The organism is Arthrobacter sp. NEB 688 (assembly GCF_013201035.1).
In the GTDB taxonomy this organism is placed as follows: Bacteria; Actinomycetota; Actinomycetes; order Actinomycetales; family Dermatophilaceae; genus Phycicoccus.
This window is the reverse complement of sequence record NZ_CP053707.1, coordinates 1,695,618-1,923,553: the sequence shown is the minus strand read 5'-3', so window position 1 is coordinate 1,923,553 and position 227,936 is coordinate 1,695,618. Positions and strand designations below refer to the sequence as shown.

General features: G+C 73.8%; 212 protein-coding genes and 2 tRNA genes (2 of these 214 cut by a window edge). 98 read left to right on the top strand and 116 right to left on the bottom strand.

What is annotated here, in order from left to right; all coding sequences use genetic code 11:
• The 3 genes in view from lysA to HL663_RS09095 are tightly spaced (at most 11 nt apart) and all read right to left on the bottom strand, a layout consistent with a single transcriptional unit that may run on beyond the window.
• Nucleotides 1–1,216: the 5' portion of a diaminopimelate decarboxylase gene (gene lysA / locus HL663_RS09105; protein WP_173028093.1), read on the bottom strand. Its footprint begins 203 nt before the window's first position; only the first 1,216 of its 1,419 coding nucleotides appear in the window; it begins with the start codon at nt 1,214–1,216; its stop codon lies beyond the left edge, outside the window.
• A gap of 11 nt (nt 1,217–1,227) precedes the next feature.
• Nucleotides 1,228–2,874 (bottom strand): arginine--tRNA ligase, encoded by a 1,647-nt coding sequence (argS, locus tag HL663_RS09100; RefSeq protein WP_173028092.1) that lies wholly within the window; start codon nt 2,872–2,874, stop codon nt 1,228–1,230.
• A 10-nt stretch (nt 2,875–2,884) separates the two neighbouring features.
• Entirely contained in the window at nt 2,885–3,313 is a 429-nt protein-coding gene (locus HL663_RS09095) for a response regulator (protein WP_173028091.1), read from the bottom strand.
• 65 nt (nt 3,314–3,378) lie between these two features.
• Here HL663_RS09095 and HL663_RS09090 point away from each other — a divergent pair.
• The 3 genes from HL663_RS09090 (at nt 3,379) to HL663_RS09080 (ending at nt 6,572) form a co-directional block, all read left to right on the top strand.
• Nucleotides 3,379–3,450 (top strand) — tRNA-Arg (locus tag HL663_RS09090).
• 245 nt (nt 3,451–3,695) lie between these two features.
• Nucleotides 3,696–5,807 carry a DEAD/DEAH box helicase gene (locus HL663_RS09085; RefSeq protein WP_173028090.1) on the top strand — a complete coding sequence of 704 codons (2,112 nt, stop codon included), beginning with the start codon at nt 3,696–3,698 and terminating at the stop codon, nt 5,805–5,807.
• 15 nt (nt 5,808–5,822) lie between these two features.
• Entirely contained in the window at nt 5,823–6,572 is a 750-nt protein-coding gene (locus HL663_RS09080; RefSeq protein WP_173028089.1) for a ZIP family metal transporter, read from the top strand.
• 33 nt (nt 6,573–6,605) lie between these two features.
• Here the strand turns inward: HL663_RS09080 and HL663_RS09075 are convergent, their stop codons facing one another.
• On the bottom strand, nt 6,606–7,634 hold the full coding sequence (locus tag HL663_RS09075; RefSeq protein ID WP_173028088.1) for a hemolysin family protein: 1,029 nt from the start codon (nt 7,632–7,634) through the stop codon (nt 6,606–6,608).
• Nucleotides 7,631–8,962, bottom strand: coding sequence for a hemolysin family protein (locus HL663_RS09070; RefSeq protein WP_173028087.1), 1,332 nt, complete (start codon nt 8,960–8,962; stop codon nt 7,631–7,633). The genes HL663_RS09075 and HL663_RS09070 overlap by 4 nt, the downstream gene beginning before the upstream one ends.
• Nucleotides 8,963–9,126: 164 nt before the next feature.
• Here HL663_RS09070 and HL663_RS09065 point away from each other — a divergent pair, with 164 nt between their 5' ends.
• From HL663_RS09065 to HL663_RS09045, 5 genes are all read left to right on the top strand, one after another.
• Nucleotides 9,127–10,134, top strand: coding sequence for an ABC transporter ATP-binding protein (locus tag HL663_RS09065; RefSeq protein ID WP_173028086.1), 1,008 nt, complete (start codon nt 9,127–9,129; stop codon nt 10,132–10,134).
• A complete protein-coding gene (locus tag HL663_RS09060; protein WP_173028085.1) occupies nt 10,131–10,937 on the top strand; it encodes an ABC transporter permease in 807 nt (268 codons plus the stop codon). Before HL663_RS09065 ends, HL663_RS09060 begins: the two co-directional genes overlap by 4 nt.
• A 176-nt stretch (nt 10,938–11,113) precedes the next feature.
• A complete protein-coding gene (locus HL663_RS09055; protein WP_173028084.1) occupies nt 11,114–14,935 on the top strand; it encodes a multifunctional oxoglutarate decarboxylase/oxoglutarate dehydrogenase thiamine pyrophosphate-binding subunit/dihydrolipoyllysine-residue succinyltransferase subunit in 3,822 nt (1,273 codons plus the stop codon).
• Nucleotides 14,936–14,962: 27 nt separating this feature from the next.
• Nucleotides 14,963–15,139: a DUF6104 family protein gene (locus HL663_RS09050; RefSeq protein WP_169742049.1), complete on the top strand. Its 177-nt coding sequence runs from the start codon at nt 14,963–14,965 to the stop codon at nt 15,137–15,139.
• An 8-nt stretch (nt 15,140–15,147) separates the two neighbouring features.
• Nucleotides 15,148–15,822: a GDSL-type esterase/lipase family protein gene (locus tag HL663_RS09045; protein ID WP_173030085.1), complete on the top strand. Its 675-nt coding sequence runs from the start codon at nt 15,148–15,150 to the stop codon at nt 15,820–15,822.
• A 56-nt stretch (nt 15,823–15,878) separates the two neighbouring features.
• Here the strand turns inward: HL663_RS09045 and HL663_RS09040 are convergent, their stop codons facing one another.
• The 3 genes from HL663_RS09040 to rfbB are packed head-to-tail and all read right to left on the bottom strand — an operon-like array spanning nt 15,879 to nt 18,725.
• Nucleotides 15,879–16,847, bottom strand: coding sequence for a zinc-binding dehydrogenase (locus tag HL663_RS09040; protein ID WP_173028083.1), 969 nt, complete (start codon nt 16,845–16,847; stop codon nt 15,879–15,881).
• A gap of 10 nt (nt 16,848–16,857) precedes the next feature.
• Nucleotides 16,858–17,718, bottom strand: coding sequence for a dTDP-4-dehydrorhamnose reductase (gene rfbD, locus HL663_RS09035; RefSeq protein WP_173028082.1), 861 nt, complete (start codon nt 17,716–17,718; stop codon nt 16,858–16,860).
• On the bottom strand, nt 17,715–18,725 hold the full coding sequence (rfbB, locus tag HL663_RS09030) for a dTDP-glucose 4,6-dehydratase (protein ID WP_173028081.1): 1,011 nt from the start codon (nt 18,723–18,725) through the stop codon (nt 17,715–17,717). Before rfbB ends, rfbD begins: the two co-directional genes overlap by 4 nt.
• A 54-nt stretch (nt 18,726–18,779) precedes the next feature.
• Between rfbB and rfbA the strand changes: the two genes are divergently transcribed.
• Together rfbA and rfbC are read left to right on the top strand one after the other, a co-directional pair.
• The gene (rfbA, locus tag HL663_RS09025; protein ID WP_173028080.1) at nt 18,780–19,658 is read left to right on the top strand and encodes a glucose-1-phosphate thymidylyltransferase RfbA; all 879 of its coding nucleotides are present in this window, start codon (nt 18,780–18,782) and stop codon (nt 19,656–19,658) included.
• Nucleotides 19,658–20,266: a dTDP-4-dehydrorhamnose 3,5-epimerase gene (rfbC, locus tag HL663_RS09020; protein ID WP_173028079.1), complete on the top strand. Its 609-nt coding sequence runs from the start codon at nt 19,658–19,660 to the stop codon at nt 20,264–20,266. The genes rfbA and rfbC overlap by 1 nt, the downstream gene beginning before the upstream one ends.
• A gap of 24 nt (nt 20,267–20,290) precedes the next feature.
• Here rfbC and HL663_RS09015 read toward each other — a convergent pair whose 3' ends face one another.
• Nucleotides 20,291–21,481, bottom strand: coding sequence for an NAD(P)-dependent malic enzyme (locus tag HL663_RS09015; protein WP_173028077.1), 1,191 nt, complete (start codon nt 21,479–21,481; stop codon nt 20,291–20,293).
• 315 nt (nt 21,482–21,796) lie between these two features.
• Between HL663_RS09015 and HL663_RS09010 the strand changes: the two genes are divergently transcribed.
• Genes HL663_RS09010 through sodN form a run of 5 tightly spaced genes read left to right on the top strand, consistent with a single transcriptional unit; the run spans nt 21,797 to nt 25,250 of the window.
• Entirely contained in the window at nt 21,797–22,717 is a 921-nt protein-coding gene (locus HL663_RS09010) for an ABC transporter substrate-binding protein (RefSeq protein ID WP_173028075.1), read from the top strand.
• A 2-nt stretch (nt 22,718–22,719) separates the two neighbouring features.
• On the top strand, nt 22,720–23,634 hold the full coding sequence (locus HL663_RS09005; protein ID WP_173028073.1) for an amino acid ABC transporter permease: 915 nt from the start codon (nt 22,720–22,722) through the stop codon (nt 23,632–23,634).
• The gene (locus tag HL663_RS09000; protein WP_173028071.1) at nt 23,634–24,494 is read left to right on the top strand and encodes an amino acid ABC transporter ATP-binding protein; all 861 of its coding nucleotides are present in this window, start codon (nt 23,634–23,636) and stop codon (nt 24,492–24,494) included. Before HL663_RS09005 ends, HL663_RS09000 begins: the two co-directional genes overlap by 1 nt.
• Nucleotides 24,491–24,808 carry a S24 family peptidase gene (locus HL663_RS08995; RefSeq protein WP_216842707.1) on the top strand — a complete coding sequence of 106 codons (318 nt, stop codon included), beginning with the start codon at nt 24,491–24,493 and terminating at the stop codon, nt 24,806–24,808. The genes HL663_RS09000 and HL663_RS08995 overlap by 4 nt, the downstream gene beginning before the upstream one ends.
• Nucleotides 24,809–24,854: 46 nt before the next feature.
• Complete coding sequence (gene sodN / locus HL663_RS08990; RefSeq protein WP_030527756.1) at nt 24,855–25,250, top strand: superoxide dismutase, Ni; 396 nt, start codon at nt 24,855–24,857, stop codon at nt 25,248–25,250.
• Between the two features lie 69 nt (nt 25,251–25,319).
• Here sodN and manA read toward each other — a convergent pair whose 3' ends face one another.
• Genes manA through HL663_RS08970 form a run of 4 tightly spaced genes read right to left on the bottom strand, consistent with a single transcriptional unit; the run spans nt 25,320 to nt 29,268 of the window.
• A complete protein-coding gene (gene manA / locus HL663_RS08985; RefSeq protein ID WP_173028069.1) occupies nt 25,320–26,474 on the bottom strand; it encodes a mannose-6-phosphate isomerase, class I in 1,155 nt (384 codons plus the stop codon).
• A 49-nt stretch (nt 26,475–26,523) separates the two neighbouring features.
• Entirely contained in the window at nt 26,524–27,849 is a 1,326-nt protein-coding gene (locus HL663_RS08980) for an HD-GYP domain-containing protein (RefSeq protein WP_173028067.1), read from the bottom strand.
• Complete coding sequence (locus HL663_RS08975; protein ID WP_173028065.1) at nt 27,846–29,102, bottom strand: HD-GYP domain-containing protein; 1,257 nt, start codon at nt 29,100–29,102, stop codon at nt 27,846–27,848. The genes HL663_RS08980 and HL663_RS08975 overlap by 4 nt, the downstream gene beginning before the upstream one ends.
• A 25-nt stretch (nt 29,103–29,127) precedes the next feature.
• A complete protein-coding gene (locus HL663_RS08970; RefSeq protein WP_173028063.1) occupies nt 29,128–29,268 on the bottom strand; it encodes a hypothetical protein in 141 nt (46 codons plus the stop codon).
• A gap of 156 nt (nt 29,269–29,424) precedes the next feature.
• On the opposite strand from HL663_RS08970, the gene HL663_RS19510 reads away from it, so the two are divergent.
• On the top strand, nt 29,425–29,499 hold the full coding sequence (locus HL663_RS19510; RefSeq protein WP_009775747.1) for a 50S ribosomal protein bL37: 75 nt from the start codon (nt 29,425–29,427) through the stop codon (nt 29,497–29,499).
• Between the two features lie 61 nt (nt 29,500–29,560).
• Here HL663_RS19510 and rsrA read toward each other — a convergent pair whose 3' ends face one another.
• The 4 genes from rsrA to HL663_RS08950 all read right to left on the bottom strand — a co-directional run bounded on the left by rsrA (nt 29,561) and on the right by HL663_RS08950 (nt 32,079).
• Nucleotides 29,561–29,836 carry a mycothiol system anti-sigma-R factor gene (gene rsrA / locus HL663_RS08965; protein WP_173028061.1) on the bottom strand — a complete coding sequence of 92 codons (276 nt, stop codon included), beginning with the start codon at nt 29,834–29,836 and terminating at the stop codon, nt 29,561–29,563.
• Nucleotides 29,836–30,468 carry a sigma-70 family RNA polymerase sigma factor gene (locus HL663_RS08960; RefSeq protein WP_173028059.1) on the bottom strand — a complete coding sequence of 211 codons (633 nt, stop codon included), beginning with the start codon at nt 30,466–30,468 and terminating at the stop codon, nt 29,836–29,838. Before HL663_RS08960 ends, rsrA begins: the two co-directional genes overlap by 1 nt.
• Nucleotides 30,469–30,622: 154 nt before the next feature.
• Entirely contained in the window at nt 30,623–31,240 is a 618-nt protein-coding gene (locus tag HL663_RS08955; RefSeq protein ID WP_173028058.1) for an alpha/beta hydrolase family protein, read from the bottom strand.
• Nucleotides 31,237–32,079 carry an SOS response-associated peptidase gene (locus HL663_RS08950; protein WP_173028056.1) on the bottom strand — a complete coding sequence of 281 codons (843 nt, stop codon included), beginning with the start codon at nt 32,077–32,079 and terminating at the stop codon, nt 31,237–31,239. Before HL663_RS08950 ends, HL663_RS08955 begins: the two co-directional genes overlap by 4 nt.
• Nucleotides 32,080–32,166: 87 nt before the next feature.
• Between HL663_RS08950 and HL663_RS08945 the strand changes: the two genes are divergently transcribed.
• Genes HL663_RS08945 through rsgA form a run of 3 tightly spaced genes read left to right on the top strand, consistent with a single transcriptional unit; the run spans nt 32,167 to nt 35,013 of the window.
• Complete coding sequence (locus HL663_RS08945) at nt 32,167–32,709, top strand: DoxX family protein (protein WP_173028054.1); 543 nt, start codon at nt 32,167–32,169, stop codon at nt 32,707–32,709.
• Complete coding sequence (gene aroA, locus HL663_RS08940) at nt 32,696–33,988, top strand: 3-phosphoshikimate 1-carboxyvinyltransferase (protein ID WP_173028052.1); 1,293 nt, start codon at nt 32,696–32,698, stop codon at nt 33,986–33,988. The genes HL663_RS08945 and aroA overlap by 14 nt, the downstream gene beginning before the upstream one ends.
• A complete protein-coding gene (gene rsgA, locus HL663_RS08935) occupies nt 33,988–35,013 on the top strand; it encodes a ribosome small subunit-dependent GTPase A (RefSeq protein ID WP_173028050.1) in 1,026 nt (341 codons plus the stop codon). The genes aroA and rsgA overlap by 1 nt, the downstream gene beginning before the upstream one ends.
• A 39-nt stretch (nt 35,014–35,052) precedes the next feature.
• Here the strand turns inward: rsgA and HL663_RS08930 are convergent, their stop codons facing one another.
• The 5 genes from HL663_RS08930 to HL663_RS08910 all read right to left on the bottom strand — a co-directional run bounded on the left by HL663_RS08930 (nt 35,053) and on the right by HL663_RS08910 (nt 41,003).
• Nucleotides 35,053–36,261: an ABC transporter ATP-binding protein gene (locus HL663_RS08930; protein WP_173028048.1), complete on the bottom strand. Its 1,209-nt coding sequence runs from the start codon at nt 36,259–36,261 to the stop codon at nt 35,053–35,055.
• Nucleotides 36,254–37,279, bottom strand: a complete 1,026-nt coding sequence (locus tag HL663_RS08925; protein ID WP_173028046.1) for an ABC transporter ATP-binding protein — start codon at nt 37,277–37,279, stop codon at nt 36,254–36,256. Before HL663_RS08925 ends, HL663_RS08930 begins: the two co-directional genes overlap by 8 nt.
• 8 nt (nt 37,280–37,287) lie before the next feature.
• Nucleotides 37,288–38,211, bottom strand: a complete 924-nt coding sequence (locus HL663_RS08920) for an ABC transporter permease (RefSeq protein WP_173028044.1) — start codon at nt 38,209–38,211, stop codon at nt 37,288–37,290.
• Nucleotides 38,204–39,133, bottom strand: a complete 930-nt coding sequence (locus HL663_RS08915; protein WP_173028042.1) for an ABC transporter permease — start codon at nt 39,131–39,133, stop codon at nt 38,204–38,206. Before HL663_RS08915 ends, HL663_RS08920 begins: the two co-directional genes overlap by 8 nt.
• Before the next feature lie 211 nt (nt 39,134–39,344).
• Nucleotides 39,345–41,003: a peptide ABC transporter substrate-binding protein gene (locus HL663_RS08910; protein ID WP_173028040.1), complete on the bottom strand. Its 1,659-nt coding sequence runs from the start codon at nt 41,001–41,003 to the stop codon at nt 39,345–39,347.
• 224 nt (nt 41,004–41,227) lie between these two features.
• Between HL663_RS08910 and hisN the strand changes: the two genes are divergently transcribed.
• Entirely contained in the window at nt 41,228–42,043 is an 816-nt protein-coding gene (gene hisN, locus HL663_RS08905) for a histidinol-phosphatase (protein ID WP_173028038.1), read from the top strand.
• Here hisN and HL663_RS08900 read toward each other — a convergent pair.
• The 6 genes from HL663_RS08900 to HL663_RS08875 all read right to left on the bottom strand — a co-directional run bounded on the left by HL663_RS08900 (nt 42,040) and on the right by HL663_RS08875 (nt 50,093).
• Nucleotides 42,040–42,546: a methylated-DNA--[protein]-cysteine S-methyltransferase gene (locus HL663_RS08900; protein ID WP_173028036.1), complete on the bottom strand. Its 507-nt coding sequence runs from the start codon at nt 42,544–42,546 to the stop codon at nt 42,040–42,042. The two genes, hisN and HL663_RS08900, sit on opposite strands and share 4 nt — an antisense overlap.
• Nucleotides 42,536–43,891, bottom strand: a complete 1,356-nt coding sequence (locus tag HL663_RS08895; protein WP_286176023.1) for a M16 family metallopeptidase — start codon at nt 43,889–43,891, stop codon at nt 42,536–42,538. The genes HL663_RS08900 and HL663_RS08895 overlap by 11 nt, the downstream gene beginning before the upstream one ends.
• Nucleotides 43,888–45,186 carry a M16 family metallopeptidase gene (locus HL663_RS08890; protein ID WP_173028035.1) on the bottom strand — a complete coding sequence of 433 codons (1,299 nt, stop codon included), beginning with the start codon at nt 45,184–45,186 and terminating at the stop codon, nt 43,888–43,890. The genes HL663_RS08895 and HL663_RS08890 overlap by 4 nt, the downstream gene beginning before the upstream one ends.
• Before the next feature lie 56 nt (nt 45,187–45,242).
• Nucleotides 45,243–46,607, bottom strand: coding sequence for an NAD(P)/FAD-dependent oxidoreductase (locus HL663_RS08885; RefSeq protein WP_173028033.1), 1,365 nt, complete (start codon nt 46,605–46,607; stop codon nt 45,243–45,245).
• Nucleotides 46,608–46,950: 343 nt separating this feature from the next.
• A tRNA-Met gene (locus HL663_RS08880) sits at nt 46,951–47,027 on the bottom strand.
• 96 nt (nt 47,028–47,123) lie between these two features.
• Nucleotides 47,124–50,093: a UPF0182 family membrane protein gene (locus HL663_RS08875; RefSeq protein ID WP_173028031.1), complete on the bottom strand. Its 2,970-nt coding sequence runs from the start codon at nt 50,091–50,093 to the stop codon at nt 47,124–47,126.
• Nucleotides 50,094–50,289: 196 nt separating this feature from the next.
• On the opposite strand from HL663_RS08875, the gene HL663_RS08870 reads away from it, so the two are divergent.
• Nucleotides 50,290–50,832, top strand: coding sequence for a PPA1309 family protein (locus HL663_RS08870; protein WP_173028029.1), 543 nt, complete (start codon nt 50,290–50,292; stop codon nt 50,830–50,832).
• Nucleotides 50,833–50,834: 2 nt separating this feature from the next.
• Here the strand turns inward: HL663_RS08870 and HL663_RS08865 are convergent, their stop codons facing one another.
• Nucleotides 50,835–51,947, bottom strand: coding sequence for a YlbL family protein (locus HL663_RS08865; RefSeq protein WP_286176021.1), 1,113 nt, complete (start codon nt 51,945–51,947; stop codon nt 50,835–50,837).
• Nucleotides 51,944–52,378: a molybdenum cofactor biosynthesis protein MoaE gene (locus tag HL663_RS08860; RefSeq protein ID WP_173028027.1), complete on the bottom strand. Its 435-nt coding sequence runs from the start codon at nt 52,376–52,378 to the stop codon at nt 51,944–51,946. Before HL663_RS08860 ends, HL663_RS08865 begins: the two co-directional genes overlap by 4 nt.
• Nucleotides 52,379–52,476: 98 nt before the next feature.
• On the opposite strand from HL663_RS08860, the gene HL663_RS08855 reads away from it, so the two are divergent.
• Together HL663_RS08855 and HL663_RS08850 are read left to right on the top strand one after the other, a co-directional pair.
• Complete coding sequence (locus HL663_RS08855; RefSeq protein WP_286176020.1) at nt 52,477–53,844, top strand: zinc-dependent metalloprotease; 1,368 nt, start codon at nt 52,477–52,479, stop codon at nt 53,842–53,844.
• The gene (locus tag HL663_RS08850; protein ID WP_173028026.1) at nt 53,841–54,419 is read left to right on the top strand and encodes an NUDIX hydrolase; all 579 of its coding nucleotides are present in this window, start codon (nt 53,841–53,843) and stop codon (nt 54,417–54,419) included. Before HL663_RS08855 ends, HL663_RS08850 begins: the two co-directional genes overlap by 4 nt.
• Here HL663_RS08850 and HL663_RS08845 read toward each other — a convergent pair.
• The gene (locus HL663_RS08845) at nt 54,375–54,923 is read right to left on the bottom strand and encodes a M48 metallopeptidase family protein (protein ID WP_173028024.1); all 549 of its coding nucleotides are present in this window, start codon (nt 54,921–54,923) and stop codon (nt 54,375–54,377) included. The genes HL663_RS08850 and HL663_RS08845 overlap by 45 nt on opposite strands.
• A gap of 197 nt (nt 54,924–55,120) precedes the next feature.
• Here HL663_RS08845 and HL663_RS08840 point away from each other — a divergent pair, with 197 nt between their 5' ends.
• The 3 genes from HL663_RS08840 to HL663_RS08830 all read left to right on the top strand — a co-directional run bounded on the left by HL663_RS08840 (nt 55,121) and on the right by HL663_RS08830 (nt 57,343).
• Complete coding sequence (locus HL663_RS08840; RefSeq protein ID WP_013493366.1) at nt 55,121–55,282, top strand: DUF5679 domain-containing protein; 162 nt, start codon at nt 55,121–55,123, stop codon at nt 55,280–55,282.
• Between the two features lie 163 nt (nt 55,283–55,445).
• On the top strand, nt 55,446–55,991 hold the full coding sequence (locus HL663_RS08835) for a hypothetical protein (RefSeq protein ID WP_173028023.1): 546 nt from the start codon (nt 55,446–55,448) through the stop codon (nt 55,989–55,991).
• Entirely contained in the window at nt 55,988–57,343 is a 1,356-nt protein-coding gene (locus HL663_RS08830) for an ABC1 kinase family protein (protein WP_173028021.1), read from the top strand. Before HL663_RS08835 ends, HL663_RS08830 begins: the two co-directional genes overlap by 4 nt.
• A gap of 4 nt (nt 57,344–57,347) precedes the next feature.
• On the opposite strand, the gene HL663_RS08825 is transcribed toward HL663_RS08830, so the two are convergent.
• From HL663_RS08825 to HL663_RS08805, 6 genes are all read right to left on the bottom strand, one after another.
• On the bottom strand, nt 57,348–57,545 hold the full coding sequence (locus tag HL663_RS08825; RefSeq protein ID WP_286176019.1) for a hypothetical protein: 198 nt from the start codon (nt 57,543–57,545) through the stop codon (nt 57,348–57,350).
• Nucleotides 57,546–57,547: 2 nt separating this feature from the next.
• Nucleotides 57,548–58,120: an HhH-GPD-type base excision DNA repair protein gene (locus tag HL663_RS08820; RefSeq protein ID WP_173028019.1), complete on the bottom strand. Its 573-nt coding sequence runs from the start codon at nt 58,118–58,120 to the stop codon at nt 57,548–57,550.
• Nucleotides 58,121–58,247: 127 nt separating this feature from the next.
• Nucleotides 58,248–58,379 (bottom strand): hypothetical protein, encoded by a 132-nt coding sequence (locus HL663_RS19360; protein ID WP_286176018.1) that lies wholly within the window; start codon nt 58,377–58,379, stop codon nt 58,248–58,250.
• A gap of 50 nt (nt 58,380–58,429) precedes the next feature.
• Nucleotides 58,430–58,717, bottom strand: coding sequence for a WhiB family transcriptional regulator (locus tag HL663_RS08815; protein ID WP_173028017.1), 288 nt, complete (start codon nt 58,715–58,717; stop codon nt 58,430–58,432).
• 212 nt (nt 58,718–58,929) lie between these two features.
• Nucleotides 58,930–59,172, bottom strand: coding sequence for a hypothetical protein (locus HL663_RS08810; protein WP_173028015.1), 243 nt, complete (start codon nt 59,170–59,172; stop codon nt 58,930–58,932).
• Between the two features lie 157 nt (nt 59,173–59,329).
• Nucleotides 59,330–61,447, bottom strand: a complete 2,118-nt coding sequence (locus tag HL663_RS08805) for an ATP-dependent DNA helicase UvrD2 (RefSeq protein WP_286176017.1) — start codon at nt 61,445–61,447, stop codon at nt 59,330–59,332.
• A gap of 91 nt (nt 61,448–61,538) precedes the next feature.
• Here HL663_RS08805 and HL663_RS08800 point away from each other — a divergent pair, with 91 nt between their 5' ends.
• A complete protein-coding gene (locus tag HL663_RS08800) occupies nt 61,539–61,799 on the top strand; it encodes a mycoredoxin (RefSeq protein WP_173028014.1) in 261 nt (86 codons plus the stop codon).
• Between the two features lie 18 nt (nt 61,800–61,817).
• Here HL663_RS08800 and nudC read toward each other — a convergent pair whose 3' ends face one another.
• Entirely contained in the window at nt 61,818–62,756 is a 939-nt protein-coding gene (gene nudC / locus HL663_RS08795; RefSeq protein ID WP_173028012.1) for an NAD(+) diphosphatase, read from the bottom strand.
• A gap of 38 nt (nt 62,757–62,794) precedes the next feature.
• On the opposite strand from nudC, the gene HL663_RS08790 reads away from it, so the two are divergent.
• Entirely contained in the window at nt 62,795–63,937 is a 1,143-nt protein-coding gene (locus tag HL663_RS08790) for a phosphotransferase (protein WP_173028010.1), read from the top strand.
• Here the strand turns inward: HL663_RS08790 and HL663_RS08785 are convergent.
• A complete protein-coding gene (locus HL663_RS08785; RefSeq protein WP_173028008.1) occupies nt 63,909–67,190 on the bottom strand; it encodes an ATP-dependent helicase in 3,282 nt (1,093 codons plus the stop codon). The genes HL663_RS08790 and HL663_RS08785 overlap by 29 nt on opposite strands.
• On the bottom strand, nt 67,187–70,279 hold the full coding sequence (locus tag HL663_RS08780) for an ATP-dependent helicase (RefSeq protein WP_173028006.1): 3,093 nt from the start codon (nt 70,277–70,279) through the stop codon (nt 67,187–67,189). Before HL663_RS08780 ends, HL663_RS08785 begins: the two co-directional genes overlap by 4 nt.
• A gap of 133 nt (nt 70,280–70,412) precedes the next feature.
• Here HL663_RS08780 and HL663_RS08775 point away from each other — a divergent pair, with 133 nt between their 5' ends.
• Nucleotides 70,413–71,144 carry a VOC family protein gene (locus HL663_RS08775; protein WP_173028004.1) on the top strand — a complete coding sequence of 244 codons (732 nt, stop codon included), beginning with the start codon at nt 70,413–70,415 and terminating at the stop codon, nt 71,142–71,144.
• 9 nt (nt 71,145–71,153) lie between these two features.
• Here HL663_RS08775 and HL663_RS08770 read toward each other — a convergent pair whose 3' ends face one another.
• The 4 genes from HL663_RS08770 to HL663_RS08755 form a co-directional block, all read right to left on the bottom strand.
• Nucleotides 71,154–72,596: an HNH endonuclease signature motif containing protein gene (locus HL663_RS08770; protein ID WP_173028002.1), complete on the bottom strand. Its 1,443-nt coding sequence runs from the start codon at nt 72,594–72,596 to the stop codon at nt 71,154–71,156.
• Between the two features lie 151 nt (nt 72,597–72,747).
• Complete coding sequence (locus tag HL663_RS08765) at nt 72,748–73,296, bottom strand: shikimate kinase (RefSeq protein ID WP_173028000.1); 549 nt, start codon at nt 73,294–73,296, stop codon at nt 72,748–72,750.
• Between the two features lie 88 nt (nt 73,297–73,384).
• Nucleotides 73,385–73,819: a DUF1810 domain-containing protein gene (locus HL663_RS08760; RefSeq protein WP_173027998.1), complete on the bottom strand. Its 435-nt coding sequence runs from the start codon at nt 73,817–73,819 to the stop codon at nt 73,385–73,387.
• Nucleotides 73,820–73,821: 2 nt separating this feature from the next.
• Nucleotides 73,822–75,018, bottom strand: a complete 1,197-nt coding sequence (locus tag HL663_RS08755; RefSeq protein WP_173027996.1) for a ThiF family adenylyltransferase — start codon at nt 75,016–75,018, stop codon at nt 73,822–73,824.
• A 91-nt stretch (nt 75,019–75,109) separates the two neighbouring features.
• On the opposite strand from HL663_RS08755, the gene HL663_RS08750 reads away from it, so the two are divergent.
• The 3 genes from HL663_RS08750 (at nt 75,110) to HL663_RS08740 (ending at nt 76,562) form a co-directional block, all read left to right on the top strand.
• Nucleotides 75,110–75,730: a TetR/AcrR family transcriptional regulator gene (locus HL663_RS08750; RefSeq protein ID WP_173027994.1), complete on the top strand. Its 621-nt coding sequence runs from the start codon at nt 75,110–75,112 to the stop codon at nt 75,728–75,730.
• Nucleotides 75,731–75,862: 132 nt separating this feature from the next.
• Nucleotides 75,863–76,087, top strand: a complete 225-nt coding sequence (locus HL663_RS08745) for a DUF3107 domain-containing protein (protein ID WP_173027991.1) — start codon at nt 75,863–75,865, stop codon at nt 76,085–76,087.
• A gap of 148 nt (nt 76,088–76,235) precedes the next feature.
• Nucleotides 76,236–76,562 carry a GlsB/YeaQ/YmgE family stress response membrane protein gene (locus tag HL663_RS08740; RefSeq protein ID WP_286176016.1) on the top strand — a complete coding sequence of 109 codons (327 nt, stop codon included), beginning with the start codon at nt 76,236–76,238 and terminating at the stop codon, nt 76,560–76,562.
• Nucleotides 76,563–76,643: 81 nt separating this feature from the next.
• On the opposite strand, the gene HL663_RS08735 is transcribed toward HL663_RS08740, so the two are convergent.
• Complete coding sequence (locus HL663_RS08735) at nt 76,644–77,312, bottom strand: ferritin-like fold-containing protein (RefSeq protein ID WP_173027989.1); 669 nt, start codon at nt 77,310–77,312, stop codon at nt 76,644–76,646.
• A gap of 185 nt (nt 77,313–77,497) precedes the next feature.
• Between HL663_RS08735 and HL663_RS08730 the strand changes: the two genes are divergently transcribed.
• Nucleotides 77,498–79,042: a DEAD/DEAH box helicase gene (locus HL663_RS08730; protein ID WP_173027987.1), complete on the top strand. Its 1,545-nt coding sequence runs from the start codon at nt 77,498–77,500 to the stop codon at nt 79,040–79,042.
• Nucleotides 79,043–79,137: 95 nt separating this feature from the next.
• On the opposite strand, the gene HL663_RS08725 is transcribed toward HL663_RS08730, so the two are convergent.
• The 3 genes from HL663_RS08725 to HL663_RS08715 all read right to left on the bottom strand — a co-directional run bounded on the left by HL663_RS08725 (nt 79,138) and on the right by HL663_RS08715 (nt 82,008).
• A complete protein-coding gene (locus HL663_RS08725; protein ID WP_173027986.1) occupies nt 79,138–80,193 on the bottom strand; it encodes an NAD(P)-dependent alcohol dehydrogenase in 1,056 nt (351 codons plus the stop codon).
• 91 nt (nt 80,194–80,284) lie between these two features.
• Nucleotides 80,285–81,058 (bottom strand): ParA family protein, encoded by a 774-nt coding sequence (locus HL663_RS08720; protein WP_173027984.1) that lies wholly within the window; start codon nt 81,056–81,058, stop codon nt 80,285–80,287.
• 44 nt (nt 81,059–81,102) lie between these two features.
• Nucleotides 81,103–82,008, bottom strand: a complete 906-nt coding sequence (locus HL663_RS08715; protein WP_173027982.1) for a LysR family transcriptional regulator — start codon at nt 82,006–82,008, stop codon at nt 81,103–81,105.
• 76 nt (nt 82,009–82,084) lie between these two features.
• On the opposite strand from HL663_RS08715, the gene HL663_RS08710 reads away from it, so the two are divergent.
• On the top strand, nt 82,085–82,351 hold the full coding sequence (locus HL663_RS08710; protein WP_173027980.1) for a hypothetical protein: 267 nt from the start codon (nt 82,085–82,087) through the stop codon (nt 82,349–82,351).
• A gap of 329 nt (nt 82,352–82,680) precedes the next feature.
• On the opposite strand, the gene HL663_RS08705 is transcribed toward HL663_RS08710, so the two are convergent.
• Nucleotides 82,681–83,121 carry a VOC family protein gene (locus HL663_RS08705; protein ID WP_173027979.1) on the bottom strand — a complete coding sequence of 147 codons (441 nt, stop codon included), beginning with the start codon at nt 83,119–83,121 and terminating at the stop codon, nt 82,681–82,683.
• 101 nt (nt 83,122–83,222) lie between these two features.
• Here HL663_RS08705 and HL663_RS08700 point away from each other — a divergent pair, with 101 nt between their 5' ends.
• Both HL663_RS08700 and HL663_RS08695 read left to right on the top strand, forming a co-directional pair.
• Nucleotides 83,223–84,086: a methylenetetrahydrofolate reductase gene (locus HL663_RS08700; protein ID WP_173027977.1), complete on the top strand. Its 864-nt coding sequence runs from the start codon at nt 83,223–83,225 to the stop codon at nt 84,084–84,086.
• A gap of 28 nt (nt 84,087–84,114) precedes the next feature.
• Complete coding sequence (locus HL663_RS08695) at nt 84,115–84,999, top strand: homocysteine S-methyltransferase family protein (protein WP_173027975.1); 885 nt, start codon at nt 84,115–84,117, stop codon at nt 84,997–84,999.
• Here the strand turns inward: HL663_RS08695 and HL663_RS08690 are convergent.
• From HL663_RS08690 to HL663_RS08670, 5 genes are all read right to left on the bottom strand, one after another.
• Nucleotides 84,986–85,486, bottom strand: a complete 501-nt coding sequence (locus HL663_RS08690) for a DUF1638 domain-containing protein (RefSeq protein WP_286176015.1) — start codon at nt 85,484–85,486, stop codon at nt 84,986–84,988. The genes HL663_RS08695 and HL663_RS08690 overlap by 14 nt on opposite strands.
• 112 nt (nt 85,487–85,598) lie before the next feature.
• Complete coding sequence (locus HL663_RS08685; protein WP_173027971.1) at nt 85,599–87,575, bottom strand: ASKHA domain-containing protein; 1,977 nt, start codon at nt 87,573–87,575, stop codon at nt 85,599–85,601.
• Nucleotides 87,572–88,465, bottom strand: a complete 894-nt coding sequence (locus tag HL663_RS08680) for a dihydropteroate synthase (protein ID WP_173027969.1) — start codon at nt 88,463–88,465, stop codon at nt 87,572–87,574. The genes HL663_RS08685 and HL663_RS08680 overlap by 4 nt, the downstream gene beginning before the upstream one ends.
• Nucleotides 88,462–89,127: a cobalamin B12-binding domain-containing protein gene (locus tag HL663_RS08675; RefSeq protein ID WP_173027967.1), complete on the bottom strand. Its 666-nt coding sequence runs from the start codon at nt 89,125–89,127 to the stop codon at nt 88,462–88,464. The genes HL663_RS08680 and HL663_RS08675 overlap by 4 nt, the downstream gene beginning before the upstream one ends.
• Entirely contained in the window at nt 89,124–89,891 is a 768-nt protein-coding gene (locus HL663_RS08670; RefSeq protein WP_173027966.1) for an IclR family transcriptional regulator, read from the bottom strand. The genes HL663_RS08675 and HL663_RS08670 overlap by 4 nt, the downstream gene beginning before the upstream one ends.
• Before the next feature lie 134 nt (nt 89,892–90,025).
• On the opposite strand from HL663_RS08670, the gene HL663_RS08665 reads away from it, so the two are divergent.
• The 9 genes from HL663_RS08665 to HL663_RS08625 all read left to right on the top strand — a co-directional run bounded on the left by HL663_RS08665 (nt 90,026) and on the right by HL663_RS08625 (nt 102,784).
• Nucleotides 90,026–91,465 carry a trimethylamine methyltransferase family protein gene (locus tag HL663_RS08665; RefSeq protein WP_173027964.1) on the top strand — a complete coding sequence of 480 codons (1,440 nt, stop codon included), beginning with the start codon at nt 90,026–90,028 and terminating at the stop codon, nt 91,463–91,465.
• Between the two features lie 47 nt (nt 91,466–91,512).
• The gene (locus tag HL663_RS08660; RefSeq protein WP_173027962.1) at nt 91,513–92,295 is read left to right on the top strand and encodes an IclR family transcriptional regulator; all 783 of its coding nucleotides are present in this window, start codon (nt 91,513–91,515) and stop codon (nt 92,293–92,295) included.
• A gap of 122 nt (nt 92,296–92,417) precedes the next feature.
• Entirely contained in the window at nt 92,418–93,512 is a 1,095-nt protein-coding gene (locus HL663_RS08655; RefSeq protein WP_173027960.1) for a quaternary amine ABC transporter ATP-binding protein, read from the top strand.
• Nucleotides 93,509–95,623 carry an ABC transporter permease gene (locus HL663_RS08650; RefSeq protein ID WP_173027958.1) on the top strand — a complete coding sequence of 705 codons (2,115 nt, stop codon included), beginning with the start codon at nt 93,509–93,511 and terminating at the stop codon, nt 95,621–95,623. The genes HL663_RS08655 and HL663_RS08650 overlap by 4 nt, the downstream gene beginning before the upstream one ends.
• 56 nt (nt 95,624–95,679) lie before the next feature.
• Nucleotides 95,680–96,654, top strand: a complete 975-nt coding sequence (locus HL663_RS08645) for an ABC transporter substrate-binding protein (RefSeq protein WP_173027957.1) — start codon at nt 95,680–95,682, stop codon at nt 96,652–96,654.
• A gap of 141 nt (nt 96,655–96,795) precedes the next feature.
• A complete protein-coding gene (locus tag HL663_RS08640; RefSeq protein ID WP_173027955.1) occupies nt 96,796–98,415 on the top strand; it encodes a BCCT family transporter in 1,620 nt (539 codons plus the stop codon).
• Nucleotides 98,416–98,535: 120 nt separating this feature from the next.
• Nucleotides 98,536–101,061, top strand: coding sequence for a GcvT family protein (locus HL663_RS08635; protein WP_173027953.1), 2,526 nt, complete (start codon nt 98,536–98,538; stop codon nt 101,059–101,061).
• Complete coding sequence (locus tag HL663_RS08630; RefSeq protein ID WP_173027952.1) at nt 101,058–101,831, top strand: electron transfer flavoprotein subunit beta/FixA family protein; 774 nt, start codon at nt 101,058–101,060, stop codon at nt 101,829–101,831. Before HL663_RS08635 ends, HL663_RS08630 begins: the two co-directional genes overlap by 4 nt.
• Nucleotides 101,828–102,784: an electron transfer flavoprotein subunit alpha/FixB family protein gene (locus tag HL663_RS08625; protein WP_173027950.1), complete on the top strand. Its 957-nt coding sequence runs from the start codon at nt 101,828–101,830 to the stop codon at nt 102,782–102,784. Before HL663_RS08630 ends, HL663_RS08625 begins: the two co-directional genes overlap by 4 nt.
• Nucleotides 102,785–102,798: 14 nt before the next feature.
• On the opposite strand, the gene HL663_RS08620 is transcribed toward HL663_RS08625, so the two are convergent.
• Nucleotides 102,799–103,650 carry a RecB family exonuclease gene (locus HL663_RS08620; protein WP_286176014.1) on the bottom strand — a complete coding sequence of 284 codons (852 nt, stop codon included), beginning with the start codon at nt 103,648–103,650 and terminating at the stop codon, nt 102,799–102,801.
• 82 nt (nt 103,651–103,732) lie between these two features.
• On the opposite strand from HL663_RS08620, the gene HL663_RS08615 reads away from it, so the two are divergent.
• From HL663_RS08615 to betT, 4 genes are all read left to right on the top strand, one after another.
• Nucleotides 103,733–105,121 carry an L-serine ammonia-lyase gene (locus tag HL663_RS08615; RefSeq protein WP_173027948.1) on the top strand — a complete coding sequence of 463 codons (1,389 nt, stop codon included), beginning with the start codon at nt 103,733–103,735 and terminating at the stop codon, nt 105,119–105,121.
• A 90-nt stretch (nt 105,122–105,211) separates the two neighbouring features.
• Nucleotides 105,212–106,681, top strand: a complete 1,470-nt coding sequence (locus HL663_RS08610) for an aldehyde dehydrogenase family protein (RefSeq protein WP_173027946.1) — start codon at nt 105,212–105,214, stop codon at nt 106,679–106,681.
• Nucleotides 106,682–106,734: 53 nt separating this feature from the next.
• Nucleotides 106,735–108,414: a choline dehydrogenase gene (gene betA, locus HL663_RS08605; RefSeq protein ID WP_173030076.1), complete on the top strand. Its 1,680-nt coding sequence runs from the start codon at nt 106,735–106,737 to the stop codon at nt 108,412–108,414.
• A 23-nt stretch (nt 108,415–108,437) separates the two neighbouring features.
• Entirely contained in the window at nt 108,438–110,516 is a 2,079-nt protein-coding gene (betT, locus tag HL663_RS08600; protein ID WP_173027944.1) for a choline BCCT transporter BetT, read from the top strand.
• On the opposite strand, the gene HL663_RS08595 is transcribed toward betT, so the two are convergent.
• A complete protein-coding gene (locus HL663_RS08595) occupies nt 110,491–111,648 on the bottom strand; it encodes an MFS transporter (RefSeq protein WP_173027938.1) in 1,158 nt (385 codons plus the stop codon). The genes betT and HL663_RS08595 overlap by 26 nt on opposite strands.
• A 26-nt stretch (nt 111,649–111,674) precedes the next feature.
• On the opposite strand from HL663_RS08595, the gene HL663_RS08590 reads away from it, so the two are divergent.
• Complete coding sequence (locus HL663_RS08590; protein ID WP_173027937.1) at nt 111,675–112,247, top strand: CGNR zinc finger domain-containing protein; 573 nt, start codon at nt 111,675–111,677, stop codon at nt 112,245–112,247.
• Nucleotides 112,248–112,272: 25 nt separating this feature from the next.
• On the opposite strand, the gene HL663_RS08585 is transcribed toward HL663_RS08590, so the two are convergent.
• Entirely contained in the window at nt 112,273–112,707 is a 435-nt protein-coding gene (locus HL663_RS08585; RefSeq protein ID WP_173027936.1) for a hypothetical protein, read from the bottom strand.
• Between the two features lie 72 nt (nt 112,708–112,779).
• On the opposite strand from HL663_RS08585, the gene HL663_RS08580 reads away from it, so the two are divergent.
• Nucleotides 112,780–113,229: a hypothetical protein gene (locus tag HL663_RS08580; protein ID WP_173027935.1), complete on the top strand. Its 450-nt coding sequence runs from the start codon at nt 112,780–112,782 to the stop codon at nt 113,227–113,229.
• 54 nt (nt 113,230–113,283) lie between these two features.
• Entirely contained in the window at nt 113,284–113,451 is a 168-nt protein-coding gene (locus tag HL663_RS08575) for a hypothetical protein (RefSeq protein ID WP_173027934.1), read from the top strand.
• Nucleotides 113,452–113,472: 21 nt separating this feature from the next.
• On the opposite strand, the gene purU is transcribed toward HL663_RS08575, so the two are convergent.
• Both purU and HL663_RS08565 read right to left on the bottom strand, forming a co-directional pair.
• Entirely contained in the window at nt 113,473–114,324 is an 852-nt protein-coding gene (purU, locus tag HL663_RS08570; protein ID WP_173027933.1) for a formyltetrahydrofolate deformylase, read from the bottom strand.
• A gap of 73 nt (nt 114,325–114,397) precedes the next feature.
• A complete protein-coding gene (locus HL663_RS08565) occupies nt 114,398–115,048 on the bottom strand; it encodes a hypothetical protein (protein WP_173027932.1) in 651 nt (216 codons plus the stop codon).
• Nucleotides 115,049–115,189: 141 nt separating this feature from the next.
• Between HL663_RS08565 and HL663_RS08560 the strand changes: the two genes are divergently transcribed.
• Nucleotides 115,190–115,855, top strand: coding sequence for a response regulator transcription factor (locus HL663_RS08560; protein ID WP_173027931.1), 666 nt, complete (start codon nt 115,190–115,192; stop codon nt 115,853–115,855).
• Nucleotides 115,852–117,240: a sensor histidine kinase gene (locus HL663_RS08555; protein ID WP_286176013.1), complete on the top strand. Its 1,389-nt coding sequence runs from the start codon at nt 115,852–115,854 to the stop codon at nt 117,238–117,240. Before HL663_RS08560 ends, HL663_RS08555 begins: the two co-directional genes overlap by 4 nt.
• A 24-nt stretch (nt 117,241–117,264) precedes the next feature.
• On the opposite strand, the gene HL663_RS08550 is transcribed toward HL663_RS08555, so the two are convergent.
• Both HL663_RS08550 and HL663_RS08545 read right to left on the bottom strand, forming a co-directional pair.
• Nucleotides 117,265–117,888 carry a MarC family protein gene (locus HL663_RS08550; protein ID WP_173027930.1) on the bottom strand — a complete coding sequence of 208 codons (624 nt, stop codon included), beginning with the start codon at nt 117,886–117,888 and terminating at the stop codon, nt 117,265–117,267.
• A complete protein-coding gene (locus HL663_RS08545; protein WP_173027929.1) occupies nt 117,885–118,730 on the bottom strand; it encodes a PHP domain-containing protein in 846 nt (281 codons plus the stop codon). The genes HL663_RS08550 and HL663_RS08545 overlap by 4 nt, the downstream gene beginning before the upstream one ends.
• A 97-nt stretch (nt 118,731–118,827) precedes the next feature.
• On the opposite strand from HL663_RS08545, the gene HL663_RS08540 reads away from it, so the two are divergent.
• On the top strand, nt 118,828–119,334 hold the full coding sequence (locus tag HL663_RS08540) for a SigE family RNA polymerase sigma factor (protein ID WP_173027928.1): 507 nt from the start codon (nt 118,828–118,830) through the stop codon (nt 119,332–119,334).
• Nucleotides 119,331–120,449, top strand: a complete 1,119-nt coding sequence (locus tag HL663_RS08535) for a hypothetical protein (RefSeq protein ID WP_173027927.1) — start codon at nt 119,331–119,333, stop codon at nt 120,447–120,449. The genes HL663_RS08540 and HL663_RS08535 overlap by 4 nt, the downstream gene beginning before the upstream one ends.
• Nucleotides 120,450–120,452: 3 nt before the next feature.
• On the opposite strand, the gene HL663_RS08530 is transcribed toward HL663_RS08535, so the two are convergent.
• Together HL663_RS08530 and HL663_RS08525 are read right to left on the bottom strand one after the other, a co-directional pair.
• Nucleotides 120,453–120,995: a MaoC family dehydratase gene (locus HL663_RS08530; protein ID WP_173027926.1), complete on the bottom strand. Its 543-nt coding sequence runs from the start codon at nt 120,993–120,995 to the stop codon at nt 120,453–120,455.
• 163 nt (nt 120,996–121,158) lie between these two features.
• Nucleotides 121,159–122,097 carry a type IV toxin-antitoxin system AbiEi family antitoxin domain-containing protein gene (locus HL663_RS08525; protein WP_173027925.1) on the bottom strand — a complete coding sequence of 313 codons (939 nt, stop codon included), beginning with the start codon at nt 122,095–122,097 and terminating at the stop codon, nt 121,159–121,161.
• Between the two features lie 162 nt (nt 122,098–122,259).
• On the opposite strand from HL663_RS08525, the gene glpK reads away from it, so the two are divergent.
• On the top strand, nt 122,260–123,771 hold the full coding sequence (glpK, locus tag HL663_RS08520; RefSeq protein ID WP_173027924.1) for a glycerol kinase GlpK: 1,512 nt from the start codon (nt 122,260–122,262) through the stop codon (nt 123,769–123,771).
• A 30-nt stretch (nt 123,772–123,801) separates the two neighbouring features.
• Here the strand turns inward: glpK and HL663_RS08515 are convergent, their stop codons facing one another.
• A complete protein-coding gene (locus HL663_RS08515) occupies nt 123,802–125,337 on the bottom strand; it encodes a class I adenylate-forming enzyme family protein (RefSeq protein ID WP_173027923.1) in 1,536 nt (511 codons plus the stop codon).
• A complete protein-coding gene (locus HL663_RS08510; RefSeq protein WP_286176012.1) occupies nt 125,334–126,407 on the bottom strand; it encodes a DUF2332 domain-containing protein in 1,074 nt (357 codons plus the stop codon). The genes HL663_RS08515 and HL663_RS08510 overlap by 4 nt, the downstream gene beginning before the upstream one ends.
• A gap of 91 nt (nt 126,408–126,498) precedes the next feature.
• Between HL663_RS08510 and HL663_RS08505 the strand changes: the two genes are divergently transcribed.
• The gene (locus HL663_RS08505; RefSeq protein ID WP_173027921.1) at nt 126,499–127,989 is read left to right on the top strand and encodes an aminopeptidase P family protein; all 1,491 of its coding nucleotides are present in this window, start codon (nt 126,499–126,501) and stop codon (nt 127,987–127,989) included.
• Here HL663_RS08505 and HL663_RS08500 read toward each other — a convergent pair.
• From HL663_RS08500 to HL663_RS08485, 4 genes are all read right to left on the bottom strand, one after another.
• Entirely contained in the window at nt 127,967–128,638 is a 672-nt protein-coding gene (locus tag HL663_RS08500; RefSeq protein ID WP_173027920.1) for a hypothetical protein, read from the bottom strand. The genes HL663_RS08505 and HL663_RS08500 overlap by 23 nt on opposite strands.
• 4 nt (nt 128,639–128,642) lie before the next feature.
• Nucleotides 128,643–129,386: a PIG-L deacetylase family protein gene (locus HL663_RS08495; protein WP_173027919.1), complete on the bottom strand. Its 744-nt coding sequence runs from the start codon at nt 129,384–129,386 to the stop codon at nt 128,643–128,645.
• Nucleotides 129,387–129,419: 33 nt separating this feature from the next.
• Nucleotides 129,420–130,007, bottom strand: coding sequence for a YflT domain-containing protein (locus HL663_RS08490; RefSeq protein ID WP_173027918.1), 588 nt, complete (start codon nt 130,005–130,007; stop codon nt 129,420–129,422).
• 71 nt (nt 130,008–130,078) lie between these two features.
• A complete protein-coding gene (locus tag HL663_RS08485) occupies nt 130,079–131,278 on the bottom strand; it encodes an acyl-CoA dehydrogenase family protein (protein WP_173027917.1) in 1,200 nt (399 codons plus the stop codon).
• Between the two features lie 387 nt (nt 131,279–131,665).
• Between HL663_RS08485 and HL663_RS08480 the strand changes: the two genes are divergently transcribed.
• From HL663_RS08480 to HL663_RS08465, 4 genes are read left to right on the top strand one after another with little or no spacing between them, the layout of a single operon-like run.
• Nucleotides 131,666–132,511: a serine protein kinase RIO gene (locus HL663_RS08480; RefSeq protein WP_173030074.1), complete on the top strand. Its 846-nt coding sequence runs from the start codon at nt 131,666–131,668 to the stop codon at nt 132,509–132,511.
• A gap of 32 nt (nt 132,512–132,543) precedes the next feature.
• Entirely contained in the window at nt 132,544–133,338 is a 795-nt protein-coding gene (locus HL663_RS08475; protein WP_216842706.1) for an alpha/beta hydrolase, read from the top strand.
• A gap of 9 nt (nt 133,339–133,347) precedes the next feature.
• Complete coding sequence (locus tag HL663_RS08470) at nt 133,348–134,388, top strand: Gfo/Idh/MocA family protein (RefSeq protein WP_173027916.1); 1,041 nt, start codon at nt 133,348–133,350, stop codon at nt 134,386–134,388.
• Between the two features lie 5 nt (nt 134,389–134,393).
• A complete protein-coding gene (locus HL663_RS08465; protein ID WP_173027915.1) occupies nt 134,394–135,422 on the top strand; it encodes a saccharopine dehydrogenase in 1,029 nt (342 codons plus the stop codon).
• Between the two features lie 33 nt (nt 135,423–135,455).
• On the opposite strand, the gene HL663_RS08460 is transcribed toward HL663_RS08465, so the two are convergent.
• The 3 genes from HL663_RS08460 to HL663_RS08450 form a co-directional block, all read right to left on the bottom strand.
• Nucleotides 135,456–136,319 (bottom strand): HpcH/HpaI aldolase/citrate lyase family protein, encoded by an 864-nt coding sequence (locus tag HL663_RS08460; protein WP_173027914.1) that lies wholly within the window; start codon nt 136,317–136,319, stop codon nt 135,456–135,458.
• On the bottom strand, nt 136,316–137,380 hold the full coding sequence (locus tag HL663_RS08455; RefSeq protein ID WP_173030072.1) for an HpcH/HpaI aldolase/citrate lyase family protein: 1,065 nt from the start codon (nt 137,378–137,380) through the stop codon (nt 136,316–136,318). Before HL663_RS08455 ends, HL663_RS08460 begins: the two co-directional genes overlap by 4 nt.
• A gap of 146 nt (nt 137,381–137,526) precedes the next feature.
• Nucleotides 137,527–138,963, bottom strand: coding sequence for an HNH endonuclease signature motif containing protein (locus HL663_RS08450; protein ID WP_173027913.1), 1,437 nt, complete (start codon nt 138,961–138,963; stop codon nt 137,527–137,529).
• A gap of 215 nt (nt 138,964–139,178) precedes the next feature.
• On the opposite strand from HL663_RS08450, the gene HL663_RS08445 reads away from it, so the two are divergent.
• From HL663_RS08445 to HL663_RS08430, 4 genes are read left to right on the top strand one after another with little or no spacing between them, the layout of a single operon-like run.
• Nucleotides 139,179–139,817 (top strand): hypothetical protein, encoded by a 639-nt coding sequence (locus HL663_RS08445; protein WP_216842705.1) that lies wholly within the window; start codon nt 139,179–139,181, stop codon nt 139,815–139,817.
• A gap of 10 nt (nt 139,818–139,827) precedes the next feature.
• Nucleotides 139,828–141,126 (top strand): magnesium transporter MgtE N-terminal domain-containing protein, encoded by a 1,299-nt coding sequence (locus tag HL663_RS08440; protein WP_173027912.1) that lies wholly within the window; start codon nt 139,828–139,830, stop codon nt 141,124–141,126.
• Complete coding sequence (locus HL663_RS08435) at nt 141,119–141,679, top strand: DUF1003 domain-containing protein (protein WP_173027911.1); 561 nt, start codon at nt 141,119–141,121, stop codon at nt 141,677–141,679. Before HL663_RS08440 ends, HL663_RS08435 begins: the two co-directional genes overlap by 8 nt.
• A gap of 10 nt (nt 141,680–141,689) precedes the next feature.
• Entirely contained in the window at nt 141,690–142,823 is a 1,134-nt protein-coding gene (locus tag HL663_RS08430) for an Mrp/NBP35 family ATP-binding protein (protein WP_173027910.1), read from the top strand.
• Between the two features lie 24 nt (nt 142,824–142,847).
• Here HL663_RS08430 and HL663_RS08425 read toward each other — a convergent pair whose 3' ends face one another.
• Genes HL663_RS08425 through sigE form a run of 4 tightly spaced genes read right to left on the bottom strand, consistent with a single transcriptional unit; the run spans nt 142,848 to nt 146,004 of the window.
• Entirely contained in the window at nt 142,848–143,414 is a 567-nt protein-coding gene (locus HL663_RS08425; RefSeq protein ID WP_173027909.1) for a twin-arginine translocase TatA/TatE family subunit, read from the bottom strand.
• 27 nt (nt 143,415–143,441) lie between these two features.
• Nucleotides 143,442–144,842 carry a S1C family serine protease gene (locus HL663_RS08420; RefSeq protein ID WP_173027908.1) on the bottom strand — a complete coding sequence of 467 codons (1,401 nt, stop codon included), beginning with the start codon at nt 144,840–144,842 and terminating at the stop codon, nt 143,442–143,444.
• The gene (locus HL663_RS08415) at nt 144,839–145,384 is read right to left on the bottom strand and encodes an anti-sigma factor family protein (protein ID WP_173027907.1); all 546 of its coding nucleotides are present in this window, start codon (nt 145,382–145,384) and stop codon (nt 144,839–144,841) included. The genes HL663_RS08420 and HL663_RS08415 overlap by 4 nt, the downstream gene beginning before the upstream one ends.
• Nucleotides 145,381–146,004 carry an RNA polymerase sigma factor SigE gene (gene sigE, locus HL663_RS08410; protein WP_173027906.1) on the bottom strand — a complete coding sequence of 208 codons (624 nt, stop codon included), beginning with the start codon at nt 146,002–146,004 and terminating at the stop codon, nt 145,381–145,383. Before sigE ends, HL663_RS08415 begins: the two co-directional genes overlap by 4 nt.
• A gap of 135 nt (nt 146,005–146,139) precedes the next feature.
• Between sigE and HL663_RS08405 the strand changes: the two genes are divergently transcribed.
• On the top strand, nt 146,140–146,775 hold the full coding sequence (locus HL663_RS08405; RefSeq protein WP_173027905.1) for an O-methyltransferase: 636 nt from the start codon (nt 146,140–146,142) through the stop codon (nt 146,773–146,775).
• A 30-nt stretch (nt 146,776–146,805) separates the two neighbouring features.
• Here HL663_RS08405 and HL663_RS08400 read toward each other — a convergent pair whose 3' ends face one another.
• The 8 genes from HL663_RS08400 to dapE form a co-directional block, all read right to left on the bottom strand.
• Nucleotides 146,806–147,162 carry a hypothetical protein gene (locus HL663_RS08400; protein WP_173027904.1) on the bottom strand — a complete coding sequence of 119 codons (357 nt, stop codon included), beginning with the start codon at nt 147,160–147,162 and terminating at the stop codon, nt 146,806–146,808.
• A gap of 170 nt (nt 147,163–147,332) precedes the next feature.
• Nucleotides 147,333–147,503, bottom strand: coding sequence for a DUF3117 domain-containing protein (locus tag HL663_RS08395; RefSeq protein ID WP_084696920.1), 171 nt, complete (start codon nt 147,501–147,503; stop codon nt 147,333–147,335).
• A 125-nt stretch (nt 147,504–147,628) separates the two neighbouring features.
• The gene (locus HL663_RS08390) at nt 147,629–148,951 is read right to left on the bottom strand and encodes a putative hexosyltransferase (RefSeq protein ID WP_286176011.1); all 1,323 of its coding nucleotides are present in this window, start codon (nt 148,949–148,951) and stop codon (nt 147,629–147,631) included.
• Nucleotides 148,938–150,998, bottom strand: coding sequence for a DivIVA domain-containing protein (locus tag HL663_RS08385; protein WP_173027903.1), 2,061 nt, complete (start codon nt 150,996–150,998; stop codon nt 148,938–148,940). Before HL663_RS08385 ends, HL663_RS08390 begins: the two co-directional genes overlap by 14 nt.
• Nucleotides 150,995–151,432 carry an SRPBCC family protein gene (locus HL663_RS08380; RefSeq protein ID WP_173027902.1) on the bottom strand — a complete coding sequence of 146 codons (438 nt, stop codon included), beginning with the start codon at nt 151,430–151,432 and terminating at the stop codon, nt 150,995–150,997. The genes HL663_RS08385 and HL663_RS08380 overlap by 4 nt, the downstream gene beginning before the upstream one ends.
• Nucleotides 151,432–151,764 carry a DivIVA domain-containing protein gene (locus HL663_RS08375; RefSeq protein ID WP_286176010.1) on the bottom strand — a complete coding sequence of 111 codons (333 nt, stop codon included), beginning with the start codon at nt 151,762–151,764 and terminating at the stop codon, nt 151,432–151,434. The genes HL663_RS08380 and HL663_RS08375 overlap by 1 nt, the downstream gene beginning before the upstream one ends.
• A gap of 48 nt (nt 151,765–151,812) precedes the next feature.
• Nucleotides 151,813–152,541, bottom strand: a complete 729-nt coding sequence (locus HL663_RS08370) for an LOG family protein (protein ID WP_173030069.1) — start codon at nt 152,539–152,541, stop codon at nt 151,813–151,815.
• Between the two features lie 72 nt (nt 152,542–152,613).
• The gene (gene dapE / locus HL663_RS08365; RefSeq protein WP_173027901.1) at nt 152,614–153,720 is read right to left on the bottom strand and encodes a succinyl-diaminopimelate desuccinylase; all 1,107 of its coding nucleotides are present in this window, start codon (nt 153,718–153,720) and stop codon (nt 152,614–152,616) included.
• 70 nt (nt 153,721–153,790) lie between these two features.
• Here dapE and dapD point away from each other — a divergent pair, with 70 nt between their 5' ends.
• Together dapD and HL663_RS08355 are read left to right on the top strand one after the other, a co-directional pair.
• Nucleotides 153,791–154,714 (top strand): 2,3,4,5-tetrahydropyridine-2,6-dicarboxylate N-succinyltransferase, encoded by a 924-nt coding sequence (gene dapD, locus HL663_RS08360; protein WP_173027900.1) that lies wholly within the window; start codon nt 153,791–153,793, stop codon nt 154,712–154,714.
• Between the two features lie 54 nt (nt 154,715–154,768).
• Nucleotides 154,769–155,653 (top strand): hypothetical protein, encoded by an 885-nt coding sequence (locus tag HL663_RS08355; RefSeq protein WP_173027899.1) that lies wholly within the window; start codon nt 154,769–154,771, stop codon nt 155,651–155,653.
• Between the two features lie 76 nt (nt 155,654–155,729).
• On the opposite strand, the gene HL663_RS08350 is transcribed toward HL663_RS08355, so the two are convergent.
• From HL663_RS08350 to fdxA, 3 genes are all read right to left on the bottom strand, one after another.
• Nucleotides 155,730–157,016 (bottom strand): citrate synthase, encoded by a 1,287-nt coding sequence (locus HL663_RS08350; RefSeq protein WP_173027898.1) that lies wholly within the window; start codon nt 157,014–157,016, stop codon nt 155,730–155,732.
• A gap of 87 nt (nt 157,017–157,103) precedes the next feature.
• Nucleotides 157,104–158,264 carry a succinyldiaminopimelate transaminase gene (gene dapC / locus HL663_RS08345; protein ID WP_173027897.1) on the bottom strand — a complete coding sequence of 387 codons (1,161 nt, stop codon included), beginning with the start codon at nt 158,262–158,264 and terminating at the stop codon, nt 157,104–157,106.
• Between the two features lie 4 nt (nt 158,265–158,268).
• Nucleotides 158,269–158,595, bottom strand: a complete 327-nt coding sequence (fdxA, locus tag HL663_RS08340) for a ferredoxin (RefSeq protein WP_030529541.1) — start codon at nt 158,593–158,595, stop codon at nt 158,269–158,271.
• Between the two features lie 21 nt (nt 158,596–158,616).
• Between fdxA and HL663_RS08335 the strand changes: the two genes are divergently transcribed.
• Nucleotides 158,617–159,639, top strand: coding sequence for a GNAT family N-acetyltransferase (locus HL663_RS08335; RefSeq protein ID WP_173027896.1), 1,023 nt, complete (start codon nt 158,617–158,619; stop codon nt 159,637–159,639).
• 15 nt (nt 159,640–159,654) lie between these two features.
• On the opposite strand, the gene HL663_RS08330 is transcribed toward HL663_RS08335, so the two are convergent.
• From HL663_RS08330 to typA, 5 genes are read right to left on the bottom strand one after another with little or no spacing between them, the layout of a single operon-like run.
• Nucleotides 159,655–161,397, bottom strand: coding sequence for a VanW family protein (locus HL663_RS08330; protein WP_173027895.1), 1,743 nt, complete (start codon nt 161,395–161,397; stop codon nt 159,655–159,657).
• Nucleotides 161,394–161,885, bottom strand: a complete 492-nt coding sequence (locus HL663_RS08325; protein ID WP_286176009.1) for a flavin reductase family protein — start codon at nt 161,883–161,885, stop codon at nt 161,394–161,396. The genes HL663_RS08330 and HL663_RS08325 overlap by 4 nt, the downstream gene beginning before the upstream one ends.
• Nucleotides 161,882–162,739: a PIG-L family deacetylase gene (locus HL663_RS08320; protein WP_286176008.1), complete on the bottom strand. Its 858-nt coding sequence runs from the start codon at nt 162,737–162,739 to the stop codon at nt 161,882–161,884. The genes HL663_RS08325 and HL663_RS08320 overlap by 4 nt, the downstream gene beginning before the upstream one ends.
• Nucleotides 162,736–164,586, bottom strand: a complete 1,851-nt coding sequence (locus tag HL663_RS08315) for an ABC transporter substrate-binding protein (protein ID WP_173027894.1) — start codon at nt 164,584–164,586, stop codon at nt 162,736–162,738. The genes HL663_RS08320 and HL663_RS08315 overlap by 4 nt, the downstream gene beginning before the upstream one ends.
• A gap of 9 nt (nt 164,587–164,595) precedes the next feature.
• Nucleotides 164,596–166,491, bottom strand: coding sequence for a translational GTPase TypA (typA, locus tag HL663_RS08310; protein ID WP_173027893.1), 1,896 nt, complete (start codon nt 166,489–166,491; stop codon nt 164,596–164,598).
• Nucleotides 166,492–166,746: 255 nt separating this feature from the next.
• Here typA and HL663_RS08305 point away from each other — a divergent pair, with 255 nt between their 5' ends.
• The 9 genes from HL663_RS08305 to HL663_RS08265 all read left to right on the top strand — a co-directional run bounded on the left by HL663_RS08305 (nt 166,747) and on the right by HL663_RS08265 (nt 176,192).
• Nucleotides 166,747–168,420 carry an ABC transporter substrate-binding protein gene (locus tag HL663_RS08305; RefSeq protein WP_173027892.1) on the top strand — a complete coding sequence of 558 codons (1,674 nt, stop codon included), beginning with the start codon at nt 166,747–166,749 and terminating at the stop codon, nt 168,418–168,420.
• A gap of 111 nt (nt 168,421–168,531) precedes the next feature.
• A complete protein-coding gene (locus tag HL663_RS08300; RefSeq protein WP_173027891.1) occupies nt 168,532–169,539 on the top strand; it encodes an ABC transporter permease in 1,008 nt (335 codons plus the stop codon).
• Entirely contained in the window at nt 169,536–170,519 is a 984-nt protein-coding gene (locus HL663_RS08295; protein ID WP_173027890.1) for an ABC transporter permease, read from the top strand. The genes HL663_RS08300 and HL663_RS08295 overlap by 4 nt, the downstream gene beginning before the upstream one ends.
• 7 nt (nt 170,520–170,526) lie before the next feature.
• Nucleotides 170,527–171,543, top strand: a complete 1,017-nt coding sequence (locus tag HL663_RS08290; RefSeq protein ID WP_173027889.1) for an ABC transporter ATP-binding protein — start codon at nt 170,527–170,529, stop codon at nt 171,541–171,543.
• Entirely contained in the window at nt 171,540–172,742 is a 1,203-nt protein-coding gene (locus HL663_RS08285) for an ABC transporter ATP-binding protein (RefSeq protein WP_173027888.1), read from the top strand. The genes HL663_RS08290 and HL663_RS08285 overlap by 4 nt, the downstream gene beginning before the upstream one ends.
• A gap of 63 nt (nt 172,743–172,805) precedes the next feature.
• Entirely contained in the window at nt 172,806–173,114 is a 309-nt protein-coding gene (locus HL663_RS08280) for a 4a-hydroxytetrahydrobiopterin dehydratase (RefSeq protein WP_173027887.1), read from the top strand.
• A 58-nt stretch (nt 173,115–173,172) separates the two neighbouring features.
• Nucleotides 173,173–173,910, top strand: coding sequence for a VIT1/CCC1 transporter family protein (locus tag HL663_RS08275; RefSeq protein ID WP_173030066.1), 738 nt, complete (start codon nt 173,173–173,175; stop codon nt 173,908–173,910).
• Nucleotides 173,911–173,913: 3 nt separating this feature from the next.
• Nucleotides 173,914–174,609 (top strand): type 1 glutamine amidotransferase, encoded by a 696-nt coding sequence (locus HL663_RS08270; RefSeq protein WP_173027886.1) that lies wholly within the window; start codon nt 173,914–173,916, stop codon nt 174,607–174,609.
• 611 nt (nt 174,610–175,220) lie between these two features.
• Entirely contained in the window at nt 175,221–176,192 is a 972-nt protein-coding gene (locus HL663_RS08265; RefSeq protein ID WP_173027885.1) for a hypothetical protein, read from the top strand.
• A gap of 136 nt (nt 176,193–176,328) precedes the next feature.
• On the opposite strand, the gene malQ is transcribed toward HL663_RS08265, so the two are convergent.
• From malQ to HL663_RS08250, 3 genes are all read right to left on the bottom strand, one after another.
• Nucleotides 176,329–178,458 (bottom strand): 4-alpha-glucanotransferase, encoded by a 2,130-nt coding sequence (gene malQ / locus HL663_RS08260; protein WP_173027884.1) that lies wholly within the window; start codon nt 178,456–178,458, stop codon nt 176,329–176,331.
• A gap of 81 nt (nt 178,459–178,539) precedes the next feature.
• Nucleotides 178,540–180,189 (bottom strand): monocarboxylate uptake permease MctP, encoded by a 1,650-nt coding sequence (gene mctP / locus HL663_RS08255; RefSeq protein ID WP_286176007.1) that lies wholly within the window; start codon nt 180,187–180,189, stop codon nt 178,540–178,542.
• Entirely contained in the window at nt 180,186–180,509 is a 324-nt protein-coding gene (locus HL663_RS08250; RefSeq protein ID WP_173027883.1) for a DUF3311 domain-containing protein, read from the bottom strand. The genes mctP and HL663_RS08250 overlap by 4 nt, the downstream gene beginning before the upstream one ends.
• Before the next feature lie 137 nt (nt 180,510–180,646).
• Between HL663_RS08250 and HL663_RS08245 the strand changes: the two genes are divergently transcribed.
• The gene (locus HL663_RS08245; RefSeq protein ID WP_286176006.1) at nt 180,647–181,444 is read left to right on the top strand and encodes a PIG-L family deacetylase; all 798 of its coding nucleotides are present in this window, start codon (nt 180,647–180,649) and stop codon (nt 181,442–181,444) included.
• 98 nt (nt 181,445–181,542) lie between these two features.
• Nucleotides 181,543–182,355, top strand: a complete 813-nt coding sequence (locus HL663_RS08240; RefSeq protein ID WP_173027882.1) for an SGNH/GDSL hydrolase family protein — start codon at nt 181,543–181,545, stop codon at nt 182,353–182,355.
• Nucleotides 182,356–182,389: 34 nt separating this feature from the next.
• Here HL663_RS08240 and HL663_RS08235 read toward each other — a convergent pair whose 3' ends face one another.
• Nucleotides 182,390–183,316: a universal stress protein gene (locus HL663_RS08235; RefSeq protein ID WP_173027881.1), complete on the bottom strand. Its 927-nt coding sequence runs from the start codon at nt 183,314–183,316 to the stop codon at nt 182,390–182,392.
• 285 nt (nt 183,317–183,601) lie between these two features.
• On the opposite strand from HL663_RS08235, the gene HL663_RS08230 reads away from it, so the two are divergent.
• Together HL663_RS08230 and HL663_RS08225 are read left to right on the top strand one after the other, a co-directional pair.
• A complete protein-coding gene (locus tag HL663_RS08230) occupies nt 183,602–184,273 on the top strand; it encodes a response regulator transcription factor (RefSeq protein ID WP_173027880.1) in 672 nt (223 codons plus the stop codon).
• A complete protein-coding gene (locus HL663_RS08225; RefSeq protein WP_173027879.1) occupies nt 184,242–185,312 on the top strand; it encodes a sensor histidine kinase in 1,071 nt (356 codons plus the stop codon). The genes HL663_RS08230 and HL663_RS08225 overlap by 32 nt, the downstream gene beginning before the upstream one ends.
• A 9-nt stretch (nt 185,313–185,321) precedes the next feature.
• Here HL663_RS08225 and HL663_RS08220 read toward each other — a convergent pair whose 3' ends face one another.
• The 7 genes from HL663_RS08220 to HL663_RS08190 all read right to left on the bottom strand — a co-directional run bounded on the left by HL663_RS08220 (nt 185,322) and on the right by HL663_RS08190 (nt 201,289).
• The gene (locus HL663_RS08220; protein WP_173027878.1) at nt 185,322–187,010 is read right to left on the bottom strand and encodes a S8 family serine peptidase; all 1,689 of its coding nucleotides are present in this window, start codon (nt 187,008–187,010) and stop codon (nt 185,322–185,324) included.
• A complete protein-coding gene (locus HL663_RS08215; RefSeq protein ID WP_173027877.1) occupies nt 187,007–188,872 on the bottom strand; it encodes a copper resistance CopC/CopD family protein in 1,866 nt (621 codons plus the stop codon). The genes HL663_RS08220 and HL663_RS08215 overlap by 4 nt, the downstream gene beginning before the upstream one ends.
• Nucleotides 188,869–189,381, bottom strand: a complete 513-nt coding sequence (locus tag HL663_RS08210; RefSeq protein WP_173027876.1) for a hypothetical protein — start codon at nt 189,379–189,381, stop codon at nt 188,869–188,871. The genes HL663_RS08215 and HL663_RS08210 overlap by 4 nt, the downstream gene beginning before the upstream one ends.
• Before the next feature lie 70 nt (nt 189,382–189,451).
• Nucleotides 189,452–192,463 (bottom strand): multicopper oxidase domain-containing protein, encoded by a 3,012-nt coding sequence (locus tag HL663_RS08205; RefSeq protein WP_173027875.1) that lies wholly within the window; start codon nt 192,461–192,463, stop codon nt 189,452–189,454.
• Nucleotides 192,464–192,477: 14 nt separating this feature from the next.
• A complete protein-coding gene (locus HL663_RS08200; protein ID WP_173027874.1) occupies nt 192,478–193,806 on the bottom strand; it encodes a multicopper oxidase domain-containing protein in 1,329 nt (442 codons plus the stop codon).
• Entirely contained in the window at nt 193,803–195,209 is a 1,407-nt protein-coding gene (locus HL663_RS08195) for a multicopper oxidase domain-containing protein (protein ID WP_173027873.1), read from the bottom strand. Before HL663_RS08195 ends, HL663_RS08200 begins: the two co-directional genes overlap by 4 nt.
• Nucleotides 195,206–201,289, bottom strand: coding sequence for an IPT/TIG domain-containing protein (locus tag HL663_RS08190; RefSeq protein ID WP_173027872.1), 6,084 nt, complete (start codon nt 201,287–201,289; stop codon nt 195,206–195,208). The genes HL663_RS08195 and HL663_RS08190 overlap by 4 nt, the downstream gene beginning before the upstream one ends.
• Nucleotides 201,290–201,820: 531 nt before the next feature.
• Between HL663_RS08190 and HL663_RS08185 the strand changes: the two genes are divergently transcribed.
• The 5 genes from HL663_RS08185 (at nt 201,821) to HL663_RS08170 (ending at nt 208,356) form a co-directional block, all read left to right on the top strand.
• Nucleotides 201,821–202,189: a VOC family protein gene (locus tag HL663_RS08185; RefSeq protein WP_173027871.1), complete on the top strand. Its 369-nt coding sequence runs from the start codon at nt 201,821–201,823 to the stop codon at nt 202,187–202,189.
• Nucleotides 202,190–202,654: 465 nt separating this feature from the next.
• A complete protein-coding gene (locus HL663_RS08180) occupies nt 202,655–203,809 on the top strand; it encodes an AAA family ATPase (RefSeq protein ID WP_216842704.1) in 1,155 nt (384 codons plus the stop codon).
• Nucleotides 203,806–204,210: a bpX5 domain-containing protein gene (locus tag HL663_RS19455; protein WP_353654117.1), complete on the top strand. Its 405-nt coding sequence runs from the start codon at nt 203,806–203,808 to the stop codon at nt 204,208–204,210. Before HL663_RS08180 ends, HL663_RS19455 begins: the two co-directional genes overlap by 4 nt.
• An 89-nt stretch (nt 204,211–204,299) precedes the next feature.
• Nucleotides 204,300–205,889 (top strand): hypothetical protein, encoded by a 1,590-nt coding sequence (locus HL663_RS08175; protein ID WP_173027869.1) that lies wholly within the window; start codon nt 204,300–204,302, stop codon nt 205,887–205,889.
• On the top strand, nt 205,879–208,356 hold the full coding sequence (locus HL663_RS08170) for a bpX6 domain-containing protein (RefSeq protein ID WP_173027868.1): 2,478 nt from the start codon (nt 205,879–205,881) through the stop codon (nt 208,354–208,356). The genes HL663_RS08175 and HL663_RS08170 overlap by 11 nt, the downstream gene beginning before the upstream one ends.
• Nucleotides 208,357–208,619: 263 nt before the next feature.
• Here the strand turns inward: HL663_RS08170 and ychF are convergent, their stop codons facing one another.
• The 4 genes from ychF to HL663_RS08150 all read right to left on the bottom strand — a co-directional run bounded on the left by ychF (nt 208,620) and on the right by HL663_RS08150 (nt 211,595).
• Nucleotides 208,620–209,705: a redox-regulated ATPase YchF gene (gene ychF, locus HL663_RS08165; RefSeq protein ID WP_173027867.1), complete on the bottom strand. Its 1,086-nt coding sequence runs from the start codon at nt 209,703–209,705 to the stop codon at nt 208,620–208,622.
• A 219-nt stretch (nt 209,706–209,924) separates the two neighbouring features.
• Entirely contained in the window at nt 209,925–210,440 is a 516-nt protein-coding gene (locus HL663_RS08160) for an NUDIX domain-containing protein (protein ID WP_173027866.1), read from the bottom strand.
• Nucleotides 210,441–210,450: 10 nt separating this feature from the next.
• Nucleotides 210,451–211,089, bottom strand: coding sequence for a hypothetical protein (locus HL663_RS08155; protein ID WP_173027865.1), 639 nt, complete (start codon nt 211,087–211,089; stop codon nt 210,451–210,453).
• A 20-nt stretch (nt 211,090–211,109) separates the two neighbouring features.
• A complete protein-coding gene (locus tag HL663_RS08150) occupies nt 211,110–211,595 on the bottom strand; it encodes a glutathione peroxidase (protein WP_173027864.1) in 486 nt (161 codons plus the stop codon).
• A 113-nt stretch (nt 211,596–211,708) separates the two neighbouring features.
• On the opposite strand from HL663_RS08150, the gene HL663_RS08145 reads away from it, so the two are divergent.
• Complete coding sequence (locus HL663_RS08145) at nt 211,709–212,902, top strand: DNA recombination protein RmuC (RefSeq protein ID WP_173027863.1); 1,194 nt, start codon at nt 211,709–211,711, stop codon at nt 212,900–212,902.
• On the opposite strand, the gene HL663_RS08140 is transcribed toward HL663_RS08145, so the two are convergent.
• Together HL663_RS08140 and HL663_RS08135 are read right to left on the bottom strand one after the other, a co-directional pair.
• Nucleotides 212,884–213,339: a GNAT family N-acetyltransferase gene (locus tag HL663_RS08140; RefSeq protein WP_286176005.1), complete on the bottom strand. Its 456-nt coding sequence runs from the start codon at nt 213,337–213,339 to the stop codon at nt 212,884–212,886. The two genes, HL663_RS08145 and HL663_RS08140, sit on opposite strands and share 19 nt — an antisense overlap.
• A gap of 10 nt (nt 213,340–213,349) precedes the next feature.
• Entirely contained in the window at nt 213,350–214,363 is a 1,014-nt protein-coding gene (locus HL663_RS08135) for a 4-hydroxy-3-methylbut-2-enyl diphosphate reductase (RefSeq protein WP_173027862.1), read from the bottom strand.
• Nucleotides 214,364–214,444: 81 nt separating this feature from the next.
• Between HL663_RS08135 and xseA the strand changes: the two genes are divergently transcribed.
• A complete protein-coding gene (xseA, locus tag HL663_RS08130) occupies nt 214,445–215,689 on the top strand; it encodes an exodeoxyribonuclease VII large subunit (RefSeq protein ID WP_173027861.1) in 1,245 nt (414 codons plus the stop codon).
• Between the two features lie 30 nt (nt 215,690–215,719).
• On the opposite strand, the gene HL663_RS08125 is transcribed toward xseA, so the two are convergent.
• Nucleotides 215,720–216,319, bottom strand: a complete 600-nt coding sequence (locus HL663_RS08125) for a TetR/AcrR family transcriptional regulator (RefSeq protein ID WP_173027860.1) — start codon at nt 216,317–216,319, stop codon at nt 215,720–215,722.
• A gap of 77 nt (nt 216,320–216,396) precedes the next feature.
• Here HL663_RS08125 and HL663_RS08120 point away from each other — a divergent pair, with 77 nt between their 5' ends.
• Together HL663_RS08120 and HL663_RS08115 are read left to right on the top strand one after the other, a co-directional pair.
• Nucleotides 216,397–216,945: a hypothetical protein gene (locus HL663_RS08120; RefSeq protein ID WP_173027859.1), complete on the top strand. Its 549-nt coding sequence runs from the start codon at nt 216,397–216,399 to the stop codon at nt 216,943–216,945.
• A 9-nt stretch (nt 216,946–216,954) separates the two neighbouring features.
• A complete protein-coding gene (locus HL663_RS08115) occupies nt 216,955–217,188 on the top strand; it encodes an exodeoxyribonuclease VII small subunit (protein ID WP_030529496.1) in 234 nt (77 codons plus the stop codon).
• Between the two features lie 51 nt (nt 217,189–217,239).
• Here the strand turns inward: HL663_RS08115 and HL663_RS08110 are convergent, their stop codons facing one another.
• Both HL663_RS08110 and HL663_RS08105 read right to left on the bottom strand, forming a co-directional pair.
• Entirely contained in the window at nt 217,240–217,791 is a 552-nt protein-coding gene (locus HL663_RS08110) for a dihydrofolate reductase family protein (RefSeq protein WP_173027858.1), read from the bottom strand.
• 172 nt (nt 217,792–217,963) lie between these two features.
• Entirely contained in the window at nt 217,964–218,521 is a 558-nt protein-coding gene (locus tag HL663_RS08105) for a DUF4245 domain-containing protein (protein ID WP_286176004.1), read from the bottom strand.
• A gap of 128 nt (nt 218,522–218,649) precedes the next feature.
• Between HL663_RS08105 and HL663_RS08100 the strand changes: the two genes are divergently transcribed.
• From HL663_RS08100 to lhgD, 6 genes are read left to right on the top strand one after another with little or no spacing between them, the layout of a single operon-like run.
• Nucleotides 218,650–219,579: a carbohydrate kinase family protein gene (locus HL663_RS08100; protein ID WP_173027857.1), complete on the top strand. Its 930-nt coding sequence runs from the start codon at nt 218,650–218,652 to the stop codon at nt 219,577–219,579.
• A complete protein-coding gene (locus HL663_RS08095) occupies nt 219,576–221,279 on the top strand; it encodes a fumarate hydratase (protein WP_173027856.1) in 1,704 nt (567 codons plus the stop codon). The genes HL663_RS08100 and HL663_RS08095 overlap by 4 nt, the downstream gene beginning before the upstream one ends.
• On the top strand, nt 221,276–221,791 hold the full coding sequence (locus tag HL663_RS08090; RefSeq protein ID WP_173027855.1) for a beta-class carbonic anhydrase: 516 nt from the start codon (nt 221,276–221,278) through the stop codon (nt 221,789–221,791). Before HL663_RS08095 ends, HL663_RS08090 begins: the two co-directional genes overlap by 4 nt.
• Nucleotides 221,788–222,627: an MOSC domain-containing protein gene (locus tag HL663_RS08085; protein WP_173027854.1), complete on the top strand. Its 840-nt coding sequence runs from the start codon at nt 221,788–221,790 to the stop codon at nt 222,625–222,627. The genes HL663_RS08090 and HL663_RS08085 overlap by 4 nt, the downstream gene beginning before the upstream one ends.
• A gap of 10 nt (nt 222,628–222,637) precedes the next feature.
• A complete protein-coding gene (locus tag HL663_RS08080; protein WP_173027853.1) occupies nt 222,638–224,023 on the top strand; it encodes a GH1 family beta-glucosidase in 1,386 nt (461 codons plus the stop codon).
• A 29-nt stretch (nt 224,024–224,052) separates the two neighbouring features.
• A complete protein-coding gene (lhgD, locus tag HL663_RS08075) occupies nt 224,053–225,240 on the top strand; it encodes an L-2-hydroxyglutarate dehydrogenase (protein ID WP_173027852.1) in 1,188 nt (395 codons plus the stop codon).
• A gap of 33 nt (nt 225,241–225,273) precedes the next feature.
• Here the strand turns inward: lhgD and HL663_RS08070 are convergent, their stop codons facing one another.
• From HL663_RS08070 to rplM, 4 genes are all read right to left on the bottom strand, one after another.
• Nucleotides 225,274–225,699: an Ohr family peroxiredoxin gene (locus HL663_RS08070; RefSeq protein WP_173027851.1), complete on the bottom strand. Its 426-nt coding sequence runs from the start codon at nt 225,697–225,699 to the stop codon at nt 225,274–225,276.
• A 106-nt stretch (nt 225,700–225,805) separates the two neighbouring features.
• Nucleotides 225,806–227,152 (bottom strand): phosphoglucosamine mutase, encoded by a 1,347-nt coding sequence (gene glmM, locus HL663_RS08065; protein ID WP_173027850.1) that lies wholly within the window; start codon nt 227,150–227,152, stop codon nt 225,806–225,808.
• A 115-nt stretch (nt 227,153–227,267) separates the two neighbouring features.
• On the bottom strand, nt 227,268–227,780 hold the full coding sequence (gene rpsI / locus HL663_RS08060) for a 30S ribosomal protein S9 (protein ID WP_173027849.1): 513 nt from the start codon (nt 227,778–227,780) through the stop codon (nt 227,268–227,270).
• Nucleotides 227,780–227,936, bottom strand: the 3' portion of a protein-coding gene (gene rplM, locus HL663_RS08055) for a 50S ribosomal protein L13 (RefSeq protein ID WP_173027848.1). 287 nt of this gene lie beyond the right edge of the window; 157 of the gene's 444 nt are visible here — the last part of the coding sequence; the start codon falls outside the window, past its right edge; the stop codon is at nt 227,780–227,782. Before rplM ends, rpsI begins: the two co-directional genes overlap by 1 nt.

Genomic DNA, 227,936 nt, shown 5'->3' with positions numbered 1-227,936 from the left:
GGACGACGATGTCGCCGCTCTCGCAGTGCCGCCCGACGACGCGCGCAAGCACCGGGTCGGCGCTCGAGGAGCGGTTGGCGAGGGTGCACGAGTAGTCGGCCTCGTAGAGCGCCGGGCGGGCGTTGTCGCTCATCCCGCCGTCGATCGCGACGTACGTGCGCGAGTGCCCGGCGCCGAGGTCGACCGTCTTGACGGTGCCGACCTCGTAGAGCGTGAACGTCGTCGGCCCGACGATGGCCCGCCCCGGCTCGACGGAGACGCGGGGGGCGCGGCCGGCGAACTCGCGCTCGACGATGTCGGCCATGGCGGCGGCGAGGACGTCGGCCGGCAGGGGGTCGTGCTGCGAGGTGTAGGCGATGCCGTACCCGCCGCCGAGGTCGACCTCGGGCATCGTCACGCCGTGCTCGGCCTCGACCTGCCGGTGCAGCCCGGCGAGGCGGTGGACGGCGGCCTCGAAGCCGCCGGTGTCGAAGATCTGGCTGCCGATGTGGCTGTGCAGGCCGCGCAGGTCGACGGCATCGGGGTGCGCGAGGAGGCGCGCCACGGCCTCGAGGGCCCGGCCGCCGGCGAGGCTGAAGCCGAACTTCTGGTCCTCGTGGCCGGTCGCGATGAACTCGTGCGTGTGCGCCTCGACGCCGACGGTGACCCGCACCATGACCGGCGCCCGCACCCCGAGCTCGGTCGCGAGGGCGACGACGCGCTCGATCTCGTCGAAGGAGTCGACGACGACGCGACCCACGCCGTAGGTCAGGGCCTCGCGCAGCTCGTCGACGGTCTTGTTGTTGCCGTGGAAGGCGATCCGCTCCCCCGGGAAGCCGGCCCGCCGCGCCACGGCGAGCTCGCCGCCGGTGCAGACGTCGAGGTGCAGGCCCTCCTGGTCGACCCACCGCGCCACCGCGGTGCAGAGGAACGCCTTGCCCGCGTAGTAGACGTCCGCTCCCCCGGAGGACGCGAACGCCGACGCGAAGCCGTCGCGGAACGCCCGGGCGCGGGCCCGGAAGTCCTCCTCGTCGAGCACGTATGCCGACGTCCCGTGCCGCTCGGCGAGCGTCACGACGTCGATCCCGCCGACGGTGAGACGGCCCTGCTCGTCGCGCCCGACCGACGACGCCCAGAGCTGCGGCAGCAGCTCCATGACGTCGCCCGGGGTCGGCAGGTAGAGCGGGGGCCCGCCGTAGCCCTCGGCGTGGAGGGCACCGGCCTCGTGCGCGCGCACGGCTCAGCCCCTCACATGCGCTCGGGCGCCGAGACGCCGAGCAGGTCGAGACCGTTGGCGAGCACCTGGCGGGTGGCGTCGTTGAGCCACAGGCGGGTCCGGTGGAGGTCGGTGACCTCCTCGTCGGCGTTCATCGGGCGCACGCGGCAGGTGTCGTACCACTTGTGGAAGCGCGCGGCGAGCTCCTCGAGGTAACGCGCGACCCGGTGGGGCTCGAGCAGGTGGGCGGCCTGCGCGACGACGCGCGGGAAGTCGCCGAGGGCGGCCAGCAGCGCCGCCTCGGTGGGGTCGGACAGCAGCGAGGCGTCGAAGCCGTCGGCGCGGTGCACGCCGTCCTCGGCCGCGAGGCGGGCGACGTTGGCCGTCCGGGCGTGGGCGTACTGCACGTAGAAGACCGGGTTGTCGTTCGTCTGCTTGCGCAGCTCCTCGCCGTCGAGCGAGAGCGGGCTGTCGGAGGGGTAGCGCGACAACGAGTAGCGCACGGCGTCGGAGCCGATCCACTCGATGAGCTCGTCCATGTAGATGGCGTTGCCCAGCCGCTTGCCCATCCGCTGCCCCGCGATGGCGACGAGCTGGCCGATCTTGACCTCGATGTTGTGCTCGGGGTCGTCGCCGGCGCAGGCCGCGATGGCCTTGAGCCGGTTGATGTAGCCGTGGTGGTCGGCGCCGAGGAGGTACACCTTCTCGTCGAAGCCGCGGTCCTTCTTGCTCAGGTAGTAGGCGGCGTCGGCGGCGAAGTAGGTGGGCTCCCCGTTGGCCCGGATGAGCACGCGGTCCTTGTCGTCGGTGAAGTCGGTGGTGCGCAGCCACACCGCGCCCTCCTCGTCGAAGACGTGGCCCTGCGTCCGCAGCCGCTCCACGGCCTGCTCGACCGCGCCGCCCTCGTGGAGCGTGCGCTCGGAGAACCACACGTCGAAGCGGACCCCGAACCGGTCGAGGGTCCGGCGGATCGCCTCGAGCTGCGTCACGTACCCGAGGTCGCGCGCCACGGCCAGGGCCTCCTCGCGCGGGAGCTCGAGCAGGTCCGGGCGCTGCGCGAGGACCTCGCGGGCCCGGTCGGCGACGTACTCGCCGGGGTAGCCGTCCTCCGGGGGCTCCTGGCCGGCGGCCCGGGCCAGCACCGAGGCCCCGAACTTGTCCATCTGGGCGCCCGCGTCGTTGATGTAGTACTCGGCCGTCACCGTCGCACCGGTGGCGTCCAGCAGCCGGCGCATCGCGTCGCCGAGGGCCGCCCAGCGGGTGTGCCCGATGTGGAGCGGACCGGTGGGGTTCGCCGAGATGAACTCGAGGTTGACGACCCGCCCGGCCTCCGCCTCGCTGTGCCCGAAGGCCGTTCCCGCCTCGACGATGCTGCGCGCGAGCTCGCCGGCGGAGGCGGCGTCGAGGGTGATGTTGAGGAAGCCCGGGCCGGCGACGTCGACGGCCGCGACCCCCTCGAGGGCCCGCAGGCGCTCCGCGAGCGACGTCGCGAGCTCGCGCGGGTTCATCCCCGCCGGCTTGGCCAGCTGGAGGGCGATGTTCGTCGACCAGTCCCCGTGCTCGCGGTTCCTCGGACGCTCCACCCGGACCTCGTCGGGGACGGTGACGGAGAGGTCACCGGAGTCGACGGCGGACACGAGGGCACCGCGGATGGCGGCGGCGAGCTGTTCGGGGGTCACCCGCGCCAGTCTACGGACGGTGGTGAGGGCGCCGTCCGGCCGCCGCGAGCCGTGAGACGACCCCCACGAGCTCGTCGGGGTCGAAGGGCTTGCCGACGAAGGCGTCGAAGCCGGCGCCGCTCACCTCGGGGCTGTCCAGGTCGGTGGCGGTCGCCGTCACGAGGACGACGGGCACCTCGTCGAGCCGGTGGTGGGAGCGGATGGCCGCGATGGCCCACCAGCCGTCGTACGGCGCCATCTGCGAGTCCAGGACGATGACGGCGGGCTGCTCGCGGTCGGCGTCGATGAGCCGGGTCATCGCCTCGTGTCCGTCGGCCGCCTCCTCGACCCGGAAACCGCCCAGCTCCAGGTTGATCCGGAGCAGGCGGCGGATCGCCTCGGTGTCGTCGCACACGAGGACGAGAGGCCCGTCCTGCGGGCCCGCCCACCCGGATTGCATGCCCCCAAGCCTAGGCTGCTAACCTCTCCCCGCGTCGCGATTTCGATCATGACGCACGTCATGCCGCCCCCGTAGCTCAGGGGATAGAGCACCGCCCTCCGGAGGCGGGGGCGCAGGTTCGAATCCTGCCGGGGGCACCGACGAGAAGGGCCCGGCACCACCGCGCGCAGCGCGAGGGAGCCGGGCCCTTCCGCGTCGGGCATACTCTGGGGTGGGGACCGGTCCTCGGTCGAGGACACCCGGGTGAACCAGTGGCCCGGACACGGCACCGCCGCGTGCCCGCCGACGGCGGGCACAGCAGGTCCCCCGCGACACCGGCTGGCGTCCCCGGCCCGCGCCCGACCCGGCGCCCGCCGACGCCACGACCCAGGAGAAGGAACGCTTGGCACAGCGAGCACCCCGGCGCCGCGGTGGCGGCCCCCGTGACCGTCGCCCGACCCGCACGACCCACGAGGAGGGCCTCCTCCCCGTCCTGGCGCGCACCGTCCGGCAGGTCGAGGCCGCGGCCGGCCGCGGCCAGGTCCGGCCCAGCCAGCGCACGACCTTCCAGGTCCTCGCGCTGCTCGTGCGCGAGGAGCGCGCCCGCCTCAAGAGCGACCCCTCCGTCACGGAGTCCGAGCGCACCGCGACGATGACCCGCCTGGACGGCGTCGCGACCATTCTCGCGAAGACCGCCGCGCGCGACACGAGCCTGCTGCAGCTGCTCGCCGACGACGCCGTCGTGCCGCCCGAGGCGCGCGACCTCAAGAACGACATGCTGCGCTCGGCCGGCCGCGAGCCGGAGCCCGAGCCCGAGCCGGCGGCCCCCGCCCCGGACGACGCCGCCGCCCCGCGCCGGGTCGTCCCGACGGCGGTGATGGCCCGCCAGCTGGCCAACCCCTTCCTCGCGCCGGACCTCTCGGCCGTGCAGGCCGTCCGGCCGCGCACCAACCGGCTGGCCACCTGGGAGCTCCTGACGCCGCTGTTCCGCGCCTTCGAGCAGGGCGGCGACGCGACCTGCATGCCGCTGCCGGAGCCCGACGGCGTCGTCCACGGCATCGAGGGCCTGGAGCTCATGCACCACCAGGCGCAGCTCGTCGCGGCCGCGGCCGCCGGCCACCGCACCTTCCTCCTCGCCGACGAGCCGGGCCTGGGCAAGACCGCGCAGTCGCTCCTCGCCGCCGACGCCGCCGACGCCTTCCCGCTGCTCGTCGTCGTCCCCAACGTCGTCAAGGCCAACTGGGCCCGCGAGGCCGCCCTCTGGACCCCCCGGCGCACCGCGACCGTCGTCCACGGCGACGGCGACACCGTCGACGGCTACGCCGACATCGTCATCGTCAACTACGACATCCTCGACCGGCACGTCGGCTGGCTCGGCACCCACGGCTTCCGCGGGATGGTCCTCGACGAGGCGCACTTCATCAAGAACAAGACCTCGCAGCGCTCCCGCCACGTGCTGGCCCTCGCGCAGAAGGTCCGCGAGCGCACCGCCTCGCCGCTGCTCATGGCCCTGACCGGCACCCCGCTCATCAACGACATCGAGGACTTCCGGGCGGTCTGGCAGTTCCTCGGCTGGATCGACGACAGCCGACCGCGCCCCGCCCTCATGGCGGCGCTCGAGGAGAACGGCCTCACCCCGGCCGACCGCGGGTTCTCGGCCGCCGCGCGGCGCAGCGTCATCGACCTCGGCATCGTGCGGCGTCGCAAGGTCGACGTCGCGGCCGACATCCCGGCCCGCCGGGTGGCGGACCTGCCCGTCGAGCTCGACGACGAGGCGAGCCGCTCGGTCCGTGCCGCGGAGCAGCACCTCGCCAAGCGCCTGCTCGCCCGCTACGACGCCGCCGCCGCGGCCCGCAGCACCCCCGTCGAGGGCGTCGACCACGAGCTCGTGCGGCGTGTCGCCGCGGCCCTGCGCCGCGACACCGGCGGCGAGAGCTCGGGCGACAACGTCTTCTCGGTCCTGCGGCGGATCGGCCAGGCCAAGGCCGGCCTCGCGGCCGACTACGCGGCCCAGCTCGCGCGCAACGTCGGCAAGGTCGTCTTCTTCGCCAAGCACGTCGACGTCATGGACACCGCCGAGGCGACGTTCGCCAGGCGCGGCATCGGGTACTCCTCGGTCCGTGGCGACCAGACCCCCGCCGTCCGCGCGGCGAGCATCAAGGCCTTCCTCGAGGACCCCGAGGTGTCGGTCATCGTCTGCTCGCTCACCGCGGCCGGCGTCGGCCTCAACCTGCAGGTGGCCTCCAACGTCGTCCTCGCCGAGCTGTCCTGGACCTCGGCCGAGCAGACCCAGGCGATCGACCGTGTCCACCGGATCGGCCAGACCGAGCCGGTCACGGCGTGGCGCGTCATCGCCACCGGCACCCTCGACCCGCGCCTCGCGGAGCTCGTCGACGAGAAGGCCGGGCTCGCGGCCCGGGCGCTCGACGGCTCCGACGAGGAGGTCGGGGACTCCACCGACGTCCAGCTCGAGGCGCTCGTCACGCTCCTCGAGGACGCCCTCGCCGCGCGCTGACGCGGGGGCCTCGCCGTGAGCGTCGCGCTGGAGGCCGGTCTCTGGGGGTTGCTCGCCGGCGGCGCGCTCGTCGTCGGCGCCCTGCTCGCCTGGTGTGTCCGGGTGCCCCGGCAGGTCGTCGCCGTCGTCATGGCGTTCGGTGCGGGCGTGCTCGTGTCGGCCCTGTCCTTCGACCTCCTCGACGAGGCCGAGCGCACGGGCGGCCTGCTCCCGACCGTCTCGGGCTTCCTCGGCGGCGCCCTCGTCTACTTCCTCGCCAACCTCGCCCTGTCGCGGGCGGGCGCCCGGCACCGCAAGCGGTCGGGCGGCCTCCAGCCCTCCGAGGGCGAGCAGGCGGGCAGCGGGGCGGCCATCGCCGTCGGGGCGCTGCTCGACGGCGTGCCCGAGTCCGTGGTCCTCGGCCTCAGCCTGCTCGGCGGCCAGGGCGTCGGGGTGCCGGTGCTGGCGGCCATCGTCATCTCGAACCTCCCCGAGGGCCTCTCGAGCGCGGCGGGGATGAAGGCCGCCGGGCGCAGCGCCCGCTACGTCTTCGGCGTGTGGGTCGGCATCGCGCTGGCGAGCGGCCTCGCCGGGCTGCTCGGGGTCGTGCTGCTCGAGGGCGCCTCCCCCGAGACGGTGGCCGCGATCACCGCGGTCGCGGCGGGCGCCATCCTCGCGATGGTCGCCGACACGATGATCCCGGAGGCCTTCGAGCGCACCCACCTCCTGACGGGCCTGGTGACGACGCTCGGCTTCGCCACCGCCTTCACCATCGGACGGCTCTGACCCACCGGCCGAGCCGCCCGACGGTGACGCTGCTCAGCGCTGGGAGGCGTCCGAGACCTCGCCGACGAGCTCCTCGATGACGTCCTCGAGGAAGACGACCCCGACGACGAGCCCGTCGTCGGCGACGACGCGCGCGAGGTGGGAGCCGCTGTCCTGCATCGTCTGCAGGACCGACTCGACCTCGTCGCCGCGCCGCACGGTCGCCATCCGCCGCACGCGCTTGGCCGGGACCGGCTCGACCCGCTCGGCGTCGTCGGCGTAGAGGACGTCCTTGAGGTGCAGGTAGCCCGCGACCTCACCCTCGCGGTCGAGCACCGGGTAGCGCGAGAAGCCGTGGCGGGCGACGAGCCGCTCGATGTCGACGGGCGTCGCGCCGGTGGTGACGGTGACGAGCTGCTCGACGGGGACGCCGACGTCGGAGGCGTTCTTGTCGCTGAACTCCAGTGCGGCACCGAGGCGCTCGTAGTCCTGCGCCCCCACGAGACCCTCCTCGCGGGACTCGTCGAGGATGTGCGCGACCTCCTCGGCGGTGAACGCGGAGGCGAGCTCGTCCTTCGGCTCGACGCCGAAGAGCCGGATGACGGCCTTCGAGAGCCGGTCCATGCCGTGGATGACGGGAGCGACCACCTTGGAGACCCAGACGAGCGGCGGCACGAGGACGATGGCGGCCCGCTCGGGCTTCGCGATCGAGATGTTCTTGGGGATCATCTCGCCGTAGACGACGTGCAGGAAGACGACGACCGCGAGCGCGAGGAGCAGGGCGACGACGTCGGCGACGACCGTCGACAGGCCCAGTCCCTCGGCGAGCGGCACGAGCGCGTGGTGCAGCGCGGCCTCGGAGACGGCACCGAGGAGCACGGAGCAGACGGTGATGCCGAGCTGGCACGTGGCGAGCAGGATCCCGGTGCGCTGCAACGCGTCCATCGCCACCCGGGCGCCCTTGCTGCCCGCCTCGGCGAGCGGCTCGAGCTGGCTGCGGCGGGCGGACATCGCGGCAAACTCGGCGCCGACGAAGAAGGCGTTGGCGGCGAGCAGGACGACGGTGACGAGGAGCGTGGTCACGCCTGCACCTCCGTCGCGCGCGGCGCGGGCACCGACCGGACCGGCAGCAGCCGGACGCGGTCGACCCGGTGGCCCTCCATGTCGACGACGCGGGCGGTCCAGCCGTCCACGACGACCTCGTCGCCGACCTGCGGGACCCGGCCGAGCGCGGCCATGACGAAGCCACCGACCGTCTCGTAGGCGGGCCCCTCGGGCACCTCGACGCCGACGCGCGAGCGCACCTCGTCGGGGCGCCACAGGCCGGGGACGGTCCAGGAGCCGTCCGGCAGACGGCGACCCGTGGTCTGGCCGCGGTCGTGCTCGTCGCTGACCTCGCCGACGATCTCCTCGACGAGGTCCTCGAGCGTCACGACGCCGGACGTGCCCCCGTACTCGTCGACGACGACGGCGAGCTGCATCCCGCCGCCGCGCAGGCGCACGAGCAGCGGGTCCAGGCGCAGCGTCTCGGGGACGAACACCGCGGGGGCCATGAGCGCGGACACGGGCACGTCGGCCCGGCGCTCGAACGGCACGGCGATGGCCTTCTTGACGTGGACGATGCCGTCGACGTCGTCCCAGTCGGCCCCGACGACCGGGAAGCGGGAGTGGCCGGTGTGGCGGGCCAGCGCGACGAGGTCGGCGGCGGACGCGGTGCGGTCGATGGACGTGGCCCGCGAGCGCGGGGTCATGACGTCGGCGGCGCTCTGGTCGGCGAACCCGAGGGAGGCCGTGACGAGGCGTGCCGTGCCGAGGTCGAGGGTGCCGGCCTCGGCGGAGCTGCGGACGAGGGAGGCGAGCTCGGCGGGGCTGCGGGCGGCCGAGAGCTCCTCCTGCGGCTCGATGCCGAGCGCGCGCAGGGTGCGGTTGGCGACGCCGTTGAGGACGGCGATGAGCGGCTTGGCCGCGAGGCCGAACCAGCGCACGGGGCCCGCCGAGACCTTGGCGGTCGCCAGCGGCAGCGACACGGCGAGCGTCTTGGGGACCATCTCGCCGACGATCATCGAGAAGCCGGTGGCGAGCACCATCGCGAGGACGGCCCCGACGGAGGTGGCGACGCCCTCCGCGAGCCCGGTCGACTCCAGCGGGCCCTGGAGCAGGACGCCGACGGAGGGGCTCGCGATGAAGCCGAGGACGAGGGTGGTCAGCGTGATGCCGACCTGGCACGCGGACAGCTGCGTCGAGAGTGTGCGGTGGGAGGTGAGGACGGAGCGGGCGCCGGGCTCACCCGCGTCGACGGCGCGCTGGACGGCCGGACGGTCGAGGGCCACGAGCGAGAACTCCGCCGCGACGAACAGGGCGGTGCCGACCGTGAGGACGACACCGAGGAGCAGGAGCAGCCAGGGGGTCATCGGGAACGAGGACTAGGGGGGTGCATGCCTCCACAGCGTACGGGCCACACGGCGGGTTCCGTCCGGCGCTCATCCCGCGGGCGGAGCACCGGGTCCACCGAGGGGTTGACCCTCCCCCTGCGGCAGGCTGGAAGGATCGTCGGCATGAGCACGCGGAGGACACCTTGACCACCACGACCACCGGCCGGGCCACGGGGAGCGACGCCGGACGCATCGAGATCACCGGGCTGACGAAGACCTTCGGTCAGTTCGTCGCCGTCGACGACCTGACCTTCGGGGTCGAGCCGGGGCGGATCACGGGCTTCCTCGGCCCCAACGGCGCCGGCAAGACCACCACCCTGCGGATGCTCCTCGGCCTCGTGCGGCCGACGGGCGGGCGCGCCACCATCGGCGGCCTGTCCTACGCGGAGCTGCCGCGCCCGCTCGAGAGCGTCGGCGCGGCCCTCGAGGCGACCAACTTCCACCCCGGGCGCAGCGGCCGCGACCACCTGCGCGTCCTCGCCGCCGCGGGCGGCATCCCCGACTCGCGGGTCGACGAGCTCCTCGAGCTGACCGGCATCCCGGCGGCGGCCCGCAAGCGCGCGGGCGGCTACAGCATGGGGATGCGCCAGCGCCTCGGCCTCGCCGCCGCGCTCGTCGGCGACCCGCAGGTCCTCGTCCTCGACGAGCCGGCCAACGGCCTGGACCCCGAGGGCATCCGGTGGCTGCGCGGCTTCCTGCGCCACCTCGCCGCCGAGGGCAAGACCATCCTCGTGTCGAGCCACCTCCTCCAGGAGGTCGCGCAGACCGTCGACGACGTCGTCATCATCGCCAACGGACGCCTCGTGCAGGCCGGCCCGATGGAGGAGCTCGAGGGCACCCCCGGAGCGCGCGTCGAGACCTCCGACCCGGCCGCGCTCGCCGGGGCGCTGCGCGTCGCCGACGTCACGAGCACCGTGCAGGACGACGGCTCGCTGCTCGCCGACACCGCGGACCTGCGCCTCGTCGGCGACGTCGCCCTGCGCGCCGGTCTGCCCGTCTACGGCCTGCGCCCCCAGCGCGCGGACCTCGAGACCCTGTACTTCAGCCTCACCGAGGGCACCAACCGCAACCTCGGCGCCGCCGCGACCTCCGTCGGCGCCGCCCCCACCGAAGGAGATGCCGTGTCCGGCCGGGAAGGGGCGGACCTGTGATCCCCGCCGTCCGCAGCGAGCTGCGCAAGTTCTTCACGACCCGCCTGTGGTGGGGCATGGGCATCGCGATGCTCGTGTCGGCCGCCGCCTTCGCCGTCATCTTCGGGTTCGTCTACACGATCGCGCCCGACCCCGAGGCCGTCGCGGCGGGGCAGCCCACGGGCGACCCGACGCAGATCGCGAACAGCGTCTACACGGGTGGCCTGACGATGGGCCTGACCCTCATGCTCGTCATCGGCATCTTCCAGATCGGCGCCGAGTACCGGCACAAGACGATCACCGGGACCTTCCTCAGCACGCCGGTGCGCACCCGCGCGATGGGGGCCAAGGTCGCCGCCCTGTTCGTCATCGGCGCCCTGTACGGCGTCGTCTCGCTCGTCGGCTCGGTGGTGGCCGGGGCGATCGTCCTCACCTCCCGGGGCGCCGACGCCTTCCCCAGCACCGAGGTCGTCCGGACGCTGGCCCTCAGCCTCCTCGTCCTCGGCCTGTGGGCGCTCATCGGCCTGGGCATCGGCATCCTCATCCCGAACCAGGTCGCCGCGCTGCTCATCTCCGTCGGCGTCGTCTGGGTCGTCGAGCCGCTCGGCACCTTCGCCCTCACCTTCTGGGAGTGGGGCCGAGAGCACGTGGTGATGTTCCTGCCGCAGTCGGCGACCAACGCGATCGTCAGCGGCGTGACGCAGCAGAACCCGAACGCCGCGCAGCCGCTGGAGTGGTGGGGCGGCGCGCTGACCCTCGTCGCCTACGCCGTCCTCCTCGCCGGCTTCGGCGTCGCGCGCACGACGCGGGCCGACATCACGTGAGGCCGCACCCGCCGGAGCGGGTGGCGTGACGCGGTGACCGGTGGGGCGATCCCCACCGGTCACCGCGCGTTCGGGACCGCTCGGCGTGCGGCGACACGGGCACAACACCCACGTAATAGGCTGGGTGGAACACCCGCGACCGACACGTGACCAGCCCAGAAAGAGGCGCATAGCCCGTGGCCGAGCAGTCCCCGTCCAGCGACCCCCTGACCGCCTTCGGACCCAACGAGTGGCTGGTCGACGAGCTGTACGAGCAGTACCGCCGGGACAAGAACAGCGTCGACAAGGCGTGGTGGGGCTTCTTCGCCGACTACCAGCCCGGTGACGCCGCCCGCGGCAACGCCAACGGCGGGTCCGCCCCCGCCGGCAACGGTGCCCCCGCGGCCGCGCCGCGGGAGAAGGCCGCCGCGCCGAAGAGCCCGGCCCCCACGGCCCAGCAGCCGGCCGCGAAGCCCGCCGCGAAGGAGGCACCGGCCACGCCGGCCGCCGCCCCCGCGAAGGCCGAGCCCGCCGACGAGAAGCCGGCCGAGCCGAAGACCGCGCCGATGCCGCGCGAGCCCCAGGCCCCCAAGCAGACCGGCCCCCTCACCGAGTCGGCGCAGCAGCCGATCCGCGGCGCGAGCGCCCGGGTCGTCACGAACATGGAGGCCTCGCTCGAGGTCCCGACGGCCACGTCGGTGCGCGCCGTGCCGGCCAAGCTGCTCGTCGACAACCGCATCGTCATCAACAACCACCTCGCCCGCAGCCGCGGCGGCAAGGTGAGCTTCACCCACCTCATCGGCTACGCGCTCGTCAAGGCGCTCGGGGTCATGCCCGAGATGAACAACGGCTTCGGCCACGACGAGAAGGGCAAGCCGGTCCTCATCACGCCGGCCCACGTCAACCTCGGCCTCGCGATCGACATCGCCAAGCCCGACGGCACCCGCCAGCTCCTCGTGCCGTCGATCAAGGCCGCCGAGACGATGGACTTCGCGCACTTCTGGACCGCCTACGAGGACGTCGTCAAGAAGGCCCGCGGCGGCAAGCTCACGGTCGAGGACTTCCAGGGCACCTCGATCTCGCTGACCAACCCCGGCACCATCGGCACGGTGCACTCGGTGCCGCGCCTCATGCAGGGCCAGGGCACGATCATCGGCGTCGGCGCGATGGACTACCCCGCCGAGTGGCAGGGCGCGAGCGCCGAGACGCTCAACCGCAACGCCGTGAGCAAGATCCTCACCCTCACGAGCACCTACGACCACCGCATCATCCAGGGCGCGCAGTCCGGTGACTTCCTGCGCATCGTCAACGCGCTGCTCCTCGGCGAGCAGGGCTTCTACGACGAGATCTTCGAGAGCCTGCGCATCCCCTACGAGCCGGTCCGCTGGGTGCGCGACGTCTCCGCCGCCCACGACGACGACATCAACAAGGTCGCCCGCGTCCAGGAGCTCATCCACGCCTACCGCGTGCGCGGCCACCTCATGGCCGACACCGACCCGCTGGAGTACAAGCAGCGTCGCCACCCCGACCTCGACATCACCAACCACGGCCTGACGCTGTGGGACCTCGAGCGCGACTTCGCGACCGGTGGCTTCGGCGGCCAGCCGTTCCTCAAGCTGCGCAAGATCCTCGGCGTCCTGCGCGACTCCTACTGCCGCACCATCGGCGTCGAGTACATGCACATCCAGGACCCGGAGCAGCGCCGCTGGATCCAGGACAAGGTCGAGGTCGGCTACGCGAAGACCACCCGCGAGGAGCAGCTGCGCATCCTGCGTCGCCTCAACGCGGCGGAGGCCTTCGAGACCTTCCTCCAGACGAAGTTCGTCGGGCAGAAGCGCTTCTCGCTCGAGGGCGGCGAGTCCGTCATCGCCCTGCTCGACCGCGTCCTGTCGATGGCCGCCGAGGACGAGCTCGACGAGGTCTGCATCGGGATGCCGCACCGCGGGCGCCTCAACGTGCTGGCCAACATCGCCGGCAAGTCCTACGGGCAGATCTTCCGCGAGTTCGAGGGCAAGCAGGACCCGCGCTCGGTCCAGGGCTCCGGCGACGTCAAGTACCACCTCGGCACCGAGGGCGAGTTCACCGCCGAGTCCGGCGCGACGACGAAGGTCTACCTCGCGGCCAACCCGAGCCACCTCGAGGCCGTCAACCCCGTCCTCGAGGGCATCGTCCGGGCCAAGCAGGACCGCCTCGACCTCGCCGGCGAGGACTTCACCGTCCTGCCCGTCCTCATGCACGGCGACGCGGCCTTCGCCGGCCAGGGCGTCGTCGCCGAGACGCTCAACCTCAGCCAGCTGCGCGGCTACCGCACCGGCGGCACCGTGCACGTCGTCATCAACAACCAGGTCGGCTTCACGACCTCGCCGAGCAGCTCGCGCTCCTCGACGTACTCGACCGACGTCGCGCGGATGATCCAGGCCCCGATCTTCCACGTCAACGGCGACGACCCGGAGGCGTGCGTGCGCGTCGCCGAGCTCGCCTACGAGTTCCGCAAGGAGTTCCACAAGGACGTCGTCGTCGACATGGTGTGCTACCGCCGCCGTGGCCACAACGAGGGCGACGACCCCTCGATGACGCAGCCGCTCATGTACAACCTCATCGAGGCCAAGCGCAGCGTCCGCAAGCTCTACACCGAGGCGCTCATCGGCCGCGGCGACATCACCGTCGAGGACGCCGAGGCCGCGCTGCGCGACTACCAGCAGCAGCTGGAGCGGGTCTTCGTCGAGACCAAGGCGGCGCTGAAGTCCGCCGAGAAGGACGCCCGCGACGGCCGCAAGGCGGACGCCGGCTCGGGCCTGGAGCCCCCGGCGGCCCAGGCGCCGTTCGCGGACCGGACGACCCACTCGGCGACCGAGACCGCGATCAGCACCGAGCTGCTGCACCGCATCGGCGACTCCTTCGCCACGCCGCCGGACGGCTTCACCGTGCACCCGAAGCTGCGCCAGATGCTCGACAAGCGCACCCAGAGCACCCGCGACGGCGGGGTCGACTGGGGCACCGCCGAGCTGCTGGCCTTCGGCTCGCTCCTCATCGAGGGCACGCCGGTCCGGCTCGCCGGGCAGGACAGCCGCCGCGGGACCTTCGTCAGCCGGCACGCCGTGCTCATCGACAAGGAGAACGCGTCCGAGTGGACGCCGCTGCTCTACCTCGGCCAGGGCCAGGCGAAGTTCTGGGTCTACGACAGCCTCCTGTCGGAGTTCGCGGCGATGGGCTTCGAGTACGGCTACTCCGTCGAGCGGCCCGACGCGCTCGTCCTCTGGGAGGCGCAGTTCGGCGACTTCTTCAACGGCGCGCAGACGATCGTCGACGAGTTCATCAGCAGCTCGGAGCAGAAGTGGGGCCAGCGCTCCTCGGTCGTCCTCCTCCTCCCCCACGGCTACGAGGGCCAGGGCCCGGACCACTCCTCCGGCCGCATCGAGCGCTTCCTCACGATGTGCGCCGAGGGCAACATGACGGTCAGCTACCCCTCGACCCCCGCGTCGTACTTCCACCTGCTGCGCCGCCAGGCGTACGCCCGCCCGCGCAAGCCCCTCATCGTCTTCACCCCGAAGTCGATGCTCCGGCTCAAGGCGGCGGCCAGCGCGGCCGAGGACTTCACGACCGGCGGCTTCCGCCCGATCCTCCCCGACCGTCCGGGCGCGACCGAGGGCTCGGTCACCCGCGTCCTCCTCGCGGCGGGCAAGGTCGTCTACGACCTCGAGGCCGAGCGCACCAAGCGCGGCGACACCTCGACCGCGATCCTGCGGATGGAGCAGTACTACCCGCTCCCCGGCGCCGAGCTGACCCAGGCCCTCGCGCAGTATCCGGACGCCGAGGTCGTCGTCGTCCAGGACGAGCCGCAGAACATGGGCGCGTGGCCCTTCCTCGCGCTCAACCTGCCCGAGGAGCTCGCCGCCCACGGCGAGCACCGCCCGCTGCGGGTCGTGTCCCGCCCGCGGTCGGCGTCCCCGGCGGCGGGCTCGACGAAGCAGCACCAGGCGGAGCAGGCCGACCTCGTCGCCCGCGCCTTCGACCGGTGACGCGGCGCCGCCGGTAGGGTCGAGGACGTGTACTTCACCGACCGCGGCATCGAGGAGCTCCAGGCGCGGCGGGGGGACGAGGAGGTCACCCTCGACTGGCTGGCGGAGCAGCTGAGGACGTTCGTCGACCTCAACCCCGACTTCGAGGTGCCCGTGGAGAGGCTGGCCACCTGGCTGGCCCGACTGGACGACGAGGACGAGTGAGCGAGCACATGCCGGACGAGCAGGGCGGCCCCGGGGGCCAGGCCCCCATCGAGTTCCGCCCGAGCGCGGAGGCGGTGGTCGTCCCCGACGGCCCGCGCGACCTCGCGCTCGTCTTCCTCGGCTCCTCGCTCGTCGCGGGTGTCGGCGACCCCAAGGGCCAGGGCTGGGTGACCCGCGTCGTCGGGCGCACCCAGCACCCGGACCTCACGGTGAGCGCCTACAACCTCGGGGTGCGCGACGACACCTCCGGCGACCTGCTCGAGCGCTGGGCCGGCGAGGTGCCGCGGCGCTGGCGCGGGCGGTCCGAGCGTCGGCTCGTGCTCTCGCTCGGCACCGACGACATCCTGGCCGGCGTCTCGCTCGCGCGGCACCGGCTCAACCTCGCCAACCTCCTCGACGACGCCGCCTCCGCGGGGGTCGGCACGTTCGTCGTCAGCCCGCCGCCGACCGACGACGAGGAGCTGAACTCCCGGCTCGAGGTCCTCGTCGACGCGCAGGCCGACGTCTGCGGCCGACGCGGCGTGCCCTTCGTCGACTGCTACGCCCCGCTGCTCGGGCACGACCAGTGGCGCACCGACCTCGCCGCGTCCGGCGTGCCGCACCACCCCGGGCAGGCCGGCTACGGGCTCATCGCCTGGCTCGTCCTGCACAACGGGTGGACCGAGTGGCTCCAGATCGGCTGAACCGCACCGCGTCACCACGGTGACGACGCGGGTGCTCGGGTCCGGCAGGCGGCGCCTCAGACGGTGAAGACGACCTTGCCGGCGACGCGCCCCTCGACCATCCGGGCGAAGCCGTCGCGGGCGTCGGCGAGGGGCATGACCGAGTCGACGAGCGGCTCGATGCCGGAGTCGACCACGAAGCGGGCGAGACGCTCCAGCTCGTCGCGGGTGCCCATCGTCGAGCCGACGACGCGCAGCTGCTTGAAGAAGATCTTGGTCAGCTCCGCCTTCGAGGGGGCGTCGCCGGAGGTCGCCCCCGAGATGACGACGGTGCCGCCGGGGCGCAGGCTGTTGATGCTGTGCGACCAGGTGGCGGCGCCGACCGTCTCCATGACCGCGTCGACCCGCTCGGGCAGCCGGGCACCGCTCTCGAAGGCCTTGTCGGCCCCGAGCCAGACGGCCTGCTCCCCCTTCTCGGCGTCGCGCGAGGTGACCCACATCCGCAGCCCGGCCGCGGAGCCGAGCTGGACGAGCGCGGTGGCGACGCCGCCCGCGGCGCCCTGGACGAGCACCGTCGCGCCGGGCTGCACCGCGGCGTTGGTGAACAGCATCCGGTAGGCCGTGAGCCACGCGGTCGGCAGGCACGCGGCGTGCTCCCACGAGAGGTCCTCGGGCTTGGCGACGAGGTTGCGCGTGGGGACGGCGACGACCTCGGCGAGGGTGCCGTCGTGGACCTCGGAGAGCAGGCTGCGGCGGGGGTCGAGGGTCTCGTCGCCGCTCCAGCCCGGCGAGGCGACGACGGCGTGGACGAGCACCTCGTCGCCGTCCTCGGTCACGCCGGCGCCGTCGCAGCCGAGGACCATCGGGAGCCGGTCGGCGGGCAGGCCCACGCCGCGCAGCGACCAGACGTCGTGGTGGTTGAGGGCGGCCGTGCGCAGGCGGACCGTCGTCCAGCCCTCCGGTGCCTGCGGGTCGGGGCGCTCCCCCACCTCGAGGCCGCTCAGCGGGTCGTCGGCGGACTGGGACTTCGCGAAGGCGGCGAGCATGGAGCCGACCCTACCGAGGCTGCTCCGCGAACAGGGCGGGCGCCGCCCGGTGGAGTGCGTCACGCCAGTGCGGCAGCGGCTCGAGCCCGTGCTCGGCCCACATGTCGTGCGCGAGGACGCTGTACGGGGGGCGCGGCGCCGGAAGCGGGTAGGCGTCGGTGCCGATCGGCACGACCCGGTCGGGGTCCTGGCCGAGCTCCTCGAGCACGGCCCGCGCGAGCCCGAACCACGAGGTCTGACCGGCGCTGGTGCCGTGCCAGGTCCCGTACGGCGCACCGGCCTCGACGATGCGGGCGATGCCCTCGGCGAGGTCGACCGTCCACGTCGGCTGGCCGACCTGGTCGGCGACGAACCCGAAGGTCTCGCGCTCGCGCGCCAGCCGCGCGACGGTGGCGGGGATGCTGCGCCCGTGCGCGCCGTAGAGCCAGGCGGTCCGCACGACCCAGGCCCGGGGGCACTCGGCCCGCACGGCCCACTCCCCCGCGGCCTTCGTGCGTCCGTAGGCCGACGCCGGGGCGACGGGGGCGTCGGCCGGCCACGGCTGCGTGCCGTCGCCCGCGACGACGTAGTCGGTCGAGAGGTGCACGAGCGAGCCGCCCGCGGACGCCACCGCGCGGGCGAGGTTCGCCGCGCCCACGGCGTTGACCGCGAAGGCCCTCGCCTCGTCGGTCTCCGCGGCGTCGACCGCCGTGTACGCGGCGCAGTTGACGACGACGTCGACGCCCCGGACGGCCGCGGCGCACGAGCCCGGGTCGAGGATGTCGACGTCCGGCAGGTCGGCCCCGGAGACCTCGTGCCCGCGGGCCGTGAGGACCTCGACGAGGTCCGTGCCGAGCATCCCGGCGGCGCCGACGACGAGCCAGCGCGTCATCGGCGACCCAGCACCTGCTGGGTGCGGGCGTACCTCGCCTCGGTGGCCTCCTTCTGCGGGCGCCACCAGGCCTCGTTCGCGCGGTACCAGTCGATGGTCGCGGCGAGCCCGTCGCGGAAGGACGCGTAGTGCGGCGACCACCCGAGCTCCGTGCGCAGCCGGGTCGCGTCGATGGCGTAGCGCAGGTCGTGGCCCGCCCGGTCGGTCACCTGGTCGAAGCCGTCCGGGTCCTCGCCCATGAGCTCGAGGACGAGCCGGACGACCTCGAGGTTGCCGACCTCGCCGTCGGCGCCCACGAGGTAGGTCTCGCCGGCCTCACCCCGGTCGACGACCGCCCACACCGCGTCGTTGTGGTCGTCGACGTGGATCCAGTCGCGGACGTTGAGCCCCGCGCCGTAGAGCTTGGGCCGCACCCCGTCGATGACGTTCGTGATCTGGCGCGGGATGAACTTCTCGACGTGCTGGCGCGGACCGTAGTTGTTCGAGCAGTTCGAGATCGTCGCGCGCAGGCCGAAGGAGCGCACCCACGCACGGACGAGGAGGTCCGAGCCCGCCTTGGTCGCGCTGTACGGGGAGCTGGGGTTGTACGGCGTGCGCTCGGTGAAGCGCTCGGGGTCGTCGAGCTCGAGGTCCCCGTACACCTCGTCGGTCGAGACGTGGTGGTAGCGGACCCCGTGGGCGCGCACCGCCTCGAGGAGCGTGAAGGTCCCGACGACGTTGGTCCGCACGAACGGGCCGGGATCGAGCAGCGAGTTGTCGTTGTGCGACTCGGCCGCGAAGTGCACGACGACGTCGGCCTCCCGCACGAGCCGGTCGACGAGCCCCGCGTCGGCGACGTCCCCCTCGACGAACCGGACCCGGTCGAGCACCCCGTCGAGCGAGGTCGTGGAGCCCGCGTAGGTCAGCGCGTCGAGCACCGTGACGTCGGTGTCGGGCCGCGTCTGCAGCGTGCGGTGCACGAAGTTGCTGCCGATGAAGCCGGCGCCCCCGGTGACGAGTGCCTTCATGCGCGACAGGCTACTTGTCGGTGGTGGAGGGCCGTGGTGGATAGGGTCCCTGCCATGAAGGGCATCGTCCTGGCCGGGGGTTCCGGCACCCGCCTGCACCCCATCACGCTCGGGGTGTCCAAGCAGCTGATGCCCGTCTACGACAAGCCGATGGTCTACTACCCGCTGTCGACGCTCATGATGGCCGGCATCCGCGAGGTGCTCGTCATCACGACCCCCGAGGACGTCGACCAGTTCCGGCGCCTGCTCGGCGACGGGTCGCGCTGGGGCATCTCGCTGGAGTACGCCGTGCAGCCCCGACCGGAGGGCCTCGCGCAGGCGTTCGTCATCGGCGCGGACTTCATCGGCACCGAGCCGGTCGCGCTCGTCCTCGGCGACAACGTCTTCCACGGCACCGGACTGGGCCGCGCGCTGCGCGAGCTCACCGACGTCCGCGGCGGCCACATCTTCGCCTACCACGTGAGCAACCCCGAGGCCTACGGGGTCGTCGAGTTCGGCGACGACGGCACGGTCCTCTCGATCGAGGAGAAGCCCGAGCACCCGCTGAGCAGCTACGCCGTGCCGGGCCTGTACTTCTACGACAACGACGTCGTCGAGATCGCGCGCTCGCTGACCCCGAGCGCGCGCGGCGAGCTCGAGATCACCGCGGTGAACGACGCCTACCTGCGGCGCGGCGACCTCACCGTCACCGTCCTCCCGCGCGGGACGGCGTGGCTCGACACCGGCACCTTCGAGGGCCTGATGGACGCCGGGCAGTACGTCCACGTGGTCGAGGCCCGCCAGGGGCACAAGGTCGGCTGCGTCGAGGAGATCGCCTGGCGCGCGGGCTGGATCACCGACGAGCAGCTCGCGGCGCTCGGCGACGAGCTCGTCCGGTCCGGGTACGGCGGCTACCTCCACGCGTGCCTCGCGCGTGGCAAGGACGCCCGCTGATGGAGGTCACGCCGCTCGGGATCGAGGGAGCGTTCGTCGTCACGCCCCGCCAGCACCGCGACGACCGGGGACTGTTCCTCGAGTCCTTCCGCGGCGACGTCCTCGCCGAGCACCTCGGCCACCGCCCGGACGTCGTGCAGACGAACGTGTCGGTGTCCTCGCGGGGCACGGTGCGCGGCATCCACCTCGCGGACGTGCCACCGGGGCAGGCGAAGTACGTCACGGTCCTCTCCGGAGCGCTCCTCGACGTCGTCGTCGACCTGCGCACGGGCTCACCCACCTTCGGCCGGTGGGAGTCCGTCCGCCTCGACACGGAGGACCGCCGGGCGGTCTACCTCTCCGAGGGGCTGGGGCACGGCTTCTGCGCCCTCGAGGACGACACGACCGCCGTGTACCTGTGCACCGCGGCGTACGACCCGGCGGCCGAGCACCGCGTGAACCCGCTCGACCCGGACCTCGGGATCGACTGGCCGCTCGGCCCGACGCCCCTGCTCTCCCGCGAGGACGCGAGCGCCCCACGCCTGGCGGAGGCGGTGGACTCGGGCCGGCTGCCGACGTGGGACGCCTGCCGGGCGCACGCCGCCGACCTCGCCCGCCGCGCGCGCTGAGCGCGGCGGGCCGGCCGCGGTCGCTCAGCCCCGGCCGCGCTCCCGCGCCGTCCGGGTGGGCGCCAGCCGGCGCACGGCCTCGGCCACCGCGTCGGCGACCCCCGGCTCGAACACCGACGGCACGATCCGGTCGGCGGTCGGCTCGGGGACCATGTCGGCGATGGCGCGGGCCGCGGCCAGCTTCATCGCCTCCGTGATCCGGCTCGCGCCGGCGTCGAGCGCCCCGCGGAAGATGCCGGGGAAGGCGAGGACGTTGTTGATCTGGTTCGGGAAGTCCGAGCGGCCGGTCGCGACGACCGCGGCGTGCCGGTGCGCGACGTCCGGGTGCACCTCGGGCGTGGGGTTCGCGAGGGCGAAGACGATCGCGTCCGGCGCCATCGCCGCGACCTGCTCCTCGGGCACCGTGCCCCCGGAGACTCCGACGTAGCAGTCGGCGCCCTCGAGCGCCGTCCCGAGCGAGCCGGTGAGGCCGCGCGGGTTCGTCGACAGGGCGAGCCGCTGCTTGTGCTCCGAGAGGTCCTGGCGCCCGGCGTGGACGATCCCGCGCGAGTCGCAGACGACCACGTCGCGCACCCCGGCGCGCTGGAGGAGGCGGGTCACCGCCACCCCCGCCGCACCGGCCCCGGCCACGACGACCCGCAGGTCCTCGAGGCGCCGGTCGAGCACGCGGACCGCGTTGTGCAGGCCGGCGAGCACGACGATCGCCGTGCCGTGCTGGTCGTCGTGGAAGACGGGGATGTCGAGGCGCTCCTTGAGCTGCTCCTCGATCTCGAAGCAGCGCGGCGCCGAGATGTCCTCGAGGTTGATGCCGCCGTAGCTCGGCGCGATGCGGGCGATCGCCTCGACGAGCTCCTCGACGGTGCCGGTCTCCATGACGACGGGCACGGCGTCGATGCCGGCGAAGTGCTTGAACAGCACCGCCTTGCCCTCCATGACCGGCATCGCCCCGAGCGGCCCGATGTCACCGAGCCCGAGGACGGCGGTGCCGTCGCTGATGACGGCCACCGTGTTGCCGCGGGCCGTGTAGCGCGTCGAGAGCGTCGGGTCGGCGGCGATGGCGAGGGACACCTCCGCCACGCCCGGCGTGTACAGGAGCGAGAGGTCGTCGCGACCGCGCAGCGGCTGCGTGGCGTGTACCCCCAGCTTCCCGCCCTCGTGAGCGCGGAAGACCGGGCTCTCCGGGTCGAAGGACGGCAGGACGGGGGACGCGGACACGATGGCTCCTCGGGAGGGAGGCGGGACGCACGCGAGCGGACAGCGTGCGGGAGAGGGGTGCTGCGGCCCGCAGGGATGGGTGCGTCTGCGGGGGTCGCGCACGGCGGGGGTGTCCGCCGGAGGGCACTCATCATGGCACAGCGGCCTCCTGCGGCCGAGGGTTCGGCGTGTGACGCACGTCGCGGTGCGGGGTCCCGGACACGCCCGGATAGTTACCCGGGCGTGACGCACGTCGCACGCTCCGGTGGCAGGATCACCTGCACACCCTCTCGGCCGGGCCCCCACACGGGGTCAGGCACCCGTGAAAGGACCAGCATGCTCCGCACCCGTGCGATCGCCGTCGCCGCTCTCGCCACGACCGCCCTCGCCCTCTCGGCCTGTGGCTCCGACTCGCTCTCGACGGGCGGCAGCACCACGTCGGCCCCGGCGGGCTCCTCGGCGCCGGCCCCCAGCGTCGACCCGGCGCTGGCCGCCAAGCTCCCCGAGAAGATCAAGAGCGCGGGCAAGGTCGTCATCGGCACCGACGCCACCTACCAGCCGAACGAGTACCTCGACTCCGACGGCCAGACGGTCATCGGGATGGACGTCGACCTCTTCGACGCGGTCATGGCGAAGTTCGGCGTCAAGACCGAGTGGCAGCCCTCGGCCTTCGACTCGATCATCCTCGGCGTGCAGAGCGGCAAGTACGACGTCGGCGTCTCCAGCTTCACGGTCAACGCCGAGCGCGAGCAGCAGGCGACGATGGTCAGCTACTTCAGCGCCGGCACGCAGTGGGTCACCCAGAAGGGCAACCCGAAGAAGGTCGACCCGGACAACGCGTGCGGCCTCAACGTCGCCGTCCAGAAGGGCACCGTCCAGGCCGACACCGACCTGCCGGCCCGCGACAAGGCATGCACCGACGCCGGCAAGCCCGCCATCAACGCCCTCGTCGACGGCGACCAGGCGAAGGTCACCGCGATGGTGCAGTCCGGCAAGGCCGACGCCATGCTCGTCGACCTGCCCCCGGCCATCGCCGCGGTCGACGCGACCGGTGGCACGCTCGAGCTCCTCGGCGAGCAGTACGACTCGGCTCCCTACGGCTACGTCCTCCCGAAGGACCAGACCGAGTTCGGCGCGGCCATCGTCGAGGCCCTCAAGCAGCTCGAGGCCGACGGCACCTACAAGGACATCCTCACGAAGTGGAAGACCGACGGCGGCGCGATCACCGACTTCGCGGTCAACCCCTCCGTCGGCTGACCATGACCGACACCACCGCCGACCGGCCGGGCGCGATCGACGCCCGGCCGGTCCGGCACCCCGGACGCTGGGTCGCGGTCGCCGTCATCGGGGTCCTCGTCGCGATGCTCGTCAACTCGTTCGTCACCAACGAGCGCTGGGACTGGGCCTACACGTTCCAGATCATGCAGCAGAAGTCGGTGGTCAACGGGCTGTGGATGGGCACCATCCTCGGCACGGTCATCGCGATGGCCATCGGCGTCCTCCTCGGTGTCCTCCTGGCGATCATGCGGATGTCGGAGAACCCCGTCCTGCGCGGCGTGGCCTTCGCCTACACGTGGTTCTTCCGCGCGATCCCCCGCTACGTGCTCCTGTCGCTCTTCGCGGTCGGGTTCGGCTACCTGTACCTCAACAAGTTCGACGTCGGGATCCCGTTCTCCAGCATCCACTTCGCGACGATCGACTACAGCGCGTGGTCGAGCACGGTCCTCATCGGCGGCATCGCCCTCGGCCTCTCGGAGGCCGCCTACATGGCCGAGATCGCGCGCGCCGGCATCCTGTCGGTCGACCGCGGGCAGGCCGAGGCGGCCCAGGCCCTCGGCATGGCGCCCGGCAGGACGATGCGCCGCATCGTGCTCCCCCAGGCGATGCGCGTCATCGTGCCGCCGACCGGCAACGAGACGATCGCGATGGTCAAGGACACCTCGCTCTTCATCGCGGCCAACATCACGATCGAGCTCTACTACCAGGCGACGTTCTTCGGCTCCCGCGCCTTCAAGATCATGCCCGGCCTCATGGCCGCGACGCTCTGGTACCTCATCGTCTGCACCATCCTCATGGTCGGCCAGTCCTGGCTCGAGCGGTACTTCGGCCGCGGCTACGGCCCGACCCCGAAGGCCACGAAGCAGAAGTTCACCGAGATCGGAGCCGACCACTGATGCCCGCCGCCTCGGACGCCCCCCTCGTCCACGCCGTCAACGTCACCAAGTCCTTCCACGGCAACGAGGTGCTCAAGGGCATCGACCTCGACGTGCGCGCCGGCGAGGTCGTGGTGCTCCTCGGCCCCTCCGGGTCCGGCAAGACGACCTTCCTGCGCTGCATCAACCAGCTCGAGACCATCGACGGCGGGCGGATCTGGGTCGACGGCGACCTCATGGGCTACGACGACCGCGGCGGCACCCTCTACCGCCTGACCGAGAAGCGGATCGCCGCCCAGCGCCGCGACATCGGGATGTGCTTCCAGCGCTTCAACCTCTTCCCGCACAAGACGGTCCTCGAGAACGTCGTCGAGGCGCCGATGCAGGTCAAGGGCGAGGACCGCCGCACCGCGGAGGCCCGCGCGCACGAGCTCCTCGAGCAGGTCGGGCTGCAGGACAAGCCGTCCGCGTACCCGAGCCAGCTCTCCGGCGGCCAGCAGCAGCGCGTGGCCATCGCTCGTGCGCTCGCGATGGAGCCCAAGCTCATGCTCTTCGACGAGCCGACCTCGGCGCTGGACCCCGAGCTCGTCGGCGAGGTCCTCAAGGTGATGCGCGACCTCGCCCGCAAGGGCATGACGATGATCGTCGTCACCCACGAGATGGGCTTCGCCCGCGAGGTAGCCGATCGTGTCGTCTTCATGGACGGCGGCGTCGTCGTCGAGGAGGGCCCCCCGAGCCAGGTCATCGGCAACCCGCAGCACGGGCGCACCCGCGCCTTCCTCTCCCGGATGCGCCAGGAGGAGGAGGCCCACGCCCAGGCGGTCACCGAGGCGGTCACCGCCGGGGTCGCCGCGCTCGGCGACGTCCCGCAGGAGCCGTGAGGCCGGCGCTCGTCCGCGTCCGCGGGCGCTCGATGCTCCCGACCTACCGCGACGGTGACGTCCTCCTCGTGCTGCGGGGGCTGCGCCCGCGGCCCGGCCGCGCCCACGTCGTGCGCCTGCCGCCGGACGCCGACGGGCGACCGCGCCCGCTCGCGGTCAAGCGCCTGACCGGCCCCGACCCGGACGCCCCGCAGCGCTGGTGGGTGGACTCGGACAACCCGGCCGAGGGGGTCACGTCCTTCGACGTCGGATCCCTCGCCGGCGACGACGTCCTCGCGGTGGTGGCCGGGTTGGTGTGGCGCCCCCTGGGGTAGGTTGAGGACGACCGCGCGTCCCCCATTCTGATCAGGAGTGACCCACATGCTGTCCCTGTTCCGCGTCACCGAGGTCTCGGCCCACTGCGACCTGCCGTGCGGCGTCTACGACCCCGCCCAGGCCCGCATCGAGGCCGAGTCGATCAAGGCGATCATCGCCAAGGTCGCCGACAACGACGACCCCGACTTCCGCACCCGCGCCATCCTCATCAAGGAGCAGCGCTCGGAGCTCGTCAAGCACCACCTCTGGGTGCTGTGGACCGACTACTTCAAGGCCCCGCACTTCGAGAAGTACCCCCAGCTGCACACCCTCTTCAACGAGGCCACCAAGCTGGCCGGCGCCTCCGGTACCAAGGGCGAGCTCGACGCGGCGAAGGCCGACGAGCTGCTCGCCAAGATCGACGAGATCGCGACGATCTTCGCGGAGACCAAGAAGGCCTGAGCCTCCTGCCTCCCGTCGACGGCGGGTGCCCCTCCCGGGGCACCCGCCGTCGTCACGTCCGGGGGGTGCTCAGAGGCCGGGGACGGTGACGACGTAGACCTCGCCGGCGCCCTCGAGGTCGACCGGACCCTCGGTGTGCGGGAGGAAGGCCGACCCGGTGTCGCCGAGCTCGAGCTCGCCGGCGGCGGAGCGCAGGAGGACCCGCCCCCGCAGGCAGAACACCAGCCGCGGCCCGTCCCCGCCGGGCAGGCGGCGGCCGGGCCGGACCCGGTGCAGGAGGAAGCGGTCGGAGGCGCCGGGGTAGACCTCGACGCCGTCGGCCAGCGCCACCCCGCGCCCGGCGACGCCGTCGGCGGCCGGGTCGACGATGCGCAGCAGCTCGGCGACGTTGACCTCCTTGGAGGTGAGCCCGGCCCGGACGACGTTGTCGGAGTTGGCGAGCACCTCGATGCCGAGCCCGTGCACGTACGAGTGGAGGACCCCGGCGGCGACGTCGATGTACTCCCCCGGCCGCAGCACGCGGTGGTGCATGAGGAGGAGGACGACGAGGCCGATGTCGTCCGGGTGCTCCTCGGCGCGGGCGACGACGGCCGCCGCAGCGGTGCCGATCTCGTCCTCGTCCTCGGACATCCGCAGGCAGGCGGCGACGACCTCGCGCGTCAGCGACGGGACCTCGACCGGCGGCGTCGCGAGGACCCCGGCGAGGACGGCGTGGCACGGGTCCTCGGCGCCGCGCGCGGCCTCGACGGCCCGCGAGAACCCGGGCACGGCGAGCCGGCGGGCGATCTCGGCGACCTCGTCCGCCGAGCGCATCCCGACGAAGATCTCGAACGGGGCGACGGCGAGGAGCAGCTCGGGCTTGGCCGAGTCGTCGACGTACACCGCGTCGCCGGTCAGGGCCCGCAGCTGGGAAGCCTGCGCGGCGCTCGGGTGGACCTGGATCGAGATGGCGCGCCCCGGGGCGAGGACCTTGAGCAGGAACGGCAGCCGCGCGCCGTGCCGCTGCACGCAGGCGTCCCCGAGCTCGCGCACCGGGTCGGCGGCGACGACGGACGCCAGGTCCGGGGCTCCCTCGCGGTCGGTGCCGGCGGGACCGCTCTCGTGCGCGCCCATCCACAGCTCGGACTCGGGCAGCGGCGTGGGGATCGAGCGGCCCTGGAGGCTCGCGATGGCGACGTGGGAGCCCCACGCGTCGTTGAAGACGACAGGGGTGAGGCGGTCCACGGGGTCCTTCGGGTCGGCGCTGCCGGCGCGGCGGCGGGATCGGTCGACTCTACCGGGCGCCGCCCCGGCGCTCGCCGACCCGCCCCACGGCGCCGTCCTCGACGATGCGGGTCAGGGCGTCGACGACGTCGGGGTCGTACTCGTAGCCGAGGCCGAGGTGGATGCGCTCCATCGCCGCGTCGACCAGCGCGGGGTCGACCGAGCCCCCGGTGAGGTCGTCGTACGCGTTGGCGCACTTGATGATCCGGCTCGCCATCGGCACGTCCTCGCCGAGCTCGCGGACCATCCGGTAGGGGATGGTCTGCCCCTCGACGTAGTCCGCGACGTCCTCGAAGATCTCGGCCCGGCGGATGATGCGGCCGCCCTCGAGCGCGATCGAGCGCTGGTCGGCCGGTGCGGCGAGCACCGTCGCGCCGTCCGGGATGGGGTCGAGGAGCGAGATCTGGCCGAGGTCGTGCAACAGCGCGGCGAACTCGAGGTCGCGCAGCTGGCGCTCCCCCAGCCCGAGCACCCGCCCGACCCGGACCGAGGTCTGGGCCACCCGCTCGGCGTGGTGCTCCGGGGTGTACCCGCCGTGCTCGGTGAGGTGCGACAGCGTCGCGATGAGCTGGCGGTTGGTCGCGCGGTTGCGGATGTACTGGCGCACGGCCGTGTAGGCCATCGCGAGCGGGAAGAGGGCCAGCGGCAGCGCGAGCAGGCCGAGGACGGGGGCCATGAGGGCCACCATCGGGCCGGTCACGACGACGGCGAGCGTGAGCGGTGCGGCCTCGCCCAGCTCGTCGCGCACGGCGGCCGACCACGGCGTGCGCTGCCGCTCCGCCCGGGCCGCCGCGACGAGGACGAGCTCGGTGCACAGGCCGACGGCGGCCACGAGCCCCATGACGAGGGCCACGACGGCCCGGGGCACCGTGGGGTCGACCTGCGCCTGCCAGAGGGTGGGGTCGCCCCAGTCACGGGTGAGGAAGGCCGCCACCGCGACGCCGACGACGCGCGCCGCGAGGACCGGGGTCCCCGCGGGCCGCTGCCGCAGCCGCCGGTAGCCCGCGGCGAGGAGCAGCCCCGCCGCGACGACGAGGACGACGAGCCCGGCCTGGACGTCGAAGCGCGGCTCCCCGAAGACCGGCCCGAGGAAGACCGCGCTCATCGCGGCGGCCGACGACAGGGGCGCGGTCTCGCGGCCGCTCGGCATCCGGATCCGGGCCAGCTCGCCGAGGGCCACGCAGGCCACGACGACGAGCAGGGTCTCGCCGTGGGTCGCGAGCAGCGTCGGCAGCTCCCACCCCGCCGCGAGCAGCCCCCGCAGCACGGCCAGCGCCCCGAGGAGGAGGACGACGGTGGCCGCCGCGTGGGCGGGGCGGCGCACGAGCGGCCTCACCGGCGCCCACCGCCGTCGCCCCGGCGGGTGAGCGCGTGGTCGAGGGCACGGGAGATCTCCGGGTCCACCACCGCGGCGAGCACGATCTCGCGGGCTCGGGTCGGCGCCTCGAGGTGGCCCCCGGGCACACCGACCTGCGTCAGGACGTCGTAGGCGTCGGCCACGCCGACGATCCGCGCGAGGAGCGTCGCCTCGTCGGTGCTCCCGAGGGCGGCCCGGTGCCGCCGGATGGGGTCCAGGGCGCCGTGGAGGAAGTGGAGGTCGTCGAGCATCGCGGCTCCCCGTTCCGGGTACTCCAGGTCGACGCTCGCGCCGGTGAGGTCGATGCCCCGCGCGGTCCGAGTGGGCAGGCTGGTCTGACCGAGGTCGTGGAGCATCCCGGCGACCCGGGTGTCGGCGACCTGCTGGGGCCGCAGGCCGAGGTGCTCGGCCATGTGGGCGCTCAGCTCGGCGACCCGCGCGCTGTGACCGCTCAGGTGCGGCACCTTGGCCTCGAGGGCGGCGACGAGCACCTCGAGCGCCCGGCGCTGGCCCTCGAGCTCCTCGGCGTGCTGGCGGTAGGCCCACTGCGCGACCACGAGCGGTGCGAGGGCGATGACCGCCGCCGCGGGACCGAGACCCGCGGGCTTCCAGAGGACGACCATGATGAGGGCGATCGCGGTGTACCCGATGTGGGCCAGACCGGTGCCTCGCGCCACGGCGAGCGCCTGGGGACGCATGGGGATCCCCTCGGCCACGCGCATCACCCCGACGACGGCGAGGAGGTTCGTCACCGCCTGCGCCAGGTCGGCGAGGAGGAGGGGGACCGCCAGGCCGACGACGATGGCGCCCACGTCCCGCAGGCTGTCGGGGTCGGTCGTGCCCCCGACGACGAGGAAGACGATCCCGCCGACGACACCGTGCAGCGAGAACTGGGCCGTGTTGAAGATGCGGTTGCGCAGCGGGGCCTTCTTGTACTGGATGGCGCCCAGCAGCGCACCGATGACCGCGACGCCGGCCGGACCGACGATGGCCTGACCGGCCACGAGGATCACGCCCGACAGGGAGACCCGGACGCGGCCCTCGACGACGGCGTCGGGCAGCAGCACCTGCAGCACGGCGAACAGGAGGAAGACGAGGAGGGCCACGGGGTCGGGCAGCCCGTACCGCAGGCCCGACCAGACCCCGAGCGCGACGGCGAGAGCCGCGACCGCCGCGATGTACGCGGCGGTCGCGGCCCTCGTGGACCGACGCTCCCGAGGCGCTTCGCTCATCGGCGCCGCCCCGGAGCGCTCGAGGTCACCAGCTCCAGGAGCCCTTCGAGACCATGACGGTCTGCTGCGAACCGTCGGTCGGCGCCGCGGACGCGGTCCCCGTGGCGGTGATCGTGGCGAGAGCAGCGAGGAGCGCGGCGGCGGCGAGAGTACGGAACGTGCGCATGATGAGTCCTTCCAGAGGGTGGATGTCGAGGCCCTGGCTCTCCGGGGCGGCCGCGACAAGCGGAATTCTTTCACGGGCGGTGGTGTGCGACAATCGCAACGGACAGATCGCCCGCGCGTGTCGTCGCGCTGGGCACCACACGGACGAGGAGTCACCATGAGCAAGCGCGCCCGCAAGCGCCGCTCGCGCAAGGGCAACAAGGCCAACCACGGCCGCAAGCCCAACGCCTGAGCCGCCGCACGTGGAAGGGCCCGGAGTGCATCGCACTCCGGGCCCTTCGCCGTGCCGGGGGTCAGTCCTCGTGCTCGACGCGGACGACGGTGAGGCGCTGGAGGACCTGCATCCGCACCGCGGCCGGCGTCTCGGACTCGGTGCAGGAGCGCTTGACGACGGCCTTGACCGCGGCGTCGAGGTCGTGCTCGGCGAGGCACGGACGGCACTCCGCGAGGTGGGTCGCCACCCGCTTGACGTCCTCGGGGCTCATCTCGCCGTCGAGGTACTCGTAGATGTGGTGGAGGACCTCCGAGCAGTCGGCGTGGCCCTGGTGGTCGGCGTGCTGGTGTCCCATCACTCCACCTCCGCCCCGACGAGGCCGCGCTCGCGGGCGTACCCCGTGAGCAGCGCGCGCAGCTGGCGGCGCCCGCGGTGCAGGCGCGACATGACGGTGCCGATCGGCGTCCCCATGATCTCGGCGATCTCCTTGTACGCGAAGCCCTCGACGTCGGCGAGGTAGACGGCGAGCCGGAAGTCCTCGGGGAGCTCCTGGAGCGCCCGGGTCACCTGGGTGTCGGGCAGGTGCTCCAGCGCCGCGGCCTCGGCCGACTTCAGGCCGGCGGAGGTGTGCGACTCGGCCCGGGCCAGCTGGTAGTCCTCGACCTCGGCGGCGTCGGACTGTTGGGGCTCGCGCTGCTTCTTGCGGTAGGTGTTGATGTAGGTGTTGGTGAGGATGCGGTACATCCACGCCTTGAGGTTGGTGCCCGGCCGGTACTGGTGGAAGGCGGCGTAGGCCTTCGCGTAGGTCTCCTGGAGGAGGTCCTCGGCGTCGGCCGGGTTGCGGGTGGTCCGCATGGCGGCCGCGTACAGCTGGTCCATGAGGGGCATGGCCTCGCGCTCGAAGCGGGCCTGCCGCTCCTGCGGGGTCTCGGTCGCGAGGTCGACCTCCTGCGAGGTCTCCTCGAGGGGTGTCTGGGGGGTGCTCATCGCCTCCCAGCCTATCCGGGCCCGGGGGCGGGTCGAGGTGTCGAGGACGAACACGGGTGGAGCCTCCGGTCGGGGACGATGCTGACGGTTGCAGGAACGCCGTGCGGCGCGGAGTCATTCCGCCGCCGCCTCCGCCCCGCCGCCACCGGCGGGCTCATCCCCCGAGCGTCCCGAGGGCGGTCAGCGCCGCGGCCGCCACGGCCCGGGCGGAGCGCTCGAGCGAGTGCGGCCCGGCGACCTCGGCGAGGGACGCGCCCGCCGGCAGGACGGCCCGCACCTCCGCCGGGGTGCCGAACGGGTCGGTCGAGCCCTGGACGACGTGGACGGCGAGGCCGGCGGACGCCGGCCGGGCGAGCTCCTCGGCCCGCGAGCGCTCCGGGCGCCCCGGCGGGTGCAGGGGGAAGGAGAGCGCCAGCACCGCGGCGGCCCCGACGTCGGCGGCCGTGCGGCACGCAACGCGCGCCCCGGCGCTGCGGCCGCCCACGACGAGCACGCCGCCGGGCGCGAGGTCGGCGAGGACGGCGGCCCAGGCGAGGTCGAGCGTCGCGGGGGCCGGCCCGATGCGCTTGCCCGCCACCCGCCAGGGCTGGTCGACGAGCGCGACCCGCCACCCGTCCGCCACCGCGGCGTCGCGGACGGCGGTCACGTCGTCGGTCCACCGCAGCCCCCCGGCGCCGTGGCCGAGGACCAAGGTCCCGACGTCCGCACCGGGCGGCTCGGTGGTCGTGCTCCGGGCCGGGCCGGCGGGCGTCGCGTGCAGCCGCTCGCTCACGCCCCGGTCCCGCCGACGACCTCACCCGTCATCGGGTCGACCACCCCGACGAGCTCCTCGAGCGGGGCCGGCTCGAGGAGCGCCGGGCCGTTGGACCGGCTGCTGCTGACGGCGCGCGAGACCGGGTGGGCCGTGAAGCGACCGGGCGCCCGCGGGAGCAGGAGGTCCGCGACGTCCGCGGCGGGGACGCGGGGGTCCAGCCAGCGCGCCCACTCCCCCGGTTCGAGCACGACCGGCTGGCGGTCGTGGATGCGGTCCAGGCCGGGCTCGGCGGCGCCGGTCAGGACCGTGAACGTGCTCAGCCAGGCGAGCGGGTCGCCCGGGTCGGTGACGGCCGGGTCCCGCCAGAGCTCGTAGAGGCCCGCCATCGCGACGCTCCCGCCGTCGGCGCGCGAGGTGAAGAACGGCTGCTTGCGCGGCTTCCCCTTGGCGTCCGTCGCGGTCGGCGAGGCCTGCCACTCGTACCAGCCCCGGGCGGGGACGAGGCAGCGGCGGGCGGCGAGCGCGCGGGCGAACGCGGGCTTCTGCGCGACCGACTCGACGCGGGCGTTGATCATCCGGACCCCGCCCTTGACGTCCTTCGACCAGCTGGGCACCAGTCCCCACGTGAGGAGGCGCAGCTGGCGGCGGGCGGCGGCGTCGCGGTCCTCGCGCGGGGGGCGGCTCAGGACGACCGGGGCCTGCTTGGTCGGCGCCACGTTGTGGTCCGGCGTCCCCGGTGGTGGCTGCTGCGGGTTGACGAGCACGCTGCGCCCGGGCTCGCCGGTCCGGTCCTCCTCGACCTCGAACTCGAGGACGAGCTCGTCGGGGTTCGCCGTCGCCGCGTAGCGCCCACACATGGTGCTCAGGCTACGCAGCGGCAGCCCGAGCAACTACGGTAGGCCGGGAGGTCCTGACCAGCAGCGACCCCGACCCGGAGGTCCCGGATGTCCTTGGTCCGACGCATCGCCCGACCCCTGCTCGCGTCGATGTTCGTCGTGGGTGGCACCGACCAGCTCAAGCACCCGTCGGCGAAGTCCGCCTCGGCACGCCCGCTCGTCGAGAAGGTCGCCCCGCGGCTCGGGCTCCCCGACGACACCGAGCTCCTCGTGCGGGCCAACGGGATCGTCATGGTCGGCGCCGGGACGATGCTGGCCCTCGGCAAGCTGCCCCGCCTCTCGGCGGCCGTGCTCGCGGCCTCCCTCGTGCCCACCACGCTCGCGGGGCACGCGTACTGGCGCGAGGAGGACCCCGCGACCCGCGCCCAGCAGCGCGTCCACCTGCTGAAGAACCTCGGCCTCCTCGGCGGCCTGCTCCTCGCCGCCGTCGACACCGACGGCCGCCCGGGGCTGGCCTACCGCGCCCACCTCGCGAACGAGAGCGTCCACCGCGCGACCCGGACCACCCGGCGCGAGGTGCGGCACGCGGCGCGGACCGCCACCACCGAGGCGAAGCTGAAGGCGGCCCAGGCGCAGCATGCCTTCTCCTGACTGGCCCGCTCCGACCGCCGGGGCCCCGGTCGACGCCCGCGTCGTCCTCCCCGGCAGCAAGTCCCTCACCAACCGCTACCTCGTCCTCGCGGCCCTGGCCGGCGACGTCTCCCGGCTGCGGGCGCCGCTGCGCTCGCGTGACACGCTGCTCATGGCGGGCGCCCTGCGCACGCTCGGCGTCGCGGTCGACGACGTCGACGACGGCGACTGGCTCGTCACGCCGGCGGCCCTGACCGGCGGCGGCAGCGTCGACTGCGGCCTGTCCGGCAACGTCATGCGCTTCGTCCCGCCGCTCGCGGGCCTCGCGGTCGGCGCCACCCGCTTCGACGGCGACGAGGCCGCCCGGCACCGCCCGATGGCCCCCGTCCTCGACGGGCTGCGCGCCCTCGGGGTCGAGGTCGAGGACGGTGGCCGCGGTGTGCTGCCCTTCACGGTGCGGGGCACCGGCACGATCCGTGGCGGGGACGTGACGATCGACGCCTCGGCCTCCTCGCAGTTCCTCTCCGGGCTCCTGCTGTCGGCCCCGCGCTACGAGCAGGGCGTCACGGTGCGCCACGTCGGCGGGACGCTGCCGAGCCTGCCGCACATCGAGATGACGGTCGAGACCCTGCGCGACGCCGGGGTCGTCGTCGACGACGGCGACCCCGACACCTGGCGCGTCGAGCCGAGCGAGGTCAACGCGCTCGACGTCCAGGTCGAGCCGGACCTCTCGAACGCCGCCCAGTTCCTCGCGGCGGCCCTCGTGACCGGCGGCACGGTGCACGTCCCCGGCTGGCCGCAGTACACGACCCAGGGCGGCGACTTCGTCCGCGAGGTCCTCGACATGATGGGCGCCGAGGTCGTCCTCGACCGCTCGGGGCTGACCGTGTCCGGCACCGGCGGCATCCTCGGCGTCGACGTCGACCTCCACGGGTCCAGCGAGCTGACCCCGGTCGTCGCGGCCGTCGCCGCGCTCGCCGAGGGGCCGAGCGTCATCCGCGGCGTCGCCCACATCCGCGGGCACGAGACCGACCGCCTCGCCGCCCTGCGCACCGAGCTGACCGACGTCGGCGCCGAGGTCACCGAGACCGACGACGGCCTGCGCATCGTCCCGAAGCCGCTGCACGGCAACCGGTTCCGGACGTACGCCGACCACCGGATGGTCATGGCCGCCGCCGTCCTCGGGCTCGCGGTCCCGGGCATCGTCATCGAGGACGTCGGGACCGTCGGCAAGACGATGCCCGAGTTCACGACGCTCTGGGAGCGGATGCTCGACGAGCGGGTCCCCGCGGACGCCTGATGGTGAGGTCGAGCCGGGACTACGACGAGTCCGACGTGAGGATCCGTCCCAACCGCCGCGGGTCGAGGCCGCGCACGAAGGACCGCCCGAAGCACGAGGACGCCGTCGTCGGCCGCGTCCTCGGGGTCGACCGGGGTCGCTACCGCGTCCGGGTCACCACGCCGGACGGCCACCACGACCTCGTCGCGATGCGGGCGCGCGAGCTCGGGCGCAAGGGCATCGTCGTCGGTGACGAGGTCCACCTCGTCGGCGACACCACCGGGGCCGAGGGCTCGTTGGCCCGCATCGTCCGGGTCGGCCCGCGGGTCACCCTCCTGCGCCGCACCGCCGACGACACCGACCCGGTCGAGCGGGTGCTCGTCGCCAACGCCGACCAGCTCGTCGTCGTCTCGGCCCTGACCAACCCCGAGCCGCGCCCGCGCCTCATCGACCGCTGCCTCGTCGCCGCCTACGACGCCGGGATGGAGCCGCTGCTCGTCCTGACCAAGGCCGACCTCACCGACCCCGCGCCCTTCCTCGAGCAGTACGCGCCGCTCTCGGTGCGGCACGTCGTCACCTCCCGCACCGCCGACGGCATCGACGGCCTCGAGGCGGTCCTCGACGTCCTGCGCGGGCGGGTCAGCGTCCTCGTCGGCCACTCGGGGGTCGGCAAGTCGACGCTCGTCAACGCGCTCGTCCCCGACGCGCTGCGCGCGGTCGGTGTCGTCAACGACGTGACCGGCCGGGGTCGACACACCTCGACCTCGGCGGTGGCGCTCCCCCTGCCCGACGACGACGGGTGGGTCGTCGACACCCCGGGCGTGCGGTCCTTCGGGCTGGCGCACGTCGACCCCACCCGGATCGTGCACCACTTCCCCGACCTCGAGCCCGGCACCGACGGGTGCCCGCGGGGCTGCACCCACGACGAGGAGGAGTGCGCCCTCGACGCGTTCGTCGCGAGCGGCGGCGCCGGGCCGGCCGGCCCCTCCCGCCTCGACTCGCTCCGGCGCCTCCTGCGCACGCGGACGGCCGCCGGCGAGGAGTGATCCCCACCGGCGGCCGTCACGGGTGACGCGCCGGGCGCGTCAGCGCTGCTGGTCGTCCGTGTCCTGGACGACGCGGCTGGTGTCGACCGGCGCCTGCGGGTCGGAGACCGCCGACCGCTCGACCGTGGAGCGGTCGTCGGGGGCCAGCGAGTCGTCCTGCCCGAGACCGGAACCCACGTCGACGAGGTCGTCGGTCTCGCTGCTGACGAACCGCGCGTCGGGCTCGAGGTCGGAGACGTCGACGGTCTCGACGATGAGCCGCGGCTCGGCGAAGTGGCACGCCGACAGGTGGCCTCCGCTGCCGTCCTCGCGGACCTCGAGCTGGGGCTCCTCCTGGCTGCAGAGGTCCTGCGCCTTCCAGCACCGGGTGTGGAACCGGCACCCCGACGGCGGGTTCGCCGGCGAGGGCACGTCGCCGACGAGCACGATCTGCTCGCGCTTGCCGCGCAGGGTCGGGTCCGGCACGGGGACGGCGGACAGGAGGGCCTGGGTGTACGGGTGCGTCGGACGCGAGTACACCTCGTCCTCCTCGCCGAGCTCGGCCATCCGCCCGAGGTACATGACCCCGACGCGGTCCGAGATGTGCCGGACGACGGACAGGTCGTGCGCGATGAACACGTACGCCAGGCCGAGCTCGTCCTGCAGCTTCTCCATGAGGTTGACGACCTGCGCCTGCACCGACACGTCGAGCGCGGAGACCGGCTCGTCGCAGATGAGCACCTTGGGGTTGAGCGCGATGCCGCGCGCGATCCCGATGCGCTGGCGCTGACCGCCGGAGAACTGGTGCGGGTAGCGGTTGATGTGCTCCGGGTTGAGGCCGACGAGGTCGAGCAGCTCCTGGACCCGCTGCCGGCGACCGCCCTTGGGGACGACGTCGGGGTGGATCTCGAGCGGCTCGCCGATGATGTCGCCGACCGTCATCCGCGGGTTGAGCGAGGTGTACGGGTCCTGGAACACGATCTGGATGTCGCGACGCAGGCGGCGGGTCTCGCGGGCCGAGGCCCCGGACCAGTCCTGGCCGCCGAACTGCACGGAGCCGGCGGTCGGCTCCTCGAGGCGCATGAGCAGCCGGCCGAGCGTGGACTTGCCACAGCCGGACTCCCCGACGATCCCGAGGGTCTCGCCCTTGTGCAGGTCGAAGCTGACCCCGTCGACGGCCTTGACGTGGCCGACCGTGCGGCGCAGCACACCCTTCTTGATCGGGTAGTGCTTGACCAGGTTGTTGGCGCTGAGGACGACCTCAGGCATCGATGACCTCCTCGGCGAAGTGGCAGGCGGACAGCCGGCCGGGGGCGACCTCGCGCAGCGCGGGACGCTCGGTGCGGCAGACGTCCTGCGCCATCCGGCAGCGCGGGTTGAACGGGCACCCCGGCGGGATGCGCATGAGGTTCGGCGGGAGGCCACCGATCGCCGCGAGGGTCTGGCCCTTCTGGTCCAGGCGCGGGATCGACTCGAGCAGACCGCGCGTGTAGGGGTGCGCCGGCGAGGCGTAGAGGTCGAGGACCTCGGCCTTCTCGACGAGGCGCCCCGAGTACATGACGGCGATCCGGTCGGCGACGTCGGCGACGACGCCGAGGTCGTGCGTGATGAGGATGAGCCCCATCTGGCGCTCCTCCTGCAGCTCCTCGAGCAGGGCCATGATCTGCGCTTGGACGGTGACGTCGAGGGCGGTCGTCGGCTCGTCGGCGATGAGCACCGCCGGGTCGAGCGCGATGGCCATCGCGATCATGATGCGCTGGCGCATGCCGCCCGAGAACTGGTGCGGGTAGGCCTTGACCCGGTCGCGGGCGGCCGGGATCTGCACCCGCTCCATGAGGCGCACGGCCTGCTCGAGCGCGTCGCTCTTGTTGGTCCCGCGGTGCACGCGGAACATCTCGGCGATCTGCCACCCCACCGGGAAGACGGGGTTGAGCGAGGAGAGGGCGTCCTGGAAGATCATGGAGACCTCCGGGCCGCGCGTCTTGCGACGCTGCTCCTCCGGCATCGTCAGCAGGTCCTCGCCGCAGTAGCGGATGTGCCCCTGCGGGATGACCGCCGGCGGCATGTCGAGGATGCCCATGATCGCCTGCGCGGTGACGGACTTGCCCGAGCCGGACTCACCGAGGATGGCGAGCGACTCGCCCTGGTGCAGCTCGAACGAGACGCCGTTGATGGCCGTGGCCACCCCGTCGCGGGTGTGGAACTCGACGAAGAGGTCGTCGACCTCCAGGAGGACGCCGTCCTTCGGGGTGTAGGTGTGCCCCGAGGTCGTGGTGTCGGTGCTCATCGTGGCGGTCACCGGTTCTTCGGGTCGAGGGCGTCACGGACCACGTCACCGAGCATGATGAACGCGAGGACCGTGAGGGACAGGAACAGGCTGGGGAAGAACAGCATGTGCGGCGTGGTGCGCATGCCCACGACCGCGGCGCTGATGTCGACACCCCAGGAGACGGTCGGCGGCTGCAGGCCGATGCCCAGGTAGGACAGGGTCGCCTCCGCCGAGATGTACGCACCGAGGTTGATCGTCGCGACGACGATCATCGGGGCGAGGGCGTTGGGGACGATGTGCGAGCGCACGACGCGCCACGGGCTCGCGCCCAGGGCCCGCGCCGCCTGCACGTAGTCGTTCGGCTTGACCTGGATGACGCTCGAGCGCATGAGGCGCGCCATGCTCGGCCAGCCGAGGACGACGAGGGCCAGCACGACCTTGAGGACGATGTAGAAGTAGTTGTCCGTCGGCGGCAGCGTGACGAGCACGATGACCGCACCGAGCAGCAGCGGGATGGCGAAGAAGACGTCACCGAGCCGCGAGAGGATCGTGTCGGTCCAGCCGCCCACGTAGCCGGCGAAGACGCCGACGATGCCGCCGACGAGCGTCGTGAAGACGGTCGTCAGGAGCCCGACGAGGATCGACGCCCGGGCCCCGTAGATGCAGCGGGCGTAGATGTCGTAGCCCTGGATGTCGCGGCCGAACCACGCGTCGGCGTTGGGCCGGACGCGGGCGTCGGCCAGGACCGCCTCGGTGGGGTTGGTGCTCGTGAACAGGCTCGGGAAGACGGCCATCAGCGTGAAGATGACGATGAGCACGGACGCCACCCAGAAGAGGGGGTTGCCGCGCATCGTGCGCCAGGCGTCCGAGGCGAGCGAGCGGGCCGGGCCCGTGTCCCCTCCGTCGGCGGGGGCGGTGGGCGTGGTTTCGGCGACAGCGGCCTCAGTCATGGCTGATCCTCGGGTCGAGCAGTCCGTACAGCAGGTCGACGAGCAGGTTGACGATGAGGTAGACGATGACGAGGAACGTCACCGACCCCACGACCGACGCGCCGTCCCGCACCCGGATCGCGCGGAAGATGTACCCGCCGACGCCGGGGATGTTGAAGATGCCCTCGGTGACGACGGCGCCGCCGAGGAGGGCCCCGAAGTCGAACCCGATGAAGGTGACGACGGGGATGAGCGAGTTGCGCAGCGCGTGCAGGCCGTAGGCCCGGCGCTTCGTCAGGCCCTTGGAGATCGCCGTGCGCACGTAGTCCGAGCGCAGGTTCTCGACGAGGTTGGTCCGCATGAGCCGCGCGACGTAGGCGACCGACAGCGAGCCGAGCACGAGGGCCGGCAGGAGCAGCTCGTAGAAGGAGGGGTTCGCCGACGTCACCGTGACCGGGAAGAGCCCGAACTTGACGCCCAGGTAGAGCTGGGCGACGTTGCCGATGACGAAGATCGGGATCGAGATGAGGACGAGGGTCGAGACGAGGACCAGGTTGTCGAGGAAGCCTCCCTTCCTGATCCCTGTCACCACGCCGGCGAGGATGCCGATCACCGCCTCGATGAGGATCGCCATGAAGGCGAGCTTGGCGGTGACGGGGACGCGCAGCTTGAGCTGGTCGGCGACGGGGATGTCGCTGGAGGTCGTCCCGAGATCCCCCTTCGCCAGGTTGATGACGTACTTGCCGTACTGGACGGGCAGCGGGTCGTCGAGGTTGTACTTCTCGATGAAGGCCGCGCGGTAGGCCGCCGAGCAGGGGCGCTCACCGCACTTGCCCGCGACGGGGTCGCCGGGTAGGGCGAAGACCATCGCGAAGATGAGGAACGTCGCTCCCAGGATCACGGGGATCATCTGCAGGATCCGCCGGACGATGTAGGTGCCCACGTCACCTCCTTGGGGTTCAGGGACGCGTCGCCGGGGGTCGGGCGAGAGGCGTCGGGGTGGATTACCGGGTTGAACCTAGACCATGCGTGCGGGCATCGGTAGCAGCGGACCCGGGGTTTCCGCTGCGTCGCCCGGACACGGCCGTCGGCCTGCCAGCTGCTGCTGACAGGCCGACGACGCGTGCGGGGTGGACCTCAGGAGGCCCGCCGGGTCACTTCAGGGCGACCGACGAGAAGTCGATCGTGCCGAAGGCGGTGATCTTCACACCGGTGACCTTGTCGGACCAGCCCATGGTGGTCTTGCCGTACCACATCGGGATGGCCGGCATGTCCTGCGCGAGGAGCGCCTCGGCCTGCTGGTAGAGACCGTTGGCCTCCGCCTCGTCGGTCGACGCGGCCGCATCGGTGAGCAGCTTGTCGAACTCCGGGTTGGAGTAGTCACCGTCGTTGGAGGACGCGCCGGTCTTGAAGATCGGGGCGAGGAAGTTCTCGATCGACGGGTAGTCCATCTGCCAGCCGGTGCGGAACATGCCCTTCATCTTGCGCTCGGTGATCTCCGTGCGGAAGGTCGCGAAGTCGACGACACCGGTGGCGACGCAGTCGACGCCCAGGGCCTGCTTGATGCTGTTGCAGGTGGCCTCGGTCCAGTCCTTGTGCGCGGCGTCCGCGTTGTAGGAGAGGGTGATCTTGTCGCCCTTGAAGCCGCCGGCCTCCTGGAGGAGGGCCTTGGCCTTGGCCGGGTCGTACGTGCAGTACTCACCGCACTGGTCGGCCTTGTAGCCGTCGACGACCGGGGAGACCCAGCCGGTCGCGGGGACGCGGGTGTTGTTGAAGATCTGCTTGATGATCGTGTCGCGGTCGATCGCCATGGAGATCGCCTGACGGATCTTCGGGTCCGCGTAGTTCGGGTCGACCTTGGTCGGCGCGAAGGTGACCGTCTGGATGACGCCGGTCTCCTTCTGCGCGTTGCGGTCCGGGAGGTCGGACTTGTACTTGTCGTCGATCAGCGCGCTGGTCGGGATCTCGTCCGTGATGTCCAGGTTGTTGCCGATGACGTCGTTGTACGCCGAGTCGGACTCGGTGTAGATCTTGAAGGTGATCTTGTCGACCTTGCCGCCGAAGTCACCGGTGTAGTCGGCGAACTTGGACAGGACGATCGACTGCTCCTTGTTCCAGGCGTCCAGCTTGTACGGGCCCGAGCCGATCGGCTTGTCACCGAAGGCCTTGGGGTCCGAGAAGAAGGCGTCGGGGAGCGGCGCGAACGCCGAGTAGCCGAGGCGGACCGGGAGGTTCGAGACCTTCTCGGTCGTCTTGATCGTGAAGGTGTAGTCGTCGACCGCGACGAGACCGGTCAGCTTGTCGCTCTTGGCCTTGCCGTCGCCGGCGCAGGGGTCGTCACCGGCGCCGGTGCACTGCAGGTCGCCGTAGCCCTCGATGGGCTCCATGAAGTAGCCCGAGGACTGGCCGTTCGGGGCGTACGCGGCGTAGTTCCAGGCGTCGACGAAGTTCTTGGCCTTGATCTCGGTGCCGTCGTGGAACTTGCGGCCCTGCTTCAGCTTGACCGTGAAGTTCTGGTTGTCCGTCGTGTCGATGGACTCCGCGAGGTCGTTCTCCGGCTTGGCCGTCTCGGCGTTGTAGTGCACGAGCTTCGAGAAGATGGCGTCGATGACGTTGCCACCGCAGGTCTCGGTCGTGTTGCTCGGGACGAGAGGGTTCTGCGGGTTGCAGCCGCGGACGGTGATCTCGCCGCCCGTCTTGCCGCCGGCCGCCGAGCTCTGGTCGCCGCTGCTGTCCCCGCTGCCGCAACCGGCAGCGAGAAGAGCGACGGCGGACATGGCCGCAACGGCGACCGTGCGAGCAGTTCCTCGCATGGATGTCCTCCTGTGACGTGGTGCCACCCGAGGTCGGGTGGGCTTCTCCGTGAGGATGCCCCGGTCGGGTGCATCTCCCTGACAACGCCCTCCGGCGGTGCCCGCACCACTTAAGACCAGAACCTGCACCGAGGGAAGTTCCGAAGCGCACCGAGACCCGATTGTGACCGAAGTGCGACCGGACCGTGCCGCAGGCCGGAAGATCTTCGGCGGTCCGCGGTAGGTTGAGCCGCGTGCCGGGCTACGACGACGACCTCCGCCTCGCCCACGTCCTCGCCGACGCCGTCGAGCGCCTGACGATGGAGCGCTTCCGCGCCGAGGACCTGCACGTCGAGACCAAGCCCGACCTCACCCTCGTGAGCGACGCCGACCGCGCCGCCGAGGAGCTGCTCCGCGCGCAGCTGAAGCGCACCCGCCCGCGCGACGCCGTCATCGGCGAGGAGCTGCCCGACACCGGCTCCAGCCCGCGGCAGTGGATCGTCGACCCGATCGACGGCACCCACAACTTCGTCCGCGGCGTGCCGGTCTGGGCCACCCTCATCTCCCTCGTCGACCACGGCGTCCCCGTCGTCGGCCTCGTCGCGGCCCCGGCCCTCGGCCGGCGCTGGTGGGCCTCGCAGGGCACGGGGTCGTGGTCCGGCCGCAGCCTGACCAGCGCCCGCCGGCTGCGCGTGTCCGGTGTCTCGACGCTCGACGACGCCTCCCTGTCCATCTCGAGCACGACCTCGTGGGAGGCGGGCGGCCGGCTCGACGCGATGCTCGGGCTCGCGCGCTCCTGCTGGCGCGAGCGGGCCTACGGCGACTTCTGGTCCTACATGCTCGTCGCGGAGGGTGCGGTCGACATCGCCGCCGAGCCGGAGCTGTCGACCTACGACATGGCCGCGCTCGTCCCGGTCGTCACCGAGGCCGGGGGCCGCTTCACCTCGCTCGACGGGGTCGACGGGCCGTTCGGGGGCAACGCCGTGGCGACCAACGGCCTGCTCCACGACGAGGTCCTCGCGCGCCTGGCCGGCGACGGCTCCCCGAAGAGCGGCTCCTAGAAGAGCGGCGCCTGGTCGGCCTCGGTGGGCACACCCTCGAGGTGCAGCAGGAGGGCCTTGCACTCCAGGCCACCGGCGTAGCCGGTCAGGGTCCCGTCGCTGCCGACGACCCGGTGGCAGGGAAGCACCACGGGCAGCGGGTTGGCCCCGTTCGCGGCACCGACGGCCCGTGACGCGCCCGGCGGCAGGCCGAGCCGCGCCGCGAGCGCCCCGTAGGTCGTCGTCGTCCCCCACGGGACGGCGGCCAGCTCGCGCCACACCCGCTGCCGGAACTCCGTGCCGGCCGGGCGCAGCGGCAGGTCGAAGACCGTGCGCTCCCCCGCGAAGTACTCGGCCAGCTGCCGGCGGGCCGCGGCGAGGACCGGCGGGACGTCGGCGCCCTCCTCCACCGGCCCGGCGGCGTCGAACCGGATCGCGACGAGGGCGCCGTCGTCGGCGACGAGCTCCAGCGCGCCGACCGGGGAGCGGACGACGAGCGAGCCGGTGCCGACGTCAGCGGGCAACCGTCGTCACCGGCCCGGGCACCCGGCCCTCGAGCGCCGGCACGATGCTCGCGGCGTCCCCGACGAGGACGACCGTCCACTCCCCCGTCGCCACCCGGCGGTAGGCGGCGTCGAGGTCGTCGACCCCGAGCTCGCGCAGCGCGGCGAGGTTGCGGGTGGTGAAGTCCAGCGGCAGGCCCTCGAGCGCGAGCGCGGCGGTCTCGTCGGCCACGGCGTCGGCGGTCGCGTACCGACCCGGAGCCGTCTTGCTGACGAAGTCGACGCCGGAGCGCAGCTCGGCGGCGGTGAACCCGTCGCGCGCACCGGCGAGGATGCCGAGCAGCAGCTCGACCGCCTCGCCCGTCACCTCGGAGCGCACCGACCCGGACGTGACGAACGAGCCGCCCGCCACGCGCGGCCGGAACGAGGAGCGGATGCCGTAGGTGTAGCCCTTCTCCTCGCGCAGCACGGCGTCGAGGCGGGCGTTCGGGGAGCCGCCGACGACGAAGGCGAGCACCGGGTGCGGCGCCCAGCCGTGCGGGGTCGAGCGGTCGGGGCCCGGGCACGAGACGGCGATCTCGGTCTGGACCGACCCGGGCCGGTCGACGACGACGACGCGGGCGCGGTCGGCCGCCGGCCGCGGCGCGCCCGGCCGGCTGCCCGGCTCGTGGCGCGGGGCCGCCCACTCCCCCAGGGTCTCGGTCAGCACGCGGACGGCGTCGGTGCCGGTGAGGTCGCCGGCCAGGACGACGGTCGCGCCCTGCGGGCCGACCCGCCGGGCGTGGTGCTCGACGATCGCCTCGCGGGTGATCCGCCCGACCGACTCGACCGTGCCGGCGGCCGGGCGCGAGGCGCGCTCGCTCGGGTCCCACAGGGTCGCGGCGACCTCGCGCGCGGCGCGGTGCGCGGCCGAGGCCCGCTCCTGCTCGATCTCCGCGAGCCGGCCGCGCAGGATGCGGCGCACCTCGGCCTCGGGGAAGACGGGATGGGCCAGCGCCTCGGTGAGCAGGCGGGCGGCGGTCGGCAGGTGCGCCTGGGGCACGTCGACGTCGACGAGCAGGCCGCCGTCGGAGACCCCGGCGCCCAGGGCCATCCCGTGCCGCTCCATCAGCTCGGCGAACTCCTCGGGGCCGTGCTCGGCCGTCCCCTCGTCGAGCAGCCGCGCGGTCATCGAGGAGATGCCCTCGAGCCCCTCGGGCTCGTCGGCGAGCGAGGCCGGGACGACGACCCGCAGCGACAGGACGTACTGGCCGGGCAGGTCGTGCAGGAGGAGGCGGACCCCGTTGGGCAGCAGGTGCTCCTGCGCCGTCGGGAAGGCCCACGGCGCGGGCGGGAGGACGACGGGTCGGGTGCCCACGGTGCTCACGCGACCGCCTCCGTCGACTCGGCGTCGTCGGCGGCGTCGAGGTAGGCGACCACCGCCCGGCTCTCGGGGCGCAGCCAGCGCCGGGTCGCCTCCATGACGCGCTCGGCCGTGACCGCGCGCACGGTGTCGAGGTGGGTGTTGACGATCTCGGGGTCGTCGTGGAGCAGCGTGTAGCGGCTCAGCAGGTCGGCGCGCTCCTCCTGCGAGGCGAGGGCCGAGAGCCACGCGCGCTCGGACTGGGCGATGGACGCCTCGAGCTCGGCCTCGGTCGGGCCGTCGGCCGCGAGCCGCTCGAGCTCCTCGAGCAGGGCCGCCTCGAGGTCGGCGGGGTCGGCGTCGGGGGCGGCGTCGATGACGACGAAGCCGAGCGAGACGCCGTCGACGAAGCCCCAGGCCGTGGCGTGGGCGCCGACCGCGCTCTGCTCGCGGCGCACGAGCCGGCGCACGAGCCGCGAGGTCGACAGGCCGCCGAGGCAGTCGAGGGCGACGGTCGCGGCGACGAGCTCGTCGGTGCCGTCGACGGGCAGGCGGAAGGCGACGTGGAGGCGGTCGTTCGGGACCTGCTCGCGGCGCTCGACCCGGACCGGGGCCGTCAGCGGCTCGAGCTGGGGCAGGGCCGGCCGGGGGGTCTGCGCCCGGGCGTCGAGGCCGCCGAGGTGGCGCTCGACGAGGGCGAACCCCTCCTCGGGCTCGATGTCGCCGCAGAGGGTGAGCACCGTGTTGTCCGGCGCGTAGAAGCGGCGGAAGAACGCGTGGACGTCCTCGAGGTCCGCGGCGTCGAGGTCCTCCATCGACCCGATCGTCGGGTGGTGGTAGGGGTGCCCCTCGGGGAAGACCGTCGCGTAGACGTCGATGAGCGCGGTGCCGTACGGCTGGTTGTCGTACCGCTGGCGCTTCTCCTCCTTGACGACGTCGCGCTGGTTGTCGAGGTTCTCCTGGGTCAGCGCGTCGAGGAGGTAGCCGTGCCGGTCGGCCTCGAGCCAGAGGGCGAGCTCGAGCGCGCCCTTCGGCACGGTCTCGAAGTAGTTGGTCCGGTCGAACCAGGTCGTCGCGTTGAGCCGGCCTCCCTCGGCCATGAGCGCCTCGAAGTGCTCGCCGCTGCGGACGTTGCGCGAGCCCTGGAACATCAGGTGCTCGAAGAGGTGCGCGAACCCCGTGCGTCCCGCCTGCTCGTGGCGGGAGCCGACGCCCACCCAGAGGTTGACGGTGACGTTGGGGACGGTGTGGTCCGGGGAGACCACGACACGCAGCCCGTTCGGGAGCGTGCGGCGGTGCACCGGGTAGTCGAGCGGCATGGCCGTCACCCTAGGTCAGCGCCGCCCCCACGTCCCAGCCCCGGGCGGACCGGACGTCAGCCGACGTCGCGCAGGTCCTCGCGCGGGGCCCCGCGCAGCTCCTCGCCGACCTGCTGCATGGCCCGCCGCCCGAACACCTGCTGGTGGGTGGCCACGCGCTCGGCCCGGCCGCGGCCGAGGAAGCTGACCGCCCAGTGCAGCAGCGTCGTGATGCGGCTCTTGAAGCCGATGATGTAGACGAGGTGGATGGCCAGCCACAGCACCCAGGCGAGGAAGCCGTGGAAGCGCAGGCGGCCGATCGACGCGACGGCGCTGAAGCGCGACACCGTGGCCATCGAGCCCTTGTCGAAGTACTCGAACTCGCCCTGCGACGGCTTGCCGTCGAGCCGGTGGGCGATCTCCTTGGCCGCGAAGCGCGCGCCCTGGATCGCGACCTGCGCGACGCCCGGGAGGTCCTTGAGGGCGATCATGTCGCCGACGACGAAGACCTCCGGGTGACCCGGCAGCGTGAGGTCGTCCTGCACCTTGACGCGCCCGGCGCGGTCGAGCTCGACGCCCGACTGCTCGGCCAGCTGCTTCCCGAGCGGGCTGGCCTGCACCCCGGCGGCCCACACCTTGGTCAGCGACTCGACGCGGGTCACGTGGTCCTGGCGGTCCTTGTAGGTCAGCCCCTCCTCGTCCACCCCGGTGACCATCGCGCCGGTGCGGACGTCGACGCCGAGCTCCTGCAGCCGCTTGCGGGCCGCTCCCCCGAGCCGCTCGCCGAAGCTCGGCAGGATCGTGTCCGCGGCGTCGAGGAGGATGACGTGCGCCTGCGTGGGGTCGATGCGGCGGAAGTCGTGCCGCAGCGTGCGGCGCGCGAGCTCGGCGATCTGCCCGGCCATCTCGACGCCGGTCGGTCCGGCCCCGACGACGACGAAGGTGAGCGCGCGGCGCACCTCCTCCTCGGTCGTCGCGACCTCGGCGAGCTCGAAGGCCCCGAAGATGCGGCCGCGCAGCTCGAGCGCGTCGTCGACCGACTTCATCCCGGGCGCGAACTCCGCGAACTCGTCGTGCCCGAACCAGGACTGGCCGGCCCCCGCCGCGACGAGGAGCGAGTCGTACTCCGTGACCGTCGTCGTGCCGAGCAGCTCGGAGGTGACGGTGCGCGCCGTGAGGTCGACGTCGGTCACCTCGCCGAGGATGACGCGGGCGTTCTTCTGCTTCGCGAGGACCTCACGGGTGCTCGGGGCGATCTCGCCCTCGGAGAGGATGCCCGTGGCCACCTGGTAGAGCAGCGGCTGGAAGAGGTGGTGGGCGGTGCGCGCCACGAGGGTGATCTCGACGTCGTCGCGGCGCTTGAGGGCCTGCGTGCCGAAGAGGCCACCGAACCCCGAGCCGATGACGACGAGGCGGTGCTTGCGGTTCAGGGGGGTGCTCACGTCCGGGTCAACGTGCACGGCGCTGTCGGTATGCCGGGGCTGCGGGGTGCTGGGGGTCACGGCGGGGTCTCCTGGGGCTGGGCGCGGGAGGGGCGGTGCCCGCGCGGGCGGAGGGAGCGACGGCGGTCCCGGGGGTGGTGGGCTCCCCCGATCATCCCGGCTCGCGGCGCCACGTGGGGGCGGGCGAGCAGGGCTGAGATGGAGGGTGCTGCGGGTCGGGCGTCTGCGATGACGCCTCGTCCCGGGGGCAGGACCCGCGCTTGCGCGCCGGTCGCCTGGGCAGGACCCGCGCTCACGAACGAGGCCCCGATCCGGCTGTCGCCGGTCGGGGCCTCGTTCGTACTGGTAGCGGGGGCAGGATTTGAACCTGCGACCTCCGGGTTATGAGCCCGGCGAGCTACCGAGCTGCTCCACCCCGCGTCGTGGTGAGTCGCACCCCGGGGGGCGCGCTCGGTATGTCTCGAGATTAGACGATGGACTCCGCCGGGACCAAATCGGCCCCGGCGGAGGCCGTCGTCAGCCCGCGCTCGCGGTGGTCGACGCCGACGGCGTCGGGGACGGCGAGGCCGACGGGGACGCCGAGGGCGTCGGGGTCGGGGCCGTCGTGCCCAGCTGCCGGGCCAGCTCGTCGGCCTGGGCGATCGCCGCCGACAGCTGCTTCTGCGCCTCGCCGTAGGCCGTGAAGTCGCTCTTGCTCAGCGCCTCCTGGCCGGCCTGGTAGGCCGCCTGGATCTCGCCGATGGCAGCGCTCAGCTGCTGCGGCAGACCGGTGCCGGGGTCGGTCGGCGTCCCTCCGCCGCCGTCCCCGCCGCCGTCGGTGCCGCCCGAGTCGCCCGCTCCCTCACCGAAGAGCCCGGTGATCGCCTGGTCGAGGGTGTCGCCCCAGGCGACGTTCGAGCCGTAGACGGCGACAGTGATCTTGTTCTGCGGGAACGAGCCCGAGCCCTCCGAGGCCTGCACGTAGACCGGCTGCACGTAGAACGTGCGGCCCTGCAGGGGGAAGGTCAGCAGGTTGCCGAAGGTCAGCTTCTTGCCGCCGCTGGAGTTGTTGGTGATGTACTGCGCCAGGCCCAGCTGCTCCGCCGGGTTCTGCGAGCGGACGTTGGAGTTCTGGATCTGGTTGCGCACCTGGCCCGGACCCGACGGCGCCTGGTTCGAGGAGTACTCGACGAGCCGCAGCTTGCCGAAGTTCTCGGCCCGCTGGCCCGCGGTCGACCCCGCGTCGGCATCGACGGCGAGGAGGCCACGGAGGATCTCGCGGCCGCCCTCGGCGTTGCTCGCCGGGACGAACGGCGAGGTGATCGAGAACGAGGGCCGCTCCTCCCCCGGCAGCGCGATCGACTGGAACACCACGGGGATGTCCTGGGTCGAGAGCGAGGGGTCGCGCGGGACCCGCCAGCGGTCGTTGCCGGTGTAGAAGTCGTCCGGGTTGGTGATGTGGTACTCGTTGAGCAGGTCGCGCTGGATCTTGATGAGGTCCTGCGGGTAGCGGATGTGCGACATGAGGTCGCCGGAGATCTCCGAGATCGGCCGGACCGTGTTGCCGAAGGCCTGGCTCCACGCCTTGAGGATCGGGTCGCTGGTGTCCCAGCCGTAGAGCTTGACGGAGCCGTCGTACGCGTCGACGGTCGCCTTGACCGCGTTGCGCACGTAGTTGGCCTCGCCGGAGCGGACCTGGACGACGTTGCTGCGGTTGGCCACCGAGTCCGACGTCGCGTTCGCGAGGTCGAGCAGGCGGCTGTTCGGGTAGGCCGACGAGGTCGTGAACCCGTCGACGATCCACTGGACGCGGCCGTCGACGACCGCCGGGTAGACGTTGCCGTCGAGCGTCAGCCACGGGGCCACCCGCTCGACGCGCTCCTGCGGCGTGCGGTGGTCGAGGATGCGCGAGCTGCTGTTGACCGCGTTGGAGAGGAAGAAGTTCGCCTCGCGGTACTTGACGGCGTACGCGAGCTTGCGCAGCGTCGAGCCGATGGCCACGCCGCCACCGCCGCCGTAGGTGTTGTTGACCGACGACCCCTCGGAGGAGCCCGGGCGGTCGTACTCGCGGGTCGGGCCGCCGGCCGGGCCGCCGACGACGGAGTACGACGGCGAGAGCTCGCCGAAGTAGATCCGCGGCTCGTACTCACCGAGGTTGTTGCGGGTGCCGCCCTCGAAGAAGACGGGGTCGCCCTCGGGGGTGCGCTGGTTGCCGTAGGCCGCGTAGAAGCCGTAGCCGTGGGTGAAGACGGTGTGGTCGTTGATCCAGTTGCGCTGGCTGTCCGGCAGGCCGGACAGGTTCATCTCGCGCACGGCGACGACGGCGTCGTTGACCCGCCCGTCGATCGTGTACCGGTCGACGTCGAGGGTGTCGGGGAAGGCGTAGAAGTCACGTTCGCCCTCGAGCTGGCGGAAGGTCGGCGCCACGACGTTGGGGTCGATGACGCGCACGCCCGGGATGGCCTCGGCGCCCGAGCGCAGGGTGTTCTCCGAGGGAGCCGTCGCCGGGACGGTGTTCTCGATGCGCTCGACGCGGTCCAGGCCGAAGGCCGAGCTCGTCGCCTTGATGTTGCGCTCGATGTACGTCGCCTCGAGCGAGCGCTCGGACGGCTTGACCCGCAGCGACTGGATGAGCGCCGGGTAGATCGTGCCGGCGACGACCGCGGTGACGACGAGGAGGCCGACGCCGATGATCGGCAGCCGCCAGCTGCGGCTCCAGATCGCGGCGAGGAAGAACAGGGCGCACATGATGGCCGCGACCGCGAGGATCGCCTTCGTCGGCAGGACCGCGTTCGCGTCGGTGTACGTGATGCCCGTGAGGAGCGACCCCTTCTGCGTCGAGAGGGAGTAGCGGTCCAGCCAGTAGGAGCCGGCCCGGGTCAGCGCGATGAGCGCGCCGACGACCCCGAGGTGCACGTACGCGGCCCGCGTCGACGGTCCGCGGCCCGGCAGCTGGAGGCCGCCGTAGACGTAGTGCGTGAAGGCCCCGGCGAGGAAGGTCAGCACGAGGACGACCGTCAGGAAGCTCACGAGGAAGCGCAGCCACGGCAGGGTGAAGACGAAGAAGCCGACGTCGAGCCCGAACTGCGGGTCGGTGGTGCCGAACGGCTGGCGGTTGGCCCACAGGAGGTAGGTGCGCCAGGCCCCCATCGAGCCCGAGCCCGCGAGCAGGCCGAGGACGCCGGGGACGACGAACAGCGCGACGCGCCGCAGCGGCTCGATGGCCTGGCGGTACTGCTCGAGGACCTGCTGCGCCGGCGTGACCGGGACGTAGATCGGCCGGGTCCGGAAGGCGACGACGAGCGAGGCCGCGACCGCGCCGGCGGTCAGGAGGAAGGCGATGACGAAGATGACGGCCTTCGTCGCGAGCTCCGTCGTGAACACGCCGCGGTAGCCGACCGACTCGTACCACCAGACGTCGGTGAGGACGTCGGCGGCGATCCCGCCGAGCACCGCGAGCGCGATGAGCACGAGCAGGGTGGGCAGCAGCGGCCCCCGTCGACGCATCCGGCCGGGCCGGGCCGCCTCGCCGGCACCCCCGGCTCCGTCATCGGGTCCGTCCGGACCGTCGCGTCCGTCGAACCATTCCGAGCGACTCACAGCTCTCCTCGTCCCGTGTGCCGGGGTCGTCGTGCGATGGGTGTGGCCAACCTATCTCGCCCTCCCGAACGCGCGGCGGGCGGGAAAGGTTGCGTCGGGCACCATGGAGCCCGTGAGCCACGACCGACGCCCCGTCACCGACCCCCTGACCCTCGCCGCGCTCGACACCGAGCGGCACGTCGCCCGCTCCGGCTGGGACCAGCCGGTGCGGCTCTTCGCGCTCGTCCCGACCGCGGAGCTCGTCGAGCGTGAGCCGCAGCTCGCGCAGGGTCTCGCGACGCACGACGCCGTCACCGGGGCGCTCTCCGCCGTCGAGCAGGACGAGCTGCCGGAGGCCGGTGGCCTCGAGGACCTCCTCGGCCGGATCGCCTGGCCCAGCGAGGTCGTCGGGTGCGCCGTCGCCGTCGAGCGGGTCGTGCTGCCCCCGGCGGCCGAGCGCGACCTCCCGGAGGACCCCGACGAGGCCGTCCGCGCCGTCGCCGCGCACCCCGACCGCGCCGACGTCCGGCTGCTCGTGGCCGTCACGCGTGACGGGTCGGCGCGCTGCCTGCTGCGCCAGCGGGCGCACGACAGCGACGACGAGGTCGCCCTCGGCGAGGACCTCGCGCCGGGCATCGTCCACGCCCTGCGCGCGACCCTGGACTGACCTCAGCCGCAGCGCGGCAGGCCGGCGGTGTCGCCCTTCGCGATGCCCTCGACCGCCGTGCGGGCGTCGTCGAACGTCGTGACCTTGAGCAGCGTCATGCCGTCCGGCACGTGCCCGACGGCGTCGGGGCAGTCGTCGGCCGGCGAGAGGAACCAGCGGGCGCCGGCCTCGTGGGCGCCGACCATCTTCTGCCGGATGCCGCTGATCGGCCCGACCGCTCCCCCGTCGGCGATCGTCCCCGTGCCGGCGATCCGCTGGCCACCGGTCAGCGACCCGGGCGTCAGCGCGTCGTAGATGGCGAGGGTGAACATCAGCCCGGCGGAGGGGCCGCCGACCTCGCCGGTGTTGAGGGTGACGGTGACCGGCAGGTCGTAGTCGGAGCGCAGGAGCACGCCGATGACCGGCTGCCCCTGGACGTCGCCGGTCGTCACGGTGAGGCGCTTCTCCTCGCCCCCGCGCTCGACGACGAGCGCGACCTCCTCGCCGGGCCGGTGCTCGCGCACCGCGCCGCGGACGGCGTCGGGGTCGCTGGCGTCGACCCCGTCGACGCTGCGCAGGACGTCGCCCTTCTCGAGCACGCCGGCCGCCGGGCTGCCGTCCGGGACGTCGGCGATGGCGACGTCCGTCGTCACCGTCCTGCCGAGGGCGCGCAGCGCGGTCGCCGCGGCGACGACCTGCGACTCGTTCATCAGCTCGACGTTCTGCTCCTGCACCTGGTCGGCCGTCGTGTCGTCCGGGAAGTAGTCGCTCTCGGGCGCGGTGTCGGTGTCGCCGCGCCACCACGCCTCGGCGAGGTCGTAGATCGTCACGGTCCGGCCGGGGCCGCCCTCGAAGGCGACGGTCGTGAAGTCGAGCGCGCCCTGCGTCGGGTAGGTCTCGGCGCCCTCGACGGAGAGGACGGGCTTGCCGTCGACCTCGCCGAGCACGTTGGTCGCCGGGCCGGGCGAGAGGATGACGTACGGCAGGCCGACGAAGGTCATCCCCGCCGCGAGGACGATGAGCACGAAGAGCGAGGTGAGGAGGGTCGCGGCGAGCCGGCCGCCGCGCGGCGAGGGCGGGGGCACGCGCCGGCCCTCGCCCTGCCCGGGAGGGGGCAGGGCGTCGACGGGGCTCACGGCAGCCCCACCCACTCGGTCGAGCCGTCGCCGAGCGACTGGTGCTTCCAGATGGGCGTGCGCGCCTTGAGGGTGTCGATGACCGCCCGGCAGGCGTCGAAGGCCTGGCCGCGGTGCGGGGCCGAGGCCGCGACGACGACGGCGAGGTCGCCGATGGCGAGGGTGCCGGTGCGGTGGACCGCGGCGACCCGCACGGCGTCCGAGGTGGCGAGGACGTGCTCGCAGACCTCCTGCATCGTCGCGAGCGCGCTCGGGTGGGCCGAGTACTCCAGGCCGGTCACGGCGTCGCCGTGGTCGTGGTCGCGGACGAGCCCGACGAAGAGCGCGACCCCGCCGCACGCGGGGTGACGGACGGCGTCGAGCGCCTCGTCGACGGACAGCGGCTCGTCGCGGACCGCGACGAGCGCGACCGCGGAGTCATGGGTGGCCATGGGGCTCCTCGGGGGACGACCACCGGAACGATTCGCGCGCGGTCGTGGTTGGGTACGACAGACGCCCATCCTCTCATCCGACCTGCAGGAGCCCGGCCGTGACCGACCACGCCGACGACGACGAGACCCCCGACCTCCCCCCGGAGCTCGAGCAGATGCTGCGCGGCCTGACCGGCGGCGCCGAGCTCGACCCGCAGATGGTCGCGATGATGCGCTCGATGGGCCTGGACCGCATCGACCCGCAGATGCTGCAGATGGTCATGGGCCAGGTCCAGGCGATGTTCGCGGCCCCGGCCGGCGACACGACGCTCGACCCCGTGCTGGCCACGGACACCGCCCGCAAGACCGTCGCGGCGGGCGGTGACGCCCTCGCGGCGCAGCCCGACCAGCGGGCGGCGGCCGAGGCCGTCCACGTCGCGAACCTCTGGCTCGACGCCGTCACCGACCTCACCGCCCCGGCCCTGCGCGGTGTCGCGTGGAGCCGCGCCGAGTGGGTCGAGGCGACGATGCCCGTCTGGACCGACCTCGTCGAGCCCGTCGCCGAGGGTGTGACCGACGCCGTGACGGCCGCGATGACCCGCCAGCTGTCCGACCTGCCCGAGGACGCCCTGCCCGCCGGCATGGCCGGGATGCTCGACCAGGCCGGGCCGATGCTGCGCCGGATGCACGGCTCGATGTTCGCCCTCCAGCTCGGCCAGGGCGTCGGCAGCCTCGCGGGCGAGGTCGTCACCGGCTGCGAGGTGTCGCTGCCGCTCGTCCCCGCGCCCGACGTCGTCCTCATGCCGCAGGCCCTGCGCGAGCTCGCCGCCGGCCTCGAGGTCGACGAGCCGCAGGCGCGCCTCTACCTCGCCGTGCGCGAGGTGGCCCGGGTTCGCCTGTTCGCCGACGTGCCCTGGCTCTCGGCCGGCCTGCGGGCCGCCGTGCGCGACTACGCCGGCGACATCACCATCGACACCGACGGCATCGAGGAGGCGGTCCGCTCGATCGACCCCTCGGACCCGCAGGCCGTGCAGGAGGCCCTCCAGGGCCGGCTGTTCAACCCCCAGCACTCCCCCGCGCAGCAGGCCGCCCTCGGCCGGCTCGAGACGCTGCTCGCGCTCGTCGAGGGCTGGGTCGACGTCGTCACCGAGCGCGCCGTCGCGGGGCACCTCCCGGCGGCCGAGGCCCTCGGCGAGGCGGTGCGCCGGCGCCGTGCGAGCGGTGGCCCGGCCGAGAAGGCCTTCGGGTCGCTCGTCGGCCTCGAGCTGCGCCCGCGCCGGCTGCGCGACGCGGCCAACCTCTTCCGGGCGCTCGAGGACCAGGCGGGCCCCGAGGGACGGGACGCCGCGTGGCGCCACCCGGACCTCGCGCCGTCCTCGGCCGACCTCGACGACCCGCTGGGCTACGCCGAGCGCACGGCCCGGCCGGTGACCGACGACCTCGACGCCGAGCTCGACGCGCTCCTGCGCGGCGAGGGCGAGCGGTGACCGCGGGCGACGTCGCCGCCGGGTACGCCCACCTGCACGCCGACGCCACCGCGGTCCTGCGCCGGTGGGCGGCGCCCGACGCGGGCCAGGAGGGTCTGCGCCACGGCTACCTCGCCCACCTCGCGGCGCACCCGGACGGCGTGGCCAAGGCCGGCCCCCCGGCGCACCTCACCGGGTCCTGCGTCGTGCTCGACGCCACCGGCGAGCACGTCCTGCTGACCCACCACCGCCGCGCCGGCCTGTGGTTCCAGCTCGGTGGGCACCTCGAGCCCGGGGACGCCACCCTGCACGACGCCGCCCGCCGCGAGGCCCGCGAGGAGTCGGGGCTCGAGGACCTCGAGCCGCTGCCGGAGCCGGTGCAGCTGGACCGGCACACCCTCGAGGGCGACTTCGGGCGCTGCCGCGAGCACCTCGACGTCCGCTACGTGGCGCAGGCCCCGGCCGGCGCGGCGCCGCGGGTCAGCGCAGAGTCCCACGACGTGCGCTGGTGGCCGGTCGACGCGCTGCCGGAGGGCACGCGGGCCGAGCTGTCACCCCTCGTCGAGGCCGGTCGGCGGGCCCTCGGGCTCCTCTGAGGACGGCATCCCCGAGGCGTGCGCGAGCCCGTCGAGGAAGCCCCGGGCCCGCTCCAGGCGCGGGTAGGAGCCGAGCAGGCGCCAGAAGGCCGGGCCGTGGCCGGCGACGAGCAGGTGCGCGAGCTCGTGGAGCAGGACGTAGTCGAGGACGTGCGCCGGGACCTCGCGGAGGCGGTCGGAGACCCGGATGGTCCCGTCGGTGGGCGTGCACGAGGCCCAGCGCTTCTCCATCGTCGACACCCAGCGGACGCTGCTCGGGCGGGCGTGGCCGCCGAGGTAGCGCTCGGACAGGCGAGCGGCCCGGGCCGCGAGCGCGTCGTCACCGAGGGCGCTGCGGCTGTCGCCGCGCTCCAGGCGGGTGAGCATCCGCTCGACCCACCGGGCCTCCTCGGCGGCGGAGAAGGAGGCGGGGATGAGCACGACGGTGCGTCCGCCGTCCCGGTAGGCGCTCACGGTTCGGCGGCGTCTCCGGCTGCGGCGGACCTCGACGTCCCTCGTGGCCACGCCCCGACTCTACGGGCAGCGGTGGCGGTGGGGCCGGTGGGACGCGCGTGACCTGCGAGGACACCGCGCCGGGCCCGGCCGCGCGTCACGGGGGGCCGCGGCGCCCGGCGTGGCTAGGGTGGGGCGGTCCAGGCCGCCCCCGGGGGGCGGTCCAACCACTCCGGACGGGTACCCGGCCGGTGACAAGGAGTACGTCGATGGCTGACGAGACCTACAAGGGCGAGTTCTACTGCGTGAAGTGCAAGGAGAAGCGCGAGGCCGAGGGGAAGGTCGTCGTCTCCGAGAACGGGCGGCGGATGGCGAAGGGGCAGTGCCCGGTCTGCGGGACCAACCTCAACCGCATCCTCGGCAAGGCCTGAGCACCGCTCCCCGACGACGGCCCCGGACCCCACGGTCCGGGGCCGTCGTCGTGCGTCGGGGCGGCGCAGGGCCGTGAGGGCGGCGGGGGCCTGTGGACGACGCCCGCGGCGCGGGCGCGCGGCCGGGCAGGATCGGCCCACGGGTTCCCGTCAGGAGGCAGCGATGGAGCGGGTGCGGGTCGTCGTCGACGGGTGGGGCGCCCTCGCGTCCGAGACCACGGGCCGGCTGCGGCGCTGCGGGGTCGCGGTGCGCGCCGGCGCCCACGAGGCCGACGCCTCCGAGCTCGCGCTCGTCGCCGGCCTGCCCGGGCCGGACCTCGTCGTGCTCGTCGCCGAGCACGGCCCGCCGGAGTGGTGGAGCGCGCCCTGGCTCGGGGCGCCGTGGCAGGCGCACGACGTCGCCCTCCTGCCGGTCGTGCACCACGGCGCGGGGGTCGACGTCGGGCCGCTCGTCGTCCCGCGTCGCACCCCGTGCCTCGTCTGCGTCACCCCGCCGCCGCGGGTCGCCTCCCCCGCGGCGACGCTCGGCGACGGAGCCGTCGTGCTCGCCGCCGCGGTCGCCACCGTCACCGCGCTCGCGACGCTCGCGGGCGACCACTCCCTCGGCGCCGTCTCGACCGAGATCGGGCCCCGAGGCACGACGGTCGTGCACCGCGTCTGGACCTCCCGGCCCGGCTGCCCGTGTGCGTCGGTGAGAATGGCGGGGTGAGCGAACGCGACCGGGAGATCCCCGGATCCTCCATCGCCCGGGCCGCTCGGCTCGCGGGCCTGCCCCTCGGCCATGCCGGGAGGGTCGCCCTCGGGGTCGGCAAGCGGGTGGGTGGCAAGCCCGCCGAGACGGTCGCCGCCGAGCTCCAGGCCCGCACGGCCGAGCAGATGTTCGCCGTCCTCGGCCAGCTCAAGGGCGGCGCGATGAAGTTCGGCCAGGCCCTGTCCGTCATGGAGGCCGCGATGCCCGAGGAGGTGCTCGGGCCCTACCGCGCCACGCTGACCAAGCTGCAGGAGTCCGGGCCGCCGATGGGCGCCGACCGCGTCCACGGGATCCTCGCCCACGAGCTCGGGCCGCGCTGGGCCACGACCAAGCTCGTCGAGTTCGACGACGTCCCGGCCGCGGCCGCCTCCATCGGGCAGGTGCACCGCGGGGTGTGGCGCGACGGGCGCGAGGTCGCGGTCAAGATCCAGTACCCCGGCGCGGGCAAGGCCCTGCTCTCCGACCTCAACCAGCTCTCGCGGATGGCCCGGATGGCCGGCTCGTGGGTCCCCGGCATCGACGTCAAGCCGATCATGGAGGAGCTGCGCGCCCGGATGAGCGAGGAGCTCGACTACTCGCTCGAGGCCCGCCACCAGCGCCACTTCGCCAAGGCCTTCCGCGACGACGAGGACGTCCTCGTCCCCGACGTGCTCGTCGAGTCCCCGCAGGTCCTCGTCACCGAGTGGGTCGAGGGCACCCCGCTCGCCCGGGTCATCGCCGACGGCACGCCCGAGGAGCGCGACGAGGCCGCCTCGCTGTACCTCGAGTTCCAGCTGCGCGCCCCCACCCGCGCGCGCCTGCTCCACGCCGACCCGCACCCGGGCAACTTCCGCATCACGCCCGACGGGCGGCTCGGCGTCCTCGACTTCGGGGCGGTCAACCGCCTGCCGGAGGGGATGCCGCCGGAGATGGGCGCCATCCTCACCGCGAGCCTCGCGGGCGACGGCGAGGAGCTCGCCGCGGTGCTGCGCCGGGCCGGCTTCATCCGCCCGAGCATCCAGATCGACCCGGACGGGCTCGTCGAGTACCTCCAGCCGCTCGTCGAGCCGATCCTCCACGAGCAGTTCACCCCGACCCGCGAGTGGCTGCGCGGGGCCGCCGCCCAGATCCAGGACCCGCGCCGCCCGCAGTTCCTCATCGGGCTCAAGCTCAACCTGCCGCCCGAGTACCTGCTCATCCACCGGGTGTGGCTCGGCGGCATCGGCGTGCTGAGCCAGATCGGTGGCACCGTGCCGCTGCGCGAGATGGTCTGCGCCTACCTGCCGGGTGTCGACGAGTCACGCATCCCCCCGGACCCGGACGCCGCCTGAGGCCTCACCACCAGGCGGTGTCGAGCTTCCCCTCGATGCTGCGCAGGTGGCGTCGGCTGCACGCCGCGCAGGTCCAGACCTCGCGGCCGTTCTCCGTGCCGCGGCTCCACGTGAGCCGGGCGAGGGCGGCGGCCTCGGCGTCCGGCGGCGTGCTCCCGCACGTCGCGCAGACCGGGCGCTCCTCCCCCGCCGCGTCGGGCACGCTCAGCCCTTCGCCTTCGCGGCGGCCTTGGCGGACTTCTTGAAGTCACGGACCTTCTGGAGGGAGTCGGGGTCGACGACGTCGGCCACCGAGCGGAACGAGCCGTCCTCGGCGTAGGCGCCGCAGGCCTCCCGCCAGCCCTCGGGTCGCACGCCGAGCTGCTTGCCGAGCAGGGCCGCGAAGATGCGGGCCTTCTGGTCGCCGAAGCCGGGCAGGGCCTTGAGCCGCGCCACGAGCTCGCGGCCGCTCGACGCGGTGCTCCACAGCCGGGAGGCGTCGCCGTCGTACTCGTCGCGGACGACGACCGCGAGCGCCTGGATGCGCCCGGCCATCGAGCGGCCGTAGCGGTGCACGGCCGGCGGGGTGGCGCAGAGGTCGGCGAAGGCCTCGGGGTCGGCCTCGGCCAGGGCCGCGGGGTCGAGGGTGCCGAAGCGCTCGAGGACCTTGGCCGGCCCGGCGAAGGCGCGCTCCATCGGGAACTGCTGGTCGAGGAGCATCCCGGTGAGGAGCGCGAAGGGGTCCTGCGAGAGGACGCGGTCGGCGTCGGGGTCCTGGGCGATCGTCAGCGCGGCCATGGGGCCAGCGTAGCCAGCAGGTCCGCCGCCACGGCGCGCCAGAAGTCCCGCGCCCGCAGGGGTGGGACGGGCACCGCCCCCGGCGTGGTGCCGGGGGCGGTGCGGTCCGCGGTGCTCACGCCGGTCCTCATCGGACGATGGCGTGGACGACCGCCTGCATCTGCTCGCGGGTCGCCGCCTCGCGCTCCAGGCGCTGCGTCCGGTGGACGCGCCGCTCGTGCGCGACGCGACGGAGCCGCTGCATCCGTCGGTGGTACATGTCGTTCTCCTGTCGGAAGTGCTTGTGTGCGTTGGTGATCGGGGCGGCCGTCAGGCGGCGACCTCGGTCTTGCGGGGGCGGCCCCGGGGGCGCTTGCGCGCCACGGTGACGCCCTGGACGAAGTACTCGCCACCCCAGACGCCCCACGGCTCGCGCCGCTCGAGCGCGCCGGCGAGGCAGCTGCGGCGCACCGGGCAGGTGCGGCACAGGGCCTTGGCGAACTCGACCCCCTCCGGGGTGTCGGCGAACCAGAGCTCGGCGTCGTTCTCGCGGCAGGGGATGCCCTCGCCGTCGATGACGTCCGGGTCCTGCAGGTCGATCAGGTCGGTCAGCTGCATCGGGGGGTCACCTCCGTTCGTCGAGCGCCGGGTGTGGCGCGGGGTGGTACTGGGCGGGCGGTCGGTGTCGGTCCGGTCGCTCACTGCGGTCATGTCTGCTGGTCCTCGCGTGCTGTGGTGGTCTGTGGTGTGGCGCCCGGGCGGCCCGGGGACACGAGAAAGGCCGCGGATCCCTGGGGGGATCCGCGGCCTCGAGGTGGCCCTGTCTGGGGTCAGACGGGGGGTGCCTCGAGGCGTGGGTACGCGGATCCCGTGGACGGGAGGGCGATGCCGAAACCGGCCTGGGTGCCGGCGACGACGCGGTCGCGCATGCCGAGATCGGCAGCGGACAGGGTGCGCCCCTGGACCTGGCGGAGATCGACCGCGTGGGCGGTGTTGGAGCCGTACCAGACGGTCGTGCCGGCCTCACGGGCAGCAGCCATCGCCGTGCCGTTCGTCGTCATCGTCTTTTCCATCGGTCCAACCCTCCTTCGCGGTCTCGGTCGTGTCGGTGCCCGGGCGGGCACGCGAGGTGATGCACGCAACTGTAGGGCGGCCCCCGAAGCGTCGGCAACGGATTAAACGTGCCGGTTCGTGACTTTCCTCCGCGAAGCAGCCGGATCCCGCTGTGCCTCAGGCGTTCTGGGCCTCGGAAAAAGTTCGCACGAGATCGAGGACGGCCTCGCCGAAGCGCTCCAGCTTGGCCGGTCCGACCCCCGCGATGCGCGCCAGCTCGCCGGCGTCGGCGGGCTCGCGCTCGGCGATCGCCGTGAGCGTGGCGTCGGTGAAGACGACGAACGCGGGCACGTCGAGCTCCTTGGCCGTGGCCAGGCGCCACGTCCGCAGCTCCTCGAAGAGCTGCTCGTCCATCGTCGGCGGGCAGGCCGTGCACCGGCCGATGGTGCGCTCCTTGGCGGTGGCGAGCCCTCCCCCGCAGACCCGGCAGGTCGTCGGGAGGGACGCCCGCTCGCGCTTGGCCGCGCGCGGGCGCTTGGGCTGGCTGCGGGCCGCGGCGCCGAGGACGGACTCGGTGCCGTCGAGGAAGCGCGACGGCCGCCGGGTGCCCTTGGCGCCGGGCGTGCGCGCGCGGGAGTAGGTGAGGACGAGGCGGTCGCGGGCGCGGGTGACGCCGACGTAGAGGAGCCGGCGCTCCTCCTCGATCTCCTCGGGGGTCTCGGCCATCGTGATCGGCATCAGCCCGTCGGAGCAGCCGACGAGGAAGACGGTGCCCCACTCCAGGCCCTTGGCCGCGTGGAGCGAGGCGAGGGTGACGCCCTGGACGGTGGGGGCGTGCTGCGCGGCCGCGCGCTCGTCGAGCTCGCGGACGAGGGCCGGCATCCGGGCCTCGGGGTCGGTCGCCGCGAAGGAGTCGGCGAGCGCGGCGAGGGCCGAGAGCGACTCCCAGCGCTCGCGAGCCGCGCCACCGGAGGTCGGGGGCTCCCGGGTCCAGCCGACCCCGAGCAGGACGTCGCGGACGAGCTCGGGCAGGGCCACCTCGCCGTCGTCGCTGCGGGCCGCGCCGCGCAGCAGGACGATGGCCTCGCGCACCTCGCGCCGCGAGAAGAACCGCTCGCCGCCGCGGACGAGGTAGGGGATGCCGCGCTCGGCGAGCGCCGACTCGTGCATCTCGCTCTGCCCGTTGGTGCGGAAGAGGATGGCGATCTCGGAGGCCGGGTGCCCGGCCTCGAGCAGGGCGCGGATGCGCTCGGCGACCTGGTCGGCCTCGTGCGGGTCGTCGTCGGCGACGAGCAGCTCGGGGACGACGCCGTCCTCGCGCTGGGCCCGCAGCTCGACCGAGCCCGAGCGCCGGCCGCCGCCGGGGCTGCGCAGGACGAGGTTGGCCAGCCCGACGACCTGCGGGGTCGAGCGGTAGTTGCGCACGAGCTCGACGACCCGGGCCTGCGGGTGGCGCGAGCGGAACCCGAGGAGGTGCGCCGGCGAGGCGCCGGTGAACGAGTAGATGGTCTGGGCCGGGTCCCCGACGACGCAGACGTCCTCGCGCTCGCCGAGCCACAGCTCGAGGAGGGTCTGCTGCAGGCGGTTGACGTCCTGGTACTCGTCGACGACGAAGTGCCGGTACTGGGCGCGCACCGCCCGGGCGACCTGCTCGTGCTCGCCGAGGATGCCGGCGGTGAGGAGCAGGACGTCCTCGAAGTCGATGACCCCGCGCTCGGTCTTGACCATCTCGTACTGCTCGATGACCCGTGCCATGGCCGTCGCGTCCAGGCCCGCCGGCGGCTCGCGCCGCGCCCGGGTGGCGGCCGCGGCGTAGGTGTCGGAGGTGAGCATCGAGACCTTGGACCACTCGATCTCGGCGGCGACGTCGCGCACGCCGGCGGAGTTCAGGCCCAGCCGCAGCCGGCCGCCGGTCTCGGCGACGGCGCTGGCCTTGTGCGGCATCACCTCGGGCGCCGCACCGCCGATGGCCTGCGGCCAGAAGTAGTGCAGCTGGCGCAGCGCGGCCGCGTGGAAGGTGCGGGCCTGCACCCCGCCGACCCCCAGGTCGCGCAGCCGGGTGCGCATCTCGCCCGCCGCGCGGGCCGTGAAGGTCACCGCGAGCACGCGCTGGGGCTGGTAGGCGCCGGAGAGCACGCCGTAGGCGATGCGGTGGGTGATGGCGCGGGTCTTGCCGGTGCCCGCACCGGCGAGGACCGCCATCGGGCCGAGCGGGTGCGACGCGACCTCGCGCTGCTCGGGGTCGAGCGCGTCGAGGACGTCGTCGGCGCCGGGGTGCACGGGGAGGATGGTCATCGGGGTCGATCCTAGGTCGCCCCACCGACGCTCCCCCGGGGCGGGCACCGGCGACGGGAAGGACCGCGGTCGGCGCGCTGTTGACGACGGCATGAGCGCCCCCACGAACCCGGCCCCCGGCACCGTCACGATGTTCACGACCACCTGGTGCGGCTACTGCCGCCGGCTGAAGTCCCAGATGGAGCGCGAGGGCATCGAGTTCACCGAGGTCGACATCGAGCGCAAGCCCGACGCCGCCGACTTCGTCATGCTCGTCAACGGCGGCAACCAGACCGTGCCGACCGTCCTCTTCCCGGACGGCAGCGCCGCCACGAACCCCTCGCTCGCCGAGGTGCGCAGCCGCCTCGGCTGACATCCGGCGCCGCGCGGCTCAGCGCATCGAGGTGACCTCGGGCGCCTCGATCGGGCCGCCGTACCAGTGCTCGACGATGCGCCGGGCGATGGAGACCCGCCCCGGCACGGCGACCGAGCCGTCGGCGACCGCCGCCGCGAGCTCCTCGCGGGTGAACCAGCGCGCCTCCGCGATCTCGTCCTCCTGCAGGCGCAGGTCCGTGGCGCGCGCCCGGGCGGTGAACCCGACCATGAGCGAGGAGGGGAAGGGCCAGGGCTGGTCCCCGAGGTAGCGGACGTCGTCGACCTCGAGGCCGACCTCCTCCGCCACCTCGCGGGCGACGGCGGCGGCGAGCGTCTCGCCGGGCTCGACGAAGCCGGCGAGCACCGACATCCCCTTGGTGCGGAAGCCCCGCCCGCGGGCGAGGAGGATCCGGCCGTCGTCGTCGACGACCGCCATGATGACGGCGGCGTCCGTGCGCGGGTAGTGCTCGCTGCCGTCGGCGACGCACCGGCGGACCCAGCCCGCCTGCACCGGCTCGGTGCGGGCCCCGCAGCGCGGGCAGAAGCCGTGGACGCGGTGCCAGTTGGCGAGCGCGAGGGTCGCCGCGAACAGCGCCGCCCCGAGGTCGTCGACGTGGGCCCCGACCTCGCGCAGCGTGGCCGTGCCCGCGACCGGCTCCTGTCCCTCGGGCGTGGGCTCGACGACGGCGAGGTACTGGGCACCCTCGTGCTCGCCGAGGTAGAGCACGAGGTGCTCGGCGTCCGCGGCCACCGGCGCGCGGGTCGACACCCGCACGACCCCGTCGTCGTCGGTGGTGACCGGCGCCCGGTCGCCGCACAGGTGGACCACCCGGGAGGAGGGGTCCGCGAGGAGGCGGGTCAGGAGCGTGGGGTCGCCGCGGCGCTCCGCGTGACGCTCGAGGGTGCGCCGGGTGAGGGCGACGTCGGGAAGAGTTCGCTCGGCACGGGCCACCATCCCAGCCTAGGTGCCGGGCACCGCCTACCGTGGGGCACGTGGACCGCAGCCCCGCACAACTCGCCGCCCTGGCGAGTGCCGCCGTCCCGGGACTGGACCCGGTGAGCGTCGAGGCACTCCCCAGCCTGCCCGGTCAGGCGTTCGACGTCGCCTTCGTCGAGGACCAGGAGCACCGCCGCTGGGTGGTGCGCGTGCCGCGCACCGAGGTCGCGGGCGCCGAGATGGACCGCTCCGTGGCGCTGCTCGGGCTGCTCGCCCGCCGGCTGCCCTTCGCCGTCCCCGCACCCCGGGGCTTCGTCGCCCTCGGCACGGGCGGTCGCGCGGCCGTCTACCCCTTCCTGCCGGGCCACCCGCTCGAGCTCTCGGCCCTGCCCGCCGGACCGGGTCTCGCGGCCGAGCTCGGCCGGGCGATCGGGGCGCTGCACAACACCGACCCCGCGCTGTTCGAGGAGGCCGGGCTGCCGGCCTACGACGCCGACGCCTACCGCACCCGCCGCCTCACCGAGCTCGACCGCGCCGCCGAGACCGGCCGCGTGCCGACCACCCTGCTCACCCGCTGGGAGGAGGCCCTCGAGGACGTCGCGCTGTGGCGCTTCGCGGCGACCCCCACCCACGGCGACCTCGGCGGCGAGGAGGTCCTCGCGGTCTTCGAGGACCAGCAGGACGCCGCCTCCGGCCGGGTCAAGGCCATGACGGGCTGGGAGGACGCCAAGGTCGCCGACCCCGCCGACGACTTCGCGGCCCTCGTCGCCGAGGCGTCCCCGGAGGCCGTCGACACCGTCCTCGAGGCGTACGCCCACGTCCGCGTCGAGCGCCCGGACCCCAACCTCCTCGTGCGGGCCCGGCTCGGTGCCGAGCTGCGGATGCTCGGCCGCCTCACCGGCGCCCTCGCCCGTCAGGACGTCCCGGCCGTCGAGGTGCTCTCGACCCAGCTGCGGCGCCTGGACGCCTCGGTGCACGCGGCGATGGAGCGCGGCGAGGACGACTACCGCCGCACCTCGCTCGCCCCGGTCAGCCCGCGCTCGCGCCCGGCGCCCCCGCCGGCGCTCGTCGTCGACGACGACGACGAGGACGAGCTGCCGGAGGTCGTGCGCGACGAGGCGGCGGACCCCGAGGACGAGGTGACCGACGCGACCGAGACGGCCGACGAGGTCAGCGAGCCGCGGCGAGGACTCGGCTGAGCTCGGCCTCGTCCGGCAGGTCCGGCCACACCGTCTCGCCCGTGGCCGCGTGGAAGAACGCCCCCCGCACCCGCTGCGGGTCGACCCCGCGCAGCCGCGCCCACGCCAGCCGGTAGGCCCCGAGCTGCACCGCGCGGGCCCGCGACCGGGCGCCGGTGGCCGGCTGCCCGGTCTTCCAGTCGACGACCGTCCACTCCGGCTCGCCGTCGGCCCCGTGGCCCGCGAAGACGGCGTCGATGCGCCCGCGCACGGCGATGCCGTCGAGGACGGTCTCGACGCTCGTCTCGACCTCGAGCGGCGTGCGCCCGGCCCACTCGGAGGCGAGGAAGGCCTCCCGCAGGTCCGTGAGGTCCTCCGGCCCGGCGTCGTCGTCGGCGAACCCCGGCAGGGCGTCGACGTCGACGATGGCCGCGCGCGAGTAGTGCTCCTCGACCCACGCGTGGAACGCCGTGCCGCGGCGGGCCGCGAGCGCGGGCGGCTGGGGCATCGGGCGGCGCAGCCGGCTCGTGTACGCCTCGGGGTCCTCGGCGAGCGAGACGAGCGCGGAGGTCGACAGGTGCGCCGGGAGGACGACGTCGACGTCGGCGCCGTCGCGGCGGCGGCCGCGCTCGTCGAGGAGCATCCGCACCTCGGCGTCCCACGGCCCCGACCCCGTGAGGGGCTGCGGGTCGGCGGCGGCCGCGACGACCTCGCGCGCCGGGCCCAGGAGCAGCTCGCGGCGGGCCACGTGGTCGGGGGTCGGCCACGCGGTCGTCACGGACTCGGCGGTGCGCGGGTTCTGGGGCTTCGGGTCGTCGGTGGGCGGCAGGTCGGCCCACGGGCCGGGCGCGACACCGGGGAGGCCGCGCACCTCCTCGAGGAAGCGCGAGGTGACGCGCGGGGACGCGGCGGTGCCCCACACGTGCGCGGTGAGGAGCAGGTCGAGGCGCGCCCGCGTCGTCGCGACGTAGGCCAGGCGCCGCTCCTCGGCGACGCCGTGGTCGGCAGAGGCGGCCGTGAACCGCGTGAGGGCCTCGGCGGCGCTCTCCCAGTCGTGGTCGTCGGCCCACCCGAAGCGGGGCAGGCCGGCGCGGTCGCCGCGCAGGTCGTGCGGCAGGGCCGCGAGGCCGACGAGCCACGCCTTGTCGTTGGGGTCGCCGTGGCCCCAGACCTCGCCGAGGGGGCGGCTCTGGGTGGCGGAGTGCGCCGGGAAGGAGGACTCGACGAGGCCGGGGACGGCGACGACGTCCCACTCCAGGCCCTTGGCCGCGTGGACGGTCATCACCTGGACGGCGTCGGGCCGGGCCTCGACCCAGCCGAGGTCGAGGCCGCGCTCCTCGTCGACGGCGGCCTCGAGCCACGCGAGGAAGCCGCCGAGGCCGGGGCGGTCGGCGCTCGCGGCGAAGGTGGCGGCGACATCGGCGAAGGCGTCGAGGTGGGCGCGCGCGGCCCCGGTGGAGTACCCCGGTCGCGCGAGCACCTCGATGTCGAGGCCGAGCGCGACCTCGGCCTCGCTGACGAGCTCGGGCAGCCCGAGGCCGGTCAGGCCGCGCAGCCGGCGCACGCAGGCCCCGAGTCCGGCCAGCCGGGTCAGCGCCGCGGGGGCGAGACGCTGGCCCTCCTCCCCCACCCAGTCGGGCCGCGGCAGGGCGTCGAGCGCCTCGACGATGCTCACCGCGTCGGCGGCGTCCGGGGCGAGGTCGGCCCCCCGCTCGGGGCGGTGGCCGCCCTGGCGCACCCGGGCCCACTCGCCGAGGCCGTCGAGGTCGGCGGCGCCGAGCCGGCACGACGGGCCGGTGAGCAGGCGCATCAGCCGGTCGCCGCGGGTGGGGTCGGCGACGACGTGGAGCAGGGCGACGAGGTCCGCGACCTCGGGGGTGTGCAGGAGCCCGCCGAGGCCGACGACCTCGTACGGGAGCCCGGCCTCCTCGAGCGCCTCGACGACGGGGTCGAACTGGGAACGCTTGCGGCACAGCACCGCCGCCGTGCGCCGGCCGGGCCGGGCCATCCGGGAGCCCAGCCAGCCGACGACGTGGCGGGCCTCCTCCTCGAGGGTGCCCAGGCGGGCGACGGCGACGTGGCCGGGGCCGGCGCCGGGCCGCTCGACGAGGCGCTCGACGGGGACGCGCGTCGTCGTCGCGAGGGGGTCGGCGACGACGTTGGCGGCGGCGAGGACGGCCCGGTCGTTGCGCCAGCTCGTCGAGAGGTGCAGGACGTCGGCCGGGGCGGGGTCGCGGAAGTCGGAGCGGAAGCGGTCGAGCGTCGTCGACGAGGCGCCGCGCCACCCGTAGATCGACTGGTGCGGGTCGCCGACGGCGGTGACCGGGACGGGCTCGCCGTCGGCGACGAACAGGGCGCGCAGGAGCTGGAGCTGGGCCTCGGAGGTGTCCTGGAACTCGTCGAGGAGGACCGCCCGGAAACGCTGGCGCTCGGCCGCCCCGACCTCGGGGACGGTGAGGGCCAGGCGCGCCGCGAGGGCCACCTGGTCGGCGAAGTCCATCGCGTCGCGCGAGCGCTTGAGCGCGTGGTACGCCTCGACGAGGGGCACGACGGCGGCGCGGGCGCGCAGGACCTCGACGGTGTCGCGCATCGGGTTCGTGCGCTTGCGCGAGCCCTCGGGCTTCGTCAGGGACTCGAGCGCCTCGACGACCTCGGCGAGGTGCGCGGCGACCTGTCGCGGCTCGACGAGGTGCTCGGCCATCTCGCCCGCGAGGTCGACGACGGCGGTCGTGACGGTCGACTCGGCCTTGTCGACCGCGTCCATCGGCCCGTCCCACGCGACGACGGCCTCGTGCGCGAACTGCCAGGCGGCGGCCTCGGTGAGCAGCCGGCTCTCGGGCTCGACGCCGAGGCGCAGGCCGTGCTCGCGCACGATCCGCCCGGCGTACGCGTGGTAGGTCGAGACGGTCGGGGTGTCGTCGAGCACGGCGGCGCCGGCCTCCGGCTCGGGGGTCCACAGCCCGGCGTCGCGCAGGGTCGCGAGGCGGGCCGCCAGCCGCTCGGAGAGCTCGCCCGCGGCCTTGCGGGTGAAGGTCAGGCCGAGGACCTCGTCGGGGCGCACGAGCCCGTTGGCGACGAGCCAGACGACGCGGGCGGCCATCGTCTCGGTCTTGCCCGAGCCGGCCCCGGCGACGACGAGCAGCGGTCGCAGCGGGGCCTCGATGACCGCCGCCTGCTCGGCGGTGGGGGCGTACGACTGGCCGAGTGCGTGGGCGAGGCCGACCGCGCTCCAGCGCGGGGGCGCCTGTGCCGCAACCGGTCCGGTGGTCGTCACAGGCGTCGCCCCTCGGGCTGGGTCGGGCAGGAGTCCTTGACCTGGCAGGTGCCGCAGACGTCGCGGGAGGGCGTCGCCGCGAAGGTGGCGGCGGCCATCCCCTCGGCCGTGCGCGCCACGAGGTCGCGGGCCCAGGTCGGCTCGGGGTCGTCGGCGAGCGGGGCCTGGACCTGCAGGGTCGTCGTGCGGTTGGCGGCCCGGCCGAGCTGGAGGAGGGCGGCGCCGCCGGAGCCGCTGCCGTGGGCCGCGAACGCCCCCTCCTCGACGGCGAGCTGGTAGGCGCCGAGCTGGCCGTGGCGGGTCAGCTCGTCCTTGGTCGGCTTGCGCGAGCCGGTCTTGAGGTCGATGACGCGCACCGCTCCCCCGGGCCCGACCTCGATGCGGTCGACGGTGCCGGAGACGACGGCCCGCCCGAGGGCGACCCGCATCCGCTCCTCGGAGGCCGCGCGGCGCCAGCCCTCGGCGCTCGCCTCGCGGTGGTGGGCGGCCAACCGGGCGGTCATCTCGCGGGCCCGGCCGAGGTCGCGCCGCGAGAGCCAGCCCGGGGGGAGCCCGAGCCGGCCCCACCGCCGCTCGAGCTCGGCGGCGTAGGTGGCGGCGTCGGTGTCGCCGAGGTCGTGGGCGACCTCGTGGACGAGCGTGCCGATGTCCTGCGCGCCCATCGAGGGTCCGTCGCCGCCGCTCGTGCGCAGCAGCCACTGGAGGCCGCACTGCCCGAAGCGGTCGACCATCGACGGCGAGACGCGGACGGGCGCGTCGGGGGCGCGGCGGGGGCGGTCGTCGGTCGTGCCGCGCAGGGCCCACCACTGGGCGGGGTCGGCGCCGGGGACGCCGGCCCGGGCGAGGCGCCCGAGGGTCGTGACGGCGGCGCCGCGCAGGGCCGGGTCCGGGTCGACGAGCGAGCGGCGCAGCTCGGCGACGAGGCCGGGCAGCGTCAGCGGGCGGGGCACGTCGGTGAGCGGGCGGGCGTCCGGGCGCGGGTCGACGACGTCGAGGTAGGGCGAGGGCTGCTCGTCCTCGCTGCGCACGGCGGTGACGACGAGGCGGTGGCGCGCGCGGGTCGCGGCCACGTGGAACAGGCGCGTCTCGTCGTGGGCGACCTGGGTGCGGGCCGCACGCGGCGAGGGGTCGCGGCCGGTGACGACGTCGACGAGGTCGGTGGAGCGCAGCATCGACCCGCGCAGGCGCAGGTCGGGCCAGGCGCCCTCCTGCACGCCCGCGACGACGACGAGGTCCCACTCGAGACCGGCGGCGGCCGCCGGGGTGAGGAGGGCGACGGCCTCGCCGGCCACCGCCCGGGCGGCGAGCGTGTCGCCGGCGACCTCCTGGCCGCGCAGGTGCTCGAGGAAGTCGGCGGGCCGGGCGCCGGGCAGCCGGTCGACGTACCGGGCGGCCGCGTCGAACAGACCGATGAGGGCGTCGAGGTCGCGGTCGGCGCGCTGCCCGGCCGAACCCCCGGCGAGGGCCGCCTCGCGCCAGGTGTCGGCGAGGCCGGCGGCCGACCACATCGCCCAGAGGACCTCCTCGACGCCGAGCCCGTCGCGCAGGGCCTCGACCCCGGCGGCGAGCACCCGGTGGACCCGGCGGGCCGGACGGGCCTCGGGGCCGACGTGGTCGAGCGCGGCCGGGGTGAGGACGGACTCGGCGAGGAGCGCGTCGCTCGTGCGGCCCCCGCCGGAGTCCAGCTCGAGGCGACGCAGCGACCGGCGCAGCCGCCGCAGGCCGACGGCGTCGGCGCCGCCGAGGGGCGAGGCGAGGACGTCGACGACCGTGTCGGGGTCGAGCTCGTCCGCGCCGGCGGCGACCTCGAGCGCGCAGCCGAGGAGGGTCAGCAAGGGCCGGACGGCGACCTCGTCGCGCACCGGCAGCTCGGCCGTCGCGGTGTCGACGGGGACGCCCGAGGAGCGCAGCACCCGGCGCAGCGAGGCCGTGCGCGAGCCGCCGCGGACGACGACGGCCATCCGGGACCACGGGAGCCCGTGCAGCAGGTGGGCCTCGCGCAGCAGCCCGGCCACGAAGGCCGACTCCTGGGCGCCGGTGCGCAGCAGGTGCGCCTCGACGGCCCCCTCGCCGGGGACGGGCTCGGGCCCCCGGTGGGCCGCGCCACCGACGACGCCGACGTGGGCGACGACCCGGCTCGCGGCGCGGGAGAGCGCCGGCGTGCAGCGGTGGCCCGTGCGCAGGACGTGCGCCGCGGCCTGCGGCCAGGCGGTGACGACGAGGCGCGGGTCGGCGCCGCGGAAGGTCTGGGTGGCGGCGTCGGGGTCGCCGGCCAGCAGGAGCGGGATGCCGCTGCCCCGTGTGAGCACCGTGAGCAGGCGCACGGCGGCCGGCGTCAGCTCCTGGGCGTCGTCGACGACGACGAGGCGCAGCCGGGCGCGCATCCGGTCGAGGGCGTCGGGGTCCTCCTCGAGGAGGTCGGCCGCGGCGGTGAGCACGGTCGCGGGGTCCCAGGCGCCGGGGGCGGACAGGGCCGTGACGTCCTCGTACTCGGCGAGGACGGCGGCCCCCGCGACCCACTCGGGCACGCCGTGCTCGTGACCGAGCCGCTCGAGGTCGGGCGGGGTGAGGCCGAGCTCGAGGGCGCGCATCAGCAGGTCGCGCAGCTCGGCGCGGAAGCCGCGCGTCGCGAGCGCCGGGCGGACCGACGCGGGCCAGGGCGGGGTCGGTGCCTCGCCGCTCGCGTGGCCGGCGAGGAGCTCGCGGAGGATGACGTCCTGCTCCGGGCCGCTGAGCAGGCGGGGTGCGGGGTCGCCGACGAGGGCCGCGGCCTCGCGCAGCACCCCGAAGCCGAAGGACTGGTGGGTGCGCGCGAGCGGGGTCGAGGTCGTGCCGCCGAGGCGGGCGGTGACGACGTCGCGCAGGCGGGCGGCCGCGAGGCGGGTCGGGGCGAGCAGCAGGCAGGAGTCGGCGGGGGCCCCGTCCCGGACGGCACGCACCACGCGCTCGACCGCCACCGTGCTCGTCCCCGTGCCGGGTGCCCCGAGGACGCGGACCACGAGGTCGTCGGCGTCGACGGCGGCCCGCTGCTGCGGGTCGAGGGCCGGCTCGGCCACCGAGGCGGTGGCGGGGCGGCGGAGGACGAGCACGTCGCGATTCCACCACGTCCCCCCGACACCCGCGCGCCCCGGGGCGGCGCCGTGGGGGGTCGGCAATCTCGTTGCGGTGGGGACGGCCGCGCTCCTACCGTCGCGGGACCACCGACGACAGGGAGGACCGGCCGTGCCACTGCACCTCGAGGCCCTGACGATCGACGCCGAGGACCCCGCGCGGCTCGCCGCGTTCTGGTCCGCCCTGCTCGGCTGGACGGTGGTGCAGGACCGTCCGGGCGCCCGCACGCTCGTGCCGTCGGACGCGCTGTGCGTGCCGCTGCGCGTCCGCCCCTCGGCCGGCGGGCCGGGTGCCGCGGGTGCGTCGAGCCGGTACCACCTGCACGTGACGAGCACCTCGACGGACGACATGGCGGAGACGGTCGAGCGCGTCCTCACCCTGGGTGGCTGGCACCTCGACGTGGGACAGGCGGCCGACGAGGAGCACGTCGTCCTCGCCGACCCGGAGGGGAACGCGCTGTGCGTCATCCCGCCCTGGAACCGCTTCCTCGCGGGCACCGGTCGGCTCGGCGAGGTCGCCGGCGACGGCGGTCGGTCGACCGGCGTGTTCTGGAGCGAGGCGCTCGGCTGGCCGCTCGTGTGGGACCAGGACGACGAGACCGCGGTCCAGTCCCCTGCCGGTGGGACGAAGGTCGCCTGGGGCGGCGGCCCGGTGGCGCCGAAGGACGGTGCGAGCCGTCTCCGGCTGGAGGTCGCTGCGGCGCCCGGTTCCGACCTCGAGGACGCCGTGGCCGAGCTCGAGCGCCTGGGCGCCACCCGTGCGGATGCCGTTCTTGCCGAGGGCGACTCGGTCACCATGACCGACCCCTCCGGCACCGAGCTCGTCGTCCTCCCGGCTCGCTGACGCCCGGGCTCAGCCGCTGGTGCGGTGCTGGGGTTCGGTGGTGCGGGTGGCGCCGTCGGGTCCGTGCCAGGTGACGGTGCCGTCCGGGGCGAGGGTGGGTCGCCACCGTCCTTGTTGCTTGAAGCGGTGATGGCGCCGGCACAGGGACTCGAGCCCGGTGGGGGTGGTCTGCCCGGTGGGCCAGGGACGGACGTGGTCGAGGTCGCACCGTTCGGCGGGTCGGGCGCAGCCCCACATCCGGCACGTCCCGTCCCGGGTCTTGACGAAGTCGCTGATCGCCTTCGGTGGCTTGTACGCGCTGCTCGTGTGGGAGGCGAGGGTGCCGGTGTCGGCCTCGAGGACCGCTCGGGAGACCTCGACCGGTAGGAGCCGCAAGATGTTGGCCAGCGTCGCGGGCTCGACCCACCCGAGGCCGGGCAGCTGCGTCCCGGACACCGCGTACCCGGGCGTGACCTCGGCCTGCAGGAGCAACCCGTCGACGTCGAGGTCGGCGGGCTCCTCCAGCCACGACAGCTCCTCGCGGGACTCCGCGTCCAGGTCGCCGTACCGCACGACCTCACCGGTGGTCGCGTCGACGAGCGTGTCGTCGTCGTCCCACTCCACCCGGAACCGCGTCCCCGCCGCCTGCTCCGGCGCTGACCGGTCGCTCACGACCGGCACCCCGAGGGTCACCTGCGCGGTGACCTTGACGTTTCGCAGCACCAGGTCGGCCAGCGCGTCCGCGCGGGACTCCGGCACCGACAACCCGTCGTCGGTCTGCCGGTACTCGCCGGCCAGCTCCTCGACCGCCGCCCACATCGCCGAGGACGTCGCGGTCGGCAGGGACGCGAACCAGTCGGTCAGGCCGTCCTCCCCGGGACGGACCTCCACACACCGGCCACGCCTGCGCAACGCCACGTGCGCCGCGACCTGGTCGGCCGCCACCCGCGTGGCCACCCTGCGCGCCTCACCCGCGACCCGGGCCGGGTCCATGCCCGCCAGCCGCGGCGCGAGCTCCGCATCCACCCGCACACAGGCCTCCACGTCCAGCCCTGCGCGGGCGTCGAGGATCTTCTGCACGTTCGCGGTGGCCACGTCGCCAGCGACCAACAGGTCACGCACCAGCGGGAACCGCTCACCCACCGCCGCGCCCAGCGCCACCTTCCGGCCCGCCAGCCCCTCGGTCAGACCCGTCGCCAACGACATCCGGGTCGCGGCCATCGCGTCGACGAACCCCACCGGATGCACCCGCTCCCACGAGCCCGACCGCACCGTCGTCTCCACCCGTGCACCCCACGCCCCCGCCACCGCGACCAACGCATCCGCCGCGTTCACCAACCCCTGTGCCTCACCGGCCAGCGCGAACGCCTCCTCCGCGGACAGGACGTGACCACCCTCGACCAGCTCACGACCCGGCCGCGCGCACTCCTCACGCAGCGCCGCGACGCGGCGGGAGAGGGCCTCGGTATCCATACTTCATCATATCGAACGCACGTTCGACGGACAAGGGCCGGCAACCACCTGTGGACGACCAAATCACCTTGCGCAGAACAAGATCGCAGCGATCAGCAGCGGGCCGCTCTCGATCCGACCAGTGCCTGATCGACCGACCTCCAGCCCGCGGTCAGGCGCCTCGGAGCAGGAGCCTCGCGGTGTCGGCGACCGTCTCGCCGCCGGTGTAGACGGTCCGGGTCGAGAGCAGCTGCGCGGCCGGGTCGTCGAGCCACTGGGCGAGGAAGTCGTGCCCGTCGATCACCCACGACCTGTCCTTGCCCGTCAGGCATCGGTGTCGCAGCACCCTCAACGACGTGTCGCGGTCCGGCGAGGGCAGCAGGCGGACGACATCCGCGGAACGCCTCAGGGCGGCGCGGACCGTGGCCAGCCGACCGGCGTCGGTGTAGCAGGTGTGACCGGCGCCCAGCGCGAGGACGGACCCGGGGTGGTCGGCGGCGGCACGCACCACCGCGTGGGCTCGTGCAGGCTCCCACTCGGTCTCGGCGGCGCGGCGTCCGACGGCGGCGATGCGGGTCCGGAGCCTCGCGAGGCTCCACCCCGCCTCCGCGTAGTACTCCTCGGCGACGGCGTCCAGGTCGACGAAAGGCCGCTCCACCACGGACGCGACCTCCCGCCCCACGGTGGTCTTGCCCGCGCCCGCGGGACCGGTCAGGACCATCCACGGTCCTGCCGGCGGTGACGGCCGACCCATCGTCATCTCGCCCCCTCCCGTTCGAAAACGTCTGCGCCGAGCACCGACACGCGCATCAGAGGCGGCGAAGGGTCTCGGGGTCCTCGACGCCGCCGAAGTACTGCCGCAGCACCGCGCGGAACGGCGCGTCGGCGCCCTCCCCCGCGGCCACCGCGAAGAGCGTCATCGACGAGCGCAGCTTGACGGCGTCGATGCCGCCGAGCACCTCCTCGGCGTCCGACCCCGGCTGGGCGAGCAGGGCCTCGACGCACGCGAGCAGCCGCGGCCCCAGGACCGGGTGGTCGAGGTAGGCCCGCGCCTCGGCCACGCCGCGGACCCCGTATCGCTGCGCCATGGCGCTGCGACCCAGCCCCGCGGCCTGCGGCAGCACGAACCACATCCAGTGCGAGCGCTTGCGCCCGGCCCGCAGCTCCGCGAGCGCGGCGGCGTACGTCCCGCCGGAGTCCTGAGCCTCGACGAACCGCTCGAGGCCCTCCGCCGACCCGGGCACGGTCAGTACCCCGGCACCGACGGGTCGACGTCGCGCGACCACGCGAGGATGCCGCCGGGCACGTCCCAGGCGTCGACCCCGCGGGCTCGTAGGAGGTCGACGGCCTCGGCCGAGCGCCCGCCGGCCTTGCAGTGCACGACGACACGTCGCCCGTCGCCACCCGGCACCGGCGCACCGGCCCGCACCTCGCCGACCGGCAGCAGCACCGAGCCCGGGATGGCCGCGACGTCGCGCTCCCCCGGCTCGCGGACGTCGAGCAGCACGAAGTCGGCGCGCCCCGCGTCCCGGTCGGCGAGCATCCGCGCGAGCTCCTCGACCGCCACCGACGGCCGGGACGGCGCCTCGACCTCGGGCAGATCGGCTGTCGCACAGGCGTCCTCGCGCTGCGTCGCCCATCCGAGCGGTCGCGTCGCGGCCGCGCCGGCGCCGCAGACCGGGCACCCCGGGTCGCGCCGCACGGGCACGGCGTCCCAGGTCTGGCGCAGGGCGTCGTGGACGAGCAGCCGCCCGACGAGCACCTCGCCCGAGCCCGTGACGAGCTTGACCGCCTCGGTCGCCATGACCGACCCGACGGAGGCGCACACCGCGCCCAGGACGCCGCCGACCGCGCACGACGGCACGGCGTCCGGCGGCGGCTGCTGCGGGAAGACGCAGGCGTAGCAGGGCCCCTCGCCGGCCCACCACACCGACACCTGCCCGTCGAACCGGTACACCGACCCCCAGACGTGGGGGATGCCGAGCCGGGCGCAGGCGTCGCCGACGAGGTAGCGGGTCGGGAAGTTGTCGGCGCCGTCGAGGACGAGGTCGTAGTCGGCGAGGACGTCCATCGCGGTCACCGCGTCGAGCCGCCCGCCGTGCCGCACGACCACCGTGTCGGGCGAGATGGCGGCGACGGCGTCGGCGGCGGAGTCGACCTTGGCCCGGCCCACGTCGGCGACGCCGTGGACGACCTGCCGCTGGAGGTTGGTCGACTCGACGACGTCGTCGTCGACGACGCCGATCGTGCCGACGCCGGCGGCCGCGAGGTAGAGCAGCGCGGGCGAGCCGAGCCCTCCCGCGCCCACGACGAGCACCCGCGCGTTCCGCAGCCGGCGCTGGCCGTCGAGGCCGAGGTCGGGCAGGAGGAGGTGGCGGGCGAAGCGGGTCCGCTCGGCGGCGGTGAGCTCGGGGCCGGGCGGCACCAGCGGGGGTCGCGCCATGCCGCGAACCTAGCACCGGCGCGGGACACAGCCCCCGGCCGGGAGCTACCCGTCCGTAGGATGACGCGCGAGCCCACCACCGGAGGACCCGATGACCAGCACCACGACCCCCCGCAGCTCGCGGATGCCGCGCAGCGAGCGCCGCGCGCAGCTGCTCGAGGCCGCCCAGGCCGTGTTCGTCCAGTCCGGCTACCACGCGGCCGCGATGGACGAGATCGCCGACCGCGCCGGCGTCTCCAAGCCCGTGCTCTACCAGCACTTCCCCGGCAAGCTCGACCTCTACCTCGCCCTCCTCGACACCCACTGCGACACCCTCGAGCAGCTGGTCCGCCGGGCCCTCGGGGCCGACACCGGTGACAACGAGGCCCGGGTGCGCGCCACCGTCGCGGCCTACTTCGACTTCGTGACGCGCGAGGACGCGGCCTTCCGGATGGTCTTCGAGTCCGACCTCACGAGCGTCCCCCAGGTCCGCTCGCGCCTCGACGCCGTCGAGCTCGCCTGCGCCGAGGCCATCGCCGAGGTCATCGCCGAGGACACCGGGGCCGACGACGAGCGGGCGCTCCTCCTCGGCTCGGCCCTCGCGGGGATGGCCCAGGTCGCCGCCCGCCACTGGCTCGCGCAGGACGGCGACATCCCCGAGGCCGAGGCCGCGGCGACGATCAGCACGCTCGCGTGGCGCGGGCTCGGCTCCTTCCCCAAGCTCGGCGCCTGACGCCCGGCGGGTGCGCCCTCGGCGAACACGCCCGAGCACCGGAACAGCACCACCGCGCCGCGGGTTAGCCTGAGCGCGAGTACCCATCCGAGCGGGCCCGAGCCCGCGAGACCGACGAAAGGTGCGTGCCCCGTGGAGGTCACCATCGGTGTCCAGAACGTCGCCCGCGAGCTCAGCCTCGAGACGAACGCCGACGCGGACGAGGTCGCCGCGGCCGTCGACGCCGCGCTCGCCTCCCCCGAGGGCATCCTGCGCCTCACCGACACCAAGGGCCGCACGGTCCTCGTGCCGGGGCGCTCCGTCGGCTGGATCCAGGTCGGCGAGAGCGACAAGGGCAAGGTCGGCTTCGGCATCTGAGCGACACCCGCGCTGACCTGCGCCGATCCCCCGTCGCGACACTCGGTGTCGAAGGTTTGACTAAAGTTCGTCGCAGGTCTAGCGTCGCACCGTGCCCGAGATCCGGGCACGTGCGACGGGGCCCTCGGGCCCGGAACGGGAGAACCGCATGACCGAGCTCCTTCCCATGGCCGCCAGCTGCGCCCCGTCGGGTGTCGGCGGATGGATCGGCACCATCATCTTCGGCGCCGTCATCGGCGTCCTCGCCCGCTTGGTCCTGCCGGGCCGGCAGGCGATCAGCATGGTCGTCACGGTCGTCATCGGCATCGTCGGCGCCCTCATCGGCTACTGGCTCTCCGCCCAGCTCGGCGTCTGCACCACCGGCGGCATCGACTGGCTGCGCTGGGTCATCTCGGTCGTCGTCGCGGCCGTGCTCGTCGTCGTCTACGAGCGCGTCATGGCCTCGCGCGGCGGTGCGCCCCGCACCCGCGCCTGACCGACGGCGCACGACGACGGCCCCCGCCACGTGGCGGGGGCCGTCGTCGTGCGCGGCGCGGGTCGCCGCCCCTCAGGACTCTCAGGACTCCAGGCCCATCCGCGCCATCCGCTTCTGGTGGTTCTCGGTCAGCCGTGTGAACATCCGTCCGACCTCGCCGAGGTCGACCCCGCCGCCCACGAGCAGCGCGGCCATCGCGTCGCGCTCGACCGCCACGGCCTGCGCCTGCGAGAGCGCCTCGCCGAGCAGCCGCCGGCCCCACAGCGCGAGCCGGCCGGCCGCCGTGCGGTCGGTGCGGATGGTGTCGCGGACGATCTGGACGACGAACTCCGCGTGCCCGCCGTCGTCGAGCGCGCCGAGCATCACCTCGCGCGTCTCCTCGTCGACGAGCGCCGACATCTCGCGGTAGAAGTCCTTGGCGATGCCCTCGCCGACGTACGCCTTGACGAGCCCCTCGAGCCAGCCCCGCGGACGCGTGCGCTCGTGGAAGGCCGAGAAGGGGCCGACGAACGGGGCCATCGCGGCCTCCGAGTCGACGCCGAGGCCCTCGAGGTGCGCCGCGAGCCGCTCGTAGTGGTGGAAGTCGGTCGTCGCCAGGCGCCCCATCCGGGACTTGAGCGACAGCGTCGGTGCGAGGTCGCAGTCGGCGGCCATCCGCATGAAGGCGGTCAGCTCGCCGTACGCCAGCACCCCCAGGAGGTCGACGACGGCGGCGTCGTAGCCGCGCTCCTGCGCCGGGTCCGCGTCCATGCGACGGAGCCTAACGGTAGAGTGGCGGGGACCACGGTGCCCGGTCGGCTTGCACCCGTGTAGTGACCTTGATGGGCGAACGCCCGGTGTCCCCGGACGCCGCGACCGCCCCCGATGACCTCCGATCGGCCCGCAGCCAGTGCGCTGGTGCGCCTCGCGCGCCCGCCGACCGAAGAAGAGAGTCCATGACCGACGTCACCGACGCCCAGGCCGAAGAGCAGGCCGCCCCCACCGAGCCGACCCCGAGCTTCTCGGACTTCCCGATCCACCCCGACATCGTCGCGGCGCTCGCCGGGCACGGCATCACGAGCCCGTTCCCCATCCAGGCGATGACGCTGCCCGTGGCCCTCGGCGGCCACGACATCATCGGCCAGGCCAAGACCGGCACGGGCAAGACCCTCGGCTTCGGCATCCCGATCCTCAACCGCGTCGTCGCCCCCGGTGACGCCGCGTTCGCGGACCTGCCGGCCGCCGGCAAGCCCCAGGCCCTCGCCGTCGCCCCGACCCGCGAGCTCGCGGTCCAGGTGGCCGGCGACCTCGAGCGCGCCGGCGCCCAGCGCGGCATCCGCGTCCTCACCGTCTACGGCGGGCGCGCCTACGAGCCCCAGGTCGAGGCGCTGCGCCGCGGTGTCGAGGTCGTCGTCGGCACCCCCGGCCGCCTCATCGACCTCGCCCAGCAGGGCCACCTCGACCTCGGCAACGCCCGCATCGTCGTCCTCGACGAGGCCGACGAGATGCTCGACCTCGGCTTCCTGCCCGACGTCGAGAAGATCCTCGCGATGACCCCCGCCGGCCGCCAGACGATGCTCTTCTCGGCGACGATGCCGGGCGCGGTCGTCACCCTGGCCCGCCGGTACATGAACCAGCCGACGCACATCCGCGCGATGGGCGATGACCAGGAGAACGCGCACACGGTCAAGGCCGTCGAGCAGCACGTCTACCGGGCCCACGCGATGGACAAGGTCGAGATGCTCGCGCGCATGCTCCAGGCCGAGGGCCGGGGCCTGACGATCGTCTTCAGCCGCACCAAGCGCACCGCCGCCAAGGTGGCCGACGACCTCGTCGAGCGCGGCTTCGCGGCCGCGTCCATCCACGGCGACCTCGGCCAGGGCGCGCGCGAGCAGGCGCTGCGCGCGTTCCGCAACGGCAAGGTCGACATCCTCGTCGCCACCGATGTCGCGGCCCGCGGCATCGACGTCGAGAACGTCACGCACGTCATCAACTACCAGTGCCCCGAGGACGAGAAGACCTACCTCCACCGCATCGGGCGCACCGCCCGCGCCGGCAACACCGGCACCGCGGTGACCTTCGTCGACTGGGACGACCTGCACCGCTGGGGGATGATCAACCGCGTCCTCGACCTCGGGATCCCCGAGCCGGTCGAGACCTACTCCTCCTCGCCGCACCTCTACACCGACCTCTCGATCCCCGAGGGCACCAAGGGCCGCCTGCCGCGCGCCCAGCGGACCCGCGAGGGCCTCGAGGCCGAGGTGCTCGAGGACCTCGGCGAGACCGGCAAGTCCGGCGGCCGCGGGCCCCGGGGTGGCCGCGACGGCGGCCGCGACTCCGGTCGTGGCGGACGTGACGGCGGCCGTGGTGGCCGCGACTCCGGCCGGAGCGAGAACCGCTCGTCCGACCGCCCCGCCGAGGGCGGCGACCGCCCGCGCCGCAGCCGCAACCGCCGCCGCACCCAGGGTGGCAAGCCGGCCGGCGAGGGCGCCCAGGGCTGAGGCCCGACCCTCCCCCGCACGACGACGAGGGGCCGCATCCCGGTGGGATGCGGCCCCTCTCGCGTGCCGGCGCCCGGTCGGTGCCGGGCCCGGCGTCAGTCCTGCGGGGTGATGGTGCTCGTGTCGATGACGGCGCGGTAGCGGACGTCACCGTCGACGACGCGGTCCCAGACGGCGTCGACGTCGGCCGCGTCGACGACCTCGATCGTCGCGGCGATGCCGTGCTCGGCGCAGAAGTCGAGCATCTCCTGGGTCTCGGCGATGCCGCCGATCTGCGAGCCGGCGACGGCGCGGTTGCCGCCGATGAGGGCGCCCGGCGGGATCTCGTAGGGGGCCGGCGGCAGGCCGACGTTGACGACGACACCGGCCGGCTTGAGCAGCGCGACGTAGTCGGCGATCGGGATGTCCGCGCTCACCGTGTTGAGGATGATGTCGAAGGTGCCCTTGGCCGCCTTCATCGCGTCCTCGTCCTTCGAGGCGATGTGCGCGGTGGCGCCGAGGCCGATCGCGTCGGCGGCCTTCGCGTCGCTGCGCGAGATGGTCGTGACGGTGGCGCCCATCGCCGCGGCGATCTTGACGCCCATGTGGCCCAGGCCGCCGACGCCGACGATGGCGACCTGCTTGCCGGTGCCGGCGCCCCAGCGGTGCAGGGGCGAGTAGGTGGTGATGCCGGCGCACAGGAGCGGGGCGGCGACGTCGAGCTCGATGCCGTCCGGGATCCGCAGGACGAAGCGCTCGCTGACGACGACCTCCTGGGCGTAGCCGCCCATGGTCCACTCGCCGTCGTAGCCCTGGGCGTTGTAGGTGCCGACGGAGGGCTTGGAGCAGAACTGCTCCATCCCGTCCTTGCACTGCTCGCACTCGCCGCAGGAGTCGACGAGGCAGCCGACGCCGACGCGGTCGCCGACCGAGTGGCGGGTCACCTCGGAGCCGACCTCGACGACGGTGCCGGCGATCTCGTGGCCGACGGTCAGGGGGAAGTGGGCCGGGCCCCACTCCTCACGGGCGGTGTGGATGTCGGAGTGACAGATGCCGGCGAAGGCGATGGCGATGCGGATGTCGTCCGGACGCAGGTCGCGCCGCTCGATCGTGCCCTGGCGGAAGCCGGAGGTCGCGGAGTCGGCGATGAGAGCAGGGGTGGTGGTGGTCATCCCAGCAGGCTAGGACCGCTCCCCCACCCTCGGTCAAACTCTGGACAAACATTTGACGATGAGGATCTTCACCCCGTCGTCGGGAATACGGTCAGAGCCGCTCGAGCAGCCCGGCCGCGACCTCGCGATAGGCCGCCGCACCCTTGCTCGACCGGGCGGTCGCGAGGATCGAGCGGCCGACGGCCGGGGCTTCGGCGAAGCGCACCGTCTTGGGGATCGGCGGGCTGAGCACCGGCAGGCCGTAGCGCTGGCCGACGTCCTCGAGGACCTCGCGGGCGTGGGTGCTGCGACCGTCGTAGAGCGTCGGGAGGATGCCGATGACGCGCAGCTTCTTGTTGAGGATCTTCTTGACGTCGGCGACGGTGTCGAGGAGCTGGCCGACGCCGCGGTGGCTGAGCATCTCGCAGGGCATCGGCACGATGAGCCCCTGCGCGGCGGTCAGCGCGTTGAGCGTGAGCACCCCGAGGCCCGGCGAGCAGTCGAGGAGGATGACGTCGTAGCTCTTCCGGACGGCGTCGAGCGCGCCCTGCAGGACGTACTCGCGGGCCGGCCGGCCGAGGAGCACGGCCTCGGCGCCGGCGAGCTCGATCGAGCTGGGGACGAGGTCGACGCCGTCGGCGCAGGTCTGGACGACGTCGGCGAGCTCGGCCCGGCCGAGGAGGACGTCGTGGACCGAGGACTCGACGGTGTCGGGGTCGACGCCGAGGCTGAAGGTCAGGCAGGCCTGCGGGTCGAGGTCGACGAGGAGCACCCGCCGGCCGGCCTCGGCGAAGGCGGCGCCGAGCGAGGCGACGGAGGTCGTCTTGGCGACCCCGCCCTTCTGGTTGGCGAGGGCGATGATCGTGGCCTTGCGCTTCGGCGCCATGGGGGCGGCCCTTTCGGGGTCGTCGTCGGGATGCCTCGATCCTCTCATCCGGCGCGGCGGCGGCCGGACGCGAGGACGAAGCGCCGGAACGCCTCGGCCGACGGCAGCAGCGGCCGCCCGTCGACCCACGCGAGCCCGACCTCGCGGTGGGCCCCGGTGTCGGTGAGGGGCAGCATCCGGGTGCGGGCGAACGTGGCCGGGACCGCGAGCCCCTGGGCGGGCACGACGGAGACGCCGAGGCCGGCCGCGACGAAGCCGCGGATGGTCGGCAGGTCCTCGGCCTCCATCGCGACGGCGGGGATGAACCCGGCGGCGCGGCAGAGGTCGAGCGTCTGCTGGCGCATCCCCGACGGCGGGGCGCGCAGGACGAACGGCTCGTGGGCGACCTCCTCGAGCGCCACCTCGGAGCGGCCGGCGAGCGGGTGGTCGGTGGCGACGGCGAGGACGAACGGCTCGTCGAGGACGTGCTGCCACACGACGCCCTGACCGGCGACGCGGGCCGCGGTCAGCTCGAGGTCGGCCCGGCGGGTCGCGAGCTGCGTGGAGATCCGGCCGTCCTCGCCGACCGCGGTGCGCTCGATGACGACCCGCACGCGCGGGTGCTGCTCCTTGAAGGCGCCGACGAGGCCGGGGACGAGCCAGCTGCCGAGGCTCAGGGGGTAGGCGAGGGTGACGACGCCGCTCTCCGGGTCGACGATCTCGCCGACCGCCGCGAGGCCGTCGTCGAGGCTGTTGACGAGGGCGTCGACGTGGCGCTTGAACGCGGAGCCGGCGTGCGTCATCCGCAGGACGCGGCCCTGGCGGTGCAGGAGCGGCGTGCCGACCTCGGTCTCGAGCCGGGCCAGCGCCCGGGAGACCCCGGACTGGCTGACGCCGAAGACGTCGCTCACCTCGGTCACGGTGTAGCCGTCGGCGACGAGCTGGAACCAGCGGAGGGACTCGGTGTCCATCCCATGACGATAGTGCAAGTGTCGGTTGCGTCGTTTTCATTGGACGCATGGATGGTCCCACTCGCACACTGGATGCATGACGAACACCACCGCACTCTGGACCACCGTCAAGGACGAGCTCCGCGAGCGCCGCGAGCAGCGCGCCGCGGTCCGCCGGCTGCGCGAGGACCTCTCGCACTACCGCACCCCCCACGAGATCGAGGACCTCCTCGTCGCCGTGGACACCCAGGAGGCGCAGGGCATCGCGACCGCCGAGGCCCCCCTCATCCGCTCCATCCTCCAGGAGAACCTGCAGGCGTACTACGGCACCCAGTCGCCGGTCCGCCGCGCCGCCGGCCTCTGACCACACCCGACGGCCCGCCGGTCGCGCCGCTCCGCGCGGCGCCCGGCCCGGGTTCGCGAGAGCGACCACCCCATGTGTGCGCTCCCGGGAACCAGGTGCCCCGGGAGGAATCCCTCGCACCGCGCAAGCAGTTCCTGGCGCGGCGCGGGGGATTCTCGCGTCCGGCAGGAAACCTCCCGGGGCGAGAGGAAAACGTCGCCAGCTGACAGGGAAACCTCCCGGGGTGGGAGGGAAACCTCCCGGGGTGGAAGGGAAACCTCCCGGAGCGTCCGGAGGCCGGGTGAGCACACCCCCGCCATGGCGGGCCGGGTGGGCGAGAAGGACCCGGCTCAGCCGCGCGGGGACGGGTCGGTGCCCGGCACCACGCGCCGACCGATCGGGCCCGGGTTCCAGGCGACCTCCCACCGCACGCCGTCCGGGTCGGCGAAGTAGCCCGAGCGGCCGCCCCAGTCGCGGTCGCTCGCCACGCCCACCTCGGCTCCCGCCCGGGCCGCGAGCGCCAGCACCTCGTCGACGAGCGCCGGGGTCTCGACGTTGTGCGCGAGCGTGAACGGCAGCAGCCCCGGCCCGCCCACCGTCACACCCTCGAGCTCGGCCTCGAAGTGCGCCCGGTCCCACAGCGAGAGCACGAGCCGCTCCCCGGCCGGGAACATCACGAGCTCACCGTCGACCTCGAGCTCGGGGACCCACCCCAGCCCGTCGACGTAGAAGCGCCGCGAGAGCGCGAGGTCGGCGACGGCCAGGGTGACGAACGAGATGCGCTGCTCCATCCCCCGCAGCCTGCCACACCGGGCCGACCGACCTCTGGCGCGGCGGGGCGCCGCACCCCTACGCTGGGCCGGTCGGTGCGTATGACGAGACGGGTTGCACGATGAGCAACGAACTCCCCACGGTGGCCCTCGCCCACCTCCTCGAGGGGGCGCGCTACGAGGTGATGCCCACGCCCTCGATCACCGAGGCCGTCCTCGAGCACGTGCCCCCGAGCCTCACGGTCACCGTGACCGCCGCCCCGAGCAAGGGCCTGGCCGCCACCCTCGACACCTCGGTCGCCCTCGCCACCGCCGGCTACCGCGTCGTGCCGCACCTCGCCGCGCGGATGGTCTCCGGCCGCGGGGAGCTCGAGGAGGTCGTGGCCCGCCTCGCGGGGGCCGGAGTGAACGCCGTCTTCGTCCCCGGCGGCGACGCCGACCCGGCGGGCGACTACACCTCGGCCCTCGACCTGCTGCAGGACCTCGCCGCGATCGAGCACCCCTTCACGCACGTCGGCATCACCGGCTACCCCGAGTCGCACCCGACGATCGACGACGACGTGACGGTGCAGTCGATGTGGGACAAGCGCCGCTACGCCACGCACGTGGTCTCGAACATGACCTTCGACGCCGAGCACCTCGGCACGTGGACCGAGCGGGTGCGCCGTCGCGGCGTCACGCTCCCGATCCTCGTCGGCGTCCCCGGCCCCGTCGACCGCACGAAGCTCCTCGGCATGGCGACGAAGATCGGCGTCGGCGAGTCGCTGCGCTTCCTGCGCAAGCAGAAGTCGGTCTTCGCCCGCATCGCCTCCCCCGGCTTCTCCACCGACCGGTTCGTCAGCCGCGTCGCGGCCCTCGCCGCCAACCCCGCGCTCGACATCGAGGGGCTGCACGTCTTCACCTTCAACCAGGTGGGCGTCATCGAGTCGTGGCGCCGCCGGATGCTCGACGAGGCGGCATCGGCTCGGGTCCGACCGCCCGGATGAGGCCTCGGGCCTCGCTACCGTAGATCCCGTGACCAACCGACTCACCACCCTCCTCGCCGGGCGCCCGGCCATCGCCGACGGCGGCTACGGCTGGCTCCTCCAGGAGCGCGGCCTCCCGATGGGCGAGTGCGCCGAGTCGTGGAACTTCACGAACCCCGACGCCGTGGCCGCCCTCCACGAGGAGTACGCCGTCGCGGGTGCCCGTTTGCTGACGACCAACACCTTCGGGGCCACCGAGCGCCGGCTGGCCCAGCACGGTCACGCCGGGCGGGCCGAGGAGGTCAACCGGGCCGCGGCCGCCCTGTGCGCCACCGTCGCCCGGCGCCACGACGCGCTCGTGGCCGGCGACATCGGGCCGACGGGCGAGCTCCTCGAGCCGCTCGGGACCCTCACACCGGACGCCGCCCGCGCGCTGTTCGCCGAGCAGGTCCGCGGCCTGCGCGACGGCGGCGCCGACCTCCTGCTCGTCGAGACGATGAGCGACCTCGAGGAGGCCCGGGCCGCGGTCGCCGCCGCCCGCGCCGAGGCCCCGGAGCTGCCGCTGGTCGTCACGCTCTCCTTCGACACCAACCTGCGCACGATGATGGGCGTCACGCCGGCCGCCGCCGTCGCGGCGCTCGCGGCCGACGGCGTCGACGCGGTCGGCGCCAACTGCGGGCGCGGGCCCGACGACATGCGGACGATCGCCGAGCAGCTGGTCGCCGCCCGGCCCGACGGCGTGCTGCTCGTCGCCCAGTCGAACGCGGGCCTGCCCGAGCTCGAGGGCGACCACTTCGTCTACACGGTCGGACCGGAGGCGATGGCCGAGCACGCGCTCGAGCTGCGCGCCCTCGGCATCGACGTCATCGGCGCGTGCTGCGGCTCCTCGCCCGAGCACCTGCGGGCGATGGCCGGCGCGCTCACCGCGGGCTGACGAGCGCGGCCAGGGCGGTCTCGAGCCCACCGGCACCGGTGTGCCGCACCGTCAGCGGCAGCCCGATGCGGTCGGCGGCGTCCTGCGCCATCCCCCGCAGCTCGGCCAGCTCCTGCGGGTCGCGCGTCTGCACGAGCCACACGACGCGCGCGTAGTGGCGGAAGTAGTCGTCGCACAGCTCGGGGTGGCGGTCGAGGCCGAGCTCGCGCACGACCGTGCGCGAGAAGGAGCGGACGAGGAAGTCGGTGAGCAGGTAGGTCCCCGGCTCCTCCTCTCTCAGCGCCTCGACGGCCGACGGACCGGCGAACAGGTCGTAGCAGTGCAGCCCGGGCAGCCGCTCGACGCCGAGCCGCTCGCACACCGCGTCGAGCGCGCCGTAGGTGCCGCAGTCGGCGTACCCGACGACGACCCGGTCGTAGCGCGCACCCAGCTGCGCGACGGCCTCCTCGACGGCGGGCGCGATGCGCTCGGGCCGGTTGTGCAGCAACGGGGGCAGCGGGTGTACGTCGAGGGGCCACCCGTGGCGCTGCGCCGCGTCGGCCGCCGGCTGGGCGATGGCGCCGCACGCGACGAGCGCGACCCGTCCGGCGCGCCGCCCGTCAGACGGGGAAGGCGAGCTGGTCGACGAAGCGGTCGTTGAAGTCGGGGCGGTCGGAGAGCTCGACATAGCGCACCTCCTCCATCAGCGCGTCGGCGCCGGCCCGCTCCCGGGCCGACAGCAGGACCATCTTCGCGCCCTCCCCCGCGACGTTGCCCGCCGAGACGATGCGCAGCACCGACAGCTTCGGGACGAGCCCGATGCGGACCGCGGACGCCGGCGAGAGGTAGGACCCGAAGGAGCCGGCGAGCAGCACCTGCTGCACCTCGGACGCCTCGAGGTCGAGCTCCTCGAGGAGCAGCGACCACCCGGTCGAGATGGCGGCCTTCGCGAACTGCAGCTCGCGGACGTCCCTCTGCGAGAGGTAGACCGACTCCTCCGTCGGCGCGTCGTCGGCGTGCCGGTGCAGCACGAACACGCGCTCGCCCTCCCGCACGGTCGCCATCCGGCCGGCCAGCGCCGGGGCGATCTCGGCCGCGCGCTCGTCGGTGACGAAGCGCCCGGAGGTGTCGAGCAGCCCGATCCGGGCGAGCTCGGCGACCGCGTCGACGAGGCCCGAGCCGCACAGGCCGCGCGCCTCGACGTCGCCGATGACGCCGAGGGCCACCGCGAGCGTGGGGTCCTCGGCCTCGGGGTCGAGCCGCACGACCTCGACGGCGCCGTCGGCCGCGCGCATCCCGCAGCGGATCGCGCCGCCCTCGAACGCCGGCCCGGCCGGGGCGGCGGTCGTGACGATGCGCTCGCCGTCGGTCAGGGCGATCTCGCAGTTCGTGCCGACGTCGATGAACAGCCGCACCCGCTTGTCGCGGTCGAGCCCGCTCGCGAGCATCCCGGCGACGATGTCCCCGCCGACGTAGGCGCCGAGGGCCGGGAAGACGACGGCCCGGGCACCCGGGTGCAGCGTGAGGCCGAGGTCCGACGCGAGCAGCACGGGCCAGTCGGCCGTCGCCTGGACGAAGGGTGCGACCCCGAGCGGCTCGGGGTCGACACCGAGCAGGAGCGCGGTCATCGTCGCGTTGCCGGCGAGGGCCACCTCGTAGACCCCGGCGGGGTCGACGCCGCCCTCGTCGCACACCTCGGCGGCGAGCCCGGCGAGCGTCTCGCGGGCCAGCGCCGTGAGCCGCGGCAGCGCCTGCGGGTCCATCATCGTCGCGCTGATCCGGGTGATGACGTCGCCGCCGAACGGCTGCTGCCGGTTGAGCACCGACGACACCGCGACCGGTGTCCCCGTCTCGAGGTCGAGCAGCGTCGCGACGACCGTCGTCGTGCCGAGGTCGTAGGCGATGGCGTGCCGACGCCCGGTCGTGTCACCGGGCTCGACGTCGACGAGCGTCTCGTCGACGACGACCGCCGTCACCTTGAAGTCGTTCTGCCGCAGGACGACCGGCAGCCGGCGCAGCGCGTACAGGTCCGGGTTCAGGGTGAGGTCGTCGACGGCGTCGCGCAGCCGGGCGAGGTCGGTGCGCTGGTCGGCCAGGGTCGGCTCGGTCAGCTCGACGTAGCGCTTCTGCACCGAGGGCCGCAGGATCACCTGCCGGCCGACGCCCACGGTCGACGCCTTGGGGCGGGTGACGAGCGGGGGCACCTCGACCCCGAGGTCGTGGGTGGCACGCACGAGGCACGCGAGGCGCCAGCCGTCGTGGATCTGGTCCGGCGTGAAGGTCCGCACGTCGTGCCGGCTGACCGGGGCGGTGCCGCGGGTCAGCCGGACACGGCACTTGCGACAGGTCCCGTGGCCGCCGCACGTCGAGTCGACGGCGATGCCGTTCCACGACGCGGCGTCGAACACCGACACCCCGGGCGGCACGCGCACCACGCGCTCGGCCGGGCTGAACGACAACGTGACCCGGCCGGCGCCCGCGTGCTCCGAGTCGTCGACCTCGGGGGTCAGCGGGGCGGGGGGCTCGAGGAGCCCCTCGCGGCGCAGACCCTCGACGACGTCGTCGAAGGGCTGGTCCGGCCCGCGCTCGCCCGTCACGCCGTCCCGGCGGCCGCGGCCTGCGCCGCCTGCCGGGCCCGGTGCGCCCCGATCCACGACATGCCCCACTCGTCGTTGCCGAGCAGGAGGTCCGAGGCCCGCACGGCGTCGACGACCTGCGGGGTGCGGGCGTCCATGATGGCGCTCGTCATCCCGGCGGACATCGCGAGCGGCAGCCACGCCGCGTTGATCGCGTGCCGCCCCGGCATGCCGAAGCTGACGTTCGAGGCGCCGCAGGTCGTGTTGAGGCCCCAGCGCTCCCGGATGCCGCGGATGACCTCGAGCGTCGTGCGGCCCACGGTCGAGTCGGCGCCGATCGGCATGGCGAGCGGGTCGATGACGATGTCCTCGATCGCGATGCCGTACTCCTGCGTCGCGACGCGGACGATCTTCTCGGTGAGGGCGAGGCGCTTCTCGGCCTCCATCGGGATCTCGTCCTCGTCGTTCGGCAGGGCGACGATGGCGGCGTCGTACTTCTTGACCAGCGGCAGGATGGCGGCCATCCGGTCGTCCTCGGCGGTGATCGAGTTGACCAGTGCCCGACCCTGGTACACCGACAGGCCGGCCTCGAGCGCCTCGACGACCGAGGAGTCGATGCAGATCGGCAGGTCGGTCAGCGACTGGACCAGCTGGATCGCCTTCGAGAGCAGCTCGGCCTCGTCGGTGAGGGGCACGCCCATGTTGATGTCGAGCACGTCCGCGCCGCCGGCGACCTGCGCCGCGACGTCCTTGGCGATGATCGACAGGTCGCCCTCGCGCAGCGCGGCCTGGAACAACGGCCGGCCGGTGGGGTTGATCCGCTCGCCGATGACGCAGAACGGCTTGTCACCGCCCAGGACGACCTCCTTGGTCGCCGAACGAAGGACCGTGTGCCGCAGGGGCGCGCTCACGCGAGCACCTTCGCGCGGCGCTCCTGCAGCAGGGCCTTGGCCTTCTTGACGGTGGCCGAGGCGTCGGCCGCGTACCCGTCGGCGCCGACCGCGTCGGCGTACTCCTGGGTGACCGGGGCGCCGCCGACCATGACGATGACCGAGTCGCGCATCCCGGCCTTCTCGAGGGCGTTCATGTTCGCCTTGAACATCGGCATCGTCGTCGTGAGGAAGGCCGAGAAGCCGACGATGTCCGGCTGGTGCTCGTCGATGGCGGCGACGAACTTCTCGGGGGCGACCTGCACCCCGAGGTCGATGACCTCGAAGCCGGCGCCCTCGAGCATGATGTTCACGAGGTTCTTGCCGATGTCGTGGACGTCGCCCTTGACCGTCCCCATGAGGAACTTGCCGATCGTCTGGACGCCGGTGTCGGCGAGCAGCGGCCGCAGCACCTCCATCGAGCCGGCCATCGCGCGCCCGGCGATGAGCATCTCGGGGACGAAGAAGTCGCCGCGCTCGAACCGCGCCCCGACCTCCTCGAGCGCCGGGATGAGCGCGTCGAACAGCAGGGTGCCGGGGGCCATCTCCATCCCCAGCGCCTGGTGGGTGAGGTCGAGCACCGCCGGGCCGTTGCCGACGAGCGTCTCGTCGTACAGGCCCTTGAGGATGTCGTCGGGTGTCATGCCGCTCCTTCGTGTGGGTGGTGCTCGAGCCGGTCGGACAGGGCCGCGGCGTGGGTGGCGACGAGGGCGCCGGTCGACGCGAGGTCGCCGGCCAGACGGGACGTGGGCCCGGAGATGCCGAGGGCGGCGACGACCGCGCCCCGGTGGCGCACCGGGGCGGCGACCCCGGTCAGGCCGGGCTCCAGCTCGTCGACCGTGGTGGCGTAGCCCTGGCGCCGGATGCCGGGCAGCTGCGCGGCGAGCTCGACCCCGCTCGTCACCGCGTCGGGGGCCGGCGCGTCGAGCGGACCGCTCGGCACCGGCAGCGCGCCGTGGGCGTAGAGGATCTTGCCGAGCGCCGAGGCGTGGGCCGGCACGTCGGTGCCCACCCAGTCGCGCGAGCCGAGGTAGTACGAGGCGTCGACCTGCGCGACCTGGACGACCGTGCCGCGGCGTGGCACACCGAGGTTCACCGTCTCGCCGGTGATCTCGCCGAGCTCGCGCATCGTCGGGCCGGCCACCTCGGCGAGCACCTCGTCGCCGCTGCGACGGGTGGCGTAGAGGTCGAACAGCGGGCCGGGGGCCCAGCCGCCGGCGTCGTCACGGGCGAGGAGGTCGGCCCGCTCGAGCGCGGCGAGCAGCCGCGAGGTGGTCGAGCGCGCGAGCCCCGTCGCGTCGGCGAGCGCCGCCGCCGTGAGCCCCCCGTCGGCGTGGACCACCCGGGCGACGAGGTCGGCGGCCCGGTCGATCGACTGGGTCCCGGTGGTCGGGGGCGGGGTCGGCACGGGGGGTCCTCTCGCAGGGCGGCGGTGACCGTCCGTCACCGCTCACGATGTGGGCCTTGTGCGCCCACATGATGAGGCTAGGATGTGGCGCGGCTCACCGTCAACGCTCGTCCTGCCCCTGGAGGCTCACGCGCATGTTCACGAACCGGATGCCGCGCTACGAGATCCTCTCGGCGGAGGCCATGGCCCAGCTCGACGCCGGCTGGCGTCGCCTCGTCACCGAGATCGGCGTCGAGTTCATGAGCGAGCGGGCCCTCGAGCTGTTCCGGCAGGCCGGCCAGCGGGTCGAGGAGAACACGGTCTTCCTCGACCCGGAGTTCGTCCTCGAGCAGGTCGCCAAGGCCCCCCGCGAGTTCGACGTCCGGGCGCGCAACGCCGAGCGGAGCATCCACATCGGCGGCGACTCGATGGCCTTCGGCGCCGTCTACGGGCCGCCGTTCGTCCGCGAGGGCGAGGTCCGCCGCGACGGCACGATGGAGGACTACCGCAACTTCGCCCGTCTCTCGCAGTCGTTCTCGGTGCTCGACTCCGCCGGCGGGGTCGTCTGCGAGCCCAACGACGCACCGCTCGACTCGCGCCACCTCGACATGACCTACGCCCTCATGACGATCACCGACAAGGTGTTCATGGGCAACGTCGTCTCCGGCGAGAACGCCCGCGACGTCATCGCGATGTCCGAGATCCTCTTCGGCGGGCGCGAGGCCATCGAGCAGACGCCGGTGAGCATCAGCCTCGTCAACTGCAACAGCCCGCTGCGCTGGGACGACCGGATGCTCGACGCCCTGTTCGAGTACGCCGCCGCCGCGCAGCCGGTCGTCCTCACGCCGTTCATCCTCATGGGCGCGATGTCGCCGGTCACCATCCCGGCGGCGCTCGTGCAGCAGATCGCCGAGGCGCTCTCGGGCATCACGCTCGCGCAGCTCATCCGCCCGGGGTGCCCGGTCATCTTCGGGTCGTTCCTGTCGAACATCGACATGCAGTCCGGCTCACCGACGTTCGGCACGCCGGAGTCCGGTGTCGGGCTGCTGTGCACCGGCCAGATCGCGCGCCACTTCAACCTGCCCTTCCGCACCGGCGGCGGCCTCACCTCCTCGCAGGTGCCGGACGCGCAGGCCGGCTACGAGGCGCTCATGACGCTGCTGCCGACCTTCCTCGCGGGCACCAACTGGGTCATGCACAGCGCCGGCTGGCTCGAGGGCGGGCTCGTCGCGGGCTTCGAGAAGTTCGTCATCGACTGCCAGATCGTCGAGATGCTCCAGCACGAGTTCACCCCGCTCGAGATCGACGCGGGCTCGCTCGGGTTCGACGCCCACCAGGAGGTCGGGCACGGCGGGCACTTCCTCGGCTCGATGCACACGATGGAGCGCTTCCGGACCTGCTTCTACCGGCCGTTCCTCAACAGCTCGGAGAACTACGAGCGGTGGACGCGCAACGGGGCCCAGGACACGGCGACGCGGGCGTCCGCGATCTGGCGCAAGCGGCTCGAGGAGTACGAGCAGCCCGCGCTCGACGAGGCCGTGCGCGCCGAGCTCGAGGAGTACGTCGTCCGCCGTCGGCGCGAGCTCGGGGACTGACCCCCTCCCCCGCCCCCGGGGGTTGCGCCATTCGCTACGGTTGCGTCATGCGCACCACCTCGCGGGACGCGGGCTCGACCGTCCAGTCCGTCGACCGGGCCGTCACCATCCTCGAGCTGCTCGCCCTGCACGGCGAGGCCGGCACGACGCAGCTCGCGCGCGAGCTCGGCGTCCACAAGTCGACGGCCAGCCGCCTCGTCTCCGCGCTCGAGCGGCGCCGGCTCGTCGAGCAGGTCGAGGAGCGAGGCCGCTACCGCCTCGGCGTCGGGGTGCTCAAGCTCGCCGGCGCCACCAACGCCCGGCTCGACCTCGCGAAGGAGGCCCGGCCGGTCGTGCGCCGCCTGGCCTCCGAGACCGGCGAGACGGTCAACCTCGCGGTCCTCTCCGGCGGCGCCGCGCTCTACGTCGACCAGGTGTCGGGCTCCTCGACCCTCTCGTCCTACAACTGGGTCGGCCAGCACATCCCGATCCACGCGACGAGCAACGGCAAGGTCCTCGTGAGCGAGCAGCACGACCCCGAGCTGACCCGCAGCCTCGGCGACCTCACGCCGTACACGCCCGCGACGGTCACCGACCGCGCCGTCCTCGACGCCCAGCTCGCCGAGGTCCGCGAGCGCGGGTGGGCCCTCGCGACCGACGAGCTCGACGTCGGCCTGACCGCCCTCGCCGCCCCCGTCCGCGACGCGCACGGCGACGTCGTGGCCTCGATCAGCGTCTCCGGGCCGACCTTCCGCTTCGGGCCGCAGCGGGTCGACGAGCTCGTCCCGCTCCTGCTCTCGGCGACCGCCGAGGCCTCGGCCCGGATCGCGCACCAGCCCGTCGAGCGCTGAGCGACCTGAGAGGACCGCGGTCCACCCGCAGTTTTGGTCCTTGACCGGGGCGACCCCGGAGCGCCATCCTGTTGCGCAGTACACGCGGTGTTGCACATCGCGCAACGGTGCGGAGGTGGAGCGTGACCGACCTGGCCGTGAGCAGCAGGACGACGCCCGGGACGGACGCGACCTCGGCCGCGCTGTCCGTGCGTGGCCTGTGGAAGGTCTTCGGACCGAACGCCGACAAGCTCCTCGGCACCCCCGACCTCGAGCTGTCGCGGCAGGAGCTGCAGGCCAAGAGCGGGCACGTCATCGGCGTGCGCGACGTCTCCTTCGACGTCGCGCCGGGCGAGGTGTTCGTCGTCATGGGCCTGTCCGGCTCGGGCAAGTCGACCCTCGTGCGCCTCCTCACCCGCCTCATCGAGCCGACCGCCGGCACCGTCGTCCTCGACGGCGAGGACCTCACGGGGATGGGCGAGGACCAGCTGCGCGAGATCCGCCGCCGCAAGGTGTCGATGGTCTTCCAGCACTTCGGCCTGCTCCCCCACCGCAAGGTCATCGACAACATCGCCTTCGGCCTCGAGGTGCGCGGCGAGGAACGCTCCGGGCGCCGCTCGCGCGCCCAGGAGATGGTCGACCTCGTCGGCCTGTCCGGGTACGAGCTCAACTACCCCGACCAGCTCTCCGGCGGGATGCAGCAGCGCGTCGGCCTGGCCCGCGCGCTCGCCGGCGACCCCGCCGTGCTCATGTTCGACGAGCCGTTCAGCGCCCTCGACCCGCTGATCCGCCGCGACATGCAGAAGGAGGTCATCCGGCTGCACCACGAGGTGGGCAAGACGATGGTCTTCATCACCCACGACCTCGACGAGGCGCTCAAGCTCGGCGACCGGATCCTCATCATGCGCGACGGCGAGATCGTCCAGGTCGGCGCGCCGGACGAGATCATCGGCGCCCCGGCCGACGACTACGTCCGCGACTTCACCGCCGAGGTCCCCAAGTCGCACGTGCTGACGCTGCGCTGGGTGATGCGCCCGCCCGGCTCCGCCGACGAGGGCGCCGGCGCCCCCGCCCTGCCGGACACGACGGTCGTCCGGGAGGCCGCGCGGGCCGTGCTCGCCGCCGACGGGCCGGTGCGCGTCGTCGACGGCAGCGGCACGGTCGTCGGGGTCGTCGACGACGAGGACATCCTGCGGGTGGTCGTCGTCGAGCAGCACGCCCCGGCCGGCGCCCGGTGACCACGACGCTCGAGCCGGTCCGGCCGGCCCCGCCGAAGGAGGCGCAGCCCGTCGCCGAGCGCGCCACGTCGCGCCGCACGGGTCGCAAGCTCCTCGGCGTCCTCGCCCTCTGGCTCCTCGCGTGGGCGACGCTGCGCGGCCGGCAGACCCTCGAGCTGGCCAACGCCGACACGACCGGCCTGCACGACTGGTTCAACGACGTCCGCGACCGGGTGCAGCTGCTCGGGCAGGACAACTGGTTCTTCCACGGCGTGCTCGGCACGATCGCGAGCGGTCTCGACACCTTCGTCGGGGTGCTCCAGGAGCACCTGAGCGCGGTGACGCCCGGCGACTGGGTGGGCTGGTTCGGCGTCGTGCTCCTCGCCGCGTGGGTCACCTACGCGCTCGCCGGGCTGCGCTCGACCCTCCTCGTCACCGTCGTCCTGCTCTTCCTCGGCCTCGCCGGCCTGTGGACCGACGGCATCGACACGCTCATCGTGACGATCGTCGCGGTGGTCATCTGCATGATCGTCGGGCTGCCGCTCGGCATCGCGATGTCGCGCAGCAGGCGCACCTCCGCGGTCGTCACGCCGCTGCTCGACGCGATGCAGACGATGCCCTCCTTCGCCTACCTCACGCCGATCGCCCTCTTCTTCGGCATCGGCCCGGCGTGCGCCATCGTCCTCACCCTCGTCTACGCGCTGCCGCCCCTCGTCCGGATCACCGAGCACGGGCTGAACTCGGTGGCGGAGAACACGATCGAGGCCGGTCGCTCTCTCGGCGTGACCAAGGGCCAGCTGCTGCGGCAGGTCCAGCTGCCGATGGCCAAGCGCACGATCGTCGTCGGCATCAACCAGTGCACGATGGCCGCCCTCTCGATGGCGACGATCGCCGCGCTCGTCAACGGGCCCGGCCTCGGCAAGCCGGTCATCTCCGCGCTGCAGACCCTCAACGTCGGCGCCGCCGCGGTCGCCGGCCTCGGCATCGTCCTCATCGCGATCATGCTCGACCGCACGACGACCGCCGCGAGCGAGCGCTCCTCTCCCGCCGGCCAGCGCGTGGCGGCCGTCGGCTCACCGGGCATCTTCGGGGGGCGCACGATCGTCCTCGAGAAGCTGCCCCGCTGGGCCACCGAGGAGGGCGGGCGCGGCACCGACCGGCGCTTCCTGACCCCGAGCGGACGCCGGCTCGTCCTCGCCGTCCTCCTGCTCCCGGTCCTCGTCGGCGCCTTCTACTCCACGCGCTACCTCCAGCTCTCGCAGTTCCCCGATCTCTCCGGCGTGCCGGTGCTCGGCGAGCTGACCGCCGGCCCCCTCGGTGGGCACATCAACGACCTGACCAACGCGGTCGTCGACACGATCTCGGGCGTGACGAACGGGTTCAAGGACCTCGTCACGGCGGTCATGCTCAACCCGCTGCAGTCGCTCATGTCCGACCTGCCGTGGTGGGTCATGGCGCTGGTCCTCCTCGCCGTCGCGTACCTCCTCGGCGGCTGGCGCCCGGCCGTCGTCACCCTCGTCTGCGAGGCCGTCATCCTCGGCACCGGCCTCTGGTACGACGCGATGGTCACGCTGACGATGACCCTCGTCGCGACGTTCATCGTCATGCTCGTCGCGGTCGTCCTCGGCGTCGCGATGGGCCGGGGGCGGCGGGCCGACACCGTCATCCGGCCCTTCCTCGACGGCTTCCAGACGATCCCCGCGTTCGTCTACCTCGTGCCGGCGCTCGCGCTCTTCGCGGCCACCCGCTTCACGGCGATCATGGCGGCCGTCGCCTACGCCGTCCCGATCGCCACCAAGCTCGTCGCCGACGGGGTGCGCGGCGTCTCGCCGGCGACCGTCGAGGCGGCGCGCTCCACCGGCATCACCCGCTGGCAGATGATCTCGAAGGTCCAGCTGCCGATGGCCCGCGAGGCCCTCGTGCTCGCGACCAACCAGGGCCTGCTCTACGTCCTGTCGATGGTCGTCATCGGCGGGATGGTCGGCGGCGGCAGCCTCGGCTACCTCATCGTCCAGGGCTTCGTCCAGGGCCAGCTCTTCGGCAAGGGCCTGGCCGCCGGCTTCGCCATCACCGCGCTCGGGATCATGCTCGACCGCATCGCCCGCCACGCCGCCGCCCGGTTCGGCCGATGAGCCGGGCACCCCACCACGACCCGCGGAGGACCGCGGACAGGAGAGAGGTCCAGCCCATGGCACGAGCAACCCACCGGAGCGCGCTGGCCGCGGCCGCCGCCGTCATCGCCCTCGGGCTGAGCGCCTGCGGCGGCGGCAACATCGAGCAGCCGAGCGCCTCCGGGTCGGCCGGCGGCGGCGGCAAGGAGTGCGGCGACCTGCGGATCGCCGTCAACCCGTGGACCGGGTACGTGAGCAACGCCCACGTCATCGGCTACGTCGCGCAGAGCAAGCTCGGCTGCAAGGTCACGTACCCCGACGTCAAGGAGGAGGTCGGCTGGCAGGGCATGGCGTCGGGCTCGATCGACACCATCGTCGAGAACTGGGGCCACGCCGACCTGACGAAGAAGTACGTCGAGGAGCAGAAGTCCGTCCAGGACGCCGGCCTCACCGGCAACCGGGGGATCATCGGCTGGTACGTCCCGCCGTGGATGGCCGAGAAGTACCCGGACATCACGGACTGGCAGAACCTCAACAAGTACGCGTCGATGTTCAAGACCTCCGAGTCCGGCGGCAAGGGCCAGCTGCTCGACGGCGACCCCTCGTACGTGACGAACGACGAGGCCCTCGTCACCAACCTCAAGCTCGACTACAAGGTCGTCACCGGCGGCTCGGAGGCGGCGCTCATCACGAGCTTCCGGCAGGCCGAGAAGAACAAGACGCCGCTGCTCGCGTACTTCTACGACCCGCAGTGGTTCTTCTCCGAGATGAAGCTCGTCAAGGTCAACCTGCCGACCTACACCGACGGCTGCGACGCCGACGCCAAGAAGGTCGCGTGCGACTACCCGCCGTACGAGCTCAACAAGCTCATCTCGACCAAGTTCGCCGAGTCCGGTTCTCCCGCAGTGGACCTCATCAAGAAGTTCCAGTGGACCAACGACGACCAGAACGCCGTCTCCGAGATGATCGCCAACCAGAACATGACGCCGGAGGACGCGGCCAAGAGGTGGGTCGACGCCAACCCCGACAAGGTCGCCGCCTGGCTGTCCTGACCCCCGCACCACCCCCCGTGCCGCGGCGCCCACCCGGGCGTCGCGGCACGCGGCCGTTGACGGCGTGAGTGATCCACCTCACACTGCAGGTGTTGTGCGATGCGCACAGCGTTCCGTCCAGCGCAACCGAGGGGCACGGCCATGGCGACGACGACACCACCTCCGCTGACCACCGAGCAGGCGCCGGAACCGCACCGGCGTTCCCCCGTCGACAAGGTCGTCTTCGGGGTCGCGGCTACCCTCGCGCTGCTCGTCCTCGTCTACGGCGCGGTCGACGGCGAGGGCTTCGGCGAGACGGGTGGCAGCATCCTCGGCTGGATCACGACGAACTTCGGCTGGTTCTTCGTCCTGACCAGCGGTGGCTTCGTCCTCTTCAGCGCCTTCCTCGCCGTCAGCCGCTACGGCAACATCAAGCTCGGCGCCGACGACTCCGTCCCCGAGTTCTCGACCTTCTCGTGGGTGTCGATGATGTTCGCGACCGGCATGGGCATCGGCCTGATGTTCTACGGCGTCGCCGAGCCGCTGACCCACCTCAACACCCCGCCGCTCGGGCTCGCCGCGCCGGGCAGCGACGAGGCCGCACACCTCGCGATGGAGTACACGTTCTTCCACTGGGGCTTCCACCCCTGGTCGATGTACGCCGTCATCGGGCTGACCATCGCGTACTTCGCCTACCGCAAGGGCTCGGGCAACCTCATCAGCGCGGCGTTCCGGCCGCTGCTCGGCGACCGCGTCGACGGCGCGGCCGGCAAGGGCATCGACACCCTCGCGATCCTCGCGACCCTCTTCGGCTCGGCGACCTCGCTCGGCCTCGGCGCGCTGCAGATCACCGGCGGCCTCGCCGACGTCTTCGGCCAGGACGGCTACGGCACGACCGCCGCGGTCGTCGTCATCGCCGTCCTCACGCTCTGCTTCGTCGTCTCCGCCGTGAGCGGCATCGACAAGGGCATCAAGTGGCTCTCCAACGCCAACGCCGTCGCGGCCGCGCTGCTCGCCCTGTTCCTCTTCGTCGTCGGGCCGACGGTCTTCATCCTCTCGACCTTCACCGAGTCGATCGGCGGCTACCTGACCCACCTGCCGACGATGAGCTTCCGCACCGGCGTCTTCGGCGGCAGCGAGTGGCTCAACGGCTGGACGATCTTCTACTGGGCCTGGTGGGTCTCGTGGACCCCCTTCGTCGGGATGTTCATCGCCCGCATCTCCAAGGGCCGCACGATCCGCCAGTTCGTCGTCTTCGTCATCGCGATCCCCTCGCTCGTCTCGTTCGTCTGGTTCTCGATCCTCGGCGGCGCCGCCTTCGACCTCCAGCTGACGAAGGGCGAGGACATGAAGGCGCTCGTCGACTCGGGCCTGGAGAACACGCTCTTCGGCACCCTGCGCGAGTACCCGGTCGCGAGCGTCACCGTCGCCCTCGCGGTCTTCCTCATCGCGATCTTCTTCGTCACCGGCGCCGACTCGGCCTCCATCGTCATGGGGATGCTCAGCCAGGGCGGCGACGAGGAGCCCCGGCGCTCGCTCGTCGTCTTCTGGGGCGTGGCCACCGGCGCCGTCGCGACCGTGCTGCTCGTCAGCGGGGGCGAGGACGGTCTCGGGGCCCTGCAGACGGGGGTCATCATCATCGGCTTCCCGTTCCTCATGGTGCTCATCGCGCTGTGCTTCTCGCTGTGGAAGGCGCTGCGCCAGGAGACCTTCGAGTCGACCCTCCAGGGGCCGATCCGGCGGCACCTGCGCGAGCACCCGGCGGCCCGCCGGGACGCGTGAGCCGGACGGCGGACGACCGGTTGGCACGGCGTCCGCCGTCTGCCATGCTGTGCGGACGTGTTGCACGATGAGCGCCGGGTTGCGCGATACGCACCACCGGCGTGACGGAAGGACCACCCCATGGCCGCTCTCCCCGCCTCCGCGCGCTGCGTCGTCATCGGCGCCGGCATCGTCGGGAACTCGCTCGTCCACCACCTCGCCGAGCTCGGGTGGACCGACATCGTCCAGCTCGACAAGGGGCCGCTGCCCAACCCCGGCGGCTCCACCGGCCACGCGAGCAACTTCATCTTCCCGGTCGACCACTCGCGCGAGTTCGCCGACATCACGCTCGACTCGATGCGCCAGTACAAGGAGCTCGGGGTCTTCACCGAGTCCGGCGGCTTCGAGGTCGCGCGCACCGAGGAGCGGATGGAGGAGCTGCGCCGGCGGATGAGCAGCGCCAAGGCGTGGGGCATCCCCGCCGAGCTCGTCACCCCCGAGCAGGTCGCCGAGAAGGTGCCCTTCCTCGACAAGGACGTCATCATCGGCGCCGCGTGGTTCCCCACCGTCGGCGTCGTCGACAGCCTGCGCGCCGGCACGATCATGCGCGAGCGCGCGCTCGAGCGCGGCGCCCTGACGACCGTCCCCAACGTCGAGGTGACGGGGATGGAGGTCGTCGACGGCCGCATCCGCGCGGTCGAGACCAACCAGGGCCGCATCGAGGCCGAGACCGTCGTCATCGCCTGCGGCGTGTGGAGCCCGAAGATCGCCCGGATGGCCGGCGCGCACATCCCGCTGACCCCCGCCGTGCACCAGATGATCTCGGTCGGGCCGTGCGAGGTGCTCGCCGAGAAGCCGGGCGAGATCAGCTACCCGATCGTGCGCGACATGGACACGTTCTGCTACGAGCGCCAGCACGGCTCCGACATGGAGGTCGGCTCCTACGCCCACCGGGCGATCCTCTGGGACCCCGAGGACATCCCCTCGATCGAGCAGAGCAAGCTCTCCCCCACCGAGATGCCGTTCACCGAGGACGACTTCGACCCGCAGCTCGAGCAGGCGCTCGAGCTCATGCCCGAGCTGCTCGGCGACGAGCGGGCCGAGATCCGCTACGCCATCAACGGCCTCCTCTCGCTGACGCCCGACGGCTACCCGGTCCTCGGCGAGACGCCCGAGGTGAAGGGCCTCTGGTCGGCCGCCGCCGTCTGGATCAAGGAGGGCCCCGGCACGGCCCGGGCCGTCGCCGAGTGGATGACCCACGGCAACCCCGAGATCGACTTGGGGCACAGCGACATCGCGCGCTTCCACCCGCACCAGAAGACGCGGGCGCACGTCAAGGCGCGCACGTCCGAGTCGTTCATCAAGACCTACGGCATCGTCCACCCAGCCGAGCAGTACGGCAGCAACCGCGACGTCCGCCTCGCCCCGATGCACGCCTCGCAGCAGGAGCTCGGCGCCGTCTTCTACGAGACCGCCGGCTGGGAGCGCCCGCACTGGTACACCTCGAACGCCGGCCTCGTCGAGAAGTTCGGCCCCGAGCAGACGATGCCGCGCGAGCACGAGTGGGACGCCCGCTGGTGGAGCCCGATCATCAACGCCGAGCACCTCCAGATGCGCGAGGCCGCCGGGCTCGTCGACCTCTCGGCGTTCGCGATCTTCGACGTCGTCGGGCCCCGCGCGCTCGAGGCCGTGCAGCGGATCATCGTGGCGCAGGCCGACGTCCGCATCGGGCGGGTCGTCTACACGCCGGTGCTCGACGAGCGCGGCGGCTTCCGCTCCGACCTCACGGTGATGCGCCTGGCCCACGACCGCTTCCGGGTCGTCACCGGCGGCGCGCACGGCATGGCGGACAAGAAGTGGTTCTCCGACCGGATGCCCGACGACGGCGGCGCGGTCGTCGTCGACCTCACCTCGAGCTGGACGACCATCGGCCTGTGGGGCCCGAAGGCGCTCGAGATCCTCTCCGGCCTCACCGACACCGACGTCTCCCCCGGCGCCTTCGCCTTCGGCACATGCCGCGAGATCGAGGTCGGCACCCTGTCGGTGCTCGCCTCGCGCATCTCCTACGTCGGTGAGTTCGGGTGGGAGCTCTACGTGCCCCTCGAGGCGGGAGCCGCCCTGTGGCGCAGGCTCCTCGACGCCGGCACGCCGCTCGGGATGGTGCCCGTCGGCATCGGCGTCTACGGCACGACCGGCCGGATCGAGAAGGGCTACCGCGCGTACGGGTACGAGCTCGACACCGAGCGCACGCTGATGGAGACCGGCATGTCCCGGGCGAAGTGGAAGGAGCAGGACTTCATCGGCAAGGACGCCGTCGTCGCGCAGGCCGACCAGGCCCCGAAGACCGTCCTGTGCTCGCTCACCGTCGACGACCACACCTCGGCCTCCGGGGTGAAGCGGTACATGCTCGGGGGCGAGCCGGTCCTCACCCGGGACGGCGGCACGCTGACCGACGGCCACGGCCGCCACCCGTACGTGACGACCGCCGGCTCCGCGCCGAGCCTCGGCAAGCACGTGCTCATGGCCTTCCTCCCGCCGGAGGTCGCCACCGTGGGGACGGAGCTGGCGGTGTCGTACATGGAGGAGCTCTACCCGGTCACCGTGGCCGCCGCCGACGCGACGCCGCTGTTCGACCCGGACAACCTGCGGATCCGGGGGCGGGCGTGACCAACGTCCTCGTCTGCGTCAAGCGCGTCCCCGACCCGACCGGCGAGGTCGTCCTCACCGCCGACGGGCTGCGCGTCGACGGCCGGTTCGCCGGCTACACGACGAGCGCCCACGAGGAGGCCGCCGTCGCCCTGGCCGTGCAGGTCGCCGAGCCCTCCGGCGGCACCGTGACGGTGCTGTCGGTCGGCTCCGAGGACAGCCTCGAGCAGGTGCGCGCCGGCATCGCCGTCGGCGCCACCGACGGCGTCCTCGTCGAGGCGGACGCCGACCTCCTCGGGCCGGCCGACGTCGCCGAGGCCGTCGCGCAGGCCGTCGGGGCGCGGGCCGACGCGGGGACCACGTACGACCTCGTGCTGCTCGGCAACGACGCCGCCGACACCGGCGACTTCCAGGTCGGCGTGCGGCTGGCCTACCTCCTCGACCGGCCGGTCGTCGCCGGGGTGCAGACGGTCGCCGTCGAGGGCGACGTCGCGACCCTCCACGCCGAGGGACCGGAGGGCACCGAGGTCTACGAGGTCGCGCTGCCCGCGGTCGCCACCGTCCTCGAGGGCGGGGTCGCCCCGAAGTACCCGAGCGTCATGGGGCGGATGCGCGCGAAGAAGGCCGAGGTCGAGCGGATGACGTGGTCGGGCACGCCCGGCGGGTCGGGGCGCGAGGCGCTCTCGGTGCCCGAGGCACCCCCGAGCCAGGTGACCGTCCTCGGCGAGGGGCCGACCGCCGCGCCGGCCCTCGTCGCCGTCCTGCGCGAGCTCAAGGTGGTGCACGCGTGAGCGTCGTCGTCCTCGTCGAGGTCGAGGAGGGACGGGCCTCGCTCGTCTCCCGCGAGACCCTCGCCTTCGCCCGCTCCCTCGGGGCCGGCGACCTGCACGCCGTCGTCGTCGGGGCCGCCCCGGAGGCGGTGCTCGCCGACTGCCGCGAGGCAGGGGTCGCGGTGCTCCACGAGGCGTCCGACCCCGCGCTCGAGCGCTACGCCGCGGCGGCCTGGGCCGCCGTCGTCGAGGCCGCCGGGCGCGCGGCCCGGGCCGACCTCGTCGTGGCCCCCGGCACCGGCCGCGGCAACGAGGTCCTCGCCCACGTCGCCGCCCGCCGCGGGCTGCGGATGGCCGCCAACGTCGTCGCCGTCGAGTCGCTCTCGCCGCTCGTCGTCCAGCGCCAGGTCGTCGGCGGCGCCGCGCTCGAGCGGGCGACCGTGCCCAGCCGGGTCCGGCTGCTGTCGATGGCCGGCCACGCCGTCGACCCCACCCCCGCCGACACCCCCGGCGAGGCCCGGGTCCAGCCGCTGGCCGTGGCGCTCGACGCCAAGGACCTGCGCGCCCAGGTGGTCCGGGTCGAGCGGCGCGAGCGGGGCGACAGCTCAGGGCTCGCCGCGGCCAAGGTCGTCGTCGGCGCGGGCCGCGGCGCGGGCGGGCCGGACGGCTTCGCGGCCGTCGACGCCCTCGCGCAGCGGCTCGGCGGGGCGGTCGGCGTCTCGCGCGTCGTCACCTCGCTCGGCTGGCGGCCGCACCACGAGCAGGTCGGCCAGACCGGCTCGCGCATCGCCCCCGACCTCTACCTCGCCTGCGGCATCTCGGGCTCGATCCAGCACTGGGCGGGCTGCGCCTCGAGCCGGACGATCATCGCCGTCAACACCGACGCCGACGCCCCGATGGTGACCAAGGCCGACTACGCGGTCATCGGCGACATGCACGAGGTGCTGCCGGCGGTCCTCGAGGAGCTCGGCTGAGCGGGCGCCGGCCCTCAGTCCTCGAGCGCGGCCCAGTCGGCCTTCTCGGGGGCGGCGGCCTGCCCCTCGGGGCAGTGCGCCCGCAGGTCGCACCAGCCGCACAGCGGCCCGGTGACGGCGGGGAACATCGTGGACTCCGCCCCGTGCCGGGCGAAGTCGGCGTCGGCCCGGCGCGCGTCGCGCATGATCGAGCGCGCCCGCTCGACGTGCCGGCCGATGGACTCGCCGGTGTGCTCGTGCGCGGCGACCGTGCCCGAGGGGACGTGGTGCAGCTCGACGCGGCGCACCGGGCGCCGGAACATCTTCCAGACGGCGGCGGCGTACAGCGCGAGCGGCAGCGAGGTGCGCGCCTCGTCGTCGGTCGAGACCCGGCGCGAGGTCTTGTAGTCGACGACGACCAGCTCGCCGTCGCGGTCGTCGAGCCGGTCGATGCGGCCCTGGACGCGCAGGTCCTCGCTGACGAACGACACCGTGCGCTCGATGCCGACGGGCCGCTGCTGCGGCCCGGAGCGCTCGAGGTAGGCGACGACGGCGTCCTGCATCCGGGCCCGCCAGCGCGCGGACTGGGCGGCGTCGCGGAAGCCGACGTCGATCCAGGCCCTCTCCACGAGGCGGGCCCCGGCCTGCGGGGTGCGCTCGGGCTGGTCCCACCAGTCGCGCAGCGCGTTGTGCACGGCGTTGCCGAGGGAGGTGTGCGCCCGCTGCGCGCGGGCCGGCGGCCGGGGCCGGTCGAGGTAGGCCAGCCGGTAGCGGCGCGGGCAGTCGAGGAAGGTGAGCAGCTTGCTCGGGCTGCCGCCCCACAAGGGCTCGGGCATGCCGGGGAACGCCGCCTGCTGCGGCGTCGCCTGCTCCCCCGTGCCCGTCACGGCACCGACGGTAGCCGGTGCGACCGACGGGCCCGCGGGGCCGTCCCCAGGACCCCGTCCCGGATGACACACTGAGCGCCTCATGGCCATCTCCTCCTTCGACCTGTTCAGCGTCGGCATCGGTCCCTCGAGCTCGCACACCGTCGGCCCGATGCGCGCCGCCCACTCCTTCGCCGCGTCGCTGCGCGAGGACGGGCTGCTCCCCCGCGTCGGCCGGGTCCGGGCCGAGCTCTTCGGCTCGCTCGGCGCCACCGGCCACGGCCACGGCTCGGTCAAGGCCGTGCTCCTCGGCCTCGAGGGCGAGGCGCCCGAGAGCACCGACCCGCGCGCCGCCGAGCACCGCGTCGACGAGGTCCGCGCCGCCCGCACGCTGCACCTCGGCGGTACTCACGACGTGCTCTGCGACCCCGACACCGACGTCGTCCTGCACCGCCGCGCGACCCTGCCCTTCCACTCCAACGGGATGCGCTTCACGGCGTGGGCCTCGGCCGACCCGACCGACGGCGAGGAGCCCCTGCGCACCCGCGAGTACTACTCCGTCGGCGGCGGGTTCGTCCTCGACCAGGACGAGGTCGGGCAGAACGAGATCGTCCCCGACCACACGCCCGTCCGGTACCCCTTCACGACCGGCGACCAGCTGCTCCAGCGCTGCGCCGAGACCGGCCTGCCGGTCAGCGGCGTCATGCTCGCCAACGAGCTGTCGTGGCGCACCGAGGCCGAGGTCCGCTCCGGCCTGCTGCACCTCTGGGCCGTCATGCAGGAGTGCGTCGACAACGGCTGCCGCACCGACGGCGTCCTGCCCGGCGGGCTGCGCGTCCAGCGCCGCGCGCCCCGGCTCGTGCGCCAGCTGCGCCGTGAGCACGCCGGCGACCCGCTCGCCGCGATGGACTGGGTCACCCTCTACGCGCTCGCGGTCAACGAGGAGAACGCCAGCGGCGGGCGCATCGTCACCGCGCCGACGAACGGCGCGGCGGGCATCATCCCGGCGGTGCTGCACTACTACACGCGCTTCGTCCCGGGCGCCGACGACGACGGGGTCGTGCGCTTCCTGCTGACCGCCGCCGCCATCGGCACGCTCTACAAGGAGAACGCCTCGATCTCCGGCGCCGAGGTCGGCTGCCAGGGCGAGGTCGGCTCCGCCTGCTCGATGGCGGCCGGCGCCCTCGCCGAGGTCCTCGGCGGCACCCCCGGCCAGGTCGAGAACGCGGCCGAGATCGGCATCGAGCACAACCTCGGCCTGACCTGCGACCCGGTCGGCGGGCTCGTCCAGATCCCCTGCATCGAGCGCAACGCCGTCGCCTCCGTCAAGGCCATCACGGCCGCCCGGCTCTCGCTGCGCGGCGATGGCCGCTCGGCCGTCGTCTCGCTCGACAAGGCGATCAAGACGATGCGCGACACCGGGCGCGACATGAAGGTCAAGTACAAGGAGACCGCGCGCGGCGGCCTCGCCGTCAACGTCATCGAGTGCTGAGGACCCGCGCCTGACCTGCGGTCCTTGACGGCCGGAGCGCCTCTCCGACAGGCTGGTCCACCCGTCCCCACCCCGACAGTCAGGACGACCATGGCCGACCTGTACCTCGACGGCGCCTGGGTCGGCGCCGCTGCCGGCGGTCGCCGGACCATCGTCTGCCCGGCCGACGGCACGACCGTCGGCGAGGTCGACGAGGCCGACGAGACCGACACCCTCGCGGCGATCGACGCCGCCCGCCGCGCGGCCGACGACGGCCGCTGGCGCGACACCCCGCCCACCGAGCGCGCGGCCGCGCTGGGCCGCATCGCCGACCTCCTCGAGCGCGACACCGACGAGATCGCCCGCGCCGAGGCCCTCGACACCGGCAAGCGGTTCGAGGAGGCGAAGCTCGACGTCGCCGACGTCGTCAGCGTCTTCCGCTTCTACGCCGGCAAGGGCGAGGACGTCGAGCGCGTCCGCGAGGTCGACCCGGGCCAGGAGCACGTGCGCAGCCGGGTCGTGCGCGAGCCGATCGGTGTCTGCTCGCTCATCACCCCGTGGAACTACCCGCTGCTGCAGGCCAGCTGGAAGGTCGCGCCGTGCCTGCTCGCGGGCAGCACGTTCGTCCTCAAGCCGAGCGAGATCACCCCGCACTCGACGATCCTCATGGTGCGCGCGATCGAGGAGGCGGGCGTCCCGGCCGGCGTCGCCAACCTCGTCCTCGGGACCGGCCCGGGGTGCGCCGAGCCGATGTCCACCGACCCGCGCGTCGACCTCGTGTCGTTCACGGGCAGCCTCGCCGTCGGCAAGCACCTCATGAAGCAGGCCGCCGACACCGTCAAGCGCGTCGCCCTCGAGCTCGGGGGCAAGAACCCGAACATCGTCTTCGCCGACGCCGACCGCGAGGCCGCGATCGACAACGCGATGACCGCGGTGTTCCTGCACTCCGGCCAGGTCTGCTCGGCCGGCGCGCGCCTGCTCGTCGAGGAGTCGGTCGCCGAGGAGGTCGTCGACGCGATCGTCGAGCGCGCCGCGGGCATCCGGATGGGGCCGCCGTTCGACGAGGACGCGCAGACCGGCTCGCTGACGAGCGCCCAGCACCTCGAGAAGGTCGAGGCCTACGTCGCGACCGGCCTCGCCGAGGGCGCCCGGCTGCGCTGCGGCGGCGCCCGCCCCGACGACGAGCGCCTCGCGAACGGCTACTACTACCTGCCGACCGTCCTCGACCGGTGCGACGTCGGCATGCACGTCGTCCAGGAGGAGTCCTTCGGGCCGGTGCTCACGGTCGAGACCTTCCGCACCGAGGAGGAGGCCGTCCGGCTCGCCAACGCCACCCGCTACGGCCTCGCCGGCGCCGTGTGGACCGGCGACCCGGAGCGCGCCCGTCGCGTCGCCCGGGCGCTGCGCCTGGGCACGGTGTGGATCAACGACTACCACCCCTACGTCGCCCCCGCCGAGTGGGGCGGGCACAAGCAGTCCGGCATCGGCCGCGAGCTCGGCGAGCTCGGCCTCGAGGAGTACCAGGAGACCAAGCACGTGTGGGAGAACACCGAGCCGGCCCCGACGGGGTGGTTCTCATGAGCATCGCCGACCGCGTCACCGACTCCGCCCGGCGCCTGCGCGACCGGACGACGATGGCCGAGGTCCCCGACCACGTCGACTACGTCGTCGTCGGCGGTGGCAGCGCCGGGTCCGTCCTCGCCAACCGCCTCTCGGCCGACCCCGGCACGAGCGTGCTCGTCCTCGAGGCCGGCCGCAACGACCTCAAGCTCGACCCGTTCATCCACATGCCGGCCGCGCTGCCCTTCCCCATCGGCAGCCGGTTCTACGACTGGAAGTACGAGTCGGAGCCCGAGCCGCACATGAACGGCCGGCGGATCTACCACGCGCGCGGCAAGGTCCTCGGCGGGTCGAGCTCGATCAACGGGATGATCTTCCAGCGCGGCAACCCCAAGGACTACGAGCGCTGGGGCGCCGACCCGGGGATGTCCGACTGGGACTACGCGCACTGCCTGCCGTACTTCAAGCGGATGGAGACCTGCCTCGCCGGCGCCGACACCTGGCGCGGCGGCGACGGGCCCCTCGTCATGGAGCGCGGCCCGGCCACCAACCCGCTGTTCACGGCGTTCTTCGAGGCGACCGTGCAGGCCGGCTACCCCCGCACGAGCGACGTCAACGGCTACCGGCAGGAGGGGTTCGCGCCCTTCGACCGCAACGTCCACCGCGGCCGGCGCCTCTCGGCCGCGCGGGCCTACCTTCACCCGGTCATCGACCGCCCCAACCTGCACGTGCGCACCCTCGCGCTGACGACGAAGGTGCTCTTCGAGGGCACCCGCGCCGTCGGGGTCGAGTACCTCGCCTTCGGGCGGAGGCACACGGTGCGCGCCGGCGAGGTCGTCCTCGCGGGCGGGGCGATCAACACGCCCCAGCTGCTCCAGCTCTCGGGCGTCGGCGACCCCCGGCTGCTGCGGCCGCTCGGCATCGACGTCGTCTCGGGGCTGCGCGGGGTCGGCGAGCACCTCCAGGACCACCTCGAGGTGTACATCCAGCACGCGTGCACGCAGCCGGTGTCCATCGCCCCCGGGCTCGCCTACAGGAACCGCCCGAAGCTGGCCGCCGAGTGGCTCTTCCTGCGCAAGGGCCTCGGCGCGACGAACCACTTCGAGGGCGGCGGCTTCGTCCGCAGCAACGACGACGTCGACTACCCGAACCTCATGTTCCACTTCCTGCCCATCGCCATCCGCTACGACGGCTCGAGCCCGGTCGAGGGCCACGGCTACCAGGTGCACATCGGCCCGATGTACTCCGACGCCCGCGGCTGGCTGCGCATCCGCAGCACCGACCCGCGGATGAAGCCGGCGATGCAGTTCAACTACCTCTCCACCGACCAGGACCGACGCGAGTGGGTCGAGGCGATCCGCGTCTCGCGCGAGATCCTCGCGCAGCCCGCGTTCGCCCCGTACGACGGCGGCGAGATCTCACCCGGCGCGCAGGTCGAGACCGACGAGCAGATCCTCGACTGGGTCCGCGCCGACGCCGAGACCGCCCTCCACCCGAGCTGCACGGCCCGGATGGGCACCGACGACCTCTCGGTGCTCGACCCGACGTCGATGCGCGTCCACGGCACGCAGGGCCTGCGCGTCGTCGACGCCAGCGCGATGCCCTACGTGACCAACGGCAACATCTACGCGCCGGTCGTCATGCTCGCCGAGAAGGCGGCCGACCTCATCACCGGCGCCACGCCGCTGCCGCCGTCCGACGCCCCCTGGTACGACGTGCGCGCCGGGAGCCCCCTGGACCCGCCGACCCCCTGAGCCCCGAGCCACCGGAGGACCCGATGAGCACCGCGACCGACCGACCCACCACCCCGACCGAGCCCGAGCCCGGAGGGTCCGGGACGCCGGGGGTGCTCGGCGGGCCACCGGTGCGGGTGCCCGTGTTCGTCGCCTCGCTCACCGGCGTGCTCCTCGTGGCCCTGTGGGCGCTGCTCGCGCCGACCTCGGCCGAGAGCGCCCTCGGGGCGGTGACGACGTGGGCCACGCAGTGGTTCGGCTGGTTCTACGTGCTCCTCGCGACGGTGGTGCTCGGCTTCGTCGTCTGGCTCGGCCTCTCGCGCTACGGCGGCGTGCGCCTCGGGCCGGACCACTCGCGCCCGGAGTTCTCGACCTTCGCGTGGGCGTCCATGCTGTTCGCCGCCGGCATCGGCACGGACGTGATGTTCTACTCCGTCGTCGAGCCGGCGTCGCACTACATGGCGCCGCCCGCGGGCGGCCCCGCGCCCGAGAGCATCGAGGCGGCCCGGGACGCCACCGTGTGGACCCTCTTCCACTACGGCGTCACCGGGTGGGGCATGTACGCGCTGATGGGCCTGGCCCTCGGCTACTTCTGCTACCGCAAGGGCCTGCCCCTCGCGGTGCGCTCGGCCCTGGCCCCGGTGCTCGGCCGGCGGATCGACGGCCCGCTCGGCCACGCCGTCGACACGGCCGCGGTGCTGGGGACGATCTTCGGCGTCGCGACCTCGCTCGGCATCGGCGTGGTCTTCCTCAACGTCGGCCTCAACGTGCTCTTCGGCGTCCCCGTCGGCACCGGTGCGCAGATCGCGCTCGCGGCCCTCGCCGTGCTCATGGCCGCGGTCTCGGCCACGAGCGGCGTCGACCGCGGCATCCGGTTCCTGTCGCAGCTCAACGTGCTGCTGGCCCTCGGGCTCGCGGGCTGGGTGCTCGTCACCGGCAACACCGCGCTGCTGCTCAACGGCGCCGTCGCCAACGTCGGCGACTTCCTGCGCACCTTCCCCGCGAAGACCCTCGAGACCTTCCCCTTCGTCGACAACGCGACGTGGATGAGCACGTGGACGCTCTTCTTCTGGGCCTGGTGGGTGGCGTGGGCGTCCTTCGTCGGGCTCTTCCTCGCGCGCATCTCGCGCGGCCGGACCATCCGGCAGTTCGTCCTCGGCACCCTCGTCATCCCGTTCGCCTACATCGTCATGTGGATCTCCGTGTTCGGGAACGCCGCCATCGAGCGGATCCGGTCCGGCGACACCGACTTCGCGCAGGCCGCCCAGGACTTCACCGGCGTCGGCTTCTACGACCTGCTCTCGCAGTACCCCGCCGGCAAGGTCGTCATCGCCCTGGCCTTCTTCGTCGGGCTGCTCTTCTACGTCACCTCCGCCGACTCCGGCGCGCTCGTCATGGCCAACCTCACGAGCCGGCTCGGTGACCTGACCGAGGACGCCGCCGGCTGGCTGCGCATCACCTGGGCGGCGGCCACCGGGCTGCTGACCATCGCGATGCTCCTCGTCGGCGGCATCACCGCGCTGCAGTACGCGACGATCATCTTCGGGCTGCCCTTCGCCGTCGTGCTCGTGCTCGTCATGGTCGGGCTCGTGCGCGCCCTGCGCGTGGAGGGTCGTCGGGCGGACAGCCGCGAGCAGAGCGTGTACGGGCTGCTGTCGGCACGGGCCGCGACCACGCGTCGTGAAGACCGCGCGACGTCGTGGCGGGCCCGGGTGGCCCGGGCGACGAACTTCGTCGACCGCCGCGACGCGCTCGGCCACCTGCGCGACGTCGTCGCCCCCGCCCTGGCGGAGGTCGGCGAGGAGCTCTGCCGCCACGAGGTCGAGACGACCTGCGAGGTCGACCTCGAGGGCGAGAGCCCGTCGGTCACCCTGCGCACGCCGACCGCCGAGCCGCCGTTCGTCTACCGCGTCGAGGTCGAGATGGCGCCGGTGCCGACCTACGGCGGCCGGATGGTCCAGCGCCGCGACTCCTACGCCCGCCTCGAGGTGCACCTCGCCGACGGCGGGCAGGGGTACGACGTCATGGGCTGGTCGGCGGCGCAGGTCATCCACGACTGCCTCGACCACTACGAGCGCCACCTGGAGTTCCTGCGCCTCACGCAGCCGAGCGCACCGGCCTGAGCGCCCCCGGCGGCCGGGCGTGGCCGGCGGCGAGGAGCAGCGCGACGCCCGCCGCGGCGAGCCACGGCACGCGCGGGCCGACCCCGAGCAGCGCCCCACCGACCAGGGGCGCGAGCAGCGTGGCGACGCCCCACGAGAGGCCTTGGACGGTCATGACGGCGGCCTCGGCACCGGGCGGCGCCAGCCGGGAGGCGACCGCCTGCTGGGTGCCGACGACGAGGCTGCCGGCGGCGCCCTCGAGCACGGCGCCGGTCAGGAGGGCCGGCACTCCCCCGACCGCCCAGCACGCGAGGGCGGCGGCGAGGAGCGCGTACCCGGCGGCGAGCACCCGGTGCGTCGGGGCCGTGACCTCGACCCGCGCGAGGACGCGGTGGGTCGCGACGGCGGACAGCGCGCCCGCGACGAGGAGCCAGGCGGTCGTCGACGGCGGGTGGCCGGCCCAATCGACCGCCAGCGGGAGGACGAGCACGACGACCATGACCACGGTGGCCGAGACGGTGCACAGCGCCGACCACGCGAGGACGTCGCGGCGCAGCGCGGCCCGCCAGACCCGGGGCACGCGGGCCGGGCGCGGCAGCCGGGGCAGGAGCAGCGCGACGAGGGCCGCCGCGAGGAGGCTGCTCGCGGCGTCGACCGCGAAGAGGGCGCCGACCCCCCAACGCGTGACGAGGGCGGCGAGGACACCGGCGACGACCCCGGCCACCGACAGGCTCGCCCAGAGCAGGGAGAAGCGCGAGGCCCGTCGCTCCGGGGCGACGCCCGCGACGACGGCGGTCTGCGTCGCCGGCTCCACCACCTCGTAGGCCAGGCCGAGGGCGAGGACCCCGGACCCGACGACGAGCAGGGAGTCCCCGACGGCGACGACCGCCTGGGCCAGCCCGGCCGCGGCCAGCCCGGCCACGAGGGCCGCGCGGGCGCCCCACCGTGTCGTGACGACACCGCCGAGCACCCGTGACGGGATGGTCGCGGCGCCGAAGAGCGCGAGGACGAGCGACGCCGTGCCGAGCGGGACCCCCAGGTCGCGGGTGAGGCGAACCCCGAGGAACCCCATCCCCGCCCCGCCCAGGCGGTTGACGACGCGCGCCGCGACGAGGACGGTGATGACTGACGTAGGCTTTTTCAGCAGTGACACACCGTGGAGAGTAGGTACCTTCCGTCATGCGTTTCAACAGTCACGTCGACGCGGTGCTCGACACGACCGTCCGGCTCGTCAACGCGCTGACCCCCGGGACCGACGGAGGCCGCGAGCACCCGGCGCCCGTGGGCGCCGCGCTGCGGGGCGCGGTCGTCGAGGCCGTGCGCTACGACGGCTACGAGCCCCGGCCGTCGGCGCGCGACCTCGCCGCCCTGCTGCCGGAGGTCCACGCGGCGCGCGAGGTCGTCGAGCACCTGGACGCCGGCGACGACGACGCCGCGGCGGCCCTCGTCAACGGCATGCTCCGGCGCACGCGGGCCCACCCCGAGCTCGACCGCTCCCCCGACGGCCGCTGGGCCATCCACTTCCACGGGCCCGACACGACCTTCGCCCGCGGGTGGGCCGCCGGCATCGCCGCCGGGCTCGCGATGGCCATCGGCGGCGACCTCGGCTCCCGGCTCGGGGTGTGCGAGGCGTCGGGCTGCGACCGGGTGTGGGTCGACAGGAGCCGCAACACCCACCGGCGCTTCTGCTCCACCCGCTGCCAGAACCGCGTCAAGGCCGCCGCCCACCGCCGGCGGACCCGCACCGCCTGAGCCCGCGGCAGGGGCGGGTGGCGGCTCACGAGGCGAGGCCGCCGACCGCGCTGAGCGGCCCGGGGTAGGACCGCACGGCCGACGGGGTGGCGACGAACGCCGCGACGAGGGGCAGGTCGACCCGCCGGCAGACGTCGAGGACCATCTCGTGCCAGGTGCGGTCGGCGTCGGTGAGGAGGACCGACCCGTCCCGGCCCCGGGCGAGGACCACGCCACCCAACCCGAGCGGCGCCAGCGCCTCGACGAGGCCGTCACGCAGCTCCCACGGGTCGCGGTGGTCGCCCGTGCCCCCGACGAGGAACGGCGTCCGCAGCCGCAGGTCGGGCTCGAGCAGGAGGAACGCCGCGCACCCGTCGACGCGGTCGGTGTGGCCCACGACGAGGTCGACGACGTCGGCCGCGAGGAGCGGGTCGTCGAGGGGCAGGTCGGGCCAGGTCTCGGGGAGGTCGTCAAAGCTCATGCCGTGAGCGTGGCCGAAACGCGCCCGACCGCCGCGGACTTTTCCACAGGGCTGCCGCCGTAGCGTCGGTCCATGGCCCACGACTCCGTCGACGACGCGCACACCCGACCCTCCGGCACGAGCGACGCGACCGTCGCCGCGCTCGGCAAGCTCTCCGAGGCCCTCGAGGTGGTCGAGGAGGCCCGCGGCCACCTCTACGCCTTCCACCGCCGCTGCGGCACCGCCGACCTCACCCTCGGCGAGGCGGTCGACGCGCTGCGCGACGCCGGCCACCACGAGCTCGCCGACCGCGTCGAGACCGACCTCGTCGGGCGCAACATCCTCGCCGGCCGGTGGTCCTTCCAGGTCGTCGAGGAGTACGACGACGGCTACTACGCCACCTTCCGCGAGCACGAGCGCCGCGCGCGCGAGGAGCTGATGGACGGTCGGCGGCACGTGTTCGAGGCCGAGATGAAGGAGGACCGGCGCACCGCCGGACGCGCCGGGCACGCCGCGACCCCCGAGGACTCCTCGCGCGGCTGAGCCCCGCGGGTGCCACCGGGTATCACCGGCGGCCGGCCGGTGCTCCTGAGTGGCATGAGGACCATCACCCCGGGCATCGCCCGCGCCGTCACCCCGTCGGACTGGACCACGGAGCAGCTCGCGCGCCGCGAGCACGAGCCGCGCCGGCTGCACCTGCCCCGCATCCCGCGGCCGGCGCCCCACCTGCCACACCTGGGCGTCGCGCGGCACCGGACGCCCTGAGCCGCAGGGCAATCCGGACGCTCAGTCGAAGACGACCGTCCGCGTCCCGTTGAGGAGGATGCGCGACTCGCAGTGCCACCGCACGGCCCGCGCGAGCACCCGCGACTCGACCTCCTCGCCGGCGCGCACGAGCGCCTCCGGCGTCATCCGGTGGTCGGCGCGCACGACGTCCTGCTCGATGATCGGCCCCTCGTCGAGGTCCGGCGTCACGTAGTGCGCGGTGGCCCCGACGAGCTTGACCCCCCGCTCGTGCGCCTGGTGGTAGGGCTTCGCGCCCTTGAACGAGGGCAGGAACGAGTGGTGGATGTTGATGACGCGCCCCTGGAGGTCGCGGGCCAGCGAGTCCGAGAGGACCTGCATGTAGCGCGCGAGGACGACGAGGTCGACGTCGTGCTCGGCGACGACCTCGCGCAGCCGCGCCTCGGCCTCGGCCTTGGTGTCGGCGGTCACCGGCACGTGGACGAACGGGATTCCGTAGCTCGCGACGAGCGGCTCGAGGTCGCGGTGGTTGGAGACGACCGCGGGGATCTCGAGGTTGAGCTGCCCGCTGCGCCACCGGAAGAGCAGGTCGTTGAGGCAGTGCCCGAAGCGGCTGACCATGAGCAGCGCCCGGGACGGCGTGTGCGCGTCGCGCAGCGACCACTGCATCCCGAACCGCTCGGCCACGGGGGCCAGCAGCTCCTGCCAGCGCCCGACCCCGTGGTCCTCGCCCGCCACCGACCAGCGGATGCGCAGGAAGAACTGGTCGGTGCGCACGTCGTCGTACTGCTGGCTCTCCTCGATGTTGCCGCCGTGCTCGAAGAGCAGGGTCGTGACGGCCGCGACGATGCCGGGGCGGTCGGGGCAGGACAGGAGCAGCACGTACTCGGGCACGGGTCCACGGTACGGAGGTCCGGCCCGGCGGCGCGTGCGCGTCCGCCGGGCCGGGTGCTCGCCCGTCGGCCGGTCAGCTGCCGGAGGTCGACGGCGCCGCCGACGGGGCGGGAGCCGGCGCGCAGTCCGCACCACCGGTGGGCGGGGTCGGCGCGGCGGGCGCGGTGCCGGCACCGGGGCCGGCGGGGGCAGCGCCGTCCTTCGGCGCGGCGGGAGCGGCACCGTCCTTCGGCGCGGCGGGAGCGGCGCCGTCCTTCGGCGCGGCGGGGGCGGCGCCGTCCTTCGGAGCAGCGGGAGCGGCACCGTCCTTCGGCGGGGTCGGCGCCTCGCCACCGGCCGGCGGGGCCGGCGGCGCCGGCAGCGCGGCGCACCCGCAGTCGCTGCCGGCGGTCGTCCCGGTGCCCCCGTCGGACGGCGCGGTCGTGCCGTCGCCGGTCGTCCCGGAGCCGGTCGTCCCGGATCCGCCGTCCGAGGGCGTCGCCGCGGACGGGGCGGTCGTGCTCGTCGGGGTCGACGGGCCGTCGGCGTACGCCGCGCCCATCCACATCCCGCCGCCGATGAGCGCGGCCGCGGCCACGCCGGCCGCGACGGTGAAGCGGGTGCGGTTCCTGGGGGCGGGCGCCTGCGCGACGGGCGCGGCCGACGACGGCAGCGCGGCCATCTCGTGGGTGTCCCACCACTGCGGGTCACGGTCGGGCTGGTTGCGGTACAGGTTGTCGTCCACGGGGACTCCTCGGTACGGGGCCCACCTCGGTGGTGGGCCGTCGACATCGAGCCTGCGCAGCGATCCTCAAGCGAGCCTCAAGCCGGGGACCGGTCGGCACACATTGAGGAAACCTTGAGGCCGGCGACCCAGACTGGAGCCATGGCCACCGCACGCATCCTGCTCGTCGAGGACGACGACGCCATCCGCGAGGCCGTCGCCGTCGCGCTGCGCGACGAGGGGTACGAGGTCGCGACGCGCCCCGACGGCGACGCGCTGGAGGAGCACCTCGAGGCCTTCCGGCCCGACCTCGTCGTCCTCGACTGGATGCTGCCCGGCCGCGACGGGCCGACCCTCGCACGGGTCGTGCGCCGCTTCGGCGACGTCGGGGTCGTCATGCTCACCGCCCGCGACGGGGTGTCCTCGCGGCTGCGCGGGTTCGACTCCGGCGTCGACGACTACGTGACCAAGCCCTTCGCGATGGCCGAGCTGCTCGCCCGGCTGCGGGCCCTGCTGCGCCGGCTCGGTCGGGTGCCCTCGACCGTCGAGGTGGGTGACCTCGTCGTCGACCTCGACGGCGCGGTCGTCACCCGCGCGGGCCACCGGGTCGAGCTGACCGCCACCGAGCTGCGGCTGCTCGGGTTCCTCGTCGAGAACCGCGGCCGGACGATGTCGACGACGCAGATCCTCACCCAGGTCTGGGGCTACGAGGACGTCGCCGAGAACCTCGTCCAGGTGCACGTCTCGGCCCTGCGCAAGAAGCTGGAGGCGCACGGCGACCGCCTCGTCCACACCGTGCGCGGCATCGGCTACGTGGTGCGGGCGTGAGCGCCCCGCTGCCCGAGCCCCTCGAGCCCTCCCCCGCCCTGCGGACGGGCTCGCTGCGCTGGCGGGTCGTCGCGGCGGTCATGGCGCTGCTCGTCGTCCTGCTGCTCGTCCTGTCCGTCACCGTCGACCGGGTCCTCACCGCGCGCACGCAGGGCCAGCTCGAGCAGCGCCTCCTCGACCGGGTCGCGGTGGCGCAGGCCCTCGCGGACCAGGTGTCGGCGCAGGACCTCGTCGACCGGATCGGTGGCGAGGGCGTGTCGGTGCGGCTGACGACCTCGGACGGGAGCGTGCTGACGGCCGGGCCGCAGGAGGCCGCCCCGTCGTCCGCCCCCACGGCGCCCGCCGGCCCGGGTCCGAAGCCGGGCCCGGCCGCGCGCGACGCGGTCTCGCGCAGCGGCGACGTCTACAGCGTCGAGCGCCGCCTGCCCGTCGGCGAGCTGCTCCTGACGACCGACGCCGGCGGCCTGCAGCAGACCCTCACCCAGGTGCGCTGGGTCCTCGCCCTGTCCTCGCTCGGCGTGCTGCTCGTCGCCGCGCTGCTCGTCGCGCTCCTCACCGGCCGGCTCCTGCGCCCCCTCGACACGATGACGACGACGGCGCGCTCCATCGCGGCCGGCGACCGCGGCCGCCGCCTGCGCCCCGACCGGCCGGGTACCGAGCTCGGCCGGATGGCCGGCGCCTTCGACGAGATGCTCGACGCGGTCGAGGGCGCCGAGGGCCGTGCCGTCGCCGCCGAGGCCCGGGTGCGCGACTTCGTCCTCGAGGCCGCGCACGAGCTGCGGACCCCGCTCGCCGGCGTGCAGGCCTCCGCCGAGGCGCTGCTCCTCGGCCGGCCCGAGCGCGAGGAGCGGGAGCGTCTGCTCGCCGGGGTGGTGCGCGAGTCGCAGCGCGCCGGCCGCCTCGCCGACGACCTGCTCCTCATGGCCCGCATCGACCGCGGCGTCGAGCTCGAGCGGCGCCCGGTCGACCTCCACGGCCTCGCCGAGGACGTCGCCGCCTCCGCGGTGCGGCGCCCGGGCGCCCCGGTCACCGTCGGGACCGCCCACGGGCCCGCGCTCGTCGAGGCCGACCCCGACCGGGTCGTGCAGGTGCTGACCAACCTCGTCGACAACGCCCGCCGCGCGGCCGGCCCCGACGGACGCGTCCACCTCGACGTCGGCCCGGGCGGCCGCGTCGTCGTCGCCGACGACGGCCCCGGGGTGCCGCGCGCGGACCGCGAGCGCATCTTCGAGCGGCTCGTCCGGCTCGACGAGGCGCGCTCCCGCGACCGGGGCGGCGCCGGGCTCGGCCTGCCCATCGCGCGCGGCCTGGCCCGCGCCCACGGCGGGGACCTGCGGCTGCTCGACACCGGCACCGGCGCGGCGTTCGAGCTGACCCTGCCCTGAGGGCGACCTCGGTGGGGGCGGCGCTCAGTGCGCGGCGCCGGCCCCGCGGACGAAGGCGATGACGGCGTCCGCGACCATCTGCACGGCGATGGCCGAGAGCAGCAGGCCGGCGATGCGCGTGAGCAGGACGATGCCGCTGTCCTTGAGCAGGCGCGCCAGCGGCGTCGCGAAGCGGAAGACGACGAAGACCAGGCCGAGCGCCGCGACGAGCGCGGTGGCCACGGCGAGGACGCCCGCCGTGCCGTCGGCGTCCTGCACTGCCAGCATCGTCGCGACGATGGCGCCGGGCCCCGCGAGCAGCGGCGTGCCGAGCGGCACGAGCGCGACGTTCACCCCCGCGTCCGCGTGCTGCTCGGACTCCGACCCGGTGAGGAGCTGGAGCGCGACGATGAGCAGCAGCAGGCCGCCCGAGGCCTGGAGCGCGGGCAGCGAGATGTGCAGGTAGTCGAGGATGCGCTGGCCGAACACCGCGAAGGACGCGATGACGCCGAGCGCGACGAGGCTCGCCCGGCGGGCGGCCGAGACCTTCTGCTCCTTGGTCAGCGGCCCGGTGAGGGCGAGGAAGATCGGGATGGCGCCCGGGGGGTCGAGGATGACGACGAGCGTGACGAACGTCGTCGTGAACGCGGAGACGTCGAACCAGCTCACGGACGGACCACCTCCGCGCCGGTCGCGAGCGCCTCGATCCGCTCGAGCGCCTCGGGGGTCGTCGTGCGCTCGCCGAGCCGGTTCTGCTTGCCGTCGCCGTGGTAGTCGCTGGACCCGGTGACGACGACGCCGAGCGAGCCCGCGAGGTCGACGAGGTGGCGCACCGCGTCGGGGCCGTGGTCGCGGTGGTGGGCCTCGATGCCGGCCATCCCGGCGGCGACCATCTCCTCGAGGAGGGCGTCGTCGACCGTGCCGGCGCGCGTCACCGACAGGGGGTGCGCGACGACGGGCACGCCGCCGGCGGCGCGGACGACCTCGACGGCCGTCACGGGGTCCGGGGCGTAGTGCGAGACGTAGTAGGGGCCGCTGTCGGAGAGCAGGTGGGCGAACGCCTCGTCGCGGTGCGCGACGGCGCCGGCGCGCACGAGGGCGTCGGCGATGTGCGGGCGCCCTGGGGTCGCGCCGTCCTCGACCTCGGCGCGCACCGAGGCGACCGACACGGGCAGCCCGTCGGCGGCCATCCGGTCGACCATCCGGTCCAGGCGGGTCTCGCGGCTGTCGCGCGCCTGCTCGAGCTCGGCGACGAGCGCCGGGTGCGTGGGGTCCGGCAGGTAGGCCAGCAGGTGCACGGAGCGGTGGCCGCGGGCGCACGAGACCTCGATGCCGCGCACGAGCGTGATGCCGAGGTCGCCGGCGGCCCGCGCGGCCTCGTCCCACCCGAGGGTCGTGTCGTGGTCGGTCAGCGCGACCGTCGTGAGGCCGGCCGCCGCCGCGGAGGCCACGACCTGCGCCGGCGGCTGGGTGCCGTCGCTCGCGGTGGAGTGGGTGTGCAGGTCGATCACCCGCCGATGCTATCGGCGAGCGAACACCCCCCGGACCGGGGCAACCTTTCCCCGGGTGCCGCCGTAGAGAGGGTGACACCGAGCACCGGGAGGGTCCATGAGCACACGGATGAGGGCCGAGCGCGACGCCGCGTTCACGGCCTTCGTCGAGCAGGCGTCGCCGTCGCTGCTGCGCACGGCGTGGCTGCTGACCGGCGACCACCACGCGGCCCACGAGCTCGTGCAGGCCGCGCTCGTCAAGACCTACGTCGCGTGGCCACGGGTGCGTCCGGAGGGGGCGCTCGCGTACTCGCGCAAGATCCTCGTCAACGAGCGGACGGACTCCTGGCGCCGGCGCCGCGGCGAGGTCAGCGTCGGCGAGGTGCCCGAGGCGACGACGGCCGCCTCCACGACGAGCGAGGACCGCGACCTCGTCGTCCGGCTCCTCGCCGCCCTGCCCGACCAGCAGCGACGCGTCGTCGTGCTGCGCTACTACACCGACCTCAGCGAGCAGGCCGTCGCCGACCTGCTCGACATCTCGCTCGGCTCCGTCAAGTCCGCCGCCTCACGCGGCCTCGCCACGCTGCGCACCCAGCTCACCACCACCGAGGGAGGCACCCGATGAGCCACGACGTGTTCGAGGACGAGCTGCGCACGCTGCTGCGCGGTGCCACCGACGCCGAGAACCCCGCCTTCCACGACGTCGACACCGCCGAGGTCCTCGGCAGCGGCCGCCGCGTCGTGCGCCGCCGCCGGATGGCCGCGGCCGGCGCCGCGCTGGCCGCCGCCACGGTCGTCGGGATCGGGTCATGGGCTGCCCTCGACGGCTCCTCGGACCGCGCGCTGGAGGTCCCGGCCACCCGCACCAGCGCCCCGGCGACGCGACCGGTGACCGCGCTGCTCGAGCCGTTCTCCGACCTCTCGAGCAGCACCGACGGCCAACCGCTCTCGATCCCCGGGCCGCAGCGGGTCGGCGTGCGCGTCGTGCCCGGCGGCACGCCCGACCTCGAGTACCTCGCGATCGGCGCCGACGGCAGCACGTCGCTGATGGGGGGCTCGAGCCTCGACGGCATCGCGCCCCTCGCATCGACCTCGGGCACCGCCGGGGAGGACTCGCACGTCCTCGTCGGCGTCCTGCCCGAGCAGGCGAAGGAGGTCCAGCTCGTCACGCCGCTGACCGACGAGGGCGGCCACGCCTCGACCTCCGTCCGGGCGCCCCTGGCCGGGACCGGTCGCCAGGCCTTCGCCGTGCGGTTCGAGGTGGCCGGCGACGCCGACACGGTCCGGCACCTCCTCTGGTGGGACGGTCGGGGGACGGTCCACGACGAGACCGGGGCCGTCGTCCCCGCCGTGACGCTCGGCGACGCGGAGCGGACGACCGTCTTCGTGTCCGAGGGCCTCGACCGGATGGGCACCTTCTCGACCGACGGTGGGCAGTCGATGATGGCGCTGGACGGCTCGCGCAACAGCAGCGGCCGCCCGTTCCTCGGCTCCGGCCGGGGCGAGGGCTCGCGGATCGACTACCTGTTCGCCGCCGTCGTGCCCGCCGGGACGACGCCCGGCACCCTCACCCCCACGACGGGCACCGAGGTGACGGACCCGCTGACCGTCGCCCCGGTCCCGGGCACCGACCTCGCGATCCTCTGGACCCGGTACTCCGCGCCGGAGTCGGTCGAGGGGTCGGGCTACCGGAGCATCACGTGGGACGAGGGCGGCCGCACGGTCACCGAGCGGCCCTGACCCTCAGGCCTGCGGGGTCGCGGCCGGACCGGGCCAGTTCCGGTCCGGCTGCGGCGACGGGCGGCCGGGCTGCTCGCCGCCGCGAGCGTCGAGGTAGGACTCCTTCGGCACCATGACCTTGCGCCGGAAGATGCAGACGACGGTGCCGTCCTGCTTGTAGCCGATGGTCTCGACGTGGACCACGCCCCGGTCGTCCTTGCTCGTGCTCTCCCACTTGTCGAGCACGCGGGTCTCGCCGTAGAGGGTGTCGCCGTGGAAGGTCGGCGCGACGTGGCGCAGGCTCTCGATCTCGAGGTTGGCGATCGCCTTGCCGCTGACGTCCGGCACCGACATCCCGAGGAGGATCGAGTAGACGTAGTTGCCGACGACGACGTTCTTGCCGAACTGCGTCGTCCCCTCGGCGTAGTGGGCGTCGAGGTGGAGCGGGTGGTGGTTCATCGTCAACAGGCAGAACAGGTGGTCGTCGGCCTCGGTGACGGTCTTGCCCGGCCAGTGCTTGTACGTGGCCCCGACCTCGAACTCCTCGTAGCTGCGCCCGAACTGCACGTCGATCTCCTTCGCTCCGGTGTCCGGGACATCCTCGCGCGGCCCCGCGACGGGCGGCAGCCCACCACGACGTGCCCTTCCCCACACCCGACGCCCCGCGCGTCACGTCGCTCCTCCGCACGGCTGACCGGCGCCTCTCACTCCCGTGGGCAGGGAAAGCGGCTCAGGACACGGCTGTAGCCACGCCGGACGCCGACAACCCCGCCAGCGCCCGGCGGACCCGCGCCACGACCCGCTCGGGATGCGCCAGGTCGGCCCACGTGACCCGGACCACCGCGTACCCCACCGCCCGCAGCCGGTCCTCCCGGCGCTTCTCGGCCACCAGCGCCTCCCTCCCCTGCGCCCCGCCGTACTTGAGCGCCCCGTCGAACTCGACGACGACCCGGCCCTCCACGAGCAGGTCGACGCGGCCGACGAGACCGTCCTCGTCGGTGACCGGCACCTGCGCACGCACCTCGAAGCCGGCGTCGACGAGGAACAGCCGCGCCAGGGTCTCGCCGGGCGACTCGGACAGGGCGCTGCACCGTGCGGTGACCGACTCCGCCCGCAGCTGCTGGGCCGGGCGTCGCGCGACCGCCGCGAGCGCCGCACCCAGCTCCTCGCGGGACACCCGGCCGGCGTGCAGCGCGGCGTCGACCGGCACCAGACCTGCCTGCACCCCGGAGCGAACCACCACCTGTGCCAGTGCGTGCGCGACGGGGACGCACCGGTAGCCGTCGGCGACCACGTGGCTCGCGCCGTCGCGGGGATGGATCCGCAGCCCGCCGGCCGAGCGGGTGCGCCTCGACGCACCGAGGACGTCGACGACGTCGAGCGGGAGGTCGACGAGAGGTAGCCCGTGCAGTGCGAGGGCCGACTGGTGCGAGGCCACGTCGGTGCCCCGGGTGCGCAGGACGGCCCTCGTCCGCAGCGCGAGCCGCTGCTCGGGCACCGCGTCCTCCCAGCAGCCACCGAGCACGTAGGCGTCACGCCGCACCCGCACGACGGCGCCCGACGCCCTAGCCCGGCGCAGCGCCGTCTCCTCGACGCCGAGGGAGATCGCCTCGGCGCTCGTGAACACCCCGCCCCGCGCCAGCGCGAACGCCGTCAGTCGACCGTCCAACCCCGTGATGCTGCTGCAGTCCGGCGCGCCGGCCGTGCGGTTGTCCACAGGGTCCGGCCAGGACGGGGTTGTCGGCGCCGGGCGCGGAGACGACCCCGCCCGATGCCGACAACCCCGCCCATGACCTGCGGGGCGGGACGGCGGGGGCTCTAGGGTCGGGGCATGGCGGACTTCATCGGCGCGGTCGACCAGGGCACGACGAGCACCCGGTTCATGGTGTTCGACCACGACGGGCGGGAGGTGGCCCGCCACCAGCTCGAGCACGCGCAGGTCCTCCCCCGCGCCGGATGGGTCGAGCACAACCCCCTCGAGATCTGGGACCGCACCCAGACCGTCATCGGCTCGGCGCTGACGACCTCCGGCCTCTCGACGAGCGACCTCGCGGCGATCGGCATCACGAACCAGCGCGAGACGGCGATCGTCTGGGACAGGCGGACCGGCCGGCCGTTCCACAACGCGATCGTCTGGCAGGACACGCGCACCGCCGGCATCGCCCGGGCGCTGGACGCCGACGGCCGCGGCGACGTCATCCGCGAGAAGGCCGGCCTGCCGCCCGCCACCTACTTCAGCGCGGGCAAGGTCCAGTGGATGCTCGAGAACGTCGACGGCCTGCGCGCGGCCGCCGAGCGCGGCGACGCGCTCTTCGGCACCCCCGACACCTGGGTCGTCTGGAACCTCACGGGCGGCCCGGAGGGCGGCCTGCACGTCACCGACGTGACCAACGCCAGTCGCACGATGCTCATGGACCTCACGACGCTCGACTGGGACGACGAGCTGCTCGGGTTCTTCGACATCCCCCGCGCGATGCTGCCGACCATCAGCGCGAGCAGCCACGCGGAGGCGTACGGGCACACCGGCGACCGGCGCGGCACGAGTGCGGTGCCCATCACCGGCGTCCTCGGCGACCAGCAGGCGGCGACCGTCGGCCAGGTCTGCTTCGCGCCCGGCGAGGCCAAGAACACCTACGGCACAGGCAACTTCCTCCTGCTCAACACCGGCGAGGAGCTCGTCCGCAGCGAGAACGGCCTCCTGACGACGGTTGCCTACCAGCTCGGCGACGCCAAGCCGGTGTACGCGCTCGAGGGCTCGATCGCGGTGACCGGCAGCGCCGTCCAGTGGCTGCGCGACCAGCTGGGCATCATCTCGGGCGCCTCCGAGGTCGAGCGGCTGGCGGCCCAGGTCGAGGACTCCGGCGGCGTGTACTTCGTGCCGGCGTTCAGCGGCCTCTTCGCCCCCTACTGGCGCAGCGACGCCCGCGGGGCGATCGTCGGCCTGTCGCGCTTCAACACCAACGCCCACCTGGCCCGGGCCACGCTCGAGGCCATCTGCTACCAGTCGCGCGACGTCGCCGAGGCGATGGTCGCCGACTCGGGCGTCGAGATGACCTGCCTCAAGGTCGACGGCGGCGTCACCGCGAACCGACTGTGCATGCAGCTGCAGGCCGACGTCCTCGGGGTCCCGGTGAGCAAGCCGGTCGTCGCCGAGACGACCGCCCTCGGCGCCGCCTACGCGGCCGGCCTGGCGGTCGGGTTCTGGGCCGACACCGACGAGCTGCGCGCCAACTGGGCCGAGGACGAGCGCTGGGAGCCGACCTGGTCCGAGGACCAGCGGCGCGACGGCTACCGCGGATGGCGCAAGGCGGTCGACCGCACCCTGGACTGGGTCGAGGACTGAGCCACCTTCTGCCGCAGCGACGCTCGGCGCTCAGCCCTCCGCCAGGGCTCGTCGGACGACCTTGCCGTTCGGCGTCCGGGGCAGCCGCTCCACGACCCGGACCGCCCGCGGGCACTTGTACCGGGCCAGGTGCTCCGCGGCGAACGCGAGCAGCGACTCCTCGTCCACGTGCTGCCCCGGGGCCGGCACGACGAACGCCGTGACGATGCGCACGCCGTCGCGCACGGGCACCTCCGTGACCGCCGCCTCGGCCACGGCCGGGTGGCGCACGAGGACGGCCTCGACCTCCTGCGGTGAGACCCGGTAGCCCATCGAGGTCATGACGTCGTCGGCGCGGCCGTGGTGGTGCACGTAGCCGTCGTCGTCGAGGTGGACGAGGTCGCCACTGACGAACCAGTCTCCGCGCCGGACGGACTCGTCCTCCTCGGGGCGGTCCCAGTAGCCGAGCATCAGCCCGGGGTCGCTGCGGTGGACGGCCAGCAGCCCCGCCTCCCCCACCGGCAGGGGGACCTCGCCGCCCTCGACCGGCAGGACGGCGATGCGCCGGCCGGGCTGGGCCCGCCCGGGGCTTCCGGGGCGTACCGGCGTCGACGGCCCCGACGACACGAACGTCGACACCTCGCTCATCCCGAGCGCCTCGAACAGCTCCAGGCCCGTGCGCGCCCGCCACTGCTCGAGGAGGTCGGGGGTCAGCGCCTCCCCCGCCGTCACGGCGTGCCGCAGCGACCGCAGCGGCCCGTCGGGTGCGTCGAGCGGCGCACCCGCCCAGCGCGCCAGCAGCTGGCGGTAGACGCCGGGAACCGCGGCGAACACCGTTGCGCCGCAGTGCTCCACGAGTCGGGGCCAGGCGGCGGGGTCGCGTCGCCCGCTGTGCACGACCGCCGTGGCACCGACCGACCACGGGTCGGTGAGCCCCACCCCGAGCGTGTAGGTCCACGTGAACGAGCCGGCGTGCAGGACGACGTCGCCCGGCCCGATGCCCAGCCACCCCGCGTGCATCGGCCGGCGGCCCCACGCCGACCGGTGTGCGTGCACGACCCCCTTGGGCCGCCCCGTCGTCCCCGACGTGTAGACGAGGAACGCCGGGTCGTCGGGCGCGGTCGCGGCCCAGTCCGCCCGGGCGCCACCGGCGCGCCACCGGGCGAGGTCGGCCGGCCCGACCACGGGCAGCGTCGTCGCCACCTCGAGCCCGGGGGCCACCGCGAGCGCCACGGCGCCGCAGTCGGCCGCCACGAACGCCACCTCGTCGGCGGTCAGCTGGTCCGACGTCGGCACCGGGACCACTCCCGCGGCGGCGGCCCCGAAGAAGGCCAGCGCGAAGTCGCTCGTGTCGCCGAGCCGCAGGACGAGCCGGTCCCCCGGCGCGATCCCCGCCGCGAGCAGCCCCGCCGCCACCCCGAGCACGGCGTCGGCCAGCTCGCCCCACGTCCACCGCTCCTCGCCCGCCGACGGGTCGTCGAGGTCGTGGGTGACGACCAGCCCGAGGCCGTCCGGCGGTCGGTACGGCGCCGGGCCGAGGCAGGTCCGGGCGAGGTTGACCGGGCCGGGCGGCAGCGGGTCGCTCACCGCCGCTCGAGCTGCACCGGCGGCCCGTGGTGGTCGCACGTGCCGAGCAGGTCCCCGTCGACCTCGATGCGCGGCAGCCGCGGCAGCGGCCGGGCCATCGCCGCCTCCCACGCGGACCACGGCGTCTCCATCGAGACGTGCGCGACGGGCATCCGCGTGCGGCCGTCGGCGAGCGCGGCGTCGACCGCCCGCGCCTCCTCGACGGGCCAGTACACCCGGGTCACCGAGTGCCACACGACGGTGAGCACGCCCTCGGGCGGCGCCACGGTCAGCTGCTCGGCGAGCCAGGCCCCGGCCGGTGCGGCGTCGACCGTCACCGGGTGCTGCCGCATGACGTCGAGCGCGCCGTCGAAGCGCAGGTGGCGGTCGAGCATCCACGGCCAGACGAACGAGCGCATGTGCGCCTCGCCCTCCGGGGTCGAGACGTCGACCGGGGCGAGGTCGCAGCCGCGGCGCTCGACGACCTGGAACGGCTGGGGGTCGAAACCCGCTGCGCCACAGGCGTGGATGACGAGGTGCGCGTCCTCCGGGCCGGCGCTCCAGCCGTCGCCCTCGAAGCGGTAGCGGTCGACCTGCAGGCCCATGCCCGCCGACGCCCCGAGCTCGAGCAGCCGGACGCGCCGCAGGCCGGTGCGCCGGACGGCCTCGGAGATGCCGACGAGCAGGGCCACGGTGCGGGCCGGCTCGTTCGTCTGCGGGACGTCCGAGAGTGAGGCCCGCAGCTCCTCGACGTGCGCGGCGAGCACCGGCCGGACGGCCGCCCAGGCCTCCTCGGGGTCGGCGTCGCCGCCGAGCACCGGGTAGAAGGGCACGAGCTGCGGTGCGTCGCCGCGCAGGACGATGCGGAAGAGACCGGCGAGCAGCCGCAGCTGGACGAACTGGCGCGGCTCGGCGCCCTCCCAGCCCTCGAAGAGCTCGCGGGTGACGCCGCCCTCCTCCCAGTCGTCGGCCATCTCGGCGAGGAGCACCCCGTAGAGGTGGTCGCGCCCGCCGAAGTGCTCCCGGAAGCGGTCGGCGAGGGTGGGACCACCGCCGGTCTCGCGGCCCGACGCCGCCTGCTGTGCTGCCACGGGCAGAGTGTGGCAACGCCCGGCCGGGCCCCGCAAACGCTGCCCACCCGGCCCGCACGGCGACGTCGGCGTCCGTGGCAGCATGGGGCGGGTGAGCGAGGAGCAGAAGCAGGCCGACAACCGCGCGCGAGCGACCACCGACGAGCTGCGGGCCTTCATCCGCGAGGACTGGGCGCCGCGCCGCCCGACCGTCACCGGGCCCTCGCCCGCGGCCGGCCCCGCCGCCGAGCGTCGGGCCGTGCTGAGCGCCGCCTACCCGAAGCAGCGGCTCGTCGTGCCGGCCGGTGGCCTCAAGGTCCGCAGCAACGACACCGACTACGTCTTCCGCCCGCACACCGCCTTCGCCTACCTGACCGGCCTGGGGGCCGACCGCGAGCCGGACGCCGTGCTCGTCCTCGAGCCGCTCGACGAGGGCGGCCACGAGGCGGTCCTCTACTTCCGCCCGCTGGCCGACCGCGACAGCGACGAGTTCTTCGCGGACGCCCGCTACGGCGAGTTCTGGGTCGGCGCCCGCCCGACCCTCGAGGACGTCGAGCTCGAGCTCGGCCTCACCGCGCGCCACGTCGACGGTCTCGTCGACGCCGTCGCCAAGGACGCGGGCGAGGTCACCGTCCGCCTCGTCCGGGACGCCGACGCCGAGCTGACCGCGCGCCTCGACGCCGCCCGCGTCGCCAACGGCGCGGCCGAGGAGGGCCTGCAGGAGTCCGACGACGCCCTGGCCCACGAGGTCTCGCTGCTGCGCCTGCGCAAGGACGGCTACGAGGTCGAGCAGATGCGCGAGGCCGTCGCCGCGACGCACGAGGGCTTCGAGGCGATGATCGCCGCCCTCCCCGACGCCGTCGGCGACCCCCGCGGCGAGCGGTGGCTCGAGGGCACGTTCGGCCTCACGGCGCGCCACCGCGGCAACGGGGTCGGCTACGACTCCATCTGCGCGGCCGGCGACCACGCCAACACGCTGCACTGGATCAAGAACACCGGCGAGGTCACGGCCGGCGAGCTCGTGCTCATCGACGCCGGCGTGGAGGTCGACAGCCTCTACACGGCCGACATCACCCGCACCCTGCCCGCCGACGGCACGTACACCGACGCCCAGCGCGAGGTCTACGACGCGGTCTTCGCGGCGCAGGAGGCCGGCATCGCGGCCGTCAAGCCGGGCAACAAGTTCTCCGACGTCCACGCGGCCGCCATCCGCGTCATCGCCGAGCACCTCCACGCGTGGGGTCTGCTGCCCGAGGGCGTGTCCGTCGAGGACAGCCTCGACAAGGAGCACGGCCAGTACCACCGCCGCTGGATGGTGCACGGCACCTCGCACCACCTCGGCCTCGACGTCCACGACTGCGCCCTCGCCACCCGCGAGGAGTACATGGACGCCGAGCTGCGCCCCGGCATGGTCCTCACGGTCGAGCCCGGCCTGTACTTCAAGTCCGACGACCTCAAGGCACCCGAGCGCTTCCGCGGCATCGGCGTCCGCATCGAGGACGACGTGCTCGTCACCGAGGACGGCTGCGAGAACCTCTCGGCCGCGATGCCGCGCAGCTCGGCCGACGTCGAGGCGTGGGTCAGGCGCGTCCAGGGCCGTTGACGCGGTCGCCGGCCCAGGTCAGGTCGTCGGTCACGGCGACGTCGTAGGTCTCCAGGCCCGGGTCGGCGCGCAGGGCGTCGGCCACGTCGTCCGCGCACGCGACGAGCGTGAAGTCCCAGTCGATCTCGGTCGCCAGGCACCACGAGCGGTCGGCCGGCCAGACGAGGTTGGCGCTCTGGCCCCACGGGGTGTCCAGGCCCGGCCAGTCGGTGACCGCTGCCCGGGGTCCGGAGAAGAGCGCGAAGGCTCGCCCGTGGCCGATCAGCAGCGGGCCCGGCGGGTCCACGGCGCCGAAGCCGTCCCACACGGCGTGCACCACCTCACCCTGGGCCGGGCAGTGCCGCAGCACCCTCTCCAGCGTCTCCGCGGGGATGCTCCCCTCCTCCGGCTCGTCCTCGCACGGCCGGCCGGCCAGGTGGTCGGCCGAGATCGAGCGCCACTGGACGAGCGGGTGCATCGTGCGGCCCGTCCTCGCCGCCTCGTCCGCCCAGCGACCACCACCCCACACGGGGTGCAGCACGCGCACCACGCGGGGGAAGCCCGTGGGCACCGCCGACCCGGCCGTCCCCCACGCGTCGCGACGACGGTCCAGCCGCTGCACGAGCCAGTCGCCGACCGCGACGTCGGTCAGCCGGCGCACGTCGGCCACGGCGTCAGCGCCGGTCGATGACGACCTGCGCCGCCCACGCGTGCTCGACGCCCACCGCCTGCCCGGCGCCCCCGAGGACCATCTGCAGCAGGTCGCGCGGCGACGGGAAGTCGTCCGGGAGAGCCGCGTTGTAGGCCTCGTGCGCCTCGAGCGAGTGCACGGACGCCTCGAAGTGCTCGCCCGAGACGTCGACGACGTGCGTCGGCTGCGGCGCCCCTGCCACGGCCACGACCTTGACGCCGTTCCAGGGCTCGAGACCCTCGTCGAGGAGGTCGCGGTGCAGCCACCGGTTGCCCGCGTCGGCCACCGCGTCGAGCGTCGCGAGGCCGACCGCGCGGTGGTCGGCCTGGTTGACCATGTTCGGTCCGAAGAACTCGGCCCACGTCTGCCCGACGACGAGGTCGGGGCGGTGGCGACGGATCACCGCGGCGATCTCGCGGCGCAGCGGCACGCCGGGCTCGACGGCCCCGTCCGCCCAGCCGGCGAACTCGACCGTCCCGACCCCGACGCGGCGGGCGCTCTCGCGCTCCTCCGCCTCCCGCACCCGGCCGGCCTCGGCCGGCTCCATCGTGTCGATGCCGGCCTCGCCCCGGGTCAGGAGGAAGTACGCGACGCGCGCGCCCTCGCCGACCCAGCGGTGGACGGCCGCGGCGGTCCCGTACTCGATGTCGTCCGGGTGCGCGACGACGCAGAGGACGGACGTGAAGGGGCCCTCGAGGGGCGCGAGGTCGGGGCGCTCGTCAGCCATGGGCCGACGATACGCGCGACGGCGCCCGGCGCGTCAGGCCTGCGGCGGCTGCTGCTGCGGGTGCCCGTGCTCGGTCGCGAGGCGTGCCCGCTCGGCCTCCTGGGCCTGGCGGACCTGCTCCTGCGCGGCCTTCATCGGGTCCATCTGCGTCAGCAGCTCGCGGCCGCGGGTCACGTGGCGGTGCTCGACGAGCACCTCGTACTTCGCCGCGACGACCTGGCTGACCGACGTGAAGTCGCGCTGGCCGCGCGTCAGCCGGTAGCCGAACCAGGCCCAGATCATCCCGAAGACCGCACCGAAGACGACCGTCCCGAGGATGTTGACGAAGTTGAGCCCGTTGGGGTCGAACACCGCGAAGATCGTCCCGACGAACAGGCCGAGCCACATGCCGGACAGGGCGCCGGCGCCGATGACGCGGCCCTGCGTGAGCCGGCCGGTGACCCGCTCGATCTGCTTGAGGTCGGTGCCGACGATCATCACGTCCTGGACCGGGAACTCGTGGTCGGACAGGTAGTCGACGGCCTTCTGCGCCTCCTCGTAGGTGTCGTGGACCCCGAGGCTCATCGGGTACTCCAGCGACAGGGCGGCGCGCAGGCCCGGGCGCATCGGCTGGGTGCTCATGGCACCAGTGTGTCACCGTCGGCTGGACGCGGGCTGGGCGCCCGCTGGGCGGAGACCGCCCGTGCCGAGGGTCAGCGGGCCTTGTAGTCCTCGAGGAGCCGGCGGCCGATGATCATCTTCTGGATCTCGGCCGTGCCCTCGCCGATGAGCAGCATCGGTGCCTCGCGGTAGAGGCGCTCGATCTCGTACTCCTTGGAGTAGCCGTAGCCGCCGTGGATGCGGAAGGACTGCTCGACGACGTCGGCGCAGTTCTCGGACGCGAGGTACTTCGCCATCCCCGCCTCGAGGTCGTTGCGCTGGCCGGCGTCCTTGAGCCGGGCGGCCTTGACCATCATCTGGTGGCTCGCCTCGACCTTGGTCGCCATGTCGGCGAGGCGGAAGAGGATGCCCTGGTGCTCGGCGATCTTCTTGCCGAAGGTCTCGCGCTGCTGGCTGTAGGCGATGCCGAGCTCGAAGGCCCGCCGCGAGAGGCCGCAGGCGCGGGCGGCGACGTTGACCCGGCCCACCTCGACGCCGTCCATCATCTGGTAGAAGCCCTGGCCGGGGACCCCGCCGAGGACCTGCGCGTCGCTCGTGCGGTGGCCCTGGAAGACGAGCTCGGTCGTGTCGACGCCCTTGTAGCCCATCTTCTCGATCTTGCCGGGCACCGTGACGCCCTGCGCCGTCTCGCCGAAGCCGGACTCCTTCTCGACGAGGAAGGTCGTCATGTTCTTGTACGGGCTGGAGGACTCCCCGAGGTCGGTCCGGACGAGCACCGCGACGAGGTTGGCCGAGCCGCCGTTGGTCAGCCACATCTTCTGGCCGTCGATGGTCCAGCCGCCGTCCTCGCCCCGGACCGCCTTGGTCCGGATGGCCGCGACGTCCGAGCCGAGGCCCGGCTCGCTCATCGAGAACGCCCCGCGGACCTCGCCGGTCGCCATCCGCGGCAGGTAGCGCTGCTTCTGCTCCTCGGTGCCGTGCTGCAGCAGCAGGTACGCGACGATGAAGTGGGTGTTGATGATGCCGCTGACGCTCATCCAGCCGCGGGCGATCTCCTCGACGACGAGCGCGTAGGTGAGCAGGCTCTCGCCGAGGCCGCCGTACTCCTCGGGGATCATCAGCCCGAAGATCCCCATCTCCTTCATGCCCTCGACGATCTGCGTCGGGTACTCGTCCTTGTGCTCCAGCTCGGTCGCCACGGGGAGGATCTGCTCGTCGACGAACTCGCGGACCAGCTTGATGAGCTCGTGCTGCTCCTCGGTGAGACCGTCGGTGGTCTGGAGTCGGGACATGCGCAGATCGCCGCCTTCGCGTGGGTCGGTGGTGTCGCCGCTCAGTCTGCCTGCGGCGGAGGTGCCCCGGAACGGCCGTCGACTGTGAGTCCCCCCACCGTGTGACGCCGCCCACGGCCCGAGTCACACGCGTATCGGGTCACCCGATACGGCCGCGCTTCACCCCGGAACGGTTCCCGGGTGAGGCGCACCGGTATCGGGTCACCCGATACCGGTGGGGTCGGTGGGAAATGCAGTGGCGCCTCCCGGGCGGCTGGGCCACGCTGGGACGCAGGCGCGCATCCGCGTGCTCCCGAGCGAAGGAGGAGGCCGACATGTCGACGACCGTCACGGGCCGCACCCCGGCCCCCACCCCCTTCCTCGACCAGGAGCACCCCGTTGTCCCACATGCCCTTCCACCTGCCCGACCGGCAGGCCGCCTTCTCCACCGACACCTCCCCTGACGCCCCGCCCGAGGGCGAGCGCTGGTCCTCCTGGGACGGCGCGACCCACGGGCCGAAGCCCCGCCCGGGCTGGGTCGTCACCGCCCTCGGCGCCGTCGACGCCGACCTCGGCGTGCTCAAGACCGGCAAGGAGGCCGACGTCCACGTCGTCCGCCGCTGGGTCCCCGGCGACGCCGCCGTCTCGACGATGGCCGCCAAGCGCTACCGCAGCGGCGAGCACCGCCTCTTCCACCGCGACGCCGGCTACCTCGAGGGCCGCCGGGTCCGCAAGAGCCGCGAGTCGCGGGCGATGGCCCGGCGCACCGACTTCGGCAAGCAGGTCATCGCCGGCCAGTGGGCCGCCGCCGAGTTCGCCGCGCTCGCGCGCCTCTGGGAGCTCGGGCTGCCGGTGCCCTACCCGGTGCAGCTCGACGAGTCCGAGATGCTCATGGAGTTCGTCGGCAGCCTCGACGGCCCGACGCCGGTCGCGGCGCCCCGGCTGGTCCAGACCCGCCCGGACGCCGCGCTGCTGCGCGAGCTCTACGAGCAGCTGCGCTCGGTGATGCTGACCCTCGCCCACCACGGCTGGACCCACGGCGACCTCAGCCCGTACAACGTGCTCGTCCACGAGGAGCGCCTCGTCCTCATCGACTGGCCGCAGGTCGTCGACGTCATCGGCAACCCGCAGGGGTTCGAGTTCCTCGAGCGCGACGCGACGACGATGGCCACCTGGTTCGTCCGGCGCGGCCTCGACGTCGACGCGGGCGAGCTCGTCGGCGACCTCGTCGCGGAGGCGACCGCCCGCTTCTGACGCCGGGGCGCCGGCGCGCCTACCCTGAGGCCGTGCCGACCCCCTCCCGCCGCCGCGTCCTCGCCGGTGCGGTGTCGGGGGCGGCGCTGGCGGCGGCCGGCTGCTCGCGCTCCGACGTCGAGGTGCGCCGCGGCACCCTGCGCTCCCGGCACGTGCCGGGACGTGACCTGCCGTGGGTCCTCGCGATGCCCCGCGACCGGCCCGTCGCCCGACCGCCCGTCGTCGTCCTGCACGGCAAGGGCGGCCACGGCGAGCAGGCGCTCGACCTGCTGCACCTCGACGACCACGTCGCCGCCACCGGGCTGGCGGTCGCGGCGGTCGACGGCGGCAACGGCTACTGGCACCGGCGCGACGACGGCACCGACTCCGGCGCGATGGTGCTCGACGACTTCCTCCCGCTCGTCGCCGACGCGTACGGCGCGACCGACCGGGTCGCCTTCCTCGGCTGGTCGATGGGCGGCTACGGCTCGCTGCTGCTCGCTGCCGCCCTCGGGCCGGAGCGCGTCGCCGCCGTGGCACCGCTCAGCGCGGCCCTGTGGACCTCGCCGGGGGCGTCGGCGCCCGGGGCCTTCGACGACCGCGAGGACTTCGAGGCGCACGACGTCTTCGACACCGCCCGCCGCCGGGTGCTCCGGCGCATCCCGGTGCGGATGGCCTGTGGCCGCGACGACTCCTTCGCCGCGGCGAACCGGGCCTTCGGCGAGGCGCTGCCGTCGGCACGCGTGGCCATCGACGCGGGGGGCCACACCGGCGACTACTGGCGCGAGCACGGCGGGCCGCAGCTGCGCTGGATCCGCTCGGTGCTCGACGGGCGTGCGAGCGCCTAGGGTTCACCCATGCCGTCGCCGCTCTCCCTCGCCCCGCCGACGACCCCCGACCCGCTCGAGGCGCCTCCGCTGCGCTGGGGCGTCATCGGCCCGGGGGGCATCGCCCACGTCTTCGCCGACGCGGTCCGCGAGGGCACGCGCTCGAGCGTCGTCGCCGTCGGCTCCCGGTCGGTCGACCGGGCCCGGGCCTTCGCGCAGCGGCACGACGTCGCGAGCGCGTACGGCTCGTACGAGGAGCTCGTCGCCGACCCGGACGTCGAGGCCGTGTACGTCGCGAGCCCGCACAGCGAGCACCACGCGCACGCGCTGCTCGCCCTGGCCGCCGGCAAGCACGTCCTCGTCGAGAAGGCGTTCGCCCGCAACCGCACCGAGACCGACGAGGTGCTCGCCGCCGCGCAGGCGCACGGCCTGCTCGCCGCCGAGGCGATGTGGAGCCGCTACCTGCCCCAGTACGACGTCGTCCGGCGCACCGTCGAGTCCGGCGCGATCGGCGAGGTCGTGCTCGTCCAGGCCGACCACGGCCAGCTCCTGTGGCCGGACGGCCCGCAGCGCCTCTGGGACCCCGAGCTCGCCGGCGGCTCGCTCCTCGACCTCGGCGTCTACCCGATCCACTTCGTCGACCACGTCCTCGGTGAGCTCGGGGCCGTCGCCGCGCGCGGGACCCTGAGCCCCGAGGGGGTCGACGTCACCGTCGGCATCAGCTCGGTCAAGGGGTCGACGCTGGCCCGGATGACCTCGACGATGGCCGCCGCCACGCCGTGCGCCGCGCTCGTCGCGGGCTCGGCCGGGCGCCTGGAGCTGACCGGCCCCGGCCACTTCTACGGCTCGGCGAGCACCGTGCGGCTGCTCGACCCCGCCGGGACGCTCGTCGAGACCTTCGAGCCCGAGCACCCCGACCACGGCTTCCGCTACGAGGCGGCCGAGGTCGCGCGGGCGGTGGCCGCCGGGCGGCAGGAGACCTGGTCGGTGCCGTGGGAGGCAACCCGGCGGGCCATGGGGGTCATGGACGAGGTCCGCCACCAGGTCGGCGTCGTCTACCCGGGAGAATGAGCACCATGTCGTCACCGCACCTGTGGCTGCGCCACGAGACCCGTCCCACCGAGCGCCGTGCACCGCTCGTCCCGCACGACGCCGCGCGCCTCGTCGCCGACGGCGTCCGGGTCACGGTCGAGGAGTCGCCGCAGCGCGTCTTCGGCATCGAGGCCTACCGCACCGGGGGCTGCGAGGTCGCGCCCGCCGGCTCCTGGGTCGACGCCCCCGACGACGCCCACGTCCTCGGCATCAAGGAGCTGCCGGACGAGCCGGCCGCCCTGCGGCACACCCACATCTTCTTCGGGCACGCCTACAAGGGCCAGGACGGCGCCGACGCGCTGCTGCGCCGCTTCACGGCGGGCGGCGGGCGCCTGCTCGACCTCGAGTACCTCACCGTCGACGGCCGCCGCGTCATCGCCTTCGGCTACTGGGCGGGCTACGTCGGCGCCTCGCTCGGCGTCCTCGCGGCGCGCGGGCGGCTGGAGCCGCTGCACCCGATGGAGAAGGCCGAGCTCGACGCCCTCGTGCGCGCGGCCGGCGCCGACGGGATGACCGCCCTCGTCATCGGCGCGCAGGGCCGCAGCGGGATCGGCGCCCTCGACGCGCTCGTCGGCGCCGGCACCGTCCTCGACGGGTGGGACCGCGAGGACACCCGCGACCTCGACCACGAGGCGATCCTCGAGCACGAGCTGCTCGTCAACTGCGTGCTCTCGACGACGCCGCAGCCGGCGTTCGTCCGCGCGGAGGACCTCGACGCGGACCGCGAGCTGCGGGTCGTCGCCGACGTCACGTGCGACGTGACCTCCGAGCACAACCTCGTGCCGGTCAACACCTCGATCACGTCGTGGGAGGAGCCCGCCCGCCGCGTGGCCGACGAGCCCGCCCTCGACGTCATCGCCGTCGACAACCTGCCTTCGCTCCTGCCGCGCGAGGCGAGCGTCGCCTTCTCGGCCGACCTCGTGCCCCTCGTGCCGTCCCTGGCCGGGCGGCGTGGGCCGTGGGCCGCCGCGGAGGCCGCGTACCGCGAGGCGCAGTCGGTCCGCACCGCCTGAGCACGCACGCCGGCCCGCCCCGCCGGCCGGCGGTCAGCGGGCGCGGACGACCTCGTCGACCGCGAGGACACGCTGGGCGACCTCGACGTGGAGGTTCTCGACCATCCGGCCGCGGTGCGTGACGACGCCGCGGCCGGCGCCGGCCTCCCAGGCGGCGAGCAGGCCGCGGGCGTCCTCGACCTCCTCCTCGCTCGGGGCGAAGGCGGTGTTGCAGGGGTCGACCTGACCGGGGTGGATGAGCGTCTTGCCGTCGAAGCCGAGGTCACGTCCCTCGCGGCACTCGGCCGCGAAGCCGCGGGCGTCCCGGACGTCGTTGAACACGCCGTCGAGCACCGCGACACCGGCCGCGCGGCCGGCGAGGAGGACGGTCGACAGCGCCGTCAGCAGGGGCGCGCGCCCGGGCACGAAGCGCGCCTGGAGCTCCTTGACGAGGTCGTTGGTGCCGAGCACGAGGACGGCCAGCCGGTCGGAGGCGGACGCGATGGCGCGCGCGTCGAGGACGGCGCCGGGGGTCTCGACCATCGCCCAGAGACGCGTGCGGTCGGGGACGCCGTGGCGCTCCATCGCGGCCACGAGGTCGCGAACCTCCTGTGCCGAGCCGACCTTGGGGACGACGATGCCGTCCGGGCCTGCCGCGCAGGCGGCCTCGAGGTCGGCGTCGTGCCACTCGGTGCCGAGCCCGTTGACGCGGATGGTCACCTCGCGGTGGCCGTACTCACCGGACGACGCTGCGGCGCAGGCGTTCTCGCGAGCCTTCGGCTTGTCGTCCGGGGCGACCGCGTCCTCGAGGTCGAGGATCAGGCCGTCGACCGGCAGCGTCTTCGCCTTCTCGAGGGCACGCTCGTTGCTGCTCGGCATGTAGAGGACCGAGCGGCGGGGACGGTAGGTGTCGCTCATGCGTCGCTCCGCTCGGCGTAGAGCTCGGCGAGCTCGGGGTCGTTGGCCGACAGGCGCTCCGCGAGCTCGAGGATGACGAGGCACTGCTTGAGGCTCGCGTCGTCCTCCATCTTGCCGTCGAGCATGACGGCGCCGGTGCCGTCACCCATCGCCGCCCGCACCCGACGGGCGTGAGCGACGTCGTCGGCCGAGGGGCTGAAGACCTTCTTGGCGATGGCGATCTGGACCGGGTGCAGGGTCCACGTCCCGACGCAGCCGAGGAGGAAGGCGTTGCGGAACTGGTCCTCGCACGCGACCACGTCCTTGATGTCCCCGAAGGGCCCGTAGTACGGGAAGATCCCGTGCATCGCGCAGGCGTCGACCATCCGCGCGATCGTGTAGTGCCACAGGTCCTGCTGGAAGACCGGCCGCGGACCCTCGACGTCGCCGTCGACCGGGTCCCGGCGCACGAGGTAGCCGGGGTGGCCCCCGCCGACGCGCGTCGTCTTCATCCGGCGGTCGGCCGCGAGGTCGGCGGGGCCGAGGCTGATGCCCTGCATCCGCGGGCTCGCGCCGGCGATGGCCTCGACGTTGGCCATCCCCCGGGCGGTCTCGAGGATCGCGTGGACGAGGATCGGGCGGGTCACGCCGGCCTTCGCCTCGAGCTGCGCGAGCAGCCGGTCGACGTAGTGGATGTCCTCGGGCCCCTGCACCTTGGGGACCATGACGACGTCGAGCCGGTCACCGATCTCGGTGACGAGCGTCGTGAGGTCGTCCAGGGCCCACGGGCTGTCGAGCGCGTTGATGCGCGTCCAGAGCTGGGTGTGCTCGCCGAAGTCGGTGGCCTGCGCGATGTCGACGAGCCCCTGGCGGGCCGCCTCCTTGTTCTCGGCCTTGACGGCGTCCTCGAGGTTGCCGAGGAGGACGTCGACCGTGCCGACCAGGTCCGGGACCTTCGCGGCCATCTTCGGGTTGCTCGGGTCGACGAAGTGGATCATCCGGCCGGGGCGGGCCGGCACCTCGCGGAGCGGCGTCGGCGCCCCCACGGCGAGGGGGGCGAAGAAGTCCTTGGCGCTGCGCATCGTCGAGCCTTCCGAGGCGGGGTGCACGGTCGCCTCGGACGCTAGCAGCGGGGTGGGCGCCTCCCGCATGAGCCACGTCACGGTGTGACCCACGCCGCGGCCGGCCCGGAGCACTCAGGGGCAGGGGTGACGGTCGCCGCCGCGGCTCACCCGGAGAGGCGGTGAGCGGGTTCGGTGGTGCGGGTGGCGCCGTCGGGTCCGTGCCAGGTGACGGTCCCGTCCGGTGCCAGGATCGGTCGCCAACGCCCTTGTTGCTTGAGGCGGTGATGGCGTCGGCAGAGCGCAGCGAGGTTGCCCGGTGACGTGCTGCCGCCGGGCCAGGGTCGGACGTGGTCGAGGTCGCAGCGTGCGGCGGGGCGGGTGCAGCCCCACATCCGACACGTCCCGTCGCGAGTCTCGACGAAGTCGCTGACGGCCCTGGGTGGCCGGTACGCCGCAGTGGTGAGGGAGGACAGGGTGCCACTGCCCGCCTCGAGCACGGCCCGGGCGACCTCGACCGGCAGCAGCTTCAAGAGGTTGGCCAGGGTGGCGGGCTCGACCCACCCCAGGCCGGGGAGCTGGGTGCCGGACACGGCGTACCCGGGAGTCACCTCGGCCTGGAGGACGGCGTGGTCGCTGGGGTCGTCGGCGGGCTCCTCGAGCCACGACAGCTCCTCCCGCGACTGAGGGTCCAGGTCGCCGTACCGCACGAACTCACCCGTCGTCGCGTCGACGAGGGTGTCGTCGTCGTCCCACTCCACCCGAAACCGCGTCCCCGCCACCGGCTCCGGCGCCGGCCGGTCGGTGACCACCGGCACCCCGAGAGTCACCTGCGCGGACACCGTCACGTTTCTGAGGACGAGATCGGTCAGGGCGTCCGCGCGGGACTCCGGCAGGGACAGGGCGTCGTCGAGCGCGCGATAGTCCCCGGCCAGCGCTTCGACCGCCGTCCACATCGCGCTCGACGTGGCCGTCGGCAACGCGGCGAGCCACTCGGTCAACCCGTCCTCACCCGGGCACACCTCCACCCGCCGACCCTTCCTCGTCCGCGCCACCTGCGCCGCGACCTGGTCCGCCGCCACCCGGGAGGCCACCCGGCGAGCCTCACCCGTCACGCGCGCCGGGTCCATCCCCGCCAGACGAGGAGCCAGGGCTCCGTCGACCCGCTCGCACGCCTCGACGTCCAGCCCGGCACACGCGTCGATGACCTTGTGCGCCGACGCCGCCGGCACCTCACCACCCAGCAGCAGGTCCAACAGCCGCGGGAAGCACCCACCCAACGCCGCCCCGAGCGAGACCTTCCGCGTGGCCAGACCCTCCGTCACACCCGTCGCCAAGGACATCTGCGTCCCGGACATCTGGTCCATGAACCCCAACGGGTGGACCCGCTCCGTGCCCATCAGCGTCAGCTCGAACCGCGCACCCCACGCCCCCGCCACTGCCGTCGCACCCTCGGCTGCGTTCACCAACCCCTGCAGCTCACCCGCGAGCGCGAACGCCTCGTCCTCCGACAACCGGTGACCGCCCTCCACCAGCTCACGACCCAGCCGCGCGCACTCCTCGCGCAACGCCGTCACGCGGCGGGAGAGGGTCCCGGTGTCCATGCCCCATCCTACCGAACACGCGTTCGACGGGCAAGCATCCAAGCGCACCTGTGGACGACCAAAATCACTCCCCCACAGACGATCTCGTGTCCCGAGCGCCTGCGCCCGCACGCGCCGCCGGGCGCGACCTGACCTCGTCGACGACCCGACCCACGCAGGCGGTCGGGAGGTCCGCCGGGAGCCCGCCACACGCTCGGTGTGGGAGAGTGCGACCCATGCCCGACGAGGCGACCACCGACGCACCGGACACCGCCGTCCCACCCGCTCCCCCACGGGTCGACGTGACGAAGCTCGTCAACGAGGCGGCGTCCAAGTCCGGCCTGCTCTGGGTGCGCCTCCCGGAGGGCACGACGCACCCGGTGTGGCACGTCTGGCACGACGACGGCGACGAGCGGGGCACGGGGCCGGCGGCCTACGTCGTCTCCGGCCCGGGCGAGCAGCACCTGCCCTGGCTGCCCGACGAGGTCGAGCTCGTCCTGCGCAGCAAGGACACCGGCGGACGCCTCCTGACGATGCACGCGACCGCCCGCGCCCTGGAGCCGGGCACCGACGCGTGGGAGCAGGCGGCGGCCGTCCTGCGACCCGAGCGGCTCAACGCGCCGGGCAGCGCCGAGGAGGTCCTCGAGCGCTGGCGCGACCACAACACCCTCCACGTCCTCACCCCCCACGGGCGCCCCGGCGAGCAGCCCGGCCACTACGACGACGGCAGCGGCGCCGCCCCCGTCCGCCCCGCGGCCCCGGCGACCGCCCGCCGGCGCCCCTGGCACTGGCGCGGCCGGGCCGGCGCCCGCCGCAACACGACCCCCGAGAACACGACCCACGAGCCGTCCTCGACCCCGCCCGACGGCGGATAGCCTGTCGGACGTGAGCACGCCGACCCGCGCCTTCGTCGGCCGCCTGTCCGAGCTGGACGTCTTCGACCCGCTCGGTGACAAGGTGGGCCGCGTCCGCGACGTCGTCGTCACGTTCAGCGCCAGCAAGGCCCGTCCGCGCGCCATCGGCCTCGTCGTCGAGGTGCCCGGCCGGCGGCGCGTCTTCGTCCCGATGACCCGCGTCACCTCGGTCGAGGGCGGCCAGGTCATCACGACCGGGCTGGTCAACATGCGCCGCTTCGAGCAGCGCCCCAACGAGACCCTCGTCGTCGCCGAGCTCCTCGAGCGCACCGTCCAGGTCCGCACCGAGGACGGCGACATCGCGACGGCCACCGTCCAGGACGTCGGCATCGAGCAGCTCGGCCAGCGGGGATGGAACGTCACGCGCGTCGCGGTCCGCCTCGACGCCTCGCGCCCCTCCCGCCTCGGGCGCCTGGGCCGCCGGCGCGGCGAGACCTTCGTCGCGACGATCGAGGACGTCGTCGGCCTGCGCACCGCGAGCGAGGGCCAGGGCGCCGCCAAGCTCCTCGAGACCTACGAGGACCTCAAGCCCGCCGACCTCGCCGAGGTCATCCACGACCTCAGCCCGCGCCGCCGCGCCGAGGTCGCCGCGGCCCTGACCGACGAGCGCCTCGCCGACGTCATCGAGGAGCTGCCCGAGGACGACCAGGTCGAGATCCTCGTCGGCCTCGAGGTCGCCCGCGCCGCCGACGTCCTCGAGGCGATGGAGCCCGACGACGCCGCCGACCTGCTCTCCGAGCTCCCGCCGGAGCGCCAGGAGGAGCTCCTCGAGAAGATGGACGCCGACGAGGCCGCCGACCTGCGCCGCCTCCTCATGTACGACGAGAACACCGCCGGCGGCCTCATGACGACCGAGCCGGTCATCCTCGGCCCGGAGGCCTCCATCGCCGAGGCCCTCGCCGTCGTCCGCCGCCAGGAGCTCTCGACCGCGCTCGCCTGCACCGTCTTCGTCTGCCGGCCGCCGCTCGAGACCCCGACCGGCAAGTTCCTCGGCGTCGTCCACATCCAGCGCCTGCTGCGCGAGGCGCCCCACCAGCCGATCGGCGGCATCCTCGACAAGGACGTCGAGCCGCTGCCCCCGACCGCCACCCTCGGGCAGGTCACCCGCACGCTCGCCACCTACGACCTCGTCGGGATGCCGGTCGTCGACGCGGAGGGGCACCTGCTCGGCGCGGTCACCGTCGACGACGTGCTCGACCACATCCTCCCCGACGACTGGCGCGAGGAGCGCCACGACGTCGTCGCCCACGAGGAGGTGCGTCGTGGCTGAGCGCGAGCGCCGCGCCCGCATCGACACCCCCCGCGAGGCCGGGCGCCGCCGCTTCACGCTGCCGGCCGCGTTCTCCGGGGAGGCGTTCGGCGTCCTGTCCGAGAAGTTCGCCCGCTTCATGGGCACGGCGTACTTCCTCATCGGGATGACGGTCTTCGTCATCGTCTGGCTCGTCTGGAACACCTTCCTGCCGGCGGTCCTCCAGTTCGACCCCCGCTCGCTCAACTACACGCTGCTGACGCTCATCCTGTCGCTCCAGGCTTCCTACGCGGCCCCGCTCATCCTCCTCGCGCAGAACCGGCAGGCCGACCGCGACCGCGTCGCGCTCGAGCAGGACCGCTCGCGCGACGAGCGCAACCTCGCCGACACCGAGTTCCTCACCCGGGAGGTCGCCGCGCTGCGCATCGCGATGCGCGACACCGCGACCCGCGACTTCGTCCGCAGCGAGCTGCGCGACCTCCTCGACGAGATGGAGGAGCGCGGCCTCGTCGTGGTGCAACAGCCCCTGCCCCCGACCGGGGCCGACGACGGCCGGACCACGCCGCGCACCTAGACTCGGGGGTATGCCGCAGGTCAGCACCGACGCCCTCCACGCCGCCCTCGAGACGGTCATCGACCCCGAGATCCGGCGCCCCATCACCGAGCTCGGGATGGTCGGCGACCTCGCGTACGACGACGACGGCCGCGTGGCCGTCACGGTCCTGCTCACGGTGGCCGCGTGCCCGCTCAAGGACACCCTCACCCGGGACACGACCAACGCCCTGAGCGCGGTCGAGGGCGTCACCGACGTCGCCGTCACCCTCGGGGTCATGAGCGACGAGCAGCGCGCCGAGCTCAAGACCAAGCTCCGCGGCGGCACGGCCGAGCGCGAGGTCCCCTTCGCGAAGGCCGGCTCGCTGACCCGGGTCTACGCGGTCGCCTCCGGCAAGGGCGGCGTCGGCAAGAGCTCGGTCACGGCCAACCTCGCGGCCGCCCTCGCGGCGCAGGGCCTGCGGGTCGGGGTCGTCGACGCCGACATCTACGGCTTCTCGATCCCCCGGATGCTCGGCGTCGAGCACAAGCCGACCCAGGTCGACGACATGATCATGCCGCCGGTCAGCCACGACGTGAAGGTCATCTCGATCGGGATGTTCGTGCCCGGCAACCAGCCGGTCGTCTGGCGCGGCCCGATGCTCCACCGGGCGCTGCAGCAGTTCCTCGCCGACGTCTTCTGGGGCGACCTCGACGTCCTCCTCCTCGACCTGCCGCCGGGCACCGGCGACATCGCGATCTCCGTCGCCCAGCTCATCCCGGGCGCCGAGATCCTCGTCGTCACCACGCCGCAGCAGGCGGCGGCCGAGGTCGCCGAGCGTGCCGGCTCGATCGCCCTGCAGACCCACCAGCGGGTCGCCGGCGTCATCGAGAACATGAGCTGGCTCGAGCTGCCCGACGGCTCCCGCGAGGAGATCTTCGGCTCCGGCGGCGGCCGCGAGGTCGCCGAGTCGCTCTCGCGCTCGATCGGCTCCGAGGTCCCGCTGCTCGGTCAGATCCCCCTGGACACGCGCCTGCGCATCGGCGCCGACCAGGGCAGCCCGGTCGTCCTCGGCGAGCCGGACTCCCCGGCGGCCGTCGCGCTGCGCGGCATCGCCTCCGGGCTGGCCACGCGCTCGCGCGGGCTCGCCGGGCGCTCGCTCGGCCTCTCGCCGGTCGGCCGCTGACGGACCCCGCCGACGGCGCCGCGCTCAGGTCGCGTCGGTGTCGAACGGGGTGGGCAGAGCCGGGTCGAACGCCTGCGGCGTCATCCACGGCTGCACGGTGACGTACTCGTCGTCGTAGCCGTCCTCGACGTACCCGTCGCCGAGGTCGGTCGCCGGGGCGGCAGCGGCGGTGCCGGACGAGGCACCCGTGGTCGTGGCCGCGGCTCCGGCAGCAGCCGCACCCGCGCCGGCCGCCCCCGCGGCGGCAGCGGTCGCGGCGTCGCCACCCGGCCGCCGGACCCGCGCGGCGTCGCGGACGGTCGAGATCTCGCCGCGGATCGGCGCGACCGCCTCGTCGAGCGGCTCGAGGAGCGCCTCGCGCACGATGCGCCGCGGGTCGTACTGGCGCGGGTCGTACTGGCGCCAGTCGATGTCCTCGTACTCCGGGCCGAGCTGGTCGCGCAGCGAGGTCTTCGCGCCCTCGGCCATCACCCGCAGCTGGCGGATGCCGCGCGCGAGCTTGGCCGCGTACTCGGGGAGCTTGTCCGGGCCGAGGACGAAGACCGCGATGAGCGCGAGCAGGATGATCTCCCACCCGTTGACGCCGAACACCGCGTCACACCCCTTCGTGCCGGGGGGTCACTCCGACCCCTGGAGCACCATGGTGACATCCCGCTCCCGGCCGTCACGCACGATGGTCAGCTGAACGGACTCCCCGACCTTGCGCGAGCGGATCTTCACGACGAGCTCGCCGTCGTCGGAGACGGGCTTGCCCTCGAACGCGGTGATGACGTCGCCCGCCTCGATGCCGGCCTCGTCGGCGGGTCCGCCGGGGTTGACCGCGGGGTCGCCGTTCGGGCCGTCGTCGGCGACGCGGACGCCCTCGCCGTCGTAGCCGCTGTCGAGGTAGACGCCGATGATCGGGTGCTCGGCCTTGCCGGTACGGATCAGCTGGTCGACCGTCGTCGCCACCTGGTCGCTCGGGATGGCGAAGCCGACCCCGATGTTGCCGCTCTGCCCGCCGAGCGAGGTACCGGGCACGCGGGCGATGGCGGAGTTGACGCCGATGACCTGACCGGCCATGTCGAGCAGCGGGCCGCCGGAGTTGCCCGGGTTGATCGCAGCGTCGGTCTGGATGGCGTTGATGAACGACTGGTCGTCCTGCTGCCCCGGCGTGACCGGCCGGTCGAGGGCGCTGACGATGCCGCTCGTGACGGTCGAGTCCAGGCCGAGCGGTGCGCCGACGGCGATGACCTCGTCGCCGACGACGACGTCGGCCGAGCGCCCGACGGGCAGCGCCGCCAGGTCGGCGCCCTCGACCCGCACGACGGCGAGGTCGTAGGACGCGTCCCGGCCGACGACCTTGCCGGAGACCTGCTTGCCGTTGGAGAGGACGACGGTGATCGTGCCGTCGTCGCCCGCGCCCGCGACGACGTGGTTGTTCGTCACGACGTGGCCCGCGTCGTCGTAGACCCAGCCGGAGCCGGTGGCGCCGCCGTCGGCGCCCTCGACCCGCAGCGTCACGACGCTCGGGAGGGCGGTGGCGGCGATGTTGGCGACCGAGCCGCGCGGTCGCGTCGTGGCTCCCGCGCCGGGCGAGGGGGCGGCGACCGAGGTGCCGGAGGAGCCCGTGGCGCGGTCGGACAGGGCCCCGCCGAGGATGCCGCCGACCGACCCCGCGACGAGCGCGCTCGCGAGCGCGACACCGACCAGGGCCCCCCAGCCCGGCCCGCGCCGGGCCGGGCGCGGCTCGGGCTGCGAGACGGGGTACGCGGCCGAGGCCGGCGGGGTGGCGGGCGGGACGCCCCACGAGCCGCTGATCGGCTGGTACGGGGTCGTGGGCGAGGTCGGGGCGCCGGCCGGCGGCGGGGGCGGCGTCGTCGGGAGCTCGGTCGTCGGCTCCGCGCCGACCGCGTCCGCCCAGTGCGGCTCGGGGCCGCGAGGGCCCGCGTCGACGGGGGGCTGGGGCTGCGTCGGCGCGGCCGCGGGCTCACGGTCCCACGGCTGCCAGTCGTCGGACCCGCGGTCCCGTTCGCTCATGGGGTCGATTGTGCCTGCTGGCGCGACGGCGCGGGCGAGGAGGTGCGCGTGGTCAGGCTGACCTGCGCGAACGCCGACGTGCCGTGGTGCGTGACGACCCGGGTCGTGGCGGACACCGGGGAGGCCGGTGCCCCCGTGGGGCGCACGACCCCGGGGGCGCCGATGACGGTGAGGCTCCACGCGGCGGCGGCGGAGACCCCGGCCGCGGCCGCGGCGACGACGGTGGCCCGCAGGGCGCTGCGGTGGCAGGGGGGCGCCGTCGGGGCGAGCAGGCGGAGGGGGTCGGGACCCGCGAGCACCGGCGGGGCCGGCGGCTGGAGGTCGCGACCGAGGGCGAGGAGGGTGACCCTCAGGTCACCGGGCATCGACGGTGCACCCGCGAGGGCGGCGCGCAGCCGGCGCTCCTGCCCGACGGCGTGCCGGCACACCTCGCACGCGACGAGGTGCTGGTCCCAGGCGTGCTCGCGGGACGCGCCGAGGCGCCCGGCGGCGTACTCCGAGAGCTCGTCACCGAGGCACTGCACACCCGCGCGAGAGGTCATACGACTCCCGCGGCCGGGCGCCGGACGATCGGGCCGCGACGGGCGGGAGCGGTGACCTCGGGGCGGGGGCGCGGTGCGCGGTGCGCGAGCGCCTCGCGCAGCTGGGCCCGGCCGCGGTGGATGCGCGAGCGCACCGTCCCGAGCTTGATGCCGAGCGTCGCGGCGACCTCCTCGTACGAGAGGCCCTCGATGTCGCAGAGGACGACCGCAGCCCGGAAGTCGGGCGAGAGCGCGTCGAGCGCCCGCTGCACGTCGTCGTCGAGGTGGGTGTCGGCGAAGGTCTGCTCCGGGCCGACGTCACGGCTGGGCAGGCGCGCGGCCGACTCGTCGGACAGGGCGTCGAAGCGGATCCGCTGCTTGCGGCGCATCTTGTCGAGGAAGACGTTGGTCGTGATGCGGTGCAGCCAGCCCTCGAAGGTGCCGGGCTGGTAGGTGTGCAGCGAGCGGAAGACCCGGACGAAGACGTCCTGGGTGAGGTCCTCGGCGTCGTGGACGTTGCCGGTGAGGCGGTAGGCCAGGCGGTAGACGCGGGCCGAGTGCTGCTCGACGACCTCCTCCCACGACGGGGGCACCCACGCCGTCCCCGTGCCCACCGGGGCCGGGTCTGCGGTCGTCGCCATCGGTTCCTCGCTCACCACGCTGCTCATGCCACCCATCGATACGTGCCGGAACCGTGAATTGTTCCCGGGAAGCCTGAACGTCGGCTGGGAACCGGTGGCGCGACGCCCCCCGTGCGGCGCACTAGGGTTGCCGCCATGAGCGGACTGAAGCCGGCCAGCTGGTCCTATGCGGAGGAGTTCGTCCCCGAGCCCGAGGTCGTCGAGGCGGCCCGCCGCCGGGGCACCGAGCTCGGCGCGGCCTCCCCCGTCGGCACGGGGGCGGGGGCCGTGCTGCGGCTGCTCGCCGCGTCCGTCCGGGCCAAGCACGTGCTCGAGGTCGGCACCGGCGCCGGCACCTCCGGGCTCTGGCTGCTCTCGGGGATGGACGACGACGGCGTCCTCACGACGATCGACGTCTCCGCCGAGCACCAGCGCCTCGCCAAGCAGGCCTACGCCGAGGCCGGCTACCCGCACCAGCGCACGCGTGTCATCACGGGCGCGGCCGCCGAGGTCCTCCCGCGGATGGCCGACGGCGGCTACGACATGGTCCACGTCGACGCCGACAAGGACACCTACCCGACCTACGTCGACCACGCGGTCCGGCTGCTGCGCAGCGGCGGCGTGCTCGTCGTCGACAACATGCTCTGGCACGACAAGGTCGCCGACCCCGCCTCGCGGGACGCGACGACGACGACGCTGCGCGACCTCGGCAAGACGCTGCGCGACCACGACTCGCTCGTGACGGCGCTGCTGCCGGTCAGCGACGGCGTGCTCGTCGCCGTCCGCCGCTGAGCGGACGGCCCGCCGTGCGGCCGCGCGGCCTCAGCTGACCGACGGTCCGGCGCCCCGACGGAAGCCGGCCGGGCCCTCGGCGATCGCGACGACCTCCCACTCCTCGATCGTGCTCGGACCCGACCCGATGATCGCGCTGCCCGGCGCGCTCGCGGCGCCCGGCTCGAAGCCCTCGCGGAAGTGCGAGCGCTCCTGCTCGCTGTCGAAGACGTAGGTGCCCTCGAACCACTCCCCCTCGCGCATCCGCCAGACCTTGAAGGCGAGACCGTCGAGGAACATGAAGCGCGCGATCGAGGTGCCGACGACGTACTCGCGCAGCTCGTCGGCCACCCCCGCGGGGGCGTCCTCGAGCGACCAGCGCACCGTCAGTCCGTAGCCGGCGTTCATCCGTGGGTCCTCCTCGACCGCCGGGGCTCCGGCGGGGTCGTCGTGTCGTGGCCCCGACCGTAGGCGGGCGCGGCGGGGGCGCGCCACACCGTCTCACCGCGTGCCCCGGACACGACGGAGCCCCCACCGATGGGTCGGTGGGGGCTCCCGTCAGCGGCCTGCGACGCGGGTCAGAGGCCGTCGCAGTTGTCGATGGCCTCGCCCAGGGCGCGCACCTCGTCGGGGGTCATCTCGACGACGAGCCGTCCGCCACCCTCGAGGGGCATGCGCAGCACGATGCCGCGACCTTCCTTGGTGACCTCGAGCGGGCCGTCGCCCGTCCTCGGCTTCATTGCCGCCATGGCGTGTTTCCCTTCTTCGTCGCGGCAGCGTGGGTCGCTCCGCGTCCTGCTCGACGCCGGACCGCCGAGACTCGACCTCCATTATCGCAGCAGCCGTGCGGCGTGACGAAATCCGAACCTGCACGTCACGGGGGGAAGGAGCCCCAGGGGGTGTACGTGAGGAGGCTGCAGGTCCACCAGAGGATGCCGCCGACGAGGACGAGGACGACGACCGCGACCCGCCGCTTCCAGTGCGGCACGACCTGCTGCCCGTCGGCGGTGCGCATCGCGACGGACGCCAGGAGCGCCGCGAGCGGCATGTCGAGGAGGAGGAAGCGCCACATCGAGGTGATCGGCCGGACGACGGCGAAGAGGAAGAAGGGGTAGGCCAGGGCCCAGACGCGCATCTCGACGCTCATCCAGCGGCCGTGGCGGCCGAGGACGAGGGCGACGTACGTGGCGGCGAGCGCGACGAGGACGAGCACCCCCGCGAGGCCCTTGCCGTCCCACGCCCACTGGAACCACAGGACGAACGGGCCGTCGGCGGGCTTCTGGCCCCACGCCGCCTGGACGTCGAAGAACGCCGTCGGGACCCCCGTGGCGTAGCCGGCGACGGCCGGCCAGGCGACCGCGCTGACGCCGACGGCGGAGAGCATCGTGACGATCCGGGGCCACTGGCCGGCCAGGGGCGTCAGGCCGGCGGCCCGCTCCTCGCGCCAGCGGACCCCGAGGTGGATGAGGACGGCGAGCCCGAGGGCCGGCGCCACCCCGCGCGTGAAGCCGAGCGGGATGGCCAGCGCGGCGACGAGGAGGTACTGGCGACGGACGAGGACGAGCAGCGCGGCGGCGACGAGCGCCACGGCCAGGGCCTCGGTGTACGGCTTGAGCATGACCGAGGTCGTCGGGTAGAAGCACCACAGGCAGGCGGCGACGAGGGCCAGCCGCTCCCGCTGGGGCTGGCGCGCCGCGTGGTAGGTGCTGCGGAACAGCGCGTGGATGAGCACCGCGCCGACGGCCCCGAGGACGAGGTTGAGCACGACCCCCGCGACCTCGAAGCTCATCCCCGTGAGCATCAGCCCCTTCACGAGGTAGGGGTAGAGCGGGTAGAAGGCCCAGGCGCTGTAGGTGATCCGGCCGTTGTCGGCGTCGCGCGGGAGGGGGACGGGGTAGCCGTCCTCGACGATGCGGTGGTACCAGACGCCGTCCCAGAGCCCGACGAGGTCGCCGACGGTGGGGTCCGGGTGGCCGACGCCGGCGGGGTTCTGGAACCAGGTCGCGGCGACCCAGAGCGCGGCGAGGGCGACGACGCGCGAGAGCGCGTACACCGCGAGGATGGTCAGCACCGGACGCTGGAGGGCGCGGCCCGCGAGCTCGTGGCGACCCGCCGAGGTCGTCAGCCGTCGCAGCACCGACCCGCCACCGACGCCGGTGTCGGGCTCGGTGACGGTGGCCAGCTCAGCCTGCGCCATCGGTCAGCCTCCTCACGTCCCAGAGATACACCCCGTCGAGGTGCTGCGGGTCACCGAGGAACGTCACGAGAGAGTCTCTCAGGGAGGCGGCGGCCGGCCGGTCGTCGGGCAGGACCACGGCGTCGACCCGTCCCGCGCGCAGGTTCTCGACGAAGCCGGGCCGTTGCTGCGCGGAGGCCGGCAGGACGACGTCGGTCTGCGCGACCTCGGCGAGCCACACCGTGAGCCCGGTCGGGGTGGCCCCGTACTGGCCACCGCGGTCCGGTCCCCCGTCCGGCCCGACGAAGTACCCGGCGACGACGGGGAAGCCCCAGCGGGCGGCGGCCTGCCACTCCAGCGCGCGGGCGTCGGCGACGTTCGGCGGCGGCACGGCGAGGACCGAGCCGCCGGGGTCGACGTGCTCGCGCCAGGTCCCCTGCGTGAAGAACGCCGGCACGACCGGGCGCGGCTCGACGACGAGCGGGGTCGGGACGACGGGCAGCAGGGCCACGACACCGGCGGCCACGCCGAGCAGGAGGCCGGGCCCGGGCTGGTCCGCGAGGCGGTCGACGGCCCGGCGCAGGTGCTCGACCCCGAGGGCCAGGAGCACCCCGAGCACCGGCAGCGCGACGAGGGTGAACCGGGTGGGCAGGACGTTCTGGACGACGGGCACGTGCTCGAGCAGGGCCCAGGGACCGGGGACGCCGAGCGTCGTGGCGTCGAGGGTCGGCTCCTCGCCGAGCGAGAGCCAGCAGGGGACGAGGACGACCGCTGCGAGCGCCCGGACGACGACGCTGCGCCACAGGGCGAGCACGGTGGCGCCGACGGCGACCCAGAGGGCGACGCCGAAGAACGAGTTCTCCTCCGTGCGGTTCATCGAGAGGGCGGCCGAGGCCCAGGGGTCGGCGCCGACGGTGCGGGTGGCCCTCCCCCACAGCTGGGCGAGGTCGTTGCCGCCCGGCGGGTGCCAGATGGACGCGTAGCTCTGCGGGCCGAGGAACTGCCACCAGAGGGGGAACCCGACGAGCACGAGGGCGACGAGCGCGCCGACGCCGGCCCCGGTGAGGAGGGGGCGCCAGCGGACCCGGCCGTGGGCCGCCCACACGGCGCCGCCGACGAGCAGCCCGACCGCCGTCAGGAGGAGCACCTCCTCGCCGATGAGCACCTGCCACGCGACGAGCAGCCCGAGGACGACCCCGTCGCGCACCGGCCGGCGCCCCTCCGCGAGGCGCAGCACCCGGTCGACGACGAGGGGCACGAGGGCCTGGACGACGAAGTTGGGGTGGCCGTTGGCGTGGCTGACCATCCCCGGGCCGAAGCCCGCGAGCGCCCCGGCGAGGAAGGCCGCGAGCGGGTGCACCGCCAGGCGCCGGCGCACGAGCCAGTACCAGCCGCTCGCCGTCAGGGCCAGGCCGAGCAGCTCGACGAGGACGAAGGTGACCTCCGGGCCGGCGAGCAGCGTGAGCGGCGCGAGCGGGACGCCGAGGCCGAGGACGGCGGCGTTCGCCATGAGGTTGACGCCCGTGGGGAAGTTCTGGAGGTCGCTGAGCAGCGGGTTGGAGAAGGTCGCGAGGTTGTGCGCGGTCGCGCCGAAGTACCACTCGAAGGCCTGCTGGTCCTGCACCCCCTGCGAGAGGTAGCCGGTGCGCAGCGCCCCGAGCAGGTGCATCGTCACGTAGGCGGCGACCAGGAGGTAGGCCAGCGGCGCGAGGAGGTCGAGGCGGCGCAGGGGCGCGGGGTGTCCGGCAACCGGGTCGGGCCCGGCCGCCGGACGACCTCGAGGGGGCGGCTCGTCCTCCCCCGCACCGGCCGGCCCCCCGGGGTGCGCCGCGGGCTCCTCGCCGCGCAGCACGCGCAGCTCGGTCTCGCGCTCGGCGATGCGGGCCTCGAGGCGGTCGACGACCTCGTCGACCTGGTCGGCGCGGTAGCCGCGGAAGGCCGTGCGGTAGGTGGCCGCGCGGGGCTCGTCGACGAGCACCTCGTCGTCGGCGCGCTGGCGGCCGAGCCACCACGCGGCGCCGAGGACCGCCGCGACCCCGAGGAGCGCGGCGAGGACCGACCAGGTCACGAGCCGCCCCGGTGGCGCTCGGCGCCGGCGACGAGGCCCTCGACCACCTTGCCGAAGAGCAGCGGCCCGAGGCGGTCGCCGACCGGGCGCGTGACGCGCCGCAGCCCGGGCAGCCAGATCTCCTCGGTCCACGTGACCCGGCTGCCCGCCGGATCGTCCTCGACGGTGATGTCGGCCCAGCCGCGCAGGAACCACCCGGTCTTGACCAGCCGCAGCCGGCGCCCGGGCTCGAGGGCCACGACGAGCATCCGGTCCGAGCCGGCGACCGGGCCGAGCCGGGTCACCGCGTTGACCTCGGCCCCGAGGGCGAGGCCGCCGTCGGGCACCTCGACGTCGGTGAGCGGCACGTGGGCCGTGTGGGCGCGCAGGTCGGTGACGGCGTCCCAGGCGGCCTGCCGCGGGAGGTCGCTCGCGCGCCGGATCGTGAAGGCCATCAGCGCTCCTGGGGGGCGGGGTCGGGCGTGGGGTCGAGCGTGGGGTCGGGGGCGGTGTCACCGCGGAGCTCGGCCACCTCGCGCTCCCGGGCGGCGAGGGTGTCGGCGAGGTCGAGCAGGTGCGCGTCGACCTCGTCCATCCGGTAGCCGCGGGCGGCGGTGTCGAAGCGCACCGAGCGCACGTCGTCGGCCCGGGGGGCGTCGGGCAGCCCGTGGTCGGGGGTGCTCGTCACCGCGTCCGCGAGGGGGTCGACGCGCAGCCGCCCGGTCGCCACGAGGGCCACGACGGCGACGAGCGCCAGCGCGACGAGGACGAGCAGGACCGGGACCACGAGGGGGATCCTACGATCCGGACCTGCGGGCCCGCCGGGCCGTGCGCGTCACTCGGGCCGGGCGTTCGCGGCACGCTGCTCGGCGACCACCCGGTCGGCCTCGACGACGACGCGCACGGCCTCGTCGGGGTCGTCGGTGACGATGAGCATCGCGAGGTCCTTCTCGCTGATGGTGCCCGCCGCGACGGCGGTGCCCCGCAGCCAGTCGAGCAGGCCGCCCCAGTACTCGGTGCCGAGCAGGACGATGGGGAAGCTCGTGACCTTCTGGGTCTGCACGAGGGTCACCGCCTCGAAGAGCTCGTCGAGGGTGCCGAAGCCGCCGGGCAGGACGACGAAGCCGCACGCGTACTTGACGAACATCGTCTTGCGCGCGAAGAAGTAGCGGAAGTTGACGCCGAGGTCGACGTAGGGGTTCAGGCCCGCCTCGAAGGGCAGCTCGATGCCGAGCCCGACCGACGTGCCGTCCGCCTCGAGGGCGCCCTTGTTGGCCGCCTCCATGGCGCCGGGTCCCCCGCCGGTGATGACGGCGTAGCCCGCCTCGACGAGGGCGCGGCCGACCCGCTCCCCCAGCGCGTACTCGGGGCTGTCCGGGCGGGTCCGCGCCGAGCCGAAGACGCTGACCGCCGGGCCGAGCTCGGCGAGCGCGCCGAAGCCGGTGACGAACTCGGACGTTACGCGCATGACGCGCCACGGGTCGGAGTGCACCCACTCGGCCGAGCCCCGGCTGTCGAGGAGGCGCTGGTCGGTGGTCGAGCGCGGGACCTTGGACCGGCGCATGACGACCGGGCCCTGGTGGTAGTCGCGCTCCTGCGGCTGCTGGGGGGTCTCCACGGCGTCAGCCTAGGTCGCTCAGCCCTCCGACCGGCGCAGCCAGCGCAGCAGCGCGGCCTCGCACGCGGCGTACTGGTCCACCGGGCACTGCTCGTCGTCCATGTGCGCGAGGTTGGGGTCGCCGGGCCCGAAGTTGACCGCCGGCACGCCCATCGCCGAGAAGCGGGCGACGTCGGTCCAGCCCTGCTTGGCGAGGACGGGCAGGTCGAGGGCCTCGACGAAGGCCTTCGCCGCCGGCAGGTGCAGCCCGGGGCGGGCGCCGCCGGCGTTGTCGCCGACGCTCACCTCGAAGCCGTCGAAGACCTGGCGCACGTGCGCCTCGGCCTCGTCCGGCGACAGCGAGGGGGCGTAGCGGTAGTTGACGGTGACGACGCACAGGTCGGGGATGACGTTGCCGGCGATGCCGCCCTCGACCTTGACGGCGTTGAGCGCCTCGACGAACTCGAGGCCGTCGACCTCGACCGTCCGCGGCCGGTAGGCGACGAGGCGGGCCAGCACCTCGGCGGCGTCGTGGATGGCGTTGTGCCCCTTCCACGGGCGCGCCGAGTGCGCCGCGATGCCCTTGGTCGAGACCTCGGCGCGCAGCGTGCCCTTGCAGCCGCCCTCGACGCGGCCGTCCGTCGGCTCGAGGAGCACGGCGAAGTCGGCGTCCGCGACGAGGTGCGGCGCCTGCTGCTCGACGTGGAGCAGGCCGTTGTACGCGCTGTCGATCTCCTCGCCCTCGTAGAAGACGTAGGTGATGTCGCGCTCGGGCTCGGCGACCTCGTGCAGGACGCGGAGCATCACCGCCACGCCGCCCTTCATGTCGACCGTGCCGCGGCCCCAGAGCACCTCGCCGTCCGCGCCCGGGACGCGGCGGGTCGGCAGGTTGACCGGCTCGCTCGTCAGCGGGACGGTGTCGAGGTGACCGGCGAGGACGACGCGCTCGGCGCGCCCCAGCGCGGTCCGGGCGACGACCGTGTTGCCGAGGCGGGTGACCTCGAGGCGCCCGACGGCGCGGACGGCGGCCTCGACCGCGTCCGCGAGCGCGGCCTCGTCGAGGCTGACCGAGGGCACGTCGCAGAGCTGCGCGGTGAGCGCCGTGACGTCGAGGGAGAGGTCGAGGACGGGCGTGGGACCGGTCATGCCGACCACCCTAGTGAGCGCTCGGCGGGGTCGTCCGGGCCGCCCGGGCGCCCCCCGTAGGCTGGAGACCATGACGCGCACCGCCTGGGGCCACGGCCTCCTGACCCGCACGGCCGAGGGCACCGTCCTCGACGCCTGGTTCCCCGCCCCCGCCCTCGGCGAGCCCGACGGCAGCGACGCCCCCACCGAGCTGCGCTCCCTCGCGGTCGCCGACGACGTGCGCGGCACGACCCGCGAGACGGTCACCGTCGCCGTCGACCTCGACGCCGCCCCGGCCTCCACCGAGGACGCCTACCTGCGCCTGCACCTGCTCTCGCACCGCCTCGCCGAGCCCAACTCGCTCAACCTCGACGGGCTCTTCGGGGTGCTGCCCAACGTCGTCTGGACCACCCAGGGCCCGTGCGCCGTCGAGGGCTTCGAGCTGGTCCGCGCCCGGATGCAGGCCCGCGGCCCGGTGCAGGTCCTCGCCGTCGACAAGTTCCCGCGGATGGTCGACTACGTCCTGCCCTCCGGCGTGCGCATCGGCGACGCCGACCGGGTCCGGCTCGGCGCCCACCTCGCGAGCGGCACCACCGTCATGCACGAGGGCTTCGTCAACTTCAACGCCGGCACCCTCGGCTCCTCGATGGTCGAGGGCCGGATCAGCCAGGGCGTCGTCGTCGGCGACGGCTCGGACATCGGCGGCGGGGCCTCCACGATGGGGACCCTCTCCGGCGGCGGCACGGAACGCGTGAGCATCGGGAGGCGTTGCCTGCTCGGAGCCGAGGCAGGGCTCGGGATCGCCCTCGGCGACGACTGCGTCGTCGAGGCCGGCCTCTACCTGACCGCCGGCACCAAGGTGACGCTGCCCGACGGCACCGTCACCAAGGCGCGCGAGCTGTCGGGGCAGTCGAGCCTGCTGTTCCTGCGCAACTCGGTCACCGGCACCGTCGAGGCCCGGCCGCGCGACGGGCACGGCATCGTGCTCAACTCGGCCCTGCACGCCAACGACTGACCCCCCACCCGAGCGCACCCTTAACCGCACCCCACCCCCGGAGGACCGTCCCCGATGCCGCGCACCCGCAAGGGCTCCGTGACCCTCGCCGAGCAGCGACGGCCCGCCCGCCGCGGCCGCCGGGTCGCGGCGGTGCTCGTGCTCGCGCTCGTCGGGCTGGGCGTCGTCGGCTGGGGCGGGGTGCAGCGGCTGCTCCACGCCGTCTCCGGCCAGCAGTGCCGGGTCACCGCCAACGGCACGACCCACGACTGGGCCCCCGACCAGGCGAGCAACGCGGCCGCGATCACCGCGATCGCCGTCAAGCGCGGCCTGCCGCCGCGCGCGGCGTCCATCGCCATCGCCACCGCGATGCAGGAGTCGAAGGTGCGCAACGTGCGCTTCGGCGACCGCGACTCCCTCGGCCTCTTCCAGCAGCGGCCCTCGCAGGGCTGGGGCTCGGCCGAGCAGATCCTCGACCCCGAGTACGCGACGAACAAGTTCTACGACGCCCTCGAGAAGGTCGACGGCTACACCTCGATGGAGATCGCCGTCGCCGCCCAGGAGGTGCAGCGCTCGGCCGCCGGCTCCGCCTACGCCCAGCACGAGGACAAGGCGCGCACGACGGCGTCGGTGCTCTCCGGGCAGACGGCACAGGGCATCGGCTGCGCGCTCGAGGCGCCGGAGTCGGTCGGCGACCCGGACGCGCTCGTCGCCCTCGTGAAGAAGGACTTCGGGCTGAGCGCCACCCGGCGCGACGGCGCCGTCCGGGTCCGCACCGACTCCCCCGAGACCGCGTGGGCCGTCGCCTCCTGGGCGGTCGCCCGGGCCGTCGACACCGACGTGACGCAGGTGAGCACCCACGGCCTGCGCTGGGACCGCTCGATGGACGACTCCGCGTTCACGTGGTCCGAGGGCAGCGGCGCCGACGACCGCGAGGTCGTCATCCGGCTCGCCGCCTGAGCGGGCGGCCGGACGCCCGGACGCGCGACGGCCCGGCACCCTCGAGGGGTGCCGGGCCGTCGGCGTGCGCGGTCGGTCAGCGCTGGTCGAGCGCCACGTACTCGCGCTCGGTCTCACCGATGTAGACCTGCCGCGGGCGGCCGATCTTCAGCGCCGGGTCGGAGATCATCTCGCGCCACTGGGCGATCCAGCCGGGGAGGCGGCCGAGCGCGAACAGGACGGTGAACATCCGCGTCGGGAAGCCCATCGACTTGTAGATGAGGCCGGTGTAGAAGTCGACGTTCGGGTAGAGCTTGCGCTCGACGAAGTAGTCGTCGGCCAGCGCGATCTCCTCGAGGCGCATCGCGATCTCGAGCAGCCGGTCGTTCCCGCCGGTCTTCGCGAGGATGCTGTGGGCGGTGTCCTTGATGATGGCCGCACGCGGGTCGTAGTTCTTGTAGACCCGGTGCCCGAAGCCCATGAGGCGGACGCCGTCCTCCTTGTTCTTCACCTTCTTCATGAACTCCTCGGCGGTGTACTCGGCGCCGTCGATGCGCTCGAGCATCTCGAGGACCGCCTGGTTGGCGCCGCCGTGCAGCGGGCCGAAGAGGGCGTTGATGCCGGCCGAGACCGACGCGAAGAGGTTCGCGTGGGAGGAGCCGACGAGACGCACGGTCGAGGTGGAGCAGTTCTGCTCGTGGTCGGCGTGCAGGACGAGGAGGAGCTCGACGGCCTTGACGATCTCGGGGTCGAGGTCGTACTGCGTCGCGGGGACGCCGAAGGTCATCCGCAGGAAGTTCTCGACGAGGCTCAGGTCGTTGTCCGGGTAGAGGAACGGCTGGCCGATCGACTTCTTGTACGCGTAGGCCGCGATGGTCGGCAGCTTCGCGAGGAGGCGGATCGTCGAGATCTCGACCTGGTCCTCGTCGAAGGGGTCGAGGCTGTCCTGGTAGAAGGTCGACAGGGCCGAGACGGCCGAGGACAGGACGGGCATCGGGTGCGCGTCGCGCGGGAAGCCGCGGAAGAACCCCTTGAGGTCCTCGTGGAGCATCGTGTGCTCGCGGATGCGGTCCTCGAAGCTGCTGAGCTCGGTCGGGGTCGGCAGGTTGCCGTAGATGAGCAGGTACGAGGTCTCGAGGAAGGTCGAGCTCTTCGCGAGCTGCTCGATGGGGTAGCCGCGGTAGCGGAGGATGCCGGCGTCGCCGTCGATGTAGGTGATGGCGCTGGAGCAGCTGGCGGTGTTCGTGAACCCTGCGTCGAGGGTGACGTTCCCCGTCTCCTTGAGCAGCTTCGAGATGTCGTAGCCGCTGTTGCCCTCCGTCGCGGGGACGAGGGGGAGGTCGAGCTGCGTGCCCGCGGCGTGGAGGGTTGCTCCGTCGGTCATGTCGCGATCCTTGGGTTGAAGGGCGTTGGGCGTCCTTTCGACCCTACCCGCCGGTCACCGACGGGAAAAACGGGGTCGACGTGAGATTCAACGCTCCGGTCGGGTCAGGCGCCGGGCGGCGGCCTCGATGCGCTCGTCGGTGGCGGTGAGCGCGATGCGCACGTGCTCGCGGCCGGCGGCTCCGTAGAAGTCGCCGGGAGCGACGAGGACGCCCCGCTCGGCGAGGCGCCCGAGGGTGGTGCGGGCGGGCTCGCCGGCGCTGGCCCACAGGTACAGACCGGCCTCGGAAACGTCGACGCGCAGGCCGAAGGCCTCGACGGCCGGGCGCAGGACGGCCCGGCGCGCGGCGTAGCGGGCCTTCTGCTCCTCGACGTGCGTGGGGTCGGACAGCGCCGCGAGGAGCGCGCGCTGCACGGGCCACGGGACGATCATCCCGGCGTGCTTGCGGACCTCGAGCAGCTGCCGGACGAGGGCGGGGTCGCCGGCGACGAAGGCCGCGCGGTACCCGGCGAGGTTGGACTGCTTCGAGAGCGAGTAGACGGCGAGCAGCCCCTCGTGCGAGCCGCCGCAGACGCGGGGGTCGAGGATGGACGGCGTGGTCGGCGGCTCGGTCGAACCCGCCTCTCGCGCACGCCAGTCGAGCTCGGCGTAGCACTCGTCGGAGGCCACGACGACCCCGTGCGCGCGGGCCCAGTCGACGACCTTGCGCAGGTGCTCGACGCCGAGGACCTTGCCCGTGGGGTTGCCGGGGGTGTTGAGCCAGAGCAGCTTCGGGGTGGTGGCCGGGGTCAGCGGGCCGAGGGCGGTGAGGGCGTCGACGGCCATCGGCACCGCGCGCGCCAGCCGGGCGCCGACGTCGTAGGTCGGGTAGGCCACCCGGGGGAAGGCGACGACGTCGCCGTCACCGAGCCCGAGGAGCGTCGGCAGCCACGCGACGAGCTCCTTGGAGCCGATCGTCGGCAGGACGCCGTCGGGGTCGACGCCGGGGACGCCGCGGCGGGTGGCGAACCACGCCGCCACCGCCTCGCGCAGGTCGGGGGTGCCGTACGTCTGCGGGTAGCCGGGGGCGTCCGCGGCGTCGGCGAGCGCGCGGCGCACGACCTCCGGGGTCGGGTCGACCGGGGTGCCGACCGAGAGGTCGACGAGGCCGTGCCCCGCGTCCGGCCCCAGGTCGGGGTCGGAAAAGGCGCTCGCCCGCTCCTTGGCCGGAGCGAGCGAGTCCCAGGGGAAGTCGGGGAGGGTCAGCACCCCGTCACTCGTCGTGCTCCTGCGGGGGCAGGTCGGCGATGATCGGGTGGTCCTTGGCGATGACGCCGAGCTTGGCGGCGCCGCCGGGGCTGCCCAGGTCGTCGAAGAACTCGACGTTGGCCTTGTAGTAGTCGGCCCACTGCTCGGGGACGTCGTCCTCGTAGTAGATCGCCTCGACCGGGCAGACCGGCTCGCACGCACCGCAGTCGACGCACTCGTCGGGGTGGATGTAGAGGCTGCGCTCACCCTCGTAGATGCAGTCGACGGGGCACTCCTCGATGCAGGCCTTGTCCTTCAGGTCCACACAGGGCTGCGCGATCACGTACGTCATGCCGCCCATACTATTCACGCCATGAGCACCCCGGAGGGCGGCCCGCCGACGCACTCCCCCGACGTCCCGCCGGTCGGGACGCGCGTCGTCGTCCGGCACCGCCTGCCCGCCCCCGACCCGGTCTCGGGCGCGACCCTCACCGACGTCGTGGGCGACCTCGTGCAGGCCGGCCCCGACCACCTCCTCGTCCGCACCCGGCGGGGCGAGGTCGCCGTCCCGCGGCCGTCGGTCACGGTCGTCAAGGAGCTGCCGCCGCGTCCCTCCCGCCGGGGCGCCCCGCACCTCGCGCTGTCGGTCGAGGACCTCGAGCGGGTCATGGTCGGCGCCTGGCCGGCGCCGCAGGGCGAGCACCTCGGCGACTGGCTGCTGCGCGCCGCCGACGGCTTCACCCATCGCGCCAACTCCGCACTGACGGTGGGCGACCCGGGCACGACGCTCGAGGCCGCGGTCGACGCCGTGCAGGGCTGGTACGCCGCCCGTGGCCTGCCGCCGATGCTGACCCTCGCCGGCCCCGCCGGGTTCCGCCCGGCCGAGGACCCGCTCGGCGCCCTGCTGCTCGCGCGCGGCTACCTCCCGCGGGTCATGACGAGCGCCTTCACGGCCTCGGTCGACGGGGTGCTCGCCGTCCTGCCCGAGCAGTCCTCCCCCGGAGTCGCGCTGACGACATCGGCGACGCTGGAGGACCGCTGGTTCGCGGCCTACCGCGGCTACCGCGAGGCGCCCGAGGGGCCCGCCCGCGCCGTCCTCACCGGCTCGCCGGAGCAGGTGTTCGCGACCGCGCAGGACGACCAGGACGTCCTCGGCGTGGGGCGCCTGGGCGTCGCGTCGACGTGGGGCGGCATCGCGGCGATGTACGTGGCGCCGCGGGCCCGCCGGCGCGGGGTCGCGACCGCCCTCCTGCGGCGGCTCGCGGACGAGGCGGGGTCGCGCGGCATCCGCTCGCTGCACCTGCAGACCGACACCGACAACACCGCCGCGCAGCGGCTGTACCGCCGCGCGGGGTTCGTCGTGCACCACGAGTACACGACGCTGCGCCGCCCCTGAGCCGCTCGACCCGGGTCAGGGGGCCTTGGTCGTGCAGGTGACGTCGTCCTCGGGGACGTACGACGTCGTGAAGGAGGCCTTCCGGACGACCTTGCCCTTCTCCGTGAAGATCCGGCCGATGTCGACCTTGAACCCGGGCACCGGGCTCTGCGGCTTGCACGTCGGGCTGTCGTCGCGGATGACCTTCGGCGCGACGATGTCGTAGCGCGCGCTCTTGGTCGCCTCGACGTCGTACTTCTTCGTGCCCCAGTAGGTGACGGTGATCGAGGTGTCCGTCGTCGAGACGTCCATGAGGATGCCGCCGTCGAGGGTGTTGGTGAACTTGTTGTGCAGGTCCGGCCACGAGATCGTCGCCTCGCGCCCCTCCGGGTAGCGCGAGATGTAGAAGGAGTGCGCCTGCCAGGCGTCGAGCTGCACGCCGGCGAAGAACGAGGCGTTGAAGATCGTCGTCGACACCTGCGAGATGCCGCCGCCGTAGCTCTCGGAGAGCCGGTTGTTGAGGATGATGCCGGCCTTGACGTAGCCCTTGTCGGGCGTGCGCTGGCCGAGGACGCCGTTCATGCTGAACTGCTCCCCCGGCGGCACGTACGTCCCGTCGATGATCCGGGCGGCGTTCTTGATGTTCGTGACGCGCGGCGCGCCGGCCTCGAAGTACGTCGTGAAGCTCGCGACCTTCTCCTTCGGCAGCGTCTTCTTCGCGACGGCGGTGGTGAACTCCGGCTGCACCTCCTCCGTCGTCACCGTGGCGGTCCTCGACGAGGTCGAGAAGGCCTTCCAGACGGTGGCGTCGATCGAGGCGTCGTCGAGCCGGCTCCCGGCCACCGAGTCACGCACCCGCGGCTTGCGCCAGTCGCCGCCGGCGAAGGTGACGACGGCATCCTGCGGCTCGACCTCGACCTTCGCCTCCCGCGCGGCGGAGTGGACGATGCGCCGCAGCTTCTCGACGTCGGCGCGCGGCGTGATGGTGCCGTCCGCCGCCGGGGTGAGCACGGCCGCGGGCGCGAGCCGGCGGGCGGACACCTCGAACGACGTCTCGCCGACCTCGAGGGTGACGGGGCCGGAGACCGCGACCCGGGCGAAGTCGTCGCGGACCCGCTCGAGCTCCTGCGCGGACACCTTCGGCGCACGGACCTCACCGACGACCGCGACGGTGTCGCGGCCGGGCCAGTCGCGGCGCACCGCCGCGGCCGTGCGCGTCACGTCGGTCTCGACGCCGGCGACCGGTGCCTTGTACGTCAGCCTGCCGCCGGTGACGGAGACGGTCCCCTCGACGGCCTTGGCGTCGAGGTCGTCGCGGGCGCCCTCGAGCGCCTGCGCGAAGGCGGCGTCGTCGACGCGGACGACGGCCGGCCGCTCGCCGCCGCCGGCGAGGTGGCGCCAGACGTCGGCCGGCGCGAGGCTGAAGCCGACGAGCCCGTCGACCGTGGCCGGGACGTCGACGGAGAGGCCGGCGTCGGCCGGGACGACCGTGGCCTTCCCGGCGGAGGAGGTGAGCGTCAGCCGCTCCCCCGAGGCCCCGCCGAGCGCGCGCTCGAGGGCGGCCCGGGCGGCGTCCGCGTCCTGCCCGCCGACGTCGACGCCGGCGACGGTCGTGCCGCGGGCGACGCGGTCGCCGGCCCAGGCCGCGGTGGCGCCGTAGAGGACGGCGAGCAGCGCCACGACCCCGCCGACGACGAACGGCCAGCGCCGGCGGCCCGGTCCGGGCTCCTCCCACGTCGGCTCGTCCCACGACTCCTGCTCGAGCAGGTCCTCGGTCATGCGATGCTCCCGTAGCGGCCGCGGTAGTGGACGAGGGCGGGCCCGACGGTGTCGGGGATCTCGACGCCGAGGACCTCGCCGACGAGGATGACGTGGTCGCCCGCGGGGTGGACCGCGGTGGTCACGCACTCCAGCGTCGTCAGCGCGCCGTCCATGAGCGGCACGCCCGTCTGCGGCCCCCGGTGGTGCGGGGCGCGGTCGAGCTGCCCGTGCAGCGGCCGCCCGCGCGTCGCGAACCACTCCGAGAGCGGTCGCTGGTCCAGGCCGAGCACGCTGACCCCCCAGACCCCGGCGTCGACGACGGCGTCGTGGAAGCGGCTCTCGGTCTCGACGCACACGAGGACGAGCAGCGGGTCGAGCGAGACCGAGGTGACGGTGTCGGCCGTCATCGCGTGGTCGTGGCCGCCCTGGCTCGTCGAGATGATGCTGACGCCCTGGGCCATCCGGCCCATCGCCTGCCGGAAGACGGCCTCGTCGGGGGTGCTCACGACGCCTCCCCCACCGGTCGGCCGCTGTCGAGGTCGAGGCGGGCGTAGCCCTCGCGGCCGGCGAGCCGGAAGACGTGCCGGTTCGAGAGGGCGTACCAGCCCGGGCCCACGACGACCTGGGTCTCGTGCGCCCGCAGCGCCTGCTCCTGGGCCGGGACGACCGAGGGGTCGAGCACCGCCCGCGTCACGACCTCGTCGGGGACGACGTCACCGGCGTACTCGCTGCTCGCGTCCGGCACGACCCAGCCCTGGCCGCCGGGGACCGTCGCGGTCAGCCAGGCGTGGTCCTCGGTGGCCCAGGTGAGGGGGGTGAGCACGGCGAGGAGGGGGACGTCGGCGCCGTGCGCGCGCAGCGCGGCCCGCGTCGCCTCGTGGGTGCGGACGTGGTCGGGGTGCCCGTAGCCGCCGCCGGCGTCGTAGGTGACGACGACGTCGGGGTCGAGGCGCTCGAGCACGGCGCCGATCGCTGCCGCGGAGACCTCGAGCGGCACTCCGGCCCACGCGCGCGGGTCGGCCGCGGCGGCCGAGCCGGCCATCCCCGAGTCGCGGAAGCCGCCGTCGGCGTCCTCGAGCAGGTGGTGGGTGACGCCGAGCACGGCCATCGCCCGGTGCAGCTCGGCGCGGCGGTGGGCGGCGAGCGCCGGCCCGTCGCCCTCGAGGTGCGCGAGCGCCGGTGGGATGACCTCGCCCTCCTCGCCGAGGGTGCAGGTGAGGACGTGGACCTCGTCGCCCCGGGCCGCGTGGTGCGCGAGCGCCACCCCGGTCGTCAGGGTCTCGTCGTCGGGGTGGGCGTGGACGAAGAGCATCCGCGCCGGCCGGCCCCCGAGGTCGAGCCCGTCGAGCAGGCCCCTCACGGGACGACCGCGATGTCGGCGAGCTCGACGACGCCGCCGAGCACCGCGTTGGCCGAGAGGTTGCGCACGTCGCTGCCGGCCACGTACAGGGCCCTGCGCTCGGCGAGGCCGATGTAGGCGCCCTGCTGGAGCAGGCGCCGGTCGACGTCGGCCCAGCCGCGCTCGCGAGCGGTGCGGTCGGCGACGGTCGAGGTCTTGGCCATCTGCTCGTCGAGCCGGCGGTCGCTGAAGTACCCGTAGTCGCGGCCGGGCCCCTCGGCGGTGATGTTGATCGTGCTGTCGAACAGCGGCGGCAGGACCGTCGAGCCCGAGGGCCAGGCGGGCGCCCAGTTCGACCAGAAGAGGTCGTAGTCGTCGACCGCGGACTTCTCGGCGATCGTCGAGAAGTAGCTCTCGGTGATGGGCTTGAGGGTCGGGGCGAAGCCGGCCTGGCGCCAGCCGGCGACGAGGGCGGCGACCGCCTTGTCGGCGGTGGGGTCCGAGCGGTAGGCCAGCGTGAACTCCACCGGCTCCTCGACCTTCGCCTCGGCGAGGAGGGCCTTGGCGCGGGTGGGGTCGCCCCGCAGGCCGGTCCCGACCGGGTCGTCGTCGTGCGCGGAGGGCAGGGCGCTCGGCAGGAGCGAGATCGACGGCTGGGCCGCGGTGGCCCCGCCGATCGCGGTGACGTACGCGTCGCGGTTGGTCGCGGCGGCGAGGGCCAGGCGGACCTTCTCGTCCTCGAAGACCGTGCTCCGGACGTTGGGGACGAGGTAGTCGACGACCCCGGTCAGCGGGTTGACCGAGCGCTCGTCGAGGCTCTGGACCGCGGTGACCTGCTGCTGGATCGCGGGCGGGACCGACCCGAGCGCGACGGAGCTGCGCCCGGCCGCGTTGTCGGCGGTGACCTGCTGCGCGACGGCCTCGGTGTCCAGGCCCTCCTGGTAGCGGATCTGGTCCGGGTAGGCCTTGCGCACCGGGTCGGAGGCGGCGTCCCAGTGCGGGTTGCGGACGAACAGGCCGCCCCGGCCGCGCTCCCACGCGCCGCGCAGCATGTACGGGCCGCTGCTGAACACGTCGTAGGTGCCGTCCTCGCGCCGGTCGGCCGAGCGCTTGACCGGGCCGAAGGCCGGCTGCGAGAGCATCTCCGCGAAGTCGCCGACGGGGGTGCTCAGCGTGAACGTGATCTGCCGGTCCTCGCAGGTGACGGCCTTGTCGAAGGCGGCCTGCGCGGCCTTGGCCTTCTCGCCGGAGCCGTAGGGCCCGTCGTAGGTGCTCGAGCCGTCGGCCTGGCGCGGGATGGCGAGGACGGCGAGCGCGTCGGTCGGGCCGCCCTTGACCACGTCGGTGGCGAAGGTCCGGGAGATGCCGTAGGCGACGTCCTCGCAGGTGAGCTCGCTGCCGTCCTGCCAGGTCAGGCCGTCGCGCAGGGTGAAGGACCAGGTCTTGAGGTCCGAGCTCGCGGTGCCGGTGTCGGTCGCGAGGTCACCGACGAGCCGGGACTGCTGCGCGGGGTCCGTGCTCGGCGCGAACGCCGTGAGCGTGCGGGCGAAGACCCGCCCGGCGAACGCCATGTCGGCGCGCGAGGCGATGCGCTGCGGGTCCCACGAGGGCACGGGCCCGAGCGAGAGCGCGCTCAGCGTGCCGCCACGGGTCTCGACCCGGTCACCGACCGCGGAGGTCGGCAGCGTGTCGGGGTCCGTGGCGTCGCCGCGCTGGCGCGCCACGACCACCCCCGCACCGACCAGGGCCGCGACGACGATGAGGACCAGCCCCACCACCGCACGCGTCGGACGTCGCCGGCCGGCCCGCCGCCGCGCGCTGCGCGAGACGGCGGCCTGCTCGGCCCTGCGGTCGCTCCTGCTCGACATGCCCGGGGGTCAGCTCCTCCTGGCGCGGGCCGCGGCGCGGGCGCGCAGGGTCTGGTCGAGCTCCACCTTCCGGATGCGGATGGCCTCGGGGGTGACCTCGACGCACTCGTCCTCGCGGCAGAACTCGAGGGACTGCTCGAGGGAGAGCGCCCGCGGCGGCGCGAGCCGCTCGAGGACGTCGGCCCCGGCGGAGCGCACGTTGGTGAGCTTCTTCTCCTTGGTGATGTTGACGTCCATGTCGTCGGCGCGCGAGTTCTCGCCGACGATCATCCCCTCGTAGACCTCGGTGGTCGGGGGGATGAAGAGCGTGCCGCGCTCCTGGAGGTTCATCATCGCGTAGGCGGTCGCCGGCCCCGAGCGGTCCGAGACGAGCGAGCCGCTGATGCGGGTCGTGATCTCGCCGAGCCAGGGCTCGTAGCCCTCGAAGACGTGGTTGGCGATGCCCGTGCCGCGGGTGTCGGTGAGGAACTGCGTCCGGAAGCCGATGAGGCCGCGCGACGGGACGAGGTACTCCATCCGGACCCAGCCGGTGCCGTGGTTGGTCATCTGCTCCATCCGGCCCTTGCGGGCGGCGAGCAGCTGGGTGATGGAGCCGAGGTACTCCTCGGGGGTGTCGATGGTCAGGCGCTCGACCGGCTCCTGGACCTTGCCGTCGACCTCGCGGGTGACGACGACCGGCTTGCCGACGGTCAGCTCGTAGCCCTCGCGGCGCATCTGCTCGACGAGGATGGCCAGCGCGAGCTCGCCGCGGCCCTGGACCTCCCAGGCGTCGGGACGCTCGGTCGGCAGGACGCGCATCGAGACGTTGCCGATGAGCTCGCGGTCGAGGCGGTCCTTGACCAGGCGCGCGGTGACCTTGGCGCCCTTGACGCGGCCGGCCATCGGGCTGGTGTTGATGCCGATGGTCATCGAGATCGCGGGCTCGTCGACCGTGATGAGCGGCAGCGGGCGCGGGTCGTCGATGTCGGCGAGGGTCTCGCCGATGGTGATCTCGGGGATGCCGGCGACGGCGATGATGTCGCCGGGGCCGGCGGACTCGGCCGGGCGGCGCTCGAGGGCGCTCGTCATGAGCAGCTCGGTGATCTTCACCGGGACGGTCGAGCCGTCGCGGCGGCACCAGGCGACCTGCTGGCCCTTGCGGATCGTGCCGTTGTGCACGCGCAGCAGCGCGAGGCGGCCGAGGAAGTTCGAGGCGTCGAGGTTGGTGACGTGCGCCTGGAGCGGGGCCTCGTCGTCGTAGGACGGGGCCGGGATGGTCTCGATGATCGTCTTGAACAGGGCCTCGAGGTCCTCGTCCTCGGGCAGGCCGCCGTCGGCGGGGCGGGTCAGCGAGGCGCGACCGGCCTTGGCCGAGGCGTAGACGACCGGGAAGTCGAGCTGGTCCTGGTGGTGCTCGGCGTCGACGAGCAGGTCCATGAAGAGCTCGTAGACCTCGTCGACGACCTCGGCGATGCGGGCATCCGGGCGGTCGACCTTGTTGATGCACAGGACGACGGGCATCTGCGCGGCGAGCGCCTTGCGCAGGACGAAGCGGGTCTGGGGCAGCGGGCCCTCGGAGGCGTCGACGAGCAGGACGACGCCGTCGACCATCGACAGGCCGCGCTCGACCTCGCCACCGAAGTCGGCGTGGCCGGGGGTGTCGATGATGTTGATCGTCATGCCGTCGGTGATGCCGGCCTCGAGCGCCGCCGGGCCGGCGTACCGGACGGCGGTGTTCTTCGCGAGGATGGTGATGCCCTTCTCGCGCTCGAGGTCACCACTGTCCATGGCGCGCTCGTCGACGTGCTGGTGCTCGCCGAAGGCTCCGGACTGCCAGAGCATCTTGTCGACGAGCGTGGTCTTTCCGTGGTCGACGTGCGCGACGATGGCGACGTTACGGAGGTCGTCGCGGCGGGAGGCAGACATGCCCACCAGTCTCTCAGGTCTTGCGCCAGCGACCGAATCGGCGTAGTGGCGCGGCTCCGGGGGCCTGCCGAAAGGTCTGCGCCACGGATTCGGTCTCACTTGGGTAACCACTCGCGTCGGGCCGTTCCCCCCGCGCAATTTGCTGGCTAGGGTCCGTGCAACCGCGAGGGGCCGGTCGCCCGGTGCCCGCGCGGGACCTCGTCCGCCCGACCCGGGCGGTCCGAGCGATCGCACACCCAAGCGAGGTTCACACAGATGACACTCAAGCGCACGGCGCCGCTCGTCCTGCTCACGGCGGCCGCCCTGAGCATGTCGGCGTGCGCCCAGTCCGAGCGTGACTCGGGCGGCGACACCGGCAGCACCGGCGGGAGCGTGAAGGACACCTTCACCTTCGGCGCGGCAGGGGCCCCGGAGCTGTTCGACCCGCTGTACGCGACCGACGGCGAGACCTTCCGGGTCACCCGGCAGATCCACTCGGGCCTGCTCGGCATCAAGCCGGGCACCGCCGACATCCAGCCCGAGCTCGCCGAGAGCTGGACCCCGTCCGACGACGGCCTGTCCTGGACCTTCAAGCTGCGCCAGGGCGTCAAGTTCTCCGACGGCACCCCGTTCGACGCCGAGGCCGTCTGCTACAACCTCGACCGCATGTACAACCAGAAGGGCGCCGGCCAGACCGCCGCCGAGTACTGGACGTACTTCTTCGGCACCTTCAGCGACGACCCCGAGGGCTCGCTCTACAAGTCCTGCGAGGCCAAGGACGCCTCCAACGCCGTCATCAACGTGACGCGCACGACCTCGTCCTTCCCGACGATCCTCTCCCTCGACTCCTTCTCGATGCAGTCGCCGACGGCGCTGGAGAAGGGCGACGCCAACAACGTCCAGGCGCAGGGCGAGGGCTTCACCTACCCGGAGTACTCGAAGAACCCGGTCGGCATCGGCCCGTACAAGCTCTCGAAGTACGACGAGGCCAACAAGACGGTCACGCTGGTCGCCAACGACCAGTACTACGGCGAGCAGCCGAAGACCAAGACCCTCGTCTTCAAGATCATCCCCGACGAGAGCACCCGTCGCCAGGAGCTGCAGGCCGGCTCGATCGACGGCTACGACCTGCCCAACCCGGTCGACTGGAAGGGTCTGGAGGACGCCGGCAACAAGGTCGAGGTCCGTCCCGCCTTCAACATCCTCTACCTGGGCCTGAACCCGGAGCGCAACCCGAAGCTCAAGGACCTCAAGGTCCGCCAGGCCATCGCCTACGCCCTCAACCGGGACCAGATGGTCAAGAGCCAGCTGCCCGAGGGCGCGAAGGTCGCCTCGCAGTTCATGCCCGACACCGTGTCCGGCTACAACACCCAGCTCCAGCCGTACCCGTACGACCCGGAGAAGGCCAAGTCGCTCCTCGCCGAGGCCGGCGCCGAGGGCATGACCCTCAAGTTCGCCTTCCCGACCGAGGTCTCGCGGCCGTACATGCCGGACCCCCAGAAGATCCACGCCGCGTTCACCAAGGACCTCGAGGCCGTCGGCATCAAGGTCGAGCAGGTGAGCAAGCCGTGGAACGGTGGCTACCTCGACGACGTGTCCGCCAACGGCGCGTACGACATGTGGCTGCTCGGCTGGACCGGTGACTACAACGCCGCGGACAACTTCCTCGGCACCTTCTTCAGCGACCTCAAGGGCAACGACTTCCACACGAGCGTCATGCCGTGGGGCAAGACCTTGTCCGAGGACCTCAAGAAGGCCGACGCGGTCGTCGACGAGGGCGAGCGCGAGGCCGCCTACCAGGACCTCAACAAGCGCATCGCCGAGGAGTACCTGCCGGGCATCCCGGTCAGCCACTCCCCGCCGGCGCTCGTCACGAGCGGCAAGGTCCAGGGCCTGACGGCCAGCCCGCTGACGGCGGAGATGTTCGACACCGTCACCGCAGGCAAGTGACCGCGCGGGGTCCCCACCCCGCGAGCACATCCGTATAGGGTCGGTGGCCGCCCCGAACACAGACGTTCGGGGCGGCCACCGTCGTCCACCGGGAACACCAGGAGCCTCACGTTGGCGCGCTTCATCATCAGACGACTCCTCCAGATGGTGGGGGTGGTCTTCGTGCTCTCGCTCCTGCTGTTCCTCTGGCTGCGCTCGCTGCCCGGCGGCACGGTCTCCGCGATCCTCGGTGAGCGGGCCACCCCCGAGACGCGCGAGGCGCTGACCCGGGCGCTCGGCCTCGACCAGCCCGTGTGGGTGCAGTACTGGAAGTTCCTCACCCGCGCCCTCCAGGGCGAGTTCGGTGTCTCGACCGGCGTCCTGCCCGGCACCGACGCCCTCTCGATCTTCCTCGACCGCCTGCCGGCCACGATCGAGCTGAGCTTCGTCGCCCTCGTCATCGCCGTCGTCCTCGCGATCCCGCTCGGCTACGTGTCGGCGCGCCGGGCCAACTCGCCGGTCGACAGCGGCCTCGTCGTCATCTCCCTCATCGGCGTCGCGGTCCCGGTCTTCTTCCTCGCCTTCGTCCTGCAGAACCAGCTCGCCGTCGAGCACAACTGGCTCCCCGTGTCGGGCCGCCAGGACAACCTCGGCTGCACGCGCGTCACCAACTTCTTCGTCCTCGACGGGCTGCTGACCCGCGAGTTCGACTGCTCCGCGAGCGCCCTCAAGCACCTCGTCCTGCCGTCGGTGGCGCTCGCGACGATCCCCTTCGCCGTCATCTACCGCATCACCCGGGCGTCGGTGCTCGAGGTGCTCGGCGAGGACTACGTCCGCACCGCCGAGTCCAAGGGCCTCACCGCGCGGGTCGTCCGCGGCCGGCACGTCCTGCGCAACGCACTCCTCCCCGTCGTCACGACGATCGGCCTCCAGACCGGTGGCCTGCTGGCCGGCGCGGTGCTCACCGAGCAGGTCTTCAACTTCGGCGGCATCGGCAACGCCCTCGCGGTGGCCTTCCAGCGGCGCGACTACCCCGTCCTCGAGGTCCTCATCCTCGCGGCGGCCGCCATCTACGTCATCATCAACCTGCTCGTCGACATCGCCTACGCGATCATCGACCCGAGGGTGAGGACCCGATGAGCCCCACGAACCCGATGAACCGCCGCAAGGACCGGATCGACGACCTCGCCGCCTCCTCCGGCGACACGGCCGTCCTCGTGCGCGAGGCCGGCTCGGTCGACGAGAAGCCGGGCGTCTCGCTCATCGCCAGCGCGTGGAAGCGCCTGCGCCGCAACCCGGTCTTCCTCATCGGCGCGGGCATCACGCTGGTCTTCGTCGTCCTCGCGCTCATCTCGCCGTTCATCGCGCCCCACGACCCGGCCGCGAACCTCCTCATCGACCAGGTGCGGCCGCAGACCAACCCCGTGCCGGGGCCGCAGCCGGGCTTCCCGCTCGGGGCCGACGACGCCGGGCGCGACCTGCTCTCGCGCCTGCTCGTCGGCAGCCAGCAGACGCTCATCGTCGGCGTCGTCGCGACGCTGTTCGGGCTGACCGGCGGCATGGTGCTCGGCATCCTCGCGGGCGCCCTCGGCGGCTGGGTCGACGCGCTCGTCATGCGCATCGTCGACGTCCTGCTCTCGATCCCCTCGCTGCTCCTCGCCTTCTCGATCGCCGCGCTCGCCGCGCGACCGAGCCAGCTGACGGTCATCATCGCCGTCGCCGCCGTGCAGGTGCCGATCTTCGCCCGCCTGCTGCGCGGCTCGATGCTCGTCCAGCGGCACAGCGACCACGTCCTGGCCGCCCGCGCCCTCGGCGTCAGCGAGCGGGCGGTCGTCTTCCGCCACATGCTGCCCAACTCGCTCGGGCCGATCATCGTCCAGTCGACGCTCGTCCTCGCGACGTCGATCATCGACGCCGCGGCCCTGTCCTTCCTCGGCCTCGGCAACCCGAACGACCGTCGTCCCGAGTGGGGCCAGATGCTGGGCCGCGCCCAGCCGTACATCTACGACAACGCCCACCTCGCCGTGTACCCCGCGCTGTGCATCATCGTCGTCGCCCTCGGCTTCACCCTCATGGGCGAGTCGCTGCGCGAGGCCCTCGACCCCAAGAGCAGGAGGTGACCCGCCGATGACCGCCACGGCGTCCACACCCCGCACGTCCCGGCACGGCGACGAGCCGCTGCTGTCCGTCCGCGACCTGCGCGTCACGTTCACCCGTCAGGGCGAGGAGCCCTTCACCGCCGTCGACGGCGTCTCCTTCGACGTCCGGCCCGGCCAGACCGTCGGCCTCGTCGGCGAGTCCGGGTGCGGCAAGTCCGTCACCTCGCTCGCGATCATGGGGCTGCTCCCCCAGCGCGGCAACCGCGTCGAGGGCACCGCGACCTTCGACGGCACCGACCTGCTGCGCCTCGGGTCCTCCGACATGCGCGACCGGCGCGGGCGCGACATCGCGATGATCTTCCAGGACCCGCTCTCGTCGCTGAACCCCGTCGTCCCGGTCGGCCTGCAGGTCACCGAGGTCCTCGAGCGGCACCGGAAGATGTCGCGCAAGGCCGCGACGCCGCTGGCCCGCGAGCTGCTCCAGCGGGTCGGCATCCCCGACCCCGACCGCCGGCTCAAGGACTTCCCGCACCAGATGTCCGGCGGGATGCGCCAGCGCGCGCTCATCGCGATGGCGCTGGCCTGCGCGCCGCGCCTGCTCATCGCCGACGAGCCGACGACGGCGCTCGACGTGACCATCCAGGCGCAGATCCTCAGCCTGCTCAAGGAGCTCGTCCAGGAGACCGGCACGGCCCTGGTGATGATCACGCACGACCTCGGGGTCGTCGCGGGGCTCTGCGACGAGGTCAACGTCCTCTACGGCGGCCGGATCGTCGAGCGCGGCGGCCGGCACGAGCTCTTCGGGCAACCGCGCCACCCGTACACCAACGGCCTGCTCGCCTCGATCCCCCGGCTCGACGCCGAGCGCGCGCCACTGACGCCCATCCCCGGGTCGGTGTCGGACAACCTGCCGTGGACGAGCGCGTGCGCGTTCGCCCCGCGCTGCTCCCAGCCGGTCGACGTCTGCACCCGGAAGACGCCGCCGCTCGAGGAGACCGGCAGCCGCGCCCTGCGCTGCTTCAACCCCGTCGGAGGACCGCGATGACCGCCACCGCCGAGCCCACGCCCGCCGCGACGCCGCAGGACGAGCGCGAGCTGCTCGTCGACGCCCGGGGCGTGAAGGTGCACTTCCCCATCAAGCGGGGCGTCATCTTCGACAAGGTGATCGGGCACGTCTACGCCGTCGACGGCGTCGACCTGCAGATCCGCAAGGGCGAGACCTATGGCCTCGTCGGCGAGTCCGGCTGCGGCAAGTCGACGCTCGGCAAGGCGATCCTCAATCTCGAGCCGCCCACCGGCGGAACGGTTCTCGTCGACGGGACCGACGTCTCGTCGCTCAAGGGGTCGGCGCTGCGCAAGCGGCGCAAGGACTTCCAGATGGTCTTCCAGGACCCGATGAGCAGCCTCGACCCGCGGCAGTCGGTGGAGTCCCTCCTCGTCGAGGGGATGAAGGCGCACGGCCTCGCGACGGACGACAAGGCGACGGCCAGACGCCTGCGCGAGCTGCTCGCCGCGGTCGGGCTGCCGGCGGCGGCCCTCAAGAAGTACCCGCACGAGTTCTCCGGCGGCCAGCGCCAGCGCATCGGCATCGCCCGCGCGCTCGCGGTCGAGCCCAAGCTCATCGTCGCCGACGAGCCGGTCTCCGCGCTCGACGTGTCGGTGCAGGCGCAGGTCATCAACCTGCTCGAGGAGCTGCAGGACGAGTTCGACCTCACCTACCTCGTCGTCGCCCACGACCTCGCGGTCGTCCGCCACATCAGCGACCGCATCGGGGTCATGTACCTCGGCGGGATGGTCGAGGAGGCCGAGGCCGACGACCTGTACGCCGCTCCGCTGCACCCGTACACGCGGGCGCTGCTGTCGGCGGTGCCCGTGCCCGACCCGGCCGCGGAGGACGCGCGCGAGCAGATCCTCCTCGTCGGCGACCTGCCCTCCCCCTCGCGCCCGCCGTCGGGCTGCCGCTTCCACACCCGCTGCCCGTGGCGCCAGGAGACGCGCTGCGACGACGAGCGCCCGCAGCTGCGCGTCGTCGAGGTCGACGGCGTGCCGGCCTCGCACCGGGTGGCGTGCCACTTCGCCGAGGAGATCGCCCGCGGCGAGATCCGGCGGCACGAGGTGACCGCCACCGCGACGACGCAGGACTGGCGCGACGACGACGACGGCGACGTCATCGGGCCGGCCTCGGTCGCCGAGGCGCAGATCCACCCCCCGGGCCACCAGGGCGGGTACGGCGGCGGTCTCTGACACCGGGGGCGGTGAGGCTCACCTGACGTGCCGCCGGGCGCTCGGGTGGCGGATGATGACGGGATGAGCCGACTCCTCACCGACGACGAGGTCACCCGCCAGCTCGCCGACCTGCCCGGGTGGGCGCGCGAGGGCGACACCCTCGTGGCCTCGATCGAGGCCCCCGACTTCCCGGCCGCCATCCGGATGGTCGCCGCCGCGGCCGACGAGGCCGAGCAGATGAACCACCACCCCGACATCGACATCCGCTGGCGCACGACCCGCTGGCTGCTGACGACCCACGACGCCGGCGGCCTGACCCAGCTCGACATCGAGCTGGCGCACCGCATCTCGACCGCCGCGCGTGCCGAGGGGGCGAGCGTCGGTGAGTGACGTGACCCCCGACCGGTCGGCCCCCGGGGTGCAGGCGTCCGGGGTGCAGGCGTCCGGGGTGCAGGCGCCGGACCCCGTCGACACCACGGCGCTCGACGGCCACGACGAGGCGCACGACCGCTCGTTCTCCAGCCGGCTCAACTGGCTGCGGGCGGGCGTCCTCGGCGCGAACGACGGCATCGTCTCGACCGCCGGGCTCGTCATCGGCGTCGCGGCCGCCACGTCCGAGCGCGGCCCGGTCCTCACGGCGGGCCTCGCCGGGCTCGCGGCCGGGGCGATGAGCATGGCCGTCGGCGAGTACGTCTCGGTCAGCACCCAGCGCGACAGCGAGAAGGCGCTCATCGCCAAGGAGATCCGCGAGCTGCGCGACGAGCCCGAGGCCGAGCTCGCCGAGCTCGCGGCCATCTACGAGGGCAAGGGCCTCTCCCCCGAGCTCGCCGGGCAGGTCGCCGTCGAGCTGACGGCGCACGACGCGCTCGCCGCGCACGCGGAGGTCGAGCTGGGCATCGACCCGGACGACCTCACCAACCCGTGGCACGCCGCGTGGGCGTCGATGATCGCCTTCACGGTCGGCGCGCTGCTGCCGCTCGTGGCCATCCTCCTGCCGCCGCAGGACTGGCGCGTGCCCGTCACGGTGCTCGCGGTCGTCCTCGCCCTCGCCTTCACGGGGCTGGTCAGCGCCCGGCTCGGCGACGCGGACGCGCAGCGGGCGACCGTGCGCGTGGTCGTCGGGGGCCTGCTCGCGATGGCCATCACGTACGCGATCGGCTCGCTCGTCGGCACCCAGGTCGGCTAGGCCGTGCCGCGCCTCCTCGTCGTCCAGCACGAGCCGGACGCGCCGCCGGCCTGGCTCGGCGAGTGGTGGTCCGCGCTCGGCGTCGATCTCGACGTCGTGCGCGGCGACCTCGGCGAGCCCGTGCCGGCCCGGCTGGCCGACGGCGGGCACGACGGGCTCGTCGTCCTCGGCGGCGCGATGGGCGCGAACGACGACGCCGAGCACCCGTGGCTCGCGCCGGCCAAGGCGCTCCTGCGCGACACCGCCCGGGCCGGCGAGCCGGTGCTCGGCGTGTGCCTCGGGCACCAGCTGGCGGCCGTGTCGCTCGGCGGTCGGGCGGGGTGCAACCCGTCCGGGCGCACCATCGGCGTCGTGCCCGTCGCGCTGACCCGCGAGGGCGCGGCGGACCCGCTGCTCGCCGGGTCGGCCGGGGCGCCCGCCGTGCACTACAACGACGACGTCGTCCTCGACCTCCCGCCCGGGGCGACCCTGCTGGCCACCCTGCCGGACGGTCGGCCGCAGGCGCTGCGGATCGGGCTGCGGGCGTGGTCGGTGCAATTCCACCCCGAGACCTCCCCCGAGGTCTTCGCCGACTGGGTGCGCGCCGAGCCGGCGTCGGCGTCCGGCGCCGCGGCCCTCGCCGACGTCACCGCCGCCCGGGAGGCGCTGCGCACCGCCTGGCAGCCCCTCGCCGCCCGCTTCGCCGCCCAGCTCACCTGACCGAGCCCCCGGCAACACCGAGACGGGGCCACTGCTGCGCCGCAGCGGACGACGTGCATCCACCACGACGCCATCCCCGCACGTGCCGGCTCACCTCGACCAGCGCCCCAGCCCGACGACGACAACCCCGCACGTGTCGGCTCACTGCTGTTGGCCCCTCGTGCTGCTCGTGGCCTCTTCGGTGGCTCCCCCCATGGCGTCGGAAATGGGGCGATCACCCCCTTTCCGACGCCACCAGCAGCACCACGACGGGAACTGCGGCCGCGACGCCGCAAACGACGTGCATCCACCACCGCGGCGCAGCCGACGACGCGCATCCACCTCAGCCCAGGTGCCGGCACCCGGCGGATGGCCGCACGCTGCCCGTGGCGGCTTCGGTGGCTCCCCCCAAGGCGTCGGAAGTGGGGCGATCACCCCCGTTCCGACGCCACCAGCAGCGCCTCGACGGAAACCACGGCCGCGGCGATGCCGGTGACGTGCAACCTCCACCGCGGCGCAGCGGTCGACGAGCCTCGGCGGCACCGTCCACAGTCGCCGGCGGCGCCTCCGGCTGTCCACAGCTCTGCGCCCGGGCCTCGCGCATGGGTGCGGCGGCCGACGACGATGCACGGGTGCCCGAGCTCCCCTCCGAGGTCCGCGACCTCCTCGCCCGCCAGGACGGCGTCGCGAGCCGCTCCCAGCTGCTCGCCCTCGGGGTGGGCGTCGAGACATGGCGCTGGAACGCCGGACGGACGTGGCGGGTGGTCCTCCCGCGCGTGGTGCTGGTGTCCCGCGCGGAGCCGTCGCCGCGACAGCGCCTCGTGGCCGCCCTGCTGTGGGCGGGCCCCGGGTCCGTCATCGCCGGGAGCACCGCCGCCCGTCTGCACGGCATCACCTCGGCGCAGGACGACGGCACCGTCCACCTGCTGGTCCCCCGACCGGGGTCGGACCGCACGGCAGGGTTCGCCTCCCTCCGGCGCACCGCGCTGCACGACCCCGACGTCGTCGTGCGTGGGCCGTTGCGGATGTCGTCGCGGGCGCGGGCCGCGGTCGATGCGGCCGCCCTCGCCCCCACGTCGGACACCGCGGTGGCCATCCTCGTCGAGGTGGTCCAGAAGGGGATCGCGCCGCTCGACGACGTCGCGGAGTGGGCCCATCGCACGCGGGCGGCAGCCGGCGGACAGGTGTCCACCGGCCTCGCCGCAGCGGCCGGCGGCGCGTGGTCGCGACCCGAGCACGCGCTCGCGACCCTCGTCCGCTCGTCGTCGCTCCTCCCCGAGCCGTGGCTCAACCCTCGGCTCGAGACCGCGGCGGGCGTGCGGCTCGTCGCTCCCGACGCGTGGTTCGACGACGTGGCGATGGCGGTGATGGTGCACTCGCACCGCTTCCACAGCCAGGGCGATGACTGGGACGCGACCGTCGAGGCGGACGCGACCTCGACGGCGGCCGGGATCGTCGTCGTCGGCGTCACGCCGCGGAGCATCGACCGTACGCCGGAGGCGGTGCTGCGCCGCCTCGAGGAGTCCTACGCCGTGGCCGCAGCGCGCCCTCGCCCTCCGGTGCAGGCCACCCGCCTCGACCCGTGGGTGGGACGGGTGGCGTGACTGCCGGCGCCGGAACGGGGGTCATCACCCCCGTTCCGGCGCCACCGGCCGAGCCACGAGGGCCACCTGCTCGACCTGACACGCGGTGCGTGTCACCGAGGGACTGTGGGCTGGGGTGGGGGCGCGGCGGGTGGGGTCAGTCGCCGCGGAGGGCGGCGAAGAGGGCCTCGGCGAGCGGGGACTCGCGGATGTCGTCGAGGTCGACCTGGGTGCCGTCCGGCCCGGCGAGCGGCAGCCGCCAGTTGGGGTACTCGTCGTTGGTGCCGGGCTGGTTGATGGCCCGGCGGTCCCCGACGAGGTCCGGCAGGGCGACGGCGAGCATCCGGCTCGGCGTGCGGGCCAGCCACCGGTGCAGCGCCACCACCGTCTCGTCGACGTCGGCGCCCTCCGCGAGCAGACCTCGCTCCACCAGCGCCGCGCGCACCCGACCGATGGCGGCTTGCTCGACCTCGCGCTCCTCCTCGACCGGGCGGGTCAGCAGCCCGAGCCGCTCGCGCACCGCGACGTGCTCGAGCGTCAGGTACCCCGCGGTCGGCGGCAGGTCGTGGACCGTCACGGTCGAGAGGCACAGGTCGCGGTAGGCCTCGGGCGGGCGCACGGTGTCGTCGTCCCACTCGAACCACAGGATGGACGTGCCGAGCAGCCCGCGCTCGAGCAGCACGTCGCGCACGTTGGGGGCCACGACCCCGAGGTCCTCGCCGATGACGACGGCGCCGGCCCGCTGCGCCTCGAGCACGAGGATGCCGAGCAGCGCCTCGTGGTCGTAGTAGACGTACGTGCCGTCGACCGGCGAGCCACCGGTCGGGATCCACCAGAGGCGGAACAGCCCGAGGATGTGGTCGACCCGGATGCCCCCGGAGTCGCGCAGCACGGTTCGCACCATGTCGCGGAAGGGCGCGTACCCGAGCTCCGCGAGCCGGTCGGGGCGCCACGGCGGCTGGCTCCAGTTCTGCCCGAGCTGGTTGAACGGGTCCGGCGGCGCACCGACCGTCACGCCGCGGGCCAGCGCGTCGCCGAGCCCCCACGCGTCCGCGCCGACCGGGTGCACCCCGACCGCGAGGTCGTGGACGACGCCGAGGGTCATCCCGGCCGCCGTCGCCTCGCGCTGGGCGCCGGCGAGCTGGTCCTCGAGGAGCCACTGCATCCACCGGTGGAAGTCGACGTCGTCGGCGTGCGCGGCGGCGAACGCGCGCACCCCCGGCCCGTCGGGGTCCTGGAGCTCGGCCGGCCACGCGGTGAACGGCAGCCCGTGGACGTCGGCGAGCGCGCACCACGTCGCGAAGCGCGCGAGCCCCGAGCCCTCCCGGGCGCAGAAGGCCGCGAAGGCCTCGGCCCGCGCGCCGGAGAGCCCGGCGTCGAAGACCAGCCGCAGCGCCTCGCGCTTGATGCCCCACGCGGCGTCTCGGTCGATGCGGTCACCGGCGTTGAGCGCCCGACCGCGCGCCGCCAGCCCGAGGAAGACCCGGTGGCCGGTGGCGTCGAGCGAGGCGACCTCGGGGACGTCCTCGACGTGGAGGTAGAGCGGGTTCACGAAGCGCCGGGTGGTCGGCAGGTACGGGGAGGCCTCCATCGGCGTCACCGGCTCGGCGGCGTGCAGCGGGTTGACGAGGACGAAGTCGGCGTCGTGCGCGGCAGCCGCCCACGTCGCGAGGCCGGCGAGGTCGCGCAGGTCCCCGACACCCCACGTCGTCGACGAGCGCACCTGGTACAGCTGGGCCATGAGGCCGACGACGCGGCGCGAGGCGACGGGCTCGGGCAGCTCGAGGCGCTCCGGCGTCACGACGAGGGTGGCCTCGGTCGACGCGGCGTCCAGCGGCACGGCGTCTCCGACGGCCACGAGGCGGTGCCACCCGAGCGGGAGGTCGGCCGGCAGCTCGAAGGTCGCCTCGCCGAGCGAGACCCCGTCGACGACGCGGTCAGGCACCCAGCGGTCGACCTGCGCGGCCTCGACCCGGCCGCCATCCTCGAGCTCGACGACGAGCCCGACGGACGCCCCGGCGCGCACGTGCACCTGTACCTGCGCGGCGCGGCCGGCGCGGGCGACGACGGTCGGGGGCAGCGTGCGCCGCCACGGCAGGTCGGCGTGGTCGAGCAGCGCGGCCTCGACCGCGGCGTCGTCGTCGCAGGCGACCCCGAGGGCCGTGAGCACCGCGACGATCGAGGCGGTGGACACGACGACGTGCTGCCCCCGCCAGTCCCAGTACTCGGTGGCGACGCCGTGCGCCTGGGCGAGCTCGACGAGCCGGGGCGACGGGGTGGGCTGCATGCCCCCATCCTGCCAACGGCAGGGCGGGCGCGGACTCCCGGTCCGCGCCCGCCCTCCGTGCCGCCCCGTGCCGGGCCCGCCTCAGGGGTTCGGCGTCTCCTGGTGCAGCGGCTGGAGGACCTTCTGGACGCGCGGGTCACCGGCGTCGGCGAAGTAGTCGCCGCGGATGGTCTCGTCGTCGCCCTCGGGCGCCTTGGCCGCCCGCAGGACGAGCGTGCCGACGAGCGCCACGACGAGGTTGAGCGCGAACGCCGTCACCGCGATGTAGCCCATCTGGCCGATGACCGGGATCTCCGCGAGCGAGCCACCGAAGTGGTTGATGTTGGCGCGCGGGTTGGCGACGCTCCACGCCTGCCAGGTGCCGTAGACCATCCCGACCGCCCAGCCGGCGGTGAGCGCCCACCGGTGCAGCCAGCGGGTGTAGAGCCCGAGGACGACGGCGGGGAAGGTCTGGAGGATCCAGATGCCGCCGAGCAGCTGGAAGTTGATGGCGTTCTGCTTGTCGAGCGTGAGGACGAACACGAGCGCGAACGCCTTGACGATCAGCGACACGAGCTTGGAGACCCTGGCCTCCTGCTGCGGGGTGGCGTCGGGCTTGAGCCACTCCTTGTAGATGTTGCGCGTGAAGGTGTTGGCCGCGGCGATGGACATGATCGCCGCCGGCACGAGCGCGCCGATCGCGATGGCCGCGAACGCGACCCCCGCGAACCACGACGGGAAGGAGTCCTCGAACAGCTGCGGGATGACCAGCTGCGCGTTCGGCTTGCCGTCCAGCCCGATCGGCTTGGTGCCGGCCGCGATGGCGACCCAGCCGAGGAGGGCGAGCAGGCCGAGCACGAACGAGTACGCCGGCAGGATGGCGGCGTTGCGGCGGATCGTGTTGCGGTCCTTGGCCGAGAGGCTGGCCGTGACCGAGTGCGGGTACATGAAGAGCGCGAGCGCCGACCCGAGCCCGAGCGTCGCGTAGGCCCAGTGCGCCTGCAGGCCGGGCACGAACGCACCGGTCGGCTTGCCGTCCACCGGGTTCGGCGTCGCCATCTTCTGCTCGGCCGCCGAGAAGATCGCCTCCCAGCCACCGAACTTCGTCGGCAGGTAGATGATCGCGACGATGATGACGAGGTAGATGAGGAAGTCCTTGACGAACGCGATGATGGCCGGCGCGCGCAGGCCGCCCGAGTAGGTGTAGGCCGCGAGCAGCGCGAAGGCGATGAACAGCGGGGCGTCCTTGGCGATGATGTTGCTGCCGCCGCCGAGGCCGACGACCTCGAGCACCGCCTGGATGCCGACGAGCTGCAGGGCGATGTACGGCATCGTCGCGAGGAAGCCCGTCACGGCGACCGCGAGCGAGAGCCCGCGGGAGCCGAACCGGCCGCGGACGAAGTCGGCCGTCGTCACGTACCCGTGGCGGTGGCTGACCGACCACAGGCGCGCCATGAAGACGAAGATGATCGGGTAGAGCACGATCGTGTACGGCACCGCGAAGAAGCCCGAGACCGCGCCCGCGGCGAACATCGCGGCCGGCACCGCCACGAACGTGTACGCCGTGTAGAGGTCGCCGCCGAGCAGGAACCACGTGACCCAGGTGCCGAACGAGCGGCCGCCGAGGCCCCACTCGTCGAGCGACTCCATCGACGTGGGCCGGCGCCACCGGGTGGCGAGGAAGCCCATGACGGTGACGAGGAGGAAGAGCGCGGTGAGGACGGCCAGCGCGACGCCGTCGACCCCGCTCACGCCTGCTCCCCCGTCCGGTCGCCGGCGCCGTGGCCGGTCATCGGGCGGTGCGGCCGGGCGCGCAGCACGAGCCGGTAGGCCGTGTACGTGAGCGCCGAGCAGAGGAAGACCCAGAGGAACTGGTACCAGATGAAGAAGGGGAAGCCCCACAGCCGCGGCTCGACGCGGCTGTAGCTGCCGACCCAGAGCAGGGCGACGACGGGCAGGGCGAGGAGCACGCCGGCGACGGCGAGCAGCCCCTTGTTCGCGGGCGGCACGGTGTCGTGGTCGACGGCGTCGGCGCCGCCCTCCCCGTCGTGCCCGGTGTGGACGTTGCTCATGGACCCTCCTGAGACCCCCGGTGGACGCCCGGCGGCGGCCGGACCACCCGACACCGTAGGGACTGGTGGGGCGCGTGGGGACTTTCCGCCCCGGTCGGTGTCGGCGGGTGTCGGTCGGGCTCGGCATGATGGGCGTCGTGTCGACCATCGTCTTCCTCCACGCCCACCCCGACGACGAGGCCTCGCAGACCTCCGGCACGATGGCCCGCGCCGTCGACGAGGGCCACCGCGTCGTGCTCGTCGTCGCGACGAACGGCGACCACGGCACCGCCCCCGACGACCTCGCCGACGGCGAGACGGTCGTCGAGCGCCGCCGCGCCGAGCTCGCCCGCTCGGCCGAGGCCATCGGCCTGCACCGGGTCGTGTGGCTCGGCTACGCCGACTCGGGGATGACCGGCTGGGAGCAGAACGGGCACGAGGGCGCGTTCACCGGGGCCGACCTCGACGAGGCGGGGCGGCGCTTCGCCGACGTGCTCGACGAGGAGGACGCCGACGTCGCCGTCGGCTACGACTGGCACGGCGGCTACGGCCACCCCGACCACGTCCAGGTCCACCGCGTCCTGCACCGCGGCGTCGAGCTCGCCGCCCGCACGCCGCGCCTGCTGGAGTCCTCGATGAACCGCGACGCGATGCGCCGGATGTTCGAGATGGCGAAGGCGGCCGGCCGCGAGGACGACTGGGACCCCGACGCGCCGATGGACGACGGCAACCCGATGGGCACGCCCGAGGCCGAGCTGCACTGGCGGGTCGACGTGCGGGGCCTCGTCGAGCGCAAGCGGTCCGCGCTCGCCGCCCACGCGAGCCAGACGAGCGACGTCGGGATGATGCTGGCGATGCCGCCGGAGGTCTTCGAGGCGGTCTTCGGCTTCGAGCACTACCTCGAGCCGGGGCGTGCACCGGGGCTCGTCGAGGGCTGGCCGTTCGAGCGCGCCTGAGCGGGGTCGCGCTCCGGTTGCGGCTCCCCCGCACCCGGTCCACGCTGGGGGCCCCGGGGCGGCGCGACCGCCCGCGACACCGCACGAAGGAGTGCCCGTTGTCCGTCCGCCCCCGCCTGCGCTCGCTCGCCGCCGCCGTCGCGGCGGTGCCCCTCGTCCTCGCCGGGATGCTGGTGCCCTCGGCGGCCGCCGCCGAGCCGGACCAGTACGTGGCCCTCGGCGACTCCTACGCGTCGGGCAACGGCACCGGGTGGCCGGACCTCAGCCTCTCCTGCTACCGCAGCAGCCTCGCCTACGCGCCGCTCGTCGCGAAGGCACGGCCGAACACGAGCCTGACCTTCAGGGCCTGCTCGGGCGCCGAGACCGGCGACGTCACGGGCGGACAGACCGCCGCGCTGTCGTCCTCGACGGACTTCGTGACGGTGAGCATCGGCGGCAACGACGTCGGCTTCGTCGACCTCATCCTCAGCTGCGTCAACAGCTGGGACGAGCTGCTGTGCCGCTCCACCGTCGCGAAGGTCGACGCCCGCATCGACGCCGAGCTCCCCGCGAGGCTCGACGCGACGTACGCCGACATCCGCACCCGCGCCCCGGGCGCGAAGGTCATGGTCCTCGGGTACCCGAAGCCGTTCGCCGGCAATGTCTCGTGCAGCCAGGCGGGCGGGGTGAACACCCGGGAGGCCGGCCTGCTCGACGGCGTCTCCGCGCACCTCGACCGGGTGCTCGCGGCCCGGGCGAAGGCCGCGGGCTTCACCTACCTCGACCCCGCGTCGACGTTCACGGGCCACGAGGTCTGCTCGGCGACGCCGTTCGTCTGGGGCAAGAAGACCGGTCTGCTCGACATCTACCACCCGACGAAGGCCGGCCACCGCGACGGCTTCGCGCCGCTCGTGCGGGCCGCGATGGGCTGAGCCGTCGGCCGGCCCACGACGGGCCGGCCACCGCTCAGTGGACGACCGCGACCGGGACGGACGAACGCTGCACCACGGTGCGGCTCACGCTGCCCATGAGCAGCCCGGCGAAGCCACCACGGCCCCGCCGGCCGACGACGACGAGGTCGGCACCGACCTCCGCGGCGACGTCGAGCACGGCGCGGGCCGGCGGCCCGTTGCGGACGACGACGTCGACGGGCACCTCGGGGTGGGCGGCGGCGGCCGCGGCGAGCGCGGCGTGGCCCGCCGCCCGCAGCCGCTCCTCGACCCGGGCCCAGCGCACCGTGCCGGGCTCGGTGACGACGACGCCGTCCTCGACCTCGACCGTCCAGGCCGTCACCGCCGTGACCCGGCCGCCGACCGTCGCGGCCTCGTCGACCGCGTGGGCGAGGGCCCGGGCCCCGGCGTCGCTGCCGTCGGCTCCGACGACCACCCGGTGCGGCTGCACCGGCGGCAGCGACTCGGGCACGACGACGACGCTCCCGTGCCCGTGGGCCACGACCGCGAGCGCCGTCGACCCGAGGACGAGGCGTTCGAGCAGGTCGTGGGTGGAGGCGCCGACGACCACCGTGGCGCGCTCCGAGAGGTGGACGAGGACGCCGGCCGGGGACCCGACGGGCGTGCGGACCAGGACCTCGAGGCCGGGGTGCCGCTCGCGCAGCCCGGCGGCGATGCCGTCGAGGCGGGCGCGTTCGGCCTCCTCGAGCTGCTCGCCGAACCACGGCGCCTCGACGGCGAGCACCGAGTACGGCGCCAGCGTGGCGCCGATCTCGACGACGTGGACCAGCTCGAGCAGCACGTCCCTCCGCACGGCGAGGGCCGACGCCCACGCGAGGACGGCCGCCTCGTGGGCGGAGCCGTCGAGCGCGGCGACGACCGGGGGGTGGGCCGGTCCCTCGGGACCCGGGCCCGACTGCTGCGAGAGCACGTTCTCGGCCATGTCCCCATGGTCCTCCGCGCGTGGGCGCGGGCGCAGTCTCGTGGGTCACAGGCACCCCGTGGAACCGGTCACGGCGACCGTCGACGAAGTGGCTCCACCGAGGCAGGGTGGTCGCCGTGACCGTCGGCCGGGTGGGGTACCCGGACGTCGCTCCCCGACCTCCCCAGCCTCCCTCTCGCGCCCCCCGGCCACCAGCGCCGGGGGCAAGTTCTCACCAAGGACTTACGCACAGGTCATCCGACGGTTAGCCTCGCGTCAGCAACACGTCACGAGAGGCAGCAGGGAGTGGCTGACATCCTCATCGTCGACGACGAGGTCCGCCTGCGCACGCTGCTGAGCCGGACCCTCGTCGCCGCGGGTCACCGGCCGCTCACGGCAGCGGACGGCGCCGAGGCGTGCCAGACGGTCCGCGCGCGCACGGTCGACCTCGTGCTGCTCGACCTCGTCATGCCGGGGATGGACGGCCTCACGGTGCTGCGGCAGATCCAGCAGCTCGAGAGCCCCCCGCCGGTCATCGTCCTCTCGGGGGTCGGCGACGTCGGGACGCGCGTCCAGGCCATCAACGAGGGCGCCACCGACTTCCTCACCAAGCCCTTCGTCACCGCCGAGCTCCTCGCCCGCGTCAACCGCCACCTCGGGGTCCCGCGCACGGTCTCGGAGTCGGGGCGCTACCTGACCCACGGCGACCTCAGCCTCGACACCCGCCGGCGCGTGCTCGTCACCCCCGAGGGCACGCGCTCGGTCAGCGAGCGCGAGGCGGCCGTCCTCGCCTACCTCCTGCGCCGGGTCGGTGACGTGTGCACCCGCGAGGAGCTCCTCAAGGACATCTGGGGCTTCGACTTCGACCCCGGCAGCAACGTCCTCGAGGTCTGCGTCGCCCGGCTGCGCACGAAGATCGGGACCCCGTCGACGATCGAGACCGTCCGTGGTGTGGGGTACTGCGTCGCGGAGGCGTGAGGAGCACCGCGTCGGCGCCCTCTTCCTCCTCTGGCTGGGCATCCTCGTCGTCTGCGGGCTCTTCCTCCTGCTCGTGCCGAGCGTCGAGCTCGCGGCCGTCGAGATCGTCGTCCTGTCCTTCGCCGTGCTCTACGGCTTCGGCTCGTGGCCGGTCGTGCGGACAGTGGTGTCGGTCACCGGTTTCGCCGTCGTCGCGGCCGCGATCATGCTGCCGCGGGTCCTGCGCGGCGACCTGCCCGCCGTCGAGCTCGTCGAGGTCGTGACGCCCGTCGTCCTCGCGGCGGTCGTGACCTACCACGTGCGCCGGCGCGACGACGCGATCGACACCGCCGAGGCCCTGGCCACCGCCGACCGTCGCCGGGCCCGGGCCCGTGAGCGGCTCGGCCGGATGACCTCGCACGAGCTGCGCACGCCGCTCACCATCGCCCGGGGCTATGTCGACCATCTCGCCGCGAGCGAGCCGGACGACCAGCGGCGCGAGGACCTCACGACGGTCCGCGAGGAGCTCGACCAGCTGACCCGCCTCGCCGACCGGCTCGTGCGGGCGGTCTCGCTCGACCTCGGCGCGCCCGACGTGCCCTCCGACGCGGCCGAGCTCCTCGACGACGTCCGTCGACGCTGGTCGGTCATCACCGACCGCGAGCTCGTCGTGCGGGCGGACGAGGGACCGGTCGCCCTCAACCCGGAGCGGCTGCGGGCGGCGCTCGACACCCTCGTCGAGAACTCGGTGCGCTACACCGGCGCCGGCGACCGCATCTGCCTCTTCAGCGAGTCGTACGACGACCGGGTCGAGGTCGGCGTCGAGGACAGCGGCCCGGGGATGTCGGCCGACCTCGTCGAGACCGTCAACCGCGGGCAGTCCGCCCCCGACGACGACGAGGAGGCCGACGTCTCCGCGCTGCTGCGGGACGCCTACTCCCAGACCGGGTTCGGCCTGCGCATCGTCCAGGGCATCGCCCGGTCCGCGGGCGGCCACCTCGTCGCGGGCCGGGGCACCGACGGTGGCGCCCGCGTGGCGCTGGTGGTCCCGCGCGGCTGAGCCGGCGTCCTACGGCGCCCGGACGACGAGCGTCAGCGGTGCGGACCGCTCGAGCCCACCACCCGTCGCCGTGACGACGAGCCGGTGGACGCCGCGCGCGGCCCCGGGGCGCAGACGCAGCCGCAGCCGGGTCCGCCAGGCGCCGGGTCCGACCTGCTCGCGGACGAACCTCCACCAGGCCTCGCGCGGCTCGATCCCGCTGAGCGAGAGGGCGGTCGACGCGTCGTAGCCGTCGGTGGGCGCGACGCGCACGATGACGGACGCGGTGGGTCCGGGGGCGAGCACCAGGCGGGTGGGGCGCACCACGACCGTGAAGTCACCGGTCGGCGCGACCGGCCCCAGCGCGGTGTCGGCGGCCGCGACGTCGACGAGGCCGGAGCCGAAGACGTCGTCGGGACCCGGCACACCGAGGTCCCGTGCCGTCGTCGCGAGGGCCGCGGAGAGCACGTCCGGCGTCGTGGTCGGCCGGCCCTGGAGCAGCAGCGCCGCGGCGCCGGCGACGTGGGGTGCGGCGATGGAGGTGCCGTCGACGGCCTGGTAGGAGCCGTAGAGGTCGGCGGTGAGCACGTCGACGCCCGGCGCCACGAGGTCCGGGAACGGGCGCGTGCGGCCCCCGCACCCGCTCGGACCGGTGCTCGAGAACGCCCAGACCGCGCCGTCCGCGGTGGCCGCCCCGACCGACAGGGCCTCCGGGTAGTTGGCCGGGCTCGCGCTGGTCGCCGCGCCCGGGCCGAAGTTCCCGGCCGCGGCGACCGGCAGGATGCCGGCGGCGCGCAGGGCGGCGACGTCGGGCTGGACGGCGAGGTCGCAGCCGGGTCCGGTGCCGAGCGACCAGGACAGGTCGACGACGTCGGGGGCGTCGTCGGTCGTCGGGTCGTGGTCGGGGTCGAGGACCCACTGGAACGCCTGGTGGAGCGCCGTGAGCGAGGAGGCACCCCGGTCGTCGAAGATCCGCGCCGCGACCCACCGGGCGCCGGGGGCCATCCCGTAGGCGGAGCCGGCGTCGGTGCCGCCGACCATCGTCCCGGTGACGGCCGTGCCGTGCCCGAGGAGGTCGGTCGGGGTGTCGGGGTGCTCGCCGTAGGGGTCGAACCACGAGCCGGCTCCCCCGCGCCAGGACGCCGCGAGGTCGGGGTTGGTCAGGTCGACGCCGGAGTCGAGCGACGCGACGACGACGCCGGTGCCGGTGCGCCCGCCCGCCCAGAGCGCCGGCGCGCCGGTGGCGTCGATGGTCGGCTCCACGGAGACCGCCGCCGGGGTGACGACGACCCGGTCCGGGACGACCGACGCGACGTCCGGGCGGGCGGCGAGCTCGCGCACCGCCGCGGGCGAGGCGGTGACGGCCACGGCGTCGGTGACCCACAGCGCGGTGTGCGCCCGCACCTCCCCCCGGCGGGCCAGCCGGTCGACGGCGTCGAGGACGCCCCGCTGGTGCGCCGCGGCCCCGTCGCGCAGGCCGCGGACCAGGGCCCTCCGGCGCGCGGGACCTGCCCCGGCGAGGCTGCGGGGAACAGGTCCGGTCGGCCGCATCCGCACGAGGACCTTGACGGTCCCGTCCTGCGGGACGTGCGCCAGCAGCGCCTCGACGGCCGGCGACGAGGGTGGCGTGGGGGCGCTCGACGGGAGCGCGGCCGCCGAGGGCGCCGCGAGCGCCGCGGCGGTCAGGGCGACGAGGGACACGACGAGCGAGCGCCTCATCGGCGACCCACCTCCTCGAGGACGGGGACGACGGCGGGCGCGGGGCCCGTGGGCTCCGGCGGGTCGGCCCGGCGACGGCGCAGGCGGGCCCACCCGAGCGCCGTGGCGAGCACGGCCAGCAGGACGAGGGAGGCCGAGGTCGCGGCCGTGCCCAGCCCCGACCGCTCGGGGGCGCTGCTCCACGGGACGAGGACGACGGTGGTGCGGGCACCGGCGCGGTGGAGCAGGACCTCCACGGTCCAGTCGCGCGTTCCGGGGTCGGCGACGGTCGCCTCCCAGCGCCCGGGTTCGGTGCGCGAGAGCGCGACCCGGTCCGTGCCCGCCGATGTCGGGGCCGTGACGACACCGTCGGACACCGCGACGTCGACCCCGGTGACCGGCGCGCCGACCGGGCGGACGACGGGCTGGGCCCGGACGACGAGCCGCAGCCGGTCACCGGTGGGGACCGCGTCGACCGTGACGAAGACGCCGTCGGCGCGAGCGCTCTGCGGGGCGTCGGCGGAGCGGGCCGCGGTCACCTCGCGCGCGGTCGGGACGGCCGTCATGAGGGCGGCGAGCCCGACCGCGAGGACGAGGACGAGGGCCTCGACGAGCACGGTCGTGCGCAGCCGCCGGGTCGAGGGCCGCCAGCTCCGTCCGAGCCCGAGGAGCCGTCCGACCCGGTGGGCGACCGGCGGGTTGACCAGCACCGTGTTCCACGCCGCGAGCGCGAGCGCGACGGCGACGACGAGCACCTTGCCGAGGACCGCGGGACCGTAGACCCCGCGCAGGAGGGCCGGCCACGTCGCGACGTGCACCCCCGCCTCGTAGAGCCCGGTCGCGAGGAGCACGAGCGAGGAGACGGCGGCAGCCGGGCTGAAGGCCCGCCACGCGTCGAGCACGAGCGGGCCGCGGTCCGGCCCGTCCACCCGCGCCAGCGGGCGCAGCGTGACGGCCAGGACGAGCAGGGCGCCGGCCCAGGCCCCGGCCGCGAGCACGTGGAGCGTGGCCGCGACCCACGCGACGAGGACGCCGCTCGGCAGGGCCGAGGCGTGCCCGGCCCACCCGTCGAGGGCCACGGCCAGGACGAGCCCCGCGCCGGCGAGCCCGAGACGGCCCCGCCAGAGGGCCGCGTAGGCCAGGGCGAGGAGCGCGAGCCGCAACAGCCACAGCCGACCCCACGTGCTGTCGAGCAGCACGTCGCCGAGCGCGGCCACCCACTCCCCCGACCCCACCGCGGCCCCCGTCTGCGTCGTCGTCGTGACGAGCGGCGTCGCCAGCGCGGCGACGAGCGCGAGGGTCGCCCCGAGCGCACCGGCCCGGACGACCCGGCGACGGGTCGGGCCGGCGAGCGCACCGAGCGCCGGGACGACCCGACGCACGGCGAGCAGGGCCCCGAGCGCGACGAGCGTCCCGGCGAGGTCGAGCGCGCGCAGGAGGACGGGCGTGACCGGTGGCAGGGGGCTGTCGGCCTCCGGCAGCCCGTCCGGGCGGAAGCCGCTCCCGAAGACGAGGGTCCCCCGGGTCGGGTGCCCGTCGGCGGCGACGACCGCCCAGGTGACGGTGTACGTGCCGCGCGTCAGGGGCGGGGTGGCGACGTGGACGACCCGATCCCCCGGCTCCACCGTCACGGTCACGGGGACCCGGCCCTGGGCGCCCTCGAGGCTGATGCTGCTCGCGGCGGGCGCGATGTCCTCGCCGAACCACAGGGTGAGCGAGGTCCGGCCGGTCGCGACCATCCCGCCGTTCGGGGGGTCCGACCGCTCGAGCGTCGCGTGGGCCGAGGCGGCCGGCGCGAGGAGCAGGAGCGCGAGCAGCGCGAGCACCGCCGGCAGCACGGCCCGCCGTGCCCCCGGGCCGCTCCCGCGCCGCCGCCCGCTCACGCCTGCGCCACCACGTGCTCGAGCCGGACGTCCCCGACGATGACGGTGACCCGTGTGCCGTCGTGGAGGGCGTTGCGCGTGTTGGCCATGAGGAAGAAGTAGGTGCCGCCGAGGGTGAGCTCGGCCTTGTGGTTGTGGGGGCGCGAGACCATCGCGAGGACGGCCCCGGTGTCCTCGACGACGAGGACCGGCCGCTTGTCCTCCTGGTGCAGCAGCAGGCTCGCCTTGTCGGGGTCGGTCACCTGGTAGCGCAGCTCGACCATCCCGCCTCCCCCGGTCACCCCGAGGAGCGTGATCTTGGCGCCGGTCCGGCTCGCGAACGCCTCGGCGGAGACGGCCTCGGTGCCCGACCGGACGTCGTCGGCGTGGGCCATGACGGCGCGCACGCCGAGCGTGGCCGCGAGGGCGAGGACGACGAGGGCGGCGAGCAGCAGGAGACGTCGCCGAGCGCGCGGCTCCGGGGTCTCGGGGGTGGGCCGGACGGGGGCGGTGGCGGCTGCGGTGCTCATCGGTCCTCCAGGTGGTGCCGGGGCGCCGGCCGCGAGTGCTCTCGCGGTCGGCGCCCCGGGTCGGGGTGGGTCAGGGCAGGTCGACCGCGTCGACGTCGACGTTCGTGCCGCCGAGCCCGTGGGTGGAGCCGTCGAAGTACGTCGACCACGTGCCGGCGGTCCGGCGGACGACGTCCTCGTCGGCGACGAGGGCGGTGAGCCCGGTGACCCGGGTGGTGGTGGCGGCGAACGAGAACGCCCAGTCGTCGGCGCCGAGCCACACGAAGCCGTCCGTGTTGGCGGCGTCCGGGATCCCGATCGTCGACGCGTCGACGACCCGCGTCCAGGCGTTGCCGCCGTTCCACCGGTAGACGTCCGACGGGCTGCCGGTGCCACCGGTCGCGGCGCCGCCCGGCACCGCGAAGGTGCTGACCGAGGCGTACAGCGTGGGGCTCGGCCAGCTGCCGACCACGTCGATGGCGTCGACGTTGGCGGTCGCGACGATGCCCGCGCTCGCGCCGTTGAACCAGCGGCGCCACGTGGTGCCGTCCCGGTAGATCACCTCGCGGGGGTTGACCGCCCCGAGCCCGGTGACCGTGACGCTCGGGTTGGAGAACGACACGTAGAAGTGCGTCGCGTCCACCCGGGCGAAACCGTCGACGTCCGCCGTGGCCGGCACCCCGAGCGTGGAGAGCTGGTAGCCCTTGCTCGCCGCCGCTCCGTCCCACCGGAACACGTCCGTGGTGCGGGCCGGGGCCGGGACGCCGGTCGGGGCGACCGCGGGGTTCGTCGTGAACCACAGCGGGTGCGTGACGGTCAGGGGCGCCGAGCGGGTGGCCGTGTTGCCGGCGCCGTCCCGGACGCGCAGCCGCACGGTCGTCGCTCCCTCGGCCACCCGGTCGACCGGCAGCGTCGCGCTGAACGACCCGTCGGCGTTGCGGGAGACCGCGGTCCCCTTGCCGACACCGGGGTCGGCGCCCGCGAAGACCTCGACGAGCCCGAAGCCGGAGGGGTCGGCGCCGATGGTGCCCGCTCCCCCCGTGACGGTGACGCGGGTCGCGCCGGCCGTGGGGTTCGCGGAGACCGAGAAGGCCGCCAGGGTCGGGGCCGTCTTGTCGATGACGAGGTCGACCGAGACGGGCGTCGCCCAGCTGCCCGCGGCGTCGTGCCCGCGCACCCAGACCTTGTGGGTGCCGGCGGACAGCTGGCGCACGGTCGCGAGCGGGATGTCGAGGTAGACGTTCTCCGTGCTCGTCGAGAACGCGCCGTCCGACGCCTCCACCGGGATGCCGCTGCCGGTGGGCCCGACGGTGTCGAGGAACACCTCGCCGCGGTCGACGACGCTCTGGACCGGGTCGAACCCGGCGCCGTCGCCCGTCATCTCGTCGGTGAGCGTCGCCACGAGACGGACCGCCGGGGTCGTGGAGCTGATCGCGAGGGTCCCGTTGTTCGGGTTCGGCGAGAGCGAGAGGCCGCTCGCCACCGGCGCCGCGCGGTCGACCGCGAGCTGGACGCCCGAGACCGGCCCCCAGGCGCCGGCGCTGTCGCGCGAGCGGACCCCGACGGTGTGCAGGCCGTCCGCGAGCCCGGAGAGGGCACCGGCCGGGATGGTGGCCGTGAGGCTGGCCACCGGACCGCTCGTCGCGACGGTCATCGGGCTCGCGGCGCCGCCGTCGACGGACCACTCCGCCGCGGCGATCTCGTGGTTGCCCGTCGCCGAGTCGTTGCCGGTGGCGGACAGCGCGACCGCGGCAGCGCCGTTCGTGTGGTCCGGGGTCAGCTCGAGACCCGTCGTCGAGGGCCCGACGGTGTCGCTGCCCTGGACGAGGACCGAGCTCCACGGGCCCCACGCGCCGTCGGCGTCGCGGCCGTGGACGTAGAGCACGTGCGGGCCGGCCGGCACGTCGTACGCGGCCGTCACGTGGACCGGACTCGTCCCGAAGGTGCCGGTCATGGCGGTCCCGCTGCCGACGGTCGTGTCGACGAGGTACTCGACGGCCTCGACGGTGCCGCCGCCGGTCGTCTCGTCGCTGACGTCGGCCGACAGCGAGCCGGCGTCCCAGCGGGCCCCGCTGGTCACCGGCCCGGTGTTGTCGACGGCGGCGCCGGAGGCGGCCACCTCGATGAAGGTGAGCGCCCCGCCCGCCTTCGCGGCCGTGCCGCTGTGCAGGCCGAGCCCGGCGTCGTAGACGGCCAGGCGCCGGTCGGTGGTCGTCGTCGGCACGTGGACGATCGCGTCCGCGGTCTGCCCCGGGCCGAAGGTGTCGGCGACCAGGCTCCGCGAGATGTCCAGTGCGCCACCGTCGTTGAGCAGGCGGCTGCCGTCGTAGGCGATGACGCGCTGGTCGGCGCCGAGCACGGCCATCGAGTGGTAGCCGACCCCCGCGTTGACCCAGCGCAGGAGGACCTCCTGGCCGGAGGCGGCGACGACGGGCTGGGTGTCCGGGTGCACCCGGCCGTTGACGAGCTCGTAGGCCGCGGAGAACTTCCGCATGTCGAAGGCCGCGGGGTCGTTCGCCGTGTTGAGCGCGGGGTCGAGCTCGCCGACGACGAGGACCTGGTCGGTGTCGTAGGCCGAGGCCGCGTCGTCGTAGGCGCGTCCGGCCGTCGCGGGACGCACGACGAGCGCGCCGTAGAGCCCCATCGCGACCTGGTGCTGGAAGTTCCCGGTGGGTCCGGCCTGGTAGAGGTAGGTGCCGGGGCGCGAGGCGGTGAAGGTGTAGGTGCGCTCGCCGCCGGCGGCCGCACCCTGGGTGTCCGGCACCATCTGCTGGCCACCGAGGAGCAGCGAGGTGCGCTCGGTCAGGGCGTCGTGCAGCGTGATCGTCACGTGGTCGCCCTCGTCGACGGTCAGCGTCGGCCCACCGGGGCGCTCGAGCGGCCCGCAGGCCGTCCCGGCGTCCGGGCGGACGCAGTAGCCCCAGACCGGCACCGTGACCGGCCCGCTCTTGGACGGCAGGCTCGTCGTGCCGCTCGTCGCCTCCAGGTGGATGTCCACGTCGGCGGCGCTCGCCGTCCCGACCGGCCCGAACAGCAGGCCGAGGGCGACCAGGGCCCCGCCACCGAGCGTCGAGAGAGCGGCTGTGCGCAGGTGCTTCGTCATCGTCGTCCCCTCTCTCACGGACAGGTGTTGGGCTCGGGGGGCTCGATCCGCATGTACGTGATCGGGCCGGTCATGTTCACGCCCCAGGAGGTGATCTGGAAGAGGGCGTGGTTGTGCGAGATGATGTAGAACTCGCCGCACTGGTTGAGCGTCTGGACGCCCGGTGGCAGGTCGTGGGTGTTCCCGAGGTAGGGGCTCCCGCTGTAGAACGTGCCGACCACCTGGTTGGCCAGGCTGGGGACGGTGACGGTCACCGGGTTCGCGACGCTGTAGTCCTCGGCGTCCTTCCACCGGAAGAGCACGTCCCACGTCTGGCCCGGGCCGATGTTCACGGCGAACTTCTCCATCGAGAGGTCCTCGTGCCCGCTGGACTGCGCCCGCAGGGGCCGGCCGTCGCGCCCGACGACGAGCCCGTTGTTGCCGTGGGGGTGGAACGGGTAGTCCTCGCTGCCGACGCTGAGGTAGCGCGCCATCCCCGAGCGGGGGTGCGTCACCGGGTCGTAGGGCTTGACGGTGGCGAGGGAGCCGTAGGGCTGCGACGGGAGCCACGAGGCGCCGTTGTCGGCGATGCTGTCGGGGTAGCCGCGCCCGTTGATCAGCCAGTACCGGGCCTTGTAGCGGGTGAGGTCGAAGGGCTTGCCCTGCTCGACGGCCGCATGCTGGTACGGGTCGATCTCGGAGAGCAGGACCATGAACTCCTCGGTCGGCTCGAACTGCGTGTCGGCGTAGTCGTAGGCGTAGTCCGGCCCGAGCGACGGGCGGACGACGAGCGCCCCGAACAGGCCCATCCGCACCTGGGTCTCGGGGTCGGTCCCGGACTCGTAGAGGAAGGTCCCGGCGTGACCGGCCGTGAAGCTGTAGGTGACGGTCCCGGTCTGCGCCGTGGCCGGCTGCGCGAGGCTGGTCATGAAGCCTCCGGACCCGGTCTGCGGCTGCGACGGGACGCCGTCGGCGAGCACGTCGTCCTGGCCGGGGAAGACGACCGACGCGGGGACGTCGAGCGTGTTGTGGAGGATGACCGTCACGACGTCACCCTCGGTGACGCAGAGGACGGGACCGGGGTGCTGGAAGTCGTCGAAGCCGCTCGAGTAGCCCCACATGTAGGCCGTGTTGCCGTCCGGCAGGTCGATGTAGCCGGTGCGGGTCGTCAGGTCGAAGACGGGGTGGTGGTCGGCGGCGCCGGGCCCACCCGTCGTGCAGACGATGCCGTTGCGGGGCGGCGTGGCCGCCCCGGCCGAGGCGGCGCCGGGGGCGACGGCCCCGGCGAGCGCGACGAGCGCGCCGGTGGCGAGGACCGCGCCGCGGCGCAGGCCGCGTCGGACGGATCGCTGGTCGGTGGTCATGCCGAGAACCCCCAGTCGTTCGGGAAGGACTGTGCCGCAGGCGCTCCGGGCCCGTCGGCGTAGACCCTGATCTCCGTCGCCTGTCCGCCGAGGCCTCCGGGAGCGAGGTTGTCGGAGCGGGTGAACGACCGGTTGTAGAGGAGGTAGGTGTCGTAGTCGCCGGACCCCGTCTTCGGCGGGGCGGTGACGAGCACGTCGTAGCTCTCGCCCGGGCCGATGTTCAGCGTGTCGGTCTCGTACGAGGTGTCGGCACCGGTGCGTCCGCGCATCGGCGTCGCGTCGCGGCCGACGACGCGCATCCGCAGGCCCGCGACGGTCATCGCCGCCTCCCGGAAGCCGAGGTTGGCGAAGCGCAGGGCGACCCGCTCGCCCTCGACGCACGTGACGAGCGACGAGATCGGCTGGTACTTCAGGTCCGGTCGTCCCGGCGGCGCGATGAGGTCGCCGTCGGCGTCGAAGGTGCGGCCCTCGGCGACGTCGAACGCGTCGACCCCGGGGCCGTTCGGGGCGAGCGTGTCGGGGTGGACGCGCCCGTTGAGGAGCGCGAAGTCCGCCCGGTAGTCGCTCCACTCCGGCAGCTGGATGTGCGCGTCCGCCCAGTGCGCCTCGGCCCAGACCTCGGAGAGGAACATCGAGAACTCGCGGTCGTGGCCGGTGCTGCCGTCGCCGTCGTTGTAGAGGAAGCTCGTGTAGGTGCGGCCGTCGTGGGTCTTGCTCTGCCCGTTCTGCTTCGGCCGCACGAAGACCATTCCGGTCATGCCCATGTGCACGTGCTCGACGTCCTCGACGTGGCAGTGGAACATGTACGTCCCGGGGTCGCGCGGCCGGTAGACGTAGGTGAACTCGCCGCCGGCCCGCACGGACACCGAGCCGCTCGGCTCCCCGTCGAAGAACGGGATGACGTTGCGGAAGCCGTGCCAGTGCAGGGTGTGCGCGTCGAAGAGGTCGGGGCGCAGCTCGAGGCCGAGGTTGGTCAGCCGCACCCGGAACTCGTGCGCCGGGTCGCCGTCGTACTCGTCGACCCAGAAGAGCGGCGCCGAGTGCTGGGCGTGGTACTTCTGCCCGAGGCGCTGCACGTCGCTCATCCCGGTGACGTTGCGGAAGCCGAAGACGTACGTCGTGGCCCCTCCGCCCGGAGCGAGCGGGTCCGGGTGGTAGGGCGGGATGGCCGGGGTCGGCGGCAGGTGGATCCACCCGTCGGTGCCGGCCAGGTAGAGGTTCGGCGGGGCGTCGCTCGCCGAGGCCACCTGCTCCGGGGCGAGGACCCGACCGGCCCAGGACCCGACGCCGGCCACGGCGACGGCGCTGCCCGCCAGGCCGAGGGCCCGGCGCCGGGTCATCCCCCGGGTGTCGGTCCGCTCACGGGTGGTCGCGGCACCGCGCCGCGGGTCGAGGCTGGTCATCGGGTCCCCTTGGTGGTGAGCGCGCGGAGGGCGGTGGTCGTCGTGGTCGTGGTGCCCGGGAGCGAGAAGGCGTCGATGTCGAGGCCGTCCGTGGTCAGCCCGTGCGACGTGCCGTCGAACCAGACCTTCCACGTCCCGTTGGTGTACTCGAGGACGTCCTCGTCCTGGACGGTGCCGAGGCCGGCCACGGTGAGGTTGCCGGAGAACGAGAACCACGCGTGGGTCGGTGTGTCGTAGACGGCTCCGTCGACCCGGGCCGTCCCGGGGACGCCCTTCGTCGTGGCGTCCCAGACCCGGCTGAAGCTGCTGCCGTTCCAGCTGTAGACGTCGGCGTCGTCGGCGGTTCCCGTCACGCCCGGCGGGTTGGCGTTGCCGGTCGTCGAGAACGACAGGACGCCGCCCTTGACCGAGATCGCGTCGATGTCGAGCGCCGCCGTCGTCAGGCCCCGGGCGGTGCCGTCGAACCACACCGACCACGTCCCGGCGTTGTAGTAGGCCACGTCCTCGTCCTGCACCGTGCCGATGCCGGGGACGGAGGTGTTCTCGGCGAACGACACGTAGAAGTGCGTCGCGTCCACGACCGCGAGACCGTCGACGAGGGCGGTCGTGGGCAGGCCGGGCCGCGGCGTCGCCTGCACGTCGACCAGCCGCGAGTAGGCGTTGGTCACGCCGTCGTAGTGGTGGACGTCCGAGCCGTTGGCCGTGCCGGCGACGCCCGGGATGGTCCCGGTACCGGTGATCGAGAAGTCGAACGACGGCGGCGGGGGCGGCGGCGGCGGCACGCGGGGCACCTCGTCCGAGCCGGCGTCCACCGGGTCGGCCGTCGTCGCCGGGCGGGCGTCACCGTCGATGTCGACCGTCGCGACCGAGGCACCGCCCGCGGAGGCGAGGCCGATGTCGCACGCGGGCGACTGGCCCGCGCCGCAGCCGAGGAGGTGGTAGTCGCCCATGAGGTCGGCCGGGACCTCGACGACCGCGATGTTCGCGTCGACGAAGGCCGGGTTCTGCCGCCAGGTGGCGAACGAGACCGAGACCGGCCAGGTGCGGACCACCTTCGGGTCGGCGTGGCGGTTGGAGGCCGCGTCCGTGTACGGGTGGAGCGCCGGGTCCTGCTGGAGGACCGACCCCACCGGGGCCAGCGAGACCGTCGGGTCGAGCGACCCCACGTCCCAGGTCTCGACGTCGCCCGCGCCGCCCAGGCCGATGCCCGTGACGGTGGTGCCCGCCCGGGTGCCGGCGCGGTTGTTCCACAGGACGTTGTCGAGCAGGACCGGGGTGCTGGCGGTCGGCGAGCCGGGCGGCAGGGTTGCCTGCAACTGGTCGCTGTTCTGCCCCGTGGCGATGCCGGACGGGGCCGCCGAGCCGTCGGAGGTGACGGCCGTCGCGGTCGTGATGTTGTCCATGATCGTGTTGTTGACGATCCGGACGTCGGGGGCGTCGTCGATGGCGATGCCGGCACCCTCGTGGGTCGAGACGTTGCTGGTGATGACGTTGTCGTGCACCGACATCCGGTAGTTGCCCGCCATGAGGAAGCGGATGCCGCCGCCGTCGTCGTTGGCGAGGTTGCCCTGGATCTCGTTGGCGGCGATCTCGACCGCGCCGGCGCCGTGCGACAGGGTCGTCGGGTCGGCCGGCAGCGCACCGGCGACCATGATCCCCGCGCCCTCGTCGTTGGAGTTGTTCAGCGTGATCCGGTTGTGGTGGATCCGGCCGTTCGGGCTGTACCCGAGGTGGGTGATGCCCGCGCCGTACTCCAGCGAGAAGTTGCCGCAGATCTCGTTGCCCGACACCTCGTACCCGTCGGTGCCGGCGAAGAGGCCGATCGCCCCGGCGTAGTTCGTGCCGGCGTTCTGCACGATCCGGTTGTTCGCGATCCGGAGGTTCTCGTTGTGCTGGCTCTCGTCGGCCCCGGTGAGGTCGGGGGTGCCGACGCGGATGGTGCCGTACCCGCCGCCGTTGTTCTCGACGACGTTGTTGGTCACCTGGAGCTCACGCACGTAGGCGTTGGCGAACACCGCACCACCCTGCGTCGTGATGTTCGGCGGCAGGCCGGTCGCCTGCCCGGTGAGGTCGTTGATGTTGCCGGGGAAGCCCGTCTGGTCGCCGCCGCGCAGGTCGAACCCGTCGACGGCCGGCTTGAACGCGGCGCCGAGGGGGTAGGTCCGCACGGTGGACGAGCCGCCGGCCGAGCCGAGGAGGTAGACGACGGCGCCGTCGCTCACGGTCTGGTTGCCCGACCAGTCGAGCGATCCCACCTTGGTGAACCAGTCGGTCGCGAGGTCGGTGTCACCGCCGAAGGCGCTGCCGTCGACGACGGACCCGGGAACCCAGGTCGCGGTGCTGCCGCTGCCCCGGAAGCCTCCGGCCCCGACGCCCTGCAGCTTGACCGGGCCGTTGACCACGAGGTTCTCGTAGTACGCGCCACGCGGGTTCGTGGTCGTCGGGGTGTTGGGGTACACGACGACCACCGCGTTGCCACCGGCCCGCACCGCGTCGTCGATCGCGTTCTGGATCGCGTGCGGGACACCGGCGGTGCCCGTCTGGCTCGCGGCGCTGGTGGGGTCGTACTTCGCGACGGCCGCGCCCGGCCCGACCCGGTAGACCGTCGGGAGGTAGGAGCTCGTCGTGGTGACGGCGCCGAGGAGCTGGAAGGACAGCCCGGTGACGGACGCGAGCCCGTTGCCGGCGGTGACGGCCAGCTGCAGCGACCCGGCCGGCACCTGCCCGGTGCCCGACCCGGCGGCCGGGACGTCGACCTGGATCCTCGTGTCGCTCCAGCTCGCCACCGTCAGCGCGGTGGAGCCGAGCCGCACGGAGCCGGTCCCCCGCGTGGCGCCGAACCCGGTGCCCTCGAGGGTGACCCGCCGCTGGGCCGTGGTCGTGTCGGCCGGGGTGAGCACCGGCTTGTCGACGGACAGCAGCTGCGGCCGGACCGGGTTGACCAGGCACTTGACCGTCGTCGGGCTCGTGCCGGGCGTCCCGAGGCTGACCCCCACCTGGGTGGGTGCGAGGTCGGTCGGGATCGTCACACCGGGCGTCGCCTCGAACTCGGTGGCGATCGTCCGGAAGCGCGGGTTGTAGTCCGCGTTGAGGGCGCCGGGGACGCCCGGGTCGTTGCCGACGAAGCGGTACATCCCCTGGCACACACCGGAGGGCGTGGGGCAGCTGATGTGGTCGGTCGACGGCATGAGGACGTCGTAGGAACCGTTGTAGTCCGAGTGCGCCGTGTACTTGAGGTCGCCGGCGAAGTCGTAGATGCCGACGGGGGCGTTCGCCAGGCCGGCCTTGTCGCCGAAGAGCACGGTCCGCTTGTCCGTCGAGTAGTTGAGGTCGTCGACGACGATGCCGCGCATCCGCGAGGGCACCGGGACGTCGGTGAACAGGTGGAACATCGGCACGATCGACTTGCCGTTGTTGAGGCTCACGAGCTTGGTGTCGCAGCGCGGCTTGACCATCCCCTCGTAGGGGGACCCGCCGATGTCGGCGAAGGTCGCGTTGTCGACCGAGGTCGAGGCCGGGACGCTGACGCCGGCCGGCAGCCCGTCGGCCGTCCCCGACCGCGCGGCGTAGCCGTCGTCGGCGACGTCCTTGACGTCGACCGTGTGCAGCGCACCGACGCACGCGGGCGGCGGGACCTGCGGCACGACCTGGTCGCCGCGTCCGATGTTGATGTCCTCCTCCGAGGTCACGTCGTACATCGGGCGCCCGCGGGCGTCCTTCGGCACGTCGACGGAGACGAGGTAGTCACCGGCGGCCAGCGGCGCGAAGGTGCTGGTGCAGGAGGGGTTCGCCGGGTCGTGGGCGTCGAGCGTCCCGGTGCACGCGTCGCCGAAGCCGTAGTTGCCGTCCACCGCCGCACCGAAGCTCGCGTCGGCGGTGCCCTGGTCGGTGGCGTACGTGCCCACCTGGAAGCCCTGGACGAGGGCCGAGATGCACTCGCCCGTGGTGTCCTGGTCGTGCGCGGTGACGTTCTCGTCGGTGCCGTGCGCGTAGGCCACGCCGTCGGCGTCCCGCGCGGTGCAGCCGGTCGGTCGGCTCCAGCGCTCGGAGACGTAGGAGTTGAGCAGCTTCCCCTTGGCGTAGGAGCCGTCGGGGGCGAGCTCGTAGGTGCCGCTCGCGTCGCACGGGGTGCCGGCGTTCGTGCCGCACCGGACCGGGGCGTAGAGCTTGACCGGGACGTCGGAGATACCGGGCTGCCAGTCCTCCGTCGCCGCGTACTGCGGGTCGAGCTCGTTGCGGGTGGTGTCGTACGAGACCGACCCGACGATGCCGCCGTTGCGCGGGCGGCTGGTGCGGCCCGTCGCGTCGTACTTCTGGACGCCCCAGTCGACGGTGCCGCCGAGGCCGATGATCGGCAGGACGCTCACGTCGACGCCCGAGCCCTTGACGGTCGTCGGCGTCGGCTGGTTGTCGGCCTGGTAGGTGATCCCGGTCGTGTAGAAGCTGTCGGAGTACGCCTCGAGCACGAGCCACTCGGCGAGCGGGTAGCCGCTCGGGAACTCGTAGTAGCCGGCGCTGTCCGTCGACGCCGCGGTCGAGCCGCGGTCCATCAGCGAGTTGTCCTTCTTGCGCAGCGTCAGCGGGAACTGGGCGACGCCCTGCTCACCGGAGTCGCGCTTGCCGTTGTTGTTGGCGTCGAGGAAGACGTGACCCGAGATGGGCGTCCACCAGCCGTTGAGCGGCAGCTGCCTGAGGTCGACCGTCTCGCCGTTGGTCACGGTGACGTTGGTCAGCTGGAGGATGTAGTTCTGCGCCTCGTCCCACCACGTCAGCATGTAGTTGCCGTCGGGGACGTGCGGGATCGTGAAGGTGCCGTTGCTCGCCGCGCGGCCGACCCAGACGGCGCGGTCGCCGCTGTCGAGGTCGTTGAGCGAGAGGACGCCGTCCGAGATCGGCTTGTCGAGCTTGCTGCCGATGCTGCCCCAGTACTGGTTGAAGCTGCCACCGCGCGGCGGGTAGTACTGCTTGACGGCGACCATCGTCCCGGTGACGGATCCGGCTGCGGTGGAACCGAGCTGGTTCTTCGGCTGGACGAACCCGAACTGCGGGGTCGGCACCGGCTCGCCGGCGAGGGTGAACTCGGTGTCGTAGCCGGTGGCTCCCTCCATCAGCCAGGTGTCCCAGTCGTGGTTGCCCTCGAGCGTCGTCGTCTGGATCCAGTCCTGGCCCTCCGGCGCGCTGATCCACGTCGTGTAGCGGTTGGTCCCGAGGTGCGGGATGACGAGCATGCCGGTGCTGTCGCTGAAGCACTTGCCGCCGACCGTGGCGACGATGGGGGCGCCGTCGGCGTCGCGCGAGGCGGCGTCCCAGGGGATCTGGTGGCTCGCGTCCTCGTTCTTGTACCGGGTGCACAGCGGGTTGCCGTACACGTCGGTCGTGACCTCGCCGAGGATGTCGTTGATGTGCCCCTGGAAGCCCGCGAGGCCGTCCTCGCCGTTGTCGATGGCGCCGTTGGTCGAGCCCTCGTCGCGGTAGACGAAGGCCCGCAGCGTCGAGTCGACGAGCGGGTCGGGCTGGACGGTGACGTCGACGACGCCGGGACCGGCGTCGGTGGCCGTCAGCGGCACCGTGAAGTGCGCACCGTCGAGCTTGAAGCCGTCGGCGAGGACGCTGACGACGTAGCGGCCGTCGGGGAGGTCCAGCGCGGCGCCGTCCGCGAAGTCCTGCGCGGTGCCCTGGGTGTAGATGGGGGCCCCGGTCACCTCGTGGAGCGACGCCCAGGTGCAGCTCGCCGGGTAGCCGGCGTCGTCGGCCGAGCACCCGGAGCCGGGCGTCGGTGCGCCGACGGGGTCGCCGGTCCCGGTGTCGTCGACGTTGATCATGTAGCGGTAGCCGGTGACGGGGTCACCCTTGCGCACGGTGTCGTTCGGCGGGTGCAGCCCGTCGCGGGCGCTCGTGACCCGCAGCGACACGCTGTTGGTCGTGGCGGCCTGCGCGGGCGCCGCGGTCAGCACGGGCACGGCGACGGCCGACCCCAGCGTCAGCGCGAGCGACCCCACGAGCGTGACGGCCCGCCGGAGCAGCGCGCGCGGCGCCCGCCGGCGCCCCGACCGACGCGACGCGCCGTCCGTGCCCTGCATGTCGACAAGGTGGTGTCCCTGCATCACGACCAACCCCTGCATGTTCGGGAGCGCCCCCTGCGGCGCTCCACGCGGACCATGTGACAGCCCGGGACCCCTCCGTGCCGAGGGCTGGAGGCCACTTGTCACGCAGACGTGAGGCGCCCGTCAGCCGACCGTCACCGACCGCTCAGCCGACCGTCACCAGGCCCTCAGGTCGTCGTCAGGAAGTCGTCATGCGCGGGTCCCGGCAGGGCAGCGGCGTCGATCACCGGTGCTTCGCGTTTCGCCGTAGATGGCTGGCGCACAACCGTTCACGTCCGATCTGCAGCGTCCGAGGCGTCTCGGCGCCCTGTCCGCGCGGCCTCCGGAGGGTGTCCGGAGGCCCCGTGGAAAGCACCGCGAGGGTCAACCCGGGGCATTCCGTGCTTCAACGGAACGTCAAGATTCTCGCCCTGACGCCCGTCCGGGACCTCTTCTCGAGTCCTGCCGGAGGATGTCGGTGGTCGCGGCGAGGATGCGTCGGCAGGTCCTCGAGAAGGAGTGGTGACGATGGCGCGTGTGGTGTGGTTCGACATCCCGGTCGGTGACATGGGCAGGGCGGTGGCGTTCTACGAGGCGTTGACCGGGGAGGCGCTCGTGCGGCTGCCCGTCGGCGCCGACAAGGAGACGGCCCTCTTCCCCGCGCAGGAGGGCGGGTCGGCCGGGTGCCTCTTCCTGGCCCCCGAGGACCATCCGTCGCACAGCGGGTCGCGCGTCTACTTCGACGCCGGCCCCGACCTCCAGGCCTGGGTCGGCCGCGCCGAGGAGGCCGGCGGCCGCGTCCTGGTGCCGCCGACCGAGATCGGCGGCGGCCGTGGCGTCTTCGCCTACGTCGAGGACACCGAGGGCAACCGGGTCGGACTCACCGCCCCGGCCTGACCCGGCCGGCGCCGTGGGTCACGTCAGTCCGACCCTGGGCGCACTCCGTCGAGCGCGGCGCACCGTGCGGAGCGCTCGCGGATGCTCTGACAGACCACCGCTCGGGGCACGTCGACCCTCAGCGCTCGGAGGCAGTCGTCGAGACGGGCGGGCGGTCCCGGCGGTGGGCGACCGCCTTGTCGAGGCTCTGACCGACCGTTCCGCAGTACGCAGCGACCGCCGTCTCGGCGCCGGCGCTCAGCGAGGTTGTGTGCGGGTTCATCAGGGCCAGGTCGATGAGGCCGCGGTTGAACGTCGAGGTGTCTGCCCACCGGTCGTCGTTTGGCGACCAGCTGGGCGGCGACCTGGTCGGTGCGCGTCAGGACGCGCCCCCCGCGCCGCATGCCGTCGCAGCAAATCCGAGCGCCCGACACGAAAGCCGCAAACCGCCGGGCCGGTGAGGGCATGGCTCATACACTCGCCGGCGTGGAGGAACTTGAGCAGATTCGGGGGGACGCAGCGACGGTGGCGTCGGCGACCGCCGCCGCCCGCACCGGACTCGTCGACCGTGAGGTTCTCGTCGACGTTGTGGTCCTGTGCGCGGTGGCTCGGGAGCACGTGCTCGTGGTGGGTCCTCCGGGGACGGCGAAGTCCGAAGCGATCCGCCGGGTCGCGAGGCACCTGGGTGAGAGCTACTTCGAGTACCTCATCGGCCGGTTCACCGAACCGAACGAGATCTTCGGCCCGATCGACCTGACCGCTCTGCGTGACGGAGTCGTACGCGTCGAGACCAGCGGCATGCTCCCTGAGGCCGAGCTCGTCTTCTTGGACGAGGTGTTCCTCGGCTCGACAGCGATCCTGAACACGCTGCTCGGGCTGCTCAACGAGAGGGAGTACCGGCGGGGCAGCACGCACGTGCACAGTCCGCTCCGGACCTGCGTGGGCGCCTGCAACGTGCTCCCCGAAGATCCCTCGCTCGCCGCATTCGCCGACCGGTTCCTCGCGCACGTGTTCGTCGACCCCGTACCCGATGCTCGCCTCGAGGAACTGCTCGAGCTCGGCTGGCAGGGCGACGCCCACCAGAGCGAGGCATCGCCCAGCTCGATGGCTGCGGAGCTGGATCGGCTCTCGGCCGCAGCCCGGTCGGTCGAGCTGGTCGACGTGGTGCCGTTGGTGGGCACAGCGGTGCGCACGTTGCGCACGGCAGGCATCCTGCTCAGTGACCGCAGGGTGGTCCGAGCACAACGACTTGTCGCTGCTGCCTCCGTCCTGGACGGTCGCGTCCGCGCGGACCAGCGAGACCTGTGGGTGCTCCCGCTGATCGCGCCGACTGCGGATGCCCAGGCGCTCGCGAGTGAGGTCCTCGCCGAGCTCATCTCGTCGTCCAGCAACCTGGGGCTGCCGCATGCGGCAGAGGCCTTCTCGCACGGACCAGCGGCACGAGCCGCGAGGATGCGCAACGCGGCCCTGGACCTGCTCGCGGACGAGCACGCCGCTGATCGGGCTCTGCGGGCCGAGGCACTGCTCCGGGAGATCGACGCGTCGTTCGGGCCGGAGACCCTGCCCGCGGACCTCGCCGAGATCCGCTCGGAGCTGGCCAGCGCACTGCCGGAGATGGCCGGCGAGCCGGAAGCGCGATGACGCCTACCGGCGACTGGCGACCCCGGGAGCCGCCCCTGCAACCCACGGCAGTCCTTGCGCAGGGCCGAGCCGTCCCTGGTCTGGCTGCCGCGGCGGCGAGAGGGGTCGCCGACCGGCACCTCCGCGCCGCGGGCGGCCCGTCGGCGTTGCTGCTCCTCGGAGCCGCGGACGTCCTTCCCTGGGCTGAAGGCGTCATCTATCTGGGACACGCGAGCGGTGTGCTGGTCCCGACGACCCTGGCCAACGACAGCCACCCAGCACTGGCGGCCGCTGCGCTGCGCCAACGCTTCGGCGCCCGACGATTCGTGGTCCTTCCGGGGGCCGTGTTCGGCTTCGACATCGCTACCGAGCCCGTTGACATCGGCTGGTTGACTGCACTCGCAGAACAGGGTGCAGCGTGACCGGACTTCCGCCCAGCCTGGCGCCGTGGGCGAGCTCGCTTGCGTCTCTTGATCCCGCGCTGGCCACGGCGTTGGGGCCGATGCTGCACGTGCTCGACGACCTCATCGGTCGCGTCGAACGACCCAGCGCCGGGGACGGCGTGTTCGACGGCTACGACGGCACCACCCACCGGGGAATCCCTGAGCGACTGCTGGCCAGCGAGTGGCTCCTCGCGGGCGAGGCGCCCTTGGAGTTCCTGCGCCGAGCAGCCGACGGGGAGCTTCTCTACCTCGATCCTTCGACCCCTGACACACGGGCGCGGGGCCAGACCGTGGCGGTGGTCGATGTCGGTCCCGACCAGATCGGCGCGGGTCGGTTGGTCCAGCTCGCCGCTCTGGTGGTGCTGCACCGGCGTGCTGTGACGGCAGGAAGCGAGCTGGTCGTGGCAGTCCTGCAGTCGGGTGAGCGATTCGAAGGTCCGCTCGAAGCAGTGGTCCCGAGGTGGCTCGAGTCACGCTCGGCGGAGGGCGGAGAGGACCGACTGCCCGAGGTGCTGGCGTCGATCGAGGAACCCGATCGCGCGTGGGTCCTCTGCGGCCCGGCCACGGCGAGCCTGCTCCGAGGACGGGCTCGTCTGCTCCAGTCGGAGGTCTCGACGTGGAGCGAGGATGGTGTGGACGCAGTCTCGATCCGGGTCGCGAACAGTCACGCGGTTCTCCACGTCCCCGATGGGCCTGCGGCAGTGCGCGCTCTTCGAGGCGAGGGGCTCTTGGCCAAACAGCCCCACACGCGGCCGACCGACCGTCCTACCGTGCCCACGACCGCTCGAGGTGCCGTGTTCGGATCGGCGGACCCTACGCTGCTCTGGCGCGGTCCGCAGGCTTCGAAGCTGTTCTCTGCCACGGTCTCTCTTCCGCCTCAGCCCCCGCGCGTGAAGGCACACCACCTTCCCGGTGACGTGCTGGCGGCCGCATGGCTCAACCGGCGGCTGGTCACACTGCTTCACGACGGGGAGAAGGTCTGGCCACACGTCATCGGAAAGGAGCTGAAGTCTCTGCGCGGTGTCGAGGCACCGGTCGAGAACTTCCACGAGGTGCCCCTCGACCTCGCGGACCTGTTTTCGGCGCCACTCACACCGCTCTGGCTTCTCGGAGGGGACCTGCTGTTCAGCCTGGGTGACTCGTGGTGGCAGCTCGGTCGGGATGGGCTGACGAGGGCGCCATCCCTGATCGCCGCCTCATCGAGCCCCACCCTCGACGCACCCGATCGCGCGTATCAGTTCGCACGAGTTGTTCATGCCGGGAGGTACAGGTTCCGGGCTGACGACGCGGACGCCCCTCCACGGGCGGTCTTCGGGCCTGCGGGCCTGGTCGCCTGCTCCCTGCGCCACCGGGTGTGGACCGTCCAGGGCTCCGGCCGCGACTGGGAACCCATTGGTGTGGGTGAGCACGATCGGGTGGCCGGGGTCGTGATGTCCGACGGCTATCCGGCGCTGCTCACGGTCAGCGACAGCACCCTGGTCGTACGTCTGGTGTCTGCGAGGCACACCAAGACACTGACCGACCTCGCAGGGCCCGCGCACTTCTCGCTGCACCCGCGCATGCCGTGGATCGTGAGGAGCACCGACACCGACGTGCGCGTGGTGGATCTGGCAACCAACTCACAGCTGCTCCGTGTGGTGACCGACCATGCCGACTGACGCATGGTTCGTCGGCCAACGACCCTGCGACGGTTTCCTTTTCGATCGTTCCGTACTCGGCGCGGATACGGTGCGTCGTCGAATACGGGAGCACTGGCAGGACGATTCCCGACTGCTCAGATGGAATGAACTCCTGATCCTCCTCTTGGGCAGCCCGGCTGACATCCGTTCCGAACGTGCGCCTGGCCTACCGGTCCACCTCGACGGTGGGAAGCTGTGCTTCCCGTGGGCGGGAGTCCAACAGGCGCTCGACCCGTCCCACCTTCAGGACGCGGACCTCTGGTCGGTTCTCGGTTGGGCCGATCTCGTCCTCGAGATCCTCGCCCCGGCGCCTACGGCCCTGCCGGACGAAGACGTCACCGCGGTCCCGGAGACACCCGCCACCCCGACGGCACCCGACCTCCGGAGCGACGCCGGGGTGGGCGAGGCCATCCGATCGCTTGCCAAGTCGAAGAGGGAACTCGAGGGATCACCTCGCGGCGTTGTTCGCGCGCGACGCGGCGGCCAGGGGTCCTTCAGCCGAGGTCCTCGGCCCGAACCCCGATGGTCGCTGGTCCGGCTACTCATGCGAACGCCCGCCAAGGATGTTCTCGGTCGCCGGCACAAGCGCTACGTCGACGATCTCACGAGGATGTTCGAACAGCAGGACTGGGACTCAGCCCTGCGGTCGGCGATCGCGCTCGGCGGCGAGGGCGGCGCGCTGTCCCTGCGCCTTCCGCGCCCCAGAGACACCGTCCGAGGGCCGGCGGACAGGCGGACGACGGTCGGCGGCAGCGTCCCCTACGGGCCGACCTTGCAGTCCCACCTCTCCGAGGTCTACCGGCAAGCAGCAAGACGCTTGGAATCCGAGGGACAGCTGCAACTGGCCGCCTTCGTCCATGCCGACCTGCTTCAACAGCCGCTGGCAGCTGTCGAGCTGTTCGAACGCCACGGCGTCCACGAGCGCGCAGCGACCCTTGCCGAGGGCTGGTCGCTGTCCCCGGCCCTCGTCGTGCGACTGTGGTGGCGAGCTGGGAACCGATCTCGCGCAGTGAGTGTCGGCCGGGCGCGCGGCGCCTTCGCCGCCGCGGTCCAGGCTCTGGAGCGGGTCGATCGGGACGCCGCGCTGGCGCTGCGGCGGGAGTGGGTGGCCGAGAGAAGGCAGGCAGGCGACCCCCTCGGCGCCGTCCAGGCGGGCTGGCCCGAGAGCGACCTGAGACATGAGCTGCTGCCAGACATCGCGACGGGGATGGCGTTGGGTGGTCGTCGGGCGGGCACCATGCTGGCGCACCTGCTGAGTATCCAGCCAGGAGGGCCGGCCGCCGATGCGGCGCGACGCCTCGTACGGGACGAGGCCCCCGACGCTGTCCCGCAGCGCCGAGCATTTCTCCTCGCACTGGCTGTCATGCCGACCGCCGACCCGGTGCTGGACCGCGAGCTCGCGACCATCGGCGTCATGGCCACGTTGAGAGCGGGTCTCTTCGAGTCCAGCCGCGAGGCCATGGATGTCCGCCGAGATCTTCGCCGTCGCGCCGATGGTCTTGTGGTCGCCGACCTCCCACGCGGTCAGACGCAACGCCTCGACGCGCGCGTCGACACGGTGCAGGTCGAGCTGCCCGGCGATGGCCAGGCCCACGTGTACGACGCGGTCGCACTGGGTCTCAACACGGTCCTGGTGGCACTGGGCGAACTGGGCGTGCGCCTCCTCGACCGTCGCGGCAAAGTGCGTGCTCGCTGGGACACCCCGGCCGATCGCATCCTCGTGGCTGACGGGGGAGGCCAGGTTCTCCTCGCCCGGTCACGCGGACCCGTCCAAGTCCTGCACCGCTTGGACCTTCCGATGTCCACACCCGTCACGCTGCCACCGTTGCGGTCGGGGCCGCCTTTGGACACCTACGACGGTGCCCGCCCCATCGTGATCGGCGATGACGGAATCCAGTGGCTGGAGCACCACCACAACCGTTGGCGAGTCAGCTGGGCTGAACTCAAGGACCCTGGCACGCGGATCTATCAGGTCGCACGGACCGCCACGTCGATGTCGGCGGTGTTCGCCTCGGCCGAGGGCCTGCAAGGTTGGCACTGGGACGTTGCGTCACCGCTGCTGAGAGGCAGGGGTCTGCTTGAGCCGGAGGACACGATGGTGCTCACGGCACGGGGTGAGGTGGTGCAAAGGGTCGAGGACCGGCTTTCGGTGACCAGCTTGGCTGGAGCGCACGCGTGTGCAGACAGGACCGTCCACCCCCAGTCGACGCTCTGCACCGTCGGAGACGGTATGGCCCTCCTCGACGAAACCGGGCCCGATGCTTTGCTGACCGTGTTTCCGGCTGCTGCCGGGCCTGCCGGCGTCCACGTCCACACGGCCATGGGCGTGGAACTGCACCCACGGATCCACGAGGGGCTGTTGACCGTCTTCGAACCGACGGGCGGCCTCGCAGTCGTCGACCTTCGTCGCCGGGAGCTGATCGCGCGACTGACTCTCGGACTCTGACTCGCCACCGACGAGGTGCGGAATAGCGTGGCTGCCGCGGGCCATCACCTGACGAGGGGAGGCGCGAAAACCTTCGCGGCGCACCGCTTCACCTTCTGACAATGCCAGCAAGGGGCTGCCACGCGGCCGATTACACGGTTACTCCGGAGCGGCGACACGCGCCCTCGGGCTGACCGTTGTCAGCCCCCCCTGCTCAGTCTCCTGCGGACCGTGTGCAGACTACGGAGACCCACACCCCGTCTGACCTGCCAAGGCGTGTCACATCAGACGTTGAAGCGGAACTCCACGACGTCGCCGTCCTGCATGACGTAGTCCTTGCCCTCCATGCGCGCCTTGCCGGCGGCCTTCGCGGCGGCCATCGAGCCGAGCTCGTCGAGGTCGGAGAACGACACGATCTCGGCCTTGATGAAGCCGCGCTGGAAGTCGGTGTGGATGACCCCGGCGGCCTGCGGCGCGGTCCATCCCTGCCGGATGGTCCAGGCGCGCGACTCCTTGGGGCCGGCCGTGAGGTAGGTCTGCAGGCCGAGGGTGTGGAAGCCGACGCGCGCCAGCTGGTCCAGGCCCGACTCCTCGGCGCCGAAGGACTGCAGCATCTCAGCGGCGTCCTCGGGCGACATCTCCATGAGGTCCATCTCGAGCTTCGCGTTGAGGAAGACCGCGTCGGCCGGTGCGACGAGGGCCGCGAGGCGCGCGTGCAGGTCGGTGTCGCCGAGCTGGTCCTCGTCGAGGTTGAAGACGTAGATGAACGGCTTGGTCGTCAGCAGCCCGAGGCCGGCGGCCATCCCGAGGTCGACCCCGGCCGCGGCGCCGTGCGCGTAGAGGGTCCTGCCGTCCTCGAGCACCTTCTGGGCCGCGAGCGCGTTCTCGAGGAGCGGCTTGGACTCCTTCTTGATCCGCGCCTCCTTCTCGAGCCGGACGACGGCCTTCTCGAGGGTCTGGAGGTCGGCGAGGACGAGCTCGGTGTGGATGGTCTCCATGTCCGACTCGGGCGAGACCTGGCCGTCGACGTGCACGACGTCGCCGTCCTCGAAGGCCCGCACGACCTGGCAGATGGCGTCGGCCTCACGGATGTTCGCGAGGAACTTGTTGCCCAGCCCCTCCCCCTCGGACGCGCCGCGGACGATGCCGGCGATGTCGACGAAGGAGACGGTGGCCGGCAGGATCTTCTCGCTGCCGAAGATCTCGGCGAGCCGCTGCAGCCGGACGTCCGGGAGCGGGACCACGCCGACGTTGGGGTCGATGGTCGCGAAGGGGTAGTTCGCCGCCAGGACGTCGTTCTTCGTCAGGGCGTTGAACATCGTCGACTTGCCGACGTTCGGCAGACCGACGATTCCGATGGTGAGCGCCACGGCGCGTCCTCTCTCCGACCACGTGTGCAGGACGTCGCCGGTGGGGCGACGCGACCACCCATCGTGCCGCACCGCCCCGGGGGCGGCGAAATCGCGGCCCGGCCGGGCGCGCGGACGGCGCTCAGGCCGTGAGGGCGGACACGAGGATGTACCCGAGGATGCCGACGCTCACGAGCACGAGGCCGCCGAGCAGCACGAGGGCGAGGCGGTGCTCCCGGTTCACGCCGCCCCACCGGTGGGCTCGCCGTCCTCGAGGTAGAGGGTCGTGCCGGGGGTCCAGCCGGCGACGGCCTCGAGCATCCGCGCCGTGTAGGGCGCGACGTGCTCGGCCGCGGCCTCGGGGCGGACCCAGTGGGCGTCGGCGATCTCGCGCGGCAGGAAGCGGGCCGGGTCGAGCTCGCCGTCGAGGACGCCGAGGTCGAAGAGGAAGAGGTGGGCGTCGTCCCAGCCGCGCCACGGCGGCAGCCAGTTGACGGCGACGAGACCGCCGACCGCGACGTGCAGCCCGAGCTCCTCGTCGATCTCGCGGGCGACGGTGACGGCGGGCGGCTCCCCCGGGTCGACGACGCCGCCCGGCAGGTCCCACTCCTGCTTGTACGACAGCTCGCACAGCAGCACCTCGCCGGCGGGGTTGCGCAGCAGCCCCTGGGCGATGTTGCGCTTCTTGGGCAGCCGGGCGTTGAGGATGGCGATCCGCCGCAGGCGCTCGGCCTCGGTCTCCTCGCGTCGTGCCATGGCCGCGACCCTACGTGAGCGCGGTGACGGCCCGGCCGCCGAGCCGCTCGTGCAGCCGTTGCGCGACGAAGGCGGCGTTCTCGGCCCAGACGTCGAGCGGCAGCGGAGGGAGGAAGTCGTCCCAGTCGACCATGAAGGACCCGAGGACCAGCGGCAGGTTCACCGGGCGGGCGAGGAACCACCAGTGCGCGTGGGCGCCGCCGTCGCCGATCCGCATCACGTGGCAGCGGCCGACGCTCGGCAGCTCCTCGACGCTGGCGACCAGGGCGACGTGCAGCCGCCCGAAGGCGGCCGCGAGGTCGGCGTCCATCTCGGGCACGTCGAGGTGCTCGCGCGTGACGACCGAGAGCATCAGCGGGGCGCCGGAGGGCGGCGGCGCCTTGACGAGGAAGTGCTCGTCCTCCCAGACCACCCCGAAGGGTTCCCGGGGGCCGCGGGCGGGGGGCTGCGCGCACTGGCAGGTGGCGGGGTCCTCCCCCGACCGCACCCGCTCCGGGCCGGGCACCGGCCCGGGCTTGAGGCGCAGCCCCTCGGCCTCGAACGGGAAGACGTCCCAGGCGAGGACGCCCTCGGGGTCGAGCGGGATGCGCCCGTCGGCGTCCTGGGCGGCGGCGATGCGGGCGAAGTAGTCCTCGGCGCTCTCGGGCATGCCCCCGACAGTAGGTCGCGTCAGGCGGCGAGCGCCTTCTCGATGGCGCCGCGCAGCTTCTCGGGCTTGGTGCTCGAGCCGAAGCGCTTGATCGGCGTGCCGTCGCGGCCGACGAGGAACTTCGTGAAGTTCCACTTGATCTTCTCGCTCCCGAGCGCGCCCTTCGCCTCGCTGCGCAGCCACCGGAAGAGCGGGTGGGCGCCGTCGCCGTTGACCTCGACCTTGTCGAAGAGCGGGAACGTCACGCCGTGGTTGACCCGGCAGAACTCGCCGATGTCCTCGGCGCTGCCGGGCTCCTGGCCGCCGAACTGGTTGCACGGGAAGCCGAGGACGACGAGCCCGCGGTCCTTGTACTCCTGCCAGAGGGCCTCGAGCCCGTCGTACTGGGGCGTGAAGCCGCACTGCGACGCGGTGTTGACGACGAGCACGACCTGGCCGGCGTAGTCGTCGAGGGTCTGCGGGGCGCCGGAGAGCGAGGTGGCGGAGAAGTCCTGGAGCACGGGCACGGGGTGGTCCTTCCGGTGGCACGACGCGCGGGGGCGCGGGTCGGCGCGTGGTTCGGACCGGCGCACCGGCGCGGATTGCCGGGGCTGTCGGCGGCCTCTGCCATGGTCCTCGCATGGACGGGATGACGTGGGGCGTGGTGGGGCTGGTCGTCGGCGCAGCCGTGGCGTGGATGGTGGCGCGGCTCGTGCACCGGGCGGCCGTGGCCGGGGTCGAGACCGAGCGCGACCTCCTGCGCGAACGCGTGCTCGACCTCGAGACCTCGCTCGCCGAGGACATGGAGACCGCCGCCCTGCTCGCGCCGCTCAAGGACGCGCTGGTGCGGGTCGAGGAGCACGTCGGCGTCCTCGAGCGCGACCGGTCGCAGCAGTACGGCTCGCTGCGGGCGCTGCTCGGGCGGGTCGAGGCCGAGACGCAGGGGCTGGGCCGCGCCACCGCCTCGCTCGCCGGGTCGCTGCGCTCGTCCTCGGTGCGCGGCGCCTGGGGCGAGGTCCAGCTGCGCCGGGTCCTCGAGGCGACGGGGATGCTCCCGCGCTGCGACTTCGAGGAGCAGGTCACGGCCCTCGGCGCCCACGACCGTCAGGTCCGGCCCGACGTCGTCGTGCGGCTGCCCGGTGGCAAGTCGCTCGTCGTCGACGCCAAGGCCCCGATGACCCACTTCCTCGACGCGCAGGCCGAGGAGCTGACCGACGAGGAGCGCACCGCCCTGCTGCGCCGGCACGCCGACGCCGTTTCCGGGCACGTCGCGACGCTCGCCGCCAAGGAGTACTGGGCCGCGTTCCGCGACGGCCCCGAGATGGTCGTCTGCTTCGTCCCCAGCGACGCGATGCTCGCCGCCGCCCTCGCCGCGCAGCCGGGCCTGCACGAGAAGGCCCTCGCGCGACGCGTGGTCCTCGTGGGTCCGGCCTCGCTCATGGCGTTGCTGCGCACTGTCGCCTTCACGTGGCAGCAGGACGCGCTCTCGGCCAGCGCCCGCGAGCTGCTCGACCTCGGCCGCGAGCTCTACGCGCGGCTCGGCACCCTCGGCGCGCACACGGCCAAGGTCGGCCGCTCCCTGCAGTCCAGCGTCGAGGCGTACAACGCGATGGTCGGCGCGCTGGAGTCGCGCGTGCTCGTCACCGCCCGACGGATGCGCGACCTCGAGGTCGTCACCGACGAGCTGACCGTCCTCGAGCCGGTGCGCACCGGCCCGCGGCCGCTCACCGCGCAGGAGCTCATCGACGCCGTCACCGAGGCCGACGCCCGGCCGCAGCTGGTGCTCGACGACCCCCGCACCGACGACGGGGAGGCTCAGAGGTCGATCTCGTAGTGGTACGTCGTCGGGCCACCCGGCCCCTCGGTGGCGTGCAGCCCCTCGCTCTCGTAGAGGGCCCGGGCCGCGACGTCGTCGGCGCTCGTCGACAAGTCGAGCAGGTCGCAGCCGCGCCCCCGGGCCCGCTCGAGGCAGGCCCGCAGGAGCGCCCGCCCGAGGCCCCGTCCCCGGGTGCCCGGCTCCACCCAGAGCTCGGCGAGGTAGGCCTCGTCGCGGTCGCTCCAGAGGGACGGCCGGTAGCGGAGCACGGCCACGCCGTGCCGGCCGGCCAGCAGGACCTCGGTGTCGCCCCGTGCCGTCAGCCCGCGCAGCCGTGCCGCGAGCGCCTGCGCCCCGGGCGAGGGGTCGCCGTACTCCGCGTTGAAGGCGTCGAGCAGGTCGCCCGCGAGCGCGAGGGCGGAGTCCGTCGTCGCGAGCTCCACCCGGTCGTCCACGGCGGGCCCGTCAGTGCAGGGCGCTGGTCTCGGCGAACGAGCCGTCGTGCCGCATCTTGTCCGACATCCCGGCGGCCTTGAGGTCGCGCCGGATCTCGTTGGGCAGCGAGAACATCAGCGACTCCTCGGCCGCGACTACGGGGCGGACGTCCTCGAAGCCGCGGGTCGCGAGGTAGTCGAGCACGCCGCGCACGAGGATCTCGGGCACCGACGCGCCGGAGGTCACCCCGACCGTCGAGACGCCGTCGAGCCAGGTCTCGTCGATCTCGTCGGCGTAGTCGACGAGGTGACCGGCGCGCGTGCCGTGCTCGAGCGCGACCTCGACGAGGCGGACCGAGTTGGACGAGTTGCGCGAGCCGACGACGATCATCAGGTCGCAGTCGGAGGCCATCTGCTTGACGGCGAGCTGGCGGTTCTGGGTGGCGTAGCAGATGTCGTCGCTCGGCGGGTCCTGCAGCTTCGGGAAGCGCGCGCGCAGCCGGCGGACGGTCTCCATCGTCTCGTCGACCGAGAGCGTCGTCTGGCTCAGCCACACGACCTTCTCGGGGTCGCGGACGGTCACGTTGTCGACGTCGTCCGGGCCGTCGACGAGCTGGATGTGCTCGGGGGCCTCGCCGGCGGTGCCGACGACCTCCTCGTGGCCCTCGTGGCCGATGAGGAGGATGTCGAAGTCGGCGTCGGCGAAGCGCACGGCCTCGCGGTGGACCTTCGTGACGAGCGGGCAGGTGGCGTCGATGGTGCGCAGGCTGAGCGCGCGCGCCTCCTCGTGGACGACGGGCGCGACGCCGTGCGCCGAGAAGACGACGGTCGCACCCTCGGGCACCTCGTCGGTCTCGTCGACGAAGATCGCGCCGCGCTGCTGCAGCGTCGTGACGACGTGCTTGTTGTGGACGATCTCCTTGCGGACGTAGACGGGCGCGCCGTAGAGGTCGAGGGCCTTCTCGACGGTGACGACGGCCCGGTCGACACCGGCGCAGTAGCCGCGGGGGGCCGCGAGGAGCACGCGCTTGGTCGTCTCAGACATACGTCCATCGTAGGTCGGGCCACCGGCCGACCCCGAATCGCGCACGGCCGGGCTGACGGCGGTGCCGCCTAGGGTGGCCCCGTGAGCACCCCGGCGCGCGCGCCCCTGCCCGAGCGGGCGGTCGACACCACGGCGGAGAACCCGTGGCCGGTCCGCCTGCTCTCGATGAAGATCGGCGAGTACGTCGAGAAGATGTCGGTCCTCTGGGTCGAGGGCCAGGTCGTCCAGCTGACCCGCCGTCCCGGCGCACGCACCGCCTTCATCACGCTGCGCGACCCCGACGTCGACATGAGCCTCTCGTGCTCGGTCCACGTCAACGCGCTCGACGCGATGCCCGGGCCGCTGGCCGAGGGCGCCCGCGTCGTCCTCCAGGCCAAGCCGTCGTTCTGGAGCCAGCGCGGCTCGCTCGTCATGGACGCCCGCCAGATCCGGCCGGTCGGCGTCGGCGAGCTGCTGGCCCGGCTGGAGTACCTCAAGCGCCACCTCGGGCAGGAGGGCCTCTTCGACCGCGACCGCAAGCGTCCGCTGCCCTTCCTCCCCCGGCGCATCGGCCTCGTCTGCGGCCGGGCCAGCGCGGCCGAGAAGGACGTCGTCGAGAACACGCTGCGCCGCTGGCCGAGCGCCCGGTTCGAGATCCGGCAGGTCGCGGTCCAGGGCACGAACGCGGTCGCCGAGGTCACCGCCGCCCTCGCCGAGCTCGACGCCCACCCGGAGGTCGACGTCGTCGTCATCGCGCGCGGCGGTGGGGGCGTCGAGGACCTCCTGCCGTTCTCCAACGAGACGATGCTGCGTGCGGTCGCCGCCGCGACCACCCCGGTCGTCAGCGCCATCGGCCACGACGTCGACACCCCGCTGCTCGACCTCGTCGCCGACCACCGCGCCTCCACCCCCACGGACGCCGCAAAGGCCATCGTCCCGGACGCCGAGGCCGAGCGGAGCGGGCTGGAGGCCGCCCGCGACCGCGGCCACCGGGCGCTCGCCGGCCGGCTGCACCACGAGCGCCGGCGCCTCGCCGAGCTCGCAAGCCGCCCGGTGCTCGCCGACAAGGGCGCCTTCGTCCGCTCGCAGCGCGAGGTGGTCCAGGCCCTGCGCTCGCGGGCGCTGCACCGCGTCGAGGCCGGCCTGCACCGCCAGCGCGACCGCGTCGACCACCTGCGGGCGCAGGCCCGGGCCCTCTCGCCGCAGTCCACGCTCGACCGCGGGTACGCCGTCGTGCAGCAGGTGGGTGGCGGACTGGTCACCGACCCCGCGGAGCTCGCCCCCGACGAGCTGCTGCGGGTCCGCGTCGCGCGCGGCGACTTCGGGGTCCGCGTCCTCGGGTCCTGACCGGGCTCCCCCAGTGTCGGCCCCCAGGGGTCAGCGCGTGGCGAGGCCGGCCAGGTGGTCGCGCACGACCGCGCGCACGGCCGTGACGTCCGTGGCCCCCGGGTGCAGCACGACGTGGAGCGTGAGGCCGTCGAGCAGGGCGTGCAGGCGGACCGCCTCCGCCTCGTGCCGCGCCGTGTCGCCGGCCGGCAGCAGCGCACCGACCACGCGGTCGACGAGGGTGCGGATGCCGGCGTGCGCCTGCCCCGACACCTCCGCGAGCCGGGTGTCCGTGCGCGCCAGGGTCACGAGCTCGAGCCAGACGGCGGCCTCCGCGCGTCGCTCGGCGTCGAGCGGCAGCACCTCGCCGCAGAGGTCGGCGAGGTCGTCCGTGCTCGGCACCCGCGCGGCGTCCCATCCCCCCACCCGGGCCGCGACCCGCTGCCCGACGCGGTCCGCGACGACGCGCATCGCGAACGCGACGAGCTCGTCCTGGCTCGCGGCCGTGTTGCGCATCGACCCGACGGACAGGCCGGCCTCGGCGGCGACGGTCCGGACGGACACCGCCCCGACACCGTCGCGGCGCACGACGGCGAGCAACGCGTCGGCGATGAGCTCGCGACGCGCCGCGTGGTCGACGACCTTGGGCACGGACCCTGTCTAGCAGCACCGCGCCCGTCGTCCTCGTTTTTGGTACGCTCGTACCAGATACAGGGGAGGGAACCACCGTGCTCGTCGCCGTCATCGTCACCTGCGAGGTCCTGTTCTGGGTCCTCGTCCTCGCGGGCCTCGCCACGCGTTACCTGCTGCGCCGACCGCGGCTCGGCGGGTGGCTGCTCCTCGCCGCCCCGCTCGTCGACCTCGTGCTCCTCGTCGCCACCGTGCTCGACCTGCGCGGTGGGGCGAGCGCGACGACGGCCCACGCCCTCGCCGCGGTCTACCTCGGCGTCTCCGTCGGGTTCGGGCACTCGATGGTCCGGTGGGCAGACGCGCGCTTCGCGCACCGCTTCGCGGGTGGCCCCGCCCCGGCTCCTCGCCCCCGCGCCGGCCGGGCGCACGCGGCCCACGAGCGCCGCGGCTTCCTGCGCCACCTCGTCGCGTACGCCGTGGGGGCGTCGCTGCTCGGCGTCGGCATCCTCGTCATCGGTGACTCCGCACGGACCGAGGCCCTCCTCGGGATGCTGCGCCTGTGGTCGGTCGTCGTCGTGGTCGACGGGGTCGTCAGCCTCGGCTACTCCGTGCGCCCTCGACCAGCGGGGGTCGGTGGGCGTCGGTAGTCTCGCCGCATGCCGAAGGACGCCCCCGCCCCCGACGCCGGCACCGGCGCGAACGCCGACGTCGCCGAGCTCGGGTACGAGCAGGCGCGCGACGAGCTCGTCGACATCGTCGCCCGGCTCGAGAGCGGGCAGGTCGGCATCGAGGAGAGCATGGTGCTGTGGGAGCGCGGCGAGGCACTCGCGGCCCACTGCGGCCGCTGGCTCGACCAGGCCGAGCAGCGGGTCGCCGGCCCGCAGGACTGAGCCCGCGGGCCGGCCCCCTCCGCTCCGGATGGGCGCGGCCGCGCGGCCGGGTCAGTCGCCGGCGCGCAGGCCGTAGGTGGTCATGACGTTGCCCGCCGGGGTCGAGGTGCACTCGAGCAGCTCGAGGCGGGTGACGGGGACGCCGTCGTCGAAGAGGCGGCGCCCGGCGCCGACGACCGGGTGCGTCGTGAGGGTGAGGCGGTCCACCACCCCGCCGAGGAAGAGCGAGCGGACGGTCTCGATGCCGCCGGCGACCGCGATGTCGCCACCCTCCCCCTCGCGCAGGGCGCGGACGTAGGCGACCGGGTCCCCGTCGATGCGGGTGCTGTTCCACCCGAGGTCGTCACCGAGCGTCGTCGACACGACGTGCTTGGGCACCGGGTTGATGAACGCGGCGAAGGGGTCGCCCTCTGCGGCGGCCGGCCAGAACTCGGACCACTCCTGCCAGAGCACGCGCCCGATGACGACGTCGGTGACGGGGGCGAGGGCGCGGCCCATCGCCTCGCCCTCCTCGGGGCCGAACAGCCCGAACTGCCACTGGTCGGGCGACTGGGCGACGCCGTTGACGGAGTGGAACAGGTGGGCGGTGACGCGGCGGGTCATGGGGTCCTCCGGTGCTGGGGTCGGGCGACGACGATGGTGTCGCAGGGATGGACCCGCCGGCCACCCGGAACTCATCGGTCCCGGACCCCAGCCACCCCGTTCGAGGTGAGACCCGACCACGAGAGGGTCGCGCATCACCTCGACCGCGGCCGCGGTGGCTCCCGCGAGCGCCTCAGCCCACCGGCCGCAGGGACTCGATGTAGGTCTGCATGTCCTCGAAGGTCGCCGTGCCCGTGATGAGGGTCGCGAGCTCGCCGGAACCGGCCGGCGGCAGGTAGAGGAGGCTGTTCTGCACCTTGTTGTCGCGGACGAACTTCTCCCAGGTCCGTCCGGCGATCTCGAGCGTGCCCTCGCGCGGGGCCCGGTTGGTCTGCGCCGCGACCCAGCCGCGGCCGGGGTCCTTGGCCTGCTCGACGGCGACGAACGTGCCGGAGGGGGTCTGGTAGCCGACGTGCCACGTGCGGACGCCGTCGGTGACCGGCACGTACCGCACCGACGTGGGCGACCACCCGCTCGGCAGCCCCTCGGGCTCGACGATCGGCCAGCCCGAGGACTGCTTGATCTCCTGGGCCTTGGCCGCGACGTCGACGACCGGACCGCCGACCCGGTCCACCCGCGGCACCATGAAGACGAGCACGAGCACCATCCCCAGGACCGCGAGCAGCGACAGGACGAGGTTCTTCGTCGACCCCATCGAGTAGCGGCTCTTGGGGGCGGTCGGCGTGCTCACTCCCCCATCGTCGCCGACGGGCGGCGCAGACGCCCAATCGGTGCCGACGATAGGGTTCGACACGCCGCCCTCGGCCGCGCCGGCCGCGTGGGCGGTCCGTCAGCAGCCGCCAGAGAGGTTGGGATGCCGTGAGCGCCTCCGCACCGCCGGTCGTCGTCGTCGGCGAGCTCCTCGTCGACATCGTCAGCTACCCCGACGGGCGGTCGGCCGAGCACGTCGGCGGCTCGCCCGCCAACGTCGCCGTGGGCCTGGCCCGGCTGGGCCACGACACCCACGTCGCGTGCCTCGTCGGGGAGGACGCGCGCGGCGAGCGCTGCGCCGAGCACGTCGAGGCCAGCGGGGCGCACCTGCTCCCCGGCAGCCGCAGCCCGCACCACCCGACCTCCACCGCGCTCGCGACGATCGACGAGCACGGCGCGGCGTCCTACGTCTTCGACCTGCACTGGGACCTCCCCCCGGTGCGGCTGCCGGAGGGCACCGGCCACCTGCACACCGGGTCCATCGCGACGACCCTCACCCCCGGCGACGCCGAGGTCGAGGACGCGATGCGCCGGGCTCGCGAGCACGGCACCGTCTCGTACGACCCCAACGTGCGCCCGACGATCATGGGCGACGTCGACGCGGTCCGCCCCCGCGTCGAGCACCTCGTCGGCCTCTCCGACGTCGTCAAGTGCTCCGAGGACGACCTCGAGTGGCTCTACCCCGGCGACACCCCCTCGACCGTCATGGCGCGCTGGGCCGACCTCGGCGCCTCGCTCACCGTCGTGACGCTCGGCGGCGACGGCGTCGTCTGGCGCGCCGCGTCCGGCGAGGAGGGCCGCGCCGATGCCCGCGTCAAGGACGTCGTCGACACCGTCGGCGCCGGCGACTCCTTCATGGCCGGCCTCGTGTCCGGCCTCCTCGACACGGGGCTGCTCGGCAGCCCAGACGCCCGCGAGCGCCTCGCCCGCGCGAGCCTCGCCGACGTCGACCCCGCCGTCGAGCGGGCCCTCGCCACGAGCGGGGTCACCGTCCGCCACGCCGGCGCCTACGCCCCCACCCGGGAGGAGATCCGATGACCGACTTCGCCTACGAGGACCTGCTGCCCGTCGGGGCCGACGAGACCCCGTACCGCCTCCTGACGACCGAGGGCGTCGAGACGGTCGACGGTCCCGGCGGCCGCCGCTTCCTCCAGGTCGCCCCCGAGGCGCTGCGCCTGCTCACGGAGACGGCGATGCACGACATCGCCCACTACCTGCGGCCGGCCCACCTGCAGCAGCTCGCGAACATCCTCGACGACCCCGAGGCGAGCAACAACGACAAGTTCGTCGCGCTCGACCTCCTGAAGAACGCCAACATCGCCGCCGGCGGCGTGCTCCCGATGTGCCAGGACACCGGCACCGCCATCGTCATGGGCAAGCGCGGCCAGCACGTCCTCACCGAGGGCACCGACGAGGCCGCCGTGAGCCGCGGTGTCTACGACGCCTACACGCGCCTCAACCTGCGCTACTCGCAGATGGCCCCGGTCACGACGTGGGAGGAGAGGAACACCGGCTCCAACCTCCCCGCGCAGGTCGAGCTCTACGCCGACACCGCGCCCGGCCACGAGAGCACCTACAAGTTCCTCTTCATGGCCAAGGGGGGAGGCAGCGCCAACAAGTCGTTCCTCTTCCAGGAGACCAAGGCGATCCTCAACCCGGACGCGATGATGCGCTTCCTCGACGAGAAGCTCCGTGGCCTCGGCACCGCCGCCTGCCCGCCGTACCACCTGGCCATCGTCATCGGCGGCACCAGCGCCGAGTTCGCCCTCAAGACAGCCAAGTACGCGAGCGCCAAGTACCTCGACCAGCTGCCGAAGCAGGGCGACCCCGCCACCGGCCACGGCTTCCGCGACACCGAGCTCGAGGAGCGCGTCCTCGAGCTGACCCGGCAGTTCGGCATCGGGGCCCAGTTCGGCGGCAAGTACTTCTGCCACGACGTGCGCGTCGTCCGTCTCCCCCGCCACGGCGCGAGCCTCCCGGTCGCCATCGCCGTCTCGTGCTCCGCGGACCGCCAGGTGCTCGGCAAGATCACGCCCGAGGGCGTCTTCATCGAGCAGCTCGAGACCGACCCGGCGCGCTTCCTCCCGGACACCACCCACGCCGGGCTCGAGGACGCCGAGGGCGTCAGCGGCACCGGCGCCGGCGCGGTCGTGCCGATCGACCTCAACCGGCCGATGGACGAGATCCTCGCCGAGCTGACGAAGTACCCCGTCAAGACCCGGCTGAGCCTCACCGGCCCGCTCGTCGTCGCCCGCGACATCGCCCACGCGAAGATCAAGGAGCGCCTCGACGCCGGCGAGCCGATGCCGCAGTACCTCAAGGACCACCCGGTCTACTACGCCGGCCCGGCCAAGACCCCCGAGGGGATGCCGTCCGGCTCCTTCGGCCCGACGACCGCCGGCCGGATGGACTCCTACGTCGAGCAGTTCCAGGCCGCCGGCGGCTCGATGGTCATGCTCGCCAAGGGCAACCGCAGCCAGCAGGTCACCGACGCCTGCCGGGCGCACGGCGGCTTCTACCTCGGCTCGATCGGCGGCCCGGCCGCCCGCCTGGCGCAGGACTGCATCCGCAGCGTCGAGGTGCTCGAGTACCCCGAGCTCGGCATGGAGGCCGTCTGGAAGATCGAGGTCGAGGACTTCCCGGCGTTCATCGTCGTCGACGACAAGGGCGAGGACTTCTTCGCCGGCGTCACCAAGCCCGTCGCGTTCACCATCGAGAAGAGGACCGGACTGCTGTGAGCGAGCCCACCACCACCCCCACCGACTTCGACGACCTGCTCGCCGCCAACGAGCACTTCGCCGAGACCTTCGACCTCGCCGGCTTCGACGGCGTCGCCCACGCGGGCATCGCCATCGTCACGTGCATGGACAGCCGCATCGCGCCGCTGGCGATGCTCGGCCTGCACCCCGGTGACGCCAAGATCTTCCGCAACCCCGGCGGCCGCGTCACGCCGCAGGCGCTCGAGGCGCTCGTCCTCGCGGTGCACCTGCTCAACGTCGACCGCATCCTCGTCGTCCCGCACACCCGCTGCGCCGTCGCCTCGAACAGCGAGGAGGAGCTGCAGCGCCGGGTCGGCGAGTCGGCCGGTGTCGACGCGTCGTGGCACGACTTCAACGTCGTCGCCGACCAGCAGGCGGCCCTCGAGCACGACGTCCACGTCCTGCGCTCGCACCCGCTCATCGGCGAGCGGGCCCTCGTCGGCGGCTTCATGTACGACGTCGACAGCGGGCGCATCAGCCGGCAGGCGTGAGCGTCCGGCTGGACCGGGTCGCGCTGCACCCGGTCAAGAGCACCGCCGTCCGCGCGGTCGCGGCGGCCGCGGTCGAGCCGTGGGGTCTGCGCGACGACCGTCGCTGGATGGTCGTCACGCCGGACGGCGAGTGCCTGACCGCCCGCGAGGAGCACGCCCTGCTCGCGCTGAGCGCCGACACCCCCGCCACCGACCCGGGCCTGGGGACGGCGCTCCGGCTGCGCGCGGACGGCGTCGACGACCTGCTCGTCGAGCCCCCGCACGGCGACGCCGTGCCGGTGACGGTCCACGGCCGGGCGCTGACCGGTCGCGTGGCCGACGACGCCGCCCACGCCTGGCTGCGGGACGCCCTGCGCCGCACCGACGTCCGGCTCGTGCACGTCGCCGACCCACGACCGCTCAACCCGAAGCACGGCCGCCCGGGGGAGGCGACCGCGTTCGCCGACGGCTACCCGGTCACGCTCGCGTCGGTGGCCTCGCTGCGCCGACTGGGCGACTGGGTCGCGGAGACCGCGCTCGAGCGCGGCGAGGAGCCGACGACCATCGGCATCGACCGGTTCCGGCCCAACCTCGTCGTCGACGGCGGCCTCGAGCCCTTCGAGGAGGACGGCTGGAGCGCCGTCACCGTCGGCGCCGTCACCTTCCGCGTCGTCAAGCCGGTCGACCGCTGCGTCATGACGACGATCGACCCCGTGACCCGCGAGCGCGGGCACGAGCCGATCCGCACCCTGGCCCGCCACCGGCGGTGGGAGGGCTCGACCTGGTTCGCGGCCCAGCTCGTGCCGGAGTCCACGGGCGAGGTCCGCGTCGGCGACGAGGTGCGGCCCGTTCGGTAGGTTCGTCCGCATGACGACCTCCGAGCGCACCTTCCCCGAGGGCTTCCTCTTCGGCGCCGCCACCGCGAGCTACCAGATCGAGGGGGCGACGAAGGAGGACGGCCGCGGCCAGTCCATCTGGGACACCTTCTCCGCGACCCCGGGCAAGGTCGCCAACGGCGACACCGGCGAGGTCGCGTGCGACCACTACCACCGCGTCGACGAGGACGTGGCGCTCATGCAGCGCCTCGGGCTCGAGGCCTACCGGTTCTCGGTCGCGTGGCCGCGCATCCAGCCCGACGGCACCGGCCCGGCGAACCCGCTCGGCCTCGCCTTCTACGACCGGCTCGTCGACACGCTGCTCGGCGCCGGCATCCGCCCGGTCGTCACGCTCTACCACTGGGACCTCCCCCAGGCCCTCGAGGACCGCGGCGGCTGGCGCTCGCGCGACGTCGCCGGCTGGTTCGCCGACTACACCGCCCACGTCGTCGGCACCCTCGGCGACCGCGTCGCGCACTGGACGACCCTCAACGAGCCGTGGTGCTCCTCGATGCTCAGCCACTCCATCGGCGCCCACGCCCCGGGCCACCGGGACCCGATGGAGGGCCTGCTCACCGCCCACCACCTGATGCTCGCCCACGGCACCGCGGTGCCCGTCATCCGCGAGCACTGCGCCGACGCCCAGGTGTCGATCACCCTCAACCCGACCCAGGTCCACGGCCCGGCCGACCCCACGGATGCCGACCTCGACGCCGTCCGCCGCGCCGACAACGCCCTCAACGGCGTCTTCTTCGGCCCGCTCTTCCACGGCGCCTACCCCGACGGGATGCTCGACGACGTCGCCCACCTGACCGACGGCTCGTTCGTCCACGACGGCGACCTCGCGACGATCTCCGCCCCGCTCGACAACCTCGGGGTCAACAACTACTTCCCCACCCGCGTGCGCGCGACCGCCGAGGGTGACGAGCCGGCCGGCGACACCCACCTGCTGCCCGGCTGCGAGCGCGTCTCCGAGATCGCCCCCCGCCCGCCGGTCACCGCCATGGGCTGGGAGCAGTCCCCCGAGTCGCACCGGATGATCATCGAGCGATCCGCCCGCGAGTGCGGCCTGCCGATCTACATCACCGAGAACGGCTCGGCCTGGGACGACACCGTCTCGGACGACGGCGCGGTCCACGACCCCGAGCGCGTGGGCTACCTGCGCGACCACCTCGGCGCGGTCGCGGACGCCATCGAGGGCGGCACCGACGTGCGCGGCTACTTCGCCTGGAGCCTCCTCGACAACTTCGAGTGGGCCTACGGCTACGACAAGCGCTTCGGCATCGTCCACGTCGACTACGACACCCAGGTCCGGACCGTCAAGGACTCCGGACTCGAGTACGCGCGGGTCATCGCGGAGCACCACGGCCGCGCGTGACCCGGGTGTGAACGAGCGATGAGGCGTCGATGAGCCGACGCGTCGTCGTCGTCGGCGGCGGGATCGTCGGCCTCGCCGTGGCGCACCGGCTCCTGGCCGAGGACCCCGGCGTCCGGGTCACGGTGCTGGAGAAGGAGACCGGCTGGGCGCGCCACCAGACCGGGCGCAACAGCGGCGTCGTGCACTCCGGGCTGTACTACCCGCCCGGCAGCGCCAAGGCGCGCTGGTGCCGCACCGGCGGTGCCGAGCTGACGGCGTTCGCGCGCGAGCACGGGGTGGCCCACGCGGTCACCGGCAAGCTGGTGGTGGCGACCACGTCCGACGAGCTGCCCCGACTGGCCGCCCTCCACGCACGAGGACTCGCCAACGGCCTCGCGGTCACCCGACTCGACGCCGACGGGGCGCGCGAGCACGAACCGCACGTGGCGGCCCTGGCGGCGCTGCACGTCCCCGAGACCGGGGTCGTCGACTACCCCGGCGTCTGTTCCGCCCTCGTCGACGGGCTGCGCGCCGCGGGCGCCGACCTGCGCACCGGCACCGAGGTCGTCGGCGGGCGCGAGTCGGCGCGCGAGGTCGTCGTCGAGACCACCGCGGGCGACGTCCCCGCCGACCTCGTCGTCACCTGCGCGGGCCTGCGCACCGACCTCGTCGCCGAGGCCCTCGGCCACCGCCCCTCGGCCCGCATCGTGCCGTTCCGGGGCGAGTACCGCGAGCTCGCCCCCGCCGCGGCCCACCTCGTCCGGGGCCTCGTCTACCCGGTCCCCGACCCGGAGCTGCCCTTCCTCGGCGTGCACCTGACGCGCGGCGTCGACGGGCACGTCCACGCCGGCCCCAACGCCGTCCTCGCCCTGGCCCGCGAAGGTTACGGCTGGGGTGTCGTCCGGCCCCGCGAGCTCGCCGGCACGCTGGCCTACCCCGGCCTGTGGCGGCTGGCCCGGCGGCACGCCCGCACCGGTGTCCGCGAGGTCGCCCGCTCCCTCGACGCCCGGCGCTTCGCCGACGACCTGCGCCGGCTCGTCCCCGCGCTGCGCGACGACGACCTGCTCCCGGCCCCGGCCGGGGTCCGCGCGCAGGCCGTCCGCCCCGACGGCACCCTCGTCGACGACTTCCTCGTCGAGCGCTCGGGGCGCTGCGTGCACGTCCTCAACGCGCCCTCGCCCGCGGCCACCGCGGCCTTCGCGATCGCCCGACACGTCACCGGCCTCCTCCCGTCGTGACGGGAGGAGGCCGGTGGGGTGGTGCGGGGGGCGTCAGGCGGGCTTGCCGACGACGGTGACGTCGATGTTGCCGCGGGTCGCCTTGCTGTAGGGGCAGAACTCGTGCGCCTTGTCCGCGAGGGCCTGCGCGGTCTCCGCGTCGACACCCGGGATGGTCGTGACGATCTCGACGGCCAGGCCGACACCCGTGGCGGTCTCGCCGAGGGTCACGTCCGCGGTCGTCTCCGCGCCGGACACGTCGACGCCGTCCTGCTGGGCCACGTGCGCGAGCGCACCGTTGTAGCAGGCGGCGTAGCCGGCGGCGAAGAGCGTCTCCGGGTTGGCGACCGGGTTCGAGGTGCTCGGCTTGCCCAGCTTCACGTCGACGGTGCCGTCGGCGCTCTTGGTGTGGCCGTCACGGCCGCCGGTGGAGGTGGCGGAGATGCTGTAGAACTTCTTGGTCACGGACTCGTGGGGCACGGAGGCTCTCCTTCGATGTCGACAAGGTGGTCATCGAGGCCAACCGTCCGGCCGCCGGGGTCATTCCCCGGTCGTGGCGGCGTCCGGGTCCCGGACGACGCCGCGCTCACAGGGCCAGACGCTCCTTGACGACGGCGCAGAGCCGGTCGCACACCTCGCGGGCGTGCTCCTCGGTGGCGGCCTCGACCATGACGCGGACGACCGGCTCGGTGCCGGACTTGCGCAGCAGCACCCGGCCGGAACCGGCGAGCGCCTCCACCTCGGAGCGCACGGCGGCCTGGAGCACCTCGTCGCTCTCGACGCGCGCCTTGTCGACGCCCTTGACGTTGACGAGCACCTGCGGCAGGCGCGCCATGACGGTCGCGAGCTCCGCGATGGGGCGGCCGGTCTCGTTGACGCGGGCCGCGAGCATGAGGCCGGTGAGGACCCCGTCGCCGGTCGTGCCGTGCTCGAGCATGATGACGTGCCCGGACTGCTCGCCGCCGAGGGAGTAGCCGGCGCGGCGCATCTCCTCGAGGACGTAGCGGTCGCCGACCCCGGTCTGGCGCACCTTGATCCCCTCGCGCTCCATCGCCTGGATGAGGCCGAGGTTGCTCATGACGGTGGCGACGAGGGTGTTCTCGCGCAGCACGCCGCGCTCCTTGAGGGCGACGGCGAGGACGGCCATGATCTGGTCGCCGTCGACCTCGCGGCCGTCGTGGCCCACCGCCAGGCAGCGGTCGGCGTCGCCGTCGTGGGCGATGCCGAGGTCGGCGCCGCGCTCGAGGACGGCGGCCTTGAGCCGGTCGAGGTGGGTCGAGCCGTAGCCGTCGTTGATGTTGAGGCCGTCGGGGTCGGTGCCGATCTCGACGACGTCGGCCCCGGCGAGCCGGAAGACCTCGGGCGAGACCGCGCTCGCGGCGCCGTGCGCGCCGTCGATGACGACGGTCAGGCCGTCCAGGCGGTTGGGCAGCGTGCGCAGCAGGTGCGCGACGTACCGGGCCTGCCCGGCGCGGTTGCTCTGGATGCGGCCGACCTCGGCGCCCTGCGGGCGGTCCCAGTCCTGCCCGATGCGGGCGGCGATCTCGTCCTCGAGCGCGTCGGGCAGCTTGTGCCCGCCCTCGGCGAAGAACTTGATGCCGTTGTCGGGCATCGGGTTGTGCGACGCGGAGAGCATCACGCCGAAGGTCGCGCCCATGTCGGCGGTGAGGAAGGCGACCGCCGGGGTCGGCAGCACGCCCACGTCGTGCACGTCGACACCGGCCGAGGCCAGGCCCGCGGTGACCGCGGCGGAGAGGAACTCGCCGCTGGCCCGGGGGTCGCGCCCGACGACCGCACGAGGCCGACGGCCGGAACGGCGGTCGGCGTCACCGAGGACGTGGGCCGCGGCGATGCTCAGGTCGAGCGCGAGCTCGACGGTGATGTCGCGGTTCGCGAGACCGCGCACGCCGTCGGTGCCGAAGAGACGGGACATGGAGGGGCCTTTCGGTGGTGGGGCAGCGACCGAACCTACCGCGTGGCGGGCCCGGACACGGCGACGGCGGCACCCGCGAGGGGTGCCGCCGTCGGCTCGTTCCGCGAGGGGCGGATCAGCGCTTGCTGTACTGCGGCGCCTTGCGGGCCTTCTTGAGACCCGCCTTCTTGCGCTCGGGGACGCGGGCGTCACGGGTGAGCAGGCCGGCCTTCTTGAGCGCCGGGCGGTTCAGCTCCTCGTCGACCCCGTTGAGCGAGCGTGCGACACCGAGGCGGACGGCCCCGGCCTGACCCGAGGGGCCACCGCCGTGGACGCGCACGAGGACGTCGTAGGCGCCGTCGAGCTCGAGGACCTTGAGCGGCTCGTTGACGATCTGCTGGTGGACCTTGTTCGGGAAGTACTGCTCGAGCGAGCGGCCGTTGATCTTCCACTCGCCGCTGCCCGGGACGATGCGGACGCGGGCGACGGCCTGCTTGCGGCGGCCGGTCGCGCCACCGGGCGCCGAGGCGCTCGGGCGGCGGGTCGCCTCGGTCGCGACGGTGCCGTCGGACTCGGAGGTGTACTCGGTGACGGGGGCGTCGTTGACGTCCGTCCCGGCGGTCTCGTCGATCTGGGCGTTCTCGGACATCACTGGGCCACCTGGGTGATCTCGAAGGGCTTGGGCTGCTGGGCAGCGTGGGGGTGCTCGGCGCCGCGGTAGACCTTGAGCTTGGTCAGCTGCTGGCGACCGAGGGAGGTCTTGGGGACCATCCCGCGGATCGCCTTCTCGACGGCCTTCTCCGGG

Bases quoted from the DNA above. Each gene is read 5' to 3' on its own strand.
- HL663_RS09095 (WP_173028091.1), bottom strand. From the start codon at position 3,313: ATGCAATCCGGGTGGGCGGGCCCGCAGGACGGGCCTCTCGTCCTCGTG.
- HL663_RS09070 (WP_173028087.1), bottom strand. From the start codon at position 8,962: ATGACCCCCTGGCTGCTCCTGCTCCTCGGTGTCGTCCTCACGGTCGGC.
- HL663_RS09045 (WP_173030085.1), top strand. From the start codon at position 15,148: ATGCCGGACGAGCAGGGCGGCCCCGGGGGCCAGGCCCCCATCGAGTTC.
- HL663_RS09040 (WP_173028083.1), bottom strand. From the start codon at position 16,847: ATGCTCGCCGCCTTCGCGAAGTCCCAGTCCGCCGACGACCCGCTGAGC.
- rfbD (WP_173028082.1), bottom strand. From the start codon at position 17,718: ATGACGCGCTGGCTCGTCGTCGGCGCCGCCGGGATGCTCGGCACGGAC.
- rfbB (WP_173028081.1), bottom strand. From the start codon at position 18,725: ATGAAGGCACTCGTCACCGGGGGCGCCGGCTTCATCGGCAGCAACTTC.
- rfbA (WP_173028080.1), top strand. From the start codon at position 18,780: ATGAAGGGCATCGTCCTGGCCGGGGGTTCCGGCACCCGCCTGCACCCC.
- rfbC (WP_173028079.1), top strand. From the start codon at position 19,658: ATGGAGGTCACGCCGCTCGGGATCGAGGGAGCGTTCGTCGTCACGCCC.
- HL663_RS09010 (WP_173028075.1), top strand. From the start codon at position 21,797: ATGCTCCGCACCCGTGCGATCGCCGTCGCCGCTCTCGCCACGACCGCC.
- HL663_RS09005 (WP_173028073.1), top strand. From the start codon at position 22,720: ATGACCGACACCACCGCCGACCGGCCGGGCGCGATCGACGCCCGGCCG.
- HL663_RS09000 (WP_173028071.1), top strand. From the start codon at position 23,634: ATGCCCGCCGCCTCGGACGCCCCCCTCGTCCACGCCGTCAACGTCACC.
- sodN (WP_030527756.1), top strand. From the start codon at position 24,855: ATGCTGTCCCTGTTCCGCGTCACCGAGGTCTCGGCCCACTGCGACCTG.
- HL663_RS08975 (WP_173028065.1), bottom strand. From the start codon at position 29,102: ATGAGCGAAGCGCCTCGGGAGCGTCGGTCCACGAGGGCCGCGACCGCC.
- HL663_RS08970 (WP_173028063.1), bottom strand. From the start codon at position 29,268: ATGCGCACGTTCCGTACTCTCGCCGCCGCCGCGCTCCTCGCTGCTCTC.
- rsrA (WP_173028061.1), bottom strand. From the start codon at position 29,836: ATGGGACACCAGCACGCCGACCACCAGGGCCACGCCGACTGCTCGGAG.
- HL663_RS08960 (WP_173028059.1), bottom strand. From the start codon at position 30,468: ATGAGCACCCCCCAGACACCCCTCGAGGAGACCTCGCAGGAGGTCGAC.
- HL663_RS08950 (WP_173028056.1), bottom strand. From the start codon at position 32,079: ATGTGTGGGCGCTACGCGGCGACGGCGAACCCCGACGAGCTCGTCCTC.
- HL663_RS08945 (WP_173028054.1), top strand. From the start codon at position 32,167: ATGTCCTTGGTCCGACGCATCGCCCGACCCCTGCTCGCGTCGATGTTC.
- aroA (WP_173028052.1), top strand. From the start codon at position 32,696: ATGCCTTCTCCTGACTGGCCCGCTCCGACCGCCGGGGCCCCGGTCGAC.
- rsgA (WP_173028050.1), top strand. From the start codon at position 33,988: ATGGTGAGGTCGAGCCGGGACTACGACGAGTCCGACGTGAGGATCCGT.
- HL663_RS08930 (WP_173028048.1), bottom strand. From the start codon at position 36,261: ATGCCTGAGGTCGTCCTCAGCGCCAACAACCTGGTCAAGCACTACCCG.
- HL663_RS08925 (WP_173028046.1), bottom strand. From the start codon at position 37,279: ATGAGCACCGACACCACGACCTCGGGGCACACCTACACCCCGAAGGAC.
- HL663_RS08920 (WP_173028044.1), bottom strand. From the start codon at position 38,211: ATGACTGAGGCCGCTGTCGCCGAAACCACGCCCACCGCCCCCGCCGAC.
- HL663_RS08910 (WP_173028040.1), bottom strand. From the start codon at position 41,003: ATGCGAGGAACTGCTCGCACGGTCGCCGTTGCGGCCATGTCCGCCGTC.
- HL663_RS08890 (WP_173028035.1), bottom strand. From the start codon at position 45,186: ATGCCGCTCGACTACCCGGTGCACCGCCGCACGCTCCCGAACGGGCTG.
- HL663_RS08875 (WP_173028031.1), bottom strand. From the start codon at position 50,093: ATGCGTCGACGGGGGCCGCTGCTGCCCACCCTGCTCGTGCTCATCGCG.
- HL663_RS08870 (WP_173028029.1), top strand. From the start codon at position 50,290: ATGGAGCCCGTGAGCCACGACCGACGCCCCGTCACCGACCCCCTGACC.
- HL663_RS08860 (WP_173028027.1), bottom strand. From the start codon at position 52,378: ATGGCCACCCATGACTCCGCGGTCGCGCTCGTCGCGGTCCGCGACGAG.
- HL663_RS08840 (WP_013493366.1), top strand. From the start codon at position 55,121: ATGGCTGACGAGACCTACAAGGGCGAGTTCTACTGCGTGAAGTGCAAG.
- HL663_RS08835 (WP_173028023.1), top strand. From the start codon at position 55,446: ATGGAGCGGGTGCGGGTCGTCGTCGACGGGTGGGGCGCCCTCGCGTCC.
- HL663_RS08820 (WP_173028019.1), bottom strand. From the start codon at position 58,120: ATGGCCGCGCTGACGATCGCCCAGGACCCCGACGCCGACCGCGTCCTC.
- HL663_RS19360 (WP_286176018.1), bottom strand. From the start codon at position 58,379: ATGTACCACCGACGGATGCAGCGGCTCCGTCGCGTCGCGCACGAGCGG.
- HL663_RS08815 (WP_173028017.1), bottom strand. From the start codon at position 58,717: ATGCAGCTGACCGACCTGATCGACCTGCAGGACCCGGACGTCATCGAC.
- HL663_RS08810 (WP_173028015.1), bottom strand. From the start codon at position 59,172: ATGGAAAAGACGATGACGACGAACGGCACGGCGATGGCTGCTGCCCGT.
- HL663_RS08805 (WP_286176017.1), bottom strand. From the start codon at position 61,447: ATGACCATCCTCCCCGTGCACCCCGGCGCCGACGACGTCCTCGACGCG.
- HL663_RS08800 (WP_173028014.1), top strand. From the start codon at position 61,539: ATGAGCGCCCCCACGAACCCGGCCCCCGGCACCGTCACGATGTTCACG.
- nudC (WP_173028012.1), bottom strand. From the start codon at position 62,756: ATGGTGGCCCGTGCCGAGCGAACTCTTCCCGACGTCGCCCTCACCCGG.
- HL663_RS08770 (WP_173028002.1), bottom strand. From the start codon at position 72,596: ATGGATACCGAGGCCCTCTCCCGCCGCGTCGCGGCGCTGCGTGAGGAG.
- HL663_RS08765 (WP_173028000.1), bottom strand. From the start codon at position 73,296: ATGGTCCTGACCGGTCCCGCGGGCGCGGGCAAGACCACCGTGGGGCGG.
- HL663_RS08755 (WP_173027996.1), bottom strand. From the start codon at position 75,018: ATGGCGCGACCCCCGCTGGTGCCGCCCGGCCCCGAGCTCACCGCCGCC.
- HL663_RS08750 (WP_173027994.1), top strand. From the start codon at position 75,110: ATGACCAGCACCACGACCCCCCGCAGCTCGCGGATGCCGCGCAGCGAG.
- HL663_RS08740 (WP_286176016.1), top strand. From the start codon at position 76,236: ATGACCGAGCTCCTTCCCATGGCCGCCAGCTGCGCCCCGTCGGGTGTC.
- HL663_RS08735 (WP_173027989.1), bottom strand. From the start codon at position 77,312: ATGGACGCGGACCCGGCGCAGGAGCGCGGCTACGACGCCGCCGTCGTC.
- HL663_RS08730 (WP_173027987.1), top strand. From the start codon at position 77,498: ATGACCGACGTCACCGACGCCCAGGCCGAAGAGCAGGCCGCCCCCACC.
- HL663_RS08725 (WP_173027986.1), bottom strand. From the start codon at position 80,193: ATGACCACCACCACCCCTGCTCTCATCGCCGACTCCGCGACCTCCGGC.
- HL663_RS08720 (WP_173027984.1), bottom strand. From the start codon at position 81,058: ATGGCGCCGAAGCGCAAGGCCACGATCATCGCCCTCGCCAACCAGAAG.
- HL663_RS08715 (WP_173027982.1), bottom strand. From the start codon at position 82,008: ATGGACACCGAGTCCCTCCGCTGGTTCCAGCTCGTCGCCGACGGCTAC.
- HL663_RS08710 (WP_173027980.1), top strand. From the start codon at position 82,085: ATGACGAACACCACCGCACTCTGGACCACCGTCAAGGACGAGCTCCGC.
- HL663_RS08705 (WP_173027979.1), bottom strand. From the start codon at position 83,121: ATGGAGCAGCGCATCTCGTTCGTCACCCTGGCCGTCGCCGACCTCGCG.
- HL663_RS08700 (WP_173027977.1), top strand. From the start codon at position 83,223: ATGAGCAACGAACTCCCCACGGTGGCCCTCGCCCACCTCCTCGAGGGG.
- HL663_RS08675 (WP_173027967.1), bottom strand. From the start codon at position 89,127: ATGACACCCGACGACATCCTCAAGGGCCTGTACGACGAGACGCTCGTC.
- HL663_RS08665 (WP_173027964.1), top strand. From the start codon at position 90,026: ATGTTCACGAACCGGATGCCGCGCTACGAGATCCTCTCGGCGGAGGCC.
- HL663_RS08660 (WP_173027962.1), top strand. From the start codon at position 91,513: ATGCGCACCACCTCGCGGGACGCGGGCTCGACCGTCCAGTCCGTCGAC.
- HL663_RS08645 (WP_173027957.1), top strand. From the start codon at position 95,680: ATGGCACGAGCAACCCACCGGAGCGCGCTGGCCGCGGCCGCCGCCGTC.
- HL663_RS08640 (WP_173027955.1), top strand. From the start codon at position 96,796: ATGGCGACGACGACACCACCTCCGCTGACCACCGAGCAGGCGCCGGAA.
- HL663_RS08635 (WP_173027953.1), top strand. From the start codon at position 98,536: ATGGCCGCTCTCCCCGCCTCCGCGCGCTGCGTCGTCATCGGCGCCGGC.
- HL663_RS08615 (WP_173027948.1), top strand. From the start codon at position 103,733: ATGGCCATCTCCTCCTTCGACCTGTTCAGCGTCGGCATCGGTCCCTCG.
- HL663_RS08610 (WP_173027946.1), top strand. From the start codon at position 105,212: ATGGCCGACCTGTACCTCGACGGCGCCTGGGTCGGCGCCGCTGCCGGC.
- betA (WP_173030076.1), top strand. From the start codon at position 106,735: ATGGCCGAGGTCCCCGACCACGTCGACTACGTCGTCGTCGGCGGTGGC.
- betT (WP_173027944.1), top strand. From the start codon at position 108,438: ATGAGCACCGCGACCGACCGACCCACCACCCCGACCGAGCCCGAGCCC.
- HL663_RS08590 (WP_173027937.1), top strand. From the start codon at position 111,675: ATGCGTTTCAACAGTCACGTCGACGCGGTGCTCGACACGACCGTCCGG.
- HL663_RS08585 (WP_173027936.1), bottom strand. From the start codon at position 112,707: ATGAGCTTTGACGACCTCCCCGAGACCTGGCCCGACCTGCCCCTCGAC.
- HL663_RS08580 (WP_173027935.1), top strand. From the start codon at position 112,780: ATGGCCCACGACTCCGTCGACGACGCGCACACCCGACCCTCCGGCACG.
- HL663_RS08575 (WP_173027934.1), top strand. From the start codon at position 113,284: ATGAGGACCATCACCCCGGGCATCGCCCGCGCCGTCACCCCGTCGGAC.
- HL663_RS08560 (WP_173027931.1), top strand. From the start codon at position 115,190: ATGGCCACCGCACGCATCCTGCTCGTCGAGGACGACGACGCCATCCGC.
- HL663_RS08540 (WP_173027928.1), top strand. From the start codon at position 118,828: ATGAGCACACGGATGAGGGCCGAGCGCGACGCCGCGTTCACGGCCTTC.
- HL663_RS08535 (WP_173027927.1), top strand. From the start codon at position 119,331: ATGAGCCACGACGTGTTCGAGGACGAGCTGCGCACGCTGCTGCGCGGT.
- glpK (WP_173027924.1), top strand. From the start codon at position 122,260: ATGGCGGACTTCATCGGCGCGGTCGACCAGGGCACGACGAGCACCCGG.
- HL663_RS08495 (WP_173027919.1), bottom strand. From the start codon at position 129,386: ATGGCTGACGAGCGCCCCGACCTCGCGCCCCTCGAGGGCCCCTTCACG.
- HL663_RS08490 (WP_173027918.1), bottom strand. From the start codon at position 130,007: ATGAGCACCCAGCCGATGCGCCCGGGCCTGCGCGCCGCCCTGTCGCTG.
- HL663_RS08485 (WP_173027917.1), bottom strand. From the start codon at position 131,278: ATGTCCCGACTCCAGACCACCGACGGTCTCACCGAGGAGCAGCACGAG.
- HL663_RS08480 (WP_173030074.1), top strand. From the start codon at position 131,666: ATGCCCTTCCACCTGCCCGACCGGCAGGCCGCCTTCTCCACCGACACC.
- HL663_RS08470 (WP_173027916.1), top strand. From the start codon at position 133,348: ATGCCGTCGCCGCTCTCCCTCGCCCCGCCGACGACCCCCGACCCGCTC.
- HL663_RS08465 (WP_173027915.1), top strand. From the start codon at position 134,394: ATGTCGTCACCGCACCTGTGGCTGCGCCACGAGACCCGTCCCACCGAG.
- HL663_RS08460 (WP_173027914.1), bottom strand. From the start codon at position 136,319: ATGAGCGACACCTACCGTCCCCGCCGCTCGGTCCTCTACATGCCGAGC.
- HL663_RS08455 (WP_173030072.1), bottom strand. From the start codon at position 137,380: ATGCGCAGCGCCAAGGACTTCTTCGCCCCCCTCGCCGTGGGGGCGCCG.
- HL663_RS08450 (WP_173027913.1), bottom strand. From the start codon at position 138,963: ATGGACACCGGGACCCTCTCCCGCCGCGTGACGGCGTTGCGCGAGGAG.
- HL663_RS08445 (WP_216842705.1), top strand. From the start codon at position 139,179: ATGCCCGACGAGGCGACCACCGACGCACCGGACACCGCCGTCCCACCC.
- HL663_RS08430 (WP_173027910.1), top strand. From the start codon at position 141,690: ATGCCGCAGGTCAGCACCGACGCCCTCCACGCCGCCCTCGAGACGGTC.
- HL663_RS08420 (WP_173027908.1), bottom strand. From the start codon at position 144,842: ATGAGCGAACGGGACCGCGGGTCCGACGACTGGCAGCCGTGGGACCGT.
- HL663_RS08415 (WP_173027907.1), bottom strand. From the start codon at position 145,384: ATGACCTCTCGCGCGGGTGTGCAGTGCCTCGGTGACGAGCTCTCGGAG.
- sigE (WP_173027906.1), bottom strand. From the start codon at position 146,004: ATGGCGACGACCGCAGACCCGGCCCCGGTGGGCACGGGGACGGCGTGG.
- HL663_RS08405 (WP_173027905.1), top strand. From the start codon at position 146,140: ATGAGCGGACTGAAGCCGGCCAGCTGGTCCTATGCGGAGGAGTTCGTC.
- HL663_RS08400 (WP_173027904.1), bottom strand. From the start codon at position 147,162: ATGAACGCCGGCTACGGACTGACGGTGCGCTGGTCGCTCGAGGACGCC.
- HL663_RS08395 (WP_084696920.1), bottom strand. From the start codon at position 147,503: ATGGCGGCAATGAAGCCGAGGACGGGCGACGGCCCGCTCGAGGTCACC.
- HL663_RS08390 (WP_286176011.1), bottom strand. From the start codon at position 148,951: ATGGCGCAGGCTGAGCTGGCCACCGTCACCGAGCCCGACACCGGCGTC.
- HL663_RS08380 (WP_173027902.1), bottom strand. From the start codon at position 151,432: ATGGCCTTCACGATCCGGCGCGCGAGCGACCTCCCGCGGCAGGCCGCC.
- HL663_RS08370 (WP_173030069.1), bottom strand. From the start codon at position 152,541: ATGCGCCGGTCCAAGGTCCCGCGCTCGACCACCGACCAGCGCCTCCTC.
- dapE (WP_173027901.1), bottom strand. From the start codon at position 153,720: ATGACCGGTCCCACGCCCGTCCTCGACCTCTCCCTCGACGTCACGGCG.
- dapD (WP_173027900.1), top strand. From the start codon at position 153,791: ATGACGCGCACCGCCTGGGGCCACGGCCTCCTGACCCGCACGGCCGAG.
- HL663_RS08355 (WP_173027899.1), top strand. From the start codon at position 154,769: ATGCCGCGCACCCGCAAGGGCTCCGTGACCCTCGCCGAGCAGCGACGG.
- HL663_RS08350 (WP_173027898.1), bottom strand. From the start codon at position 157,016: ATGACCGACGGAGCAACCCTCCACGCCGCGGGCACGCAGCTCGACCTC.
- fdxA (WP_030529541.1), bottom strand. From the start codon at position 158,595: ATGACGTACGTGATCGCGCAGCCCTGTGTGGACCTGAAGGACAAGGCC.
- HL663_RS08335 (WP_173027896.1), top strand. From the start codon at position 158,617: ATGAGCACCCCGGAGGGCGGCCCGCCGACGCACTCCCCCGACGTCCCG.
- HL663_RS08330 (WP_173027895.1), bottom strand. From the start codon at position 161,397: ATGACCGAGGACCTGCTCGAGCAGGAGTCGTGGGACGAGCCGACGTGG.
- HL663_RS08315 (WP_173027894.1), bottom strand. From the start codon at position 164,586: ATGTCGAGCAGGAGCGACCGCAGGGCCGAGCAGGCCGCCGTCTCGCGC.
- typA (WP_173027893.1), bottom strand. From the start codon at position 166,491: ATGTCTGCCTCCCGCCGCGACGACCTCCGTAACGTCGCCATCGTCGCG.
- HL663_RS08305 (WP_173027892.1), top strand. From the start codon at position 166,747: ATGACACTCAAGCGCACGGCGCCGCTCGTCCTGCTCACGGCGGCCGCC.
- HL663_RS08295 (WP_173027890.1), top strand. From the start codon at position 169,536: ATGAGCCCCACGAACCCGATGAACCGCCGCAAGGACCGGATCGACGAC.
- HL663_RS08290 (WP_173027889.1), top strand. From the start codon at position 170,527: ATGACCGCCACGGCGTCCACACCCCGCACGTCCCGGCACGGCGACGAG.
- HL663_RS08285 (WP_173027888.1), top strand. From the start codon at position 171,540: ATGACCGCCACCGCCGAGCCCACGCCCGCCGCGACGCCGCAGGACGAG.
- HL663_RS08280 (WP_173027887.1), top strand. From the start codon at position 172,806: ATGAGCCGACTCCTCACCGACGACGAGGTCACCCGCCAGCTCGCCGAC.
- malQ (WP_173027884.1), bottom strand. From the start codon at position 178,458: ATGCAGCCCACCCCGTCGCCCCGGCTCGTCGAGCTCGCCCAGGCGCAC.
- HL663_RS08250 (WP_173027883.1), bottom strand. From the start codon at position 180,509: ATGAGCAACGTCCACACCGGGCACGACGGGGAGGGCGGCGCCGACGCC.
- HL663_RS08235 (WP_173027881.1), bottom strand. From the start codon at position 183,316: ATGGCCGAGAACGTGCTCTCGCAGCAGTCGGGCCCGGGTCCCGAGGGA.
- HL663_RS08220 (WP_173027878.1), bottom strand. From the start codon at position 187,010: ATGAGGCGCTCGCTCGTCGTGTCCCTCGTCGCCCTGACCGCCGCGGCG.
- HL663_RS08210 (WP_173027876.1), bottom strand. From the start codon at position 189,381: ATGAGCACCGCAGCCGCCACCGCCCCCGTCCGGCCCACCCCCGAGACC.
- HL663_RS08205 (WP_173027875.1), bottom strand. From the start codon at position 192,463: ATGACGAAGCACCTGCGCACAGCCGCTCTCTCGACGCTCGGTGGCGGG.
- HL663_RS08200 (WP_173027874.1), bottom strand. From the start codon at position 193,806: ATGACCACCGACCAGCGATCCGTCCGACGCGGCCTGCGCCGCGGCGCG.
- HL663_RS08195 (WP_173027873.1), bottom strand. From the start codon at position 195,209: ATGACCAGCCTCGACCCGCGGCGCGGTGCCGCGACCACCCGTGAGCGG.
- HL663_RS08190 (WP_173027872.1), bottom strand. From the start codon at position 201,289: ATGCAGGGCACGGACGGCGCGTCGCGTCGGTCGGGGCGCCGGCGGGCG.
- HL663_RS08185 (WP_173027871.1), top strand. From the start codon at position 201,821: ATGGCGCGTGTGGTGTGGTTCGACATCCCGGTCGGTGACATGGGCAGG.
- HL663_RS19455 (WP_353654117.1), top strand. From the start codon at position 203,806: ATGACGCCTACCGGCGACTGGCGACCCCGGGAGCCGCCCCTGCAACCC.
- HL663_RS08170 (WP_173027868.1), top strand. From the start codon at position 205,879: ATGCCGACTGACGCATGGTTCGTCGGCCAACGACCCTGCGACGGTTTC.
- HL663_RS08160 (WP_173027866.1), bottom strand. From the start codon at position 210,440: ATGGCACGACGCGAGGAGACCGAGGCCGAGCGCCTGCGGCGGATCGCC.
- HL663_RS08155 (WP_173027865.1), bottom strand. From the start codon at position 211,089: ATGCCCGAGAGCGCCGAGGACTACTTCGCCCGCATCGCCGCCGCCCAG.
- HL663_RS08145 (WP_173027863.1), top strand. From the start codon at position 211,709: ATGGACGGGATGACGTGGGGCGTGGTGGGGCTGGTCGTCGGCGCAGCC.
- HL663_RS08135 (WP_173027862.1), bottom strand. From the start codon at position 214,363: ATGTCTGAGACGACCAAGCGCGTGCTCCTCGCGGCCCCCCGCGGCTAC.
- HL663_RS08115 (WP_030529496.1), top strand. From the start codon at position 216,955: ATGCCGAAGGACGCCCCCGCCCCCGACGCCGGCACCGGCGCGAACGCC.
- HL663_RS08110 (WP_173027858.1), bottom strand. From the start codon at position 217,791: ATGACCCGCCGCGTCACCGCCCACCTGTTCCACTCCGTCAACGGCGTC.
- HL663_RS08095 (WP_173027856.1), top strand. From the start codon at position 219,576: ATGACCGACTTCGCCTACGAGGACCTGCTGCCCGTCGGGGCCGACGAG.
- HL663_RS08080 (WP_173027853.1), top strand. From the start codon at position 222,638: ATGACGACCTCCGAGCGCACCTTCCCCGAGGGCTTCCTCTTCGGCGCC.
- lhgD (WP_173027852.1), top strand. From the start codon at position 224,053: ATGAGCCGACGCGTCGTCGTCGTCGGCGGCGGGATCGTCGGCCTCGCC.
- glmM (WP_173027850.1), bottom strand. From the start codon at position 227,152: ATGTCCCGTCTCTTCGGCACCGACGGCGTGCGCGGTCTCGCGAACCGC.
- rpsI (WP_173027849.1), bottom strand. From the start codon at position 227,780: ATGTCCGAGAACGCCCAGATCGACGAGACCGCCGGGACGGACGTCAAC.